Origin of the sequence: Kribbella sp. NPDC050241 (genome assembly GCF_044459685.1) — a bacterium.
Lineage (GTDB): Bacteria > Actinomycetota > Actinomycetes > Propionibacteriales > Kribbellaceae > Kribbella.
Map to the genome: position 1 here is coordinate 1,177,581 of NZ_JBITJE010000002.1, position 209,715 is coordinate 1,387,295.

The following is a 209,715-nucleotide window of genomic DNA, read 5'->3' on the forward strand; positions in this document are numbered from 1 at the left end:
GACCTGTTCGTCACCGCGATCAAGGACGAGGACAGCGACATCGCCGTTGGCTCGTTGGTGCGCTGGCTGGAGGAGCACGTGCTCGGTGTCTACCTCCCGTACGACGAGTCGCGCGGTCCCGTCGCGGATGCCCTGGGCGCGAAGCTGGCGACCGTCGAGCCGGGGAGCAGCCTGCAGCTCGCGACCGTACGCGGCTTCGTCGCGACCACCGACGACGCTGAGCTGCTGAAGTCCTGGCTGGACGGCGTCGAGACTCCGGCCGGCCTGGAGCTCGACCAGGATCTCCGCTGGGAGCTGGTACTGCGGCTCGTCCAGCTGGACGCGTTCGGCGCCGCGGAGATCGACGCCGAGCTGGCGCGCGACACGTCGACCGAGGGCGTCAACCACGCCGCCCGCTGCCGGGCCGCCCTGCCCGCCGGCAAGGAGGCGGCCTGGACGCGGATCATGACCGACCCGGCGATCGGCGTGAAGGAACTGCTCGCCGTGGCCGACGGCTTCTGGCATCCGGGGCAGGCCGCGATCACGGCGCCGTACGTGCGGCGCTACTTCACCGATATCGCGGGCACGGATGCCATCCGGGCCGGCATGGTGATCGGGCTGACCGCGCGCCGGATCGCGCCGAGGTTCGCGATCGACGAGAGCCTGGTCGAGCCGGCCGAGCAGCTCATCGCCGACGAGTCCGTGGTCTCCTCGGTCCGGCGGCAGACGGCCAACTTCCTCGACGACCTGCGCCGGGCGCTCGCGGTCCGGCGTACCTTCGGCTGACCTTCGGCCGCGCGACGATCGTGGGACTGCCCGCAGCACTGCGGGCCGAGGCGACGAAGATCCTGCGGGGCTGGCTGGTCAGCGGACGGTGAGGCGTTCCGCGACGGCCTTGCGGGCCTGGTGAATCCGGGCCTTGACGGTGCCCAGTGGTACGTCGAGTTCGACGGCGATCTCGGCGTACGTGAGGGAGCCGAGGTCGCGCAGGATCAGGGGCTGGACGAGTTGCGGGTGGCTGGACTCTAGGGATTCAAGGGCTTCCAGCAGGTCCAGCCGGGAGCCGGCGATCACCGAGGTGGTGCGCGGATCGGCCGACTCGGGCATGAGCTCGGCGGACTGCTCGACCGAGCGCCGCTTCAGCGACCGGTAGGTCTGCCGGGCCTGGTTGGTGGCCACGACGGTGACCCAGCCGACGAAACTGCCGGTGCCCTTGAAGGTGTGGATCTTGCTGGCCACCTGGAGCAAGGTGTCCTGGGCCGCCTCCTCGGCGTCCTCGTGGTACGGCAGGAACTTGGCCACCCGCCGCTGCACCTGCGGGCGGATCGCCGCCAGGATGGTCGGAAGCACGCTCTGGTCCCCGGCCGCGGCGCGCGCAGCGAGTTGTTCCAGATCCTCGTTCATGCTCCCCCAGGGTGGTGTTGGCCGGACAACCCAGCCGTGCACGACAATAGCCGGGATGGATGTCATCGGCAGGTACCGGCTGCAGGACAAAATCGGTGCAGGCGCGTTCGCGACCGTCTGGCGTGGGTACGACGACGACCTCGACGTGGACGTGGCCGTCAAGGTCCTCGCCGACAACTGGGCATCGCGCGCCGACGTCCGCGAGCGGTTCCTGTCCGAGGCACGGCTGATGCGGCGGATTGCCAGCGACCGAGTGGTCCGGGTCTTCGACCTCGGCCGGCTCCCGGACGGACGTCCGTACTTCGTGATGGACTACATCGGCGGTGGCTCACTGGGCGATGTACTGCGGCACGGGCCGCTGGATGTTGTCGATGCCTTGTGGTGGGGCGCAGACCTGGCCCGGGCGGTTGCCGCGTTGCACAGCGAGGGTGTCGTCCATCGCGATGTCACCCCGGCGAACCTCCTGCTCCGACCGAACCAGAGTGGCGAATCCGGTGGCGGTGGTACACATCGGGTCGTCCTGGCCGACCTCGGTCTGGCCAAGCGTGCGGCAGAGGCATCCGGCCTGACCCAGGCCGTCGGTACGCCGTCGTACATGGCGCCTGAGCAAGGGCGTGGGGACGGTGGGTTCGACGAGCGGGCGGACATTTACGCAGTCGGTGCGGTGACCTACGCGCTGATCACCGGGCGTCCGCCTTACTCTTCGTCCTCGATCGGCGAGGTGGTCAACCGCGATCCGGATCTGCCGCCGCCCAGCCTCCAATCGCTGCTGCATGACGCGGTAGGCCAGCTCGACGATGTCCTCGGGCGAGCGCTCGCGTACCGGGTCACCGATCGCTGGGAGCGTGCCGATGCGCTCGCCGAGCGGTTGGAGGCGGAGGCGTACCGGCTCGAGCAGGAGGCGCCGTTCCGGGCGATGGAACGGACGAGTATCGCCATCGACGACAAGCTGCCGACGACGGTCGCGACCGATCCGCCGGTACGACGCCGGCGCCGCAACCGGGCGTGGTTCCTGCTCTCGCTGCCGGTGGTGTTCGTGCTCGCCGGAGTGGGCGGCTGGTTCCTGTTCGGTCAGTGAGACGAGGGGTCCTTCAATCGAGTACGGCTGCTTAGAGTAGTCGCGTGGCTACTCGCCGCAGTGCGATGGTTCTCGGTGTCGCCGTACTCCCTGCGCGTGCCGATCCCGGCCAACTCGTCGTACGTCAGTTCCCGGCTCACCGGCGGGTCCGGCCTGAACTCGACGCCGACCGTCCAGTCGACGGCCGCGTCGCGGTCGCCTGCTACCCCGACCCCAATCCCACGCTCACCCGCACCTAGGTGCACTAGTAGGTGACGGTGATCCGCTGGTTGACCGGGTCGACCCGCGCCTGGCCGCCGTACGGGAGGATCTGCGCCGGGTCGGTGTGCCCGATGTCCAGGCCCTTCACGATGACCGCGGACGGGTTGTACTCCGCGAACGCGCGGTCGACGGCGAGGTATTGGCCGGTGACGTAGGCGACGGACTCCTCCGGCGTGCTGTGGTTCTCTATCGACCAGGATTTCGGGCGGCCCCAGAGGACGGCGTCGAACCGCTCGAGCAGACCGCGTTCCCCGAAGTTGCGGAGAATCCGGTAGACGGTCTCGGAGCTTGGCATCTCCTCGCTGGTCTCCAAGAAGAGGACGCCGTCGTAGGAATCCGTTGGCAGCATCCAGCGGTTGACGGACAGTTGCCAGTCGAGGATCTCGAGGCAGCCGCCCCACAACCGCCCGCTGACGGGCTGCGAGCCCTGCCAGGTCCAGCCGGTGCCGGGGAAGAGCGGTGGCTCGGTCTCCAGATTGGCGGGAATGTTCCAGTCGTGGTCGTGATCCGTCCAGCCCTCGGCCGGGGTCAGCTCGAACTCGCCCGGGGTGAAGAGGGCGGCGCGCAACGAGCGCTCCGTGTCCGGGTGCATCGCGCCGCCGCGGCCGAACTGCACCATCACGCTGCCGCCGTGGAAGGCCGGCAAACCCAGCGAATACAGGAAGTTGAGCAGGTTCGTGTTGTCGCTGTACCCGAAGAACGGCTTCGGGTCCGCCTGGAACACCGCGGGATCGAGGTGCTTCAGCACAGTGATCTGGTCCTCGCCGCCGATGGTCGCGATCACCGCGCGGATCGACGGGTCCGACCAAGCCGCGTGCAGATCCGCCGCCCGCTCCTCGGGAGTGGCGCCGAGGACGCGGGTCGTCGGGTACTCGACCGGGATCAGGTCGAAGTCGTCGCGCAGCCGCCGCAGGCCGAGCTCGTAGGGTCCCGGAAAGATCTCCGGCAACCCACGAGACGGTGAGACGATCGCGACCTTGTCACCAGGCTGAAGCATGCGGCGACTGTACGACGCATCCGGCTCGGACGGGACCGATTTACAGGCCGATCGGGTGCCAGACGGTCTTCAGTTCCAGGTACTGCGTGAGCCGCGACAGCCCGGGGGACTCGGTCCAGTCCTCCTCGGCCGGACGCCGTACCCGCTTGAGGTTCTCGGCCGACGCGGCCTCCAGGTCGCGGGCCTCGTCCGGGTCCTCGATGCCGCACAGGTCGATCGCGTTGACGTCCATGTGCGACGCCAGCCACGGGCCGACCTCGGAGGCGGAACCGGTGAGGATGTTGACCACGCCACCCGGTACGTCGGACGTCGCCATCACCTCGCCCAGCGTCACCGCCGGCAGCGGACGCTCGTACGACGACACCGCGACCACCGTGTTGCCGGAGACGATCGCCGGCGCGATCACACTGGTCAGGCCGAGCAGACTGGACTCCTGCGGCGCCAGCACCGCGACCACACCGGTTGCCTCGGGCAACGAGAAGTCGAAGTACGGGCCGGCGACCGGGTTGCTCGAGCCGACCACCTGGGCGAGCTTGTCGGCCCAGCCGGCGTACCAGACCCAGCGGTCGATCGAGGCGTCCACGACGGCACGGGCCTTGCTGATCGACAAGCCTTCCGACAGTGCGACCTCCGAGCTGAACTGCTCGTGCCGGCCCTCCATCACCTCGGCGATCCGGTAGAGCACCTGGCCGCGGTTGTACGCCGTGCGGCCGGACCAGCCGCCGAACGCCTTGCGGGCCGCGACGACCGCGTCCCGGGCGTCCTTGCGGGAGGCCTGCGACGCGTTCGCCAGGAACTTGCCCTTGGCATTGTTCACCACGTACGACCGGCCGGATTCGCTGCGGGGGAAGGCGCCGCCGATGTAGAGCTTGTACGTCTTGCGCACTTCCAGACGGGTACTGTCCTTAGTGGGCAAGGTAGGCCTCCAGACCGTGGCGGCCGCCCTCGCGGCCGTAGCCCGACTCCTTGTACCCGCCGAACGGCGAGGTCGGGTCGAAGCGGTTGAACGTGTTGGCCCAGACCACGCCGGCGCGCAGCTGGTTGGCCATCCAGAGGATCCGGGAGCCCTTGTCGGTCCAGATCCCGGCGGACAGCCCGAACGGGGTGTTGTTCGCCTTCTCGACGGCCTCGGCCGGGGTGCGGAACGTCAGCACCGACAGCACCGGGCCGAAGATCTCCTCGCGGGCGATCCGGTGCGCCTGGGACACGCCGGTGAACACGGTCGGCGGGAACCAGTACCCCTCGGCCGGCAGCTCGCACTCCGGCGACCAGCGCTCGGCGCCCTCGTCCTCGCCGATCTGGGACAGCTCGCGGATCTTGGCCAGCTGGGCGGCGGAGTTGATCGCGCCGATGTCGGTGTTCTTGTCCAGCGGGTCGCCGACGCGCAGCGTGCCCATCCGGCGCTTCAGCCGCGACAGCACCTCGTCGTACACGCTCTCCTGGACCAGCAGCCGCGAGCCGGCGCAGCAGACGTGGCCCTGGTTGAAGAAGATGCCGTTGACGATGCCCTCGATGGTCTGGTCGATCGGCGCGTCCTCGAAGACGATGTTCGCCGCCTTGCCGCCGAGCTCCAGCGTCACCGCCTTGTCCGAGCCCGCGACCGACTTGGCGATCGCCCGGCCGACCTCGGTCGACCCGGTGAACGCGACCTTGTCCACGCCCGGGTGCTCGACCAGCGCCTGACCGGTCCGGCCGGCGCCGGTGACGATGTTCACCACGCCCGGCGGCAGGTCGGCCTGCTGGCAGATCTCCGCGAACGCGAGCGCCGTCAGCGGCGTGGTCTCGGCCGGCTTGAGGATGACGGTGTTTCCCGCGGCCAGGGCCGGCGCGATCTTCCACGCCAGCATCAGCATCGGGAAGTTCCACGGGATCACCTGACCGGCGACACCCCACGGCTGCGGGTCCTCGCCGGCACCGGCGTACTCGAGCTTGTCCGCCCAGCCCGCGTAGTAGAAGAAGTGCGCGGCCACCAGCGGGATGTCGACGTCCCGCGACTCGCGGATCGGCTTGCCGTTGTCCAGTGACTCCAGCACGGCCAGCTCGCGGGAACGCTCCTGGATCAGCCGGGCGATCCTGAACAGGTACTTCGCCCGGTCCCGGCCGGACATCGGGCCCCAGACCTTCTCGAACGCCTTCCGGGCCGCCTTGACCGCCTTGTCGACGTCCGCCGGTCCGGCCTCGCTGATCTCGGCGAGCACTTCCTCCGACGACGGGCTGACGGTCTTGAACGGCTTGCCGTCCGTCGCCTCGACGAACTGGCCGTTGACGAACAGCCCGTACGACGACTTGATGTCGACGATGGCCCGGGACTCCGGGGCCGGTGCGTACTCGAATCTGCTCATGCCTCAGTCCAGCGTGAAGTAGTCGGGTCCGGGGTAGTGCCCGGTGGCCAGCTTGGTGCGTTGCATCAGCAGGTCGTTCAGCAGGCTGGACGCCCCGAAGCGGAACAGCTCCGGGTCCAGCCAGTCCGGTCCGGCGGTCTCGTTGACCGTGACCAGGTACTTGATCGCGTCCTTCGCGGTCCGGATGCCGCCGGCCGGCTTGACGCCGATGTGCAGGCCGGTGGACTCGTGGTAGTCGCGGACCGCCTCCAGCATCACCAGCGTCACCGGCAGGGTGGCCGCGGGGGACACCTTCCCGGTGGAGGTCTTGATGAAGTCCGCACCGGCCAGCATCGCCAGCCAGGACGCGCGCCGGACGTTGTCGTAGGTGACCAGCTCACCGGTCTCCAGGATCACCTTCAGGTGCGCGTCGCCGGCCGCCTCACGGATCGCGGCGATCTCGTCGAAGACCAGGCCGTACCGTCCCGACAGGAAAGCGCCGCGGTCGATCACCATGTCGACCTCGTCGGCGCCGGCCGCGACCGCGTCCTTGGTGTCCTGGATCTTGATCGGCAGGCTGGAACGCCCACTGGGGAAGGCGGTTGCGACACTCGCGACGTTGATGCCGGAGCCGCGCAGTTCATGCTTGGCGGTGGCCACCAGGTCCGGGTAGATGCACACCGCTGCGACCTGCGGGGCGGTCGAGTCGGCCGGGTCCGGCCGCATCGCCTTCGCGCACAGCGCCCGCACCTTGCCGGGGGTGTCCTGGCCCTCCAGCGTGGTCAGGTCGATCATCCGGATGGCCAGGTCCAGCGCGTACGCCTTGGCGGTGGTCTTGATCGACCGCGTGCTCAGGGTGGCGGCCCTGGCCTCGGCGCCGACCTGGTCGACGCCCGGCAGGCCGAGCAGGAACCGGCGCAGCCGGTCCTCGGACGAGGTCACGTCGGCCAAGGAGTCGACGCCGCTGTCGAGTGTGGTCACTTCGGCAGTCTAGTGCGGATCCGGACAGCCAGCGTCAGCCGTCGGGACGTACTGGTCCTATGCCTGCTACCGGTCGCCGGTTAGTTTGTGCGGGTGAAGTCGAAGTCCTCCGAGAGCGAGCAGTACCTGTCCGCGTCGAACCGGATCACCGGGGTGGTGGTGATGGTGATCGGCGCGGTCGGCCTGCTCGACATCGTGCTGGAGTGGCGGACCGCCACCGGCTTAGTGGTCGGCAGCCTGATCGGCATCCTGATGGTGCTGGCGTACGTCGGTCTGATCCGGCCGTCGGTCACCCTCAGCCCCGAGCATCTGCTGCTGCGTAACCACCTGCGCGACCATCTGATCCCGTGGGCGAAGGTGACCGGCGTCGACGTCGCCGACATCCTGCGCGTGCACACTGCCGACAACCGGCTGCGTGCTCCCGGCGTCCAACTCGTCATGCGCGATCTCAGGAAGCAGCGGGTCGGCGGGCGCAAGCTGGCGGCCGACAGTTCGATCTCCCGCGCCGACTTCGTGGTCGGCCGGATCGAGACCTACATGAGCCAGTACTCCGGACAGTCCAACGGTGAGGTGGTGACCACCTGGGCCCGGCCGGAGCTGACCATCGCCGGTGTTCTCGCGGCCATCGCCATCGTTGCCGCCTTCTTCCGCTGACCGGCGGCGTTCCGATGCCGTTGCTGTCACGCCGCGTCCTGCTGCGCACCGGCGCCGCCGCCACGATTGCCGGCGTCGCCGCGGTCGCCGGTCTGGAGACCGGTGCGATCCCGGGCCGCGCGAAGGTGCACGACGTCCTCGGGCTGAGCGGCCCGGACGGCGTCGTACCCGATGTGCCGCCTGGCCCGGTGGAGTCCGGGACGTTCGAGTCCGCTGCCCGGCGTACGACGGTGGGCTACAGCATCATCCGACCACACGAGTCGTCCGCGGAACTGCCCGTCGTACTGGCGCTGCATGGGCGCGGTGGGGATCACACGTCCGCGATCGGCGATCTCGGGATGGACCGCTACCTGACCGCGGCGATGCGGTCCGGTACGCCGCCGTTCGCGGTGGCGACCGTGGACGGGGGACGGGACAACTACTGGCATCCGCGCGCCACCGGGGACGATCCTCTGCGGATGCTGTCCGCGGAATTCCTGCCTCTGCTGGCGAAACGCGGACTGCACATCGACCGGGTCGGCGTACTCGGCTGGTCGATGGGTGGGTACGGCGCTCTGCTGTCGGGCGGACGATCCGCGGTCGCCATCGGTGCGATGAGCCCCGCGTTGTGGCGCCGGTACGACGAAGACGTGGCGGACGGCGCGTTCGACGGGGCAGACGACTTCGAGCAGCACCAGGTCTTCGGCCGTCCCCTCGAGAATGTTGCCGTGCGCATCGATTGTGGCCGGGACGACCCGTTCGCCGACGCGGCGGGGGACTTGCGCCGGGAGTTGCACGCGGCCGGTGGGCAGCAGGCCGGTGCGCACACCGCTGGCTACTGGCGCCGGATGCTGCCCGAGCAGCTGCGCTTCCTCGGCGAGAAACTCGCCCGCTGACCGGAAAGACCGCTCGGAACACCGCCTCCTGGGCGGTCGCCTGACCAAACTGTGCCGTAGCCTGCAGTGGAACGTAACTCGGCCGCCTGGTACGCGTTGGCGTACCGGGCGGCTGTTGCGTTTTGCCGACACCTACACGATCTGCGATCGTGTGGTTACTTGTTTCGGGTCCGCACGCCTTACAGTTCCAAGTCGAGCGTCGAACGGCAGGAGTCAAGGACAGTGAACTACGACGAGTTCAACACCGAGTACGCCAAGGTGCTGGACAAGATCAAGAGCGGCAGGAGCACCTGGTCGGAGCTGTCGGGTCATGTCACCCGGCTGCGTCAGGCGACCGCCGGGATCACCGTGCCGATGGAGCGGACCCAGGTCGACCACGACCTGGCTGCACTGAGCCAGATGGTCGACATGTCCCGGCGGACCAACGACAAGGAGGACGTCTGGACGGTCACGTCCGACGCGATCCGCAAGGCCAGCAGCCAGGAGGGCTCGGTCGCCGACCGGATCGCCCGGATCGAGGCGAGCATCAACGAGATCGCCAGCCTCGCCAACCGGAACCCGGACGAGCGCGACGCGCTGATGCAATCGACCAGCACGCTGCGGATCCTGCACGCATCGCTGCAGAGCTCGCTGCGCGCCGAAGAAGCCGACGCCGCGGCTGCGGCTCGCTGACCTGCCCCGGAACCACCCGCCAGGTGTTCTGGTCCGTCAGCCGCTGAAGCTCCGCTCCAGCGGCTGACCACTCACGCGTTCTACAGCCCCAGTGCGGTGGAGAGCGCCTGCTTGATGCCGGTCAGGTTCTTCGCTGCCTGGCTCCGGGCGCTCGAGACATCCGAATCCGCCACCGGCACGACCACTTCCAGGTAGCACTTCAGCTTCGGCTCCGTACCCGACGGCCGCACCACCACCCGAGCTCCCTCGGACAGCGTGTAGCGAAGCCCGTCAGTCGGCGGGAGCATCTTCGAGCCCTGGCTCAGATCGTCGATCCGCTCGACCGTGTACCTGCCCAGCGACGTGGGCGGGACGGCTCGCAGCCGCTCCATCGCGGCGCCGATCAGCGACACGTCCTCGACCCGCACGGACAGCTGGTCCGTGGCGTGCAGGCCGTACCCGAGCGCCAGATCGTCCAGCAGATCCAGCAGAGTGCGCCCCTCGGCCTTCGCCGCGGCGGCCATCTGCAGGACCCGGATCAGTGTCGAGATCCCGTCCTTGTCCTTCACGGCGGTCGGATCCACGCAGTACCCGAGCGCCTCCTCGTAACCGAAGACGAGCTCCGGAACCCGCCCGATCCACTTGAACCCGGTCAGCGTCTCGACGTACCGGACGCCGTACGACGCGGCGATCTTGCCGAGCAGCGACGACGAGACGATCGAGCACGCGGCGACCCCATCGGGCCGCGGCGACAGCAGGAACTCACCGAGCAGCGCGCCGAGCTCGTCCCCACGCAGCATCCGCCAGCCGCCATCGGCCGCCGGATCGGGTACGGCGACCGCACACCGGTCGGCATCGGGATCGTTGGCCACCGCGATGTCCGCGTCCACGGCCCGGGCCAGCTCCAGGGCGGCGTCGATCGCTCCCGGCTCCTCCGGGTTCGGGAACGACACGGTCGGGAAGTCCGGATCCGGGTCCGCCTGCGCCGCCACCACCGCTGGTACGGCGAACCCGGCGCGGGCGATCGCGTCCTCGGCCAGGGTCCGTCCGACGCCGTGGAGTGGCGTGTAGGCGACCTTCAGCTCCCGGGGCGCGTCGGCCGGCACCAGCGTGGCGATGCGGTCCAGGTAGGCGTTGAGGAGCTCGTCGCCGATGGTCTGCCAGTCGTCTCCTCGCGGCACCGAGTCCAGCCGGCCGACCGCCGCGATGGCCGCCGCGATCTCCGCGTCCGCGGGCGGCACGATCTGCGAGCCGTCACCCAGGTAGACCTTGTAGCCGTTGTCCTGCGGCGGATTGTGCGACGCGGTGACGACGACGCCGGCCACGGCCTTGAGATGCTTGATTCCGAAGGCAACCACCGGCGTCGGCGTGTGCTGGTCCAGCAGGACGGCCTCCAGGCCGGCACCCCGGACCACGGCCGCCGTGTCCTGCGCGAACACGTCGGACTTGTGGCGGGCGTCGTACCCGATCAGGACCGGGCCGTCGGTGCGGCCCTTGTCCTTCAGGTAGGCGCAGAGGCCGGCGGCGGCGCGGATCACGACGACCCGGTTCATCCGGTTCGGTCCCGCGGCGACGGCGCCGCGGAGCCCCGCCGTACCGAACTCGAGGGTGCCGGCGAAGCGGTCGGCCAGCTCGTCGGCGGCCTCGGCGGAGCCGTCGGCCAGCAACTGCCGCAGTTCGGCGCGCGTGTCGTGGTCGGGATCTTCGCTCAGCCAGGCTTCGGCGGCTGCCCTGAGGTCATCGTTGACGGTCACCACCGCACGATAACCGGCCTGCTAGCTCTAATGGCCAGAAGACTGGCAGGGGCGGGCGCGGAGGTCGGCGACGTAGTCGTCCGGGGCGCCCGCGGCCTCGGCCGCCTCGGCGAGGATGCCCAGGTAGCGGGCGGACGGCAGGCCGCCCTCGTAGGCGTTCAGGACGTACATCCAGGCCAGTTGCTCGCCGTCCAGGCTCTGCACCCGCACCTGGATCTTGCGGTAGATGCCCTGGTCGATCGCCTCCCACTCGTCCAGTCGCTCGACGTCCTTGGGGTGGATGTCGTACAGCGCCACGAAGACCTGGTTGGCCGGGTCGGCCGGGTCCTCGACGACGGTGGCCATGGCGCCCTCCCAGCCCAGCTCCTCGCCGCCGAAGGTGAGGCGCCAGCCGGTGATCCAGCCGGTCCCGCGCAGGGGCGAGTACGGGCACCGCTCGGCCATCAGGTTCGGGTCCAGATTCGACGCAAACGCGGCGTACAGGGTCACGACGACACAGGATACGGAACAATGGCCTCCCGTGGCGCGAGTTGTGATCATCGGAGGCGGTCCCGGCGGGTACGAAGCGGCCAGTGCGGCTGCCCAACTGGGAGCGGAGGTGACACTTGTCGATTCCGACGGGATCGGCGGATCCGGCGTGCTCACCGACGCAGTCCCGAGCAAGACGCTGATCGCCACCGCCGAGGTGATGACCGAGGTGGAGGAGGCCGGTGAACTGGGTGTCCGGCTGGATGACGGTGACGAGGATCCGGCGAACTCGGTGCGGGTCGATCTGTCCGTCGTCAACCAGCGCGTGAAGGCGCTGGCGACGGCCCAGGGCAAGGGCATCGAGCGCCGGCTGGAGCGCGACAAGATCCGGGTGATCAAGGGTCGCGGCCGGCTGGACGGCCCCGAGACCGTGGTCGTCGGCAACGAACGGCTGGACGCGGACGTCGTTCTGATCGCCACTGGTGCAAGGCCGCGCATCCTGAAGGGCTCGGAGCCGGACGGCGAGCGGATCCTGACCTGGGAGCAGGTCTACGAGCTCGAGCAACTTCCGGAGCGACTGATCGTGGTCGGTTCCGGCGTCACCGGCGCGGAGTTCGCGAGCGCGTACGACGCCCTGGGGAGCGACGTCGTCCTGGTGTCGTCCCGGGACCGGGTGCTCCCCGGTGAGGATGCCGACGCGGCCGCCGTACTGGAGGACGTGTTCAAGCGGCGCGGGCTGACCGTGCTGGGCAAGTCCCGGGCCGAGTCGGTCAAGCGGCACGGCGACGGCGTCGTGGTGACCCTGACCGACGGCCGGACGGTGGAGGGTTCGCACGCGTTGCTCGCGGTCGGATCGCTGCCGAACACCGACGACATGGGACTGGTCGAGTCGGGCGTGTCGCTCGGCGACGGCGGCTTCGTCACGGTCGACCGGGTGTCCCGGACGACGGCCCGTGGCGTCTACGCGGCCGGCGACTGCACCGGCGTACTCATGCTCGCCTCGGTCGCCGCCATGCAGGGCCGGATCGCGATGTCGCACGCGCTCGGCGACGCGGTCTCCCCGCTGGACCAGTCGACCGTGTCGTCGAACGTCTTCACCGCGCCCGAGATCGCCACGGTCGGCCTGACCCAGGCGGTCTTCGACGCCGGCGGCAGTACGGCGATGGTCGTGAAGGTGCCGCTGGCCGACAACGCCCGGGCCAAGATGCAGGGTGTCCGGGACGGCTTCGTGAAGCTGTTCTGCCTGCCGAACACCGGCATCGTGGTCGGCGGCGTCGTCGTCGCCCCACGGGCCAGTGAGCTCATCCACCCGATCTCACTGGCCGTCGGCACCCGCCTCACCGTCGATCAGGTCGCCCAGTCCTTCACCGTCTACCCCTCCATCACCGGCTCCATCGCCGAAGCCGCCCGCCGCCTCCACCTCCGCAGCTGACCGCTCAGCAGTACAACGGCCGCAAGGTGAACGGCAGCAGCACGTTCGCTCCCTTCTGGAGCGCTACGTCTACCGAGGCCGGCCGGTAGCCGTCCGCGGCGACCACGACCCGCGCCTTCGCCGCGGCACCAGGCACCCAGAGGGCGTAGCTGCCGTCGTTCGCCGTGGCCAACGTCCAGGAGTCCGTCCGCCGGTCGATCGCGATAGTCGCCCCGGGCAACGCCGCCGTGGCGCCATCGCAGGTCTGGCCGGTCACGGTCCCGGAGACCCGGGCCCAGCTGGCCGGTGCCTGCGCGTTCATCGTGACGGCAACCGGCGACACGGCGTACGGCGTGTCCTCCCGGACCGAGACATCTGAGCGGTAGACACCTGGCTGGGTCACCTGCGTCGAGTCGACGGTCAGCGTGACGGTCACACTGCCGTTGGGAGCCAGGGTCCCGCTGGCGGCCGTCTCCGACAGCCAGGGCGCGTCGGAGCCTGCCGTCTCGCAGTTGCCGTGACCGGACAGTTGCTCGGCGCTGGCGACGATCCGTGAGTCCTCGAGACCACCGACCCGGTACATCCCGCACGCCCCGGCGCCGCGGTACATCGGCGTGGAGGAGTTCGGCAGCTTGGTCCAGGTGTCGGTCGTCGCGTCGTACTCGAACGACTCGTTGGTGAGCTGCGTCGAGTCGGGACCCACGACCCCGCCGCTGATGGCGAGCTTCCCGTTGGCGACGGCGTACGCGCTCGCCCAGAGTTCGACCGGGAGGTCGGTGACCCTGGACCAGCTGTTCGTCTGCAGGTCGTAGGAGTAGCTGTGCATGGTGCTCTTCGGCCGCGTGCCCGCCTCGTTCACGGTCAGGCCGCCGGCGCAGTACACCTTGCCGTCGAGGCCACCGCACGACGGCCAGGAGATGGGCTCCGGGTACGGCGCCAGCACCTGGAAGCTGTTGTGCGCCGCGTCGTAGGCAGTCACGTCCGCCGTCGCGACCTGGCACTCGCCCGCGCAGCCGCCGACCGAGTAGACCTTTCCGTCCAGTACCGCTGAGCCGGATGCGGCCCAGGGCTTCGGGTTGTCCGCCCCGGACGTCCAGCGATCAGAGGCCGGATCGTAGACCAGCGTCTTCGCAGCCACCTGGTGGGTTTCGCCGGCCCATCCGCCGACGACGTAGAGCTTGTCGCCGACGAATCCGGCCGACGGCCGCTGCCGGCCCTCGGGCATGTCGGCGATCTGTCGCCAGGCGAGCGTCGCCGGGTCGTACACGAAGGACACCGGCACAATGACGGTGCCGCTGGCGGGATCGGAAACGGCGCCACCGGCCGCGTACAGCAGACCGTCATGGGTGGCGGTGGCGATGTCCTCACGCGCGAGCGGCTGATTGGCGATCGGGAGCCACCATTCGGCGGCCGGTTGGGCGGCAGCGTCTGTCCGGGCCGCCTCGACTCGGGTGACGGGGCCCGCGACCGGCTGGACGGGGACACGCCGAACTGGTGTAGCGGAGCTCGTCCCGGCGAATCCCGCCGTACTGCCACCCTGCAACTCGAAGCTGCGCTGGACGTCGGACAGCGAGTACGACGCCGGCGCCGTGCCATCGTTGGTGATGGTCAGTGTGCGCTGCGCGGTCGTGCCGAGCTGCAGCGTCGCGCTCACGTCGGGTTCAGTCACCTTCAGCCGCCCGGCCTTGAGCGAGAAGTTCAGCGTCCGGACCCAGTCGGTCTGGACCGTGACAGCCTTCTTCTGCTGCTGGTAGCTGCGCATCGCGGCGGTGGCCTTATCGGTCCCGGCCGGCGCGAACAGCCAGTAGAACCCGTCTGGTCGCGTCGGGTCGTCCGGCGTGGTGATGGTCTTCGCAGACTGCGTGGCCCGGGTGACGGTGGCACCGTTCACCGGCAGGCCGGTGTTCGCGTCCTTGACCACACCCTGGATCAGGCCGCCACGGACCTTCTGGCACTGGGGGTCGTACCCCGGTGCGCTGCAGGACCGCTGGTCGATCGGGATGCTGATGTCCTTGACCAGATCGTCGGTCAGTTGCACCTCGACCGGTGTGGTGGTGTAACCGCCGTACACCGGCTGCACCGTCAGCTTGTGGGTGGTGCCGACCGGCATGTCCAGCGTGTACCGGCCGGTGGCCGGGTTCGTGTACCACTGGCCGGGGACGCCGTCGATCGTCAGCTTGGCGTACAGCGGCCAGCCGTGGCCCGAGCCGTCGCGGACCAGGCCGCTCAGCGTCGCGCGTGGCGTGGTGACGAGCTGGAAGTCCTTCGTGGTCGTGCTGCGCGCGTCGATGTGGGTGGCGAAGTGCTGCGTGTCGTAGCCGAACGTCTGCACGGACACGTCGTGGTCACCGGCGTCGAGGTACAGCTCGTACCTGCCGTCGGGGCCGGTCGTGACCACATTGCTGTTCGGTGCGCTCAGCCGGGCCCCGGACACCGGTGCGCCCACGCTGTCGGTGACGGTTCCGGTGAGCAGGCCGGCGTTGGGGCGCGGCGCGTCACTGACCGCCTCGTAGATGTCCAGCATGCCTTCGCCGTAGACGTTGTTGTCTCCTGCAGTACCGCCGCAGCTGGTGTCGTCGTGGTCGCGTGCGGTGCGGTCGAGCAGCGCCCGGGTGGCGGCGAGATCGCCGATCAGTTGGGGCGCGGCCGACCACAGCAGGGCGACAGCGCCGCTGACGTGTGGCGCGGCCATCGAGGAGCCGTTGATGATGCCGTACCTGTCGCCGGGAAGGCTCGACGTCACCAGAATGCCCGGGGCGACGATGTTCGGTTTGATGTCGTCACGGGTCGGGTTGCCGCGCGAGGAGAAGCTCGCGATCGCCCCTTGCGGGTCCACTGCGCCGACCGCGTACGCCTCCGGGTAGTCGCCGGGAGAGCCGGCGGTCGCGCAGCCGGATCCGGCGTTGCCGACCGCGTAGGTCGTGAAGATGCCGGCGGCAACCCACTGCCTGACGTACTCCTGGTACCAGGAGTTGCTCACCGGGGAGCCCCAGGAGTTGTTGATGATGTTCGGCCGCTTCGACGGATCCGGGTCCGAGCCGTCCAGCTTCGTGGGCGCCAGCATCCACTGCGCGCTCAGGCCCAGCGCGACGTCGGTGCACACCTGGTCGGTCTCGCAGCCCTTCGCCGAGATCCAGCGGGCGCCGGGGGCGACTCCGATCTGGCGACCGTTGTGGTCGTCACCGACCATGGTCCCGGTCGTGTGGCTGCCGTGGCCGACATTGTCGCACGGGGCCTCCGTCGCACAGACTCTGGCCGGGTCGTACCAGTTGTAGTCGTGGGTGAAGGTGCCGTCACCGTTGGTGCCCCGGTACGACGAAACGAGCGCAGGGTGGTCGTACTGCGCACCGGTGTCGATGCTGCCGATCACGATGCCCTGGCCGGTCGCCTGGTACCGGTTCCAGACCTGATCGGCGTGGATGGCCTTGACGCCGAGCTCGGGCCCGGCCGCGAGTTGGGTCTTCGCCGCGTCCTTCGAGACGATCTCGTCCTTCGGCACCGTGTAAGTCTTCGGGGCTCGCAGCGACACCACCTCGGGATCGGCCGCGAGCTTGGCGGCGAGCTCACGGCTGCCGTTGCGGACGTAGATCGAGTTGTCGATGTACAGACTGACGTAGTCGGCCTTGGCCTCGCGCAGCAGTTTCGTGACACCGGCCTGATCGCTGTCCGCCTTGGTGCGCAGGGCGGAGACGACGGCCTCGCCGCGCGCCTTCCAGTCGGTGATCCGTGCCGCGGACTTCAGCTCGGGCTGCCGCGCGAAGCGCACCCAGAAGCCGGACTGCCCCGCATCGAGCTGCGCCGCCAGCGCCGGCTCGACCTTGCCGGGTTGCTGTTCAGCTTGCGCATTCACCGCCGACGTGGCGAGCAACCCTGCCGCCAGTACGCCGATCAAGGTACGCCGAAGGTGTCGCCTCACGGATCCTCCCCAGATGGTTCGTCGCCGTGATCCTCACCACCCGCACGACACCCAGCAAGACATTCCCACTGGCCTGAACCCGCCAAGTCGTGTGTCTGCCAGTTGCTGCTAGCAACAAAAACCACCCGCGGACACCTGTCCGCGGGTGGTCCTGTGGAGCGGTCGGTCAGAAGTCGCCGCCGCCGAAGTCTCCGCCGCCGAAGTCCCAGCCGCCGGAGTCGCCGCCGCTGTCGCCCATGTTGAAGTCGCCGCCACCGTCGCCGCCACCACCATCGCCGCCGCCGTCACCGCCACCATCGCCTCCGCCGTCGTACCCGGCCGCGTAGTCGCCGTAGCCGCCGCCGGCGAACATGCCGCCGAGCATCGTGCCGAGGAACATGCCGGTCATCACACCGCCCAGCGCGCCGAACATGCCCTGCGCGTACGGCGAGTAGGCCGGGCCGGCCTCCCAGTACGGAACCCGCTGCGGGCCGACCATCACCTTGCGGACATCCGGCTCCGCACCGGCGCGGACCCGCTCGGCGTCGGCCGCGCAGGCCGGCACCTCACGCGGCGCACCGCCGGGCGGCGCCCAGGTCACGTCCACCACGGACGGACCGTGCTGCGGGTTGAAGAAGCAGGACGGGCGGCGCTGCGGCAGCGGCTCGCCGTTCACACGAGCGCGCACACAGGTGGCCGCGTACCGGCCGTCCTCGAGGATCTCGATCACGTGCTTGATCTGATCCGCCTCGGTGACCTGGCCGACCGCCTGCTTGGCCGACTCGTAGGAGTCCAGCGCGCGTTGGTAGTCCTGCCGGGCCCCGTCGCCGAGGTCCTTGCCCACCATGTCCAGGTCGAGGTCCTGCAGCTCCTCGCCGAACCGGGTGATGTCCTCGTCGGCGGTCCGCTTCACCGATTCCAGTTCGGCGGCGGTGATCTGGTGCTGCTGCTTGTTCTGCAGCTGGGTCCGACGGTACGAGCGATATGCCAGCACCGCGATCACCACAACCGCGATGATCAGGATGAGTTCCATGCCGGGCCTCTTCAAACGTAGGGATCAAGCCTCGACGGCTTTACGCCGAGCCTATCGAATCCGTCAAAACCGCGCCGCCACGCAGGGTCACGCAATACCGGGAAAGCGGTCACACAGCGCGCATAATCGATGAGCGCCGCCCAGCGACCGTCGTACCTCCGCCGGAAGGCTGGCCCATGAGCACGTTCTCCCGACTGCTCCCGCTCGCTGTCACCGTTGTCTCACTGGTCCTCCCCAACCTGCCGCCCACGGCCGCTGAGCTCGAGCCGTCGTACCAGGAACTGTCGCTCGACGGACCTTCTGCAGCTGATGAGACGAAGCCGTTCGCGATGGTCGGCATCACGTGGCCTGTGGGGACGCAGGCGGTGCAGGCGAAGGTCCGCATCCAGCGCGACGGGCAGTGGTCGGAGTGGGAGCCATTGACCGTCGAGGACGAACACAGCCCTGATCCATTGGTTGGTGAAGGAATTGAACGATCCGGTACCGAACCGTTGTGGGTCGGCAATGCGAACGGGGTTCAGGCGAGTGCTATAGCAAATGACGGTACATCGGTCGCCGATGCAAAAGTGGTGCTGATCCAGCCGGGTGTATTGGCCGGTGATTCTTTTGAACCGCCCGATGTGCAGGCGAATGCGAGCAGTACGCCGTACCCGATGCCGGCGATGGCGAGCCGGAAGCAATGGGGTGCGGACGAGCGGTTGCGCAGTCACAACGGGAAGGCGTGCGCGCGGCCGAAGTACACGCAGACCGTGCTGGCCGCGTTCGTCCATCACACCGCGGATCGTAACGACTACACCCGCACGCAGGTCGCCGCGATGGTGCGCGGGATGTACGCGTACCACGTGAAGAGCCGAGGCTGGTGCGATCTCGGCTACAACTTCCTCATCGACCGCTTCGGCCGCGTCTTCGAGGGCCGGTACGGCGGTGCGCAGTTGCCCGTGCTCGGTGCGCACACCGGCTCGTTCAACACGAACTCGCTCGGCATCGCGTTGATCGGCAACTTCGAGAAGGCTGCGCCGACGCAGGCGATGCTGGAGAAGACGGCGCGCGTGATCGCATGGAAGTTCGATGCCTACTACCGGTCGCCGAAGTCGACCGTGGTGCTCGCCGGCACCAAACTGCTCACGATCTCAGGGCACCGCGACACGAAGGCGACGGACTTCGCGAATCGCGACATCTTCTACTCCGTTGCTACTGGCCCCCATTCGACGGTCGGCATGTTCCGCTCGCAGTACCGCAGCCTCGGCGCCGAGCGGTCGCGGCTCGGGCTGCCGACCACCGAGGTCTACAAGATGACGGGTGGCTCGCGGCAGCGGTACCAGCACGGCTGGCTGAACTACAACCAGAGCCGGCGCACGATCACCGTCCAGTACAGGAGTGCGACATGAACAAGCGCGCAGTCGCCGCGATCGTCTTGTCCTCCACGTTGATCAGCGCGACCGCGCAGGCGCGGGAGATCGACCCGGCCGCGGCCACGGACACCACCATCAGCGGTCGCGGCTTCGGCCACGGCCGGGGGATGTCGCAGTACGGCGCTCAGGGCGCGGCGATCGCGGGGAAGTCGGTCAAGCAGATCCTCGACTTCTACTACCCGGGAACGACCACGGGTAAGGCGACCGGCAGCATCCGGGTCCGGGTCAGCGCCGACACCACCGACGGCATCCGGGTCGGCGTGGTGAACCACCTGAAGGTCCGCGACCTTGTCACCCGCAAGGTCTACGAGTTGCCCAGGGCATCGACCCGGAACCAGTGGACGATCGATCCGTACGGCGACCACGGCACCAAGGTGAGCTCGTTCAACTCCAAGACCCGCCAGTGGACGCTGTGGAAGACGTTCCCGGGCATCACCCAGTTCGAGGGTGCACCGGTGATCGGGCTGATCCTGCCGAGCGGCGCCGTACGGCGGTATCGCGGTGCACTGCGGGCGGTCGACGTGTCCGGTGTGCATCTGGACACGGTGAACGTCGTGTCACTCGAGTACTACCTGCGCGGCGTCGTACCGCGGGAGGCCGTGTCCAGCTGGAAGCCGGCCGCCCTGCAGGCGCAGGCGGTTGCCGCGCGCACCTATTCCGTCTTCCATCGGGGCCGGGCAACGCGGAAGGCGTACGACCTGTGTGACACGACGGCCTGCCAGGTGTACGGCGGCTACGACTCGGAGAAGTCGTCGACGAACACCGCGATCGCCGCGACCGTCGGGCAGGTGCGGTTGTACAAGGGGAAGCCGATCATCGCGGAGTTCTCGTCGTCGAACGGCGGGGCGACGGCGGCCGGGCCGATTCCCTACCAGGTGATGAAGGCGGACGGCTGGGACGCGTACCCGGGCAACGGGAATCCGAACGTGACCTGGACGGTGACGCGGACGGCGGCGGAGATAGAAGGGGCCTTCGCTGTCGGGACGATCCAGAGCCTGCGGGTGGTGAAGCGGACCGGGGTCGGGCCGTCCGGTGGGCGGGCGGTCACCGTGGAGGCCGTCGGGTCGAAGGGGAAGCGGGCGCTGACCGCCGACCAGTTCCGGATCCGGTTGCATCTGCGGTCCGGCTGGATCGCGTTCCCGGTCGATCCCCTTGATATACCAACTGATCCGTCCATGACGCTGGATCGCTGAGGCATTGACGGGGTGTCGGTCCGCCGGTTAGAACGTGACATCGATGTCAACCGCCACCGCCCAGGAGGAGCAGGTCGATGCCCAGGAAATTTGGTATATCAAGTCGGATCGCGGCGGGTGTGCTCGCGGTCGCTGTCCTCGGATCACTTCACCTCACGGCGGCTGACGCCGTGACCGGTCCGGCCTCCCGCGCCAAGGCGTCGTACGAGGCATTGAACAAGTACTTCGACGCAGGGCAGCAAGGGCTCCTGCTGGAGGAGTACCCGAACACGCAGACCAACCCGTACTCCTACGTCTGGCCGTACTCGCAGGCGGCGATCGCGGCCGAGAACCTCGCCGGGGTGCCCGGCGCGGGCCAGGAGGCGTCCGAGGAGGCGGATCGGCGGATCGCGGCGTACGAGCCGTACTGGAACGCCGGGACGACGCCGAAGGGCTACGACTCGTACGTGCGGCCGCCGCTCGGCCAGGGTGGTGACAAGTTCTACGACGACAACGAGTGGATCGGGCTGAACCTGGTCCAGCACTACAAGCGCACCGGGGACCGCGCGGCGCTGGCTCGCGCTCGCGAGATCTTCGCGCTCGTCGTACATGGCTGGGACACCGACCCGTCGCACCCGTGCGCCGGAGGGGTGTACTGGACGCAGGCGCCGTGGAGTCAGGACCGCAACACGGTGTCGAACGGGCCGGGCGCGGAGCTCGGTGCGCATCTGTACCTGCTCACCCGGGACAAGTCGTACCTGACCTGGGCGAAGCGGATGTACGAGTGGGCGCAGACCTGCATGCTGGCGCCGAACGGTCTGTACTGGGACCACATCGACCTGGCCGGGACCGTCGAGAAGACCCAGTGGAGCTACAACCAAGGCGTGATGCTCGGCGCCGGCGTGTTGTTGTTCAAGGCAACGGGTGACGGGCAGTACCTCCGCGACGCGAAGTCGGTCGCGAACGCGTCACTCGCCTTCTACGGCGCCGAGGACCGGCTGTGGAAGCAGCCGACGCGCTTCAACTCCATCTACTTCAAGAACCTGCTGATCCTCGACTCGGTCGCCCCCGACCAGCGCTACAAGAAGACCATGCAGGCGTACGCCGACCGCGCCTGGACCGAGGCACGGGACCCCGCCACCAACCTCTACCACTTCGCCGAAGGCCCCGTGCAACTGTTGGAGCAAGCCGGCATAACCCAAATCCAAGCCCTCCTGTCCTGGCCCCGCTCCAACTACAGCCTCCTGGCCTGAGTCTGGTATAGCCAGCGCGCTTCTGAAATACACGCGCCGCCCGTCCCTCCGGAGGGACGGGCGGCGCGGTTTGTCCTTTGATCAGGCAGCCGACGTAGCGGTCTTGATCTCCACCGGGGTGATGGGAGCACCGTCGGTCGGGCTTTGCTGCGGGGCGACGCCCGCCTGCGCGACCTTGTCGATCAGCTTCAGGCTCGGCTCGTCGATGGTCCCGAAGGCCGTGTACTGCGGCCCCAGCCCGGACGCATCGCCGTACACGATGAAGAACTGGCTCCCGTTCGTATTCGGCCCGGAGTTCGCCATCGCCAGCGTCCCGCGACCGTACTTCAGCGTCGGGAACACCTCATCCGCGAAGCTGTACCCCGGCCCGCCGCTCCCGGTCCCCGACGGGTCGCCGCACTGCAGTACCTGCAGCCCTTCACCCACCGTGAGCCGGTGACACTTCGTCCCGTCGAAGTACTTCTGCCCGACCAGGCTGACGAAGCTCTTCACCGTGCACGGCGCCAGCGAGCTGTCCAGCTTCAACTGCAGGTCGCCGATGGACGTGTCCAGGCTGACGTTCGACGTACCCGACGCCTTGACCTTCCCGTCGGCCGGCGGGTTCACCTTCTTGCTGGCCGGCTCGGCGCCCTTCTTGTACGTGCAGCTCACCTCGGCCGGCAGCGGGGTCGCCCGCTTCGGCGCCGCCGCCATCGCGGTCGGAATGCTCTTCGGCTTGTTGTCCGGCCCGGCCGACGCCGGCAGTTCGGTCGGCGCCGTGGACGCCCCGGCTGTCGGCGTGTCCCCGTCGTTCCCGGTCCCGATCACCACGAAGACCCCGACCACGACCACGACGACCGCCACGATCGCCGTGATCGTGATCGCCACATTCCGTCGCTGCCGTGCGTGCTCAGCCGCCCGTTCGGCCTGCCGCTTCGCCTTCCGGGCCGCAAGCTGCTGCTGATGGGTCTTCTTGGACATGCAGAACCCTCCTCACGAGATGTCTGCAGGGAACCTACCGCCTCAACCTGAGAACTGTCTGTCAAGCCCCCCACCAAGCCGGACGGCGGCGGTTTTCTGCAACAAGGTGCAAAGGGCACTGCAGCAAGATGCAAAACCCGCGCCACGGGCCAGGCCACCTCCCTAGCCTCAGGCACGTCACCGCCCCGACCAAGGAGTTGCCATGCGCAAGCATCGCTTCATCGCCGGCATCGGTATCGCATCCGCTCTGCCTCCTCGCCGCCGCGCTGCCGGCGTCGGCCCGGACCACCGAGGTCACCAGGACCCAGACCATCACGGGAGCCCGCGGAGAGTTCCAGTTGGTCTTCAAGCACATCTGGGTCTACGACACGGCGTGCGACGACGATTCGGTCTCTGTGCAGTGGAAGACCGTCGGCGGCGCCGTACAGACGATCCCGAACAACCTGGGATGCGGAGAGTTCACCATCGGCCCGGTTCCGATGGGCAAGGGGACCACGGTCCTGTGGCAGACCTGCGTGGACAAGTCCTGGCCGACCAAGGACCTGTGCTACGGCTGGGACAAGCCAGTAGTCCTGGGCTGAGGGCGGCATGATCATGCGTACCTTCATCCGCAAGACCCTGATCGGTCTCGGCGCCGCCGTACTGGCGATCGTGCCGCTGACCGCACACGCCCAGGCCGCACTCGCGGCTCCTGCCGGTCTTTACACCGTCAGTCCGGGCAGCTCGGTCGACGTCAACGCTCGCGTCGTCGTCCTGCCGGGCATGCAGGTCGAGCTGTCCATCACCTTGGGCAACTACAGCGCGACTCCGTCGCTGGCGCAGGTCCGGTTCCGGATCTACTGCATCACGGCGGACCTCGACTCGGTCAACGTCTATTCGGATCCGCAGGTCGTCACGGTTCCCGGCGATCCGGGCGAGGAGCCGAAGGGTCTCGAGGACCTCAAGGAAGTCACGGCGGACATGACGGTGCCGCCGGAGTGCGCCGCCCAGCCGGACGACTGGGGGATCAGTCAGGACGGTGAGTTCACCGCCGAGATGGGCCCGCCGGGCCTGGAACCGACCGGCGTCAAGTCCAGCCTGTTCTGGATCGGCCTGCCGTTCACCAACACCAACAAGATCCCCAATCTCACGCTGCAGACGCACGGTGCGCAGGCCGAGTCACAGGCCCACCACACGCTGCCGCAGAAGTTCGAGACGCAGTTCAACGCGGCGGGCATCCCGAACATTCACGACCCGATCTACCTGCGCTGGTGGTGCTCGCGAACAGGTGTCCCGGGCAACCATCAGAGCATGGCCTACGACTACAACCTGCACTGGCAGACGTTCTTCGAGCAGAACCCGGCGCCGACCGCGGCCCAGGTCCTGGCCTACAAGGACTCCATCCAGGGCTTGTATACCTACACTTGCCCATGACCTATCTCCTCGAGGCACGCTCGACCAACCGCGACGTCTGGGTGCTGATCGAGTTCGAGGGGCGCCCGAGCCCGGTCCCATGGCTGCTTCCGGACGGCTCCGACGTCTACCAGCTCATCCCCAACGGTGAGACCGAGCGCCTCGGTTTCGTCCCCCGGTTCGTGCAGTCGAACCGGGGGACGCGGCTGGGCGACCTGGTCTGGACGACCGGCGCCGCCAAGATCGCGTCCCGTCGCTTCGTCGACGTACTGGAGTCGATCGGCGCGACGGGGTACCGCACCTTCCCGGTCGAGGTACTCGACCGCGACGGTCAATCGCTAGGCGACTTCGTCGGCCTCGCCGTCCTCGACGACGACACCACCAAGGACCTGCACTTCTCCACCGGCTTCCAGTTCTGGCACTTCGCCGCCACGGACCGAGTCGTCAAGGCACTCCGCGAATCCGAAGTCACCGACCTCTCCATCAAGCCCGCCTGATGCCCGAGAGGCATGCCGTGCCAGTTCGGCGGACGGTCAAGATCCTGCTCCTCGATCAGACCGACCGGCTGCTCCTCCTGCGCGGCCGTGAATCGGCTGAACGCGAACCCATCTGGTACCCGGTCGGTGGCGGCATCGAAGACGGTGAGGACGCCGTCGCCGCCGGTCGTCGCGAGATCCTGGAGGAGACCGGCCAACGCGAGGTGGAGATCGGGCCGGAGGTCTGGCGCCGACGGCATCTCTACTCCTGGCGAGGAAAGCAGACCGACACGGATGAGCGATGGTTCGTTGCCCGCACGCCGCATTTCACACCATCGCTCCAGGCGCTGACCCCCGAGGAGCAGACCTACGTCACCGGCTTCCACTGGTGGACCGCCGACGCACTCGTAGCGACGCCAGACCCCGTCTTCCCACCCGACCTGGGCGTCCGGCTGACAGCACTCCTCCACGACGGCTACCCGCTATCGCCCCTCAACATCACCAGCGGGCCAGCGGGTGCGGCTGCCGGTTGAGGCTCGCGTGCGGGTCTGGCGGTTTGGGTCCGGGGCCCGGGTGCCCGGTTCAGACTCGGGATGCGGGTCCGGGGTTCGGGTCTGGGGTTCGGGTACGGCGCGGGCCTGGGGTTTGGGTGCGGCGCGGGTGCGGGCGCGGGGGGTTGGGCGCGGGTGCGGGCGCGGGGTTTGGGTGCGGCGCGGGTTCCGGGACGATCGCTGATCACTGCGTTGTGCCAGGGGGCGACAGAGGGCTCTGCGGACCGCGTTACCTGGGTGCACCGCACGGTCGATCATCGGCCGGTGGTGTCCTCGTCCCCACCACAACCAAGTGACGGCCGTTGGCTGGTCAGCGCTCGGCGAGCGGTCGTCCCGGGTGCAGGCCCGGGGTTCCGGTGAGGCGCGGGCAGGTCCGGGGGTTGGGTGCGGCGCGGGTTCCGGGATGATCGCTGATCACTGCGTTGTGCCAGAGGGGCGACGGAGGGCTCTGCGGACGGCGTTACCTGGATGGACCGCACAGTCGATCATCGGTGGTGGTGTCCTCGTCCCCACCACAACCACGTGACGGCCGTTGGCTGATCAGCGAGGGCGAGCGGTCGTCCCGGGGTGGCGGCGGCGCGGTCGATCGGTGCCCTCGCCGGATCGGCGTCCCCTTGCCGGATAAGGGTCGCAGCGTCGGGTCTATGCCGATGCGTCGGGTCTATGCCGTTGCCGTCACGTCGGTGCCGATGCGTCGGGTCTATGCCGTTGCCGTCACGTCGGTGCCGATGCGTCGGGCTTCGGTGATGGAGGCCGTGGTCGGCCGTCCCATCGCCAGGTCGCGGCCGCTCGTCGGGCAGGGTTGGGCGAGTGGTGGTCGCGGGTGCGCGGTGATGGTCGCGGGCGGGCAGTTTGCTGGGCAGGGTGGGCGCGTGGTGGTCGTGGGTGGGCGGTGATCGTCGTGGGTCCGCGGTTTGCTGGGCAGGGCTGCGCGGGTGGTCGTCGTGGGTGGGCGGTGATAAGCACGGGCCGGCTGTTTGCCGGGCAGGGTTCGGCGAGTGGTCGTTGTGGGTGCATGGTGATGATCGCGGGCCGCTACGGCGCGGGGCCTGAGGTGGTCGCGGCGTCGCGCCAGGGATCGAACGGGCGATCTGTGGGGACGGCGCCGGCTGGATGGAGAGCGAGCGGTCGATCGTTGGGGGATGGTGTGTGCTTGATCGCGCGCCGATCGGTCGAGGAGGGTTCGCCCCAGATCGCGCGGGTCGCGGCTTCTCGGAGGGATGCCGGTGTCGCCCTTCGGATGGGTGGTGGGTCGGTCCAGGTGGGGCGGGAGACGTGGACTACGCCGTCGGTGATCGTGATAGTCCAGTCGCCTGCGTGGAGGTCGATGTGGTGGCGGCGGCAGAGAAGTGCCAAGTTCGAGACCGCGGTGGGGCCGCCGTCGATCCAGGAGCGTACGTGGTGCGCGTCGCACTGGATCGGTGGGGCGCCGCAGACCACGCAGCCTTTGTCGCGGGCGTTCAGGGCGCGGCGCATCGCGCGGTTGACGAGGCGTTCGGCACGGCCGACGTCGAGTGGTTCGGAGTGGGAGCCGAGGACGAGCGGGATGATCTTCGCGTCGCACGCGAGCCGCCGGATCGCGGCCGCGGACAGGTTGTCGCCGTACACCACCTCGCCCGTCGCATCCGCGGCAGCTGACTTCAGATCCTGCAGGTCGATCGTGACGGTGATCGTCGCCTTCGCGCCAAACCCAGGAACAGCGCCTGCCGCCCGATCGCCCGGGTTGGCGTCAGCGCCTGCCGTGGCGTCGCCTGGGTTGGCGTTAGCGCCTGTCGTCTGCTCGCCTGGGTTGGCGTTAGCGCGTGCCGTCCGATTGCCTGGGTTGGCGTCAGCGCCTGTCGTCTGCTCGCCTGGGTTGGCGTTAGCGCGTGCCGTCCGATTGCCTGGGTTGGCGTCAGCGCCTGTCGTCCGATCGCCTTGGCTGGCGTCAGCAGCTGCCGTGGCGTCGCCTGGGTTGGCGTTAGCGCCTGTCGTCTGCTCGCCTGGGTTGGCGTTAGCGCCTGCCGTCCGATCGCCTGGGTTGGCGTCAGCAGCTGCTGCGCCGCCTGTGTCTGCGCGAGCAGTTGGCGTGTGGCTGCCCGACTTGGCCTTCGCGTGTGGTGTGTGGGGGCCTTGGGTGCTGTCGGTGGCTGGTGTGGTGGGGGCGGGGGTGGAGGGTTTGCGGGCCTGGGTTGGGCTGGTGTCGTAGGCGGTGGCTGCGATGGTGAGGGCGGTGGTGAGGGCGTCGGCTTGGCGCTTGTCGCGGGGGCGGGGGTCGAGCCGGCCGTCGACCGTCTTGTGGGGGCGGGCGCCGGCGTGGATGAGGGATCTGAGGAGTTCGGCGTTCTCGTTGGCTAGGTAGCCGCGGAACCTCACTCCGTTGGGGGCGGTGAAGAGAGTCAGGCTCTCGCGGTCGTACGCCTTCCGTTCGTCGGGCTCGGGGCCGTCGGTGTCGAGTACGTCGCGGATCCGCTGGCCGGCTTTGCGGAGTTCGCCGGGAGAGAGGTGGCGGGCGAGGTTGACCAGTTGCTGCTCGGCGACGGCGATGTCCTCGGCGGGGACAGTGCTCGGGACTCGCTCGAGCGCGGAGACGATCGCGTCGGCCTGGGCGGGTCGCATGTGTACATCGGTCGCCCTGTCCCGGTCGTCAGTCTCATCGTCGTGCAGGCCCGGCTCGTCTGCCTGAGTTGGGGCGTCCGGCCGAGTTGGATCTCCGGGCTGGCTGGCATCGACCGATTGGCCGGGATCGACGGGTTGGTCTGGATCGACAGGGTGGTCGGTTGGGGGGAGGGCGGCCTTTACCTCGGCGTACTTGGACAGAGCCAGGGCGAGGCGTACGTCGCGGCGCGCCTCGGGGCGGTCGATGCGGTAGCGGAAGGCCAGCAACTGGGTGGTGTCGTGGGCGCCGATCTCCTGGGCGTATCCGATGTCGTCCAGGCCGGAGATCACGTGGAGACGGTAGGTCTCCAGGCGGGCGAGCTCGGCATGCAGCGCGTCGAGGGTGGCGAGTCTCTCCGCGCCACTCATCGACCACACCGGTCGCTGGCCCAGTAGTTCCATGCCACAAACTCTAGTCACCGCCACCGACAGTTTCCGAAGCTCAGAAGCCCTTGTTTTCAAGGTGTTTTGTTATCCACAGGTCAAGTACTTCTCGTCCACAGACGGCCGGGTCTGTGGATGTTGCCTAGTGCAACAACTGCGGCAAGCGGGATGCTGGGTGCTCGGCCAGCGGCTGGGATTGGCGGCAGCCGCGATCTACTGGCACATCACGACCAAGGGCAAGCTGGTCCAGTTGGCGGGAGACGCGATCGTGGCGGAGATCGAGCTTCCGGATCTGGAGGCGACGGACTGGCGTACGGCAGCCTCGGAGCCGGCGGTCGGCCTGCACGGGATGTTGACCCGGCACTCGTGGTTCGGGCAGGCCTTCGGGAGCTACCTGCCGAACGGACCGGGGAAGTCGAGATACGACGACCGGACCCTCGCCGTCTACGACAAAGCAGGTTTCGCGGTGGACGGGATCGCGAGCAGGCGGTGCAGGACACGCTGACGAAAGCGCACGAGATCGCCGCGGACTTCCCCCATCTGCGAGCCCGGTTGGACAGGCCGGCTATCTCGCCGGACCCGACGGCACCTTCGAGTTCGGCCTGCAGTCGGTTTCGAGGCGTGCTTGATCAGTCCTTGATTTCGCAGAGGATGGCGCCGGCGGTGACGGTTGCGCCGACCTCGGCGGTGAGGCCGGTGACCGTGCCGGACTTGTGGGCGTTGAGGGGTTGTTCCATCTTCATTGCCTCGAGGACGACGATGAGGTCGCCTTCGGCCACCGTCGCGCCTTCCTCTACGGCGAGCTTGACGATGGTGCCTTGCATCGGCGAGGTCAGAGAGTCGCCGGAAGCGGCCGAGGCCTTGCCCGAGCCACCCGCCCGACGTGCGGGCTTCTTCTTAACGCCAGCGCCAGCGCCGCCGCCAGCCGAGACCGCGGACGCGCCGAGTCCAGCAGGCAGCACGACCTCGAGGCGCTTGCCACCGACCTCGACGGTCACCTTCTCGCGTTCGGCGGGTTCCGGGATCTCAGCGGTGGGTCCGTCGTACGGCGTGAGTTGGTTGTCGTACTCGGTCTCGATCCAGCGGGTGTGGACCTTGAAGCCGTCGTCGCCGACGAAGGCCGGGTCGGACACCACGGCGGAGTGGAACGGGATGACCGTCGGCATTCCCTCGACGACGAACTCGCGGAGCGCGCGCCGCGACCGCTCCAGTGCCTGGGTGCGGTCCCGGCCGGTGACGATCAGCTTCGCGACCAGCGAGTCGAACGCGCCCGGCACGGTCTCGCCCTGGTCGTAGCCGCCGTCGAGCCGGATGCCCGGGCCGGACGGCGCGTGCCAGCGGGTCAGCGTGCCCGGTGCGGGCAGGAAGCCGCGTCCGCCGTCCTCGGCGTTGATCCGGAACTCGATCGAGTGCCCCGACACGACGGGATCGTCGTACCCGAGTTCCTCGCCGTCAGCGATCCGGAACATCTCCCGGACCAGGTCGAGCCCGGTGACCTCTTCGCTGACCGGGTGCTCGACCTGCAGGCGCGTGTTCACCTCGAGGAACGAGATCAGCCCGTCCTGACCGACCAGGAACTCGCAGGTACCGGCGCCGACGTACCCGGCTTCACGCAGGATCGCCTTGGAGGACGTGTACAGCGTCTCCAGTTGCGATGAGGTCAGGAACGGCGCAGGCGCTTCCTCGACCAGCTTCTGGTACCGGCGCTGCAGTGAGCAGTCTCGCGTGGAGACGACCACAACGTTGCCGTGGGCATCGGCCAGGCACTGGGTCTCGACGTGCCGCGGCTTGTCCAGGTACCGCTCGACGAAGCACTCACCCCGGCCGAACGCGCTCACAGCCTCGCGCGTCGCGGACTCGAACAGCTCGGGAATCTCTTCCAGCGTCCGCGCGACCTTCATCCCGCGGCCGCCACCGCCGTACGCCGCCTTGATCGCGATCGGCAGCCCGTACTCCTCAGCGAAGGCCACCACCTCGTCGGCCCCACCGACCGGGTCGGGCGTACCGGGAACCTGTGGTGCGCCGACCTTCTCGGCGATGTGCCGCGCCTTGACCTTGTCGCCGAGGGAGTCGATCGCCGACGGCGGCGGACCGATCCAGATCAGTCCGGCATCCAGAACGGCCTGCGCGAAGGATGCGTTTTCGGCCAGGAAGCCGTAGCCGGGGTGGACGGCGTCGGCGCCGGACCGGGCCGCGACGTCGAGGATCTTGGCGATGTTCAGGTAGGAGTCGGCCGGTGTCGAACCGTCCAGCGCGTACGCCTCGTCGGCGAGCCGGACGAACAGGGCGTCGCGGTCCTGGTCGGCGTACAGGGCGACGCTCCCGAGCCCCGCGTCGGCGGCGGCCCGGACGACCCGGACGGCGATCTCGCCACGGTTGGCGATCAACACCTTGGTGATCTTCTTGCTGTCGGACACAGCTGACTCCCTTCGGCCAGCCTGAGTCTAGGGTCAAGCGGGCCTCCAGCGGGGAGGGCGTTCCTCACATCCCGGCTACATCACAGCGGGCGGCCGCTCGAAGCAGGACTCCAGCACGACGATGGTCTGCGTGCTGGTGACGCCGTCCACCGTGTGCAGAGCGCGCAGGGTCGCCTGCAGGTCCTCGGTGGTCGCCGTGCGCACCTTCACCAGGACGGACGCAGGGCCGGCGATGATGTGCGCCTCCTGGACGGCCGGGATCTCCTCCAGCGCGCGGAGGGTGGGCTCGTCGCCCATCCAGGCGTCCGCGTCCAGCAGGACGAACGCCAGTACGCCCTGCCCGACGGCGGCCGGGTCGACCTCGACCGCGGTCCGCCGGATCACGCCGGCCGCCTTCAGCTTCCGGACCCGCTCGTGCGTGGCCCCGGCCGACATCCCGACCACCTGGCCGAGCGTGGCGTACGACTGGGTCGCGTCCAGCTGGAGCTCGGCGAGCAGCTTGCGGTCGGTCTCATCTATGGTCATTGTCACCCTTTACCAAACCTCATCCTGTGATCTAGAACTGTAGCAGGATGACATTCTATAGAGGAGGGACATGACCATCACGCTGTCCGCCGCGCCGACCCGGATCCGGGCCGAGCTCGAGGTGCTCGACGAGCGGTTCGGCAAGATCGCGGGCGACGAGTACGTCGAGTGCCTGTACGACGGCGGCCGCTGGCTGGAGGGACCGGCGTACTCACCGGCCTGGCGCTGCCTGATCTTCAGCGACATCCCCAACGACCGGCTGCTGCGCTGGGACGAGGTCTCCGGCGACGTGAGCGTCTTCCGCCAGCCGTCGGGGTACGTCAACGGCAACACGATCGACCGCGAGGGCCGCCTGGTCAGCTGTTCCCAGGGCGAGCGCCAGGTCGTCCGGACCGAGTACGACGGGACGCGGACGGTGCTGGCGTCACACCTGGACGGGAAGCGGCTGAACAGCCCGAACGACGTGGTCGTCAGGCGGGACGGCTCGATCTGGTTCACCGACCCTCCGTACGGGATCACGTCGAACTACGAGGGTCACGCGGCAGGGCAGGAAGTCGACGGCTGCCACGTCTACCGGATCGCCCCGGACGGCGCGCTGAGCGTGGTCGCGGACGACTTCATCCGGCCGAACGGGCTGGCGTTCTCGCTCGACGAGTCCCAGTTGTACGTCGTCGACACCCCGGGCAAGCACATCCGCCGCTTCGAGGTGGACGGCGACAAGCTGATCGGCGGCGAGGTGTTCGCGCCCTGCGAGGCCGGCATGTTCGACGGCATCCGGCTGGACGACGCGGGTCGGGTCTGGGCCGCGACGCACGAGGGTGTGCACTGCTTCGACCCGGACGGCACGCTGATCGGCAAGCTGCTGCTGCCCGACGTCGTCTCCAACCTGACGTTCGGAGGGCCGAAGGGCAACCGGCTGTTCATCACCGCGACGAACGCGGTCTGGTCTTGGCTGCTGACCGCATCCGGCGCACCGCAACCATGGGCGGCCCCGAGGGAATAGGCTCTCCGGCTGACGCACAGTCGAGCCCTTGGAGAGTGCTGATGACCATCCTCGAGCCGTTGGCCGGAACCGCGCCGGCCGTCTGGGAATCGCTGGACGACCGGTTCGCCGGCATCCGTGGAGACAAGTTGCTCGAGCGGTTGTGGACCGGGGGCCGGTGGGTGGAGGGACCGGTGTACTCGCCGGCCGGCCGCTATCTGCTCTGGAGTGACATCCCGAACGACCGCATCCTGCGCTGGGACGAGACGTCGTACCAGGTGTCGGTGTTCCGGCAGCCGGCCGGGAACACCAACGGGCACACGCTCGACACCGAGGGCCGCCTCGTCAGCTGCGAGCACGGGAACCGGCGGGTCACCCGGACCGCGCACCACGGCGCGATCACGGTGCTGGCCTCGGAGTACGACGGGAAACGGCTGAACAGCCCGAACGATGTGGTGGTGAAGCGAGACGGCTCGGTCTGGTTCACCGACCCGGCGTACGGGATCGACAGCGACTACGAGGGGTACAAGGGCCAGATCGAGACCGGCGGCTGTCACGTCTACAGGGTCTCGACCGATGGCGTACTGACCCGGGTCGCCGACGACTTCAACCGCCCGAACGGGCTGGTCTTCTCGCTGGACGAATCGTTGCTCTACATCACCGATTCGGAGGAGGGGACGATCCGCGTCTTCACCGTCGAGGGCGACAAGCTGTCCGGCGGCGCACTGTTCGCCGAGTGCGGCAACGGGATCTTCGACGGCATCCGCCTCGACACCGAGGGCCGCATCTGGGCCTCGGCGGCGGACGGTGTGCACGTCTACCACCCGGACGGCACGCTGCTCGGCAAGCTTCTCGTCCCCGAGACGGTGTCCAACCTCACCTTCGGCGGCGCCAAGCGCAACCGCCTCTTCGTGACCGCGACCACCTCGGTCTACTCGATCTTCACCACCGTCAACGGAGCACCGCAGCCGTACCAGCGCTGATCTCCCCCGACGGAGGGAGACGGTTGGTTCTCGGGATGGATCCCCGGCCGCTGTCCGGATGGAAACGTCTTCTCGGTGGCCCGCACGCGGCGGGCCGACCGAGGAGGGGTTCGCGTGGGAAGCCGGAGATTCGTACGGCGGTTGGTCGTCGGGGCACTGGTGTTGATGGTGACCGCCGGTGCAGTGCCGTCGGCGGTTGCTGCTGGCAACGACCATGGCGGTTCGACGGGCGTCATGCGGGTGGTCGGCGCGGGTGGCGGCACGCTCGGGCCGGAGTGGGGCCTCGACTTCGCCGGCGATCCGGTCAGGTTCGAGATCGACGGGCGGGCCACCGACCCGCTGCATCCGTCCGGAACCTTCCACGTCGTACACCGCAAGCCGGACGGGAAGTTGCTCGCGGAGTTCAGCGGCCCGATCACCAGCCTGAAGGCTGTCGACGAGGTGGCGGTGGTCACCGGTGTGATCGACGCGGCCGACAACCCGGGCCTGCCGCTGGAGATGGTCGGGAAGAACGTCTCGCTGACCGTGTACGACGGCGGCCGGCAGGACCGGATCAGCTGGATCTGGGGCTTCTTCGGCGCGCCGGTGAGCCTGTTGCAGGGCACCGCGCCGACGTTCCCGCTGACCGAAGGCGGCTTCCAGGTCCACGGCGCCCGGCAGGCACAGGCGGCGGGCGGTACGACGGTCGCGCAGGCCGCCGACAGCGGGACCACGGTCGCCGCGCTGCTCGGTGATTCCACGCTGCGGTTCCAGCTCGCGGCTCGGGTCCCGGCCGGCGGCAACCCGACGGAAGTTCAGGGGGACTTCCACTTCGCGGATCGGCGTGGGTCCGGGGTGGACGTCGAGGGCCGGATCGACTGCCTGGTCGCCGGCGGACCCGTTGCGGTCGCGACCGGCGTGGTGACCGCGTCGAACGACCCGGCGAAGGTCGGCAAGCCGGTCTCGTTCTCACTGAAGGACGGCCGGATCGACCGCCTGGGCTGGATCTGGGGCTTCGCCGCCGACGCTCCGCAGATCGTCGACTGCCAGTCGGTCGTACCGTCGTACGCGCCGCGCTGGGGCGGTCTCTCAGTCCGGTAATTGCCAGGAGAATGCACCGGACAAGCAGTAGCGTGGCTGCGGTGTGGGTTCAGGACGACGTACGGACGAAGGATCAGGTGTGGCGGGCAACGGCCTTTCTGGTCGTGATCGCGAATCTCGTGCTTGCGGTGGTCGAGATCGTCCACTACGCCGGAGCGAACGCCAGTTGCCCGACGGACGTCACGGCGTACCTGGAGTGCAGTCACCGCACTCTCGACGTCATGGACGACTCGTACACCTGGATGATGATCGCCTCGATTCCGTTGCTGCTGGGCGTGTTCCTGCCGCTGCGACCGAGTACGACGCCGTTGCGGATCGCCTGTGTCGCGGTCCTCGCGCTGTCCTTCGTCGTCCGGCTGATCCTGATGCTCACGCACTGACCACGCACCCCGAGGAGGAGTTGTGACCACACCGATCGACCAGGTTCCTGCGCACCTTCGGGAGATTGCGGAGGTTGTCGTCGCCGAGGCCGCGGCCGACGAGCGGCTGCTGGCCGTCGTCGCCGGCGGATCGATCGCGACCGGGACGAGTGACGAGTACTCGGACCTGGATCTGGTGCTCGTCTGCACTCCGGAGGGGCATGCGGCAGTCCTGGCCGACGCCCGGACCTTCGCCGGCCGGCTCGGCCCGCTGCTGACGAGCTTCACCGGCGAACACGTCGGCGAGCGGCGGCTGCTGATCGCGCTCTACGGGCCGCCCCTGCTGCACGTCGATCTGAAGTTCGTCACGCAGGAAGATCTGCATGAACGGGTGGAGGACGGCCTGGTGCTCTGGCAGCGGGACGACACCGTCGATCTGACTCCGGGTGGCCCGGCCAGGTGGCCGCAGCGGGACCCGCAGTGGATCGAGGACCGGTTCTGGGGCTGGGTCCACTACATCGGGGTGAAGATCGCGCGAGGCGAGTTGTTCGAGGCGATCGAGGGCCTGGGGGCGCTGCGTTCGGCCGCGATCGCACCGCTCGCCGTCCTCGGTCGTACGCCGAAACCGTCCGGCGTACGGCGCTTGGAGACGTTGGCGCCGGAGCTTGTGCCGGAGTTGCGGGAGACCGTCGCGACGGCGGACCGGGACGATTGCCTGCGGGCGTTGAAGGCGTCCGTGGAGCTGTACCGCAAGGTCCGCGACAGTAGTGGCGTGGTGGTCGAACGCCGTACCGAGGCCGAGCGGGTCGTCGCGGAGTCCCTGACCGACTTCAAGTGACCCCGGGGTACGGCGTACCCCGGGGTCCCAGGGTCAGAAGTTGTTCTTGATCTGGTCGATGACGGTGAACACGGCGAGGAACCCGAACGCCAGGAAGGCGAAGACCATCACCAGCGTGCGGACCAGGTTGATCCGGATGGCCTGGGGCAGGGCGCGCGAGTTCATGTACCACAGCAGGCCGGAGTACACGAACATCATCGTGCCCGCGGTGCAGGCGGAGATCACCAGCAGCACCAGCGGCTGGTCCAGGCCGGCCAGCAGCACGGCGATGCCGAAGGCAACCAGTCCCCAGACCAGCCAGAAGTACAGCTTGGACTCGCTGACCGCCGAGGAGCGCAGGTAGCGGGCCTTGATCATGTCCGCGGCCAGCCGCGAGGTGTAGTCGACGATGCCGGCCGCGGCTGCGAACAGCGCGAACGCGCCGATCGCCCAGAACAGGTAGCCGAACCAGTCGCCGACCAGGGACTGCAGCGTGGTGCCCTCGATCTTCAGGAAGCTGATGTTGTTCTTGACGTTCTCGTTGCCGAACAGCGTCGCGTGCGCGAGCATCGAGGTGAACACGATCGTGACGATCGTGATGGCCACGAACGTCGCGAACTGCTCGATGTTGGCGAACTTCCACCAGCGCCTCCAGCGGGCCATGTTCGCCTCGTCGGGCTCGAACACATAGCCGTTCGCGGTCGGGTCGGCCTCGGTCTCGCCGGTGATCGGCGAGGTCAGCCGCGGCACATGCACGCCCATGCCGAAGCCCTTGTCCCGGATCCAGTTGCTCTGCACCAGGTTCTGGCCGCCGCCGGCTCCGGCGTACGCGATCGCACCCATGATCAGGGCGAAACCGAGCTGGTCGGCCGGGAACTCCGGGTGGGTGACCGCGTCGCCGAGCGCGTGGTAGGTCTTCGCCCGGATGGCGAACACCAGCGCGAGGATCACCAGCAGCGCGACGGCCGCGATCTTGACGAGGATCAGCCGCTCGAGCATCACGTAGACGACCGGCGCGAAGGTCAGGATCAGGCCGATCACGAGCAGGATGCCGATCGCGATCCAGCGTGGATCGCCGGCACCGAACAGGTAGGTCAGCATCGCGGCCGAGCTGGTCGCCCAGCCGGGCCACATGTTCGCGAAGTACGTCATGATCGCGAAGAACAGGCCCCAGTGCTTGCCGTACCGGTTGAAGCCGGTCAACGCTGTCTCACCAGTGGCCAGCGTGTACCGCTCGATCTCCATGTTCAGGAACCACTGGACGATCACGCCGACGACGGCGCCCCAGAGGAACACCAGGCCGACCTGACTGGAGATGTACGGCCAGAGGATGAACTCACCGGACGCCAGGCCGACACCCGCGCCGACCATACCGGGGCCGACGATCTTCCAGGTCTGGCTGGGTGGTTCGGGTAGGTCACGGACCTGCGGTGCGGGCAGGTTCTTGGTGGGCAGTGCGAATCTGCCGTGGTCAGTCGCTCTCGTGTCTGCCATGGGCTCCTCACTTCCTCGACCCCCTGCTCGCGAGGTTAACGAAGTCGGTCGGTACAGGCGACCCGACACAGCCACGGCTCAAGAGGACTTGAGCATCTCCAGCGCCTTGCCGATCCGGCGAGCGCGGGTCTCCGGCTTCTTCGCGTCATTGATCGCGGTCACGTGCTCGCGGCGGTGGCTGTAACTCAGCGCGTCGAACGCCTTCCGCAGCCCGGCCTCCTCGAGCGCCGCGGCGAGATCCGCCGGCACCTCCACTGTCCGTTCGGCCGCGTCCCGCTCCAGCGTGACGGTGACCGGGTCACCGGCGCCCTTGCCGAGCTCGGTGCGGATGCTCTTCAGGATGCCGAGCGCCATGCAGCCGCCCATCGACGCGATCGAGCCGCGGTACGCGACGCCGTCGAACGTCGCGTGCACCGGGATCCGCCCCCCGCCACCGAGTCCGGCGATCACCTCGCCCGGCACCTCCACCCAGGCGCCGCCCCCGTCGTTCACCACGATCGTGCCCTCGAACGTCTCCATGGCTCGCACCCTAGTGCCCTGCGTCGGAGATCCCTTGGCACTAGGACGAGAGCTTGCTGGGCCACCAGACCCGCTTGCCGATGTCGTAGGCCAGCGACGGCACCAGCAGCGAGCGGACCACGGTCGTGTCCAGCAGTACGCCGAACGCGACCATGAACGCGATCTGGACCAGGAACAGGATCGGCAGCACCGCGAGCGCCGAGAACGTGGCCGCGAGCACCACCCCGGCGGAGGTGATCACGCCACCGGTGACCGCGAGGCCGACCAGGATGCCCGGTCTGGTGCCGTGTTCCTGGGATTCCTCCCGCACCCTGGTCATCAGGAAGATCGAATAGTCGATGCCGAGGGCAACCAGGAAGACGAACGCGTAGAGCGGGATGCTCGGGTCGGCGCCGGGGAAGTCGAAGATGTGGTTGAACGCGATCGCGCTCACCCCGACGGTCGCGCCGAACGAGAGCACGTTCGCGACCACCAGCAGCACCGCCGCGACGATCGAGCGCAGCAACAGCATCAGCACGACGAAGATCACCGCCAGGATGGTCGGGATGATCACGCGCAGATCGCGTTTGCTGGCGTCGAGGACGTCGAGGTTGATCGCCGTACTGCCGCCGACCAGGACGTCCGGACTGACCGTGTCCAGCTCGGTCCGCAGATGCTCGACCACCTTGGTGGCTTCCGGTGAATCCGCTGGGACCTTCAGCGTGGCCTGGACCAGCACCTTCCCGTCGACGACCTTCGGCGGTACGCCGGGAGCCACGGAGGCGGACGCCGTGGCGACGCCATCGACCTTCGACGCGGTCTGGACCACCTGGTCGGCCTGGTCGGCCGGCGTGAGGATCTGGACCGGCGTACCGGCGCCGGCGTCGAAGTGCCGGCCGAGCACCTCCTGGCCGGTGACGGACTCGACCTTGTTCAGGAACAGGTCCTCCTGCGAGGTGCCACTGGCCTTGAACGTCGGCAGGAACGCGGCACACGCGAGCAGGGCCAGCGCGGTGATCACCCAGACCCGGCGCGGGTGGCGGCCGACCAGTCCGGAGACCCGGCCCCAGAGCTTGCGGCCGCCGACCTGGTCGCGGGCGTGCACGTGGTCGAGCCGCGGGATCGACGGCCAGAAGATCCGCCGCCCGAAGGCCAGCAGGATCGCGGGCAGGAACGTCATCGCGGAGATGAAGGCGCCGGCGATGCCGATCGCGCCGACCGGGCCGAGACCCTTGGTGCTGCCGAGCTGGGAGAGCAGCAGGCAGAGCAGACCGAGGATGACGGTCGCCGCGCTGGCCGCGATCGGCTCGACCGCGGCCCGCCACGCGATCCGCATCGCCTGGTACTTGCTGGCATAGTCGTGCAGCTCTTCCTTGTAGCGCGACACCAGCAGCAGTGAGTAGTCGGTCGCGGCCCCGACGACCAGGATGAACAGGATGCCCTGACTCTGCCCGTTCAGTTCGAGTACGTCGCTCTTCGCCAGCGGGTACACCACCAGCGCGGCGAGGGCGAGACCGAAGACGGCGGTGAGCAGAACGGCGATCGGCAGCACCGGGCTGCGGTAGACGATGAGCAGGATGACGAAGACGACCGCGAGCGCGACACCGAGCAGGATCCCGTCGATGCCGCTGAACGCCACCACGAAGTCCGCGAACACACCGCCCGGACCGGTCACGTAGACATCGAGACCGGTCGGAGTGAGGGTCTGTTTGATACCTGTGCGCATCGTGTCGGCGACCGCGAACAGCACGGTCTCGCCGTCCTTGACCACTTCGTCGGCCCGGTCGCCATCGATTTCGACCGTGAGCAGCAGCGCCTTCTTGTCCTCGGACGGGACGATCGTCGTGGCCGGTGCGGCCAGGTAGTCGCCGATGGTCTTGCCCTCGCCGAGGTCCATCGCCGGGACGGAGGCGAGGAAGGCCTTCGCGTTGGCCAGGTCCGTCGGCGTGATGCCGGACTCGCGCACGATCAGGACGAAGTACGGCAGGGCCTTGGAGTCGACGAACTTGGCCGACTCGTTGGCGACCAGGGTCGACTCGGCCTGTTTGGGCAGGAAGTTCGCGTTGTCGTTCTCCTGGACCTCGCTCAGCTTGCCGACCGTCGGACCGCCGAGCGACCCCAGCACCAGCCAGCCGATCAGGACCGCCGCGATCGCGGCCCGCCACGCCCAGCGCCCCTTGCCCCGGCCCTGCCGAAGCCTGTTGCCGTTGTCCGGGCCCCGCTGTTCGTCCTCTTCCACCGCTGTCCCCTCGCCGTCGGTACGGGCACAGTACCCAGTCATCTCTCACCACCCCGCGACCGGTGTGCGGGAGCCGTTTCTGCGGCGTAACAACCAGATGACCGCTCGGAAACACCCCGGTCATAGCGTCCTGGCCTACTAAGTGAGGCCGGATGATCGGAGACGCACGATGACGCTCGAGGCACGACCGGAGGTCGTCACTCCCCGCGACCGGACCGGGACGGTCGGCACGGTCGAGGCGCCGCGCCGCGGCCGCTGGATCGATGTGTGGGACCCCGAGGACGCCACCTTCTGGGCGCGGACCGGCCGCCGGGTGGCCCAGCGCAACCTGTGGCCGTCGATCTTCGCCGAGTTCCTCGGCTTCTCCGTCTGGCAACTGTGGAGCATCGTCGTGGTGTCGATGCCCAAGGCGGGATTCACCTACAGCACCGACCAGTTGTTCTGGCTGGTCGCGCTGCCCAGCCTGGTCGGCGCGACGCTGCGGCTGCCGTACACGTTCGCGGTGCCGAAGTTCGGCGGCCGGAACTGGACGATCGTCTCCGCGCTGCTCCTGCTGATCCCGACGGCCGGACTGTCCTACTTCCTGACCCGGCCGGACACGCCGTTCTGGCTGATGGCGCTGGTCGCGGCCACCGCCGGCGTCGGCGGCGGCAACTTCGCGAGCAGTATGACGAACATCTCGTTCTTCTTCCCCGAGAAGGAGAAGGGCTTCGCGCTCGGCATCAACGCGGCCGGCGGGAACCTCGGCGTCGCCGTGGTCCAACTGGTGGTGCCGATCGTGATCGTCGCCGGAGCCGGGTTGTCGCTGAACCGGGCCGGGCTGCTGTGGATCCCGCTGATCGTCCTGGCCGCCGTACTGGCGTGGAAGGTGATGGCGAACCTGTCCGTCGCGACCTCGTCGTTCCGGGCCTCGGTGACGGCGGCGAAGCGGCCGCACACCTGGATCATCTCGTTCCTCTACATCGGCACCTTCGGGTCGTTCATCGGGTTCTCGGCCGCGTTCCCGCTGCTGATCAAGACCACGTTCCCGGACGTCACCGGGGCCAACATCGCCTTCCTCGGCGCGCTGGTCGGCTCGGTGGCGCGGCCGTTCGGCGGCAAGCTGGCCGACCTGGTCGGCGGGGCCCGGGTGACGGTCTGCTCGTTCGTGGTGATGGGCCTGGGCATCCTGGCCGCGATCGTCTCGCTGAACGCGGGCAGCTTCGCCGGGTTCCTGATCAGCTTCCTGTTCCTGTTCGTCGCCAGTGGCGCCGCGAACGGATCGACGTACCGGATGATCCCGGCGGTGTTCCGGCTGACCACGCCGGGCGACCCGGGCCGGGCACGTCGCGAGGCGGCGGCCTGCATCGGGATCGCCTCCGCGGTCGGCGCGTACGGCGGCTTCCTGGTCCCGCGCGGCTTCGCGATGTCGACGAGCCACTTCGGTTCGCTGATCCCGGCGCTGTACGTCTTCTGCGGCTTCTACGTGGTCTGCCTGGCAGTGACGTACTTCTGCTACCTCCGCAAGGGCGGCCCGCTGAGTGGGGAGCGCGTGTGACGGCTGTCCCTACTCACTGCCCGTACTGCGCTCTGCAGTGCGCGACGACCCTGCACCCGGTCGACCGGCCGGGTGCGGTGTCGGTGCAGCCGCGAGCCATTCAAGCATTTGAGGGTGGCCCGACCAACCGCGGCGGGCTGTGCCGGAAGGGCTGGACGGCGCCGGAGGTTCTGACGGTGCCGGACCGGCTCACGACGCCGCTGCTGCGGAACGCCGCGGGTGAGTTGGTGGAGGCGAGTTGGGACGACGCGTTGGACTTCGTTGCCGACCGCATCCGGTCGTTGCAGGACTCGTACGGTCATGACGCGGTGGCGGTCTTCGGCGGTGGTGGGCTGACCAACGAGAAGGCGTACGCGCTGGGCAAGTTCGCCCGGGTCGCGCTCAAGACCGCGAACGTCGACTACAACGGACGGTTCTGTATGTCGTCCGCGGCGGCCGCGACGAACCGTGCCTTCGGTATCGATCGGGGGCTGCCGTTCCCGCTGGCCGACGTCGGTGGTGCGGGTGCTGTGCTGCTGGTCGGCAGCAATATCGCCGAGACGATGCCGCCGGCGGTCGCGCAGCTACAGGGCGCGCGCGACGCCGGTGGGCTGCTGGTCGTCGATCCGCGTCGTACGGCGACTGCCGGGCTGACTGCGGAAGCCGCGGGGATCCACCTCCAGGCGACTCCTGGGACCGATCTGGCGTTGGTCCTCGCGCTGACCCACGTCGTACTGCAGGAAGGGCTTGCGGACACGGCGTACCTGAGTGAGCGGACGGACGACCCGGAGGGGTTGTTCCGCTCGACCGCGGCTTGGTGGCCTGAGCGGGCCGAGCGGGTGACGGGCGTGCCTGCTTCGACGATTCGGCGGGCGGCCCGGGTGCTTGCGGCTGCTGCACCGGTGCATGGCGGCGCCGGCGTGTTCATTCTGACCGGGCGCGGTGCTGAGCAGCACAGCAAGGGCACGGACACGGTGACTGCTTGTATCAACCTTGCTCTGGCGCTTGGCCTGCCGGGACGGCTGGGGAGTGGGTACGGCTGCATCACCGGGCAGGGGAACGGTCAGGGCGGTCGGGAGCATGGGCAGAAGGCTGACCAGTTGCCCGGGTACCGCAGCATCGCCGATCCGGCCGCGCGGGCCCACGTTGCTCGGGTGTGGGGTGTGGATCCTGAGGACCTGCCTGGTCCCGGTCAGAGCGCGGTCGAGTTGATCAACGCGCTGGGTACGGCGGGCGGTGCGCGGGCGCTGCTCGTTCACGGGAGCAATCTGCTGGTGTCGGCGCCGCGGCTCGCATCGGTGCGGGAACGCCTTGCCGCGCTGGACCTGCTGGTGGTGGCGGACGTCGTACCGTCCGAGACCGCTCTGCTGGCGGATGTCGTCTTTCCGGTGACGCAGTGGGCCGAGGAAGAGGGCACCATGACCTCGCTCGAGGGGCGGGTACTGCGGCGGCGGGCTGCTGTCGCGCCGCCTGGCGACGTACGGAGTGATCTGGCTGTCTTTGCCGGGTTGGCCTCGCGGCTGGGGTGTGGGGCGGCGTTCTCGACTGATCCGGCCGAGGTGTTCGAGGAACTGCGGCTGGCCAGTGCCGGTGGAAAGGCTGACTACTCGGGGATCACCTGGGAGCGGATCGATGCGGGGGAGGCGTTGTTCTGGCCTGTTCCTTCTCCAGGGCATCCGGGGACGCCGCGGTTGTTCGCGGACGGGTTCAGTACGCCGGATGGGCGGGCGCACGTGGTGGCGGTGGGTCATCGGCCGGTCGCGGATGATCTTCACGCGGCGGCGCCGATGTATCTGGTGACCGGACGGCTGTTGCAGCACTACCAGAGTGGGGCGCAGACGCGGCGGGTGCCCGAGTTGGCGTCGGCGGAGCCGGAAGTGTTCGCGGAGATCCATCCGCGGGTGGCAGCGCAGTTGGGGATCGCTGACGGGCGGCCGATGCGGTTGCGGACCGCTCGCGGATCGATGGTGCTGCCGGCCAGGGTGACGGCAGATGTGCGTCCGGACACGGTGTTCGTGCCGTTCCACTTCGGTGGTGCGGAGGCGGTCAACGAGCTGACCAACGATGTGCTCGACCCGGTATCGCGGATGCCCGAGTTCAAGGCCTGTGCGGTCGAGGTGAGCGCCGCGAGTCTCCCGGCGACTGGAGTCTCCGCATGAGCCCGCGCGTGGTGATCATCGGGGGCGGGATGGCCGGTCGACGGTTGGCCGAGCTCTTGGCGTCGTACGACGTGACGGTGCTGGGCGACGAGCCGTCGTACAACCGCAGCCGTCTCACCGAGTACGTCGCCGGCCGCACCCCCGAGCCAATCCTCGGCAATGAGCCGGTCGCCACCGCAGTAGCCGTCGACCGCAACCGCCGCGTAGTAACGGACTCCGCCGGACACGAGTGGTCCTACGACCGGTTGGTGTTCGCGACCGGTGCGGTGCCTTCCGCGCTTGTTGGTTCCACCGGAGCTCACACCTTGCGTTCTGTGGGTGATGCCCGCGCCCTTGTTGATGCCGCGGGTCGGGTGCGGCGGGTGGTTGTGCTTGGTGGTGGTGTGCTTGGTGTTGAGACTGCGTGTGCACTGCGGGGGCGGGGTGTGCCGGTCACGTTGGTGCATGACGGGGAAACGCTGCTGGACAAGGCGGTTCGGGGGTCGGCGGGGCGGCGGGTTACGCGGGCGGTTCGTGAGTTGGGCGTGGAGGTTTTGCTCAACGCGACGGTCGAACGGGCTGCGTCACGGGATGGGCGGTTCCGGGCGTTGAGCCTGCGTGGCGGGCGGCAGGTGTTCGGCGACTTGTTGGTGGTGGCTTGTGGGGTGCGGGCGCGGACTGAATTGGCGGCTGGGCTGACGGTGCGGGACGGGATCGTTGTCGACCGCACGCTGACGAGTCCGGACGATCCGCGAGTGCATGCGATCGGGGATTGTGCCGAGATTGACGGCTGGGTCAGCGGGACGGTCGCGTCCGCGTGGGGGCAGGCCGAGGCGCTGGCGCGGCATCTGAACGGTGAGCCGGCCGGCGTGCCGGAGTACGACGTACTGCGGCTGACCGCCGGCGGGCTCGACGTGCTTGCCTTAGGCAACAAGGGTGAGGACGGGGAGGTGGTGCGGCTCGAGGATGGGGAGCGGTATGTGCGGGCCGTGCTGCGGGATGGTGTGGTCCGGTCCGCGGTCGCGATCGGGGCGCCGGAGGTGGCCGCGGAGTTGGTGCTGCTGGCGGACCGCGGGACGCCGGTCGCGGCGGACGGGTTGCTGGCGGATCCCGTCGTACCCAAGAAGAAGGTGACCACCGTCTGCCGTTGCAACGGGGTCACCAGGGCCGCGATCGAGGCGGCCTGGCGTGGAGGTGCCGACAGTGTCGCCGGCATCGCCGCCACGACGCGGGCGACGACCGGGTGCGGCAGTTGCGCCGGCGCCGTCGGCGAACTGCTCGACCGCTTCCGGCGCGGCGAGACCGAACCAGTTCCGAGCAGGAGGGCGACGATGAGAGAGCTGAAGAAGGCCCGGCACGTGGTTGTGGTGGGCGGTGGCATGGTCGCGCACCGGCTCGTGGAGGCACTGCGATCCCGCGACACCGAGATCCAGTGGCGCATCACCGTGCTGGCCGAGGAACCACGGCTGCCGTACGACCGCGTCGCGCTGACCAGCTACTTCTCCGGCCGCGACCCCCACGACCTCGCGCTCGGCGAACCGGAACTCTGGGACGACCCGGCGGTGACGCTCCGCAAGGGCGTCCAGGTCACGTCGATCGACACCACCGCTCGGACTGTGACAACAGCGCGCGGCGAGCAGATCGGGTACGACGAGCTGGTCCTGGCGACGGGCTCGTCGGCGTTCGTCCCACCGGTGAAGAACAACGACGCGCAGGGCTGCTTCGTCTACCGGACCGTCGACGACGTGGCCGCGCTCCGGGTCTACGTGGAGCGGCTGAAGTCCGAGGGCCGGCAGGTCAGCGGTGTGGTCGTCGGCGGTGGCCTGCTGGGGCTGGAGGCGGCCGGCGCGCTGCGGGCGTTGGGTGCCGCGACGAAGGTGGTCGAGTTCGCGCCGCGGCTGATGCCGCTGCAGGTCGACGAGGGCGGCGGCGCCGCACTCGCCCGGCTGATCGAAGGACTCGACGTCGAGGTGCTGGTGTCGACGCAGTGCAGCCGGGTGAAGCTGACGTCCCAAGGCGCGGCCCGTGCGATGGCCGTTGCCGACGGCCCCGATCTGCCGGCCGACGTGGTCGTGTTCGCGACCGGCGTACGGCCGCGGGACGAGCTCGGCCGGGCGGCCGGTCTGGAGATCGGTGAACGCGGCGGTGTCGTGGTCGACGAAGGCTGCCGGACCTCCGTGCCGGGTGTCTGGGCGATCGGTGAGGTAGCCTGCATCGAGGGCCGGGTCTGGGGACTGGTTGCCCCCGGCTACACGATGGCCGAGATTGTCGCCGACCGGCTGCTCGGCGGTGCGGCGACGTTCCCGGGTGCGGACACCTCGACCAAGCTGAAGCTGCTCGGTGTCGACGTCGCCAGCTTCGGCGACGCGTTCGGCGCGACCGAGGGCGCGCTGGACATCGTGTACGCCGACCCGGTCGCCGGCGTCTACAAGAAGCTCGTGCTGTCCGACGATGCCCGGACGTTGCTCGGCGGCATCCTGGTCGGCGACGCGTCGGCGTACTCCGGTCTCCGCCCGATGGTCGGGCGCGAGCTCGGCGCGGACCCGGCCGCGTTCCTGCTGCCCGAGGGCGCCGCGCCGGTCAAGCTCGAACTGCCGGACGACGCGCCGGTGTGCTCGTGCAACAACGTGTCAGCCGGCGCGATCCGGTGCTCGGTCCGCGACGACGGCTGCACCGACATGAAGTCGGTGTGCGGCAAGACCAAGGCCGGGACCAGTTGCGGCTCCTGCCTGCCGATCGTGAAGAACCTGCTGAACTCCGAGCTCACCAAGGCCGGTGTCGAGGTCAGCAAGGCACTCTGCGAGCACTTCGCATTGTCCCGCGCCGAGCTGTTCGACGTCGTCCGGGTGACCGGGCTGCGGACGTTCAGCGAGATCGTCGAGCGGCACGGGACAGGACGCGGCTGCGACATCTGCAAGCCGGTGGTCGCGTCGATCCTGGCCAGCCTGGACCCGGCCGGTCACGTCCTCGACGGCGAGCGGGCGACGCTGCAGGACACCAACGACCACGTGATGGCGAACCTGCAGAAGGACGGCACGTACTCCGTCGTCCCGCGGATCCCGGGCGGTGAGATCACCCCCGAGGGGCTGATCACGATCGGCGAAGTGGCCCGCGACTTCGGCCTGTACACGAAGATCACCGGCGGCCAGCGGGTCGACCTGTTCGGTGCACGGATCGAGCAGTTGCCGGCGATCTGGAAGCGGCTGGTCGACGCAGGCTTCGAGTCCGGGCACGCGTACGGCAAGGCGCTGCGGACCGTGAAGTCGTGTGTCGGCTCCACCTGGTGCAGGTACGGCGTACAGGACTCGGTCGGGATGGCGATCGCGCTGGAGCTGCGGTACCGCGGGCTGCGGTCGCCGCACAAGCTCAAGCTCGGGGTGTCCGGGTGCGCGCGGGAGTGTGCCGAGGCGCGTGGCAAGGACGTCGGCGTGATCGCGACCGAGAAAGGCTGGAACCTGTACGTCGGCGGCAACGGTGGAATGACGCCGCGGCACGCGGAACTGCTCGCGTCCGACCTGACCGACCCAGAGCTGTTCCAGGCCATCGACCGGTTCCTCATGTACTACATCCGCACCGGCGACCGGCTGCAGCGGACCGCGGTGTGGATCAACGACATCGAGGGCGGTCTGGATCATATCCGCGACGTCGTACTGAACGACAGCCTCGGCATCGCCGCCGACCTGGACGCCGCGATGGCCGCGCATGTCGATTCGTACGTGGACGAGTGGCGGGCCACGCTCAACGACCCCGACAAGCTGGCCCGGTTCGTCTCCTTCGTGAACGCGCCGGATCAGCCGGACGCCGACCTGCGGTACGTGGTCGAGCGCAACCAGCCGCGGCCCGCCACGCCGGCCGAACGCGGACAACTGGAGCCGGTGCTGCTGGCCGGCCCCCGATTGGAGGTACGCCGATGACTGTCCTGACTGCCTTTGTGGTGTGTGAGTACGAGGCACTGCTGCCGGAGCGTGGGGTCGCCGCCTTGGCCGGCGAGCTGCAGCTCGCGGTGTTCCGGACCCACGGCGGCGAGGTGTTTGCTCTGGGCAACCAGGATCCGTTCAGTGGGGCGAACGTGATGTCGCGTGGCATCGTGGGGAGCAGAGGCGAGGTTCCGACGGTGGCGTCGCCGATGTTCAAGCAGGTCTTCGACCTGCGCACCGGCGAGTGCCTGGACGATCCGTCGGTGTCGCTGCCGGTGTACGAGGTCGAGATCGTCGACGGACAGGTGATGGTGAATCTCGGTGAGCACGGCTAGGCCCGGGCCACTCAGTGGCTGCACGATCGCGGTCACCGCGCACCGGCGTGCGGACGACCTGATCGCGGCGTTCGAGCGGCGGGGCGCGAAGGTGCTGCACGCGCCGACGCTGCAGATCGTGCCGGTCGCCGACGACCACGCGCTGCTCGAGGCGACCCGGCGGGTGATCGCGAACCCGCCGGACGACGTCGTCGTCACCACCGCGGTCGGGTTCCGCGGGTGGATCGAATCCGCGGACAGCGCCGGCCTGGCGGCGGACCTGCTCGGCACGCTGGAGCAGTCGCGGATCCTGGCGCGTGGGCCGAAAGCGCGTGGCGCGATCCGGGCCGCCGGACTGGTCGAACACTGGTCCGCGCGGTCCGAGACGACGGCCGAGGTGGTGGACTGGCTGCGCGACCAGGGCGTCGGCGGCCGGAAGATCGTCGTACAGCTGCATGGGTTGTCGGATCCGGCGCTGCAGGATTCGCTGCGCGCGGCCGGGGCGTCGGTGCGTGGGCTGGAGGTGTACCGGTGGGGTCCGGCTCCCGATCCCGCTCTGGTGGAGCGGACGATCGGTCAGATCGGCGCGGGTGCGGTGGACGCGGTGGTGCACACGTCGGCGCCCGGTGCGCAGGCCATGCTCGACTCGGCGGCTTTGACCGGGCAGTACGACGCTCTGATCGCGGCGCTGAAGTCCGGCCGGGTGCTGAACGCCTGTGTGGGTCCGGTGACCGCCGGGCCGTTCGTGAACCTGGGCCTGGAGCCGCTCGTGCCGGACCGCTTCAGGCTGGGTGCGTTGATCCGGATCGTGACCGACCGGCTCACCGACGACAACGCGCGGTCGATCGAGACCGAGCACGGGCAGTTGGTGATCCGTGGTGGCGCCGCGGTCCTGGACGGCGTCGTACTCCCACTGGGTCCGGGTCCGCGGGCTGTGCTGGCCGCACTGGTGGCGGCCGGCGGTGATGTGGTGTCGCGGCCGGCGTTGCTCGCGGTGCTCCCAGGTGCCGAGGACGTGCACGCGGTGGAGGTCACGGTGAACAGACTCCGGACGGCGATCGGGAAACCGGAACTGGTCCGGACGGTGGTCCGGCGCGGGTACCGGCTGGCGGTCGAGACGGCCGGGATTCCTTCGTGATCGACCTGGTCGCGGTGGCGCACGGGACCGCCGATCCGCGGGGTATTCGGGTCGTCCACGAACTGGTCCGGATGATGGCGCGGCAGCGTCCCGGCGTACCGATGTCGCTGGGCTTCGTGGATGTCGACGTACCGGCGTTGCCGTCGCTGGTTCGACGGGTTGTTGCTGACAGCAACCAGGCGGTCGTGGTGCCGCTGCTGCTCAGCTCCGGCTATCACGTGTCCGTCGACGTTGCGGCCGAGGTGGACCGCTATCCCGGCCGGGTCCGCGCAGCGGCGGCCCTCGGCCCCGATCCGGTCCTCGCCGACATCCTCGCCGACCGCCTGGGCGACCTCTCCCGAGTCGACCACGTGGTCCTCGCCGCAGCCGGCTCCTCGGACCCCCGAGCCCTCCAGGACTGCTCGTCCGTAGCCTCACTCCTCTCCACCCGCATCGACCGCCCGGTCGACGTCGCCTACATCTCCGGCACCACCGCCCCTATGACCACAGTCCTCTCCCGAACCCCAGGCCGCACAGCCATAGCGACGTACCTCCTGGCCCCGGGCTTCTTCGAAACCCTCATCCACCGTCGCGCCCCCGGCCACCGCATCAGCCCGCCCCTGGGCGCCGACCCCCGCCTCGCTGCACTGGCCCTGCGCAGGTACGACGAAGTCCAGGTGCTGGCTCACGCCGCCGGGCTGTAGGTGTTGATGACTACGCCGGTTGTGGTGGTCTCGGAATGGTCCAGGGCCAGGGGCTGGTGGTGGTTGCCGAAGAGGTGGTGGCCGGAGCCGAGGGTCAGGGGGTGGATGAGCAGGATGTAGTGGTCGATCAGGTCGGGGATGGAGCGGATCAGGTGGCCGCTGCCCAGGACGATCAGGTCTTGCTCGGTCTTCAGTTTGGGGATGCCGTCGAGGGTGATGACGTGGGAGTTGGCCCAGGCAGGGTTCGTCACGGTCGACGAGACGACGTACTTCTGCTGGTTGTCGAGGGCCTCGGAGTACGGGTTGTCCGGCTGGTTCGGCCAGAAGCCGGCGAAGTCCTCGTACGTGCGGCGCCCGAGCAACATCCCGCCGAACCGGCGCCCCCGCCCGAGCACACGGCCCATGGCGTCCTGGCTGTACGGCGTTGCCCACCCGCCGTACCGGAACCCGTCGCGCGGGTCCTCGTCCGGCCTGCCCGGCGCCTGCATCACACCATCCAGGCTCACGTTGCACACCACCGTGATCTCACCCATGACTACCTCCTCATGTCGGTCTTCTCACCCCCTACACGAACGGGGCCCGACCAGATCGACAGTGTCAGGCTGCGTCGAGGGCGAGACCGAGGTGGGCTTCCTCGTAGGTGTAGTGGGCTTCGAGGTCCCCGGCGAGTTGTTCGAGGTCGGCGCGCAGTTGCTCGGCTGTCGCGCGAGTGGGCGCCGTGGTCAGCCGGTCGAGCGTCGCGGTGAGCTTTTCGTTGAGGGCGGCAACGGCTTCGTGTTCGCGGGTCAGGCGGTCGAACGCGGGTTTCAGTTCGGGGAAGTCCGCGGCCAGCCGCGGGAAGACGCCGTCCTCGCGGGTGTGGTGGGCGTGCAGGGAGCCGCAGAACGACAGGCAGTGGCGTTGCAGGTCGTTGATCGCCGCCGGTAGTTCGCCTTCTCCCGCCAGGTAGGTGTCGACCGCGGCAAGGGTGTCGGTGAGTTCGCGACGGAGGCCGGCGTGGATCTCCTTCAACTGTGCGGTGGCGGCGCCGGCGCGGGCCGGCGTGAGTGCGACGACCTGGATCACTCGGGAGGTGTTGCGCTGGTACTCCGCGAAGGCGGGGTCGCGGGCGGCCTGGTCGGCGAACAGGCGGTCCCGTTCGGCGCCGGTGGTCTCGGTCGCGATGGCGTCGTACCGGCTGCCGCCGACCTCGACGGTGACGGCCGGGTTGGCGCGAAGGTTGTGCAGCCAGGCGGGCGCCTGCGGCCGGCCGGCGTTGCTGGCGAACACGATCAGCCGCCCGCCGTCCTCGGCGTACGCGAGTGTGGTGGTGTGCGGCCGGGCAGAGCGCGCGCCGGTGGTGGTCAGAGACAGCAACTGTGCGTTCACGCGCATACCCTTTGCTGGACGAAGTCGTTTAGCTTTGCAAGCAAAATAGTTTTAAGGACAAAGGTATGTCAAGCGTCGATGACAGCATCCGCACGCTGTTGCTGCTGATGCCGCGGATGGTGGGGCGGACCAAGCGGATGAAGGTGCCCGATGAGCTGGCCGGCCTGAACCTCGCGCCCCGGCATCTCTCGCTGTTCGCCTACCTGCTGTTCGACGGCCCGCTCGGCGTCAACGACCTGGCCGAACGTCTCGAGGTCACTCCGGCGACGGTCAGCCTGATGGTCGGCGAGCTCAGCCGCAAAGGCATCCTCGACCGCCGCGAACATCCCGAGGACCGCCGTCGTGCCGTGGTGACCCTGTCGGACGCGCATCGGGAGGCGATCGACGCCTGGCTGGCCCGTGGCGCCCGGGCCTGGCGTGAGGCGCTCGAGCCGCTGTCCGACGACGAACGCGCGACGTTCGTCAAGACCCTCAAGGCCTACGAAGACGCCCTCTGACCACCCGGACCGCCGGCACTCACCAACGCGCCCAATCCGTCGCGGGGTGCGCTGAGCAAGGGTGAAAGGGCGGGGTGTCAGCGAGGTTGGTGAGTGGGAGCGGTCCGCCCGCGGAGGGAGGTGAGGTCGGACTGGCAGCGGGCTTCGACCTCGGCCAGTTCGTGGAGGGTCTCGTCGATGTCGCGGCGGCGTTGTTCGAGGTCGGCGCGGCGGTGGGTGATCTGGTCCAGGAGGTAGACGAGTTGACCCTCCTCGCCGGGCTCGGCGTCGTACATGTCGACGATGGTGGCGATCTCGTCGAGGGAGAAGCCGAGGCGTTTGCCTCGCAGGATCAAGCCGAGGCGGACCTTGTCGCGCGAGTGGTACACGCGGACAGTGCCGCGGCGCTCGGGTGTGAGCAGGCCGCGGTCCTCGTAGAACCGGATCGTGCGCAGGGTGACGTCGTACTCGGCCGCCAGTTCGGCGATCGACCAGGTCTGAGCGGGCACCCGGATATTGTGCACGCACCCCACTGTGCTTTACGTTTACGTAAGCGTCAAGCAACAGATTCCCATCTCACCCCGACAACCACCAGTTGCTCTGGTCATGGAGAGGGTGAAGGGAGGCTGAGCGTCAAGCACACACATTCCCGTCTCGCCCCGACATCCACCAGGTGCTTTGGTGATGGAGAGGGTGAAGGGAAGGTGAGCGACAAGCACACGGATTCCCGTCTCGCCCCGACAACCACCAGCTGCTTTGGTGGTGGAGAGGGTGAAGGGAAGGTGAGCGACAAGCACACGGATTCCCGTCTCGCCCCGACATCCACCAGGTGCTTTGGTGATGGAGGGGGACGGGAGGGTGAGCGTCAAGTACAGAGGAGTGGGTCATGTACGAGCTGTCCGAGGAGCACCGCGAGTTCCGGCGCAGCGTGCGCGACTTCGCCGAGGCGGAGATCGCCCCGCACGCGGCCGAATGGGACCGCAAGCACTACTTCCCGGTGGAGGTCGTGCAGAAGATGGGCCGGCTCGGCCTGTTCGGGCTGACCGCCCCGGAGGAGTACGGCGGCTCGGCCGGTGACTTCACCAGTCTGTGCGTGGCGATCGAGGAGATCTCCCGCGTCGACCAGTCGATGGGCATCACCCTGGAGGCGGCGGTCGGGCTCGGCATCAACCCGATCCTCACCTTCGGCACCGACGAGCAGAAGGCCACCTGGCTGCCCGACCTGGTGGCCGGCCAGAAGCTGGCCGGGTTCGGCCTGACCGAGCCCGATTCCGGCTCGGACGCCGGCGCGACCAAGACCCGGGCTGTCCTCGACCAAGGCGAGTGGGTGATCGACGGCTCGAAACAGTTCATCACCAACTCCGGCTCGTCCATCACCTCGTGCGTGACGGTGACCGCGCGGACCGGTGAGAAGGCGGACGGCAAGCCGGAGATCTCCACCATCATCGTCCCGAGTGGTACGCCGGGCTTCGCGGCCGAGGCGGCGTACGACAAGTTGGGTTGGCACGCGAGTGACACGCACCCGCTGTCACTCAGCGGCTGCCGGGTCCCCGAGGCGAACCTGCTGGGCGAGCGCGGCAAGGGGTTCGCGCAGTTTCTCGCGACGCTGGACGACGGGCGGGTGGCGATCGCCGCGGTCGCGCTCGGCTGCATCCGCGCCTGCCTGGAGATGTCGGTCCAGTACGCCGGTGAGCGCACGACGTTCGGAGTGCCGATCGGTCGCAAGCAGGGTGTCGCGTTCCAGATCGCTGATCTCAAGGTGATGGCGGACGCGGCGGAGCTGCTCGTCTACCGAGCGGCCGCGTTGAAGGACGCCGGCGCGTCGGTGCAGCAGTTCAAGCAGGCCGCGTCGGTGGCGAAGCTGTACGCGACCGAGTCCGCGGTGACCGCGACCCGGATCGCCACCCAGGTGTTCGGCGGCTACGGATTCATGGAGGAGTACCCGGTGACGCGCTTCTACCGGGACGCCAAGATCCTCGAGATCGGCGAGGGGACGTCGGAGGTTCAGCGCATGCTGATCGCCCGAAGCCTCGGCCTCCCAGTGGAATGATGACCGCATGACCCACGATCACTGGACCGAGGTCAAGGTCGCCCGCGAGGCGACCCTCGGCCCGCCGGACAAGGCTGCGGCCAAACTGGCCAGCCAGAACAAGCTGTACGTGCGGGACCGGATCGCCTTGCTCGTCGACGAGGGCAGCTTCGTCGAGGACGCGCAGCTGGCCAACGCCCTGAACGCCGGCCTGCCCGCCGACGGCGTGGTCACCGGCCGCGCGCTGGTCGACGGCCGGCCGGCGCTGATCGTCGCGAACGACCCGACCGTGAAGGCGGGGTCGTGGGGTGCCCGGACGGTGGAGAAGATCGTCCGGATCACCGAGGTCGCGCTCCGCGACGAGCTGCCGATCTTCTGGCTGATCGACTCCGCCGGCGCGCGGATCACCGACCAGGTGGATCTGTTCCCGGGGCGGCGTGGTGCCGGGCGAATCTTCCACAACCAGGTCGCGCTGTCCGGCAAGGTGCCGCAGATCTGCTGCCTGTTCGGCCCGTCGGCGGCCGGCGGCGCGTACATCCCGGCGTTCTGCGACCTCGTGATCATGGTCGACGGCAACGCCTCGATGTACCTGGGCTCGCCGCGGATGGCCGAGATGGTGGTCGGCGAGAAGGTCACGCTGGAGGAGATGGGCGGCGCCCGGATGCACACCAGCGTCTCCGGCTGCGGCGACCTGCTCGCCTCCGACGACACCGAGGCGATCGAGTTGGCCCGTACGTACTTCTCCTACTTGCCCGGTTCCTGGCAGACGCGGCCGCCGTCGTACGACGCGGCGCCGCCGGCCAGGGACTTCACCCGGGACCTGGTTCCGGCCGAGGAGAGCGTCGGGTTCGACATCCACGACGTGATCGACGCGCTGGTCGACGCGGACACGTTCTTCGAGGTCAAACCGGCGTACGCCCCGGAGCTCGTCACCGGGTTCGGGTTGCTGGCGGGGCAGGTGGTCGGGATCGTGGCGAACCAGCCGGCCGTCAAGGGCGGCGTGCTGTTCGTCGACTCCGCGGACAAGGCGGCCCGGTTCATCTGGCTGTGCGATGCGTTCAACGTGCCGCTGGTGTACCTGTGCGACGTACCGGGGTTCATGATCGGCAGCGAGGTCGAGCGCGCGGGGATCATCCGGCACGGCGCGAAGATGATCACCGCGGTGTCGGAAGCGACCGTGCCGACGGTGTCGGTGATCGTCCGCAAGGCGTACGGCGCCGGCCTGTACGCGATGTGCGGACCCGGCTTCTCGCCGGACGCGTGTGTCGCGCTGCCGACCGCGAAGATCGCGGTGATGGGTCCGGAGGCGGCGATCAACGCCGTCTACTACAACAAGATCCAGGAGATCGCCGACGAGGGTGAACGGGTCGAGTACGTGTCCCGGCTGCGGGAGGAGTACGAGACCGACATCGACATCCTCCGGCTGGCCTCCGACCTCGTCATCGACGCGATCGTCGAGCCGGAAGACCTCCGCACCGACCTGATCGCGCGGCTCGCCGCGGCCCAGACCAAAGACCGCCACTTCTCCACCCGCCGCCACGGCGTACCGCCGGTCTAGAACTCCTGCAAGCGCTCGCCGAGGCCGGCGAGGTAGTCGACCAGGCTGTCCCGCCAGCCGGTCACCAGGTGCGTGCGGTCGGCGTCGAGGCTGGGGTCGATGGCCCAGCCCGCGAACGGCCCGTGGGTGAACCAGGCGATCGCGTTGGTGAGCCGATGGAGGGCAGCGGTCTCCGGCCGCCGGCCGTAGGTCTCGAAGAACGCATCGGGCAGCGAGCCGCCGTTGCTCAGCTGGATGCGCTCGTCGAGGGCGGCGATCTCCTGGCCGGCATCGCCCACGCGGGTCTGGTCCCAGTCGATCAGGGTGGTGTGTGACGTCCCCACGATGATGTTGGCCAGGAAGACGTCGCCGTGCAGCAGGGCGGTCGGAGCCTGCCGTAGCCGCTCGGCGTGGTCGTCGATCAGCGCATGTAGGCGCGGGAGCCAGGGAAGGACGAACGGGAGGTTGGGCTCGAGTCGGGACTCGGCGTCGACCAGCAGCCGGTGGAGCTCCTCGACCGGATCGGTCGGGTGCAGGATCAGGCTGCCGGGACCGAAGCGGCCGGACAGACCGCTGGGGAAGCGCACCGCATGGACGCGACGGAACGCCGTACCGACCGATCTCCAGGTGGCGTCGGTCATCTTGTCGATCACCGCGGACAGCATGTCGCCGGGGACGTAGTCGTACAGCGTCGCGAACTCGTTGCCGCCGAGGAGTGCCGGCGCCCGTACGTTGCGGTCGGCCAGGAAACGCGCTCGGCCCTGGGGCAGGGGACGAGCCTCCTGCCGATGCCGCAGCACGACCTGCCGTGCATCCGCCAGGGTCGCGCGCAGTACCTCGTGGTCGAACCCGTGCCCACGCAGCGGTTCGACCGAGCGCACCGGCGCCAGTCCGGCCGCGGAGACGAGGTCGTCGAGCAGGTGGTCTGTGGAGGGCATACCCTGCATCCTCCAGTCCATTGGACGGTCACGCGAGCGATTTGGCGCGACGAGGACCGATAGGGTGCTCGGTGTGAGCGCAAACGATTTCGCCAACAGGATTCGGGCCCGGGAGCAGCTGATCGGTTACTGGGTGGTGATGGATGCACCGGTGGCGACCGAGCGGATCGCGAGGCTGGGATACGACTACGTCGTACTGGACGGGCAGCACGGTCTGCTGGGGTACCAGGGCCTGTTGAACGGGCTGCTCGCGGTGGACGCGGGCGCTGCTCTTGGTGGCGGCGCGACGGTGGGGATGGTGCGGGTCGAGGCGAACCATCCGACTCCGATCGGCCGGGCCCTGGACGCGGGTGCGACCGGCGTGATCGTGCCGCTCGTGGACAACTCCGAGGACGTCACCCGGGCCGTGCAAGCGGCGAAGTATCCGCCGACCGGAGTGCGGTCCTTCGGGCCGATGCGGGCGTCGCTGCGGATCGGCCCGGTCCCGGCCGACGCGGACGCGGCGACCGTCGTCCTCGCGATGATCGAGACGCCGCTCGGGCTGAGGAACGTGGCCGAGATCTGCGCGACGCCGGGCCTGGACGGGATCTACGTCGGGCCGTCGGATCTCGGGCTGTCGGTCGGCGCTCGCTTCCCCGGGGATCCTGAAGTCGAGGGGCCGTTCGAGGAAGCCGTCGCACTGATCGCGCGGACCGCGCAGGAGGCGGGGGTGGCGGCGGGCATCCACACCCAGGACGGGCAGTCCGCCCGGCGGCGGCTGAGCCAGGGCTATACCTTCGCGACCGTCGCCTCCGACCTCAGCCACCTCGAGGCCAGCGCCGCCGCACACCTCGACACCGCACGCTCATAGTGTCCTGAGTCGGCGACTCAGGACACTAGGAACATCACGGCGTACTCCCGGGTTAGGTTCTTCAAGGGAGCACACCGAGGAGGCCGGGGATGAAGGCACCCGAGCGAGGGGCGTTGCCGCTGCGGCTGGCGGCGACGCTGGGCCGGGAGTACGGGCGGCTGACGGAGGTCGTGCAGGGGCTGAGCGACGCCGACTTCGGGCTCGCGACCAGGTGCCCGGGAATGCCGGTTGGGCCCCTGCTGGTCCATCTGCTGTACGACGCCGAGCGTGCGCTGATCGCGTTCGCGAGCCCGGCTGTGGTCGGGCCGGACCGGGATTTCGTCACGTACTGGCAGGACTTCCCGCCGCGGATGGACGGCGACAATCCGGACACGAGCTTCGTCCGCGGCGTCGCGTCGTCGTACCGGAGGCCGGGGATGCTGGTCCAGCACTGGCGGGAGGTGTCCGAGGCCGCTGTGCGGGCGGCCGCGGCCGGGTTGTCGGAGAAGGGGCGGCGGATCGAGACGCAGGGTCATGTACTGCGGGCGACCGACTTCGTGGCCACGTTGGTGCTGGAGGCAACGGTCCATCATCTCGACCTGACCGTCGGTCTACCGGATGCGCCTGAGCCTGATCCCGAGGCGCTGCAGGTCACTGCGCGGACGCTGGACGGACTGTTCGGTCCGGAGGCGTGGGACCTGATCGGCTGGGACACGACGACGTACGTGCTGAAGGCGACCGGCCGGGTGCCGCTGGACGAGGACGACCTGGACATGCTCGGTCCGCACGCGGACCGCCTGCCGCTGCTTGGCTAGCCGGCCGCGGCTTCAGAGCAGTCCGGCGAACGGGTCGTCGAGGTCGTTCCAGTCCAGGCTGGCGAGTTCGGACTCGGTCAGCAGGCACGCGTCGAGGATCGACTGCAGCCGCGCCGGATCCAGACCCATGCCGGTCGCAACCACTGTGCATTCGGCCAGGTGCTCGGTGTCCGACCACTCGCCGAGCATGCCGAGCGACGCGCTGTACCCGGCGGACTCCCAGCGGACGCGCTGTGTCGGCCGGTTCGCCAGCCAGACCACGCCGCGGCTGCGGACGACGCCGTCCACGATGTCCTCGAGAGCGTCGTTCAACCGTGACGGATGCATCGGCCGCGTGGACCGCCAGAGCACGGTCGTCACGCCGTCGCCACTCGGCTGGACCCGATCGGACGACGCCAGCTCACCGGCCCACGCCTCGGCGGCGGCGAACTCGAACAACCCGGTCCGCGCCACCGGCCCTTCCGGTACGCCGGCCGGGTCCGCCGCGACGACTGTGGTCCGCGGGTTCAGGTGCAGCAGCAGGTTGTGCAGTCGATCCGGCGCTGCGTTGCGATGCAGGTTGGCGAGTACGCAGACGTCGGCGTACTCGATCTGCCGCGCGGTGAGCTCGGCGACGTTGCGGCGGTCCGGCGGCCCGAGTGCGAGACCGCGCTCATCGAGGAGCTCGTCACCGGACAGTTGCTCGACCAGCAGTACGGCGTCCACCACGCAGGTGATCGTGTCGACGACGATCTCCGGCAATGCCGCGACCAGCGAACCCGCGAGCGGCCGTGCCTCCATCGCCGGAGGCGCCGCCAGTACGACGTGATCCCAGTGCTGCCGCGAGACCAGGGCCTCGAGCAACGGCAGCAGCGACTCGATCAGCTCACACGCCCCACAGTCGTCGCCCACGGTGAACTCGCCGGTGTCGATCGGCCCGGACGCGTCCAGCGCGCGCCAGGACAGCACGCCCCGCCCGGGCAGTTCGTCCTGGTCCACGACCACGGCCACGCTGGTGGTGTCCAGCATCGCGTCCAGCACAGGTTCCCGCAGTGTCGTGGAAAGCCCGACCAGCAGGGACAACGGCGTCTTCGAATGGGCGGTCATCTTCCGAGTATATGAAAACGATTTTCATCAGTCCAGACCGGGAGTCGTGCGGCTTTCCCGTCACCACGGGAAATTCCCAGCCCTGCCGCGTTTTCGCGGGCACAAGGTGGGGCCGGTGGTTCTCGGGGTCTGGTAGGTGTTGGGCATGGCGATCGAGATCGGGCGGTTCGAGGGTGAGTGGGGCGAGCTCCTGGAGCTCATTGACGTGGCGTTCTCGGCGCCGTGGAGTGAGGCGCAACTCGAGGCGGAGCGGCAGGTCTGGGAACCGGACCGGAGCATCGTCGCGGTCGACGAGAAGCAACTGGTCGGGCACACCGCGGCGTTCTCACACCGGATGACTGTGCCGGGCGCACAGGTGCCGATGGCCGGGGTGACCATGGTCGGGGTCCGCGCGACCCACCGCCGGCGTGGCATTCTGCGCGACCTGATGCGGGCCCAGCTGAACGAGATCCATGAGGCCGGGACCGAGCCGCTCGCTGGGCTGACCGCGAGCGAAGCGGTGATCTACGGCCGGTTCGGGTACGGCCTCGCCAGCGACCACCAGGAGATCGTCGTACCGAAGCCCGCTCGCGAACTGCGGCCGGTCGCCGGCATCGACGACGTACGGATCAGGTACGTCGGCGTGCGCGAGACACTGGCCGAGACCGCGGCGCTGCGCAACAAGCTGGCGACCGAGCGGGTCGGCATGTTCGAGCACAACGACCGGTGGCAGGAGATCGTTGTCAGCGACAACGTGATGGTCGACCCGTCCAACGCCTCCGCGCTGCGCTGCGTGCTGGCCGAGCGGGACGGTGAGCTGACCGGGTTCGCGCACTACCGGACCAAGCGCGCCGACAAGGGGTTCGTCGAGGTACGGCGCGTGCATGCCGTGGACCTCGCGTCGCATGCGGCGCTCTGGCGCTACCTGCTGGAGCCCGACCTGCTGAGCGAGACGCGGTACGAGGCACTGCCGTCGGACGACCCGCTGCTGGACCTGCTGGTCGACCAGCGGGCGCCGTCGCCGATCACCCGCGACGGTCTCTGGCTGCGGTTCGTCGATCTCGCGCCTGCGCTTGCGGCCCGGACGTACGCCCGCGACATCGACGTCGTCCTCGAGGTGACCGACGGGTTCCTTCCGTGGAACGCCGGCAAGTGGCACCTCGCCGGTGGTCCGGCCGGGGCGACCTGCGAGTCGACGACTCGGCCGGCCGATCTCACCGTCGACGTGCGCGATCTGGCCTCGGTGTACCTCGGCAAGCCGTCGTTCGTCCGGCTCGGTGCGTCCGGACTGGCGCAGGAGCACACGGCCGGTGCGCTCCAGGCCGCGGCGCAAGCGTTTTCCACGAGCCGGCTTCCGTGGCTCGATACGGGCTTCTGATCGGTTAGCCTTCCTGGATGCACACCCACCGTCGGGGCGCGTGGACGCTGGCTGTCGTGCTGATCCTGGGGGTCACCGCGGCCGGATTCGTGGTGCTCGCCTCGGCCGGCGGTTCGGTGCGACCGATCAGCGAGAGCACGCTGCGATCCTCGCCGCGGCCGTTGCCGACGCTGACCCCCAGCGCGCCGGAGGAGACGCCCGCTCCGGCGCTCCCGCCGGAGCGCAAGGACCGGGGCAACCGGCCGATGCCCGACTGGCTGAAGGCCTTGTGGCAGGCGCTGATCTACCTGGTGATCGCGACCGTCGTACTCCTCCTCGGCCGGTTGCTCTACCGGATCCTCCGCAAGGTCGAGCTGCCGCAAGCCGAGACCGCGGACGCGGACTGGGAGCGGATGAAGGCCGACCGGCTGGCCGAGGCGGTCGACACCGGCCTCGCGCGCATCGACACCGGTACGGCGACCGATGCGGTGATCGCTTGCTGGGTCGCACTGGAGGAAGCGGCCGCGTCCGCGGGATTGGCGCGGGACCAGTCGGAGACACCGGCCGAGTTCACTGTCCGGGTGCTGGGCGTCGGCGGCATCTCGGAGCCGCAGCTGAACCGCCTCGGTGAGCTGTACCGCGAGGCCCGCTACTCGACGCACGGGTCGACCGAAGAGGCCAGGGCCGAGGCGCGGGCGGCGTTGCTGCGCCTGCGTGACGAGCTGGCCGCCGTTCGATCCGCGCGTGCCGCGAAGCAGGAGGCGGGCGAGGTGGTGCCCGGATGACGTCGTACCGCTGGACTCCCTTGGACGAGAGCGCGCCACGGAACAGTGACCAAGGTGGTGGGCAGAAACGGCGTCTTCGGTCGATGCGGCTGGACAAGGCGCTGGTGCAGCACGTCGGGTTCACCGTGCTGGCGAGTCTGCTGCTGATCGGTGCGTTCGGTGCGGCCGGGATGGCGCCGCGGCCGCTGTGGTTCGTGGCGATGGCGCTGGCCATCGGCTTCGGATCGCTGGCGCTGCGGCTGATCGCTCCGCAGCTGCTGGAGACCAACTGGCCCGCGCGGCAGGACGAGAAGCTGGCCGCGCTACGGACCCGGAACACGGACAACAGGACCCAGTTCGTCGCGACCTGGCTGCAGGAGTCGAGCCGCGAACGCCGGGCCGGCGAGGGATCGCAGACGTTCGCCCGCCGGATCCGGCCGCTGCTGCTCGAGCTGACCACCGACCGGCTGGTGCACCGGCACGGCGTCGACCCCGCACGGGAGCCGGACCGCGCCCGCGCGATCACCGGTGAACGGCTGTGGGCCCTGGTCACGGCAGACGACAAGCGCACCGCGTCCCTCGACGAGATCGAGGACGCGATCCAGACCATCGAGAACCTGTGAGGAACTGTGACTGATCGCGAGCTGAAGCTCGGTGAGGTGTCCGACCTGAGCCGCCAGGTGCTGGACCGGGTGAGCCAGGCAGTGGTCGGCAAGGCCGAGGCGCTCGAGCTCGTGCTCGCGGGCATCCTGGCCGGTGGGCACGTCCTGCTGGAGGACTACCCGGGGCTGGCCAAGACACTGGCGGCGCGGTCGTTCGCGCAGGCGCTCGGGCTGGAGTTCCGGCGGGTGCAGTTCACTCCGGACCTGTTGCCGTCGGACGTCACCGGTGCGTTCGTGTACGACCAGAAGGAGTCCGAGTTCGTCTTCCGGCCCGGCCCGATCTTCACCGGGTTGCTGCTCGCCGACGAGATCAACCGGACCCCGCCGAAGACGCAGGCCGCGCTGCTGGAGTCGATGCAGGAACACCAGGTCACCGTCGAGGGCCAGACCTTCCCGCTGCCCACCCCGTTCCACGTCCTCGCGACAGCGAACCCGGTCGAGTACGAAGGCACCTACCCGCTGCCCGAGGCACAGCTCGACCGCTTCATGCTGCGGATCGGCTTCGGCTACCCGAGCGCCGCGGAGGAGTGGGAGGTACTGCGGCGCCGGATGAGCCGCCGTACGGAGGACCAGACCGTCGAGGCGGTCACCGACGCGGTCGGACTGCACGCTGCGCAGCGTGCGATCGAGACCGTCACCGTTGACGACACCGTCGGGCAGTACTGCGTCGACCTGGCCGCTGCCACCCGGCGCGACTCCCAGGTCCTCATCGGTGCCTCGCCGCGTGGCTCTCTCGCGCTGCTGCTGACGGCTCGGTCGTACGCCGTGATCCAGGGCCGCGACTACGTCGTACCGGAGGATGTGAAGGCGGTCGCGGTGCCGGCGCTTGCGCACCGGATCACGGTTCGTCCGGAGCTCTGGCTGCACGAGGTGACCGGCGCGACGGTGGTCCGCACGGTGCTGGGCTCGGTCGCGACCCCGCCCACCGTGGTCGGCGGGCCCCAGGACACATCTCAGGGCGCGTCCCAGAGCGCGTCGCAGTGATCGGAGCGCTCCGATGAGATGGAAGCCCACGCACGCGCAGATCCGCGCGGTCAGCGTGGCTGCGGTGTTGCTGGTGCTCGCAGTGCTGGCACGACGGCCCGATGCGGCCGTGCTGGGTTTGCCGCTGGCGTTCGTCGCGGTCTGGGGCCGGTACTTCCGTCCGCGGGAGCGCCCCGAGGTGCGCACTGAGCTCGACACGGACGTGCTGTTCGAAGGCCAGGCGACGACGTACCGGTTGGAGGTGGCCGGGACGATCGATCCGGACATCGACTTGATCGTTGCCGCGCTGCCGCGGTCGCAGTGGTTCCAGTACGACCCGGCGCAGGCCGCGATCGCCGAGCCGGTGTCCGAAGGCGCCGTGACCCTCGAGGTCGGGCTGCGGTCCAAGCGGTGGGGGATCCGTGCGCTGGAGCGGCCGACTGTCGTCGCGACGTCGGTGCTGGGTGCGTACCGGGTGCCGGTGGTGTCCGCCCGCGCGATGTCCGTGACCACATTGCCGTTGCGCGAGGGCTTCGAAGCGGTCGACGCCATGCCACGGCCGGCCGGGCTGGTCGGGCTGCACCGGTCGCGGCGGCCGGGTGAAGGAACCGAGTTGGCGGGCGTCCGTCCGTTCCGCACCGGTGACCGGCTCCGCCGGATCAACTGGTCGGTCTCGGCGCGGACCCGCGAGCTGCACGTGACGTCGACCTGGTCGGACCGCGACACCGAGGTCGTGATCCTGCTCGACACCGGTGGCGAGATCGGCGTCAGCGAAGGGATCGACGGGCGGTCCAGCAGCCTGGACACCGGAGTCCGTGCCGCGGCTTCGATCGCCGAGCACTACCTGCGGCACGGAGACCGGGTCCGGTTGATCGACACCGGGAACACGGTCCGCGGCGTCAGGTCCGGCAGCGGCCGCGGTCACCTGCGCCGGATCCTGGACGCGCTGACCCACGCCGACCGCCAGGGCCGCCAGCAGGACGAACAGCAGTTGGCCCGGCGGCACCGGATCAGGTCCGACAGCCTCGTACTGGTGCTCAGCCCGCTGCTCCGGCAGACAGTGCTCGGGTACGTCGTGACGCTGGTGCACTCGGGATGCACGGTGATCGCCGTGGACACGCTGCCACCGGACGTCGCCTCGGTGATCGACCTCGAGGAGCACGACGCGCGGACGTGGCCGCTGGCCTGGCGACTGCGGTTGCTGGAACGCCGGCGCGAGCTCGACCGGCTCGGCGATCTCGGCGTACCGACTGTGCCGTGGCATGGTGCGGGAACGCTGGACGAAGTACTGCGGGATGCCTCGCGACTCGCGGCGGCGCCGAGGATGCGGTCATGACCGCCGCCGAGAGGATCAGCCTGTGGCTGGTGCAGCTGCGGGCGGCCGGGGAGGCGGCATTCCTCGCCCGGTTGGCGATCGCTGTCGCGGGCGGCGTCGCGCTGCTGATCTCCTGGCTGCAGCCGTGGGATCAGCTGGACCTGATCCCGCTGATCGCGATTCCGATGCTGGTGGCAACCGTCGTCCTGCCGGACTCGCTGGCCGGGCTGGTCTTCATCATCGTGGTCGCCCTCGGGTGGGTCTTCCGTGCGCCGAGCGAGGTGAACTGGGGCCTGGTCGTGACCGGAATCGCCTTGCTGGTGGTGCATCTGGCCACCGCGTTCACCGCGCAGATCCCGTCGTACGCGCGGGTGCACCGGGATTCGCTCCGGCGCTGGTTGTTGCCGGGGGCAATCGCCGTGCTGATCGGGCCGGTGGTCGCGGTGGCGGTCGCGGTAGTGCGTGGGGCGGACGTGCGTGGGTCGTTGGTGGTGACCGTGGGTGCGCTGGTGCTGTCGACGGTGGCGATCTGGTTCGCCTCCGGGGAGAAGCTCGGGCGGGACTGACTACTTCGCGTCGCCCAGGGTCGACGTGAGCTCCTCGGCCCAGGGCAGGCTCGCCGCGTCGGGACCGATCACCTGCATCGCCGACATGACCGTCAGCAGCATGCCGGTGGCGAGGAACTCGCGGGCCTCGGTCGGTGACGCGCCGGTGAGCTCGCGGACGAGGCTGTAGATGCGGCCGAAGCGCTCGCGGACAGCGTCGCCGATGGCCGGGTCGCGGCTGGCCGAGAAGCCGTGCAGCAGGACGAGGAGCAGCTCGGGCTCAGCCAGGAGCCGTTCGTAGTTGTGACCCAGGGTGCGCAGTTCGGGTGATTCCTCGGCCGCCTCGCGGAAGATCTGCTCGATCCGGTCACAGACCGACTGGACGGCGGCCAGGAACAGCTGCTGCTTGGTGCCGAACAGGCGGATCACGTAGGGCTGCGAGACGCCGGCCAGCCGGGCGATCTCGTCCGTCTTGGTGCCCTCGTACCCGGACGCGCCGAACGCCTGCACAGCCGCCTCCAGCACCTCCACACCCCGCTCAGCCGCAGTCAGTCGCACCTTGGCGCCCATCGTTCTCCTCCCGGATGGTTGACACCTCCTCCCACTCCCGGCGCCGAAGGCGCCGTTCGTCTTTTCGTCGCCAGAGGCGACGAGCTGGGAGATACTGCTTGACATGTTATCAGTCAATGCATACTTTAGTTGTTATCAGTGAATTACAACTAGGAGACCGAGATGACGTCGACCGCTCTCGATGAGCTGGGATCCACGCTGGAACCTCCCGCGCAGCGGGCTCGCCGCGCCGGGCTGGGCGCCGTACTCGCCGCGGTGGGGATCCCGACCTTCATGGTCACGCTGGACAACCTGGTCGTGACGAACGCGCTGCCCGTGATCAAGGCGGAACTCGGCGCGTCGCTGTCCGACCTGCAGTGGTTCGTGAACGCCTACACGCTGTCCTTCGCGGCGCTGCTGCTGACGGCCGCCGCGATCGGCGACCGCCTCGGGCGCCGGCGGATCTTCCTCGCCGGGATCGCCCTCTTCACGGTCGCCTCGGCGGCCTGTGCGCTGGCCACCGAGCCGTGGATGCTGATCGGTGCCCGTTCGATTCAGGGTGTCGGCGCGGCCGCGGTGATGCCGCTGTCGCTCACGCTGCTGGCAGGCGCCGTACCGGAGCGGTTGCGGAGTGCTGCGATCGGCATCTGGGGCGGCATCTCCGGCCTGGGCGTCGCAGTCGGTCCGGTCGTCGGTGGAGCCGTCGTCGACGGTCTGAACTGGCAGTGGATCTTCTGGCTGAATGTGCCGGTCGGCGTGGTCGCAGTGGTGCTGGCCGCGCGCGTCCTGACCGAGTCCAGGGGTACGGCGAAGCGGCTCGACCTGCTCGGCTTGGTCCTGGCCGCTGCCGGCGTACTCGCCATCGTCTGGGGCGTTGTGCACGGGGCTGACGACGGCTGGACCTCTGTCGGTGTGCTGGGCTCGCTGATCGCCGGTGTGGCGTTGCTGGCCGCGTTCGTCGGATGGGAGCGGCGGACCACGTCGCCGATGCTGCCCCTGAGGTTGTTCTCGGTACGGGCGTTCAGCGTCATCAACATCACGTCGTTCACGTTCTCGGTCGGCGTGTTCGGGTCGGTGTTCCTGCTGGCGCAGTTCTTCCAGGTCGTGCAGGGCTACAGCCCACTGGAGTCCGGCGTACGAACGATGCCGTGGACGATGGCGCCGATGGTCGTCGCGCCGATCGCCGGTCTGATCGTGGACCGGGTCGGGGCACGCACGTTGATCGCGTCGGGGCAGGTGTTCCTGGCGGTGGCGCTCGGCTGGCTCGCTCTGATCACTACCGCGTCGACGCAGTACAGCGAGATGGTGCTGCCGTTCATCCTGGCCGGTGTTGGGATGGGACTGACCTTCGCACCGTCCGCGAGCGTCGTGATGGCGAGCGCGTCCGATGCCGACCGCGGTGTGGCTTCGGGGACGAACAACACTATTCGTGAGGTCGGTGTCGCGATGGGCGTGGCCGTGCTGGCCTCCGTGTTCGCCTCGGCCGGCTCCTACGAGTCGCCGATCCGGTACGCCGACGGCCTGGTCCCGGCAGTCTGGACCGGAGCCGCGGTCGTCGCAGTCGGAGCGGTCGTCGCGCTCTTGCTACCGGGCCGCAAGCGCTCCGCTTAAAGTGTCTGCGTGCTGGACGCTGACGACGTACGACGGATTGCGCTGTCCTTCCCGGAGACGGTGGAGAAGCAGCGATGGGGGCACCCGACGTTCGACGTCGCGGGGCGGATGTTCGTGACGGTGCCGGACGACCAGACCTCGTTCGCGGTCCGGTGTCCCCGGCTGGAGCGGGAAGAGCTGATCGCGGCGGAACCCGGGAAGTTCTGGGTTCCGCCGCACGAGGCGGGTTCGAACTGGGTTCGGGCCCGCCTCGACGCGCTCGAGGACGCCGGCGAACTGCACGACATCCTGATCGACTCCTGGCGACAGGTCGCGCCGCCCGGGTTGACCGTCAGCTGACGTTGGCCGCCGAGGCCGAGAACGTGTTGCAGGTGGCCGGGTTGCCGGTGCGGAACGACCTGCCCATGAAGCGCGCCTGGCTGGCCTTGCTGCCGTGGTCGCCCTGCTCCGGCGGGTCGCCGGCGGTGACGACGTACTTGTTCCAGACGCTGAGCATCAGGCCGTTGATCGGGTAGCTGCGCTTGTTCACGGCCAGGAAGACTCCGGCGAAACAGTTCGCCTGCAGCTCCATCCGGCGCGTCATCCGCATCTGGCTCGCGGTGTCCGGAGCGTCGTACCGCATCCGGCTGGCGGCCTGCAGGATCCCGGTCTCGTTCTGGACGCTGTGGCCGTACTCGTGGGCGATCGACCGGGTGTACCACATTCGCGCGTAGGCCTTCGCCTCCGGATCGGAGTACTCGTTGTACGCCTTCACGAAGACATCGACCTTCATGTACATCATGTGGTTCGCCGAGCAGTAGAACGGCACGTTGACCGCGCCGCCGGAGCACGGGTTCGACACGCTCGTGCCGGACCAGTAGACCATCTGCGGAGCCCGGAACGTGTAGCCCGCCTCGGCCACCAGAGGCGCCCAGGACTTGTCCAGGCACGGCTTGATCGCGGCCCAGTACGCCGCCGCGTTGCGGGCGGTGTTCGGCCGGACGCTCGGCTCCTTGCAGCTCACGGGCGCCATCTGGCCGACCGTGTACAGCTTGTTCTTGGCAACGATCGTCGCGTCGGACTGTCCGTTCGGCTGCGTCGTCGTACTCGACGTCGGTTCCTCGGTGGGCTGCTCGGTCGGCTCGGACGTCGGCCCGGTCGGCGCGGGCGTGTGGCGGCCGGAGCTCACCGGAGGCGTGTAGTTGTTGTCGGTGTTCTTCTTGATCGTGCCGAAGATCCACGCGCCGGCGACGGCCAGCACCACCAGGCTCAGTACCAGGAACGCCGGGCCCTTCGACTTCTTCCGCGGCGGCGGTCCGACGTTGGGTCCCCATCCGAATCCCTGCTGCGGCGCCACGTGCACCGGCGGGTAGAGCTGCCCGTACTGCGGCTGCCCGTACTGGGGTTGTCCGTACTGGGGCTGTCCGTACTGAGGTGTTCCGTACTGCGGCTGCCCGCCGTACTGGCCGGGTGGCGGTCCGTAAGGTCCTGGCTGCGGCGGTGGACCGGGCTGCTGCTGGTACGGCGGATTCTGGCCAGGTGGCCCGCCGAACGGTGTCTGGCTCAACCCCGTTCCTTTCGCTGGAGAGCCATGGATAGCGGTCGCCACAGTACCGGGAATATCAGGTCAGCTCCGAGCTCAGCTGCGGGTAGGGTCGGCCAGGTGAGCGAAGCCACCACACCGGACAGCCCGATCGACCAGCTCTCCGAGCGGTACCTGGAGCAGTACGTCGTCCTGCAGCCGATCTCCGCGACCTACCTGGGCATCACCGGTCACGACCACGAGTTGCCGGACTACACGCCGTCCGGTTTCGAGGCGCTGACCGAGCTGACGCAGCGGACCGTCGTCGAGGCCGGGGCCACCGCGACCAGCAGCCCGCGCGAGGAGGTCGCCAAGGACGCGTTCCTCGAGCGACTCGGGCTGGAGCTGGAGCGGTACCAGGCCGGCGTCCCGCAGCACCAGCTGAACGCGATCGCCTCGGTCCCGTCCGAGATCCGCTCGGTGTTCGACCTGATGCCGACCGCGACCGAGCAGGACTGGGAGACCGTCGCGATCCGGCTCAACCAGGTCGGTACGGCGCTCGACGGGTACCGCGAGACGTTGCTGGAGCAGGCCGGGCTCGGACGTGTGTCGGCGCTGCGTCAGGTGAACGACCTGGCCGCCCGGATCGCCAGCTGGACCGGTGCCGAAGGCGACGACTTCTTCGCCGGGCTGGCCGCGCAGGCACCCGATGGCGCGGTCAAGTCGCAGGTCGACGCCGCGGCCGCCTCGGCGCGGAAGGCGTACGAGCAGTTCGGGGCCTGGCTGACCGCGGAGATCGCGCCGCGTGCACCGCAGCGCGACGCCTGCGGCCGGGAGGTGTACGAGCTGGCCTCGCGCAGCTTCCTCGGCGCCGCGATCGACTTCGAGGAGACGTACGCCTGGGGCTGGGAGGAACTCGCCCGGATCGAGGCGGACATGCAGGCGATCGCGGCCGGCCTGAACGGCGGCGACCGCGGCATCGAGGCTGCGGCGGCGGTGCTGGACAACGACCCGGGCCGCAAGATCCACGGCAAGGAAGCGTTCCGCGACTGGATGCAGGAGATGTCCGACGCGGCCGTGGCCGAGCTGGGCGCGACTCACTTCGACATCCCGTCCGAGATCCGCACGCTCGAGTGCATGATCGCACCGACCTCGGACGGCTCGATCTACTACACGCAGCCGAGCGAGGACCTGACCACCCGGCCGGGCCGGATGTGGTGGGCAGTGCCGAGCGGCATCGAGGACTTCGCGACCTGGCGCGAGGTCACCACGGTCTACCACGAGGGCGTGCCCGGGCATCACCTCCAGTGCGCGCAGACCATGCTGCGCACCGACCTGCTCAACCGGTGGCAGCGGCTCGACTGCTGGGTCTCCGGCCACGGTGAAGGCTGGGCCCTGTACGCCGAACGCCTGATGGAGGAACTGGGTTACCTCGAGGACCCGGGTGCCCGCTTCGGGATGCTGGACGCGCAGGGCTTCCGCGCGGCCCGCGTGATCGTTGACATCGGCATGCACCTGGAGCTGGAGATCCCGCGCGACAACCCGTTCGGCTGGCGGCCGGGTGAGCGGTGGAACGCCGAGCTCGGGTTCGAGTTCCTCCGGGCGCACTGCCGGATGGAGAGCGAGTTCCTGCGGGCCGAGTTGAACCGCTACCTCGGCTGGCCGGGACAGGCGCCGTCGTACAAGGTGGGCGAGCGGATCTGGCTGCAGGCGCGGGAGGAGGCCAAGCAGCGTAAGGGTGCCGCGTTCGACCTGCGGGCGTTCCACTCCGACGCGCTGAACCTGGGCTCGATCGGACTGGACCCGCTGCGCCGGGCCCTCGCCAAGCTGTGAGCGACCCAGCTGTGAGCGACGCAGCTGTGAGCGACTCGGCTGTGGACGTGCGGTTCGTGCTCGCGTCGGCGTCGCCGGCGCGGCTGAAGACATTGCGTGGTGCCGGGGTCGAGCCGGAGGTGATCGTCTCCGGTGTCGACGAGGACAACATCACCGCGGAGAGCCCAGGTGAGCTGGCCCGGCTGCTGGCGACCCTGAAGGCACGAGCGGTCGTCGCAAGCCTCACCGAGCACGCGACCGTGCTCGGGTGCGACTCGGTACTGGAGCTGGACGCTGTCGCCTACGGCAAGCCCGGTACGCCGGACGTCGCGCGGGAACGACTGCGGTCGATGCGCGGGCGGAGCGGCGTACTGCACACCGGGCACTGCCTGATCGACACGAACTCCAAGCAGGAACTGCGGGAGCTGGAGTCGACCGAGGTGTTCTTCGCCGACCTGACCGACGACGAGATCGACGCGTACGTCGCCACCGGTGAACCGCTGGTGGTCGCGGGGTCGTTCACGGTCGACGGTCTCGGCGGCCCATTCGTCACCGGCATCCACGGCGATTACCACAACGTTGTCGGTGTCTCCCTCCCGTTGCTCCGCCGCATGCTCGCCGAGGTGGGCATCCCCTGGCCGGCCCTCTGGCGATCCACCACCCCCTTCGCCTACGACGAATCCGAAGCAGGCCGCTACGACGACACCCGCGGCGGCGTCGAACGCGCCAAGGCGGCGGCCCTCGCGGTCCACTCGCTCCTGCCGGAGGGCGGGAGAGTGCTGGAACTGGCTGTAGGTACTGGGATCGTGGGCGCGGAGCTTGTTGCTCTGGGCAACTTGGTGCACGGCGTCGACCTGTCGAGCGCGATGCTTCGGCGGGCGCGGGTCCGGTTGCCTGGGCATGTTGCCGCGGCCGACGCAGCCAAGCTTCCGATCGCCGACCGGCGGTGTGACGCGGTGGTCGCCGTCTGGTTCTTGCATCTGCTGGAGGACAGCGACGCCGTACTGGCCGAGGTAGCGCGAGTCCTGCGCCCGGACGGTGTCTTCGTCACCACGACCGACAAGTCCGACGCCGGCCGCTACGCCGACGGCCGAGGTCTCAACGACACCCGCGCCCAGGACGCCATCACCCACCTCGTCGCCCGAGCAGCCCACCACGGCCTCGCCTTGGACGGCGCCACCACCTTCCCCGGCCCACCCCGCAACACCGACCAGACCCCCATCTACCCCCTGATCCGCTTCCGACGTACCTAAGCGGTCAGGCCGGCTTTTGCGTCGAGTTCTTGGAGTAGGTCGTGGGCGGCCAGCTCGACTGCCTTGTGGCGCCATTCGGAGGCTCGGTAGACGCAGGCGATCAGCCCGGTCCGATGGATACGCCGGAAGTCGCCCATGACGAAGGCGTACCGAGCCTTGGTCTCGTCGCCCGCACCGTCGGTCAGCCCGAGGTGCCAGGCGGCGTACTCGTCCCAGCTGTGCTTGTCCAGGAAGGCGTTCTGGTCGTCCGCCCGAGGCTGGACCTCGCCCCAGTCACTGTCCAGCACGTACTGCCGCCCGTCGATCAGCTTCCGTGCGTACTCGACGGCTTCAGGGTTGACCTCGTATCTGGCCATGCCCTCAGTGTCACGGATGAGCGGACGCGCGCCAACGACCCGGGCCGGGGTGCAGCGGACGGCGGGCGTGCCGCCAGTACGTCGCCCAGTCCGACGCGCGGCCCGACGCCCGGTCCGGGTCAGCCGGTACGGCGGCCGCCGACAAGCGGGCCGTGACGACGGCGACCACGGCGGCGAGCTCCTCGGGCGTCGGATCACCCCTGACGACCTGCAGAATCGGCTCGCTGCTCATCGTCGTCCTCGCTTCGCTGCGGGCGCCGGTGAGCAAGGCTCACTGCGCTTGATGGTGAACTCGCTCCGCTCGCTCACAGCGGGATGTTCCCATGCTTCTTGGGCGGCAGCGTGTCGCGCTTCGTGCGCAGCAGGCGCAGGGCGCGGATGATCTCGGCGCGGGTCTCGCTCGGCTTGATGACCGAGTCGATGTAGCCGCGTTCGGCCGCGATGTACGGGTTGGCCAGGTGGTCCTCGTACTCCGTGATCAGTTGCTGCCGGCGGGACTCGGCATCGTCGGAGCCGGCCAGCTCGCGGCGGTACAGGATGTTCACCGCACCCTGCGCGCCCATCACGGCGATCTGGGCGGTCGGCCAGGCGATGTTCATGTCCGCGCCCAGGTGCTTCGAGCCCATCACGTCGTATGCGCCGCCGTAGGCCTTGCGGGTGATCACGGTGATCATCGGCACGGTCGTCTCGGCGTACGCGTAGATCAGCTTCGCGCCGCGGCGGATGATTCCGTTCCACTCCTGGTCGGTGCCGGGCAGGAAGCCGGGCACGTCGACGAACGTCAGGATCGGCAGGTTGAACGCGTCGCAGGTGCGGACGAACCGGGCCGCCTTCTCGGACGCGTCGATGTCGAGCGTGCCGGCCAACTGCATCGGCTGGTTCGCGACCACGCCGACCGGGCGGCCCTCGACCCGGCCGAACCCGACGATCATGTTCGGCGCGAAGAGCGTCTGCACCTCGAGGAAGTCACCGTCGTCGACCACCGCCTCGATCGCGGTGTGCATGTCGTACGGCTGGTTCGGCGAGTCCGGGATCAGCGTGTCCAGCGCCAGGTCGGTCTCGGTCACCTCGAGGTCGGCAGGCGCGTCGTACACCGGCGGGTCCTCGAGGTTGTTCTGCGGCAGGTGGCCGACGAGCGCCTTCACCCACTCGATCGCGTCCTCCTCGTCGCTGCCGAGGTAGTGCGCGTTGCCGGACTTGGTGTTGTGGGTCCGGGCGCCGCCGAGCTCCTCCTGGCTGACGTCCTCACCGGTGACGGTCTTGATCACGTCCGGCCCGGTGATGAACATGTACGACGATTCGTCCACCATCACAGTGAAGTCGGTGACCGCGGGGGAGTAGACCGCGCCGCCCGCGCACGGGCCCATGATCAGCGAGATCTGTGGGATCACACCGGAGGCACGAACGTTGCGGCGGAAGATCTCGCCGTACAGGCCGAGGCTGACCACGCCCTCCTGGATCCGGGCGCCGCCGGAGTCGTTGATGCCGATCAGCGGGCAGCCGATCTTCATCGCCAGGTCCATCACCTTGACGATCTTCTCGCCGAAGACCTCGCCGAGGCTGCCGCCGAAGACGGTGAAGTCCTGCGCGAACACGCACACCTGCCGGCCGTCGATGGTGCCGAACCCGGTCACCACGCCGTCGCCGTACGGGCGGTTGCCGTCCAGGCCGAAGGAGGTCGAGCGGTGCCGGGCGAACTCGTCCAGCTCGGAGAAGGAGCCCTCGTCCAGCAGCAGCGCGATCCGCTCCCGGGCGGTCTTCTTCCCGCGGGCGTGCTGCTTCTCCACCGCGCGCTCCGACCCGGCGTGCACCGCCTCGTCGAGCCGGTGCTCGAGGTCCGCGAGCTTCCCGGCGGTGGTGTGGATGTTCACGGTCTCTCCCATAATCGGGCAGCCTAACGGCAGCGCGCTGTGACGTGCTGTGACGTCGGCCGCAGCGCTGCCGGGGGTACGCCGTACTCAGGCCGGGCCGACGGCGAAGATCTTGGTCAGCCGCGCCGCCAGCGCCAGGTCACCGCGGACGGACAGACGTTGCTTGAGCACGGCGAGGACGGGGTCTTCGTTGCCGGTGACAACCCGCAGCAGGGTGGCCGGGTCGGTCCGGATCGAGATGTCGGTGGCCTCGGGTGGCTCGGACAGCAGCCGGCACCGGCCGTCGCTGACCCGGATCCAGTACTCGTCCACGCCGTCGGGACGACCGTCCCCGCCGGCCCCCGTGATCTGCCAGGCGACGATCGCATCGAACCCGGCGGCCCGGGCGGGGCGGAGATACTCCGGCATCCGGCGAAAGATCTCGCGCAACGCGACCTCTCGCACACCCCCGATGAGCCGATGCCGAAGCTCCCGCTCCGAGGTCCGGTCGACCAGCCGGGCCAGCTCACACGCGTCCAGGGCGGTGAGGCCCTCGGACTCGAGCCAGCCGGCACTGCCTCGCTCGGCCATCGACCACCCCCGCGGCAGTTCCTACCGGACTGTAGGAATTTCCTACGAGCTGGTAGGTTTGTCAAGTGGTGGAGGACACGGAAAAACGCCGCCGGGCGGCCCATCTGGGCCCGGAGCGGCGGCGCCCGATGCTCCTGGACGCGGCACTCGAGGTGTTCTCGGCGAACGGCTACGCCGGGACGACGATGCAGTCGGTCGCGGACGCCGCCGGCGTGACCAAGCCGGTCGTCTACGACTGCTTCGCGAACCGCGACGAACTGCTGCTGGCCCTGCTCGCCCGCGAGGAGCAGCATCTGGTCGCCTCGATCGTCAGCGCGCTGCCGGCCGATCCGAGCATCGGCACCCCCGAGGAGCAGGTGCGCGACGGCCTGACCGCATTCCTCACCACCGCCGCGAAGAACCCGCAGTCCTGGCGGATCGTCTTCGGAGCCCAGTACGGCGCCGCCCCGGCGGTGTCGGAGCGGGTCCGCGCCGCCCGGGCGTTCCTGGTCGAGGGCCTGCGTCTGACCCTGCTCAAGTCGTTGCCAGGCGTCACCGACCCGGATGCGAACCTGCCGGTGCTGGCCGAGCTGCTCGCCTCGATGACCGAGGCCTGCGCCCGGATGCTCGTGGTCGACGGCACCGATCGGACCCCGCCCGAGCTGGCCAAGGTCGTCTCCCAAGTCGTCGGTGGCGGCTTCGGTAACGTCTGATCCGCTTACTGTGAAGTAGCTGAGCAGTCGGTCACGATCGGCTTCCAGCTGTTGGACTGAGCGGCGCCGATGTGCCCCCGCCGATAGGGTGGGCGAACGTGACAGAGACCGGTAGTCAGGCAACCGCGCGCACCCGTACCCGCGCACGTTTCGAAGTCCCCGAGGAGCTCCGTGCCGACGTACGGCTGCTCGGCGAACTGCTCGGACGTGTTCTCGTCGAGTACGCCGGACAGCCGCTGCTCGACGACGTGGAGAAGCTGCGCGAACTCACCATCGCCGGCGACGGTGCCGCGGCCGAGCAGCTGGTGGCCTCCTGGCCGCACGAGCGGGCCGAGGACGTGGCCCGGGCCTTCACCTGCTACTTCCATTTGACCAACCTCAGCGAGGAGCTGCACCGAGCCCGCGTCCTGCGCGAGCGCGACCGCGCGGGTGACGCGCCGGCGGTGTCCGAGCTGGCCCAGGCGGTCGAGCAGATCTCCCGCGACAGTGGCGAGCAGCAGGCCCGCGCACTGCTGAACGGGTTGGAGTTCCGCCCGGTGCTGACCGCCCACCCGACCGAGGCCCGCCGCCGCGCCGTACTGGCGACGATCCGGCGCATCTCGTCGTTGCTGGAGGAGCGGAGCGACCCGCGCGCAGGCGACAGCGAACTGGCCGAGAACCGGCGTCGCCTGATCGAGCAGGTCGACATCCTCTGGCGTACGTCGCAACTGCGCACCAGCCGGCCGTCGCCGCTGGACGAGGTGCGGTCCGCGATGGCGGTGTTCGAGGAGACGCTGTTCGATGTGGTGGGCAACGTGTACCGCCGCCTCGACGACGCGCTGGCCGGTGACTCGGCCGGGACCAGGCCACCGGTGGTGGCGCCGTTCGTCCGGCTCGGTTCGTGGATCGGCGGCGACCGGGACGGCAACCCGAACGTCACTGCCGCGATCACCCGCGAGGCGATGCACATCCAGGCCGACCACGTCCTGCGGGCGCTCGAACAGGCCACGGACGAGCTCGGCCGGGCCCTGACGCTCGACGCAGCGACCACGCCGCCGTCCGCTCCCGTGCGCCGCATCCTGGAGGACGCCCGGGCGGTCAACCCCGATCTGATCGCGGACATCGAGACCCGCTCGCCTGCCGAGCCTCACCGGCAGCTCCTGCTTCTCGCCGCGCGCCGACTGGCTGCGACCCGCGCTCGCGACGCGGACTTCGGCTACCCGCGGGCGTCCGACTTCCAGCACGAGCTCAAGGTGCTGCAGGACTCGCTGGTCACCGCAGGTGCCCCACGGCAGGCGTACGGCGAGCTGCAGCAGCTCATCTGGCAGGTGACGTCGTTCGGCTTCCACCTGGCCGAGCTGGAGGTCCGTCAGCACTCGTCGGTCCACACCAAGGCCCTGGAAGAGGTGCTGGGTGGCGGCGAGCTGTCCGACCAGACCGAGGAGGTGCTGGCGACGCTGCGGGTGATCGGTCAGATCCAGCAGCGCTTCGGCCCCGAGGCCTGCCGCCGGTACGTCGTGTCGTTCACCCGGAACGCCGGTGACCTCGCGGCGGTCTACGAGCTCGCGGATGCCGCGATGGACGGTCGCCCGATCGAGCTGGACGTCGTACCGCTGTTCGAGACCGGTGAGGACCTGCAGAACTCGGTGGAGGTGCTGGACAACGCGATCCAGCTCACCCGGGTCCGGCACCGGCTCACCGCCAACGACCGGCGCTTCGAGGTCATGCTCGGGTACTCCGACTCCGCCAAGGACGTCGGACCGGTGTCGGCGACGCTGGCCCTGTACGACGCTCAGGCGCGTATCACCGCGTGGGCGCAGCGCAACGCGATCCGGCTGACGCTGTTCCACGGTCGTGGTGGTGCACTCGGCCGTGGCGGCGGTCCGGCGAACCGCGCCGTACTGGCGCAGGCTCCTGGATCGGTGGCCGGCCGGTTCAAGCTCACCGAGCAGGGTGAGGCGATCCCGGCTCGCTACGGCAACGCTCCGATCGCGCAGCGGCACATCGAGCAGGTAACCGCGGCGACGCTGCTGGCGTCCACGCCTGCTGTCGAGGAGCGGGCGGCCGTGGCCGCGGACCGGTTCGCGGTGATGGAGAAGACGCTCGACGAGGCGGCGCGTACGACGTACCACCGGCTGGTGAAGGCGGATGGCTTCGCGGACTGGTTCGGCCGGGTGACTCCCCTGGAGGAGCTCGGTCAGCTGCCCCTCGGGTCCCGTCCGGCCCGTCGCGGCGTGGCGGTGTCGTCGCTGGAGGACCTGCGGGCGATCCCGTGGGTGTTCGCCTGGTCGCAGGCGCGCGTGAACGCACCGGGCTGGTACGGCCTCGGGTCCGCGCTGTCGGCCGTCGGTGACGTCGCCGTACTGCGGGACGCGAACCAGAACTGGCCGCTGTTCCAGGTGATGCTGGAGAACGCGGAGATGTCGCTGGCGAAGACCGACCGGCGCATCCTCGGGCGGTACCTGGAGCTGGGCGACCGGCCCGACCTGACCCAGCTGATGCTGGACGAGCACGAGCTGACCACGGAGTGGGTACTGCGAGTGCTCGACCAGGACCGTCTGCTGGCCGGGCGTCGCGTGCTGGGCCGTGCGGTCGAGCTGCGGAACCCGTACGTCGATGCGCTCAGCTATCTGCAGTTGCGGGCGCTCCGGACGCTGCGGACCGATGACTCCCTCGACGAGGACCAGATCGTCCGCACCAGGCGGCTGCTGTTGCTGACCGTCTCGGGCGTCGCCGCCGGCCTGCAGAACACCGGCTGATGTTCAGCGACCTGCAACGCCCGCCTCTCAATGCACGCTTTCTGACCGGGCGGCTGGTGCGACCTGGCTCGTTCTGGACGCAGATCGACGTACTGGACGAGACGGAGTCGACGAACGCTGTTGTCGCGGCGGCTGCGAGTGCTGGGGCTCCTGAGGGGCTGGTGGTCGCTGCCGAGCACCAGTCGTCCGGTCGTGGGCGGCTGGGGCGCACGTGGACCACTCCGGCCCGGTCCGCGGTGCTGATGTCGGCTCTGCTGCGTCCGACGGGTGTGAGCCCTGCGCGCTGGCCTTGGCTGGGTCTGCTGGTGCCGTTGGCCGTGGCTGCCGCCGTACGACGGGTTGGCGAGGTCCCGGCGTTGGTGAAGTGGCCGAACGACGTACTGGTCGAGGACCGGAAGCTTGCGGGCATCCTGCTCGAGCGGGTCGAGGGTCCGGCCGCTGTGGTCGGCATCGGCCTCAACGTGACGCTGCGCGAGGCCGAGAAGCCTCATCCAGCCGCGACATCCCTTGCACTGGAGGGCGCAGCGACCACCGATCGCGCCACCGTCCTGGCCGCCGTACTGCGCGAGCTGTCCACGCGCTACCAGGCGTGGGTCGCCGCGGACGGCGACCCGGACACGATCCTCCCGGAGTACCACGAGCTCTCCGCCACCCTGGGCCAGTCAGTCCGCGTCGAACTCCCAGACGGCACCTACCTCGAAGGCACCGCCCGAGACCTCGCCGCCGACGGCCGCCTCATCATCGACACCCCCGAAGGCCCCCGCCCCCTGGCCGCCGGCGACGTCACTCACCTACGCGCGGGTTGAGATCTCGCCGATTGTCCGTCCCTGACTGGGGCGGTGGACAACGACGATCCGGTTGCCGGCCCGCACCGATCCGGTCGAGAGCACCTTGAGGTAGGCGCGCCGACCCGGCCGGTCGCCACGAATCTGCGATGGAACTTCGGGATCCCCATCCGGGCGGACAGGTTGCCGCACGGGTCGCGGGGCGACCGGACCTCGACGAGAATGCCGGTCGTCGGGCCGCCGATCCGCCAGCGTTCGCCGACCAGGGCGCCGGTGATGTCGAGGCCGTGGGTGGTCAGGTTCTCGCCGAACAGGCCTGGTGGGATCTCGCGATCCAGCTCGGCGGACCACCAGTCGGCGTCCTCCTCGGCGTACGCGTAGAGGGCCTTGTCCGGGCCGCCGTGGTACCTGGTGTCGCACTGCTCGTCCCCGGCCAGCCCGAGTTCGGTGACGGCGACCGCTCCGCTGACCGGGCGCTTGTCGATCGCCGTCCAGCGGGTCGGGCCGCGGATGAGTTCGTGGACGACGTTGACCGCCAGGAGCCGGGCGGACATCAGCGTGACTGGGTGGTGATCCAGCGGATGGGGTCGCCGCCGTCGAAGTCGTCCCGCCCGGCGTCGTGGAGGGCGCCGGCGACGAGGGTACGGCGGTACGACGCGAACGTGATGACGTGGGCGATCATCGCGCCGGCCGTGTAGACCTCGACGTTCTCGCCCGGACACACGATCAGTTCGTCCAGGCGGTCTTGTGCGCAGAGTTCGCCGATCTCGGCCGCGAACGCCGGCCCGACCTCGTCGAGGCGGCGGCCCATGCTCTGCACGCTCTCGCCCTGCTCGACGGAGAAGTCGTACTCCTGCCCGGCCAGCGCCGCATGCCACATGCCGAGCTGGCCGATCAGCCGGGACAGCAGTGAGCGAAGAGTCGGATCGGTGTCGATGCCCTCGACCGAGATCTCGATCCTGGTGTCGAGCTGCTCGTCGGTCAGCGACCCGGCTTCGTCGAGCATCTTGCCCAGGAGCCAGACGTGGTGGTCGACGATGGTGCGGAGAAGATCCATGGAGCTCACCTTGTCCCTGGCCGGCACGCGCAGGCCGTTCGGCGGATGGAAATGGATGCCACTCGGCGCGTCGATCCGGATCCGGTCCGGGCGGCCACGCCAGGCCGCCGGTGGTACGCCGTACGCCCGGCTGAAGGCACGGGTGAACGCCTCGTGGGATCCGTACCCGGCCTCGACCGCGACGTCGAGGATGTGCCCCGGCCCGGTCAGCAGCCGGTACGCCGCCCGCTCCAGCAGGATCCGGCGCCGGAACGCTCCCGGCCGCTCGCCCGCCGCGGTCGCGACCACCCGGTCGAGATGCGACCGAGACAGCTGCACCCGGGCGGCCAGGTCGGCCGCCGTGGTCTCAGGGTCGTCCAGCGCTTCGGCCAGTACGTCGACGAAGGCGGCGAACACGTCGGTGCTCATGCCACCATCGTGCCGCCGCCTGCGTCGTAGTACTTGATCGTTTTCGCTGTTTCAGCTGGTGAAGATCTTGACTGCGGTGATCAGGGTCTCGATCACGCCGTACCCGAGCAGCACGGCGACCAGCAGCCAGGAGACCACCAGGCGTGGGGTCTGGTTCATCGTGAGGCCTCCACGGTCGTCTCGGAGCTTTCGTGGAACTTGTCGGCGACCGCCCGGATCAGCAGGTTGGCGACGAACCCGACGGCCAGTACGCCGACCATCGTGAACAGCGCCGGCCGGTACGCCGCGGCCGTCAGCGTGCCGGGGTTGCCCTCCCGGTCCAGGAAGCCGTTGATGATCAGCGGCCCGGCGATGCCCGCCGCCGACCACGCGGTCAGCAGCCGGCCGTGGATCGCGCCCACCTGGTAGGTGCCGAAGAGATCCCGCAGGTACGCCGGAACGGTCGCGAAACCACCGCCGTAGAACGAGATGATCACCGCGGCCAGCAGGACGAAGATCGCCGTGCTGTTGTGCCCGACGGTGGCGAGCAGGAAGTAGGCGATGATGCCGACGCCCAGATACATCATGTAGATGGGCTTGCGGCCGATCACGTCCGACGTGGTCGACCAGCCGAACCGGCCGGCCATGTTGAAGATCGACAGCAGCCCGACGAAGCCGGCCGCGGCGGCGACCGCGACGCTCGACTTGCCGTCGTCCCCGCGGAAGAAGTCCTGGATCATCGGGCTGGCCTGCTCGAGGATGCCGATGCCCGCGGTGACGTTGCAGAACAGGACCACCCACAGCAGCCAGAACTGCGGGGTCTTGATCGCGTTCGCGGCGGACACGTTCGCAGTGGTCACCATGGTCTTGTGCTTGACCGTCGCCGGGTCGAAGCCCTCCGGGACCCAGCCTTCGGCCGGCACCCGGATGTTGAAGACGCCGAACATCATGATCGCGAAGTAGACGATGCCGAGGGTGAGGAACAGCCCGACCAGCGCGCCGCCACCGGCGACCGACGTACTGACGTCCGGGTCGTAGCCCGCGTCGTACAGGCTGAGCAACTGACGCGACAACGGACTCGCGACCAGCGCGCCGCCGCCGAAGCCCATGATCGCCAGCCCGGTCGCCAGGCCCGGGCGGTCCGGGAACCACTTGATCAGCGTGGACACCGGCGAGATGTACCCGATCCCGAGGCCGATGCCGCCGATGAAGCCGTACCCGAGGTAGACCAGCCAGAGCTGCCCGGTGCCGATGCCGAGGGCACCGACCAGGAACCCGCAGGCCCAGAAGCAGGCGGCGACGAACATCGCCTTGCGTGGGCCGTTGCGCTCCACCCAGGTGCCGCCGATGGCGGCGGACAGGCCCAGCATCACGATCGCGATGCTGAACACCACACCGACCGCGGTCTGGCTGGTGTCGAAGTGTTTGACCATCGACGTCTTGTACACGCTGGTCGCGTACGCCTGGCCGATACACAGGTGGACCGCCAGTGCAGCCGGCGGGATCAGCCAGCGGCTGTATCCCGGTGGTGCGACGGTGTGCTCCCGGTCGAGTACCGACAAGATGCCCATCACGGCTCCTTCTCTCGGCCCCCCAGTGGTTACCCCTCGCGCATCTTGGCTGACTGTATGCATTTTGTGAAGTGTTAAACCACTTTTCTCACCGAACGTGTCCGGGCGGGACAACCGGACCCGGGAACTGTGACACTGGGGGCATGGCGATCTCGGCGAAGTTGTTGGGTGAGGACGAGTACGTCGTCGTCAGCACCCGGACGCACTGGAAGGCGCTGATCTTCCCGGTGTTCCTGCTGCTGGTGGTGGCGGGTGCGGGCGGCTTCCTGGCCGCGATCGTGCCGTCGGGGTCGCTGCAGACGCCGGGCCGGATCGCGGTCCTCGCGGTCGGCGTGGTGATCCTGGTGGCGTTCGCGCTGAAGCCCTTCCTGAACTGGTTCTTCTCGACGTACACGGTCACGAACCGGCGGCTGATCACCCGGCACGGCATCCTGACCCGGACCGGCCGGGACATCCCGCTGATGCGGATCAACGACGTCTCCTACGAGCACGGTCTGGTCGACCGGATCCTCGGCTGCGGCACCCTGCACATCGAGTCCGCGGGCGAGCGAGGCCAGGTGGTCCTCCCCGACGTACCGCATGTCGAGCACGTCCACCTGCAGATGTCCGACCTGCTCTTCGGTGGGCCTGAGGGCCGGCCGGGCGACGGCATCCTGTCCGAGGAGGATCCGCCGGAGCACATGCGCCGCCGGCCGCAGCAGGAGGAGCAGCGGTCGAAGTCGGACGACGGCGAGACGCTGTTCAGCTCCGACGACGGCGAGCGTTAGGCGCTGTTCAGAAGATCTCCAGGCTGACCGGGAGGACCGGCCAGGCGAACGCGGCGGTCGCGGAGTCGAGTGCGCCCGGAGTGTGCTCGGTGACCCGGCCGGTCGCGGCGAATTCGGCGAGCGGACGACCACCGAGGTACGCCGCGCCGAGCTCGGTCACCGACAGGCTCAGGTCGGCGGGGTCCTCGGTCCGCTCGCACCGCACCTTCGGGCCGTCCGCGGTGAGCCGGAAGCGTCCGGTGTTCGCCGGGATCAGCTCGTCGGTCACGTCGAGCACCAGGTCCACGGGGACGGCGTACCGGCGTTGCCCAAGGGCACGGACGACGTCCGTCACCCGAACCCAGAGCGATTCGTTCACCCGCCGGTTCAGCGCGGTCGGAGTGACGACCAGTTGCTGCAGTGGCTCGTCCATGGCGGCGTACCCGTACCCGACCGTGGCGGCCAGATCGAGCGTCAGCACGTAATGCCACAGCGCCTTGTACGCCGCTGGCGTGAGCGCGACCAGCTCCTCCAGCATCACCTGGTTGGCCGGACCCGTGTGGCCCCACTCGAGCTTGCCGCGCCACAGCGCGTACCCGTCGATGGTGCCGGTCTCGTCGCGGTGGACCAGGATCTGGCGGGCGGTCCGGCCGTCGCGATCGTCCTTCTTGTCCTGGAGGTGCCCCTCCCACCGGAGCTCCGACCGGGCGGACACACCGGGTCGCCGTTCCTGCAGACTCCGCAGGATCGGCGCCAGCTCCTTGATTGCCTCGTCCGCGGCCAGCTCGGTGATCTCGCCGGGACGGATCCGGACATCCGGCGGCCCGACCCGGCGCAAGTCGATCTCGTACGACGTACCCCAGGCGGCAGCGCCGTACCCGAAGCGTCCGTAGATGCCCGGCTCGCTGGCCCACAGCACCGCGATCGCTTCCGGCACCTCGCGCAGTTGGCGGATGATCAACTCCGCCATGACGCCCCGGCGGCGGTGCGTCGGCCGTACCCCGACCCCGGTCACGTGCGCGGCGGGCACCACCGCACCCGGTACGGACAGATCACGGGTCAACGCCCGCGTCGTACCGATGATGGCCGAGCCGTCGACCGCCACCAGCGCACGCTCCGGCTCGAACAGCCGCCGGCTCAAGTCGTCCGGCGACGGATCGAACATCATCGCCCCGCCGAACACGGCCTGCACGTCGTCGTACTCCCCGGCCACCGCCGGCCGCACGTCAAAGTCGGTCACGTCCGCATCCTCACACGACCCGCCGACGGAACCAACGGCCTTTCGGCGGCAGAGGTCAGCGAACAGCGGGCAGGTCGCCGGTGGTCTCAGGGTCGAGCTCGGCGGGGGAGTCCGGGGTGTGCTCGGTCTCGTCGAGGTCGATCTCCTCGCGGAAGACGAACTTGCGGTACGACCAGAAGCGGAACAGGGTGCCGAGTCCGAGACCAATGAAGTTCGCGGCGATGTTGTCGGACAGCCAGCTGTGCAGGTCGAGCACGTAGCGGGAGAAGGCCAGACAGCCGGCCGCGATCAGCAGACCGATCCCGTTCAGCACGAAGAACAGCACGTACTCGCGGTGCAGCCCGCTGCGCTCACGGTGCTTCCAGGTCCAGTACCGGTTCCCGAAGTACGTCGCGACGGTCGCCACCGTGGTCGAGATCAGCTTCGCGGTCAGCGGCTTGTGGTGCAGCATGCCCTCGCCGGAGTCGGCGAGCACCAAGGGGTTGTTGAAGACCAGCCAGTTGTAGATCGGCAGATCGACGACCAGACCGAGCAGACCGACAAGACCGAACTTGGCCACTTCGTGGGCCAGGTGCTCGACCTGGCCGTAGAGCTTGGTGACGAGCTTCAAGGTCTCCGGAACCTTCTGTGATCACACCGCGACGGGAGGGCAGCTTCCCACGGTACCCGGCGAACGGCCCGGTTCCGAAATCGCCCGCGCGCCGCGGTGGCCGCCTGCGGGCGGGTGTTGTATGGACATTAGGCTCAGCCCTGTGAAGTTCGAGCGGAAGGACCTCCCGGCCGGAACGCCCGTGGTCGGCATGGTCGGCGGTGGACAGTTGGCCCGGATGACGCAGGAGACCGCGGTCGCGCTCGGCATCCAGCTCCGGGTGCTGGCCGAGGGCCCGACGGTGTCGGCGGCCCAGGCGGTCGCTGACGCGCCTGTCGGCGACTACAAGGACCCCGAGACGGTACGCCGGTTCGCCGCGGAGTGTGACGTGGTCACGTTCGACCACGAGCACGTGCCGACCGATCTGCTGCACACGCTCGAGGCCGACGGGGTCAAGGTCCACCCCGGTCCGGACGCTCTGGTCCACGCGCAGGACAAGGCGGTCATGCGCCGGCGACTCGACACGTTCGACGCGCCGTCGCCGGCCCACCAAGTGGTCGAGACGTCGGCCGATGTCGCCGACTTCGCCAAGCGGGTCGGCGGATTCCCGATCATCCTCAAGACGACCCGCGGCGGGTACGACGGCAAGGGCGTCTGGTTCGTCGACGGCCCGGACGACGAGGTGGTCGCGGCCGCGTTCGGCAGCGGCGTACCGATCCTGGCCGAGGAGAAGGTGGACTTCGTCCGCGAGCTGTCGGCGATCGTCGCCCGTTCGCCGCACGGTCAAGCGGTTGCGTACCCGATCGTCGAGTCGGTCCAGAGGAACGGAATCTGTGTCGAGGTCACCGCACCGGCTCCCGGTCTGGCGCCGGACAAGGCCGCGCAGGCGCAGCAGACCGCGTTGAAGATCGCCGGCGAGCTCGGCGTGGTCGGGATCCTCGCGGTCGAGATGTTCGAGGCTCGCGACGGTCGACTGCTGGTGAACGAGTTGGCGATGCGCCCGCACAACACCGGCCACTGGTCGATCGACGGCGCGGTCACCTCCCAGTTCGAGAACCACCTGCGCGCGGTGCTGGACCTGCCACTCGGATCGCCCGCCGCACGGGCGCCGTACACGGTGATGGTCAACGTGCTCGGCGGCGACGTCCAGGACATGCACCGTGGGCTACTGCACTGCATGGCTCGCGACCCCGGGTTGAAGGTCCACTTCTACGGGAAGTCGGTGAAGCCCGGACGCAAGGTCGGCCACGTCACGGCGTACGGCGCCGACCTCGAGGAGACCCGGGAGCGCGCCCGGCACGCGGCGGCGTACCTGACCGGAACCATCGACGAGTAAGGGATTGCGGCATGAGCGTGGGAATCGTGATGGGGTCGGATTCGGACTGGCCGACGATGAAAGCCGCCGCCGAGGTCTGCGCGGAATTCGACGTGCCCTTTGAGGCAGACGTCGTGTCGGCGCACCGGATGCCGGCCGAGATGCTCGACTACGGACGGTCAGCGCACGAGCGCGGCCTGAAGGTGCTGATCGCCGGCGCCGGCGGGGCCGCGCACCTGCCCGGCATGCTCGCGGCGGTGACTCCGCTGCCGGTGATCGGCGTACCGGTGCCGCTGAAGTACCTGGACGGGATGGACTCGCTGCTGTCGATCGTGCAGATGCCGGCCGGGGTCCCGGTGGCGACGGTGTCGATCGGGAACGCCCGGAACGCGGGCCTGCTGGCGGTCCGGATCCTGGCCGCGTCCGACGAGAAGCTGCGGGACCGGATGATCGCCTTCCAGGAGTCGCTGGCCGACCTGGCCCGGGCCAAGGGCGCCACGGTGCGTGACGGGGCGACAGAGCTCCGTAAATCCTGACGATGTAACTGTTTTCCACAGGGCGGGCAGGGTAGATCGTGAGATCCCAACCGATGTCGTCTAAGGTCGTCGATCGTGACTCCGCCCGCTGAACCGGATACGCAGCGCATCCCGGTCCGTTATTGGATCTGGCTGTTCGGTGCTGCCGTGTCCCTCCTCGGCGACCTGACGATGACGTTCGCCATCGGATGGTCGGCCAGCCAACACGGTGGCCGTATCGCCGGGCTTGTCCTGCTCCTGGCCGCCGCTCCGCGGGCCGCTCTGCTGCTGGTCGGCGGCGCGGTCGGCGACCGGTTCGGCGCCCCCAGGGTGTTGCTGGCCAGCTGCACCGCGATGTTCCTGCTGACGTTGGCGCTGGTGCCGACCACCCTGGCCGTCGGCGAGCCGATCTGGCTGCTGTTCGGGCTGGCGCTGATCGTCGGCGTGATCGACGCGTTCTTCCTGCCGTCGTCGCGCTCGATGCCCCGGCTGCTCGTCCCGCCGGAGCAGGTGCCGCGCGCGCTGGCCAGCTTCCAGGTCACCGGAGTGGTCTTCGCCGTGACCGGTACGGCGGTCGGCGGTGTCCTGGTCAGCTGGTCCGGCCTCACCGCGGCGGCGGGGTTCGACGCCATCACCTTCGGGGTGATGATCGGAGTACTGCTGCTGCTCCGGAACACGATCAGCCCACCCCGGCGGATGCAGACCGGCATGTTCCGGTCGATCGTGGACGGGATCAAGGTCGCCTTCGGCCGGCCGCTGACCCGGGCGCTGCTGATCACGATGACGGTCGCGGCCGGTCTGCTGATGCCGTTGGACGCGTTGCTCTTCCCACTGCTCGCCCGGTCGCACGACTGGGACGCCGCGACCGCTGGTCTGCTGGTGGCGAGCCGGAGCCTCGGGGTGGGGGTGATCGCGTTGCGCATCCTGTTGCGCGGCGCGTTTTCCCGGCCGGGCATCTTCGCCGCCCTCGGACTGCTGGTGGCGGCCGCGGGTCTGCTCGGCCTCTCGTTCCTCGATCCCTTGCCGCTGGCGTTCGCTGCCGGCGTGCTGAGCGGGATCGGCGTCGGCACGTTCACCGGCCATGTGCTGCCGATGCTGATGAACTCTGTCGAGCGCGACTACCAGTCCCGCCTGCAGTCCGTCGTGGTGCTCTGCCAGAGCCTCGCGCTCGTGGTGATGAACCCGGTGCTCGGCAGCCTCGCGGAGTCGGTGGGCATCAACGGCGTCTGCCTCGGCATCTCCATCGCCGCTGCCCTCACCGGTCTCGTCGTACTGACCCGCCCCGTCCTCCGCGACGCCACCGTCACCTGAGCCGGTGGCTGGCGGGTTGTTCGCTCGCTGACCGGTTATAGACCGCCAGCCACGAAACAACCCGCCAGTGCCTAAGGCTTGCCGGGGGCGCGGTAGATCCAGCCGGCGGCGCGCCACTTCGCCGCGTCGAGCAGGAGGCGGGCGTCGATGATCGCCGGCGCGGTGACGACTCCCCGCAGGGCGGCCGGGTCGAGCTCGCGGAACTCGGGCCACTCGGTCAGGTGCAGTACGGCGTGAGCGCCCTCGCAGGCCTCCGTGGCGGAGGCGGCGTAGCGCAGGGTCGGGCGGACCTTGCGGGCGTTCTCCATCGCCTCCGGGTCGTAGACCGTGACGTTCGCGCCGTGCAGCTGGATCCGGCCGGCCACGTCGAGGGCCGGCGAGTCGCGTACGTCGTCGGTGCCGGCCTTGAAGGCGGCCCCGAGGACGGTGACGTTCCGGCCGACCCACTCGCCGCCGAGCACCTCGTGGGTGACGTCGACGATCCGGGCCCGGCGGTGCTGGTTGATGTCGTCGACCTCACGCAGGAGCGTGATCACCTCTTCGACCCCGAGCTCACCGGCGCGGTGCATGAACGAACGCAGGTCCTTCGGCAGGCAGCCGCCGCCGTACCCGGGGCCGGCGTTCAGCATGCCGCGGCCGATCCGCTTGTCGTAGCCGAGCGCGTCGGCGAGCTGGGTGACGTCGGCACCGGACGCGTCGGCCAGCTCGGCGAGCGCGTTGATGAACGAGATCTTCGTGGCCAGGAAGGCGTTCGCGCCGCCCTTCACCAGCTCCGCGGTCGGCCGGTTGCACACGACGACCGGCGAACCCTCGGCGATGGGGATGGCGAAGACCTCGCGCAGCTTGGCTTCCGCGGTCGCCGACTCCACGCCGAACACGAGCCGGTCCGGGTGCAGCGTGTCGTCCACGCCGTGCGCCTCGCGGAGGAACTCGGGCTGCCAGGCGAGCTCGATCGCCGTACCGGCCGGGGCCTCGGAGTGGAGACGGTGCTCGATGTGCTTCGACGTACCGACCGGGACCGTCGACCGGCCCACCACCAGGGTCGGCCGGGTCAGCAGCGGGGCGAGCATGTCGACGACCGAGTTGACCTGGGACAGGTCGGCCGCCTCGCTGCCCTCGAGCTGCGGGGTGCCGACGCTGATGAAGTGCACATCGGCCCAGTCCGCGATCTCGTGGTAGTCCTTGGTGAACCGCAGCCGGCCGGAGTCCACGTGCTTCTTCAGCAGCGGGTCCAGCCCGGGTTCGTACAGCGGCGCCTTGCCGTCGTTCAGCAGCTTCAGCCGATGTTCGTCGATCTCGACTCCGATCACGTCGAAACCGAACTCGGCCATGCCGGCGGCCGTGTTCGCGCCGAGGTAGCTGGTGCCGATCACGGCGATCCGCAGGGGGCGGGAGGTCGCTTCACTCATGTCCGGGACTCTACCCACCACGGTTATCAGCCGGTGACCGGCTCATGGCCACGGAGCCTCCGGGCCGTGCGCTGTTGGTCACTTTCGGCCCCCCGCGGGCGGGCGTACGTCGTACAGTGCAACTCGTGAGTAACTCATTCGACCTGTACGCGCTGTCCGAGGAGCACGAGGCGATCCGGGCCGCGGTTCGCGACGTCTGCGACGCCAAGGTCGCCCCGCACGCGGGCGATGTGGACGAGCTGGCCGAGTTCCCGAAGGCGTCGTACGACGCGCTGAAGGCGTCGGACTTCCACGCGCCGCACATCCCGGAGGAGTACGGCGGCGCCGGGGCGGACGCGCTCGCGACGGTGATCGTGATCGAGGAGGTCGCCCGTGCCTGCGCCTCGACCTCGCTGATCCCGGCGGTGAACAAACTCGGCTCGCTGCCGCTGCTGCTGTCCGCGTCGGACCAGGTCAAGCAGCGCTACCTGCCGCCGGTGGCCGCGGGCGACGCGATGTTCTCGTACTGCCTGTCCGAGCCCGAGGCCGGCTCGGACGCGGTCTCGATGCGGACCCGCGCGGTCCTCGACGGTGACTCGTACGTGCTGAACGGCGTGAAGCGGTGGATCACCAACGCCGGGGTCAGCGATTACTACACCGTCTTCGCGGTGACCGACCCGGACGCGCGGTCGCGCGGGATCTCGGCGTTCGTCGTCGAGAAGGCCGACGACGGTGTGTCCTTCGGTGCGCCGGAGAAGAAGCTCGGCATCAAGGGGTCACCGACGCGCGAGGTGTACTTCGACAACGTCCGGATCCCCGCCGACCGGATGATCGGCGACCCCGGCACCGGGTTCGCCACCGCGATGGCGACGCTGGACCACACCCGGGTCACGATCGCCGCGCAGGCGCTCGGGATCGCGCAGGGCGCACTCGACTACGCGCTCGGGTACGTCAAGGAGCGCAAGCAGTTCGGCAAGGCGATCGCCGAGTTCCAGGGCCTGCAGTTCATGCTCGCCGACATGGGCATGAAGATCGAGGCGGCCCGCCAGCTCACGTACTCCGCCGCCGCCCGCTCCGAACGCAACGCCGCCGACCTCACCTACTTCGGCGCCGCCGCCAAGTGCTTCGCCTCCGACGTCGCGATGGCCGTCACCACCGACGCCGTCCAACTCCTCGGCGGCTACGGCTACACCCACGACTACCCGGTCGAACGCATGATGCGCGACGCGAAGATCACCCAGATCTACGAAGGCACCAACCAGGTCCAGCGCATCGTCATGGCGAGGGAGCTGCTGAAGGGCCTCAACTGACGACGTTCCCGCAGGTCGGCGCCATCTGAGTTGCCCAGGCTCGCGATCCCAGGTTTGCTCAGGCCGCCGCCGAATCGTTCCTGCTCCGTGACTGCTCCGTCAGCCGCACACGAAGCTTCGCCATCCGACGATCGACTGCCTGACGGGCACGGTCGTGTGACGACGGCAGAAGATGGGTGTAGAGGCGAAGTCGCGTGGCCGTGTATCGGTGCTCCTGCCGCGAGGCCGGGTGCGGCGTCATCGCGCCGTTCATGTCGCTTCGCCGGATCGCAGGCGGATCTCGTGGGTCGATTTTCGGGACTACGTCGGTGTCTTCAGTGGTCCCGTCGAGCGAGCCGCCAGTGACTTCGAAGGCAAACTGTGGGACCTGCCTGACATCCACTTCGACTATGACGAGTACGTCGCCGAGGTCCAGCGCGCCAGGAGCGATCGCCGCTGGCCGACCAGCGGAAGCGCTGGAGGCACGCGAGCTCGGTGATCTGCGGCAGATGCGCAACCACGTAGCCAGTCACAAGTCCGTCCGACCTTCTCGTCAGTTCGATTTCGTCCTAGGAGCGATTGCGGGCGTTGTGCGTCCGGTTGTCGCTGGTCCCCGGAATCGAGCGCGGATCGGCACCAGACAGTGCTGCGTGCCGCCGACACGCTTAATGGATGCCTGATCCAACGATTGATGACGTCTTCCGGTCGACACCCAAGCCGGGCTTCCTGCGCTCGCTGATCGGCCTGGCCGCGGTGTACTTCGGGTGTCTGTCGAGCTTCTCCCTGTTGCTGGCCGTGGTGCCGCTGTATCTGTCCGAGCGTGATTCTGCGGTGCAGACGACACCTGGGCTGTCGACCGGTGTCCTGATGTTCACGTCGATGGCCATCGGTCTGCTGACACCGGCCCTTGGATCCCGCCTGGGCTATCGCGCCTACTTCCTCACGGCGTTGGCGCTGATGGCGGCGACTTCTGCCGTCTGGCCCTTCGTGTCCGACGGGATCACGCTCGTCTTGGTCTCCGCCGTACGGGGCGGTGCCTTCGCCGCAGTCGTGGTCGGCGTGGGGTCGGTGGCTTCGTGGACTCTGCCGGCAACTCGAAGGGGGGAGGGGCTCAGCGTGCTCGGCATCGTGTCAACCTGCGCGGGCCTGATCGGACTGCCATTGGGAGTATGGATGGCCCGAAACGTCGGCTATACCAGCGTGTTCGTGGTCGCGGCTGCCGGACCTCTGACGGCTCTGGTTCCGGCCTGGTCGCTGGTGACTCCCGCGCGAGTTCGTACGACGTGGTGGGTGACCGACCGCGCCTCTTTGTGGGTCACGCGGCGCTCCGCTCTGGGGATCGGAACCGGCGCGCTACTGAGCGGTGTCATGGTCACGCATCTGCCCGCAAACCTCGGCGGCGCGGCAGCACTGGTGCTGTTTGTCCAGGCCGGATCGTTGGCCGGTGCGCGCTGGCTCGCGGCCCGATGGTGCGATCGGGCCGGCAGCGCGCCGTCGTTGGCCATCGCCGCCTCGCTGCTTCCAGGAGCCGCCGGTTTGACGCTCACCATGGCGAGATCGCCAGGACTCCCGCTGCTGATCGGGGCGGCTGTGGCTCTGGGGGCGAGCTTCGGGGTGGCTCAGTCGCTGACGATCGCCTCGATGCTTGCGCAGCTGCCCGCGGCTCGGGTCGGCGTGGCGAACGCGCTGTGGAATGCGGCGTACGACCTCGGGTGGGCGGTCGGGGCCGTCTTCGTGGGCGTCGTCATCGATCGGTTGAACTACGCCGGTGGGGCCGTGGCTGCCGTGGCTGCCGCACTGGTCGCCGCCGTGTATCTCGCGAGTGCCCGTCAGAAGCCGTGAACTTCAGTACGACGTGAGGACATCGCTGACGCGTCGTATCCCCTCGCGGATACCGCGCTCGGAGAGCAGACCAAAGCCGAGGACGAGCTGCGCCGGACGGTCGGAGCCGGACTCCAGCCAGAACCTGCTCATCCCGCGAAGCCCGACCGACCAACGGGCCGCCTCCTCGATCACGTTTGGCTCACTGACCCCGGCGGGAAGGTTCAGTACCAGGTGCAGGCCGGCCGCAGCTCCGGTGACGGAGACCGCTGGACCCACATCTTCCAGCGCCTCGAGGAGCACCGACCGGCGGGCGCCGTACACTTGACGCATCCGGCGGAGGTGACGGTCGAACCGGCCCGAGCGAAGCAGCTCGGCCAGGATCAGATGGTCGAGGACAGGACTACCGCCGTCATCAAAGTACTTGCCATCGGCTACAGGATCGACGAGGTGTGACGGGCAGACGACCCAGCCGATCCGCAGTCCCGGAGCCAACGACTTGCTCACCGACCCAAGCAGGACAACCCGTTCGGGCGCCAGACCCTGCAACGTCCCGATGGGGCTCTTGTCGTAGCGGAACTCGGCATCGTAGTCGTCCTCGATCACGAGGCCATCGGTGCGCTTCGCCCAGTCGATGAGTGCGTGGCGGCGTTCGGCGGACATCACCGCGCCGGTCGGGGATTGGTGCGCAGGTGTCACAACGACCACCGAGACCCCTGAGGAGGCGAGGGCCGTTACGTCGAGTCCGTCGTCGTCGACGGGAATGGGCACGCAGGTCATGCCGATCCGCCCGGCCACGTCCTGGCGGTAGGTCGATCCCGGGTCCTCGACCGCAACTGTTCTGATCCCCTGCTCATTGAGTGCCCTGAGCACCAGACCGATCGCCTGGGTGAAGCCCGCGGTGACAACCACGTTGTCCGGCTGAGCGACCGCACCGCGGACCCTGCGGACGTACGCGGCGATCACCTCCCGCAGATCGACCAGACCCCGCGCCTCGTCCTCGTACCCGAGCCTGGCCGACGGAAGGCCGCGGCTGGCCTGACCGGCCGCCCAGAGCCAGTCCGCGCGGGGAAAGCTCGCCGGGTCCGGGACGAAAGGCCGGAAGTTGAACTCGTACTCGGACATGTCGGCCCGGGGCCGCGGCGCAGGGCTGACGCGCTGGACTCCCGGCGACACGATCGTGGCCGCGCCGGGGTGGGAGACCAGATAACCCTCACTGACCAGTTGCTCATAGCAATCGGTGACGAGGCGACGAGAGATCCCCAGCTGGTCCGCGAGCACTCGGCTCGACGGCATCCGCTCACCCGGCTCGAGCCGGCCGTCCTGGATCGCCTGCCTCAGCTCGTTCTCGAGCTGCGCGCGGAGCGGCCGCCCGGCGTGACGATCGAGCGCGATCGACAAATCCGGTCCCGAACCGGTCCACGAAACGGGCACAAAACTGGAGCTTACGTTCATGCCGGGCCACCGGCCATCGTGATTGTCATGCCGATCCGCAGCCCGAACAGGAGCACGACATGACGCACAACCTGACCATGACCTTCACCGTCGCCGACCGGTCCCGCGAGGAGGTATTCGCCGCGATTCTCGATGTCTCTGCCTGGTGGGGACGGATCAACGGCAGCACGGACCAGTTGGGTAGCGAGTAGACCTACCGCGTCCAGGACATGCACTACACCAAGATGCGCACCACTGAACTGGTTCCGGCTCAACGGGTCGCCTGGCTGGTCGACGAGAGTTCCTCGGCTTCGTGCAGGACAAGGAAGAGTTGACCGGTACCTCGCTCGTCTTCGAGCTGGCCGACGTCGACAGCGTGCCGAGGTGCGGTTCACCCACGACGGCCTCAACCCCGGACACGAGTGCTACGACGTGTGCTCCAACGCCTGGGACCAATACATCTACGGCAGCCTCCGCGACCTCCTCGTCAGCGGCGCCGGCCGACCCAACTCACTCGAGGGCAACGATGCCATCGAGGCCGCCCGCTGACGCTTGGCGGCAACCGCCAACTGACTCAAGGAGAACCATGAGCGACTTCACCACCACCGCGACGATCGACCGTACTCCGGCCGAAGTGTTCGCCGCCATCCTCGACACCCGGAGCTGGTGGAACGAGGCGATCGAAGGAGCCACGAGCCACCGCGGCGACGAGTTCGGCTTCGAGGTTCACGGTCTCCACCGCACGCGGATCCGGGTCACAGACGTCATACCGGACGAGCGGGTCGAATGGCTCGTCCTCGAGAACGCCTTCGAATTCATCGAGGACCAGACCGAGTGGCTCGGTAACCGGATGGTCTTCGAGCTCGAGCCCGCCGGAGACGCCTGCACGCTGTCCTTCACCCAGTTCGGCCTCGTGCCGGACTACGAATGCTACGAGGTGTGCTCCAGCGCGTGGACCTTCTTCATCCGCGACAGCCTGCGCAACCTGATCGAGAAAGGGAAGGGCAATCCCGAGTCCGCAACCGCCGACAAGCCGGACGTTCCGCGGGACGAGTTCTTCAAAGCCGACCGCCTGGCATGACCTGACACGGACAGACCGGTGCCACCAATGGTCGGCGCCGGTCCCGGTCGAGGCACCGAAGGGATGGCCATCTAGGTTCCCGACGGTCAATCCTGGCATCGATTCCACAGGGTGGGGGCGAACCTGCCTGGGGAGGCTCTGATGGGACCGATGCTCGATGCCCTCGCGTATCCCGATGGCACCTTCACAATGGTTGCGATGGATCAGCGGGAGAGTCTGCGGACGATGCTTGCCGAGCATGGCCGGCCCGAGGCGATCACCGCGTTCAAGGCCGCCCTCGCCGAGCATCTCGGGCCGCTCGCGTCAGGCTTCCTGCTCGAAACGGGGTACGACGCTCCGCGCGGGCCGGCGTGGATCGTCGCGGTCGACGCCCCTGACGCAGGAACGCGGCGGGCGGTTACTGACACGCGGTTGGATGAGATCGTCGATCCGGTCGCCGTCCGAGAGGCCGGTGCGGTGGCGCTGATGTTGCTGGTGATCCGGAAGCGCGATGATCAGCAGGGACGTCGGCTGGAGATGGCCGTCGAGTTCGTCCGGCGCTGTGCGGAGGCAGGGTTGTTGTCCGTCGGTTACGGTGGCACCTTCGGCTCGGCCCGCTGCAGATCGCGGGGCGTCTCGGTATGCCGGCCTCGACCGTGCACGCCGTACTGGTCCGCTGCCGGATCAACCGACTGCTTTCACACGCCTATCGAGGCGGACGGTGACCGACACGTTCGCGCCCGCCCTGATCGCCGCCGACACCGTCGGGTGCCCGTAGAACGCCGAGTCGGCCCGCAGCAGCGGCTTGACCGTGGAGCCGCTGGTACGGAGTTTCTTCACCGACGCCAGCGCGTCGGCGACCAGGCGCTCCGCGCCTCGCGCTGACTCACACGCGCCGCGGCGGAGTCGCTGCGCCACGACCACCGGCGCAGCCTGCCCGGTGCTGACCGTCGCGAGCAAGACGTTCAGGCCCGGACGCCGGACTAGCCGTAACCAGATCCCTGCTTCGCACATTGATTGGTTGGCCGGCGGCAAACCGACCGCGCTACCGATCGCCGGGTGGAATTCTGGCGACATCGGCGAAGTGGCCGGTCAACTCTTTTCATCAAGTGCAGGACCGTGATATCCACGTATTGAGGTCTATGCCGGAAACTCGGGGAAGCGACGTCGCGAAGCGGAGTCCGGGGAAGCGTTCAGCGAACCCGCCGCAGGCGTTCCCGATCGGTCCAGGGCCGAGGATGGTGCTGGGGACTGCGTTGCGCTGCTGGGGAGGCGAGCGTGTGGGGGGTCGAATGGTAAGCGAGGCTGTTGCCTGGCGCCGCGGCGTGTCCCCGGCCTTCCGGGCCAGACCTGCCGCTCCCACGGGGACCGGGGCGCGTCGACGGCCTCCCACCGATCGCAGGCGCGGCGCCAGAGACGACCGGCACCGCAGGTCAGGAAACCCCGGGGGAATGGCTCAACCGACACCCACAGAGTCCGGCGCCGACATCAGCGGAGAATCCGAAGGCCCGGCGGACATCCGCGCGCCGCCAACCCTCGGCGGGCCCGCTGCTCGATCGGATGGACGCGTACCACCGGAGCAGTGCCGAGCACATCAGGGAGATCAAGCAGGTCGGGGCCTCCCGCACCGCGGATACCGTGACCGCGCCGAAGGAGCACGCGGCTCCGTTTCAGGGCGCGGGGGCGCGGGGGGCGCGGGGACGAAACTGGGGGGCCATCATGCGCTGTGGGCGGATCGGGTCGATGGCGTGCCGGGTGATCGGCGGTGTTGCGCTGCTGATGTCCGCCGGCATTCTGGTGGCGCCCCGAATGTCGAACAACGAATACAGTCCAGTGTGGTTGCTGTTGGCAGTCGCCGCGTCGGCGGCTGCCTTCGCCGGATGGATGTGCCGCGGTCGACGGCGGGAATCCCGGTTCACTGACCGCGCCTGGAATCTGATCATCGGCATTGTCGGCGCTCTCATGGTGATGGCGACCGGGTTCGTGGCCTGGTGGGGGGCCTACATCCCCACCTGGGACGCGCGGCTGATCAAGACGTCATCTGGCCGTCCGCCGGAGACGTACTCGACGTACATGGTCGATTACTTCTCGAGATATCCGAACAATCACGCCGTTCTGGCGCTGGGGCGGCTCGCCCGGCAGGGCGAGCGGATCGGGCTGGACTACGAGGCCACTTTCGCGCTGATGAACACCGCGTCCCTGGCGTTGGCGGGACTCGCCATGGTCGCCACCGTTCGGATGCTGGCCGGTCCTCGTCGTGCCCTCGCAGCGATGATCGCCCTGTTCGTCCTGATTGGCCTGTCGCCCTGGGTCTCCGTGCCGTACACGGACGTGTCAGGGGTCTGGGCCCCGCCGGTGGCCGTGTTCCTGTTCGTTTACTGGGCCCGAGCCGGCCGAAAGGCCGGGCGGATCGTCGCCGCGCTCGCCTTTGGCGGGGTTCTTGCCATCGGCTACGTTCTGAGGATCTTTCCTGTCGTGGGTCTGGTCGCCGCGGCGCTGGCGCTTCTCCTGGCGGGCAGGAGCTCTGCACGGCTTCGAGCGCGCCCGTCCGGCGTGGCCTTCGTCGCCTTGTCGGTGACCGCTTTCTTCGTCACCGTGCAGCTGGCTACCGCCGCGTCGACGGTGGTGGCCGACCTGCCCCCGTTGAAACGGGGAATTTCCGCTGCTCCGCTCATGTATGTGGCTGCTGGCGTCCGCGTCCAGACCTCCGAGACAGCGAAGCCGACGTACGGCGGGTTCGACCGGGAGGTCAACCGGCGCACCTGGGCCAAGTCCCACGACGAGCAGAACCGAATCTCCCGGCACTACATCGAGCAGGCCTGGGACAGGCGTGGGCCAGTGGGGACCGCGCGGTTCATGGCGTCCAAGATGCTCTTCCTTTGGGGAGATGGCATGTTCTGGGCCAGGGGAGAGGGAACGGACATGGATGTGCCGCCGTTGCGGCACGGCTGGCAGTCGGATCTCGTCGCGGCGGTGAACACGCCGAACGGTGCGGCTTATGCCGTCCGGGTGCACGTCGCGCAGGTTCTGTGGGTGGTACTCCTGATGGCTGCGGGCTGGGGACTTCTGCGGGGGCGGTGTCGCCGGGAGGTCCTGCTCATGGCCGTGACCATCGCGGGCATTGCGGCCTTCACCCTGCTGTTCCTGGGGCGTTCCCGGTACTTGCTGGGCGATGTTCCGGTTCTGATCGCGCTCGCGTTGACGGCGCTGCCGGCCCGCCGCCCTGCCCCGCGCCGTGGCGATGGAAAACGAGACCATCCACGCCTGGGCCATGAAACGAGTCACTAGTGCCGGTAAGACCTTCGATGGGTTGTAGGAGTCAAGTGGCGATCTCCGCAATGGTTCCGGAGGCATCGGTTCGACGTGCTTGCTGCTGCCGTCGCCGATCTTGAACGAGTGCGCGAGCAGTCCTCCGGGGGCAGCACGCGGTAGATCTCGGCAAAGGCGACGGGGAGGTCGTCGGCCGGTGTGTGAACCAGTACATTCCAGGCGACCGCGCCGGCAAGGTGGTTGTCGGCGCAGGTCGAGGTTGAGCAGGCTGCCGACCTCGAATCGAAGGTCGGGGTACTGAGCCCACGCCCACCCGTGAGTCCTACGACACCGTCGCAACGCTCGGTTCCTCGCTCATGCTGCCCCTCCGTGTCATCGGAGTTCGACCTTGGATTAGGCGTCGGCGATCGCAGCCGACCCGCAGCTGCGGAGGTCGGCGTAGAGTTCTTCATGCGGCCTTCTGTTGCGGGGGTTCTCATGCTTGAGGTGTCTTCGGGTGCCACGTCCAGGCATCGGTGGCGCGTCGTTGCCGTTGTTGTGGTGGTGGCTGCCGTTCTGGGGTTCCTCGCCTGGCGGGCGATCCGCGGCGATCTGCCGTCGGACGTGGAACAGGCCGAGTACGTCGCGAGTCTCGAGGCGACGGTCCTGCCCGTGGTCGAGGACCTGCAGGTCGAGTACGTCATGGACGAGCCCGATTGTGCCAACCTCACCTACCCCCGCGGTGACTTCATCGACGGCGACCCGGAGTACTGCGGCGGATCCAGCGGCGACCCGGCCCCCTTCGACGACATCGCGGGGGCGGACCACGCCCGAGTTACTGCCGCTCTAGAGGAGTCGGCTACGCCGATCGACCGCGTGGGAGGGAACTTCACCAGTCGCGACCTCCGCTACGCCGTCTTCACGTCAACGCATGGTGCGCCGTTCGCCACGTCGTGGGAACTGCTCTACGACCCCGACGACCTGTACCCGAAGACGGCCACCGACCTGGTCGCGTACACCCCGGTCCCCGGCGAGGCCGGCTGGTGGTTTGCGTGCTGCGCAGACTGACTGCGAGCCGGCTCGCAGTCCAAGCATCGCGGTGTGGATTCGATCTGTGATCCTGGTGTCGGCCCACCACTGCTCATCCCGCGGCGGATCTTCCCGAGAGTTCGGGGACGTACTTGTAGATCGTGGACCGGCTGACGCCGAGCAGCTTGGCGATCGAGGTCACCGAGTGCTCCGGCTGGGCCAGCAGCGTGCGCGCCGAGCGGACCTGCTCGGGTGTCATCGCCGGCGGTCGACCGAGTTTGACGCCGCGGGCCCTGGCCGAGGCCAGTCCCTCGTGGGTGCCTTCGACAATCAACTCGCGGATGAACTCGGCGAGCGCGGCGAAGATGTGAAACACCAGCCGGCCGCCGGGGGTGGTGGGTGTCGATCGCCTCGTGCAGCGATCGGAACCCGATACCGCGCCGCCGCAGGTCGATGACCAACGTGACCAGGTCATGTAGCGATCGGGCCAGCCTGTCGAGTCTCGGTACGACGAGGGTGTCGCCTGCGCGCAGGTGCGCCAGGCACGCGATCAGGTCAAGGCGGTCGGCGTCGCGGCCGGACTGCTTGTCCGCGAACACCTTGAGGCAGCCAACCTCGTTCAGAGCGTGCAACTGCCGGCCGAGCAGCTGGCCGTTCGTCGACACCCTGGCGTACCCGATCCGGGCCCCGTCAGCACCGCGGGCTCGGCCGCGAGCAGCTCAGGCACGTCGCCGGGGACACTCGCGGAGATCGTCATGACTCGCGACTGTACGAGAAAGGGAAGGCGCCACGTACTCGACTATCGGGATATCGACGGTGTCAAACGCCGTGACCGGTAAGACCAAGTCGCGATGGGACACGGTGGAGGCCATCGCGTGGGTGCTGGGCGGTCCGGACGCCGTGGCCGAATGTGAGCGGCGGTGGAAGACGGCTCACGGCGAAGGCCCTGGCTCGGCCTCAGGCCCGCCGAGCAAAGGCTGCCGCTATGGCTGGGCTTGCGTTTGGCCCGGCCCGCCTCGTTTCAGGCGCGCGTGCCTGAGCAGGCTGCTCTCGGCACCGCAGGGTTGGCCGGGCGAGCGGCGGTGGTGTCTGGGTTCCCCGGTACTGGGAAGAGTCATTTGGTCGCCGCCTACGCCACCGAGATGTGGGAGGCCGACGTACTGGACCTGGTGGTGTGGGCGCCGGCGGACGACCGTGCCGGTCTCACCACCTTGTACGCGGACGCCGCCGTGCAGCTCGTCGCCTCCGGCAGCCGGCTGTTCGGTGTTTTCGGTGTCATTCGATTTCTACGAAGGCACCAACCAGGTTCAGCGCATCGTCATGGCGAGGGAGCTGCTGAAGGGTCTTGGCTGAGGTCATCCTTGCCGGGGGAAGCGCGCGTTCCGGGCGCGGCTCTACGGTCGGCGGGTGGGGGTGGTGTGCACGTGATAGGTCACGCGCTGGTTGCCGTTCGGAGGCCGGCCACCCGGGTGGGTTGGGACCGCGCGATCTCCGTGGGGTTCGCGGTGGGGTCGGCGTGTTTCCTCATCGGGCCGTTCCCCGGGTTCGTCCAGCTGGTGGGTGCCGCGGCCGACAGTGTGGTCTTCTTCGTCGGCTCCATCTTCTTCACCCTCGCCGCCGCCATGGAACTGCGGGAGGGGACCGTCCGGCGCGGACATCGCTGGGGTCGTGACCCGTCATGGTGGAGTGCGGCGGTTCAGTTCGTCGGCACTCTCCTGTTCAACCTCAGTACGTACTCCGCGATGCAGGACAGCCTGTCGACGCAGCAGGAGAACCGGCTGATCTGGACGCCCGATGTCTTCGGCTCGGCGTGCTTTCTCGTGTCCGGCGCGCTGGCCTACCGGGTCACGGCCGGTCCGGGCCTCCTCCCGAGGCGGATGGATCGGGCAGGTACGGCGGCCGCCGTGAATCTGCTCGGATGCGTGCTGTTCGGGATCTCGGCCATCGCCTCGTTCGTCGTACCGTCCACTGGTTCGATACTCGACCTGGCCGCCGCGAACTGGTGCACTTCACTCGGCGCCCTGTGCTTCCTCATCGGTGCCGTCCTGAGCCTGCCCCCTTCGCATCCAGCCCGCCCGGCCGCGACGACCTAGATCCGCCGGACCGGTTTCCTGTTGTTCACGTGGTTCGGTTTGCGTGGGGCCATGGAGCTGCGGCAGCTGGAGATCTTTCGGGCGATCGCCGAGGAACTGCACTTCGGCCGGGCGGCGGAGCGGATGTTTTTGGCGCAAGCGTCGGTGAGCCAGCAGTTGCAGCGGTTGGAGAGTGATGTTGGCGTACGGCTCGTGGACCGCAGTTCGCGGACGGTACGGCTGACGCCGGCGGGCAAGGTGTTTCTCGCCGAGGCCGAGCGCGTGCTCTCGGCGGCAGACCACGCCGTACATCGGGCCCGTGAGGTCGCGGCAGGCCGGTACGACGCTCTGCGGATCGCCACCAACTACCCGGCCAGCCGGCTGTTGCTGCTCCCGTTGCTCGAGGACCTGCGCGCCCAGAACCCGGGCCTGGCCACGATGCTGCGTGAGATGGGTTCGCCGGAACAGCTCCGGGCGTTGCGTCGCGGTGACCTCGACCTCGCGCTCGTCTACGGGCCGGTCGTCGTTCCGGGGGTCACCAGCGCACACCTGCTCGACGTACCGGTGGTCGCGATCGTCCGGCCGGGACACCCGCTGGCCGGGCGCGAGCGGCTGCGGTACGACGAGGTGCTCAGCTTCCCCAGGATGACCGGATACCAAGGCGGTGGCACGGTGATCGAGGAGGCCCTCGTGGCCACGGCGGCCCGCTACGGAACCGAGTTGCCGCGGACGCCGAGCACCACCGAGCTGTCGGGCTACCTGCTCGAACTGGAGACCAGCGACGCGATCGGCTTCTGCTCGCTGCCGCGTGCGGAGCAGCACCGGGCGAACGGCGTACACGTGCTCCGGCTCGCCCCGGCCGAGCCGAGTCTGCCAATTCACGTGGCCTGGAGCGAGTCAGCCGATGAACCTCTGGTGAACAGCACGGTCGCACAACTCGTCCGCCTGGCCGAGACCGTGCGTAAAGCCTGATCACCGATCGGCCGGACCGATCGGCCGATCACGAATCGGTCGTTGATGGCGGCTCGAGACCCGTCCGAGCATGGGTCCGCGACGCCGCCCCGGGCGTCCCGGATCGAGAGCGGTTCATGGACCTTCATCCCCTCGGCATCATGGCCGGCATGCCCGCCGGCGGCCACGCGAGCAGCGGCTACCTCGTGCGCGACGGCGAGATCACGCTGCAACTCGACGCCGGCCCCGGTACGGCGCTGCGCCTCGGCACCGTCAGCCCGGCGAGCCTGCCCGACGCCGTCGCCATCACCCACCTGCACTCCGACCACGTCTACGACCTGCTGCCGTTGGGCAAACTGCTCCTCCGCCGCCGGATCCGGCGGACCGACGAGAGCGCGGACCTCGAACTCGACGACTCCGTCCCGCGTACGCCGCTGTTCGTTCCCCGCGGAGCCACCAGCTTGCTCGAGTCGCTGGCCGGGCTCTTCCCGGTGACCACCCATCCGTTGCTCGATCGCGCCTTCGATGTCGCCTTCGCCATCCATGAGTACGAGCCCGGCGAGACAGTTGCCGTCGGCCACCTCTCGGTCCGGTTCGAGCTGCTGCGCCACGCCGCCCCGAACTGCGGTATCCGGGTCGAGTCCGAACGGGCAAGCCTGGTCTACACCGGCGACACCGGAGTCACCGACGCTCTCCCGGTCCTTGCCACAGGCACCGGACTCTTGCTGAGCGAGAGCACGCTGAGGGAATCCGACCGCAGCGGCCACGGGCACCTCAGCTCGCGTGATGCGGGCCGGGCCGCGGCCGACGCCGGGGCCGCCGAACTCGTCCTCACCCATTTCTCCTCGACCGATCCACTCCAACTCGAGTGGCACCGCGAACGTGCCGCCGGCGAGTTCGGGGGACCGGTCCGGATCGCCGATCCCGGTCACCGCATTCCCGTCGTACCGACTCGAAAGGTCTCCGCATGAAGCGCCTTCACACCGTGTCCGCCGCAGTCCTCGCGGCCGGCACGCTGCTCGGCCTGATCGCCTGCTCGCCGGCGGAGCAGTCCGGCTCGGCCGATGGCGGCCACACCACCATCACTTTCACGTCGTACAACTACGGAACCCAGGGCGCGGCAGGTACCGGCACCCAGGCTCTGCTGGACCGCTTCGCGCAACTGCACCCCGAGATCACGGTGAAGCCGCAGGGTGTGGCGACGGCCGACGTCCTCACCAAGACCAAGGCCGCCGTCGCGGCCGGGGCGGCACCGGACGTGGTGCAGATCGGGTACAGCAAGCTCGCCGAAGCGTTCGAGACCCTGCCCACGCAGTCACTGAAGTCCGTGGCCGGCAACGACTGGGACTCGTCGGTCAAAGGCATCGAGCAAGGCTTCCTCACGACCGGGACCTCCGACGGTGAGGTCCGTGCGCTGCCGTACACCGTCTCGGTGCCGACCCTGTTCTACAACGCCGATCTGTTCAAGAGCGCGGGCCTGGATCCGACGCACCCGCCGACCACGATCGATGAGGTCCGCACCGGCGCCAAGGCGATCGTCGCCGCTGGTCACCACGGTGTGTACTTCGGGATCGTCGACCCGGGCAAGTCGGACTACCTCACCCAGTCGGTGATCGACTCGGCCGGTGGCTCGCTGATCGGCGCGAACGGTTCGGTGGCGCTCGACTCCGACCAGGCCGTCGCGGGGCTCGAAGCCGTCCAGGGCCTGACCACCTCGGGGCTCCAGCCCGCCGTCCGGGTGGAGGACGCGCTGAGCGACTTCGCGAAGGGCAACCTCGGCATGTTCGTCGTCAGTACGGCGCTGTCCGGTCAGCTCGAGGCGGCGGCCAAGGGCAAGTTCGAGCTGCGCAGCACCGGGTTCCCGGCGTTCGGCCCGTCGGCCCCGCGACCGACCTTCTCCGGTGCCGGCCTGATCGTGCTCAGCAAGGACTCCGCGAAGCAGGCGGCGGCGTGGCAGTTCGTCAAGTTCCTCACCAGCAAGGAGGGATACACGATGATCACCAAGGACCTCGGCTACCTGCCGCTGCGCGCCGACATCGTGGCCGACCCGCAGTACCTGGGCAAGTACTTCGAGGACCACCAGCTGCTGCTTCCGCCGCTGAAACAGCTCGCCGCGGTCAGCCCGTACCAATCGTTCTCCGGACCGCGGGCCAACCAGGCGGTGGTGATGATGCAGGACGACGCGATCGAGCCGATCGTGTTGCGCGGGGCAAACGTCCGCTCCACCCTCGGCACGACGGCCGGCCGGATCCGCGACCTGGTCGGTCAGTGAGCACTCAGGCGACCACTCGTACGACCGCGCGCAGCGGGTGGGGCTACCTCGCCCCGCTGCTCGTCGCGCTCGGGGTGTGGATCTACGGGCCGGCGCTGGTCACCCTCGCACTGAGTTTCGCCGACTGGCGTCTCACCGACGCCCCGAGCTGGTCCGGACTCGACAACCTGCGCGCCCTGCTCGGCGACCGCGACTTCGTTCGCTCCGCGGTGCAGACCGTGCTCTACGCGCTCGGGCTGTTGCCTTTCGCAACGGCCGTACCGCTCGGCATCGCGACCATGTTGTGGATGCGTCCCGGGCGCTCCGCGCTGGTCTACCGATCGCTGCTCTTCCTTCCGGTCATGATCGCCCCCGTCTCCGCGGCCGTGGCGTGGCGCTTCCTCCTCAATCCGCTGCAAGGCCTGCTGGCCAGGGTGCTCGAAGCGGTGGGCATTCCGCCGGTCGACCTCCTGGGCTCCCCGTCGACCGCACTGCTCACGATCGTCGTGATCACGGCCGCCCGGGTGACGGCGTTCAACATGCTCCTGTACGGCGCTGCGCTGTCGGGGCTCGACCGGCGGCTGCTCGAAGCGGCCCGACTCGAACGGGCGAGCACGTGGGAGACCATGCGGTTCGTCGTCCTGCCACAGCTGGTCCGGCCGACCATCGTGCTTGCTCTGCTCAGCCTGGTATTGGCCGGCCAATGGACCTTCACGAACGTCGCGGTGCTCACCCAGGGCGGCCCCGACCACACGACGGACTCCGTGTACTACCGCATCTACACGCTCGGCTTCGGCTTCTTCCAGATCGGCCAGGCCTCGGCGGCCGCGATGCTCGTTCTGGTCGCGCTCGCCGTCGTCGGCGCAGCCGTGCTGCTGGTCCAACGAGGACGCCGGCATGAGTGACCTGCGCCGGACCACACGCCGAACCGTTCCGCTCGCCGCGGCCGGGTGGCACCTCGTACTTGTCACGCTGTCCCTGGTGACGGTGTTCCCACTGCTGTGGGCGATCCTGACGTCGTTCAAGCCCGCGAACGAGGTGTTCGACCTCGCTCCGGTCAGCGCTCATCCGACGATCGCCAACTACACCGACGTCCTGACCCGCTGGCCGGCCGCCGAGCTGGTCGGACGCACTGCGGTGATGGCGACCGGCGTCGCCGTCGGGCAACTGGTGATCGCCGTACTCGCGGCCTTCGCGCTCGCCCACGCGCGGCGGCGGGCGCGCTCGGTCGTACTCCTGCTCACGACGGTCTCGCTCGCGATCCCACCACAGGCGCTGATCGTTCCGCAGTTCCTGCTCGCGGCTCGGCTCGGCTGGCTGAACACCGAGGCGGGACTCATCGTTCCGCAGCTCGGTTCGTCGGCGCTCGCCGTTCTGGTGATGCTGCAGCACGTGGAAGCGCTGCCGCCGTCGCTGACCGCTGCCGCGCGGCTGGAGGGCGCCCGCCCCCACGAGGTGCTGTGGCACGTGGTGCTGCCTGGCCTGCGGCCGGCGATTGCCGCGCTCGGCATCCTGGTGTTCATCACCACCTGGAACGAGTACCTGTGGCCGTTGCTCATCACTCCCGACGCGCTGCACACCACCGTGCAGGTCGGACTCGCCCAGTTCGAGACGGCCGAGGGCATCAACTACGGCGGCCTGCTCGCCGCCGCCACCCTGACGAGTCTGCCCATCGTCGTCGTGTACTTCGCCGCCTCGCGCCGGATCACCGACGCCTTCCTCACCTCAGGACTGCGATGACCATTCTCTCGTCCCCGCCCCGGCCGACGTTCGTCCCGGCCCAGGTCGAACTCGCCGGCGTGACCCGGTCCTTCGGCGCTGTCGTCGCTCTGGACGGCGTCGACCTCACCGTCCCGGCCGGCTCCCTGACGGTGATCGTCGGGCCGTCCGGATGCGGCAAGTCGACAATCCTGCGGACGATCGCGGGTCTCGAGGCTCCGGACCGCGGCGTACTGCTGATCGGAGCCGACGAGGTGACCACACGGTCCCCCGGCGAGCGTGACGTGGCGATGGTGTTCCAGGACTACGCCCTGTTTCCGCACATGACCGTCGAGGGCAACATCTCGTTCGGGCTCCGCCTCCAGGCCCGGCACGACCGGCGGTCAGGGCCGACGCGGCAGCAGATCCGTACCCGGGTCGGCGAAGTCGCCGTACTCCTCGGGCTCGACGACCTGCTGGCCCGGCGTCCGGCCCAACTCAGCGGCGGTCAGCGCCAGCGCGTAGCGCTCGCGCGGGCCATCGTGCGCCGGCCCTCACTCCTGCTGCTCGACGAGCCCTTGTCCGCGCTCGATCCGCAACTGCGCGCGTCGGCCCGCAGCGAGATCACCCGCCTGCACAGGGAACTGGGTACGACGCTCGTCCTCGTCACGCACGACCAGCAGGAAGCGCTCTCGATGGCGACCCACCTCGTCGTGATGGAACGCGGTGTCGTCGCGCAGAGTGGGAGCCCGGACGAGCTCTACCGGCGTCCGGCCAGCGAGTTCGTCGCCGCGTTCCTCGGCTTCCCGCCGATGAACCTGCACGACCGGGACGGCCTGCGGATCGGCTGGCGGCCCACCGACGGTCAGCTGGAGTCCGGACCGGCCGATGCGTTGCTGATCGAAGGCGTCGTCGAGTCGTGCGAGTACACCGGCGACGGGCAGCACGTGCGGTGCACCGGACCGGACGGCGGATTCGCGCTCGTGCAGCGCGAGGGCGAGCGGTGGCTCGTGCCCGGCGACACCGCGCACGTCGCGGTTCCGACCGAACGCCTGCACCGCTTCGGCCCCGACGGCACTCGACTGCCATGAGCGGTACGACGGTGGGCGTCGTGTGGTCCGACTTCGGCGGCGTACTGACGCCACCTGTGGCGCAGGCCGCAGAACAGGTCGCCGCCGCGAGCGGTGTCCCGTGGCCCGAGCTGGCCGCGGCCGCCGAGCAGGTGGCGGGCCGACTCGGCCTGCGCGGACTGGGCCCGCTCGAACTGGGAATTCTGTCCCAGCGCGAGTGGGCCGACCAGCTCACCACGTGCCTGTCGACGACGCCGCGCATCGACCTGCGTCGCTGGGACGAGTATTGGTACGCCGATCGGCCGGTCGGCCAGGCTCTCCTCGACGAACTGCAGCGCATCGCCGGTCACGGCGTACCGGTCGGACTCCTCACCAACAGCGTCGCCGAGTGGGAACCCCATCGCGCCCGCATGCTGGCCGGACAGGACGTCTTCACCGCGGCGGTGAAATCCCACGAGATCCAGCTAGCCAAACCGGACCCCGCGATCTTCCGGTACGCCGACACCGTCCTGCCGGCACCGGACGGGCAGCGCACACTACTCATCGACGACGACCCCGCCAACTGTGCGGCCGCCGAACACCACGGGTGGCTGACCATCCACCACCACTCGACTCCCGACACGATCGCGCAACTCAGACGGCTGCGATTCACAACAGCCAGCACCTCCTGCTGGCCGTAGCCCCTGCGAGACTGCCAGGGAGCGTGCATCCGGGTCGCTATCCGGGGTACTGGCAATGCCGTGAACGACGACGGACTTCTGGACCTCGCTCAGCGGCTGGCGAAGACGCTCACTCCTGGCGACCTCGACCACACGCTGAGTCGCATCACGGCCGCCGCGGTCGAATCGTTGCCGGACACCGACTACGCGAGCATCACGATCCTGCACAGCGACGGCCAGCTGGAGACGGCTGCGCCGACCGACGACCTGCTGTGGGGTCTCGACGCTGCGCAGTACGAACTGCGTGAAGGTCCGTGCTACGACGCCGCGGCGGACGCTGTTCATGTCGCGGCGCCTGACCTGGCTCACGACGAGCGATTTCCGCGCTACGCGGTCAGCGCGGTGGCCGCGGGGATCCAGGCACAGGCGGCGATCCGTCTGTTCGATGCTCCGCAGTCGCGTGGCGCACTGAATCTGTACGCGCGCAAGCTCGGTGCGTTCAGCGATCTCGGGTCGATCGGTGAGCTGTTCCGGCACCAGGCGGCGATGGCGATCGACTACGCCCGCGAGATCCACAATCTGCGCGAGGCCGTCCGGACCCGTGGCCGGATCGGTACGGCGGTCGGCATCGTGATGGAGCGCTATCACCTGCGCGACGATCGCGCCTTCGCGTTCCTGGCCCGCTTGTCCCAGGACGGCAATGTGAAGCTGCGCGACGTGGCCGAACGGCTCATCGCCACCACCAACCGATGACCATCACGGCGCGAGGTCGTCGCGGCGCCGTTCGAGCCAGGGAAGTACGAGCTCGAGCGTCAACTCGACGGCCTCGTCCGAGTTGAAGCCGCGTTCCTTGAGGGCGAAGAACGCCGGCGGCCCGATGAATGATGCCACGACCGCCATCGACCGTTCGTCCGACGACAGCTGGCCGAGCGCGGCGAGCATCAGGCGCTCGACGTCGGCGTAGTACCGGTCGACGCCGCCGCCCCAGGCCCGGATCAGTTCCGGCTCTCGCTCGTACACCCGCCACCAGGGCTGGCTCCGCTCGTAGAAAGCCGCCAGTTCGCGGGCCAGCCGCTCGATGCGCTCTCGAATGCCGCCGAGACCGTCGAAGATCGCCGCCGTCGGGATCCGGAGCTCGGCGAGCATGGCGTCGAAGGTCGCTCGGGCCAGGTCGTCCTGCTGCGGGAAGTGGTTTCGCACCGTGGCCGGGGCGACGTCCGCCGCCTGGGCGATCGCGAGGTTGGACGCGGCGCCCAGGCCGCGCTCGCGATAGATCTCGAGCGCCGCGGCGACGATCCGTGCTCGGGTTTCGGCCTTCGGGGTGGCCCGTCGGCCGAGGTTGTAGGAACGAGGCATCCGATGGTCCTTGCCCATTCTATTGACTGTTGGTGGCAGACAAATAATACTCGCTCCTTGGGACGCAGGTTCACCTTCGGCGAGGGAGGTCGAGCATGGACGCCGCGGAGGGTCGGGACACGGGGCGTCTGGCCGTCGCCGTGGGCGTCGTTGCCGCCGGCAGCGCGGTGTTGCTCGGGACGTACTTCGTCGTGGGCGGTCCGTTCGGCGCGATCAACGACATCGGCAACGCTGCGACCGGCGTTCTGAGTGCCTGCCTTGCCTGGAAGCTCCGGCGGCACGTTGCGGGCCGCACCGGCGGCCTCGCCGTCGGCGGGGCGCTCATCGGTGCGCCGATCACGGTGGCCGGGTCAGCGCTCGTGGTGTCCGATACGACCGGGTTCTTCCTCGCCGGGCTCGTGTCGAGCCTGGGTTTCGCCGGAATCGGGGCGTGGCTCGTGACCTTCAACCGGAGCAACCCTCAAGCCGGCGCGTGGCCTCGAGGACTCCGCTCGCTGGGCGTTCTCGCCGGTGCGCTGATGACCCTCGGCGTCGTCGCGGCGCCTGGGATTCTCCTCCGTTTCGACGATATGGCGACCGCACCCGGCTGGATCTGGATCGCACAGCTCGGCTGGCTCGGGATCTACCTCGCCTATCCCGCCTGGGCAATCCGGTTCGGCATCGTCGAGGCCCGCCAAGTCCGCGAACCCCTTCCGCCAGCGGGGCCCGGCTCATCGGCGACGCCGTCGAGACCCACGCGGACCTGACGCCTCGGACAGAAGCCCGCCACAGCGAACTCGCCCGCCAGCCCCTGACGCGAAACAACGCGGTCCGCTCGGGCGGGCTACCTTCTCGGCTCGTACCGCATAGCCACTGCCCCCCGCGTCGGACATCCCGCCGCCAGAAATTCTTACGGCTCCCGCCGGCAAACGGCCGCCGGTGTTGCTGTGCACCGGGGTGCGCGGCCCGAGCTCGGCTGACCGTTCAGGTCATTCGCTCGGGCGGGAGGCTGCGCCCCAGACGAAGCAGAATTCGTTGCCTTCGGGGTCTCGCATGCATTGCCAGAGGCCGCCGTCGTAGATGTCGTCGGCTCGGGAGGCGCCCAGTTTCAGGGCGCGGTCGATGGCGTCGTTGCGGGTGTCGGGTGGGACGTACAGGTCGAGGTGCTGGCGGTTCTTGACCTGCTTGGTCTCAGGGACCCGGACGAAGTCGAGGCGGACGGCGGCGCCGTGCAGCTCGATGACGCCGTCCTCGGCCGGGCGCAGTTCGCCTCCGAGCAGTGACTGCCAGAAGCGTGCGAGCGCATCCGGTTCCGATGCGTCGAAGGCCACCGCGTCGATCACCGGCACAGGTGAGGACGAGGTACTGCGGTCCGCGTCGGTGCTCGGTCGATCGGTCATGTGCCCTCCTTGGTTCACTGCTGCCAACCGGCTGGATACTACGTCGGCTTCCGCGTGGGTCGTGGGCGGAGCTGGTCGCGACCGTCGAGTAGCGCGAGAGTGGCGCGGGCGGCCGACGTGGAGGCGCGGGTGGTCGCGCGGGGTCCGGCGCCGAAGCGGCCGTCGAGGAGAAGGGTCGCGTGGCCATGAGCGGTCGCCTCGACAGCGGCGGCCAGGGCTTCCGCCGCGAGTTTGTCCGGGGTGAAGGCCTTCACCGAGTCCAGGAACACTTCTTCGATCGGCTGTTCGGCAGCCGCGATCTCGGGCTGACGGGCCTTGTCCAAGTTCGAGCCGAACTCGGTCGAGAACAACAGCTGGAACAACGCCTCGTGAGAAGAGGCGAAGCGGACGTACGCCCGCGCGATGGCCGCGAGCCGGTCGGCCGGTGAGGCCGACCGTGCGAGTCTCGGCTCCAGTTCGTCGCGGAACAGTTCGAGGGCGTGGACGCACACCGCGGCGAGCAGGTCGGCGCGGCCGGCGAAGTGTGCGTACGGCGCGCTGACGGCGACCCCCAGCCGACGGCTGGACTCCGCGAGAGAGAAGGCCGCGACGCCGCGCTCGGTGATGAGCTCGATCGCGTCGTCGATCAGTGCCGCCCTGAGACTCCCGTGGTGGTAGGACGGCCGACTCATGCGGTCACCGGATAGCTGACCTCGGTGAGCTGCTCGGACAATGTCCACAGCCGCTTAGCTGCCTCGCGGTCGTACGACGAAGGGCTCGTCCGGACCCGGCCCGGCGAGCCGACGTACTGGAACCAACCGTCCGGCCCGTAGCACTCGCCTCCACGCGCGGACAGGTCGGTAGCCGCGCGGAGCTGCGGCAACGCGCCTTGCTGGGCGTCTTGGGCGAGCCAGAAGTTGACTGGTCGCAGGGCTCGCCCGATCAGGACTCGTTCCAGTCTCGAGCTCGTTCGCCACAGGCCGGTGCGGGCGTTGCCTGGGTGCGCGGCCAGCGAGGCGGTCGTAGCTCCGGCGGCATCCAGGCGGCGCCGCAGTTCGTAGGCGAACAAGAGGTTTGCCAGCTTCGAGCGCTCGTACGCCGTACCAGGCTTGTACTCCTGCTCTGGATCCAGGTCGAGGCGTCCACGACGGTGGGCGTTGCTGGTGACGGTGACGACCCGCGATCCGGCTGTCCGCAACAGGTGTGTGAGCAACAGCCCGGTGAGCGCGAAATGCCCGAGATGGTTGGTGCCGAACGTGAGCTCGAAGCCGTCCTCGGTGCGCTGGAACGGTACATTCATCACACCGGCGTTGTTGATCAGCAGATCCAGCCGCGGACAGGTCGAACGGATGATCTCGGCGGCCTCGCGAACCGACCCCAGCGAGGCCAGGTCGAGTTCCACGACACGTGCCCCACGGATCGCCGCCGCCCCCTTCGCGGTGTCGCGGCAAGCGAGCACGACCATCGCACCACGCGCCGCCAGCACTCTCGCCGTCTCCAGACCCAGCCCCGCACTCGCGCCGGTCACCACGGCGATCCGCCCGGACTGATCGGGTACGTCGGCTGCCGTCCATCGAGCCATGATCTGAGCATAACTCAGAATCTGAATACCTTTAAGTTGTTCGACACTTGATGGGCCCGTCGTAGTAATTGAGCTGCGCGAGCTGCTGCTGCAGCGACTTCACGGCGGTCGACGGGACCACAACGGGAGTGTTCGCCGGCGTGATGTAGCAGAAAAGGGCTTGAGCTGGTGTGCACTCCAGGTTCTAACGTCGGGACATGGATTACAGAAACCTCGGAGCAACCGGGCTGAAGGTCAGCGAACTGTGTCTCGGCGCGATGATGTTCGGCGGGCAGACGGACGAGCAGGACAGCGCGGAGATCCTGAACAAGTTCACGGACGCGGGCGGAACGTTCATCGACACCGCCGATGTGTACGGCGCCGGCAGGTCGGAGGAAGTGCTCGGCGGCTGGCTGAAGACGCAGCGGCGGGAGGACCTCGTCATCGCGACCAAGGTCTGGGGCCCGATGGGATCGCAGCCGAACGAACGCGGCCTGTCCCGCAAGCACATCCTCGACGCTGTCGACGCGAGCCTGCGCCGTCTCGGGACGGACTACATCGACCTCTACCAGCTGCATCGGTGGGACGACAGCACGCCGCTCACCGAGACGCTGTCGACCCTCGACACCCTGGTGCGGTCCGGCAAGGTCCGCTACATCGGAGCCAGCAACTTCCACGCGTGGCACCTGCAGAAGGCGATCGAGCTGTGCCGGCAGAACGGCTGGGAGTCCTTCGCCAGTCTGCAGCCGCTCTACACCCTGCTCGACCGGAGTCCGGAGTGGGAACTGCTTCCGGTCTGCCGGAACGAAGGTCTTGGTGTGATCACCTGGTCCCCGCTGCGGTCAGGTTGGTTGTCGGGCGCCTTCCGGCGTGGCATGACGGCGCCGCCCCAGGGCAGCAAGGCCTCCGGGCCCGGAACGCATTCCTGGGACCGGTACGCCAACGACCACACCTGGGGTGTGATCGACGCGCTGGAGGCGGTCGCGAAGGACGCCGGACGGACGATGCCGCAGGTGGCCGTCCGCTGGCTGCTGCAGCAACCCGGGGTGACCGCGCCCATCATCGGTCCGCGGCTGCCGAGGTACCTCGACGATCTCTTGGGCGCGGTCGGATGGTCGCTGACGCCGGAGCAGCTGGAACAGCTGGACACCGCCAGCGCGCCGGAACTGCCCTATCCCTACTTCCTCTGAGCGAACTCAGCGGCTTCGCGGGCGTCCGCCGTACGGTAGTAGTTGAGCTTGTCGTCCAGGACGCCGAGCGCGAGGTTCATCTTCGCGATCTCGTCGCGCAGCCGGTCACGGTGACTCTCCAGCAGCTCGACCACGCCCGCGTTGCCGTTCGTGCGGTTCCGCAGGCTGCCCATGAACCGCTGCAGGTCGGTGATCCCCAGGCCGGCTTGGCGCAGGCAGATGAGCAGCCGCAGCCAGGCCACGTCGTGCTCGCTGTAGATCCGCTTGCCCCCGGTCGTACGCCGTACCGGACCGAAGAGGCCGAGGCGTTCGTAGTAGCGCAGGGTGTCCAGGCTGAGGCCGGTGCGCTCGGACGCCTCGGCCGGTGCGTATGACGTCATGCGCCCCATCATCTGATCTGGAGTGCACTCCAGGTCAAGCCATCACTTGTGTCGGTGCGCGGTGATGACGGCGGCGATCGCCCCGAGGGACAGGATGGCGGCGAAGCCGATCATCGCGGGCTGGAGGGCGGCGTGGCGGATCACGACGCTGAATGCGATCGACGGCAGCCCCATGCCGAGGTAGGCGAGGACGAAGAACGTCGCCAGCACGCCCGCACGTGAGGCCGGGGCTGCCGCGCCGACGGTTTGGGCGACCGCGCTCTTGAAGAGCAGGCCGGCGCCGCCACCGCTCAAGGCCGCCGCGACGAGCACCAGCCAGAGCATCGGGTGGTAGAGCGAGACCGCGGTGAGGGCAAGGCCGACCGGGAAGCTGATAGTCCCGGTCACGAGCGCCACGGACTGGCTCGCGCGGAGCAGAGCGAGTTGTGCGAGGGCCGAGGCCGCGAACGCCGTGAACGGCGCCAGCCCCGCGATGAAGTACGACGTGATGCCGAGCTGACCGCGAACGATGATCGCGCCGAGCGACGAGAACAACCCCATCACCGCGAAGGCGAAGAACCCCACCGCGGCCGCGGATCCGAAGGCCGCACCCCGGCCGGGACGCAGTGCGAACCGGGCCGGCCGATCGTTGCCTCTGGCCTCGATGTCCACCGTCTCCGGCGTCGACAGGACGAGCAGGAGCAGCACGATCATCAGCGCGCCGAAGATCGTGTACGACGTCCGCAGCGGAGCCGGTGCCCATTGCGCGAGCGCACCGGCCACCAGGGGACCGAGTGCGAGGCCCCCCAGATTCGACGCGGTCGCCACCAACGCCGGCAGGGACGACCGAGGCTCGTCGGGGTGAACGGCGTCATGGAGGTCGGTCAGATACACGGTCGCCGTGGACGCCATCAGTCCGACCGCGACGCCCGTGAGCACGCGGCCCACCAGCAAGCCCGGCAGGCCGGGCCAGATCGCGAGTACGGCGGCCGACAGGATGCCGGTGAGCAGCGCGGGGACGATGATGCGCCGACGGCCGAGCCGGTCGGAGAGATGGCCGAGTAGGTGGAAGGCCGCCGCGGCGCCGACCACCAGCACCGCGAAGGCGACGGTGACCGTGGTGGCACCGAAGTGGTCGCGGTCCTGGTAGATCGGCCAGAGCGGCGTCGGAACGGTCCCGAACGCCATCAGGGTCAGGAACGCCGCGGCGACGAACCAGAATCCGGTCAGGTGCCGGGCTCTCGTCGTACGGGCGATCGTTGGTGCGGCGGTGGTAGTCATCGCGGGCGTGGCCTCTCTGGAGGGACATCGGTCTACTGAGACCGAACAGGGCCGTGCTGCCCGGGCATACCAGCTCTGGTGAGACAGTTCTAGATGAATTCCATCTCTGAGAGAGATACAGTCGAGAGATGGAGTTTCGGCATCTGCGCCACTTCGTCGCGCTCGCGGAGGAGCGGAGCTTCACCCGGGCGGCGGAGCGCGAGCACATCGTGCAGTCCGGTCTATCCACGTCGATCCGGGCGCTGGAGAAGGAAGTCGGTGCGCCGCTCTTCGTGCGCGGCACTCGTCCGGTCCGGCTGACGGCCGAGGGACTCGCGATGCTGCCGGCGGCGCGCCTGGCCTTGGAGGCGGCAGTCAACGCGCGGCAGGCCGTGCAGGACACGCAGGGGGTGCTGGCCGGCGAACTGCGCATTGGTGCCCTGCAGACTGCCGGGCACACGCTGCCGGTCTCGTCCTGGTTGGCCGCGTTCGCTGTTGATCACCCGTCGGTGCGGATCCGTGTGCAGCAGTTGCCGGCGCTGGCGATGGTGGAGATGGTTGCCGACGGCCACCTTGACTGTGCGCTGGTGTCACTCGTGTCGGATCGAGTCACCGGTCTCGAGGTCGTTCCGCTCGTTGTCGAGCCGTTGGTGCTCGCCTGTACTCCGACGCATCCGCTCAGCTCGGCGGACGCCGTCAAGCTGACCGATCTCGCCGCCGAGCGCTTCGTCGAAACGCCTCCCCAGTGGGCGATTCGTCAGGTGCTCGACACTGCCTTCGACGAGGCGGGCATCGAGCGCGACGTCGTGTGCGAGGTGAACGAGTGGACGATGCTGCTCGACCTCGTCTCGGCCGGCGTCGGCATCGCCCTCATCCCCGAAGGCCTGGCCCTCGACACCTCCGCCGTACGCCTGGTCTCGCTAGCCGGCCGCGGCCTCCGCCGCCGAGTGGACCTGGTTCTCCCCACCGGCCCAGCCGCCTCCCCAGCCGCCCGCCGCTTCCGCGACTACGTCGTCGCTCGCCCGGAACCGCGTCGATAGCCTCGGAAGGGTCGCCCCACGCCGCCCTTGGGCCGGATCATGGGTGGCTGGGAGCTCCGGCGGCCTGGTTCAGGAGGTGGTCGGGCCAGGTGGGGTTGGTGTTTTGGGCTATGGGGTAGCCGGAGGCGTACGGACCCTCCCAGTGAACAGTGATGCCGGGGTTGTGGATGTTGGTGCCGTCGGGGAGGAACAGGTGGGGGCTGCCTTGGATGGCGTCGGTAGTGGCGACGGCGTGGTCGGCCATGACAGTGGCTCGGGCGCGGCCGTCGTCGAGGGCCGCTGCGAGTGCGGTGACGTCGATCGAGCCGACCTCCTTGGCGACGTCGAGGATCACCTGCCGGTGCCCGATCGAGCGCGACTCCCGCCAGAAGGCGCAACGCAACGTGTAGTCGAGATCCTCCGACTCGCATAGACCCTGTTCCTTCGCCGCGTGCACAGCTTCGGCCGCGAGCAGCACGGTCGACGGATAGGCCCAGTCAGGCTGCGTCCACAGCCGGAACCCGAGCTCCGGCGCCACCTGACCGAGACCGACGGCCTCGCTGTCGGTGCCCGGCCTCGAGTGCGGACCGTTGAACAACTCGAGCGCGAACGTGTGGTGATCGAGGTGCACGTGGCCGTCGAGGCCGAGCCGCTCCCGCGCCGCCCGGAGCCGATGAACGGCCACGAACGCGAACGGACACAGCAAATCCGACCAGACCTGGATCGTCCCCGGCCCGGGAACCGGCGCGATCATTCGTCCTCCACATGGTCGGCCCCGGCCGGGTTGTTGGTGAAGCGCTCAGGCTTGAGCAGAACCGCCGTACGCCGGTCTGCGACCATCTCGCGGTCGTACTCGTCGAGATCCGGATGCTGTCCGCCCGCCGCGTGGTAGATGTCGCGCAGCAGCAGCCGCAACTGCTCCGCGTCGAGACCGGGCAGCGAGTCATCAGGCCCGGCCAGCTCGACCGGCCCGCTGACTCCGATCCACCGCCAGCCCGCCCGGAACACGAGCGTCGCGTTCGGATCCCGGCGCAGATAGGTGAGCTTGGCCGTCCGGCCGCGCGCGACCAGGGCGACGACCGGCTCACCGGTGAGTGGATGCGGCAGGACACCGGCATTCACGACCGAGACAGCCGGCTCCCCGGACCGGCGACGGGTGACGAGCACGGCCAGCCAGTAGTCCTGGCTGCCGAGCTCCTTGATCAGCTCGAGTCCTGCACGGGCATCCATGCCCGCGACCTTAACGGACCATGGTCCGGTTCTCAAGGTCAGCGCGGAACCAGCTCCAGCTGGAAGAAGCTGATCGGGTGCTGTCCCGGGAACAACTCGCCGTACAGGATGACGGGGCCGGGCACCGGGCGGCCGGACCCGCAGGCCCGGAGGTCGAGGTTGGTCAGGAGCTCCGGCGAGGGGGTGGCGCGCAACTTACTCACGATCCTTCATCGCTCGCCACGCGCGCGACCGGGCCAGACGGCGTACGGCAGTGTTGCGCCGGACGCGCTGCTTGACCCGCGCCCGCAGTGTCCGCCGGACGGGCTCGCGAACCGGGGCTCGTGACACAGCGGGAGCTCGGGTCACGTGCCGGTTGACCTCCTCGAGGTGGTTGTCGAACACCGCCCGCCACAGGAGCTGCCGTAGCGCCACCTCGTCGGCCGCCGTGGTCCAGCCGGCCACCGACGACGCCCACAACCGTTTCACCTGCGGCCGTAGAGCAACGGCTGGATCGCGGGGTCGGTGTAGTCGGGGCCGTCGGTGGTGGGGTCCGTGCGAGCCAGGGTGTCGTTCGAGTGACTGGCGCCGGGGCGCCAGCGGTTGGTGGTGGGTTGGAGGTGGATGGCCAGCGAGCGGCGGGGCGCCGTACCGCGGTTGGCGGAGCTGCCGTGGACGGTGCGGCAGTGGTGGAAGCTGACCTGGCCGCGGCGCATCCGGGGTACGACGGGAGTCGGGTCGAAGCCCTGCGCGACGATCGAGGCCTCGAGCGCATCGGCGTCCTGGGAGAAGAAGTCGAGGCCGGTGATGTCCCAGCGATGGCTGCCGGGCAGGAACGACACCGCGCCGTTGACCTCGTCGACGTCGTGGAACCCGACCCACGCGGTGAGCATGTCGTCCGACGTACACGACTGCCAGTACTGCCGGTCCGTGTGCCACCCCACGCGCGCCGACCCGCCCACCGGCTTCCTGAGCAGTTGGTCGTGCCACAGCCGGATCCCGTCCGCGCCGGACAGCGCGGCGGCCGTCGCACCGATCGCCGGGTGCCGGACCAGCGCCGCAAGTTCGTCGACGCGGAGCGAGGAGTAGTCGTTCTTCCGCAGTACGTCGCCGTCCGACGGCTGCCAGCCGCGCGTCGCCGGCACGGCGGGGAGGGAGTGGTCGTGGTCGCCGGCGTAGAAGCGCTCCATGCCGCGATCGGCCGCGTCGAGTACGTCGGATGGCACGATCACCGGCGAGATCCAGTAGCCGTGCTCACGATAGAAGGCGATGTCGTCAGGCCCGGGAAGTTCAGTCATGCCGGCAACCGTAGGAAAGCGGGAGGTTCGCCGCGTTGCCGTTGTTCAGTCAACTGGACACAATCTTCAGGTGTCTCTGACCCAGCCTCGTGGGCTGCGCGCGGGCTTTCACGCCGACGTACACGACCCTGTCAGCGGTCTCGTGCACGCTGGCGAGCAGTGGGTCCCGGAGCAGTTCCTCATCGAGCCACACCAGCATCCGGTGTGGGAGATTTACCTGCAGTTGCACGGCGTGACGCGCTGGGTGGCCGGTGACGCGAGCTACCTCCTTCAGCCCGGCCACCTGTTCGCCGTACCTCCGGGTCTCGTACATCACCTGGCCGGTCGTTCGGGCAATCACCACTTCTACTTCGCCGCCATCGACCTCGATCCCGTCGTACGACGCCAGCCCGCGCTGACCCTGGATTGGCCCACAACCGTCGTGCATCGCGAGGCGGGAGAGGTCGCGCACGCCTTCGCGCAACTCGTCCGGGAACTCACCACCCGCTACGAGTACAACGACACCGGGCTGGCGCTGGCGGTCGACCACCTGGTGCTGTCGGTCGCGCGGGCGATGGCGCCGACCGCCGCACCACAACTGGCGATGCATCCGGCTGTGCGGACCGTGAAACGCCTGCTGGAGCAGGAGTTTCACGAACACTGGACGCTCCGCCGACTCGCTGACCGGGTCGGCCTCGCGCCGTCCTACCTGGCCGAGCTGTTCGCCGACCACCTCGGCCAGCCGCCGCACCGCTACCTCAACGAGCGCCGCATCGACCGCGCCCGGCAGCTCCTGGAGTCCAGCGACCTGACCATCACCGCGCTGGCCCTCTCTCTTGGCTTCAGCTCGAGCCAGCACTTCGCCCGGGTCTTCCGCCAGCTGACCAACACCACCCCGAGCGCCTACCGCTCAGCGCGCGAGTGACTCCAGCAGCGCGAGCACGGCGGTCCACCCTTGCCGGAGTGCGGCCTCGTTGCCCGCGCGAGTGCCGCCGAGCGAGATGACTCTACGCGTCACCGGCTGCACCTCTTTCGTCCCCATCGGCAGGTACGGCGCTCCGCTGACACCGTGACCGGCCTGCGGGTAGATCAAGGCGCGGTGCGGGAAGCGGTTGTGGGCGTCATCGAGCTCCAGCGCGATCCGTGGCGCCGCCGTCATCGACGGCCAGAGCTGGTCGTCCGATCCGGCGATCGCGAGCACCGGGCCGCTGACATGGTCGACCGGGATCCGGGTGTCGTACTGCAGTTCCCTGCCACCCAGGGTCCACGCCGCGCCGCCGATCTCGGGGAACGACCCGACCACCACGTCGGTCGGCGCGTAGAGGACTGCACCGTGCACCAGGTCGGGGAAGTGCTCGCTCAGCAACAGCGCCGCCTCGGTGCCACGGGACGCGCTCAGCGCGATCAGGTGTGCTGGGTCCACTCCCGGCTGCCGGGCCAGCCAGCGGGCCGCGGTCGCGAAGTACTCCAGCGGGATGTCGCGAAGGTCCTGCGGCAACCCCGGTGCGTGGAAGTAGGCGATCGCGAGGATGGGATACCCGTGCGAGGCCAGCAAGGCCGCGACGGGCTTGACGCCCAGCCCACCTTCCGACCCACCGAAGACGAGGACGGCGGGATGCTTGGGGGCATCGCGTGGTGGAGCGAGGTACACCCCGCTCACCTTGTCGGCCGCCAGAGTGAGGGTCTTGGTCGTGACACCGGCCACCAGCCACTGCCTGGTCAGCCGGACGCCGGCAAGTGTCTTGCCCTTCTGGAGAACCTGGATTTCGACGTGCTCGACCGGGCGGCCGTCCTCGGCCGGCGGAGCGTAGGCCTGGAGGTCCGGGTCGCCGTCCGGTGGGTTCATCGACCAGAACAGGCCCATCCCGTCGACGCCCTGATAGCTGCCGCCGGTCGGGCCGGCCCGGTCGAGATCGATCGCGCCGTGGTCGTCGGCCGTGAAGGTCGCCTCGGCTCGCCAGTTCTTGCCGTCGCGATCGGGAGCCTGTGCGCTGAGCTTCACGCCGGCGTGCGGCTGGAGTCCGCTGACCGCCAGATGGACAGGTTGATCGGCCAGCGCGGTCACGTGGTCGACCTGGATCGTCGCGTGGTCGGTCGAGTCCGACGTACACCCGCTCGCCAGCAGGCAGGCGGCCGTGGCCAGGAGCATCACGCGACGGAGCATGTCAGTCCTCGGGCGGTGGGGGCAGGGTCGGGTAATCGATGATGGGGTAGAGACCGACCGTGAAGCCATAGGTGGTGTCGCCGGAGCGCGGCAGTTCGTCGAAGCTGTGGATCAGCCGGTCGACTCCACGCCAGAACTCCGCAGCGCGTTCCTCCGGGATCCGGGCGTGGCGGATGAACGACCGCAGTTGTCCGGCGTCGTACGCCGTCCTGGACTCCTCGGCGGCGACCTCGAAGTCGTTGAAGTCCGGCGGCAACTCGACCCCGTCGACCCGCCGGCCGAGGCCGACGTAGAACATCCGCGCGGCCCGGCCGTAGAACCGCTCCTCGATGGCGCGGACCCGCCGGGTCCGGACGACCCTCAGGATCCCGGCATCCGCCAGCACCTTCACATGATGAGCCACGGTGCTCTTCGGCCGTTTGACCGCGGTGGCCAGCTCGGTCACGGTCGCGGCGCGCTCGTGCAACAGGCCCAGGATCGTCGTCCGCAGCGGGTCGCTGATCGCCCTGACCTGGTCGGCCGTCGTCAGCTCGATGGTGTCCTCGAGCTCGTAATCCGGCACCGGGCTGTTGATCGACATGATCGGATTAGACTAGCATCACGGATTGTTCGAGATATCTGGATCATTGGAGCGGATCATGGCCGAGATCGTGCTGTACCACCACGCGCAGGGACTCACCGACGGGGTGAAGACCTTCGCCGACGAGCTACGGCAGGCGGGTCACACCGTCCACCTGCCGGATCTCTACGAGGGGCGCACGTTCGCCACCCTCGACGAAGGCATCGGGTACGCGCGGGAGACCGGCTTCGGCGTGGTCCACGAGCGCGGGGTGCAGGCCGCGCAGGGGCTCGGCGAAGGTCTCGTCTATGCGGGCTTCTCCCTCGGCGTGATGCCGGCGCAGCAGCTGGCGCAGACGCGTCCCGGCGCGAAGGGCGCGCTGTTCTTCGACGCCTGCCTGCCGGTGTCCGAGTACGGCGAGTCCTGGCCGGCCGGCGTACCGGTCCAGATCCATGGGATGGACGAGGACCCGTTCTTCACCGAGGAAGGCGGCGACCTGGACTCCGCACGAGCCCTGGTCGCCGCCACCGACGAGGCGGAGCTCTTCCTCTACCCCGGCAAGGTGCACCTGTTCGCCGACTCCTCGCTGCCCGGGTACGACGAAGCCGCGGCGAAGCTGCTCACGAGCCGGGTCCTCACCTTCCTCGAACCGATCGGCTGACGCCGCGGCCCCGCGACCACGGCGGGTGCAACTAGAGTGCGAGCCATGATCAACGGTGCGCATGTGATCATCTACAGCCGCGACGCTGACGCCGATCGGGACTTCTTCCGGGACGTGCTCGGGTATCCCCATGTGGATGCCGGACACGGGTGGCTGATCTTCAAGTTGCCGCCTGCCGAGGTGGCGGTGCACCCGGCCGAGGTGGACTCGCACGAGCTGTTCCTGATGTGCGACGACCTCGACGCGACGATCGCTGAGCTGACGGCGCGTGGGGTGGAGTTCGTGAAGCCGCCGGAGCGCCAGCCGTGGGGAGTGCTGACGTCGATCCGGTTGCCCGGTGGAAGCGAGCTCGGGCTTTATGAGCCGTTGCATGAGCGTGCGCACGATCTCTGAGTCGTGATCGATTTCAGGATCGACGTTCCGGACGCCGCTCTGGAGGACTTGGCCGCGCGGTTGCGGCAGATTCGGTGGCCGCGGCAACTGCCGGGCACTGCGTGGGATCGCGGCGTACCGGTCGAGTATCTGCAGGGGATCGTGGCGCGGTGGCAGGCGTACGACTGGCGGGCGTGGGAAGCGCGGCTGAACGCGTATCCGCAGTACACGACGCGGATCGATGAGCAGACGATCCACTTCGTGCATGCGCGTTCGCCGGAACCCGGTGCGCTGCCGTTGATCCTCACGCACGGCTGGCCGGGGTCGGTCGCGGAGTTCCTCCCGATTCTCGGTCCGCTCACCGACCCCGCGTCGTACGGCGGGGATCCGCGCGACGCCTTCCATGTCGTAGTCCCGTCCGTGCCGGGACACGGCTTCTCGGTCCCGCTCGAGAGCCCTGGTTGGAACCATCGGCGGATCGCGCAGGCGTGGGCGGTTTTGATGCAGGAGTTGGGTTACCAGCGGTACGGCGCTCAGGGTGGCGACACCGGATCGGTCGTGTCCCCGCTGCTCGGGTACGTCGATCCGTCCCACGTCGTCGGCGTACACATCAACGGCGGGCTGGCGTTTCCGCAGATCCTGCCGGATGACGTCGAGCACCTGACCGACGTCGAGCGGGAGCGCCTCGCAGCGGCCGTACGCCTGCGTGAGGTCGGGACCGGGTACGCCGAAGTGCAGGGCACGCGACCGCAGACGGTGTCGTTCGGGTTGAGCGACTCGCCGGTCGGGCAACTGGCCTGGATCCTGGAGAAGTTCTGGGAATGGACGGATCCGGCGCGTGCGCTGCCCGAGGACGCCGTCGACCTCGACCATCTGTTGACGGACGCATCGATCTACTGGTTCACCAACACGAGTGCGTCATCGGCCAACGTGTACTACGAGAATCGGGTCGCGGCCGGCGACGCGCTCGAACCGTCCGGAGTGCCGACCGGTGTGGCGGTGTTCCCGACCGATCCGGCGATCCGGCGGGTGCTAGACCGCCGGCACCGCATCGTCCATTGGTCGGAGTTCGACCGCGGTGGGCACTTCGCCGCACTCGAGGCTCCGGACCTGCTCGTCGACGACATCCGTGCCTTCTTCCGGCTGGTCCGTTAGGCGGGCCGCGACGACGAAGTTCAGCAACGTGCCGTCGCGCTCGACCGTTGCCTCCGGCCACCGGCGGCGAATCATCCGGAGGCTCCGGTCGTTCGCCGGACTGACCACGAACAGGAACCGGGTGGCACCTGCCGCGATCGCTCCGGCCGCGGCCGTCGCCAGCATCCGCACGCCGAGCCCGCGGCCCTGGTCGTCCTCGTTGATGATCACCGCGAGTTCGGCGGTCGCTTCGTGGCCGTGAGCCCACGCCCACATCGAGTGGCCGACGATCCTGTCACCCCGGGTCGCGACCCAGGACGCGCCGGTGGGGCAGAGCAGCCGGAGCAAGAGCGCGGGCCGGGGTGGCCGGCCGATCGCGGTCTGGAACCGGAAATAGAGGCTGAGGTCGGTCAGCCCGGTCAACATTCGCGCCAGCTCGTCCGCGTCGGGTTCCCCGGCGCGGCGGATGAGCGGCGTACCCATCTGAGTCTGGTTCACGGATTCAGGGTTGCTCGGGTTGGCTGAGTCTGTCAAGCGGACTTATCCTGGATCTCATGAACGAGCAGGTGCCTGAGGCGATGAGCTGGTCGACCGAGAACTGCACGATCTCCCGGACGATGGAGATCCTGGGCGACAAATGGACGTTCCACGTGCTGCGCGAACTCTTCGTCGGCGTCCGGCGCTTCGAGGACATCCGTACGCGGGCCGGCGTACCCCGCCAGGTCCTGACCGATCGGCTCGCGGCGCTGATCGAGCGCGGCCTGATCCGCCGGCACCCCTACCGTCTGCCCGGTCAGCGGGAACGCTACGAGTACCGCCTCACCCAGGCCGGGCTCGATCTGTATCCCGTGCTGGTCGCAATGATCCAGTGGGGCGATCAGTACCTGCCGCTGGACGGCGGCCCACCCATCGAGGCGCGCCACCGCGGCGACTGCGACGCACACGTCACAGTCGTCCTCCGCTGCGAAGCCGGCCATGAGCCCACGCCGCGCGACGTAGTCCTCCGCCCCGGCCCCACAGCGAAACCCCGCGCACTGGCGGGCTGACGCCCGCGGCGGTGGGTCAGAGCGCGTCGATGGCAGCGCGGATGAGGCCTTCGGTGTGGCGTGGCTGAGAGGCCGCGATGGACAGCGCGTCCATGGTGACGACGTACGCGTCGAGTTCCTCGCGTTTGTCGAGGTACACCGCACTGGTCAGGTGCTCGATGTAGACGATGTCCGGCAGATCCGTGTCGATGAAGCGGAGCAGCGTGAAGGCTCCACCTGTCGCGGTGTAGCCACCCTTGTCGAACGGGATGATCTGCAGCGTGACGTTGTGCCGCTTCGACGCCTCGATCAGGTACTCCAGTTGCTCTTTGAGCACCTTCTTGCTACCGATCGGCCGTCGCAGGACCGACTCGTCGATGACCGCCCACAACCGCGCCGGGCGCTGGCGGGTGAGCACCTGCTGGCGCGTCGTCCGGAGCGCGACCAGTCGGTCCTCCTCGGCCTTCGCCAGTGGCTCGTCCAGCCGGCCGAGGCTGACCACGGCGCGCGCGTAGTCGGGCGTCTGCAGCAGGCCGGGCACGAACTGCAACTCGAACGTACGAATCAGGTCGGCCGCCATCTCCAGGCCGAGGTACGAATGGAACCAGGTCGGCGTGAGGTCGTCGTACCGTTGCCACCAGCCAGGGTTGTTCGCGTCCCGTGCGAGTGCCAGCAGGCGATCGCGCTCGTCCTGGTCCTCGAGTTTGTAGAGGCTGAGCAGGTCGTCGACGTCGCGCACCTTGAAGCCGACGCGACCGAGTTCGAGCCGGCTGATCTTCGACTCCGAGCCGCGGATCGCCCAGCCGGCGTCGGTCCGGCTGATCCCGGCCTCTTCCCGCAGACGGCGCAGGTGCACGCCGAGCATGATGCGCAGGGCGGTCGGACCGCCGTACGCGCCCGGTTCCGTCACGCCTCGCCTCCCACAGCAAGCTACCCGGTGCGGACAGCAGGTAGATCATTTCACAACGGAACGTGAACGCGTCCACCCCGACGCGCTTACACCATGTGTTCACCGGCCCCTACTGTCAGTAGAGTCGTCCCACAGACATCCCGATCATTCTGCGAGGTCCTGCTGATGCCCGATGCCACCAAGGCACCCAGTTCGAGTCCGGTGGGTGTGGACACCACGAGGGCCAGCATCGCCCGGGTGTACGACGCCGCGCTGAACGGCAAGGACAACTTCGAGATCGACCGCGAAGTGCTCCGGCAGGTCGCCACCGTCGCGCCCCAGGTCAACGACCTGGCCTGGTCGAACCGGAACTTCCTGATCCGGGCGTGCCGCTTCCTGGCCGGCCAGACGGACATCACGCAGTACCTCGACTGCGGTTCCGGCCTGCCGACCGCGGAGAACACGCATCAGGTGGTGCAGCGGCTACGGCCGGAGTCGAAGGTTCTCTACATCGACAACGACCCGGTGGTGCTCGCGCACGGCCGCGCGCTGCTGGAGGAGAACGAGAACACGCTGTTCGTCAGCGCCGACATCTTCGACCCCGACCAGGTGCTCGGCCGGGACGAAGTGCGGGAGTTCCTCGACTTCAGCAAGCCGATCGCAGTGATCCAGAACGGCACGCTGCACCACTACATCGGCAACGACGGCCCGCAGATCATGCAGAAGTACGTCGACGCGGTCGTGCCGGGGTCGTACACGGTGGTTGCGCACTTCTACGACCCGGAGACGCCGGAGCACTCCGAGGTCGCCCGGAAGATGGAGGAGAGGTTCGTCCACAGCCCGATGGGCAGCGGGGTGTTCCGCACCCGCGAGCAGCTTCTCGAACTGTTCCCCGGCCAGGAGCTCGTCCCGCCGGGCCTGGTCCTGTGTGACGACTGGTGGCCGGACGGACCGCGCATCAAGCCGCTCAACCAGGTGGAGGAGTGCATCGCCGGCGCGGTCGGCCGCAAGCTCTGAGCCTTCAGTACGCCGAAACGCCCGGAACCACAGCGGTTCCGGGCGTTTTGTTGCTCAGAGCAAGCGTCAGACGTGTTCGGAGACGAGGACGGCGGCGGTCTCCTCGAGGGCCTGGAAGATGTGCGGGAGATCGCCGGGGTAGGCGAGGTAGTCACCGGGAGTGAGTTCGATCGGGTCGTCGGCCGGGCCTACCAGGGCACGGCCTGAGCTGAGGACGACATGCTCGACCACGCCGGGCATGTGCGGCTCGGACTTCCGGCCGGGGCCGGGGGAGGCGACGATGCGGTAGATGTCGCGGCGGGCGTTCGGTGGGCAGGACGCGACCAGGGTCGCGCTGTACTCGGCCTGATCGGAGTACAGGACCGGCCCCTCGCCCGCGCGGATCACCTGCACCTTCGGCCGCGGCGGGTCGAGCAACGTGGCGAACGGCGTGTCCAGCGCGACCGCCAGCGCCCACAACGTCTCCACGCTCGGATTGCCGGACCCCGACTCCAGCTGGGACAGCGTGGACTTCGCGACCCCGGCCCGCTTGGCCACCTCGGTCAACGACAGTCCGGCTCGCGCGCGGTACCGGCGCAGCGAGGCCGCGATCACGTCGAGCGGTGCCTTGGTGTCCATCCGTGTTCGCTCCATCGGTCTACTTGTTCGGCTTGACGAACGCAGGGTGCGTTGTTCATCATAATGCTCATGCGTTCGATCTGGCGAACACTCGACCGTGGGCTGGCCCGGGACATCGGGCTGGTCTGCCTGGCCGACGGCGTGGTCGGTCTCTCGTACGGCGCGATCAGCGTCGGCGGTGGACTGCCGTTGTGGGTTCCGGTGCTGCTGTCGCTGGTGGTCTTCGCGGGCGCGTCGCAGTTCCTGTTCGTCGGGATCGTGGCGGCCGGCGGCAGTCCGATCGCGGCGATGATCGCCGGCCTGCTGGTCAACACCCGGCACGTTGCCTTCGGCCTTGCGGTCAGTGACGTGATCGGTAGCGGCTGGCGGCGCCTGCCGGGCAGCCACCTGATGACGGACGAGAACGTCGCGTTCGCCATGGGACAGGACGATCTGCGGCAGAAGCGGGCGGCGTACTGGGCCGGCGGGATCGGCATCTTCGTGTGCTGGAACATCGGCGTAGTCGTGGGCGGTGCGGCCGGATCGGTCATCACCGACACCGATGTGTTCGGGCTGGACGCCGCGTTCCCGGCGGTGCTGCTGGCCCTGGTTCTGCCCGCATTGCGTGATCGTGCGACACGTACGGCGGCCTTGATCGGGGCGGTGTTCGCGTTGGCGGCGACTCCGTTCCTGCCGGCCGGTCTGCCTGTGCTGCTTGCACTGGCCGGCATGCTCTTCTACCGCGCGGGCAAACCCGCGCTGGAGGTGTCGCGATGACCAACACGCCCGTGCTGCTGATCGGTATCCTGGTTCTTGCCGTGGGCACCTTTTCGCTGCGGCTCGCCGGGCCGGTGATGCGCAGCCGGTTCGACCTTCCCGAGCGGGCGCAGCAGTTCCTTGCCGCGGCGGCGATCGTGCTGCTCACTGCCTTGGTCGCCACCTCTGCTCTGACGGACGGCCACGGGCCGGCCGGCGTCGCGCGTCCGGCCGGCGTACTGGTCGGTGGCGTGCTCGCGTGGCGCAAGGCGCCGTTCGTGCTGGTCGTGGTGGCGGCTGCCGCGACCGCGGCGGGTCTGAGGCTGCTCGGCGTACCGTAACGAACCACTCCAGCGGCTACGGTGCTGCCCATGAACGAACGTAGTGAGTTCATCATCGAGCACAGCGCCTGTTGTGTCTCATCCGCGCCCGGAGCGAAGCGAGGACGTGGATGAGCACTTATCCCGGGCAGCCGGCGGCGCCGAAGAAGACGCTGACCTGGATTGCGATCGCGTGCTTCGCGATCGGTGCCGTGCTGACCTTGTTCTTCGTCTGGCGGATCGTCGAGACGGTGCCGGAGTCGCCGCAGTCGGTCGCGGGCGGCGTGGTCCACCTGAAGGAGGAGGGGCTGACGATCTACTCGTCCGTCCCGGTGCTCAATCCGCCGTGCGAGGCGAAGGACGCGTCGGGTGGCGCCGTACCGCTGAAGGCGCCGACCGGCTCCGAGCAGATCACGATCAACGACGAGACCTGGTACGTCGTCGCGCGGTCGGTGGACACCGTCCCGGCGGGAGACTACAGCATCTCGTGCACCGACGACACCACCGGAGCCACGTACGCCGCCGGACCGAAGTCCTCGGTCGTGGCGTTCGTGCTGTCGATCTTCGGTGCCATCGGCTCCTTCCTGATCTTCTTCATCCTCGGCGGCGTCCTGCTCACCATCGGCGCCGTCCGCAACCGCCGCCGCAAGCGTCCGCCGAACACCTACCCGCCCCAGCAACCACCAGGTGCCCCCGGCAACTACCCGCCCCCACCCGGCGCCCAGAACGGCACCTTCCCAGCCCCACCTCCATACAACCCCGGACCCAACCCCGACCACCCCCAAGACCGCTGACAACTAAGGTGTTCTGTTTGGATGGGGCGTATGGATCTTGACTGGCCGGGGTGCCGGAATGTGCGGGATGTGGGTGGGTTGCCGACGGCGAACGGCGCGAGGGTTCGCGAAGGGGTGCTGATTCGGTCGGACAGCTTGCACTATCTGACCGCCGAGGGAGTCGAGGCGGTACGGCGTTCCGGTGTCAGCCGGATCCTGGATCTGCGGGGCGAGGCGGAGGCGGCCGCCGCGCCGAGTCCGTTCGTCGGCGATCCGCTGTTGGCCGCGCAGTCGCTGCAGGATCCCGCCGACCCGGATCACGGGCAGCCGACGATCGTCGCGGCGTGCACGTGGATGCTGGATCGGCGGCCGGAGCTGTTCGCGGCCGCCGTGAAGGCCATCGCGGACGAGCCCGACGGCGCGGTCGTCGTGCACTGCCACGGCGGCAAGGACCGGACCGGCATGGTGGTCGCGCTGGCCCTGAGCATCGCCGGCGTGCCCGAGGACGAGATCGTTGCCGACTACTTCCTCACCCAGGAGCGGATGGCCGGACTGCTGGCCGAGCAGTTGGCGGCCGAACCGGACACCTCGCAGCATCCGGAACTCATCGAGTTCCGCGACACCCGGGCCGAGTCGATGGTCGCGATCCTGCGTCATCTCGACGAAAAGTACGGCGGACCCGAGCCATACCTGCGGCACGGTGGTCTCACCGACGACGATCTCGACCGCCTCCGCCGGCGACTGATCGGCTGACCCGGAGCCGACCGCTGTCACGGAGGAGTCATGGAAGGCAGTAGATTGGCGCTCATGCCGACCGCCGCAGAGCCGACCGGGGCGACCGACCCGGCGGCGCTGGCCGAACGCTACGGACTCTCCCAAAGCTCGATCCGCCCGCAGCTCAACTCCTACCTGTGGGAGTTGTGGAGCCGTCGCCAGTTCGTCCTCAGCTACGCCAGAGCCCGCACCTACGCCATGTACGCCGGGGCCCGCCTCGGGTCCCTCTGGCAGGTGCTGACACCGCTGCTCAACGCGGCGGTGTACTACCTCGCCTTCGGTGTCCTGCTCGGCACCAAGAACGGGATCGACAACTACGTCGCGTTCCTGCTCAGCGGGATCTTCGTCTTCACGTTCACCCAGCGCTGCATGACCGAGGGGTCCCGCTCGCTGGCGCTGAACCTGTCGCTGATCCGCACCCTGCACTTCCCGCGCGCGACCCTGCCGCTCGCCTACGTGGTGAACGAGCTGAACCAGATGCTGGTCTCGCTGGGCCTGCTGTTCGTGATCGTCGGGTTCACGGACGGAGTCACCTGGCGCTGGGTGCTCGTCGCGCCGGCCATGCTGCTGCAGACCATGTTCAACATCGGGATCACCCTGGTCTGCGCGCGGGTCGGAACGTTCGTGTCCGACATCAGTCAGTTGCTACCGTTCGTCACCCGCACCTGGCTGTACGCGTCCGGGATCTTCTTCTCGCTGCCGGCCAAGCTGGACCAGGTGGACGCGCCGAGCTGGGTGGTCAAGGTGCTCGCGCTCAACCCGATCTCGGCGTACATCGACATCTTCCGGAGATCGCTGCTCGCGGAGCACGAGGCAAACCAGTTGCCGAATGCGTGGAAAATCGCGATCGTCTGGTCGTTCGTGATGCTGGCGGCCGGGCTGGTGTACTTCTGGCGTGCGGAGGACCGGTATGGCCGTGGCTGATTCAGGGGCTGAACCGACAGTGATCGCCGACCACCTGGACATCATCTACAAGGTGATCGCCGGGCAGGGCGGCAAGGGTACGGCGGCGACGGCGTTCCGGCGGATCCTGAAGCGGCAGGACCGGCCGACGATCCGCGAGGTGCATGCGGTCAAGGACGTCAGCTTCACTGCCTACAAGGGCGATGCGATCGGCGTCATCGGCCGCAACGGCTCCGGCAAGTCGACGCTGCTGCGGGCGATCGCCGGGCTGCTGCCGCCCGCCGCCGGTGTCGTCTACACCAGCGGGCGGCCCTCGCTGCTCGGCGTCAACGCGGCGATGATGAACGACCTGACCGGCGACCGCAACGTCGTACTCGGCTGTCTCGCGATGGGCATGTCGGCGGCCGAGATCCAGCAGCGGTACGACGAGATCGTCGAGTTCTCCGGGATCGGGGACTTCATCGACCTGCCGATGTCGACGTACTCGTCCGGCATGGCGGCCCGGCTGAAGTTCGCGATCGCGTCGGCGAAGACCCACGACATCCTGCTCGTCGACGAGGCCCTGGCCACCGGGGACGCCGAGTTCCGGGTCCGCTCCGAACGGAAGATCCGCGACCTGCGCGACCAGGCCGGCACGGTGTTCCTGGTCAGCCACAGCCTCGACGTCGTACTCGACACCTGTAACCGCGCGATCTGGCTGGACGGCGGCGTACTGCGCCTCGACGGCACCGCCGAAGACGTCGTCGCCGCCTATACCAAATTCGCCCGGGGTTAGGACACGTCCTAGATCGCCTTCGGCTTCTCGCGGAGGCCGAGGAGGAAGCCGAGGCCCCAGGAGACGTGCATGGTCGCGCAGACCAGCGGCATCCAGAGCAGGGCCTTCCAGGGCAGGTAGCGGCCCTCGACGGCCGAGCCGGCCAGCAGGAGGATCGCGTAGCCGAGCGGGGCCAGGAAGCCCAGGTCGAGCCAGCTGCTGCCGGTGGCGAGGCCGATGATGCCGAGGATCGTGCCGAGCGCCAGCAGGATCACTGCCATCGGGGGAGCCAGGTACCGCTTGTTCGCGGTCTCGGGGTGCCGGCGGATCACCTCACGCCGCCACTGGCCGGTGTGGAAGAACTGCTTGGCCACCGCCGACAGCGACGAGCGCGGCCGGTAGGTGACGGACAGGTCCGGGGTGAACCAGATCAGGCCACCGGTCTTGCGGATCCGGTAGTTCAGCTCCCAGTCCTGGGCCCGGTGCATGGTCTCGTCGAACCCGCCGACCCGCTCCAGCGCGGCCCGCCGGAACACGCCCAGGTAGACGGTGTCGGCCGGCCCGGCCTTGCCGCCCTGGTGGAACGTCGACGCACCCAGCCCCAGCCGGGACCGGTACGCACAGGCGACCGCCATCTCGGTCGGCGTCCGGCCCTCGGCGGCCATCACACCGCCGACGTTGTCCGCGCCGCTCTCGTCCAGTACCTCGACCGCGCGGGTGATGTAGCCGTCAGTGAGGGCGCCGTGGCCGTCGACCCGGACCAGGATGTCGTGCCGGGCGTTCGCGATGCCGACGTTCAGCCCGGCCGGCGTCTTGCCGGTCGGGTTCGGCACGATGCTGATCCGCGGGTCGCGGTCGGCCAGCTTGTCCGCGATCTCCTGGGTCCGGTCCTTGCTCGGACCGATGGCGAGCACGACTTCCAGCTCGCCGGGGTAATCCTGCTCGAGGACGCGGCCGACCGCCTCTTCGAGGTGACGTTCCTCGTTCAGTACGGGCATCACGACGGACACGGGCGGCCAGTGGGACAGCGGCATATCAGGTCAGGCCTTACAGATCGAAGCGACGTCGTCGACGCCGGTGGCGGGTTTGGTCGGTGAGTTCGACGGACTGCTCGTCTTGCTCGGTTTCTTGGTCGTGCCGGTGGTCGGCTTGCTGGTGGAACTACTCGGAGTGCTCGGCTTCTTACCGTCTCCTCCCGAGCCCGCCTTGTCCAGCGCTTCCGACTTCCCGATGGCTTCGGCGACCTTGGTCCGGATCAGCTCGAAGTCCGGGTCACCGGTGTGGATCAGCGGCGGGACCGCGGAGAAGCTTGACACCGGGAGCTTCTTCGCGTCCAGCGCGAGGTCGGTGAAAGTGCCTAGTTCGCCGGCCGGGATATCGGTCTGGACCACTTGCTTGCTGGCCTTGGCGATGCCCTGGAACTTGGTCAGAACCGTCTGCGGCGACAGCTGGTTCAGCATCGCCGACATCACGCACTTCTGCCGGGCCATCCGCTCGTAGTCCGACGACTCGGCCCGCGACCGGGCGAACCAGAGCGCGTGGTAGCCGTCCAGATGCCGGTCCTTGCCCGCCTCGATGTAGCCCTTGATGGGCGAGGTGCCGCCGCCGATCGGGACCCGCTTGCCGATGTCGAGGGTGATGCCGCCGACCGCGTCGAGCAGGTTGCGGAACCCGGCCAGGTCGATCAGCACGAAGTAGTTCACCTTCAGTCCGGTGACCGCCTGGACCGCCTGCCGGGTCGCGGTCACGCCGGGATTCGGGTCGCCGGGGAACAGGTCCTTGTGGTTGGAGGCGTAGGTGTAGACGGCGTTGATCAAGCACTCGGCGCCGCAGTTCTTCCACTGGAAGCCGTCCGGGAACTGCTCGGCCATCGCCGTACCGGCCGGGAACGGGACCTTCGCCAGGTTCCGCGGCAGGCCGATCAGGACGGTCCGGCCGGTGTCGGCGTCGATGCTGGCCAGCGTGATGCTGTCCGGCCGGGTGCCGATCCGGTCCGCGCCGGAGTCGCCGCCGAGCAGCAGCACGTTGTAGCGGCCGTGCTCGGCCTTCGACTTCTGGCCGTTGCCGAAGATGCTGGCGACGAGGTCACGCTGGGTGTTGACGATCGTGCTCGCGTAGACCAGCGCGCCGGCCACCACGAGGACCATCACCCCGTCCAGGATGCTGGTCGCGAGCCGGTGGTTGCGTTCGAGGGTGAGCGGCTGGCCGAGCCGGTAGGCGTCGACGAACAGTGCGGCCCAGCCGATCGCGAGCACGATCAGCAGGACCTGGACGGTCCGCAGGGTGCCCGGACGGGCCAGCAGGTTGATCGTGCCGGAACGCCAGATCAGGCCGAGCAGGATCAGGAAGACGACGATCGCGACCAGCCCGGCGACGATCCGCCAGGCGTACCGCCCGGCCCGCTTGCTGCCTGCCACGATCTGCGCCGACCCCGGCAGCACCAGGGTCATCAAGACCAGCGTCAGCGCCCGCTTGAACCGCACCGGCTCGCTGAGACTGCGCAGGTCAGGTTTCTCCTGCGGCATGACGTCCTTCCGTTCTCTGAGCTCACGCGGCACGGCGGACCAATAATCCAGTCGACCGTACCTTGTCGTCCCCACCACCACTGGGTACGACGTGCCGGACGCGGTGATGGTTCGAGCCGAGGCGGATTCGGAGACGAAGAGTAGCAGTCCCTTCACACAGCGCAGGAAAACCCGTGCAGACACCCTGTGGTCGACTGGTTTCACACGGTTGTGATGGTTGTCGGTGGGCGGATCGGTTACGAAAGCTCCAGACCCATCCAGTGAGGACAGGAAACCGCCCCCATGAAACTGTTCCGTACGTTCCTGGCCGCCGCCGCGGCCGGCACGATCGCACTGCTCGGCACCAGTTCGGCCCAAGCCTTCGAGGCCGCTCCCCAGCAGACCACTGTCCAGGCCCCTGGCGCCGACTTCACCGGGATCGCCGCGCTCAGCAACTGTTCCGCATCTCTCGTCCGGTACGCCGAATCAGTAGGCACCGACAAGGCGCTCGTCCTCACCAACGGCCACTGCTACGAAGGCGGGTTCCTGAACCCGGGCCAGGTGCTGGTGAACCGTGCGTCGACCCGCTCGATCACGCTGCTGCGGCCGGACTCCAGCCGGGCCGGCACGGTCCGGGCCAGCCGGATCCTGTTCGGCACGATGACCAAGACCGACATGATCGTGTACGAGGTGAACGAGACCTACGCGTCGATCCAGGGCCGGCTCAACGTCACGCCGCTCACGCTGGCCAAGCAGGGCCCAGCCAACGGCGCGGGGATGGCGGTCGTCTCCGGTTACTGGAAGCGCATCTACACCTGCTCGGTGCAGGCCACCATCCCCCAGTTGCGCGAAGGCGACTGGTCCTGGCAGAACTCGATCAAGTACCAGCAGCCGGGCTGCGAGACGATCGGCGGTACGTCGGGATCGCCGGTGGTGAGCACGTCGACCGGTGAGGTGATCGGGGTCAACAACACCGGCAACGAGGACGGCGAGCAGTGCACGGTGAACAACCCGTGCGAGGTCGACGCCGACGGCAACGTCACCGTCGACCAGGGCGCGGCGTACGGCCAGCAGACCTGGTGGCTCTACACCTGTCTGACCGCGAGCCGCGCCATCGACCTGAACAAGGCCGGCTGCGAGCTCCCGAAGCCCTCCCGCCGGCACTGACAGACGCAGGCTGAGCATGCGGGGTGACGTAGACCACTTGTGATCAGGTAACGTCGCCCCGCATGGCAGTCGACTCCTCCACCGAGCACGTCAGTACGACGAAATGGCCGAGCCCGTTCGGGGTCCGGACCCGGTTGGTCGCGTCCAGCGCGCTGATGCTCTTCACCGAGCTCGCGCTGATCCGCTGGACCGGCTCGAACGTGGTGCATCTGAGCTACTTCTCGAACTTCGTGCTGCTCGGCTCGTTCCTCGGCATCGGGATCGGCATCCTCCGGTCCGGCCGGGCCAAGCGGCTGCCGTACTACTCGCCGGTGATGCTCGGCCTGCTGGTCCTGGTGATCGCCTGGAAGCCGGTCACGGTCGACCGTGGTACGTCGTCCAGCGTCATCTACTTCACCAGCCTGAACACCACCGGCCCGCCGGTGTGGGTGATCCTGCCGATCATCTTCGTCGCCGCCGCGGTCGTGCTCGCCGGTCCGGCCGAGCTCGTCGGCCGCTGCTTCGCCGAGTTGCCGCGACTGACGGCGTACCGGTACGACCTGATCGGAAGCCTGGTCGGGATCGCGGCCTTCACCGGGCTGTCGTTCCTCGGCGCACCGCCGATCTGGTGGGGCGCAATCGTCACGGTGATGTTCGCAGCGCTGATGATCCCGCGGCCGCGGTCCGCCGCTCCCACCAGCCGCAGCCTCGTCGCGGCCGGGCTGAGTGGGGCGCTGGTGCTGGCGCCGTTGCTGGTGATGGTCGGGGTCCTGTTCCACGAGTCCACGCGGCCGGAGAACAGCTGGTCGCCGTACTACAAGGTGCAGACGAAGGCGTCCACCTGGCAGAACGTGCCGCTGCTGACGATCACGGTGAACGGCGTGCCGCACCAGCAGGCGATCCCGGCCGACGCACGGTTGCAGTGGGAGCCGCAGTACGGGCTGCCGTATGAGCGGGCGAATGTCGGCAAGACGCCGAAGAACGTGCTGATCATCGGCGCAGGGTCCGGTTCGGACGTCGCGATCGCGCTGAAGAAGGGCGCGACGCACGTGGACGCGGTCGAGATCGACCCGCGGATCCGCGACCTCGGCAAGGCACTGCATCCGGACCGGCCGTACCAGGACCCGCGGGTCACGTCGCACATCGACGACGGGCGCGCGTTCCTGTCCCGGACCGACAAGAAGTACGACCTGATCCTGCTGGCCCTGCCGGACTCGCTGACGCTGGTGAACGGCGCGAGCTCGCTGCGGCTGGAGAGCTACCTGTTCACCCAGCAGGCGTTCGAGTCCGCGCGTGACCACCTGAATCCGGGTGGCGCGTTCGCCATGTACAACTACTACCGCGAGACCTGGCTGATCGACCGGCTCGCGTCGACCGCGCAGTCGGCGTTCGGGCACAAACCCTGCGTGGACAAGGTCGGCGACGACCTGCAGCAGGCGGTCGTGACGGTCGGGCTGACCGAGGCCGACCAGACCTGCAGCGCCGAGTGGGGCGGAGCGAGCGCGATCACGCCACCGCCGGCGACCGACAACCGGCCGTTCCTCTACCTGTTCACCGACCGCATCCCGTCGCTGTACCTGATCACGCTCGGGCTGGTCATGGTCGCGGGTCTGATCGGAGTCGGGATCGCCGGCGGCGGATCGTCGTACCGGCGGATGCGTCCCTACACCGACCTGTTCCTGCTCGGCGCCGGGTTCATGCTGCTGGAGACGAAGAGCATCACGGGCTTCGCGTTGCTGTTCGGTACGACGTGGGTGGTCAACGCGATCGTGTTCGCCGGAGTACTGGTCGCCGTCCTTGCTGCTGTCGAAGTCACCAGACGGTTCAAGACACCACCTTTGAAAGTGATGTACGTCGTCCTGTTCGGTGGGCTGGTGCTGGCGTGGTTGTTCCCGGACGAGTGGCTGCTGTCGATGCCGGTGGGCTTGCGCGCACTGGTGGCCGTGGTGATCGCGTTCCTGCCGATCTTCGCCGCGAACGTGATCTTCGCCAAGCGCTTCACCGACACCGCGGACGCCACCGCGTCGTTCGGTGCCAACCTCCTCGGCGCCATGCTCGGCGGCTGTCTGGAGTACGCGGCGCTGATCATCGGCTTCGACGGCCTCCTGATCATCGCGGCCCTGCTCTACCTCGGTGCCTTCCTGCTCCGCCCGAAAGTCCCTGCGGTGGTGCGAAGTTGAGCGAACTCGCGGACTACTACCGGGATCGCGCGGCGGAGTACGACGCGGTCTACGACAAGCCCGAGCGGCAGCAGGACCTGGCAACCCTGAAGGAACTGCTGCCGCCGCTGGTCGCCGGGAAGCGAGTCCTGGAGATCGCCGCCGGCACCGGCTATTGGACCCAGGTGCTGGCCGGATCGGCGCAGTCCATCGTGGCGACGGACCTGAACGAGGAGACGCTGGCGATCGCGCGATCCCGGTGGTACTCCTCCGAGGCTGTCAGCTTCCAGGCTGCCGATGCGTACCGGTTGGACGAGCTCGCCGGCGAGTACGACGTGGTGTTCGCCGGGTTCTTCTGGTCGCACGTACTGCGCCAGGACGCGGCTCGGTTCGCGCAGTCGCTCGTGCGGCGCGCGGAGCGAGTGGTGCTGGTCGACAACCAGTACGTCGCCGGCAGCAATTACCCGATCAGCCGGAGGACTGCCGACGGCGATACCTACCAGACTCGGCGGCTCGAGGACGGTCGTACGTACGACGTACTGAAGAACTTCCCGACCACGGAGCAGTTCACAGCCGACGTGGCACCGGCCGACGTCACGTGGACGGACCTGACCTACTTCTGGCTGGCCACCGTCACCGGGTAGTCGGCCTGCGCCGGACGATCTCGCGGGCTCGGGCGAGGTCGGCGTGGTTGTCGATCTCGACCCAGTCGGTGCGGCCGATGGAGACTGTGTCGATGTGGAACCCCTGATCGATCAGGAGTTGGTACGCGTCCTCGTAGTAGAGGTGGGGATCACGGCGCCAGGTCTGCTCGAGGGCGGTGGTGAGGTCGGCGGCGGCCGTGGGCTCGATCAGCGTGAGGCCGATGTATTCGCCGGTGGCTGCGGCCGGGTCCAGCTGCTTGGTGATGCGTTGGATGCCCGCGGCGTCCGAGCAGATGACCTTCATTTCCTCGTCGGCCAAGGGCTTCTCGGTGTCCAGCGCAAGGATGATCCGGCGGTCGTCTCCGCGGGCGTCGAGGAGGGCCTGCTGGACCGAGGCCGGGTGGACGGTGTCGCCGTTCGCCAGCAGGACGCCGTACTGCAGGTGATCGCGGGCGCACCACAGTGAGTACGCGTTGTTCCAGATCTCGCCCTTGTCGTTGTGGACGAGTTCGAGGCGGACGCCGTACCGCGTTTCGAAGTCCTTCACCCGCGCCTCGACGGTGCCGGCGGCGTACCCGACCACGATCGCGATCTCGGTGATGCCGACCGCCGCGTAGTTGGCCAGCGTCAGGTCCAGCACGGTGACGCCGGGCGCGATCGGGACGAGTGCCTTGGGCAACTTGTCTGTCAGCGGCAGGAGGCGGCGACCCGCACCGGCGGCGAGGATCAGTCCGATCATGGCTCATGGTACGGGTTCGGCCCGTGCGGTGGGGATCCGTCGCCGCGTGGTGGCAGGATCAGGGACATGACGTGGCTCGTGACTGGTGGTGCTGGGTACATCGGGGCGCATGTGGTACGTGCGTTCCGCGCGGACGGGATCGACGTGGTGGTGATCGACGACCTGTCCAGTGGGCAGGCCGAGTTCGTCCCGGACGGCGTGCCGTTCGTGCACGCGAACCTGCTCGACGGTACGGCGGTCCGCCGGGCGCTGGAGGGGGTCAGCGGGGTCGTCCACCTGGCCGGGTTCAAGTACGCCGGGGTGTCGGTGGACCGGCCGCTGCACACCTACACGCAGAACGTGACCGGGATGGTGTCGCTGCTCGAAGCGATGGCCGACCAGGACATCCGCAACATCGTGTTCTCGTCCAGCGCCGGGGTCTACGGCACCCCGAAGGACGAGGTGGTGACCGAGCAGACCCCGCCGGACCCGCAGAGTCCGTACGGCGAATCGAAGCTGGTCGGCGAGTGGTTGCTCCGGGACCAGGCGCGCGCGGTGGAGCTGAACCACACGTCGCTGCGCTACTTCAACGTGGTCGGATCCGGGGACCCGGCGGTGTACGACGCGAGTCCGTACAACCTGTTCCCGATCGTGTGTGACCTGCTGTCGCAGGGGAAGATCCCGCAGATCTATGGCACGGACCACCCGACGCCGGACGGTACGTCGGTCAAGGACTACGTGCATGTGGCCGATCTGGCCCGCGCGCACGTCGCCGCCGCCAGGGCGCTGGATGCGAGCAAGACTCTAGAGTCCGTCTACAACTTGGGCAGCGGCACCGGCACCTCGGTGCGCGAGATCATGGACGCCGCCCGCCGCGTCACCGGCATCGACTTCACCCCCGACGAAGGCCCGCGCCGCCCCGGCGACCCGTCCCGCGTGGTGGCCAACGGCGACCTGGCCGCCCGGGATCTCGGCTGGCAGAACACCCACACCGTCGACCAGATGTTCGCCACTGCCTGGGAGGCCTGGCCCAACAAGCCCTGACCCGCCGGGTCGGCACACTGCACCCATGGCCCGAGACCCCGCCACCGATGCCGCCGAGGCGTGTTCGTGTGGGCGGGGTGTCCGGCAGCCATGGCGGACCCGGGACGCGTTGTGGAGTCCGGCGTCCTTCATCGGAGGACTGGTCTGGCTGGCGCTGGGCGTCGGGTCGGTCGTCGGCGGATGGACTGTGTTCGGGGCGAGCTTGCTCGGAGTGCTGGCCGGGTTCGTGGTCGGGGCGCTGGTGCGGCAGGCGACCCGCGGGCACCGCGGGACGTGTCTGCTCACGCGGGGATCGTGGTTCGGCCTGGCGGCGCCGGGACTTCCGCTGCGGGTGACGTTCTGGTTCTCGTTCTGAGCTTGGTCCTGGGCCGGACCCTGCGCTGGACCCTGGACCGGACCGAAAAACATGGTCGGCGATCCTGTCCGGCGGTAGCCTGTGGCGCAGTTCACAGTGCCACCCGCCCCGCGGGTGCCGAGGGAGGGGCCCGAACCCATGAGTCACGAAAGCCTGCCGCAGTTCCTGGCGAAGATCGATCTCTTCCAAGGACTGTCCCAGGACACGCTGTCCGATCTGATGGCGCGCGGTACGACGCTGACGATCCCAGCCGGTCAGCACGCGGTCGAGCAGGGCGCGGACGACGCCGGCCTGCAGGTGGTGCTGGAGGGATCGGCCGAGGTCACGGTGCACGGGACCGACCGAGCGCCGCTCGGACCGGGCGACTACTTCGGCGAGATCTCCCTGGTCGACGGTCTGCCGCGATCCGCGACGGTGGTGGCCGGGCCGGACGGGCTGACCACGTTCGCACTGTCGTCGCTCGCCTTCGCCCCGGTGGTCAAGGACAACTCCGACGTCGCGGAGGCCCTGCTCAAGGCGCTGACCGCCCGGATCCGTTCGCTCGAGGCCCAGAACTGAGCCGAGCGGCCCGCACGAACGGCGGGAGGGCGCGGAGGACGTGGACGTGATCGCACCGGTCGAGGAGCGCAAGGTCGTCACGGTGCTGTTCTGCGACCTGGTCGGCTTCACCACCGCGTCGGAATCCGCCGATCCGGAGGACGTTCGCCGCTGGCTGGCGCCGTACCACTCGACCTTGCGAGACACCGTCGAGCAGTACGGCGGAACGGTCGAGAAGTTCGCCGGCGATGCCATCCTGGCCGTTTTCGGGGCACCGCGCTCGCGGGAGGACGACGCCGAGCGCGCAGTCCGGGCCGGGCTCGCGGTCCTCGACGCGGTCGCGGCGTTGCCGGCCGGGCCGCTGGAGGTCCGGATCGGCATCGAGACCGGCGAGGCGCTGGTCCAGTTGAGCGCGCGGCCGGAGCTCGGCGAGCCGTTCGTCACCGGCATGGTGGTCAACCTGGCGGCCCGGCTGCAGTCGTCGGCACCGATCGGCGCCGTCGTGGTCGGCCCCGGCACGCATGCGGCGACCGACCGGGTGTTCGGCTACGAACGGCTGGAACCCGTTGCGGCCAAGGGGATCAGCCGCGACGTCGACCGCTGGCGGGCCGGCCCGGCCCGAGCCCGCTTCGGCGCAGACGTCATCCGCGACCTCAGTACGCCGATGGTCGGCCGGGAACGGGATCTCACCTTGCTGCGGACCGCGTTCGACAAAGCGGTCGCCGAGCGGCTGCCGCAGTTCGTCACGCTGCTCGGCGAACCGGGCATCGGCAAGTCCCGCCTGGTCGCCGAACTCGGCGCCTGGCTGGACCGCCACGACGAGCTCGTCACCTGGCGCGAGGGCCGGTCCGTGCCGTACGGCGAGACGCCGTTCTGGCCGATCGCGGAGATCGTCAAGGTCCAGGCCGGGATCCTCGACACCGACGGTCCGGCCGAGGCCGTGGCCAAGCTGGACGCGATCCTGCCCGACGACGGCGATCGCGCCTGGCTGCGGGCGCGCGTCGGCCCGCTGGTCGGTGCCGTGTCCGGCGTACCGGCGGGGGCCGGGACCCAGGAGGAATCGTTCGCGGCCTGGCGGCAACTGCTGGAGTCGTTCGCCGAGCAGTCGCCCGCGGTGCTCGTGTTCGAGGACCTGCACTGGGCTTCGGACGCGCTGCTGGCCTTCGTCGACCACCTGGCCGAGTGGGTGACCGACCTCCCGCTGCTGGTCGTCGTCACCGCCCGCCCCGAGTTGCTCGAGCGTGGCCCACGATGGACTCGCGCCGTGCAGAACTCGCTCACGATCGGACTGTCGCCGTTGAGCGAAGCCGAGACCGGGCAGCTGATGGACCGGATGTTCGCCGGCCAGGACGTCCCGACCGAAACGCGCGGGCGGCTGGTACGACGGGCCGACGGCAACCCCTTGTACGCCGAGGAACTCGCGCGGATCGTGACCGAGTGCGGCGTCGACCAGGCCACGTCCGGTGAGCTGCCCGCGGGGATCGCGGCCATCATCGCCGCGCGCCTGGACACGCTCGACCCCGAGCGCAAGGCCCTGCTCGCCGACGCCGCCGTGGTCGGCCGGGTCTTCTGGGCCGAGGCCGTCGCCGCACTGTCCGGCCGGGACCCGGCGTACGTCGTCCAGGCCCTGCAGGAGCTGGTCCGCAAGGAGCTCGTGCGCCCGGTCCGGCGGTCGTCGATGCTGGGTCAGCACGAGTACGTCTTCTGGCATGCTCTGACCCGGGACGTGGCCTACAGCCAGGTGCCGCGGGCGATCCGGGCCGACCGGCACCTGGCCGCTGCCGACTGGCTGGATCTGCGCTGTGCCGCGTGCCAGGCCGAGACTCCCAGCCTCATCGCCCACCACCTCACCACTGCCCTCGACCTGGCTGCCGCCGCCGGCGACACGGAAGCGGTCGCCGCGATCACCCCACGGGCCCGTCGCAACCAATGCAAGGCCGCCGAGCTCGCGATGAACCTCGATGCCGGCCAGGCGCTGACTCTGCTGGATCGCGCGCTGAGCCTGACGCCGCAGGACGATCCGGATCGGCCGGAGGTGCTGGCCCGGTGGGGTTGGGCGGCCTTCCTGACCGGGCGGCTCGACGATGCGCGGACCGCGTATCGCGAGGCGGTCGCCGGTTTCGAGGCCGCCGGCGACATCCCCGGGATGGCGAGAACGTTGCGCGCGTCGACGTACGCGATGAGCAACATGGCCGAGAGCCTGGCGACGATCGAGCGGGTGGTCGCGATGCTGACGGAGCTCGGTCCGAGCGAGGATCTGGCCGGGGCCCTGGCAGGCCAGGCGAGCATCCTGCTGGTGGCGAGCCGCCGGACCGAGGCGATCGCCTCCGCCGACCGCTCGCTGCGGATGGCCGCCGAGCAGGGGTACGCCGTACCGCACCGGGCGCTGGAATCCCGCGGGCTGGCCAGGGTCGGCGAGGGAGACACCGGCGGACTGGTCGACATCAAGGACGCGCTGGCCGCGCTGCTCGAGCTCGGGCAGGGCCGGGACGCGGCCGTGACGTGGTTGAACTACGGCTTCGTGGTGTGGCAGATCGAGGGGCCCGTGGTCGCGTTGGCGACCCTGGCCGAAGCGCGTGAGTTCTCGGCTCGTCGCCGGTTGCTCGAGTTGGAGCAGCAGCTCAGTTGCACTGTTCTGCAGTTGATGATCGAGACCGGTCGCCCGGCGGAGGTCGCGACGTTGTGCCGGGCCCAGCTCGATGATCCGGGTCCGGCGTTCATCACGCTGCGGCGGATCGAGGTGCTGGCCGCGCTGGCGGCCGCGGAGCTCGAGCTCGGCATCGGCACAGCACGGGAGCATGCCGAGGACGCGTACCGGCTGGCCGTCGAGGCAGGCTGGCCCGACTTCGTCGCGGTCGCCGCGGCGCCGACGGCGGCGGCCCAGGCCCGCGACGGCGACCGGGACGGCGTCCGCGAGATCCTTCAGCGGTTGCGCTCACTGTCGGATCTGCCGGGCAGCCATGAGTTCGCCGCGCGTGCTCCAGGTCTGGTCCGCTCAGCACTGGTCGTGGGGGAGGTCGAGGCTGGTGCCGCGCTGGCGGACCTGCTCGTGCCGCTGCTGCCGATGCGGGAGTACTCCGCGACCACAGCGCAGGCGTTGCTGGACGAACAGCGCGGCGATCAGGCGGCCGCTGCGAACGGATTCGCCCGCGCGGCCGCGGACTGGGGTGCCTTCGGCAACCAGCTCGAGCAGGCCCATGCGTTGCGCGGCGTGCACCGCACCACCGGCGATCCAGCTGCCCTGGCGCAGGCCGAGGAGCTGTTCACTGCGATGGGTACTCCTTCTTGAAGGGACCTGAAGGCGTGAGGTCGAAGGCGCCCGGGCCGGTGAGTACGCCGCCTTCCACCGGCAGCGTGTGCCCGGTGATCCAGGAGGCGTCGTCGGAGGCGAGGAACGCCACGGCGGCGGCGATGTCCTCGGGTTCGCCGACCCGGCCGAGCGGGTACATCTTGGCGAACTCTGTCAGCGTTTCCGGCTGCCTGTCCCAGTTCGGGGTCCGAACGGTGCCTGGGGCAACCACATTGAAGCGGACGCCCATCCGGCCGTACCGGGCCGCGTAGTTCACCGTCATCGCGATCTGACCCGCCTTGGCCGCGGCGTACTCGATGTTGCCGAACGCCGCCAGGCCGTTGACCGAGCTGATCGTCACGACGTTGCCGCGGGTCTTCACGAGGTGTGGCAATGCCGCCTGGATGCACCGGGACGCGCCGACCAGCGTGAGGTCGAGCTGCTGGTGGAACTCCTCCGCGGTCGCGTCCTCCGGGACCGAGGTCACGATGCAGCCGCCGGCGTTGTTCACGACGACGTCCAGCCGCCCGAACCGCTCGACCGTGGCGGCGACCGCCGCGTCCACGTCCTCGCGACTCGTCACGTCCGCCCGCAGCCCCAGCGCCCGCTCGCCGATCTCCGCCGCGACCTGGCCGACCTTCTCCTCCTGGAGATCGGTCACCACCACGGCCCCGCCCTCATCGGCGATCCGCCGGGCCACCGCGGCCCCGATCCCCTGCGCGCCCGCCGTGACCAGCGCAACCCGACCCTCGAACCGCTGCATCAGCCCTCCACTAGTAGATGTGCTGAGTTGGAGCCTCGCACAGCATCTCCGGCGCCCATGCAGGCACCTCGCTGCGTTGGAGAAGCAGCCACGATGAAACCCGCATCGAGGCACCTTCTCCGCCTTGCGATGCACCTACCTGGACACCGGAGCTCCTGCACGATGCTCCAACTCAGCACATCCGATCGACCTTCTCGTCCTGTACGCGGCGGTCCAGTTTCGCCGGGTCCAGGTTGCGACAGAGGACGATCGAACCACCTCCGGAGATCACTCCGACCAGTAGTCCTACTCCGTCCCGGGACGCCAGGTCCCGGGTGACCAGGATCCGGTCGGCGACGGGTTCCGCCGTACTGATCAGGTCATCGTGGGTGAGTTCGTCGTACGCCGGTGACGCGGGCGACGGCGGGTCGAACGGGACGAACATGTCCGGGTGGTTGTAGACCTCGGCGCCGTAGTCGTGGATCCCGTCCGGCAGCGGTTCGCGGAACCGGCCGCCCAGCGGCAGCAGTGCGGACGCGACGGTCTCCCGCTCGCCGCGGATCGCGACGTCCGGGCCGGTGATCGCGAGGGTGCCGGTGCCGGTGGTCAGCGAGGCGCCGACCGACCAGGTGGACAGGGCCCAGACGACGCCGAGCCAGTGCGGCGGCAGGCCGATCGCGACCGTCTCGCCGGACTCCAGGTCGTACTCGTCGACGAGCAGGTTGGCGGTCTTGGCCACCCAGTTCGCGGTGGTGACGGCGCTCAGCTCGATCCGCTCGCCGGTCGTGTCGTCGTAGTAGGTGAGGAACGGAGCGCCGCCGTCCCGGCGTACCGCGGCCGCGAACAGCTCGGGCAGAACTCGTGACATATGGCCCACCCTACGGTTCGCGCCGCGACGTAGCGTGGAGGGGGATTCCCGGAAAGAAGGCTTGTCATGGTGCCATACCTGGCGCTGCCGGAAGGCGGCGAGTGGATCGTCATCCTGGTCATCGTGGTCCTGCTGTTCGGCGCGAAGAAGCTGCCCGAGCTGACGAAGAACGCCGCCCGCGCGATGAACGAGTTCAAGAAGGTCCAGAACGGCGAGGACGATGATCCGCCGGCGGTCGAGCCGCCGCCGGCCGAGCCCGGCAAGACCGGCCCGGAGACCGTCCGCGAGGAGCCCCGGTCCACTTCCTGATCACTGCCAGGCGGTCGGGTGTCACCTTAGGTGAGCCCTGGCTAAGTAAAAGGTGCGACGCTACGCGGTGAGATCAGGTTCTCGTAGCCTCTGTACATGTTGATCCTGGTCGGCCTGGCTCTGATCCTGGTGCTGACCATTGCCACTGGCTACTTCGTCTCGCAGGAGTTCGCGTACGTCGCCGTGGACCGCAGCCGGCTGCGGTCGCTGGCCGAGGGTGGTGACGCGGCCGCCGCGCGCGCACTGAAGGTGACGAGCCGGCTCTCGTTCGTGTTGTCCGGCGCCCAGGTCGGGATCACCATCACCGCACTGCTGGCCGGGTACGTCGCCGAGCCCTACCTGGGTGCGGGCCTGTCGCACGTGCTCGGTTCGGCCGGCGTACCGGAGTCGGTGAGCCTGTCCATCTCGGTGATCCTGGCGTTGCTGGTGGCAACGATCATCCAGATGGTGCTCGGCGAGCTGGCGCCGAAGAACCTCGCGATCGCGAAGTCCGAGGCGATCGCGCTCCGGCTGGCCCGGTCCACCTTGATGTACCTGACCATCGCCGGACCGCTCATCCACGTGTTCGACGCGACCTCGAACCGGATCCTGCGCCGGGTCGGCATCGAGCCGGTCGAGGAGCTGCCGCAGGGTGCGACCGCGCAGGAGCTCGACCGGATCATCGTCGAGTCCTACGAGCAGGGCCTGCTGGACCAGGACACCATGCGGCTGCTCGACCGCGGTCTCGACTTCCGCCACCGGACCGCCGGCGAGGCGATGCGGCCCCGGGTCGACGTGTTCACCGTGCACCAGGACGAGCCGCTGACCCGGATCGTCGACCTGCAGGAGACCGGCCACACCCGGTTCCCGGTGATCGCCGACTCGGTCGACGAGGTGGTCGGGGTGATCGCGATCGGAGACGTCGTCGAGGTCGAGCCGGCGGACCGGTCGTGGGTCACCACGGGTTCGCTGGCGACGCCGCCGGTCGTCGTACCGTCCACGCTTCCGCTGCCCGGCGTACTGGAGCGGCTGCGGACGGCGCACCGGCAGCTGGCGATCGTGGTGGACGAGTACGGCGGTTTCGCCGGGATCGTGTCGCTGGAGGACATCGCCGAGGAACTGGTCGGCGAGATCCGGGACGAGGACGATCTGCCGGAGACCGGGCTGGTCCAGGGCGGCGACGGGTCGTGGGTGGTGCCCGCGCGGTGGCGGCTGGACGAGGTCGAAGAGGCCACCGGTGTCGCGCTTCCCGAGGACGACGACTACGAGACCGTGTCCGGTCTGGTGATGGCCCGGCTCGGCCGGGTCCCGGTCATCGGTGACGAGGTGGCGGTGGAGCTGCGCCGGCGGTTCGACCATGACGGGCGGCCGGTCCCGCAGGAGTTCGTCCGGCTGTCGGTCCAGACCGTCGTACGGCATGTGCCCGGTCTCGTCGTGATGGAGCGGTTGCCATGAGTACGCCGCTCGCTCTGCTCATCTCGGCCGTGCTGCTGGTCCTGAACGGCTTCTTCGTCTCCGCCGAGTTCGCTCTGGTCGCGTCGAAGCGGCATCGGCTGGAGCAGGCTGCGGCGGCCGGCAGCCGTTCGGCGCGGGCCGCGATCGCCGGTGTGAGCGAGTTGTCGCTGATGCTCGCGGGTGCGCAGCTCGGCATCACGCTGTGCACCTTGGGTCTCGGCTCGCTGAGTGAACCCGCGGTCGCGAATCTGCTGCATCCGCTGTTCGAACTGATGCACATCCCCGAAGGTGTCGGTCATGTGCTCGCGCTGATCATCGCGGTCGGCGGTATCGGCCTGTTGCACGTCCTGCTCGGCGAGATGGCCCCGAAGTCCTGGGCGATCAGCAACCCCGAGCGATCTGCTTTGTTGCTGGCGCTTCCGTTCCGCGGCTTCACGTACGTCTTCCGGCCGCTCCTCCTGGTGCTCAACTGGATCGCCAATGCCTGTGTCCGCTTGGTCGGAGTGACTCCGCAGAACGAGCTCGCCAGCGCCCACGGCCCTGACGAACTCCGGCTGCTGATCGAGTCCTCCCGCGAACACGGCACGCTCGAAGATCCCGAGCACGACCTGCTCACCGCGATGCTCGCGCTCCAGAACACCACGGTCGTCCAGGTGATGACCCCGATCTCCCAGCTCGTCACCGTCCCGGCCGAGGCGTCGGCGCGCGAGGTCGAGCTCACCAGCCGCCGCGAGGGCCGCTCCCGCCTGGCGGTTGTCAGCCCGGGTACGGCGATCTGCGGCATCGTCCACGTTCGCGACGCGGCCCGCGCGACCACGGCCGGCGGTACGACGCTGCAGGCGTCCGAGCTGATGACGGAGCCGCTGCGGCTGCCCGCCGAGACCCCGGTCGCCACGGCGATCCGGGTGATGCGCGATCAGCGATCCCAGTTGGCCGTCGTCCAGGGAACCGACCATCCGCTCGGCGTGGTGGCGCTGGAGGATCTGCTGGAGGAGGTGATCGGGGAGTTCGACGACGAGACCGACCCGATCATCAGTGCCGCCGCGGAGTCGAGGGCCAAAGATGTTGCGGATGGCAACTGAGTGGTGGCGGGAGACCGCCGTTCCGGGCCGGGTTCGCCGGGGCGGCTACCGTTGAGGCAGGAACCGTCCGGAGGAGGTTGTCGTGCCTGTGCGCCGGCTTGGACTTGTTGTTCACGAGGGCCGTCCGCTGGCGGTGCGGACAGCCGCGACGGTGCGCGCGTGGGCGGACCGGCACGGCATCGGCTGCACCGACATCGACGTGTGGAACTCGCATGAGGAACGGCGTGGCGGGATGGACGAGCTGCACCACGCCGGGGACCCGGATCTGGTCGTCACGCTCGGCGGTGACGGCACGTTCCTGCGCGGGGCCAGGATCGCGGCGAAGAACAACGCGTCGGTGCTCGGGGTCGACCTCGGCAAGGTCGGCTTCCTGACCGAGGTGGCCTGCAGCGACGTCGAAACCGCGTTGGAGGCCGTCTACCACGGCGGCGCCACCATCGAGGAGCGGATGACGCTGACCATGCGGGCGTCCCGTCCGCTGGAGATCCCGAGTGGGATCGAGTCGCTGCTGCGCTACGGGCACGGTCCGGCGTTGCCGCCGCCGGCGGTGCGCCCGGAATCCACCGAGGGCGACGGTTGGGGTGTCGCACTGGACGTCACCGCGTTGAACGACGTCGTACTGGAGAAGCTCGCGCGGGACCACCAGGTGGCTCTGGGGGTGTACCTTGCGGGCCGGCTGCTTGCGTCGTACTCGGCGGATGCGGTGATCGTGGCGACGCCGACCGGGTCGACGGCGTACAGCTTCGCAGCGGGCGGGCCGATCCTGTCGCCGAACATGGAAGCGGTCGTCTTCACTCCGGTCGCACCGCACATGACCTTCAATCGAACGGTTGTCGCAGCACCCGACGAGCCGGTCGCGCTCCGGGTGCTGCCGCACTCCGGGCAGGCCGCTGTCAGCATCGACGGGCAGTTGCGCGGGGTTCTCGATCCGGGTGACTGGATCGGTGTCTACGGCTCGCCGCGACGGCTGCGGCTGGTCCGGCTGGGACCGACCGACTTCTACGGCCGGCTGCGCGATCGCTTCCGCCTGACCGACGCGCCCGCGACAGCACTCGACGGCGAATCGGAGGCCTTCTGGCGGACGACGTCGCCGGTGCCGCCGGATCTGGCACACCTACGGCTGCCACCACCCGTCGACGCCGGGTAGGGTCTCCCAATGCGAAACGTGGTGATCCTGGCGGGCGGCGCGGGGACGCGGCTGTGGCCGATGACGAGGGACGACAGGCCGAAGCAGGTGCTGCCGTTGGCGGCCGGAGAGTCCTTGCTGCGGGTGGCGTACAACCGGCTGCGCGGACTGGTCGAGCCCGAGAACATCTACGTGTGCACGGTCGGTGCGTACGGCGACGTGGTCCGCAAGGAGTTGCCGGAGCTCGGCGAGCACAACATCATCGGTGAGCCGGCCCGCCGCGACACGGCGAACGCTGTCGGCCTCGCGTCCGCGGTGGTGGGACGCAAGGATCCTGATGCCGTGGTGGCCTTCGTCGGGTCCGATCACCTGATCAGTCCGGAGGACGAGTTCCGGGCCGCGATCGTGAGCGGGTTCGAGGTGGTGGAGCAGCGCGCGCGGTCGCTGGTGACGTTCGGGATCGAACCGACGCATCCGCACACCGGCCTCGGCTACATCGAGCGCGGCGCGCCGATCGAGGGCACCAAGGCGTACGTCGTCGACCGGTTCCGCGAGAAGCCGGACCGCGCGACCGCGGAGGAGTACCTGGCCACCGGGCGGTTCTGGTGGAACTCCGGGATGTTCGTCTGGCGGGCCGAGACGGTGCTCAGCGTGTTCGACGAACTGATGCCGGAGTCAGCGACGAACCTGCGTCAGGTCGCGTCGGTCTGGGACACCCCGGAGCGGGAGGAGACGCTGGCCGGGATCTACCCGAACCTGCGCAAGATCAGCGTCGACTACGCGGTGATGGAGCCGGCCTCACAGGGCAAGGTGGACGCCGACGTGGTCGTCGTACCGATGCCGGTGCACTGGCTTGATGTCGGCTCCTGGGCGGCCCTGGCCGGCACCTACGAGACCGATGCCTGCGGCAACCGTACGGACGGCACGACGCTCAGCTGCCTGCTCGACTCGCACGACAACATCATCGTCACCGACGACCCCGACCACCTGGTCGCCGCCGTCGGCCTTCGCGGCCACATCATCGTCCATACCCAGGACGTCACCATGGTCTGCCCGCTGGCCGACGGCGAACGAGTCAAGGACCTGGTAGCCCAGGTCCATTCAGACCACGCCGACAAGTACCTCTGACCGAACCCCGGGACGCACGCCGAAGCACTCCTCGCGGAGCCCCCTGCCTCCAGCGGCCCGGGCAGGTCGGTGGGACCGGGCGGGCGGTGTGCAGATCGACAGGTAGTGCACCTCTGAGACGTCGTACACAGGACGCGCGGCCGCTCAACCGCACTACCTGTCGGGCCGACACCTCCTGTCCATCTGCCCGCAGTCCCCAGCCGAACCGACCCCACTTCAGACCGGGGTGGCCGTGCGAGCCGCTCGTTCGCGGACTTCACCTGTGCACAGGTGTTTCGCCCGTCACGTGAACTGATGTGAGTGCTTGGTGAGCGGCCCAAAGAACAGCCGCCGCCGAAGACGGTGTCCTTCGGCGGCGGCTGTTCGTGGCGGAAGGTCAGCCGCCGTTGGGTTCCTGGGCGTCGGAGGCGGGGTACTTGTCCAGGAACTGCTGGAGGGACTCGCCGCTGACGGAGCCGCAGAACTGGCGGTGGCCGAAGGACTTGTTGTCCGACTGCGGGGCGCTCCAGTGGGCGAAGGCGACCGTCTTCCCGTCCGGCCAGGGCTTGCCGTCGGACTCCTTGAACGGCGCCGCGATGAACTTGCCCATCGAGCCGTCCGGCAGTTTCGCCTTGGAGATCTTCTCGATCTCGTTGATCTGGTCCTTCGGCAACGTGTCGCGGTACCACATCAGCGTGTAGCCGTGCTCCAGGTTGTGCACGAGGTTCTCCACCGGCGGCCGGTCGTCGACGGTGTAGAACTTCTTCCCGAACGGCGCCCAGACCGCGTAGTGCGGGCCGGACGACGGCGGTGAGACCGGGTAGGCGATCTTCTCGCCGTCCGGCCGGTGGTCCTGGGTGCCGCCGCCCTCGTCGTTGGTGGGCGCATCGCACGAGGCGGCCGAGGCGGCCACTCCGAAGTCGGTGACGGCCTGGTTCTTGGTCCGGGAGTCCTGGATCAGCCGGATCGCCGGGTAGGCAATGATGGCCAGGCCAACGACGATCGAGGCGATCACGATGAGCATGGTCCGCCGCTTGTCCTGGCGAGCCTGGTCCCGCTGCATCTTCTCGATCATTTCGCGGCGCGACTGCTTCTGCGACGACGCTTTACCCACAGTGTTGGTCTTCCCGGATCGGGGCGGCCACCGCGCCGCCGTGCGGATGCAGTGTACGCAGCGACCCTGAGAGGTTGCCTAGAAAACTACCTCGGTCGTGAGCCGAACGTGACCGTCGCCTCACTGCCCGGCCCGGTCCGCACGGAGACGCCGTACCCCTCCGCGTGCAACAGCACCGCGAGCCGCTCCGCGATCACGCCGACCGCGACGGGTTCGTCGCCGAACACCGTGACAGCGTTGTCAAGCACCTCGAGGTGAATGTCCTCGACCTCGTCCAGCAAGCCGTCCCACAGCGCCGGGTCCACCTCACGCGGCCCAGCGGGCGCCACCCGATCCAGTACGGCGGCCCGCGCGGCCTCCCGGGTCCCCAGGCTGAACATGTCCGAGGCGGCATCCCGCACCAGCGCCCGCGCGCCCGGACCGTGCTCGCCAACGGGCAGTACGACGTCGCCCAGTCCACGCACTACGGCGACCGGTACGCCGTCCGCCTTGCCCTTGACCAGCTCGCTGGCACTGGCGATCTCGTCGGCCAGAGCCGGCTCCGTCACCGCGAGCACGTTGCCGTGGCTGTCCGTCGTACCGCGGAGGTCTTCCACCACGCGCACACCGGCCGCGCCGATCGCCAGATCGGTCTGGCCGTTGCGCCACGGGCGGCCGAGCGTGTCAGTGACCACGATGCCGACGTTGACGTCGTACTGCTGCTTCAGGGCCTCACGCAGCTGCCGGGCTGACGCATCCGGGTCGACGGGGAGCAACAGGACCGTGCCGGGCGCGGTATTGGACGTGTCAGTGCCGGCGGCGGCCATCACCAGGCCGTGGCGGGTCTGCACGATGCGGGTCTCGCCACGCTGGGCCACGACGCGCACGAGCTCGGCGTCGATCGCCTCCTGCCGGGTGCCGTGGGTCAGGCGCCCCTCTGCCTTGCTGACGATCTTGGAAGTGACGGAAACCACGTCACCGTCCCGCAGGTCCGCCCCCTGGCCGATCAGCTCCGCCAGGTCGTCTCCGGCTGCCACCTCGGGCAGACCGGTCACCGGGAAGACTTCCAGGTGCTTCCTCATCGCCGTACGGCCTCCGCGAGGTTCAGTGCCGCGTCAGCCATCGCGGCGGTTTTTGTGTCGTCCGTCATCCACAACGGCACCGCCTGCACGTGAATTCCGGCTCCTGCGATCGAATCCTGCTGGGCGTAGTCCGACAGGTCGATCAGCCACCCGTCCAGTACGCCGCCGGACGCGCGCGAACCGTAGTACCGCGCGACCGCCGAGGCGGTGGAGGCCACACCGACGGCGGCCAGCACCTTGTCGGCCATGCCGCGGACCGGACCGCTCCCGATGATCGGCGAGAGGCCGATGACCGGAGCGGACGTCTCCCGGACGGCATCGCGGATGCCGGGGACGCCGAGGATGGTGCCGACCGAGACCACCGGGTTCGACGGCGGCACGATCAGTACGTCGCAGTCGGCGATGGCCTCCAGCACGCCAGGGGCCGGCTTCGCCTTCTCCTGGCCTACCGCGATGATCTGGTGCGCGGGGATCTCGGCGTGCCAGCGGACCCAGTACTCCTGGAAGTGGATCGCCTTGCGCCGGCCGGGGTTGTCCGGGTCGTCGACGACCACATGGGTCTCGACCCGGTCGTCGCTCATCGGCAGCAACCGGACCGGCAGCTTCCACCGTTGGCACAGGGCTTCGGTGACCGCGGTCAGGCCGTAGCCGGCGTCGAGCATCTGGGTCCGGACCAGGTGGGTCGCCACGTCCCGGTCGCCGAGACCGAACCAGGTCGGCTCCACGCCGTACGCGGCCAACTCCTCCTTGATCACCCAGGTCTCGTCCTCGCGGCCCCAGCCGCGTTCGGCCGAGATACCGCCACCGAGGGTGTACATCACGGTGTCGAGGTCCGGGCAGACCCGCAGCCCGAACAGGGTGATGTCGTCCGCGGTGTTCCCCACCACGGTGATCTCGGCATCCGGGCGAGCCTTGAGCAGCCCGCGCAGGAAGGTGGAACCGCCGACGCCACCGGCCAGTACTGTCAATCGCATAGGAAGAGTCTGCACGAGTCGTCAATGCGACGAACCACCGCACGACTATGCTGCGGTGGGTCCGAACATCCGCACAGCTCAGTTGTACGGCCCCCAACATCCCGAGGAGCCCTCGTGGTCACCGACGCAACCAAGAAGCTCAGAGAGCCGGTCGCGTACATACTGCTCGCATTCGCCGGTCTGATCGTGCTGGCATCGCTGATCCGGCTGTTCGTCGGCGGCGCCGGATTCACCGCGGCCGCCGGTGGAGTGCAGAGCATTCTCACCCCGCCGTCCTTCGGTGCAGTGCTGCTCCTGTTAGCGCTGACCGCCGCGGTCTGGCTGGTGAACGAGGCAGGTGAACGGACAGCGAATGCCCGGACCGTGACCTTGGTCGCGCTCGTGATCACCGGTGTGGCCCTGCTGATCGGCCTGATCACGGCCTTCGCGGGCTTCGCGGAGACCAGCACCGCCGGCCTGAAGATCGTCGGCTTCGTCTACGCACTCGCCGGCCTCGCCCTGTACGGCGCTGTCGGCCTCTATGTCATGAAGACCTTCCAGGCGCTGCCGGTGCCGGTCCGCGCGCCGAAGCAGGGCCAGTTCGCCCAGCAGCAGGGTGGCCAGTACCCGCAGCAGCAGTTCGGCCAGCAGCAGGCGCCGTACGGTCAGCAGCAGGCCGGCTACGCCCAGCAGCAGGGCCAGCAGGGCCAGTACGGCTATGACCAGGGCCAGGCCCAGGGCCAGGGCCAGTACGGCGGTTACGGCGCGGCTGCAGGTGCCGGTGCGGTCGGTGGCTATGCGGCAGCGCAGGGCGACCAGCAGTGGCCGCAGGAGCAGAGCTGGAACCAGGGCGAGCAGCAGCAGAACTGGTCCGCCGGTGAAGCCGAGGCGCAGCAGGCCGGCCAGCAGCCGGCTGAGCAGGCCTGGCCCGTCGCCGAGGCCCAGCCGGGCGCCGAGCCGACCCAGGCGTGGAGCTCCGAAGGCCAGCAGCAGTGGGGCGGCCAGGACCAGGGTCAGCAGTGGCCGCAGGAGCAGCAGCAGTGGGGCGGCACCGACGCCGGTCAGCAGCAGTGGTCCGGCCAGGACTACGGCCAGCAGGCACAGCCGGCCGCCGACGAGTACGGCCAGCAGGCACAGCCGGCCGCCGACGAGTACAGCCAACCGGCGCAGCCGGAGTGGCCGGCCCCGCAGGAGCAGAGCCAGCACGAGCCGGCGCAGCCGGAGGCCCAGCAGTCCTGGCAGCCGGGTGAGCAGTCCTGGCAGGCCGAAGAGGCACCGGCCGCCGAGCCGGCGCCCAGCGCAGAGCCGGAGCAGCCGCAGGCGACCGAGGCCGCTGCCGACGAAACCCGCGTGGATCCACGCGTTTCCGAGTCCGACAAGGACGATCAGGGCCAGCAGGGCCAGGGTCAGCAGGGCTGGTGGTCCCAGCCGTCCTGAGCTGGTGGTCCCAGCGGGGCTGAAACGCCTTGCTGACAAGGCAGCAAGCCCTTACCGAGCTGGTGGCGAAAGTTCTTCACCCCGGTTCGAGCGGTAGCACACGAAGACGAGAGGCCTGTGCAGACAGGCCTCTCGTTCTTTTGCAGCCGTGTTGCGGATGATGCCAATAGCAGACCACGGCTTGACTTTCGTGGATTGCAGGAATGTAATTTCAACCGTGTCGTTCGTTGGACACTCGGTATCGGGGACCGTTGCAGAGCGCAGGACGGACGAGGTCAGGCATGTGGACCGCAAACCCACATGTACAGGGGAACGAACAGGGTCGAGGAGGTCGTACCGTGACAGAGCTGATGGCGATTGTCGACGGTGAGGCGATCGAGGAGGAGCCGAACTGGCAGGAAAGGGCGCTGTGTGCCCAGACCGACCCGGAGGCTTTCTTCCCGGAGAAGGGCGGTTCCACCCGCGAGGCGAAAAAGGTCTGTCTCGGCTGTGACGTGCGGGGCGAATGCCTCGAGTACGCACTGCAGAACGACGAGCGCTTCGGGATCTGGGGCGGCCTGTCGGAGCGGGAGCGCCGCAAGCTGAAGAAGAAGGCCGTCTGACGGTCAAAACCCGGCACACAACTTCATCAGGACTTTCCGCGTGGCCCCGCCGACGTACAGTCGCCGGGGCCCGCGGCTGTCCGGGGGCTGGGCCGACGGCTGTATGGTGAGTCCTCGCTACGACTCCGGTCGTGGTAGGCCGTGTCTGGTGGTCCAGCGCCGTCGCGAGCAGGTGCTCGGTACGGTAGCTCGGCGTGCTGGAGCGAAGGCGTCGATGTTGGTTCATCGTGGTCTTTGCTCCAGTGCGGCGAGATGCCGTGCCGAGTGCCGCGCAGTAGGCGATGGACCACCAGACACGACCAAGGCATTCCGCAACCATCGAGGTCACAGCTCCGCATGGAACAAGAAGCTCCGGCCGGCTGGGAATTCTTCGACTCCGTCGATTTCCCGACCGACCACATCGACGACCCGATGGGTCGGCCGCGAGTCCGGCACGTCGTCACCGCGGTCGTGGTCGGGCACGAGGGCGCCGCTTGGCTGCCCCGGTTGTCCGAGGCGCTCTGGGCGCTGAACCCGCGCCCGGACCGGCTGATCGCGGTCGACACCGGCTCCACCGACGAGACGGCCGAACTGCTGGCCGCGATGCCCGGTGTCGAGCCGGTTGTCAGCGTGTCCGCGCGGACAGGTTTCGGCGTGGCGGTCGCCCGTGGCCTGGAGGCGGTCGGTTTCGCACCGATACCGTCCGCGGTCGGCCCGTACGGCGACGACGGTCACATGCCGGTGGTCGAGTGGCTGTGGCTGTTGCACGACGACTGCGCACCGGCCCCGAAGGCGCTCGAGCAATTGTTGCTCCAGGCCACTATTACACCGGGTGTCGGTGTCTGGGGCCCGAAGCTGCGGCTCTGGCCGCGGGACCGCGAACTCCTCGAGGTCGGCGTCACCACGTCGCTCGGCGGCCGCCGCGACACCGGCATCGAGACCGGTGAGCTCGACCAGGGTCAGCACGACCAGCCGCGCAACGTCCTCGCGGTCAGCTCGGCCGGCATGCTGGTCCGCCGCGATGTCTGGGAAGCCCTGCACGGCTTCGATCCGCGGCTGCCGATGTTCCGCGACGACATCGACTTCGGCTGGCGGGCCAGCCGGGCCGGCTTCCAGGTCGGCGTCGCACCCGACGCGGTCATCTACCACGCACAGGCCGCCGCGACCGGCGAGCGTGCGCTGGCCGGCACCCGACGGCATGCCTACCAACTCGACCGTGCACACGCCTACTACACCGTCCTGGCCAACGCGCCCGGCAAGCTACTACCGCTACTGATCCTGCGCTTCCTCTTCGGGACGATCCTTCGCTCGATCTGGTTCGTCATCGGCAAGACGCCGTCCGGTGCGGTCGATGAGTGGACCGCACTGCTCGGCACACTGCTGGCCGGAGGCTGGACGCAGGCCCGCAAGAATCGCCGCAGCCTCAATCGCGTCCCGTACGACGACATCAAAGGTCTGTTCTCCCGGTCCGTGCACGCCTTGCGGCACAACCTGGAGGAGACGACCGGCACGATCTCCGAGCGGATCCGCGAGGCCTGGGCAGACGAGCCGGAAGAGCAGGTCGTCACCAGTGCGAGGCGGGCGAAGTCGACCGCCCGCGTGGCCGCCGACAAGCCGCGTTGGCGCCGTCAGCTGATCCGCCGGCCGTTCCTGGTCGCGTGGGTCGTCCTCGCGCTCGGTGCGTTCATCGCTGCCCGCAGTCTGATCGGTGGCGGTGTCCTGCGCTCCAACGTGTTGCTGCCTGCGCACGAAAGCCTTGCCTCGCTCTGGCATGCGGCCTCCGCCGCGCCACCGGGTGTCACGCCTCCTGCTTGGCTGGCGCAGTTCTGGGCCTTCTCCACCGTGATGTTCGGTCCGACCGGTGCGGCGAACATCCTGCTCCTCGGTGCGGTCCCGCTGGCCGGTCTGGCCGCGTGGGTGATGTTGCGATCGTTCGTCGTCGACCGGGTGGCGCGAGCTTGGGGCGCGTCGGCGTACGGACTGGCTGTCTTCACCAATGGCGCTGTCTCGCAAGGCCGGATCGGGACCTGCGTGGCCGCGATTGTGCTGCCGCTGCTGGGCGCCGCCGTCCACACCATCGCTCGGCGGCGTCGAGTGGTCGTCCAAGGCAGCTGGCGGGCCGCGTGGTTCGCGGGGATCTGCCAGGCCGTTCTGTTCGCGTTCACACCGGCGTTGGGTCTGCTCGTCGGCATCACTCTGGTGTTCGGCGGCGTGCTCCGACTCGGTTGGCGTCGGCAGGGTCGCCAGCTCGTCTTCTCCGTCGTACTGGGTCTGCTGCTGGTGTTGCCGTGGACGATCCAGTTGGTGCTGCATCCGGCGCGGCTGGGTCAGGAGGCCGGTGGTCCGCCGACCGCCTCCATCGGCCCGGGCGACAGCCTGGCGCACTTGCTGACTGGTACGCCGATCGGTGCGCCGGCGCCGTGGTGGTTCGCCGTACCGCTGATCCTGGTGGCGTTGGTCGCTCTGCTGCGGCAGTCGCGGCAGCGGTACGAGTTGCTCGGGTGGTTCGCGGCGCTGGCCGGTCTGGCCGGGACGCTGATCGCGAGCCGGCTGGGTGGTGGCAGTGGACCGCTGATGTTCCTGATGACCGCGGGCTGGATCATCGCGGTGGCGGTCGCCTGGGACTCGGTCGGCAAGTCCACCGACATCATCGTCCAGGGTGTGCTCGGGATCGTGCTGGTGACGACGATCGTGACGGCCGGGTTCTGGCTGGTGCGTGGCGCCGATGGCCCGTTGTGGCGTGGCCCGGCGCAGGACCTGCCGGCGTACCTGGCGACGTCGCAGGCGCCGCCACAGAACGCGTCGATCCTGGTTGTGCGCAAGAGCCCTGGCAACGCGATGCGGTACTCGCTGGTGAAGGACGGTGGCCCGCGGATGGGCGCGCTGGAGGCGGCGCCGACAGCGCAGCAGTCCAAGCCGATCACCGACGTACTGTCGACGCTCGGTGGTGGCGGTAGCGGTGAAGAGGGACGGCAGTTGGCCGGACTGGCGATCGACTACGTCTACCTGCCCGCTCCGGTCGACCAGAACCTGCAGTCGACGCTGGACTCCCTGCCCGGTCTGACCCGGGCCAGTGCGGCCGACGGCGACGCGTCCTGGCTGGTGGACCGGTCGAAGATCAAGGGCGAGACGCCGCTGCACGACCAGACCCACACGCTGTGGCGGATTCTCGGCATCATCGCCTGGATCATCGCGCTGATCTTCTGCCTGCCGACCGTACGGCGTACTGTCGCGGTCCCGCACGGGACCCACGCGAGGAGGGACCGGTGAGCCGGTTGCTATCGGACGTGCGCGTCCGGGTCGGAGCTTGTGTGCTGGCGATGGCTGCCATCGGCGGCCTCGGTGTGGCCACCCACGCGAAGGAGCCGAAGGCCCGGGCCGAGGGCGTCACCGAACCCGCGCGTTCGGTGGTGAACCGTACGGCGCTGTCCTGCCCGGCGCTGGCCCCCGGCGGGAAGACGTCCAGCATCGTGAGCGCGGTGTCGCCGACGCTTCCGGAGGGCACGCCCGTCGCGGCGGGCAAGGAGGTGCCGCTGCAGATCACCCCGCTGCCGAGCACCGCGAATCCGGTCGGGTCGGTGCTGGTCCGTGGCAAGGTCGGTTCGACCGGTGCGGTCACCAAACCGGCCGAGTTGTCGATCCAGGGCACCGGTCCGCTCGCCGCGGGCACGGTCGGTACCAGTACGACGGTCTCCGCCGACGGTGTGAACCTGGGCATGGCGAGTGCGCCGTGCCAGGTGCCTGGCTCGGACTTCTGGTTCGCCGGGGCGAGCACGGACCGGCGCGACACGCTGGTGCTGACGAACCTGGACAGCATCAACGCCGAGGTCAACGTCACCATCTACTCGAGCAACGGCCAACTGGACCTCCCGAACGCCCGCGGTCTGGTCGTGCCGGCACGCGGGACGATCCCGCTGTACCTCCGGCAGATCGCGCCCAAAGCGAAGGACGTCGCGCTGCACGTCCAGTCGACGGGTGGCCGGGTGGCGGCGTCGCTGCGGAGCAATGCGACCAAGACGAACGGCGAACCCGGCGGTGTGGACTGGCTGAGCCCGTCCGCCCCGCCGGCGACGAAGGTGTACGTCCCGGCTGCCGCCCCCGGCGCCGGATTGCGGATGCTCTCGATCGCGAACCCGACCGACCTGCAGGCGACGGTCAGCCTGACCGTGAACGGGCCGAACGGTCCGTTCAAGCCGGCCGGACTGGAGACCGTGCAGGTCCCGGCCGGGGCGGTGAAGACGATCAAGCTGGACCCGGTGCTGCATGGCGATCCCAGTGCGATCACGCTGGCGTCGGACGAGCCGGTGACCGCCGCGATGCGGATGGTGGACGCGAGTGGGAGCGACTTCGCGTCGCTCGGATCGGCCGAGCCGCTGACCGGACCGGCGTACCTGGTGCTGCCAGCGCATCGGCAGGCCGCAGTGCTGCAGGTGACGGCGCCGGGTAAGCCCGCGAGCGTGAAGTTCGAGCTACGGGACGCGGCCGGCCGGGTGCTGAGCACGCGGACGCTCGACGTCCTCGGTGGCGCCACCAGCCAGATCTCGTTCAAGGCCCAGCCGCGGCCGACGTACCTGATGGTGGAGCAGGCCCGCGGGGAGATCGTGGCCGGGGTGACGCTGATGCCGGCCGCGAAGCCGGACGACGACGACATCGCAGAGGTGGCGGCCTGGCCGCTGACGACGTCGCTGGTGTTCCGGGCCCAACTCGGCGCCGAGCCGGATGCGCGGGCTGCGCTGAGGTAGTCAGCCCTCGGAGGTGTTGGCGCCCGGGTCCTGCAGCATCCGCAGGTGTCGGCGACGGGCGACCTCCACGGGTGCGCCCGTCGTACCGGCACCTGGCTCCCGGGGCGGTAGCGGCCTGGCGGCCTCGCGGACCGCGTTGGCCAGCGCCTCCAGGTCGTCCGACGACGGTCCCGCCGCGGCCGGGTCCGGAGCGAGCCGGATGACCTCCCAGCCGTTCGGAGCCGTCAGCCGGTCCGCGTGGGCGGCACACAGGTCGTAGCAGTGCGGTTCGGCGTACGTCGCCAACGGGCCGAGCACACAGGTGGAGTCGGCGTACACATAGGTGAGCGTCGACACGGCCGGCTGATGACAGGCGGCGCGCGAACAGATCCTGGCGATGCTCACGACCAGACATTACGCCCACTAGGCTGAACGCGTGACCGAGGCTCGCCGTCATCGCAGGCACATCGACCGCCATGGCCGCGGCATGCTCGGCCCGATCAGCCGGCCGAGCCGGTTCGCGCCACGCGGTCTGCCGTTGCAGCGCTCCGGCGCCGCGCAGTTCGACGAGGTGGTCGCGATCGAGGTGACCCGGCTGGAGAAGCGGCTGCCGCAGGTCGTCGCCCGGGTCGAGTTCGCCATCGAGGACGTGCCGAACCTGGACCTGGACGCGCGCGAGATCCCGCTCACCCACTCCACCGGGGGGACGTCGCACGAGCCGTACCGGATCGTGGTGTTCCGCCGCCCGATCGAGCTGCGGGCCGAGCGCTCCGCGACCGGCCTGGCCTGGCTGGTCCGGTCCGCGCTGGTGCTCGAACTGGCCGACGTCCTGGCCCTGTCCCCGGAGCAGATCGACCCCGACTTCGACCCCGACGACGACTGACTCGCGCGACAGGCCCGGCGGTCCGCCGGTGTTCGAACATGTTTCGTACTGTGGGAAGCGGTTTGTGTCCGTCGTTGTCAGTGCGAGAGGATCGTAGGTGTGAACGATCAAAAACTGCGGGTCGGGGTTGTCGGGCTGGGCTTCGCCGGGCGTACGGCGCTCGAGGCGTTCTCGGAACTGCCGGACGTCGAGGTGGTGGCGCTGGCCGGGCTGGAGAAGGACCTCCTGACCAGCCTCGGCGAGAAGCACGGCGTACCGCACCTCTACGAGAACTGGGAAGACCTGCTCGAGACCGAGGGTCTCGAAGCGGTCAGTATCGGTACGCCGACGCAGCTGCACGCCCCGATCGCGCTGAAGGCGCTGGCGAAGGGTCTGCACGTGCTGTCCGAGAAACCGCTGGCCCGGACGGTCGCCGAGGGCGCCGCGATGGTCGAGGCCTCCAAGCAGGCCGGCCGGGTGCTGAAGGTCGTCTTCAACCACCGTGAGCGCGGTGACGTCGCGGCGCTGAAGCACCAGATCGACGAGGGGCAGCTGGGCCGGATCTACTACGCGAAGGCGCACTGGATGCGCCGCAACGGCATCCCCGGCATGGGCGGCTGGTTCACCAACCGCGAGTTGTCCGGCGGCGGCCCGTTGATCGACCTCGGCGTCCACATCCTCGACCTCGCGCTGCACCTGCTGGGCGAGCCGTCGGTGACCACGGTCTCGGCGAACACGTTCGCCGAGCTCGGTCCGCGCGGTCGTGGCAGCGTCAGCAGCGCGATCCGGCCGACGGTCGACACGCTCGGTTCGAAGTTCGAGGTCGAGGACCTGGCCACGGCGTACCTGCGGCTCGAGGGCGGCGGCGCGCTGCAACTGGAGACCAGCTGGGCCACCTACCGGGCGCCGGGCGACAACTTCGGCATCGAGCTGTTCGGCACCGAGGGCGGCGCCAAGATCGAGGTGCAGAACTACACCACCGAGGACACGCTGCGGATCTTCACCGACGTGGCCGGCATCCCGGCCGAGGTGAAGCCCGCGACCGGTGCGGGACTCGGCCACCGCGGAGTGGTGCGGGAGTTCGTCCGGATCGTCCGCAGTGGCGACTGGGAAGGTCAGAACGGGTCCGAGGCGCTGCTGAGGACCGAGGTCATCGACGCCTGCTACGCCTCGGCGAAGGCGGGACGAGAGGTTGTTCTCCATGACTGATCCGATTCGCGTCACCGTCTGGGGCGAGAACGTGCACGACCAGCGCGACGCCTCGGTGCAGAAGGTCTACCCGGACACGATGCACGAGACGATCGCGGCCGCGCTGCGGGCCAAGCTGGGCCAGGACGTGGTGGTCCGGACCGCGTGGCTGCAGCAGCCCGAGCACGGCCTGACCGAGGAGGTGCTCGCCGAGACCGACGTGCTCACCTGGTGGGGTCACGCGGCTCATGGCGACGTCGACGACGCGATCGTCGAGCGGGTGCAGAAGCACGTGCTGTCCGGGATGGGCCTGATCGCGCTGCACTCGGCGCACTTCAGCAAGATCTTCATCAAGCTGATGGGCACCACCTGCTCGCTGGACTGGCGGGCCGAGAACGACCGCGAGCTGATCTGGACGGTCGCGGCCGGCCACCCGATCGCGCAGGGCATCCCGCATCCGCTGGTGATCGAGCGCGAGGAGATGTACGGCGAGCTGTTCGACATCCCGCAGCCGGACGAGCTGGTGTTCGTCAGCTCGTTCACCGGCGGCGAGGTGTTCCGCTCCGGCTGCTGCTACCGCCGCGGCCAGGGCCGGGTGTTCTACTTCCGCCCGGGCGACCAGGAGTACCCGACGTACCACCAGCCCGAGGTGCAGCAGATCATCGCCAACGCGGCCAGGTGGGCCGCCCCGACCAGCCCGCGCCAGCTCCCCGAGGTCCACCACCGCAAGGACATCGGCTGGTTCGACAAGGCCTGAGATCCGGCCTGAAATACGACTTTGCCGGTGGGCCGGATAGGGTCCACGCATGGTTGACGTTGCGGCGATCTTCAAGGCGTACGACGTACGAGGGGTCGTCCCGGACCAGCTGGACGAGTCGGTGGCCCGGGCGACCGGGGCGGCGTTCGTCGAGGTCCTGGACGTCCTCGCGTCTCCGGGGGCGGTCGTGGTCGGCTACGACATGCGGCCGTCCAGCCCGGCGCTGGCGGCCGCGTTCGCCGAGGGTGTGACGAGCACCGGCGCGGACGTGGTCGACATCGGCCTGGCCTCCACCGACCAGCTGTACTTCGCGTCCGGTCGGCTCCAGTTGCCCGGTGCGATGTTCACCGCAAGCCACAACCCGGCCCGCTACAACGGCATCAAGATGTGCCGCGCCGGCGCGTCCCCGGTCGGCTCGGAGTCCGGTCTGCGCGACATCGCGGAGCTGGTCGCCAAGACCGTCACCGACGGCCCGGCGCCGGTCGCCGTACCGGGCAAGGTGGCCCGCAAGAACCTGCTGACCGCGTACGCCGACCACCTCAACGACCTGGTCGACCTGAGCGGCATCCGTCCGCTCACGGTCGTCGTCGACGCCGGCAACGGGATGGGCGGCTACACCGTTCCCGCCGTGTTCGCCTCCGGCCCGGTGCGGATCATCCCGCTGTACTTCGAGCTGGACGGCAACTTCCCGAACCACGAGGCCAACCCGCTGGACCCGAAGAACCTGGTCGACCTGCAGGCCAAGGTCCGCGAGGCCGGCGCCGACCTCGGCCTGGCCTTCGACGGCGACGCGGACCGCTGCTTCGTGGTGGACGAGAAGGGCGACCCGATCTCGCCGAGTGCGGTCACCGGTGCGGTCGCGGTCCGGGAGCTGGCCAAGCACCCGGGCTCGGCGGTCATCCACAACCTGATCACCTCCAGGGCCGTGCCCGAGCTGATCACCGAGCACGGTGGGACGCCGGTCCGGGCCCGGGTCGGGCACTCCTACATCAAGCAGAAGATGGCCGAGACCGATGCCGTGTTCGGCGGCGAGCACTCGGCGCACTACTACTTCCGGGACTTCTGGCGGGCCGACACCGGCATGCTGGCCGCGCTGCACGTGCTGGCCGCGCTCGGTGAGCAGGACAAGCCGGCCAGTGAGCTGTTCGCCGAGTACGAGCGGTACGTCGCGTCCGGCGAGCTCAACAACAAGGTCGACGACGCCGCGGCCACGGTCGCGGCGATCGAGGACACCTACGGCGACAAGCCCGGCATTACCGTTGACCATCTGGACGGTCTGACCGTGTCGGCGCCACAGTGGTGGTTCAACGTCCGTGCGTCGAACACGGAACCGCTGCTACGGCTGAACGTCGAGGCCGCGGACCGGTCCACGATGGAACGCGTCCGTGACGAAGTACTGGCCCTGATCACCGGTGCATCGGTGGAGGAGAACTGAATGGCTGTCAACCTGGACCCGGACCTGCTGAGCATCCTGGTCTGCCCGAAGTGCCGCTCGGAGTTCCGCGTGGACGACGAGGCGAACGAACTGGTCTGTACGAACGCCGCCTGCGCCCTGGCCTACCCGGTCCGTGACGACATCCCGGTGCTGCTGATCGACGAGGCCCGGGACACGAGAGACACCGAATCCGCGGACAGCTGATGAGCTCCTTCGACGACTCGCGGCTGGACGATCCGGCCGCACTCGAGGCGACCGATCACCTGCTGCGGCGACTCGCGATGGCCGGTGCGCGCGTCCGGGCCGAGCTGGAAGCGGCCGAGGAGGCCCTGTCCAAGGTCGACACCGACGGGTTCCGGCCGCGTGCGGTGCTGGCCGCGGGCCGCGACGCCCGACTGGTCCGTGCCGTGCTGGAGCCGGTCTGCCCGGTGCCGTTCGTGGCCTGGCCCGGTCCGGGACTGCCCGGCTGGGCGGGTCCGCTCGACCTGGTGGTCGTCCTCGGTGGAGTCGGCCCCGATTCCGACGCAGAGTCGGCCGCGTCCGAGGCGGAACGGCGCGGCACCGGCCTGATGGTCGCCTGCCCGCCGGACTCCCCGGTCGCGCGCGCGTCCGCAGGGTCACGGCACGCCATCCGGCTGCCGTCGCAGTCCGACGACCAGTTGGCCTCGGCGGTCGCCGTACTGCAGGGGCTGCACCAGATGGAGCTCGGCCCGGTGGTGGACGCCAAGTCGGTCGCGTCGATCCTGGACGACGTCGCGATCGAGTGCTCGCCCAACACCGACGTCGCCTCGAACCCGGCGAAGGACCTGGCGCTGATCCTGGCCGACGCGCTGCCGCTGGTGTGGGGTGGATCCGTCCTCGCCGCACGTGCCGCACGCCGGGTGGTGGAGGCGATCCGGCTGGCGAGTGGCCGGCCCGCCCTGGCCGCTGACGCCGGCCACCTGCTGCCGGTGCTGAACCAGCCGCCGCGGGACCTGTTCGCCGACCCGTTCGACAAGCCGGAGGAGCTGCGGCCCGCCCTGGTCATCCTGGACGACGGCACGGACGACCCAGGGGTCACCGAGCACCGGCACAAGCTGGAGGACAAGGCAGCGCGTCACGACGTGCGGGTCAACGTGGTCACGCAGGCCGAGGGCACGGACATCGCCCGGTACGCCGCTCTGTCGCAGCACGGCCGCTACGCCGCGGCGTACCTGGGTATCGGCCTGGGGCGCTACGGCACTCCGATCGACGCCACCCCGGACGAGCCGGGGAATCCAGCGGAGGATCCAGCGTGGTAGTGCCGTTGCTGAACACCATCCGGGACTATGCCTGGGGTTCGCGGACAGCGCTCCCCGAGCTGATGGGCGCGGAGCCGGACGGTCGCCCGCAGGCCGAGCTGTGGATGGGCGCTCACGAGTCCGCGTCGTCCGTCCTGCCATGGGGCGATTCCCTGTACGACGTGGTGTCCGCCGGGCCGGCCGACGTACTGGGGCAGGAGACGGCAGAGCGGTTCGAGGGGCGGTTCCCGTTCCTCGCCAAGCTGCTGGCCGCCGCGCAGCCGCTCTCGATCCAGGCGCACCCGTCGAGGGAGCAGGCGATCGACGGGTACGCGCGGGACGAGGCCGCCGGGATCCCGCGGGACGCGGCCGACCGGAACTACAAGGACGCGTGGCCCAAGCCGGAGATCCTGATCGCGCTCGGGCCGTTCGAGGCGCTGGTCGGGTTCCGGCCGCTGGGAGGCACGGTCGCGCTGCTGGAGGCGCTGGCACCGGTGGGGTTCGAGGAGCTCACCAGCCTGCTGCGCAACGGCAAGCTCCAGGACGCCTTCACCCAGTTCATGGGCAGCGACCGGGACACGATCCGTCCGCTGGTCTCGGCTCTCGGTGAGGCCTGCGCGCAGTACGCCGGGGACGCGTTCGCCGTCGAGCGCGAGACGCTGGCCAAGCTCTGCGCGGACTTCCCGGACGATCCCGGCGTACTCGCGGCGCTGTTGCTCAACCGGGTGCGGCTGGAGCGGTTCGAGGCCGTGTACCTGCCGGCCGGGAACGTGCACGCGTACCTGTCCGGATTCGGGTTCGAGGTGATGGCCAACTCCGACAACGTGTTGCGCGGCGGCCTGACCAGCAAGCACATCGACGTACCGGAACTGGTGTCAGTGGTGGACTTCGAGCCGCTGACCGATCCGGTGCTCACCGCGCCCCCGGTGGTTGACGGCGTGGCGACGTACGAGACCGGTGCCGAGTACTTCGCCATCCACAGGGTCGACCTCGACGACAGCGAACGGACGGTGGCCGGTGTCGGTCCGCGGATCGTGTGCTGTGTGGCGGGATCGGTCGAAGTAGGGGCCGGGGGCACCGAGTCGGATGTGACGTTGTCCGCCGGTCAGTCCGCGTTCGCCTCGGGACCCGAAGGACCCTGTATCTTGCGTGGTTCCGGCACGGCGTTCGTCGTGTCCGCGCGCTGAAACCGTACGGAGGACCTGGAGAACATGGCTGGTGGCGGTAACAAGGCCGTGGTGGCGGCATTGCTGGCGAACACCGGGATTGCGGTCACCAAGTTCGCCGCCTGGGCACTGACCCAGTCGGCTTCGATGCTGGCCGAGGCGATCCACTCGCTCGCCGACGCCGGCAACCAGGTGCTGCTGCTGGTCGGCGCCAACCGGGCCAAGCGGGAGGCCGACGACCTGCACCAGTTCGGGTTCGGCCGCGAGCGCTACGTCTACTCGTTCATCGTCGCGATCGTGCTGTTCAGCGTCGGCGGCCTGTTCGCGTTGTACGAGGGCTGGCACAAGGTGCACGATCCGCACCCGATCGAGAACTGGAAGTGGGTGCCGGTCGCGGTGCTGCTGGTCGCGATCGTGATGGAATCGCTGTCGTTCCGGACCGCGATCGTCGAGGCGAACAAGCTGCGTGGGCACGTGTCCTGGACCAGGTTTGTCCGCAACGCCCGGGCGCCCGAGCTGCCGGTGATTCTGCTGGAGGACTTCGCCGCCCTGACCGGTCTGGTGCTGGCGCTGATCGGCGTCACCCTGACGCTTGCCACCGGCAACGGTGTGTTCGACGGCCTGGGCTCGATGGCGATCGGCGCGCTGCTCGTCTGTGTCGCGATCTTCCTGGCGATCGAGATGAAGTCGCTGCTGCTCGGCGAGTCCGCGACCCGCGAGGCACAGCAGAAGATCGTCGACGCGATCGAGAACACGTCCGGCGTGCAGCGGCTGATCCACATCAAGACCCTGCACCTCGGCCCGGAGGAGGTCCTGGTCGCCGCCAAGCTCGGCGTCGAGCCGACCGCCGACGCCGCGGTCGTGGCCGAGACCATCGACGCCGCCGAACGCGCCATCCGCGCGGCCGAGCCGATGGCCGTCCACATCTACCTCGAGCCCGATGTCTATGAGGAGAACCACGTCCCCGACGAGCGCCCCGCCGTCCCCGAGGCGCCGTCGCACTAGGTCACGGCCGAACGCTTCCGCTCCAGGCGCTGCAGGTCCGGCCATCTGACGTCGTACGCCCAGCCGAACTGCTCGAAGCGCCTGATCAGCCAGGCATTGATGTCGACCTGCCCCTTGAGCACACCGTGGCGTGCGCACGTGGGGTCGGCGTGGTGCAGGTTGTGCCAGGACTCGCCCTGGCTCAGGATGGCCAGCCACCAGACGTTGCCCGACCGGTCCCGGGCGGTGAAGGGCTTCCTGCCGGTGACGTGACAGATCGAGTTGATCGAGAACGTGACGTGGTGCATCAGGGCGACGCGGACCAAGGAGCCCCAGAAGAATCCGGTGGCGGCGCCCTGCCAAGACCGGTCCCACAGCCCGCCGATCAGCGCAGGCGCCAGCAGGGAGATCGCCGCCAGTCCCCGAAAGTGCCGCGAGATCGACGTCAGGTCGCGGTCGTTCAGGAGGTCCGGCGCGTACTGCGCAGGGTCGGCGCGATCCTCACCCCACAGCACCCACCCGGCGTGGGCGAAGACGAATCCCTTGGTCACCGCCCACGGGCTGGTGCCGTAGCGCCACGGTGAGTGTGGATCTCCGTCGCGATCGGAGAACTTGTGATGTTTGCGGTGGTCGGCCACCCAGCGCACGACCGGTCCTTCGAGCGCCAGGCTGCCGGCGATCGCCAGCCCGATCTTGAGGCCGCGCCTGCTCTTGAAGGAACCGTGGGTGAATCCCCGGTGGTAGCCCGCGCCGATCCCGGTCGTGGTGATCGCGTAGAACCCGACGAGAAGGACGATGTCGTGCCAGCCGATCCAGCCGCCCCAGGCGAAGAAGGCCCCTGGCACCAGGGCGAGCGTGGGCACCACGATGAACACCCAGATGAGCCCGCGCTCGAGCTTTCCGCCGACGGCCTGGAACTCTTCGGGAGACGACTGATCGGACCCTGCTGCTGAAGTCATCTGGACACCCCGGATGTACGTCGTTGGAGTGTGCCGGGGACTGGGGCAACGAAGGACGTCGCTCCGGGTTTCGGCGGAGCGTGCTGCTTCGGACCATACCCATGGTTCACGCCCGCGGAACCACTACCGGGGCTTGGGCGGGAGGACGCCGGAGCGGCCGAGCCAGCGCAGCGCGCGGTCGCGGTCGATCTGGGACTGGGTCGGCGGTGTGGTGAGCCGTCCGGTGCGGTAGCCGAGGTTGCGGATGTCGGCCGCGACGGACGGTTCGGCCAGGGCCCTGAGGGCGAACGCCAGCGCCGCCGGCGTCACGTCGTACCGGCGTTCCAGGTCCAAGGCGAGCTGGACGGCGGCGAGGTCGCGGTCGTCGTACTGGCGTTGTGCGGTCTGCCCGGAGCGTGAGCGGGGAAGCAGGCCGAGGGCCTCCCGGTACCGGAGCATCCGGGGGGTCGTGCCCAGTCGCTTGGCGGCCTCGGTGATGCGCATGGGGACAATCTTGACATTTCGGTGTTAGAAACGCGCCATAGGCGATCAATCGGTAGGGTTCGGACCTCTAGGCTCTGGCACGCAGGAACACGTAGGAAGCAATCAACAGTCTGCAGGGGAGCGGGAACGGTATGACGTTCGATTACAAGGTGGCGGACCTCGGTCTGGCCGAGTTCGGCCGCAAGGAGATCCGGCTGGCCGAGCACGAGATGCCCGGCCTGATGGCGATGCGCGCGCAGTACGGCGAGAGCAAGCCGCTGTCCGGCGCGCGGATCATGGGCTCGCTGCACATGACGATCCAGACCGCGGTGCTGATCGAGACGCTGACGGCGCTCGGAGCCGAGGTGCGGTGGGTCTCCTGCAACATCTTCTCCACCCAGGACCACGCGGCCGCCGCGGTCGTCGTCGGCCCGGACGGCTCGGCCGACGCCCCCGCCGGTGTCCCGGTGTTCGCCTGGAAGGGCGAGACGCTGGAGGAGTACTGGTGGTGCACCGAGCAGGCCCTGAAGTGGCCCGGTGAAGAAGGCCCGAACATGATCCTGGACGACGGCGGCGACGCCACCATGCTCGTCCACAAGGGCACCGAGTTCGAGAAGGCCGGCGCAGTACCGGACCCGTCGACCGCGGACTCCGAGGAGTACGCCGTCGTGCTGTCGGTGCTGACCCGCACGCTGACCGAGGACCCGCAGCTGTGGACCACCATCGGCCAGGGCATCAAGGGTGTCACCGAGGAGACCACCACCGGCGTGCACCGGCTGTACGAGATGCACAAGGCCGGCGCGCTGCTGTTCCCGGCGATCAACGTGAACGACTCGGTGACCAAGTCGAAGTTCGACAACAAGTACGGCTGCCGGCACTCGCTGATCGACGGCATCAACCGCGCCACCGACGTCCTGATCGGCGGCAAGGTCGCGGTCGTCTGCGGGTACGGCGACGTCGGCAAGGGCTGTGCGGAGTCGCTGCGCGGCCAGGGCGCCCGGGTGATCGTCACCGAGATCGACCCGATCTGCGCGCTGCAGGCGGCGATGGACGGCTACCAGGTGACCACCCTGGACGACGTGGTCGGGATCGCCGACATCTTCGTCACCACCACCGGCAACAAGGACGTCATCACCGCCGACCAGATGGCCGCGATGAAGCACCAGGCGATCGTCGGCAACATCGGCCACTTCGACAACGAGATCGACATGGCCGGCCTGTACAAGGTCCCGGGCATCGAGCGGGTCAACATCAAGCCGCAGGTCGACGAGTTCCGCTTCGCCGACGGACACACGATCATCATCTTGTCCGAAGGCCGCCTGCTGAACCTCGGCAACGCAACCGGCCACCCGTCGTTCGTGATGTCGAACTCGTTCACCAACCAGGTGCTGGCCCAGATCGAGCTGTTCGTGAAGACGGCCGACTACCCGACCGAGGTGTACGTGCTGCCCAAGCACCTCGACGAGATGGTCGCCCGCCTCCACCTCGACGCCCTCGGCGTCAAGCTGACCGAGCTCTCCAAGGAGCAGGCCAGCTACCTGGGTGTTCCGGTCGAGGGCCCGTACAAGGCCGAGCACTACCGCTACTGATCCCCACCCCCACGAAAGGCGCCCCGCCACCCAGCGGGGCGCCTTTTCGTTGTTGGCTAGGACGACTCGTTGCTGCCAGGCGCTGCCCAGCCCTGAGCGTTGACTGCGGCGGGACGCACGTCCAGGACCGGCCGGGGTACGGCGAAGGGGCCTGGTGGAGCCGGTGCCGGCGGGGGCAGGACGCCGTACGGGCTGGGTGGGGCGTAAGGCGCGAAGGGACCGGTGTGGGCGGGGCGGGCGGTTGCCAGGCGGTTCAGCTCCCGGCGGCGGCGTTCGGCCAGTACGGCGGACAGGTACGCCGGAGCGATGAGCGGCACCGGTGGAGCGGGTGCGGTGACTTGGCTGACGCGGTAGGCCAGCGCATCACCCAGTGCGATCCGGGCGTCCGGCTGGAGTTCGGTGAAGCGCCCGAGGTAGTCCCGGGCCGTGTTGGCGAGCTCGTCGGACAGCCGGGACAGCTCCAGCGACTGCGCCCACTGCACCAGATGGCCGGCCACGAACAGCGGCGGCGACGTCATCGGCTGGTGCCGTTCGCGGATCACCACTGTGCCCGAGACCATGTCGCCGATCCGCTTGCCCTGCTTGTTCATCAGGCTCGCCACGATGCCCGGGCAGGCCGCGAACCACGGCGCGAAGTCGACGAAGAACCAGAACAGCGTCCGCACGAGCGCGTGCCGGAACCGGATCGAGCTGCCGTCGTCGCGGACCACCTTGAGCCCGAGCACCATCTTGCCCAGGGTGCGGCCGCGGGTCAGCGTCTCCATCACCACGCGGTAGCCGACCGCGACCAGCAGGATGACGATGAAGATCAGCGACACCGCGAGCGCCTCGCTCGCATCCCCACCGACCAGGAAGCCGGTGAGCAGCGAGATCAGCACGCTCAGCACGATGAGCTGCAGGATCACGTCGATCGCACACGCCAGCGCCCGCGTCGGCATCCGCGCGATCCGGACCTGGAGGACGACCGCCTCCCCGGTGACCAGCTGAGACACTCCGTCGCCCCCTCCCTGTCCCGACACCCTGTCGAGCTAGTCTGCCAGCGCAAGGAGCCAGCCAGGGGAGGAGGTGCGCTGTGGACGTCGAGGCGTTCGTCTCGGTGCACCAGCCGCAGTGGGACCGGCTGGCCTATCTCACCCGTCGTCAGCGGCGTCTGAGCGGTGCTGAGGCCGAGGAGCTGGTCACTCTGTACCAGCGTGTCGGCACGCACCTGGCCGCCCTCCGGGCCGCCGGCGCCGACCCGGTCTCCATCGGGCGGCTGTCCGGCCTGATCGCGGACGCCCGTGGTGCCGTCACCGGCGCGCAAGCACCCGTCTGGCGCGACATCTCGAAGTACTTCCTGGTCAGCTTCCCGGCCGCGCTGTACGCGTCCAGACGCTGGTGGGTCACGATCGGCCTGATCTTCTACGTCGTTGTGGCCTGGTCGGCCTGGCGGATCATCTCCCACCCCGAGGTGGTCGACTCCATCGGTACGCCGGACCAGATCCAGCAACTCGTCGACCACGACTTCGAGTCGTACTACTCGGAGAACCCGGCCCGGGACTTCGCGCTGCGGGTCTGGATCAACAACGCGACCATCAGTGCCGCGGTGCTCGCGCTCGGCATCTTCCTGATCCCATCCGTCTTCATCCTCTGGGACAACGCGCTCAACCTCGGCGTCAGCGCCGGGCTGATGATCAGCCACGACCGGGGCGGCCTGTTCTTCAGCCTGATCACGCCGCACGGCCTGCTCGAGCTGACCACGGTCTTCGTCGCCACCGCGGCCGGTCTCCGGCTCGGCTGGTCCTGGATCGTGCCCGGCGCGCGGACCCGGATGCAGGCACTCGCCCAGACCGGCCGAGCGACCGTTGGGATGGCCATCGGCCTGGCCGCGATCCTCCTGGTCACCGGTGTGATCGAAGCGTTCGTCACACCGTTCCTCCCAGGCCCGGTCCGGATCACGATCGGCATCCTGGCCGAGCTCGGTTTCTTCGTGTACGTCTGGACCCTCGGACGCCGCGCCGCCCGCTCCGGCGAGTACGGCGACATCGACGAAGCCGACCGCGAAGCCACCGCGCCCGTCTCCGCCTGACCGTTTGCCCGTGGGCACCGGGGTTGGGTGAAGACTGCCCAAGAAGTCCGGACGAACCACTGGTACGGCGTCGCGATCACCGTCGGGTTGATCGCGTACGGCGTCGTGTACCTGCTGATCGCGTGGATCGCACTGCAACTCGCCTGGGGCAAGTCGTCGGAGGAGGCCTCCCAGCAGGGCGCGCTGCAGGAACTGGCCGGCAAACCGCTCGGCGGCGTACTGCTGTGGATCGTCGCGATCGGCCTGTTCGCACTGGTGATCTGGCGTGCCCTCGACGTCGCGTACGGCGATCTGGACCTCTCGCAGACCGTGTCGGCGGTCGGGCGCGCGATCGTCTGCCTGGTGCTCGGAGTGAGCGCGGTGAAGGTTGCGATCGGCTCGGGCGGCTCCAGCTCCGGTCAGCAGCGCACCTTCAGCGCCCGGCTGATGGAGAACGGCGCCGGCCGGGTGCTGATCATCGTGATCGGCATCGGCATCGTGGCCGTCGGCGTACACCAGCTGTACAAGGCGGTGACGAAGAAGTTCACCGAGGACCTGGTCGGCGGAGTCTCCGACACGACCATCCTGCTCGGCCGGATCGGGTACGCCGCGAAGGGCATCGCCTTCGTGATCGTCGGCATCCTGTTCGCCTGGGCCGCGATCGACTACGACCCGCAGAAGGCCGGCGGCCTCGACTCCGCGCTCCGCACGGTCAAGGACCAGCCCTTCGGTCCGGTCCTGCTGACCGTTCTCGCCCTCGGCCTGGCCGCCTTCGCCCTCTACGCGTTCATCTGGTCCCGCAACGCCCGCAAGTGATCAGCCTCCTGCCGCCCGTACACGGTGAGGTCCATCAGGGCGTAGCTGTAGTCCGCCCGACCAGCAGCCGATCCTGCTCGGCGGCCGGGTGACCGGTCCATCGGGACCGGTATCCGGCTTCCCGACAGCTAGCCGATCGGTACGTCGCGCCGCCTCCAGCCGACCAGGCCGATGAATCCGACGACGACCGTGATCGCCAGCAGGACGATCAGCGGGGTTGCGGACAGTGAACCGCCGGGGAGGCGGGGGAGGTGGGTGAACGGGGAGATGTCGTTGAGCCAGTCGGCGAGTTGGACGCCGGCGTTGGTGAAGCCGATCAGGATGCAGATGCCGGGACCGGCCCACGCCGCCGGGGAGATGCGCGGGAAGAGGCCGAAGATCGCGAGGGCGATCGCGGCCAGCAACCACACGGCGGGCAATTGACCCAGGGACGCACCGATCAGCCGGGGAATCTGCTTTCCGACCTCGTCAACGGCCAGCCCATACGCGAGCCCGGCGGTGAGCCCGGAGGCGAACAGTGCCAGCGCCGGACCGAGCACCCCGAACAGCAGGTGACTCGAGGCCCACCGCAGCCGGCCGGTCGCGGTGGCGAGCACCGGCTCGGCCCGTCCACTCGTCTCCTCTGCCCGCAACCGCAGTGTCGCCTGGACGGCGTACGCGGACGCGATCAGCCCGAGGATCGTCATCACCCCGGCGAAGAACGAGTCGATCAACCCGGCCGAACCACCGAGCCGCTCGAACATCTCCTTGGCCTTCGGTTCGTCACGCAGGAGGTCGCCGACCCCTTCGGCCACACCGCCGAACAGCAAGCCCAGCAAGGCGAATCCGATCGTCCACGCCGCCAGCAGTCCGCGATGCAACCGCCACGCCAGTCCCAACGGCGAACCCAGTTTTCCTTCGGCGGGTCCCAATCGGGCCGGCAACAGTCCGGCCCCGACATCTCGCCGTACGGCGAGATTGATGGCGACGGCAACGAGTACGGCGGTTGCCGCGAGCATCACCACGGCCAGCCACCAGCGGTTCTCGCCGTACGGGTGGATGCGTTGCGCCCAGGCGATCGGCGACAACCAGGACAGCCACGCCAAGGGGCCGTCCGTGTGCGCGCTCGTGTCGCCCGCGGCCCGCAGAACGTACGCCGCCCCGAGCACGCTGATCGCGATACCCCTGGACGTTCCGGCGTTCGCGGACAGCTGCGCGGCGACAGCACCGACCGCGGCGAAGAACCATCCGGTGGTGGCGAATTCGGCGCCGATGGCAACGGATCCGGACCACGGCAGGTCCTGGCTGTGCATGCCCAGGGCAAGCAGTACGCCGAGCACCAGGGTCGCACCGAACGTCGACAGCAGGGCGGCCGCTAGTCCGGCGTGCCGGCCGACCACACTCGAGCCGAGCAGCTCGCTGCGGCCGGTCTCCTCCTCGACGCGGGTGTGCCGGATCACCGTGAGCAGGCTGATCAGCCCGACCATCACCGGCACGAAGCCGAGTCGCCAGGTGACGAACTCACCGAGACTCGTCCCGGACAGTTCGCCGTACAAGGTGATGAAGCCGGCGTTGTTCGCGTAGTCGAGGCGCGACTGCGCGGTCGGGAACAGTTCGCCGTACTGCTTGACGTAGCTCAGCGGGATCGCACACAGCACCACGATCCAGATCGGCAGGATGATCCGGTCCCGGCGCAGGATCAGCCGGATCAGACCGCCGGTGCCGGCGAGGGTCTTCATTTCGCCGCCTCCGGTTCGTACAGCCGCAGGAACAGCTCCTCCAGCGACGGCGGCTGACTGACCAGACTCCGTACGCCGATCTCCGTGAGCCGGCGCAGTACCGGGTTGATCTCGTCGGTGTCGACGTCGAACCGGACCAGGCCGTCCTCGACGCGCAGGTCGTGGATGCCGTCGAGCTCGGCGAGTCCGTTCATCGCGCCGACCAGCTCGGCCCGGATCGATGTCCGGGTCAGGTGCCGCAGCTCGGACAGGGTGCCGCTCTCGACGGCGCGGCCGGCCCGGATGATCGTGACCCGGTCGCAGAGTGCCTCGACCTCGGACAGGATGTGGCTGGAAAGCAGGACCGTCCGGCCATCTCGGTCGCTGACCTCCTGGACGACCTCGCGGAACACCTCCTCCATCAACGGGTCCAGGCCCGAGGTGGGCTCGTCGAGCAGCAGCAGTTCGACGTCGGAGGCCAGCGCCGCGACCAGTGCGACCTTCTGCCGATTGCCCTTCGAATAGGTGCGCGCCTTCTTGCGCGGGTCGAGGTCGAACCGCTCGAGCAGATCCGCCTTGCGCTTCTTGTCCAGCCCGCCGCGCATCCGGCCGAGCAGGTCGATCGCTTCGCCGCCGGACAGGTTCGGCCACAGCGTCACATCGCCCGGCACATAGGCGAGCCGCTTGTGCAGCTCGGTGGCGTCCGACCACGGATCGCTGTCCAGCAGCCGTGCGGTGCCGGAGCTTGCCCGGGTCATCCCGAGCAGGATCCGGATCGTGGTGGTCTTTCCCGCGCCGTTGGGGCCGAGGAAGCCGTGCACCTCACCGGTTCGCACCGTGAGGTCGAGGCCGTCCAGGGCGCGGGTTCGCCCGAATGTCTTGACCAGACCTTCCGTGCTGATCGCAGCCGGCATGATCAGTTCTCCTCAGATTTCTTCCGTAGTTGTTCGGCTTGTTCTTCGGTGATCAGGGGGATGGTGAAGACCTCCATCAGCCCCTGGCCGATCCGGGCGTACCCGGCCGGCGTGGTGATGTCCTCGCCCAGCGCCTTCGAGACCTGGTCGCGGAAGACGAAGACGCTGAGCTTGATCGCGGCCATCGCCGCCGCGTAGGCCCGGCGGTCGGTGGGGTGGATTCCGTAGGCGGTGGACCACTCCTCGATGCTGTCGACGGCGCCGAGGAACAGCGCGGCCGCGGTCTCCGAGCCGTCCATCATCGAGCGGACCAGGTACAGCTGCAGCGGGAACACCCGGGGATGCAGCATTGCCGGGTCGAGGCCGGCGACTCCACCCGCATCGGTGAGCTCCTCGCCGACCTCCAGCATCCGTTCCTTCGCGTACTGGTCGCAGGCGTCGCGCAGCGCCTCCTTCGACCCGAAGTGATGCCGCACCAGCCCCGACGAGACGCCGGCCTCGGCCGCGATGTCGCGGATGCTCGCGCCCTCGATGCCGCGCTCACCGAACAGGCGGATGGCCGCGTCCCGGATCCGGGCTCGCGCGGTCAGGTCGTCGATCCGACGGTCCATGGTGCTCCTCTCGCTACACACAAGAGCAAACTCTTACACGGGCGTGTAGTCAAGTGGAAAATGATTACGACTTCTGGAAACAGATATGTGACAAAATTCCGCATCTCGTTGACAGGAGAGCGCTTGCTGGTGTGGTTTCGTCACCAAACCAACACGCAGGGTGGAAGGTGGGGCGGATGAGGAAGCTGTTCGCGGCAATCGCGGCGCTGGGTCTGCTGGTGGTGTCTCCCGGTACGGCGCAGGCCGCCGAGCCGGCGAAGAAGGTCGTGAAGGTCGGGGTCACCCAGTCGGTCGACTCGATGAATCCGTTCCTGGCCGTGCGGCTGGTGACCGGGGCCATCCAGCGGTTGATGTACGGCTTCCTGACCGTGCCCGACTCGAAGACGCTGCAGCCCAGCCCGGATCTGGCCGAGTCCTGGAAGACGTCGCCGGACGGGCTGACCTGGACCTTCACGATCCGGCAGGCGAAGTGGACCGACGGGCAGCCGATCACCGCCGACGACGCGGCCTGGACGTTCAACAAGATGATCACCGACGACGCCGCCAAGTTCGGCAACGGTCCGGCGGTGGCCAACTTCGCGAGCGTGACCGCGAACGGCCAGGAGCTGACGATCAAGCTCAAGACCCCGCAGGCGTCGATGCTGGACAACCCGGTCCCGATCATGCCCAAGCACATCTGGGAGAAGGTCAAGGACATCTCGAAGTACGAGGCCGACGAGTTCCCGACCGTCGGCAGTGGCCCGTACAAGGCGGTGGAGTACAAGAAGGACCAGTTCGTCCGGCTCGAGGCGAATCCGGACTACTGGCGCGGCCGGCCGAAGATCGACGAACTGCAGGTGATCTTCTACGACAACCCGGCCGCCTCGATCGTCGGTCTGAAGAAGGGCGACATCGACCTGATCGGCCGGCTGAACCCGCCGGACTTCGAGGCGCTCAAGGGCGACGGCAACATCGTCCAGTGGAACACCCAGGGCCGGCGGGCGTCGTACCTGCAGATCAACCACGGCGCGACCACCACCGACAACAAGCCGATCGGTGACGGGCACCCGGCACTGAAGGACGTGCGGGTGCGGACCGCGTTGCACTACGCGATCGACAAGCAGAAGCTGGTCGACGAGGTGCAGAACGGGCTGGCCAAGCCGGCCGACGGCTCGATCGTCCCGCCCCTGTACAAGGACTTCTTCTGGGAGGCCAGTGGCGGCGAGAAGGTGACGTACGACGTTGCCAAGGCCAACAAGATCCTCGACGACGCGGGGTACAAGAAGGGGCCGGACGGCATCCGGACGATGCCGGACGGGTCGCGCAAGCTGCAGTTCCGGTTCAGCATCCACACCGACACCCCGATCGAGGACAAGCTGGCCGAGTACCTGACCGGCTGGTTCAAGGAGATCGGCATCGGCCTGAGCACCAAGCGGCTCGACTCCACCAAGTTCACCGAGGAGACCGGCGTCACCGCGCTGTTCGACATCGCGATCAGCGGCTGGTCGGTCAACCCGGACCCCGAGGAGGTCCTCGGCACGCACCTGTGCAGCCGGCGTCCGACCGCGTCCGGCGAGGGCGGCGGGACCGAGTCCTTCTACTGCGACCCGCAGTACGAGGATCTGTACCTGCAGCAGCAAAAGGAGCTCGACCGGCCGAAGCGCGCCGCGATCATCAAGAAGATGGAGGAGCGGCTCTACACCGATGCTCCGGTGATCGCGCTCTACTACCCGAACGACCTCGAGGGCTACCGCAAGGACCGGATCGCCAGCATCACGCCGATCCCGGAGGACAACGGCCTGCTGTACGGCGGCAGCGGGTACTGGCCGTTCTACACGGTCGACACGGTCACGGCGGACGGTGGTGAAGACGGCATCGGCGGCGGGGAGCTCGCCGGCATCATCGGTGGCGTCGCGGGTGGTGCCGTGGTGGTTGCCCTGGGCGCCTTCGTGATGATGCGCCGCCGCCAGGACGTCGCCGACGAGCGCGAATGACGGTCACCCAGCCGGCCGTGGAGGCTCTGGAGGAGAGCCCGGCCCGCTACGGTCTGCTCCGGTACGCGGCGGCCAAGGCGGGCGGGGCCCTGCTCAGCATCGCGATGGTGATCGTCGCGACGTTCTTCCTGTTCCGCTTGCTGCCCGGCGATCCGGTGCGGGCCCTCGCCCAGGGCCGCAACATGACACCGGAGCAACTCGATCTGGAACGGGCCCGGCTCGGTCTGGACAAGTCGATCCCCGAGCAGTTCGTGCATTTCGTCAAGCAGACGCTGCAGTTCGACCTCGGGACCTCCTACGAATACAAGCGGCCGGTGATCGACCTGATCGGGGAGCGAATCGGCTCGACGCTGCTGCTCACGGGTACGGCGCTGGTGATGGCGGTCAGCCTCGGGATCTGGCAGGGGGCCCGGGCCGGGTGGAAGCCGGGCAGCCGGTTCGACAAGTTCTCCACCGCGATCTCGCTGGTGCTGTGGTCGGTGCCGACGTTCTGGCTCGGGCTCCTGCTGCTGATGGTGTTCGCGGCCGGCATCGGGCCGATCCCGGGCGTCTTCCCGACCCGCGGTATCTCCAGCGTGGACGCGCCGGACGGGTTCGGGTACGTGCTCGACGTCGCGCAGCACATGGTGTTGCCCTGCCTGACCATGGTCGCGGTCGTGTATGCGCAGTACCTGCTGGTGATGCGGTCGTCTGTGCTGGACGAGGTCGGGCAGGACTACATCACTACGGCGCGCGCGAAGGGTTTGCGTGACGACGACATCCGGCGGAGGCACGCCGTACCGAACGCGTTGCTGCCGACCGTGACGCTGGTGTTCATGCGGATCGGATTCGTGGTCGGCGGCGCGGTGACGGTCGAGGCGATCTTCAGTTGGCCGGGGCTCGGGCAGCTGTTCTACGACGCGATCCGGGTGCCGGACTTCACGCTGATGCAGGGCACGTTCCTGTTGATCACGGTGTCGGTGATCGTGATGAACACGCTGGCGGACGTCGTCTACCACGTCCTTGACCCGAGGGTGAGGTCGGCATGAGCAGCGTGACGTGGGTCCGGCGGCAGCGGGCGTTGCGGCGGTTCTTGTCGGAGTTCCGCATGCACAGGGCCGGGATGGTGGGGCTTGCCATCCTTCTGGTCGCCGTGGTGCTGGCGCTGATCGCGCCGCTGTTCATCGACGCCGGCGTGACGAACGTGGTCAGTGGGACCCGGGAGAAGATGGCGCCGCCGAGTATCGACGACCCGCTCGGGACCGACGAGTCCGGGCGGTCCGTGCTGCTGATGATCTGGTGGGGATCGCGGACCTCGCTGCTGATCGGGTTCCTGGCCGCGCTGCTCAGCATGGTGATCGGGACCGTGTTCGGTATCGCGGCCGGGCACTTCCGGGGGTGGGTCGGCGCGATCATCCTGCGCATCACCGACTGGTTCCTGGTGCTGCCGTCGCTGGTCACCGCGCTGGTCCTGGCCGCGATCCTCGGCGGCAGTACGGCGACCATCATCGTCGCGATCGGCGTGACGTCGTGGCCGTCGACGGCGCGGCTGATCCGGGCGCAGACGCTGGCGGTGGAGGCGCGGCCGTACATCGAACGGTCGCTCGCTCTCGGCGCCGGTCACTGGCACATCACCACCCGGCACGTGCTGCCGAACGTCGCACCGTTGCTGCTGGCAAGTACAACGCTGGAGGTGGCGAGCGCGATCGTGACCGAGTCCACGCTGGCGTTTCTCGGTGTCAGTGCGAACAAGACCTCGTGGGGGACGATGTTGCGCGGTTCCTACGACTGGGGTGCGGCCACCGCGGGAGCGTGGTGGTACATCCTGTTGCCCGGTCTGTGCATCGTGCTCGTGGTGATGGCATTCACCTTGTGTGGAAGGGCTTTGGAGTCCGTACTCAATCCCCGGCTGCGGACGAGGGTGGCGTGATGAGCCTGCTCGAGTTGGACGACGTGTCCGTCACGTATCGCATTGCCGCCGGCGACGTTCCCGCCGTACGCGGAGTGTCGTTGTCGCTGGAGGCGGGGGAGGCTGTCGGGCTGGCAGGTGAGTCGGGATCCGGCAAGTCGTCGGTGGCGATGGCGTTGCTGAGGTTGCTGCCGCGGTCGGCGCGGGTCGACGGGCGGATCCTGCTGGACGGCGAGGACGTCCTGGCGATGAAGTGGGGCCGACTGCGCGCGGTTCGCTGGTCGGAGGCGTCGATCGTGTTCCAGGGTGCGCAGCACGGGCTGAACCCGGTGCAGCGGATCGGTGACCAGATCGCCGAGCCCTTGCTTGTGCACAGGCTGGCGACTCCGTCTGAGGCCGCGTCGAGGGTGCGGGAGCTGCTCGAACAGGTCGGGCTGCCGGCCTGGCGGACGAAGAGCTATCCGCACGAGCTGAGTGGTGGCCAACGGCAACGAGTAATGATCGCGATGGCGCTGGCCTGTTCGCCGCGGCTGATCATCGCCGATGAGCCGACGACCGCCCTGGACCTGATGGTGCAGGCGCAGGTGCTGACCTTGATTCGGAAGTTGATCGCTGAGCATGACATCTCGCTGCTGATGATCTCGCATGACCTGTCCGTGCTGGCTGAGGTGTGCGACCGGCTGGCGATCATGTACGCCGGTCGGCTGGTCGAGGCGGGTCCGTCGTCAGGGGACTTCCGGCACCCGTACAGCCAGGCGCTGGCGGCTGCGTTCCCGACGGTTGGTGATCCGGCGTCGCGGCTCGCGCCGCGCGGGCTGGCCGGCGATCCGCCGGATCCGCAGCACTTGCCTGGCGGCTGTGCGTTCCATCCGCGCTGCCCGGTTGCTCTGGACGACTGCTCGACGGCTGCCGTCGACCTGCGCCCGGCCGGTCCGGGCCGGACGGCCGCCTGTCTGCTCGTGGGGAGGGATCTTGCTAGAGGCAACTGATGTGAAGGTCGAGTTCGCTGGTCGTGGTGGTCGGCGGGCCCGGGCCGTGGATGGGGTCAACCTGTCCGTCGCGCCGGGCGAGATCGTCGCGCTGGTGGGCGAATCCGGGTGCGGCAAAACGACACTCGCCCGTACCTTGCTCGGCCTTGAACGCCCGACGTCCGGCCAGATCTCGTACGACGGGACGCCGTTGAGCTACACGGGGCGTCGGCTGCGCGCGTTCCGGCGGCAGGTGCAGTTGGTGTTGCAGGATCCGATGGGATCGTTGAACCCGCGGCAGACCGTGTACGAGGCGGTCGCCGAGGGGCCGCGGATCCACGGGCTGCCGGACGAGGAGACGGTCGTCGCGGAGGCGTTGTCGCGGGCGGGTCTGCGGCCGCCGGAACGGTTCTTCCTGCGCTATCCGCACGAACTGTCGGGAGGTCAGCGGCAGCGCGTGGTGATCGCTGGTGCGCTGGCGCTGAGTCCCAAGGTGCTGATCGCCGACGAACCGGTCGCGTCGCTGGACGCCTCGGTGCGCGGCGAGATCCTGTCGCTGCTGCTCCGGCTCCGGGACGACCTGGGTCTGGCCGCGCTCGTCGTCACGCACGACCTGGGACTCGCCTGGAACATCGCGGACCGGGTCGCCGTCATGTACCTCGGCCGCATCGTCGAGTCCGGCCCCGCCGAGGACGTCCTGACCAACCCCCAGCACCCCTACACGCAGGCCCTCTTGTCGGTTCTGCCCGAGTCCCCGGAACGCATCGTCCTCACCGGCGAACCCCCCGACCCCACCCGAATTCCCACCGGCTGCCGCTTCCACCCCCGCTGCCAACTAGCAGTCACCCAAGCCACCCCCGCCTGCCAAACCACCCCCCTCCCCATCCTCCCCGCCACCAACACCCCCCAAGTCGCCTGCCACCTGGCCCCCGTACGCGTGTCCACCTAGCCCACGCGCCCACCGCCGTACCTCACCAACCCACCCCACCCGCACCGCCGTACCCTCACCACCCCGCCCCGCCGCTCCCACCGGTGCCACGACAGCCGGCTCGGTCTCGGGTGAAGCGTGCAACTCGACAGGTAGTGCGCCTCCGATACGCCGTACACGGGGTGTGGGGTGCGCTCAGGTGCACTACCCCTGCGCCGGCACTACCTGTCCATATGCACACCCCACCCCTCAGCCAATAGTCCTTCCAGCCGTTGACAATAGTTAACGAGCCGTAGAACTATTGCCGTATGGTGGAAGATCAGGTCGATCGGTTCTTCGAGGTGCTGGCCGATCCGACGAGGCGGCAGGTGGTTCGGCTGCTGGGGGACGGACCACAGCGAGCCGGGCAACTCGCCACAGCGACCGGCTCGTCGTCACCGGCGATGAGCCGCCACCTGCGCATCCTCCTGGCGGCCGGTCTGGTCGCCGACGAACGCGGTCCCGACGACGCCCGCGTCCGGATCTTCCGCCTCAACCCGGAGCCCGTCGTCGCCGTCCAGGCCTGGCTCGACCAGGTCCAAGCCCACTGGCGAGACCAACTCACCTCGTTCAAACGCCACGTCGAGCAGAAGGAGTCATCGTGACGCAGGAATCTGTGAAGCCGTCGGCTACGGCTTCGGTTGAGGTTGCGACTGATCCGGCGACCGCGTTTCGGGTGTTCACCGAGGAGATCGATCTGTGGTGGTTGCGGAGTCCGATCAACTTCTGGGATTCCGGCCGGGTGATCGCGATGCGGTTGGAGCCGGGCGTCGGCGGGCGCATCCTGGAGGTCTACCGGACCGAGCCGGAGGACGCGCTCGAGCTCGGCACCATCACGGTCTGGGAGCCGGGTGAGTTGCTCGCGTACCGCAGTTCGGTGGACGACACCGAGACGCGGGTCAGCTTCGCCGCGATCGACGGTGGTACTCGCGTGACCGTCGTACAGTCGCTGGTCGAGGGTGGCGACAAGGCCTTCTACTTCTGGCCGAACGTGATCCGCTGGATTCCCGCCTGGGTCGCCCGTCGCGACACCGCGCAGCACACCCCGCGTGAGCTCGACCGGCTCGCAATCGGCTTGTACTACGAGGATCCGGCCGCCGCGGCCCGTTGGCTGCACACGGTGTTCGGCCTCGACTCCTGGGACACGATCCCCGCCGAGGGCGAGCACCCGTCCTGGATCGAACTGCACGTCGGCTCCGCCGCGGTCCTCCTCTTCAAGCGCACCGACCAGGCCGCACCGGCAGCCGACCACGACGTCTGGGTGTACGTCGACGACCTCGACGCGCACTTCGCCCACGCTCAGTCCAACGGCGCCAAGATCCTGTCGGACATCCACCAGTACGGCTACCGCTCGTACGACGCCGAAGACCTCGAAGGCCACCACTGGACCTTCGTCCAAGCCCGCCCAACCCAGCTGTGAGTGCGCGGTATTACAAGCGGCCGGCCTTTTTCAAGGAGAGGTAGGTGTCGGCCAGGGCGGGGGCTATGGTTTCGGGGTTTTCGTCGAGGACGGTGACGCCGGCTCGGGTGAGGACGGCGGTGACGCGTTCGCGGTCGAGGCGGGTGCGGGCGGCGGAGGCGGCGCCGTAGACCTCGAGCAGGTCGGAGCGGGTGGACTCGAGCTCGGTGAGACGCGGGTCGGCGACCGACGCCAGGACGATGACGTGGCGGCGCAGCAGTGGGCCGATCACCGGGAGGAGGGACTCCTCGATCACCGCCGGGTCCAGACCGGTCAGCAGTACGACGAGGGAACGCTGGCCGAGCCGTTCGAGCACCTGCGAGACGACGACGCGGAAGTCGGTCTGGACGAGCTCGGCCTCGACGTTCGCCAACGCGTTCACGAACGACGGCAGCACGTCCTCCGGCGCGGGACGTCGTACGTCGGCCCGGACCGCGGAATCGCAAGCCAGTAAGGAAACCCGGTCTCCGGCGCGGGTCGCGAGCGCGGCCAGCAGGAGCGCGGCGTCCATCGCGTGGTCGAGCCTGGGTGCGTCGCCGACCCGTCCGGCCGACATCCGGCCGGAGTCGATCACGATGGCGACCTGGCGATCGCGCTCCGGCCGCCAGGTCCGCAGTACGACGTTGCCGCGACGGGCCGTGGCACGCCAGTCGATGCTGCGTACGTCGTCACCCGGCACGTAGTCCCGCAGCGAGTCGAACTCGGTGCCCTGACCCCGCACCATCAACGCGGTCCGCCCGTCCAGCTCCCGCAACCGGGCCAGCCGCGACGGCAGGTGCTTGCGACTCTTGAACGGCGGCAACGCCCGCACCGTCCACGGCACCCGGTGCGACCCCTGCCGGCCCGCGAAACCCAGCGGACCGATCGATCTGATCGTCACCCGATCCGCCTGCCGGTCCCCGCGCCGCGTCGGCAGCAGATTGGTCGTCACCCGGCGGCGCTCGCCGTGCGGCAGGTTCAACTTGTGTGGCGGGTCTAGTACGCCGGCAGACGGCGGCCACGCATCACGCAGCAGACCACGCACTCGGCGGCCGGGGTTGGCCACCAGCAGGTTCACGGCAGCGTGCTCACCCAGTCGTACGGCGGTGTCGCCCTCGCGAGTCAGCTGGAGTCGCCGAGGCGAACCGGCCAGCAGCATGTCCACCACGCACACCAGGACAACGACCAGGATCACCAGGCCGACGCCACCCCAGCTCGGCATCGCCAGAGCGACGAAGAGGACTCCGGCTGCGGCCAGCAGCGCCGCCCTGTAGGTGAGCACCATGAGCTATCGGGGGACCGGCACGGTCGCCAGGACGCTCTCCAGCACCGCGTCCGCGCTGACACCTTCGAGCTCGGCCTCCGGGCGCACCTGGACCCGATGCCGAAGGCAAGGACGTGCCATCGCCTTCACATCGTCCGGAATCACGTAGTCCCGGCCGGACAGCCACGCCCACGCCCTGGACACGGCCAGCAGGGCAGTAGCGCCTCGCGGCGACACCCCGAGCTGCAGTGACGGCGACTGCCGCGTCGCCCGGCACAGATCCACGACGTACGCGAGCACGTCCTCTCGCACCGCAACCCGGCGTACGGCGGCCTGACCGGCTGCGAGGTCCTCCGGCCCAGCCACCGGACGCAGACCGGCCGCGGCCAGGTCACGCGGGTCGAAGCCTTGCGCGTGCCGGGCGAGTACGGCGATCTCCGCGTCCCGCGGCGGGATGTCGAGCGTGACCTTCAGCAGGAACCGGTCCAACTGGGCCTCGGGCAACGGGTACGTGCCCTCGTACTCGATCGGGTTCTGCGTCGCGGCGACGACGAACGGCACCGGCAGCATCCGCGGCACGCCGTCGACGGTGACCTGCCGCTCCTCCATTGCCTCCAGCAACGCCGCCTGGGTCTTCGGTGGAGTCCGGTTGATCTCGTCGGCCAGCATGATGTTGGTGAACACCGGACCCGGCCGGAACTCGAACTCGCTGCTCTTCGCGTCGTACACGAGCGATCCGGTCACGTCACCGGGCATCAGGTCCGGCGTGAACTGCACCCGCTTGGTGTCCAGCCGCATCGCCATCGACAAGGCGCGCACCATCAGCGTCTTCGCCGTACCGGGCACGCCCTCCAGCAGCACGTGGCCGCGGCAGAGCAGGGCGAGTACCAGCGCGGTCACAGCGGTGTCCTGGCCGACCACCGCCTTGCCGATCTCGGTCCGCAGCGCGACCAGCGCCCGCCTGGCCTGGTCGGCGCTGACCTCGGTAGTCGTCACGGGTGTCGTACCTCCTGCGTCAGTACGTCGAGTTCATGGGACAAGGACATCAGAGCGGCGTCGCTGAGCGGCGGGAGGCCGTAGAGGAGTTCGTACAGCATGGCCGGGTCCCGGCCGGTGCGGGCCGCCACTGTCGCCACGACGGCCGACGGATCGGCGCGCCGGGGGATGCCATGCGCCTTGTGGAGCTTGCCGAGCGCCGACTCGCGCAGTGCGGCCGCAGCGCGGTCCCTGGCTCGTGAGCGTCGATACAGCCGCGCCCGGCCCTCTGTGGTCTCGGCGGCGTGCACGATGACGGGCAGCCGCTCCGCGACGACCGGTCCGAGCCGTCGGCCCCGCCACAACGCCACTACGAGTACGGCGAACGCCAACGCCCACCCGATGTAGCGGATGTCCGGAGGGACCAGTGGAGGGCTGTCGTCGTTGTCGTCGCCGAACCCGCTGGACTCCCACTGCGGCAGGTACCAGGTCAGCTCCCGGTCGGTGCCGATCAGGTTGAGCGCCAGTGCCGCGTTGCCGTCTTCGGCGAGCTGCTCGTTGGTGAACGAGCGGGTCGTGCCCACGACGTCGACGATCCGGCCGTTCGACTCCACCCGGATCACGGTGTTGTTGATGCCGTCGCCGTAGCACGCCTGTGCGCCGTCCGGTGCGGAGTACGTCGAGCCGCCGACGGTCACCGTGCCGGCTTTCACCGCGGCCGGTAGATCGCAGTCCGGCTCACGGCTGTCCGAGGACAGGATCTGTCCGTTGTCCTCCACACCCGGGGCCAGGACCTCCAGCGCTCTGGTGCCGGGACGGATGAGGATCACATGGCTCCAGCCGGCGTCGGCGATCCGCTGCCAGTCGTCGCGGTCGAGCTGGCCCTCAGGGCCGATGAGCAGCGTCTTGCCGGTGCCCGGCTGGACGGCATCATCCAGTACGTCGGTGCCGGTCACCTTCACGCCGTGGTTGCCCAGCAGCGTCGCCAGCGCCCGCGCTCCCTCCGGCTCGGTCGAGTCCGGGCTGAACGGCCCCGAGGTCCGTGCGGTCGTAGCGATCAGTACGACGATTGCCGCCAGCACGATCACCCCGGTCACGAGCAGCGGCGTCCGCAGCGCCCTCCAACTCTCCCCAGCACTCCGCCCAACCGCAGTACTCATCCACTCACCATGACCCGAGCGGTCCGCGCCGCGTCGTCGGCTGCAACGACTGCGGCGTACCGCTCCGGTGTGCCCGGACGGTTTCCGTAGACAACCTCGGTGAACGCGAGCGCGGCCGGCTGCAGCGGCTCCCGCAACGCCGGTGTGGCGCGTCCGGCGTCGGCGACCACCTCGTACGCCGTCCGCCCGGCGCGATCGTCCAGGATCGTGCGCTCGGTCAGCTCTGCCACGCAGGCGCGGAAGCGGCTGCGGATCGCGTGGGTGTAGTCCCCGGACGCCGCCTCCCGCTCCGCCTGAGCCCGGTACTCGGCCGCTGTGCGCGGTCTGGAGGTGTCGAAGACGGTCTGCTTCTCCCGATGACTGGTCCGGAGTACGCCGGCCCGCCACAGCACCACGACGACGATGAGCGCGAGCAGAACGATCAGCATGACCAGACCGGCGTGGCCGTTGGGGGAGGAACCGCTGAGGCTGTCCAGCATGTCGCCGATCCACTGCATGACCTTGTTGAGCGCCTTCTCGATCAGAGAACCGCCGGACTGCCGGTACGCCGACTTCGACAACTCCTCGGCCGCCTCGGCAGCCGCTTGGTCCCGGCCGATGTCCACCGGGGGTTCCTCGAGGAACACGGCGATCACGGAGTACCTCCTGGCCGCAGGACCGGACGCATCCACAGGTCGAGGCCTTCCCGCCGGACCCGCAGATCCAGGTAGATCAGGGCCTGGACGGCGGACATGAAGGCGAGACTGGCGATCAGCGTCATGGCAGTCGCCACGCCTGCCGCCACACCGATCACGACCGCGGCCACCGTGGCGCCGGTGCCGTCGCTGCTGTCGGCCCACGAGCCGACCGTGAGTATCAGCGTGGTCACCCCGAACTGCAAGGCGTACCCGACGATGTTGACCACCAGACCGGCGAACAGCAGGATGCCGAACACCCGCCAGAACTTGCCCCTCACCAGCCGCCAGGAACGCTTCAGCGAACCCCAGATCCCCACCCTGACAGGGATGTAGAGGCCGATGTCGGGTGCGTGCCGGCCCTCCATCAGTACGACGGTTCCGGCCAGCACCAGGCGGATGCCGAAGATCAGCACGAGCACAGCGCCGACCAGCACCAGCACCACGGCCACCGCACCGGCCACGTCGGAGGAGATTGCCGCGTCCGTACCGGCGCCGATGCCGAACACCGCCAGACCCCAACCGGCGATCAGGATGACGAACGAGAGCGACTGGATCAGCCCGACAGCCGCCAGAGCGGGCAGTGAGGGCCGGACCAGCCGCAGCAGCTCGCGCGGGCCGACCCGATGTGCGAGCTGGCTCCGCACGGCAGCGAGGGCGATGATCCCAGCCATCGTGCTCGACACCACCGTGAACAGCACCAGCTGGACGCCGTACGTGAGCAGCAACGCCGCACCGGCCTGCTGGAACGGGTCATCGGACCCGAAGAACCCGCCCAGACCCCCAGGTACGGCGACCTCCGTCAGCACGGCCTGGACGGCGATCAGTGCGATCGCCGCGAGGACCGGGAGGCCCAGCATGATCGTCTTGTTGTCGGAGATGGTCCGGGCCGCGTTGTCGAGCAGGTCCGCGGGCAGCCACGGTCGCAGCGGCTCCGTCGCCGTACCCTCGTGCAGCGTGATATCGCCGGCCGTCTGCTTGGCCACCGTCCACCTCCCGTCCCCGCTGAACCATCGGCCGCACACCGACGTGTGATTATCCAGAAGCTTCGCCCTGGAGTTGTCCCTGGAGTTGTCTTGGACACCCGCAGTGCACCATGATCACAGCCCAACTCGGGGTCACACGGCGATCCGGCGTGTGCACTACCGGGGGAATGGGACACTATCCGTAGTGCGTACGGTCAGCATCCGCTGGGCGCACAACGATCGGACGGCAAGGAGCAGGGCGTGGCAGAAGGCAACCGGACGATGAGAGGCAGAGTTCTTATCGTCGACGACGACACCGCGTTGTCGGAGATGCTCAGCATCGTGCTGCGCAATGAGGGTTACGACACCTATCTGTGCGCAACCGGTGACAAAGCGGTACCAGGGTTCCGGGAGTTCAAACCGGACCTGGTGCTGCTCGACCTGATGCTGCCGGGCATGGACGGGATCGACGTCTGCCGGGCGATCCGGGCCGAGTCCGGCGTACCGATCGTGATGCTGACGGCCAAGAGCGACACCGTCGACGTCGTGCTGGGCCTGGAGTCCGGTGCCGACGACTACGTGGTCAAGCCGTTCAAGCCGAAGGAGCTGGTGGCCCGGATCCGGGCCCGGCTGCGCCGGATGGACGAGCCCGGGCCGGAGTCGCTGACCATCGGCGACCTCACCATCGACGTGGCCGGGCACTCGGTGAAGCGGGCCGGGGAGACCATCCAGCTGACTCCACTGGAGTTCGACCTGCTGGTCTGCCTGGCCTCCAAGCCCTGGCAGGTGTTCACCCGCGAGGTGCTGCTGGAGCAGGTCTGGGGCTACCGGCACGCGGCCGACACCCGGCTGGTCAACGTGCACGTGCAGCGGCTGCGCTCCAAGATCGAGAAGGACCCTGAGCACCCGGAGATCGTGGTCACGGTCCGCGGTGTCGGCTACAAGGCGGGTGCGGACTGATCGAGTACGGACGCGACCCGGAGTCGCAGGCTGTCGCCAACGCCCCGGCTACGACGCTGGGGCCGGAGCAGCAGCCGGCCCTGCCCGAGCAGGACAGGGCCGAGACCCGCGGGACGGAGCTGGAGCTGACCGCCGCCGCGGCTGATTGGCCTGCCTACCCGCAGCCGCTGTGGCGGACGCATCCCAAGCACTGGCCGGACATCTGGCGCCGGTCCATCCAGGCCCGGATCGTCACCGGCACCCTGCTGATGTCGACCGTAGTACTGCTCCTGGTCGGCTGGGTGATGATGAGCCAGGTCACCGACGGTGTGCTGGAGTCCCGTCGTGGCAGCGCGCAGGCGGAGGCGCGGGCGCAGCTGACCTCGCTGTCCAACACCATCAACGCCGCCGACCCCACCACGATCAACCAGCAGCTGTCCGCGCTGGTCCTCGGCACCAACCGCCCCGGCCTGTACGACGTCCTGCTCGTGCCGACCGACACGGCCACCTCGAACGCGATCCGCTACACCGGACTGGTCGACAGCGACTCCATCCCGCCGGCGCTGGCGTCCTCGGTGATGAGCGACGACTCCAAGCTGTGGGACACCTACACGCTGATCAACTACCGCGACGGGCCCAGCGTCCCCGGTCTGGTGATGGGGTCGCAGCTCCGGGTGAACTCCACCGGCGACCGGTACTCCGTCTACTTCCTCTTCCCGCTCACCGCGCAGCAGGAAACGCTTGACGTCGTCCAGCGAGCGCTGGTCACCGCCGGCCTGCTGCTGGTCGTGCTGCTCGGTGCGGTGGCGTGGCTGGTCACTCGTCAGGTCGTCACCCCGGTCCGGATGGCGCGGCGGATCGCGGAGCGGCTGGCCGCGGGCAAGCTCGAGGAGCGGATGCAGGTCCGCGGCACCGACGACCTGGCCCGGCTGGCGGTCTCCTTCAACAAGATGGCGAGCAACCTGCAGCGGCAGATCCGGCGGCTCGAGGAGCTGTCCCGGCTGCAGCGCCGGTTCGTGTCCGACGTCTCGCACGAGCTGCGGACCCCGCTGACCACGGTCCGGATGGCCGCCGACCTGCTGCACGAGAGCCGGGACCAGTTCGACCCGATCAGCCGCCGCTCGGTCGAACTGCTGCAGAACGAGCTCAACCGGTTCGAGGAGCTGCTCGCGGACCTGCTGGAGATCAGCAGGTTCGACGCCGGGGCGGCCGCCTTGGACCTGGAGGACGTGGACCTGCGCGACATCGTCAACCGGGTGCTCGAGAACCACGAGACCCTGCTCCGTCGCAAGGGCTGCGAGGTGCAGCTGGACATGCCGGAGCCGTGCCGCGCGCAGGTGGACGCCCGCCGGATCGAGCGGATCCTTCGGAACCTGATCGGCAACGCCATCGAGCACAGCGAGGGCCTGCCGATCCGGATCAGCACCGCGCACGACGAGGACTCGGCCGCTGTCGCGGTCCGCGACCACGGTGTCGGTTTCCGGGCCGAAGAGGCCGAGATGGTGTTCAGCCGGTTCTGGCGGGCCGACCCGGCCCGGGCCCGGACCACCGGCGGGACCGGCCTCGGTCTGTCGATCGCGCTGGAGGACGCGCGGCTGCACGGTGGCCGGCTGGACGCCTGGGGTTCACCGGGCGAAGGCGCCTACTTCCGCCTCACCCTGCCGCGCCGGCCCGACGTGACGCTGTCCGGATCGCCGCTGCCGGCCCGCCCCGCCGACGCCAGCCGGGTGGTCTCCGACAAGTCGCTGGTCGACGTCGGAGCGCCGTACCAGAAGCTGACGGGTGGTGAGGAGCGGTGAGGCGCAGACTGCTCGGGGCCGTGCTGGCGCTGACGTTGCTGGTCACCGGGTGCGCGACCGTCCCGACCCAGGGGAACATCCGCCAGGGCAGCCGGGAGGGGTTGACGCAGGGCGGGATCGGGGTCGGCGTCGAGGCGAAGCCGCCGCGGGACAACCTGACCGAGCTGGAGCTGGTGAACGGGTTCCTGGAGGCGATGTCGGACACACGGGCCTTTGACGTCGCCCGGCAGTACATGACGGCCGACGCGGCCGCGGCCTGGAAGCCCGAGACGCAGACGATCGTCTACGACCAGCGCCCCGGATCGCTGTCGCCGCAACCAGGCGGTGGTGTGAAGCTGACCGCCCGGAAGATCGCGACCGTCGATGAACGGGGCGAGTGGATCCCGGCGGCGCCGGGCGCCGACCGGGCCGACTTCTTGTTCAAGGTCGCGAAGGTCGACGGCCAGCTGCGGGTCGCTTCGGTGCCGCCCGGGGTCTACCTGGGCAGCAACCAGGTGGACCTCAAACTGGCCCCGCGCGATCTGTACTTCTTCAACCCCGGCCGGGAGTTGCTGGTCCCGGACCCGGTCTACCTGTCGGTGAACCAGTCCCAGGGCCAGGCCGCGACCCAGCTGATCCAGGAGCTGTTGAAGGGCCCGACCAAGAGCCTCGGCAACGGCGTCGTGTCGCTGGCCCCGCCGGGCACCGAGGTGCAGGTGTCCGTCCCGGTCGAGTTCGGCGTCGCCACGGTGGCGCTGAACGACACGGCGGCCGCGCTGCGGGACCAGGACCGCCGGCTGCTCGCCGCCCAGATCGTCTGGACGCTCAACCAGATCAACCTCCGGACCCGGATCACGGTCGGCGGCGCACCGCTGCTTCCGGACGATCCCGACGTACTGCCGTTCAGCAACTTCAGCCAGTACGACCCCTCCATCCCCGGGGGCGCGATGACCACGCTGTACGGCTTGCGGCAGGGCCGGGTGCAGCGGGTCGAAGGGCTGGACGGAGCGTCCGACATCGCCGCCCGGCCACTGGACTCCAGCCTGCTCCACGGGCAGATCGCCGAGTCGTTCGCAGTGAACCTGCGTGGCGACTCCGGCGCCATCGTGACCACCATCGACGGCGAGAAGGTGGTCGCCTACGGTCCGCTGGACAACACCAACAACAGCGACAAGACCGACGACCTTCTCCGCATCAAGACCCTGGGCACGGTGCTGCGGCCGAGCTACGACAACAACGACAACCTGTGGATCCTGGACCGGGCCGACAAGGCGACGCCGCGGCTGCGGGTCCGCAACCGGGACGGGAAGCTCACCGCCGTGACGGTCAGCTTCCGCGGTGACACCCCGCTGGTGCTGCGGATGGCGCCGGACGGTGTCCGGGCGCTGCTGGTGATGCGGTCCAAGGCCACCGGCAAGCCGTACGTCGAGACCGGGGCGATCCAGACCGGCCCCGACGGCAAGCAGTTGCTGCTCGGCAGCCTCCGCAAGCTCGAGCTGGCACTCACCGACATCACCGACGCGGCCTGGAACAAGCAAGGCGTCCTGGTCGCCGGGGCCTCGGGCAACGCCGACCGCGCGCCGTGGCTGGTCAACCTGGACGGTTCCAAGCTCCAGTTGCTGCCCGGTGCGTCCACCGACTTCATCACCCAGCGGCTGGCCTCGAACCCGAACAAGGACACGCTCCCCGCGGTCGAGGACGTCGACGGGCACGTGCACTGGCAGACCCGCGACCTGACCTGGACCGCCATGGAGGACGACGCGAACGCCATACCGTTCATTCCGGTCTACCCGGGCTGACGGAGATATCCACAGGCCCGGGCCGGGGTGGTTGCGGTGCCGGGGCGGCGTCGCCGATCGTGGGTGCGGTGTCGGTCCGGGACGCGTTCGCCGATCTCGTGCTGGGTGGGCGCTGTGCGGGCTGCGACCGGCCCGGAGTCACTCTCTGTGGAGGTTGCCGCGAGCTACTGACCTCGCTGACTCCGTTCCGTGCCTGGCCCGACCCGCGACCCGACGGGCTGCCGCCACCCACAGCGGCAGCGCCGTACGCCGATCAGGTGCGGAAGCTGATCATCGCGCACAAGGAGGAGGCCAGGTACGCGCTGGCTCGTCCGCTCGGGCAGGTCCTGGCGACCGCCGTACTCGCGGCTCTCGGCAACCATCCGGGGGTGTGGGTCTGCCCTGTCCCGTCAGCGCCTTCGACGGTCCGGCAGCGTGGCCACGACCCGTTGACGCGGATCACCAAGGCCGCCGTGCGGGCGCTGCGGCGCGGTGGCGTCGACGCCCGGCCGGCTCCCGCGCTGTCGGTCGTACGGCGTCCTGACGACCAGGCCGGACTGTCCGCGGAACGCCGAACGGCCAACCTGGCCGGGGCTTTCGCGCTTCGTTCGCGCTGGGCTGAAACGCTGACCGATCAACCGGTCTTGCTGGTCGACGACGTGATCACCACCGGTTCCACGCTCAGCGAAGCCTGCCGCGCCTTGGAAATCGGGGGTGTTCCGGTGCTGGGCTGCGCGGTGCTGGCCGCGACCCGCCGGCACCGGCCGTCTGGTTCATGAGAACTTCCCTACCGGTTTTCGCCGAAGCCGACTAGCGTTGGCCTATGACACCCGCACGGGCTTGTCGGGCAGGGAAGTGGTGCAGGACCGGATCAGCCGGAATCCTCACCGCGGAGTCCGATGGGCGTGGAGGCGGGTGTTCTCGTTTCGGGCGCCCCAACCGCAACCGACACAGCGAGACGGAGTGGATTTCACCGGCTGGCGGGGGTCCGGAGACGTAAAAGAAGTCGCCGATCGATGGAGGTTTCCGTGGACGTCGTTGTCAAGGGTCATCACTGCGAGGTCAGTGACCGCTTCCGGCAGTACGTCGAGGAAAAACTCGAGCGGATCGAGAAGGTCGATCACCGGGTACTGCGGTGCGAGGTAGAAGTCAGCCAGGAGAAGAACCCGCGACAGCACGATCGGGCGATGCGTGTCGAGCTCACCATGTACACCAAGGGGCCGGTGGTCCGCGCCGAAGCCTGCGGCGAGACCAAGCAGGCGGCGTTCGACGTCTGCCTCGACCGGCTCCGGGCCCAGGTCCGCAAGGCGGCGGACCGGCGCCGGGTGCACCGCGGTGAGCGATCGCCGGAAGGCCTACGGCACGTGAACGCGAAGCAGCCGCTCAACGGCACACCAGCAGTGGAGGAGACAGTCGCCGACGACGAAGTGGCGACGTACAAGTTCGGATCCCTCACGGTCACCGGGGACGGTCCCCTGGTGATGCGCGAGAAGACCCACACCGCCAAGCCGATGTCCCTGGACCAGGCGCTCTACGAGCTCGAACTGGTCGGGCACGACTTCTATCTCTTCGTGGATGCGGACGAGAACCAGCCCAGCGTCGTCTACCGGCGCCGCGGCTACGACTACGGCGTGATCCGCCTGACCGTCTGATCCACCCCGCTCCGGTCGCGTGAGGCCGACCTCCGAGGTTCCGGGAGGAGCGCAACAACGAAGGGGCCGGGCTGACCAGCCCGGCCCCTCGCGCTTCCCTGCGAACGTCGGCTATCCGTCGATCTGGGACTGGAGCTCGGCGGCGTACGTCGCCACCTCCGCGTAGACGCCCGGGTTCCCGGCGTCCGCACACCCGACACCCCACGAGACCACGCCGAAGAGACGCCCGTTCAGGACCAGCGGCCCGCCCGAGTCGCCCTGGCAGGAGTCCTTGCCGCCGTCCTCGTAGCCGGCGCAGATCTCGCCGTTGGCGGTGTAGCCCTCGCTCGCGTACGCCTGCTCGCAGTACGCGTCACCCAGCACCGGCACGTCCACCTTCTGGAAGGTGTCCGCCGGTCCGGTGCCCTCGGTGTCTCCCCAGCCGTAGACCACCGACGGTGCTCCGGCCGTGTCCGCCCCCGCGTCGGTCTCCAGCGCCAGAGTGGGTACACCGTCGAACGGCGTGGCCAGCGTCATGACAGCCACGTCGTGACCGGGCGCACTGCCGTAGTCCGGGTCCACCCAGATGTTGCTGATCTTGGACTCCTTGCCGCTGGACGTATCGGTCAGCACGTCCCGGCCCTGGATCGCGGTGTAGGTGCTTGCCGACTCCTGGGCGCAGTGCGCGGCGGTCACGATCTTGTTCGCCGCGACCAGCGTCGATCCACACCATTCCTCGGTGGGATCGGGGGAGCCGCTGTTCGACAGCTGAATGGCCCACGGGGTGTCGGCGGTGTGGGCGATGGTGCCGCCGACGATCCGGGTCTTGGGTCCGTCCGGCGCTTCCGCGGCCGATGCGGAGCCGGCTACGGCCACCGCACCGAGGGACGCCGCGGCCAGCACACCGGCTGCCAGGGCAGCACGGACCAACTGCAATCTTCCTGTCATGCCTCACTCCAGGTTGATAGGGGCCACACGGGCGGCGTGGCCTCCTTGGAGCGTCCCCCGAACACCTTCTGTAGCGCACCTCCCACTTACGGTAACTTCCGAGTTATGGCCCGGGGCTCCCACTACAGTTCGGCCGTGCGCGCGCCCCGAACCAACTGGAAGACGGTCTGGCTGAAGCTGGCCGGCGCCGCCGTTCCCCTGGTGACGATCGGTCTCGGCAGTCCGATCATGTTCGGCATCCTGGCCGTCCGGCGGCGGAGTCCGCTGCTTGCCGTGTCCGCGCTGGTCTATCTGGGCACGGCCGTCGCCTTCTGGGTGCCCGGCTGGGGCGAGCCGGATCACCCGAGCCCTGACGCCGTCGTCCTCGTACTGCTGGCCAGCATGGGCGTGGCCACCATCCAGGCCGCGCTGGTCATCGGAGGCCGGAAGAACGGCGGCTTGGTCGACCTCAACGAGGCATCGGTCGAAGTGTTGTCGGCGCTGCCCGGGCTGAATCGGCAGCGCGCGACGGCCATCATGTCGAGCCGCACGCAGACGGGTCGCTTCCGGTCGGTCGACGAGCTGTGGTCCCGAGGGCTGCTGTCCGGCCCGCCGAGCAAGGATCTGGTCGACAGGCTGGTTGTCGTACCGGTCCAGGATCGGCGCTGAGCGGATTCTGTCGGTGGGGTCGGGCAGAATCTCGAACGTGACTACGCAGGTGTTGTCGACGGCACAGGCGCGGCGGGTCGCATTGGCGGCCCAAGGCTTCATGGACCCACGGCCGAAGGGAGTGCCGGATGCCCGGGCGCTGGCCCGTGTGCTCGGCCGGATCGGCCTGATCCAGATCGACTCGGTGAACGTGCTCAGCCGCGCGCAGTACCTGCCGCTCTACTCCCGGCTCGGCCCGTATCCGCGGGCGCTGCTCGACCGTGCGAGCGGCAAGGCGCCCCGGCGCCTGGTCGAGTACTGGGCGCACGAGGCGTCGCTGATCCCGGTCGAGACGCATCCGCTGATGCGCTGGCGGATGGACCGCGCGATGACCGAGGCCTGGGGCGGCCCGCGCGCGATCGCGCAGCAGCGGCCGGACCTGGTCAAGCAGGTGCTCGCCGACGTCCGCGACCACGGCCCGCTGACCGCCCGGGAGATCGACGACGACGTCGAGCGCGAGCGGGACAACTGGGGCTGGAACTGGTCCGACGTCAAGCGGGCCCTCGAGTTCCTCTTCTACGCGGGCCAGATCACGGTGGCTCGCCGCAACCAGCAGTTCGAGCGGCAGTACGACGTACCCGAGCGGGTGCTGCCGTCCGCCGTACTGGCGACGCCGACTCCGTCCGACGCGGAGGCGCACCGGGGGCTGGTGTCGATCGCGGCCAAGGCGCATGGGGTGGCGACCGCGCAGTGCCTGAGGGACTACTTCCGGACCGCGCCGGATCCGACGGCGCAGGCGATCCAGGAGCTGGTCGAGGAGGGCGAGCTGCTGCCGGTGCGGATCGACGGGTGGAAGCGGCCGGCGTACCTGCACCGGGCCGCGCGGCTGCCACGGCGGGTGAACACGCGGGCCCTGGTCAGCCCGTTCGACTCGCTGGTGTTCGAGCGGACCCGGACCGAGGTGCTGTTCGATTTCCGGTACCGGATCGAGATCTATGTGCCGGCCGAGAAACGGATCTACGGGTACTACGTCCTCCCCTTCCTGCTCGGCGACCGGCTGGTCGCGCGGGTGGACCTGAAGTCGGACCGGACGGCCGGCGTACTGCTGGTCCAGTCGGCGCACGCGGAGCCGAAGGCGCCGGTGGAGACCCCGGACGAGCTGGCCGCGGAGCTCGTCCAGCTCGCGGGTTGGCTCGGTCTCGACCAGGTCCGGGTGGTCGGTGGCGGTGACCTCTCGCCTGCGCTGAGTGACGCACTCCGCGGATTCTGAGCGCGGAGCCGGAACTTTTCGGGCTCCCTGAGCGTGGGTCGGGTAAGCCCTACGGCACGCAGCGGGCGTGGCTTGACACACCCGGCCCCGTACCATGGGTCACGCGCGCCCGCCCGTGGGTGGGACGCGCCTGTCGGCTCATGCCGCAACCCAGGCTTCAGCAGCAAGGAGAGAACTCCCCACCATGAAGGTGATCGACAAGGTCCTGCGGATCGGCGAGGGCAAGATCCTGCGTCAGCTCCAGGGCATCGCGAAGATGGTCAACTCGATCGAGGACGACTTCGTCGGCATGTCCGACGAGGAGTTGCGTGGTCAGACCGCGGAGTTCAAGCAACGGCACGAGAACGGGGAGTCGCTCGACTCGTTGCTGCCGGAGGCGTTCGCGGTGGTCCGGGAGGCGGCCAAGCGGACCCTGCACCAGCGCCCGTACGACGTCCAGGTCATGGGCGGCGCCGCGCTGCACCTGGGCAACATCGCCGAGATGAAGACCGGTGAGGGCAAGACTCTGGTCGCCACCATGCCGGTGTACCTGAATGCGCTGTCCGGCCGGGGCGTGCACGTGGTCACGGTGAACGACTACCTGGCCAAGTACCAGGCCGAGTGGATGGGCCGGGTGTACCACTTCCTCGGCCTCGACTACGGCGTGATCCTGCCGGAGATGACCCCTGCCGAGCGCCGGGTGGCCTACGCCAAGGACATCACCTACGGCACCAACAACGAGTTCGGCTTCGACTACCTGCGCGACAACATGGCCAACTCGATCGAGGACCTGGTCCAGCGCGAGCACAACTACGCGGTCGTGGACGAGGTCGACTCGATCCTGGTCGACGAGGCCCGGACCCCGCTGATCATCTCCGGCCCGGCCGAGGACTCGCAGCGCTGGTACGTCGAGATGGCGCGGATCGCCGGCACGCTGAAGCCGCGGATCGCCGACGACAAGGTGCCGGAGGAACAGCGCCCAGTCGCCGACTACGAGGTGGACGAGAAGAAGCGCACCGTCGCCATCCTCGAGCGCGGTATCGAGAAGGTCGAGGACCGGCTCGGCATCGACAACCTCTACGAGTCGGCCAACACCCCGCTGATCAGCTACCTGAACAACGCGCTGAAGGCCAAGGACCTGTTCCGCCGCGACAAGGACTACGTGGTCGTCGAGAACGAGGTGCTGATCGTCGACGAGCACACCGGCCGGACGCTGCACGGCCGCCGCTACAACGAGGGTCTGCACCAGGCGATCGAGGCGAAGGAGAACGTCGAGATCAAGGAGGAGTACCAGACCCTCGCGACGATCACGCTGCAGAACTACTTCCGCCTCTACGACAAGCTGGCCGGCATGACCGGTACGGCGATGACCGAGGCGGCCGAGTTCTCCAAGATCTACAAGCTCGGCGTGGTCCCGATCCCGACCAACAAGCCGATGATCCGCAGCGACGAGCGGGACCTGATCTTCCGCACCGAGGACGCCAAGTTCGACGCGGTGGTCCAGGACATCGTCGAGGTGCACCAGAGCGGTCAGCCGATCCTGGTCGGCACCACGAGCGTGGAGAAGTCCGAGCGGCTGTCCGCCCAGCTGCGCAAGGAGAACGTCGCGCACGAGGTGCTGAACGCCAAGCAGCACGCCCGGGAAGCGGCGATCGTGGCCGAGGCCGGCCGCAAGGGTGCGGTCACGGTGGCCACGAACATGGCCGGCCGTGGTACCGACATCATCCTCGGCGGCAACCCCGAATTCCTGGCCGACAAGGAGTTGCGCGCCCGTGGCATCGACCCGGCCGAGGCGATCGAGGAGTACGAGTCGGCGTACCCGACGATGCTGGAGCAGTTCGAGAAGCAGGTGAAGGACGAGCAGGAGGAGGTCCGCGAGGCGGGCGGCCTGTACGTGCTCGGTACCGAGCGGCACGAGTCCCGCCGGATCGACAACCAGTTGCGCGGCCGGTCCGGCCGGCAGGGCGACCCGGGCCTGTCCCGGTTCTACCTGTCGCTGGAGGACGACCTGATGCGGCTGTTCAAGCGCGAGATGGTCGACTGGGCGATGTCGCGCAACAACGACGACAGCCAGCCGCTGGAGAACAAGGTCGTCACCAAGGCGATCGCGTCGGCACAGTCCCAGGTCGAGGCGCAGAACTTCGAGACCCGGAAGAACATCCTCAAGTACGACGACGTGATGAACCGGCAGCGGCACGTCGTGTACGACGAGCGCCGCCGGGTGCTCGAGGGCGCGGACCTGCGCGAGCAGGTGCAGGACATGCTCGAGGAGACCGTCACCGGGTACGTGCAGGGCGCGACCGCCGACGGGTTCGCCGAGGACTGGGACCTGGACGCCCTGTTCACCGCGCTGAGGACGCTGTACGCGACCGAGGTGACCGAGGACGACCTGATCGAGGAGGCCGGCGGCGAGAAGGCCGGCCTGACCTCGGATTTCCTGATCGAGCGGTTCGTCCTCGACGCCAAGGAGGCGTACGAGCGGCGCGAGGCGACGCTCGGCGAGGAGTCGATGCGTGAGCTCGAGCGCCAGGTCGTGCTGAGCGTGCTGGACCGCAAGTGGCGCGAGCACCTGTACGAGATGGACTACCTGCGTGAGGGCATCGGGCTGCGCGCGATGGCGCAGCGCGACCCCCTAGTCGAGTACCAGCGCGAGGGCTACGACATGTTCGCCGCGATGATGGAGTCGATCAAGGAGGAGTCGGTCGCCTTCATCTTCAACGTCGACGTGAAGGCGATGCAGGAGCAGATGGTGCTCACCGCGGAACCGGACGAGGCCGTCGCCGAGGACGAGGACATCCTGACTCCCGGTGCGCCGGTGGCGGAGTTCCCGGGCCGGCTCCAGGACGAGATCCGCCCGCAGGACGCGCCGCGGCCGCGAGACACCCCGCGCCTGCAGGTCAAGGGCCTGAGTGAACGGCGCCCGCAGCGGCTGTCGTACTCCGCTCCGACCATCGACGGCGACGACGAGGTCTCGCTCCACCAGGACGCGGGCGACGAGGGTGGCCTGCTGTACGCCGGTACCCCGCGCAACGTCGCCTGCCCGTGTGGCTCGGGCAAGAAGTACAAGCGCTGCCATGGCGACCCGCAGTCGGACGCCTACAAGTTCTGACGCCTTCGAGTTCTGCACAGTGTGGCTCCCGCCTTGGCGGGAGCCACACTGCTGTGGTGGTGTGGACGCATGTGGCTGAGGGAGCGGTTCGGGCTGGGGGTGCCCGTGGTGGGCGCGCCGATGGCGAACGTGAGTGGCGGGAAGCTGACGGCCGCGATCTCGGCGGCCGGGGGACTCGGGATTCTGGGGGCCGGGTCGGCGGTCACCGCTGACTGGATCCGGACCGAGGGAGCCGTGGCCGCGGCGGGCGGGAACCCGTACGGGATCGGGCTGATGGCCTGGTCTGTGGACGAGCGGCCCGAGCATCTCGACGCCGTGCTCGAGCTCAAACCGGCCCTGGTGTCGCTCAGCTTCGGGGATTACACGCCGTACGTCGAGGCGCTGCAGAAGGAAGGCATCGTCGTCGCGACTCAGGCGGGGACCGTCGCGGACGCGCGGGAGGCGATCGACGCCGGCGTCGACGTGATCGTGGCGCGTGGTGCCGAGGCCGGCGGTCACGGCCGCAACGAGGTCGCCACACTCCCGCTGCTGCAGGCGATCCTGGACCTCACCGATCGCCCGGTGCTCGCGGCCGGCGGCATCTCCGGTCCGCGCGGGCTGGCCGCCGTACTCGCCGCTGGAGCCGCAGGCGGCTGGATCGGTACGGCGTTCCTCACCTGTGCCGAGGCGTTGACGTCGGAGCCGGTCCGCCGTCGGGTGATCGAGGCGGACGAGACCGACACCGTCTACGGCACGGTCTTCGACGCGGCGTCGCGCGCGGGCTGGCCGGACGAGTTCGGTGGCCGTGCCCTGCGCAACGACTTCTTCGACAGCTGGGTCGGCCGCGAGGAAGAACTGAAGACGCAGGACAGCGGTCACGCGGACTATGTCGAGGGCACCCGCGCCGCCGACCCAACCCGCGCGTCGATCTACGCGGGCCAAGGTGTCGGCGCCCTCACCGGCCAACCGACAGCCGCCGAGGTCCTCGAAGGTTTCGCCGGTTACCGCACCTACCTCCAGGCCGCGAGCAACCAGTGAACCAGGTGGCACCGGGCAGCGGGCGGACGACTCTGGCGACTGTCGCCGCTGCGGCCGGGGTGTCGACGGCGACGGTCTCGAAGGTTCTCAACGCACGCCCGGACGTCGGCCAGGAGACCCGGGTCCGGGTCGAGCGAGCGCTCGCTGACCACGGGTACGTCCCGCAACGCCAGCGGGGCGCACGGAAGAAGACGCGGATCCGAACCGTCGGGCTCGTCTGCGACGACCTGCTCTCGCCGTACACCGTCGAAGTCCTGCGCGGCGTCAGCGGCGCCGCCGCGGAGGCCGAGGTCGACGTGGTGGTCGCCCTGCTCGATGACGTCCTGGGCGGCTCGTCGTCGGATGCCTGGGTACGGCGACTGCGCGCTGCCGGGCACGAAGGGATGATCGTCGTCGCCTGTGAACTCACCGAGCTGCAGGGTGCTGCCGTCGACCGTGCCGGTCTGCCCCTGGTGGCGATCGATGCGCTGAGCCTTCCCTCGATCGAGGTGGCCACTGTTGGCGCGACCAACGGCACCGGTGCGTTGGGTGCGACCGAGCACTTGATCGGGTTGGGGCACGAGCGGATCGCCTTCGTCGGTGGGCCGGAGTCGTCGTCCTGCGGACAGGCCCGGCTGCATGGCTATCTCGCCGCGATGACGAACGCCGGTCTGCACGTCGACGCAGAGCTCATCTCGCACGGCCTGTACATCACCGCGACCGGTGTCGCGGAGGGCCGGCGCCTGCTCGGGTTGGAGCGACCGCCCACCGCCGTCCTCGCCGCCAACGATCCGATCGCCATCGGAGTGATCGAAGCGGCCCGGCTGCAGGGACTTGCGGTGCCGGCGGATCTGAGCGTCGTCGGCTTCGACGACACCTTCCTGGCCGAGTCGTCGACGCCGCCGCTGACCACCGTGCGACAGCCCCTGCAGCAGATGGGTGCCTTCGCGTTCGAGTCGCTGATGCGTCTGGTCGGCGGCCGTGCCCTGGACACGTCCCACATCGAGCTGGCGACCGAGCTCGTCGTCCGGGAATCGACCGCGCGCTTGCTCTAGGCAACCGCCGGGAAGCGGGCGGGAAGGTCCGGGGAAGGTGCTCCTCCTAGCGTCGTCGGCAGTTGTCCACGACGCCGGACATCCGGCGCGATCAGGGGAGGATTCATGACCACGACGACCGAGAAGCCACGCCGCAACGGCGTGGACACCGCGACGCTCTTCGCCACCCTCGACGCGGTCAAGGGGCAGAACGAGATCGCGAAGTTCCAGTTCAGGGCGAGCAACACCTGGCAGACCGGCACGCACAGCCGCTCCACCGCGTCGGGCTTCTTCGGTGCCATGCAGGAACTGCGGCACACGTCCGACACCGTGCTCGACTTCGACCACCCGGCGGTCCTCGTCGGCACGGACAACGGGCCGACACCGGTGGAGTACCTGCTGCACGCGATCGCCGCCTGCCTGACGGCCGGCATCGCCAACATCGCCGCGGCGCGGGGAGTCGAGCTGACCAAGGTCACCTCGACGGTCGAGGGCGACATCGATCTGCTCGGGATCCTGGGGCTGTCGGACGGGTCCGTCCGCAACGGGTACGAGCAGATCCGGGTGTCGCTCGCCATCGAGGGCGACGCCGACGACGAAACCCTGCGCGGCATCGTCGAGCAGTCCCGGCGCCGTTCGGCCGTGTACGACGTACTCGCCAACCCGACGTCCGTCGTGATCGACGTGGTCACCGGCTGACACCTCAGCCGCAGCCAGGGAGGGGAGCACGATGCGGACCATCGACACGATCGTGATCGGCGCCGGGCACGCGGGGCTCGCGGTGAGCCGGCTGCTCACCGGGGCCGGTCGCGACCACGTGGTGATCGAGCGGGGCAGGATCGCCGAGCGGTGGCGCACCGAGCGCTGGGACTCGCTCCGGCTGGTCAATCCGAACTGGATGCTCCGGCTGCCGGACTGGGAGTACGACGGCCCCGAGCCGGATGGATACCTGAGCGCCGGCCGGTTCGTTCGCCATCTGGTGCAGTACGCCGATTCGTTCGGTGCCCCGGTGGTGTCCGAAGCAACGGTGCTGGAGGTCACCCAGGCGAGCTCCGGGGGTTATCGAGTGGTCACCGATCGCGGTAGCTGGCGAGCCAGGCATGTCGTGATCGCGACCGGGCCGCACGGTGCGCCACGAGTGCCGGCCGGACTCGGCGCGGCTGAGGTCCTGACCGCGAACAACTACCGCTCGCCGGGCCTGCTCGCTCCCGGAGGCGTGCTGGTGATCGGTGCCTCGTCGTCCGGTGTGCAGATCGCCGACGAGCTCAACCGGGCCGGCCGGCAGGTACACCTGTCGGTCGGCCGGCACACCAGGATGCCTCGCTGCTACCGCGGCATGGACATCTTCTGGTGGCTGGAGAGCATCGGGCGGCTGGCCCGGACGATCGACGACGTACCCGATCGGGCGGCTGCTCGGCGGGAGCCGTCGATGCAGTTGATCGGGCACCGGCCGGGAGAGCGGCCGCGCCAGGTCGACCTGCCGACGCTGCAGGGTGCCGGGGTTCGGTTGCTCGGCCGCTTCGACGGTATGGACGGATCGCGGGCGCTGTTCCGGCTGGACTTGGCTGACAGCGCGGCGACCGCCGATCTGCGGATGCATCGGCTGCTCGACGCGGTCGACGAGTACATCGCGTGCACCGGCCTCACCAGCGAGGTCCCGCCGGCCATCCGCCCACCCAGCCTCGCTGCACCGGCGGAAAGCGTCGACCTGTCGATGGCGGGTATCGGGACCGTGCTCGTCGCTACCGGCTACCGGCCCGAGTACCCGTGGCTCCGGTTGCCGATCGTCGGTCCTGACGGCTACATCCAGCAGGACCGCGGCATCACTGCTGCTCCTGGGGTGTACGTCGTCGGGCAGCGGTTCCAGTACCGGCGTGACTCGGGCTTCATCGACGGCGCCCGTCACGACTCCCACACCGTCGTACAGCACCTGCTGACGGCCTGCACGGTGGAGTCGGCGCGATGAGCACGCCGTACGACGTCCTGGTTGTCGGCGGACGGGTGGCAGGGGCATCGACCGCCATGCTGCTCGCCCGGGCAGGTGCTCGCGTCGCTCTGGTCGAGCGTTCTGCCTATGGCAGCGACACTGTCTCCACCCATGGCCTCATGCGCGCAGGGGTTCTGCAACTGTCGAGGTGGGGCCTGCTGGACACGCTGACCGCCGCCGGCACACCACCGATCCGCGAGACGACCTTCCATTACAGCGATCGCGAGGACCAGCGGGTCACCATCCGTGCCAAGGGTGGTGTGGACGCCTTGTACGCACCTCGCCGGCAGGTGCTCGACCGGATCCTCGTCGACGCGGCCGCTGATGCCGGAGCCGACGTACGGCATCGAACCGCGGTCACGATGGTGCTGCGAGACGACAGTGGACGCGTCACTGGTGCTCACGTTCAAGATCGTGCGGGGCGTACCGCGGATCTCCACGCCAGGTTGACGATCGGCGCCGATGGCATCCGGTCCGTCGTCGCATCCGCAGTCGACGCTCCCGTCGTACTGCGAGGCGAGTCGCGCAGCGCCATCCTCTATCGGTACTACGCCGGGCTGCGGACTACCGGGTACGAGTGGGCGTACGCACCCGGTGCAGGCGCCGGTTTCCTGCCCACCAACGAGGAGCTGACCTGCGTTTTCGTTGCGACGACTCCGGTGCGGATGCGAGCCCTGCGCCGGGCCGGGGCCGAGGAAGCGTTCGTCACACTGCTCACGGAGACAGGCTTGGCCGAGCGCGTGTTCTCGGCAGAGCCGACTGGCCGCCTGCATGGTTGGGCTGGTGCCGCAGGGTTCATGCGCCAGTCGGTGGGGCCGGGCTGGGCGCTGGTCGGGGACGCGGGCTACTACAAGGACCCGATCACCACCCACGGCATGACGGACGGTCTGCGTGACGCCGAGCTCCTGACTGACGCGATCCTCCAAGGCCCGGAGGCGGTCGCGTTGACGCAATACCAGGCCACGCGGGACCGGCTCTCGCGCCGGTTCTTCGACGCCACCGAGAGCGTCGCGTCGTACGCGTGGAGTATGGACGAGGTCCGGCTTCTGCTGCGGGAGGTCAGCTCCGCGATGCGGGACGAGGTCGAACACCTGCGGTCGCTGGCAATCCCGTACTCCGTGCTGTAGCTGGGGGTCGTCCAGGCGCCTACGATCCGAGATGTGCAGGTCAGGGTTCGGCTGCTGGGCGGGTTCACCGTCGTTGTCGACGGCACGCCGATTCCCAACGGACGGTGGAGCCGCCGCCAGGCCGCCACGCTGGTCAAGCTGCTCGCGCTGGCGCCCGGCGGCAGACTGCACCGGGACCGGGTCGTGGATGCGCTGTGGCCGGAGCTCACGCTGGATGCCGCGCTTCCGCGGCTGCACAAGGCCGCCCACTATGCCCGGGCCGTCTTCGACGACCGGGACGCCGTCGTACTGAAGGACGAGGTCGTCGCGCTCTTTCCCGACGCGTCTCTCGAGGTCGATGCCGGACGGTTCGAAGCGGCCGCCAGGGATGCGCTCGCAGGCGAGCCGGCGTCGCCCGAACTGTGTGCCACTGCTCTGGACCTGGCTGGTGAGTTGCTGCCGGACGACCTGGCCGAGCCGTGGCTGGACGATCCGCGCGAGCAGCTTCGGCTGCGGGTCATGCGACTGCTGCGGTGCGCGGGTCGCTGGGAGGACCTCCTGGCGATGGACCCGGCGAACGAGGAGGCCCACGTCGAGCTCCTGCGCGAAGCGGTCGTGGCTGGTGATCGAACGAACGGGCTCCGCCGCTACGACCGGATGGAACGCGCTCTGGCCACCGAGCTCGGCATCTCGCCGGGTCCGGAAGCCGTCGTACTGCGTGAACGCCTTCTGACGTCCGTGACCCCGTCTAAGCAGACGGAGTTGGTCGCGGAACCGCACGCTTCGACCCTGGTCGAGCGGGACGCCGAGTTGGCGGAGCTCAGAGGCGCGGCCGGCGCGGCTGTCAGCGAAGGCCGCGGTGTCGTCATCCTGGTCTCGGGGGAAGCCGGCGCCGGCAAGACGGCCTTGGTTCACGCGTTCCTCGATGGGCTGGCGCCCGCGATCAACGTGGCGATCGGAGACTGTGACGACCTGCTCGCGCCACGCAGCCTCGGGCCGTTCCGCGACATGGCCGAGCATGACGCCGAGCTCGCCGCCGCGTTGTCCGCCGATCGGCCGGACGGCGCGCTGTTGCGCGTCTTCTCCGAGCGTCCCTCGGTCGTCGTGGTGGAGGACATCCACTGGGCCGACGATGCGACGCTCGACGCGATCCGCTTCCTCGCCCGCAGGTTCCCGGGCATCCCGGCCGTGCTCCTGGTGACGTTCCGGGAGACCGGGATCGATCCGGGACACCCGCTGCGGCAGCTGCTCGGCAGCCTGACCGGTTCCTCGGTACGACGGGTGACACTGCCGCCGCTGACCGTCGATGCTGTGCGGCAACTCGGGCCCGCCACCGCGAGTCAGGCCGACGAGATCCATCGGGTCACCCAGGGGAATCCGTTCTTCGTCACCGAAGTGCTCGCCGCCGGTGGGGGTGGCGACGTACCGCAGACGGTCCGCGACGCCGTACTGGCGCGCCTGGGCAAACTCTCGGCTCCGGTGCGAACGCTGGTGGAACGCCTGTCGGTCATCCCGACCCGGGCGGAACGGTGGCTGGCCGAGAGTCTCGCGGAGGGCGATCCAGCGGTACTGATCGAGGCCGAGCGTTCTGGGATGGTCATCGGAGCCGACACGACGGTCGCGTTCCGCCACGAGCTGGCCAGGCGCGTGATCGAGGCCACGCTCACTGCGGGCGAGCGGGTCCAGGCCAACCGCGTCGTGGTCGACGTACTCCTCGGGCGTCCTGTGGTGGAGCCCGCTCGGCTGGTGCACCACGCGGAGCGCGGCGGGCGGGTCGATGTCATCCTGGAGCACGGTCCGTCCGCCGCGCTCGAAGCCGCCCGACTCGGTGCCCACCGCCAGGCGGCCGGCGTATTGGACGTCGTACTGCGGCATCGGGAGCTGCTCGGCGATCACCAGGCAGCCGACCTGTTCACCCGACGGGCCTACTCGCTGTACGTCGTGAATCGATTCGAGGCCGCACTGGAGTCCGCCGAGTGCGGTGTCGGTGCCGCCGAGGCAGCCGGCGACGCAATCCTCCAGGCAGACGCGCTGATGGTGCTCGCACGGGTGGCCCTGTTCGCGAGCGGCCCGCTCCGCTCGCGGCGGGCGGCCGAGCAAGCTGCGGACCTGCTGGAGCCGACGGGTGACGACGCGCGGCTCGCGGCCGCGCTGATCGAGCAGGCCCGCGCTCACAGCAATCTGGCGACGATCGGGATTGTCGCGGAGCCTGGCGAGCGGGCTGAGGCTTACGCCGAGCGGGCGCTCGCCATCGGGCAGAGCTTGGGCCGGAGCGATCTGGAGGCACAGGCCGGGTGCTACCTCGGTGACGCCCGGCTGGCCCGGGGTGACCTGCGCGGCGACGAGGATCTGCGCCGCGCCATCTCCCTGGCCGGGGCGGACAGCCGCGTGGAGACAGTGGTGCGGTGCTACGTGAACGCCGCCGGCGGCGCCTACCGCAGCGGCCGGTTCGACGATGCGGAGAAGTACGTCGCCGGCGGTCTGCGGGCCGCGGCGGACGGTGAGTTCTTCGCCGGCCAGTACCGCCTGCGCCTCACCGCGGCTGCGGTGCAGGCGAGCAGAGGACAGTGGGACCGCGCCATCGCCGAACTCCGCGCCCTGCTGGACAGTCCGGGCGAGCCGGGGGTGATGGCAGCGCTCGCCGGCAACCTGCTGGCTCGGCTTCTCGCGCGGCGCGGAGACGGCGAAGCGGGTGATGTGCTGGCGGCGGCGCTGGCCGCCCGCCCGATCGCGGACGACGGCTACGTCGAGGGCACGCTGGCGGTCGCGCGGATCGAGCTCGGATGGCTGGATGGCTCCCTGGGCGCCTTCACCGACGACGCCCGGCTGGCGCTGACCCTCGTCAAGGAGGCGGAACACCGCACGATGCAGGCCGAGCTGTCTGCCTATCTGGTCCGAGCCGGCATCGACGTCGCTGCTCCGGCCGGAGCGCCCGGCCCCTGGGCCGCCACTCTCGCCGGACGCTGGGAGGAGGCGGCGACCGCTTGGGCCGCCTTGGGTGATCGCTACGAGCAGGCGGTCGTGCTGGCAACGGCTCCGGACCGCCGCGCACGGGCGCAGGGCCAGGTCCTGCTGCGCGACCTCGGAGCCGCCGGTACGGCGCTCGCGGTCTGAGACATACCACTCGACGATGTGGTCTTGACGAGCACCGTTTAAACCGGTTTAGATAGGCCTTAAACCGGTTTAAATCCCGCCAGACGAGGTGTCGATGAGCAAGCAGCGGCCGACGATCGCGGATGTCGCGCAGCGGGCCGGCGTGTCCAAGGGCGCGGTCTCGTTCGCGCTGAACGGGCGGCCGGGGCTGGCGCGGGCGACCGTCGACAAGATCCTCGCCGCGGCCGACGACCTCGGCTGGCGGCCGAGCAACCGCGCCCGCTCGCTGTCGGTCTCGAAGGCGTTCGCCCTCGGACTGGTGATCACCCGGGATCCGGCTGTGCTGTCCTCGGACCCGTTCTTCCCGGCCTTCATCGCCGGCGTCGAGAGCGTGCTGTCCTCGCGAGGACAGGCGCTGGTGCTGCAGGTCGTCACGGCCGGCGAGGAAGAGGAAGCCGGCTACCGGCGGCTGGCGCAGGACGCCCGGGTGGACGGGGTGTTCCTGTCCGACCTCCGGCACGACGATCCGCGGATCGCCCTGCTGACGGAGTTGGGCCTGCCCGCCGTGACGCTGAACCGGCCCGACGGGACGTCGCCGTTCCCCGCCGTCATCCTGGACGACCGGCCCGGGACCGTCGCGGTCGTCGAGCATCTGATCCACCTCGGCCACACCCGGATCGCGCACGTCGCCGGTCCGCAGGCGTTCGTGCACGCGACCGCCCGGTCCACCGCACTGCTCTCAACGCTCGCCGCCGCCGGCCTGGAGCCGGTCGCGGTGGAAACCAGCGACTTCACCGCCGCTGGTGGGATCGAAGCCACCCGGCGGCTGCTCACCCTGTCGCAGCCGCCGACCGCGATCGTCTACGCCAACGACCGGATGGCGATCGCGGGCCTGGGTGCCGCCCAGGCTGCCGGGCTCACCGTGCCCGACGACCTGAGCATCGCCGGCTTCGACGACAGCGAACTGGCCGAGTACGTCCACCCCGGCCTGACCACGGTCCGCGCCGATCCGTTCGCCTTCGGAGAGGCCGCGGCCCAAACCCTCAACCTGGTCGTCGACGGCGCCACCGACGTCCCCGACGTCGAGTTGCCACCGGCGCAGCTCGTCGTACGGCGCTCCACCGGCGCGCCACCATCACTGGGGTCCCCTTCCCCTGCCTAGCTGGAGGAACATCATGAAGTTGCAAGCTGGATTGCTGGCGCTCGTACTGGCCGGCTCGCTCGCCGCGTGTGGCGACAGTGGCGGTGGCTCTGGTGACGCCGACGCCGCTGCCTCGGCCCGCGGGCCGATCAGCATCTGGTACTCGAACAACGCCGAGGAAGTGGCCTGGGCCAAGCAGATGGTCGCGGGCTGGAACTCGGCGCACGCGGACCAGAAGGTCACCGCGCAGGAGATCCCGACCGGGAAGAGCTCCGAGGAGGTCATCGGTGCCGCGATCACGGCGGGTAACGCGCCCTGCCTGATCTTCAACACCTCGCCTGCCTCGGTCTCGCAGTTCCAGAAGCAGGGCGGGCTGGTGCCGCTGGACTCCTTCTCCGATGGCAAGTCCTACATCGAGGACCGCTCCGGTGACATCGCGCAGCAATACAAGTCGTCCGACGGCAAGTACTACCAGCTGCCGTGGAAGTCGAACCCGGTGATGATCTTCTACAACAAGAAGGCGTTCGCGAAGGCCGGGATCGACACCGCCAAGCCGCCGCTGGCGACGTACGACGAGTTCCTCGCCACGGCCCGCAAGGTGGTCGCGGCGAAGGCGGCGAAGTTCGCCATCTACCCGGCGCCGAGCAACGAGTTCTACCAGTCCTGGTTCGATTTCTACCCGTTGTTCGCGGCCGAGAGCGGCGGCAAGCAGTTGGTGGAGGACGGCAAGGCGCAGTTCAACTCCGACGAGGGTAAGAAGGTCGCGGCGTTCTGGCGGACGATGTACGCCGACAAGCTCGCCTCGCAGGAGAAGTACACCGGTGACGCGTTCGTCGATGGCACCGCCGCGATGGCCGTGGT

The 209,715-nt window shown here is 69.0% G+C and carries 200 protein-coding genes and 4 pseudogenes (1 of these 204 cut by a window edge); 131 read left to right on the plus strand and 73 right to left on the minus strand.

The window, feature by feature from the left end; genetic code table 11:
• Window positions 1-765, plus strand: the end of a protein-coding gene (gene pepN, locus ACIBG5_RS13575) for an aminopeptidase N (protein ID WP_396391835.1). 1,677 nt of this gene lie to the left of the window's left edge; the window shows 765 of its 2,442 coding nt (coding positions 1,678-2,442); its start codon lies beyond the left edge, outside the window; the stop codon is at window positions 763-765.
• Window positions 766-843: 78 nt separating this feature from the next.
• On the opposite strand, the gene ACIBG5_RS13580 is transcribed toward pepN, so the two are convergent.
• Entirely contained in the window at window positions 844-1,383 is a 540-nt protein-coding gene (locus tag ACIBG5_RS13580; RefSeq protein WP_396391836.1) for an RNA polymerase sigma factor, read from the minus strand.
• A 55-nt stretch (window positions 1,384-1,438) separates the two neighbouring features.
• Here ACIBG5_RS13580 and ACIBG5_RS13585 point away from each other — a divergent pair, with 55 nt between their 5' ends.
• Window positions 1,439-2,461 carry a serine/threonine-protein kinase gene (locus tag ACIBG5_RS13585; protein ID WP_396391837.1) on the plus strand — a complete coding sequence of 341 codons (1,023 nt, stop codon included), beginning with the start codon at window positions 1,439-1,441 and terminating at the stop codon, window positions 2,459-2,461.
• 44 nt (window positions 2,462-2,505) lie between these two features.
• Window positions 2,506-2,700 carry a hypothetical protein gene (locus ACIBG5_RS13590; RefSeq protein ID WP_396391838.1) on the plus strand — a complete coding sequence of 65 codons (195 nt, stop codon included), beginning with the start codon at window positions 2,506-2,508 and terminating at the stop codon, window positions 2,698-2,700.
• A 5-nt stretch (window positions 2,701-2,705) separates the two neighbouring features.
• On the opposite strand, the gene ACIBG5_RS13595 is transcribed toward ACIBG5_RS13590, so the two are convergent.
• The 4 genes from ACIBG5_RS13595 to deoC are packed head-to-tail and all read right to left on the minus strand — an operon-like array spanning window position 2,706 to window position 7,021.
• A complete protein-coding gene (locus tag ACIBG5_RS13595; protein WP_396391839.1) occupies window positions 2,706-3,719 on the minus strand; it encodes a S66 peptidase family protein in 1,014 nt (337 codons plus the stop codon).
• 40 nt (window positions 3,720-3,759) lie between these two features.
• The gene (locus tag ACIBG5_RS13600) at window positions 3,760-4,605 is read right to left on the minus strand and encodes an aldehyde dehydrogenase family protein (protein WP_360438655.1); all 846 of its coding nucleotides are present in this window, start codon (window positions 4,603-4,605) and stop codon (window positions 3,760-3,762) included.
• A gap of 19 nt (window positions 4,606-4,624) precedes the next feature.
• The gene (locus ACIBG5_RS13605; RefSeq protein ID WP_396391840.1) at window positions 4,625-6,061 is read right to left on the minus strand and encodes an aldehyde dehydrogenase family protein; all 1,437 of its coding nucleotides are present in this window, start codon (window positions 6,059-6,061) and stop codon (window positions 4,625-4,627) included.
• Between the two features lie 3 nt (window positions 6,062-6,064).
• Window positions 6,065-7,021 (minus strand): deoxyribose-phosphate aldolase, encoded by a 957-nt coding sequence (deoC, locus tag ACIBG5_RS13610; protein ID WP_396391841.1) that lies wholly within the window; start codon window positions 7,019-7,021, stop codon window positions 6,065-6,067.
• A 93-nt stretch (window positions 7,022-7,114) separates the two neighbouring features.
• On the opposite strand from deoC, the gene ACIBG5_RS13615 reads away from it, so the two are divergent.
• From ACIBG5_RS13615 to ACIBG5_RS13625, 3 genes are all read left to right on the plus strand, one after another.
• Entirely contained in the window at window positions 7,115-7,675 is a 561-nt protein-coding gene (locus ACIBG5_RS13615) for a PH domain-containing protein (protein ID WP_396391842.1), read from the plus strand.
• 14 nt (window positions 7,676-7,689) lie between these two features.
• On the plus strand, window positions 7,690-8,550 hold the full coding sequence (locus tag ACIBG5_RS13620; protein ID WP_396391843.1) for an alpha/beta hydrolase: 861 nt from the start codon (window positions 7,690-7,692) through the stop codon (window positions 8,548-8,550).
• Window positions 8,551-8,772: 222 nt separating this feature from the next.
• Window positions 8,773-9,222: a hypothetical protein gene (locus ACIBG5_RS13625; protein WP_396391844.1), complete on the plus strand. Its 450-nt coding sequence runs from the start codon at window positions 8,773-8,775 to the stop codon at window positions 9,220-9,222.
• A gap of 80 nt (window positions 9,223-9,302) precedes the next feature.
• Here ACIBG5_RS13625 and ACIBG5_RS13630 read toward each other — a convergent pair whose 3' ends face one another.
• Window positions 9,303-10,958 carry a phospho-sugar mutase gene (locus tag ACIBG5_RS13630; RefSeq protein WP_396391845.1) on the minus strand — a complete coding sequence of 552 codons (1,656 nt, stop codon included), beginning with the start codon at window positions 10,956-10,958 and terminating at the stop codon, window positions 9,303-9,305.
• Window positions 10,959-10,982: 24 nt separating this feature from the next.
• A complete protein-coding gene (locus ACIBG5_RS13635) occupies window positions 10,983-11,444 on the minus strand; it encodes a gamma-glutamylcyclotransferase (RefSeq protein ID WP_396391846.1) in 462 nt (153 codons plus the stop codon).
• 31 nt (window positions 11,445-11,475) lie between these two features.
• On the opposite strand from ACIBG5_RS13635, the gene ACIBG5_RS13640 reads away from it, so the two are divergent.
• Window positions 11,476-12,855, plus strand: a complete 1,380-nt coding sequence (locus ACIBG5_RS13640) for an NAD(P)H-quinone dehydrogenase (protein WP_396391847.1) — start codon at window positions 11,476-11,478, stop codon at window positions 12,853-12,855.
• A 4-nt stretch (window positions 12,856-12,859) separates the two neighbouring features.
• Here ACIBG5_RS13640 and ACIBG5_RS13645 read toward each other — a convergent pair whose 3' ends face one another.
• Window positions 12,860-16,750 carry a S8 family serine peptidase gene (locus tag ACIBG5_RS13645; protein WP_396391848.1) on the minus strand — a complete coding sequence of 1,297 codons (3,891 nt, stop codon included), beginning with the start codon at window positions 16,748-16,750 and terminating at the stop codon, window positions 12,860-12,862.
• Window positions 16,751-16,916: 166 nt separating this feature from the next.
• The gene (locus ACIBG5_RS13650; protein WP_396391849.1) at window positions 16,917-17,762 is read right to left on the minus strand and encodes a hypothetical protein; all 846 of its coding nucleotides are present in this window, start codon (window positions 17,760-17,762) and stop codon (window positions 16,917-16,919) included.
• A 176-nt stretch (window positions 17,763-17,938) separates the two neighbouring features.
• Here ACIBG5_RS13650 and ACIBG5_RS13655 point away from each other — a divergent pair, with 176 nt between their 5' ends.
• The 3 genes from ACIBG5_RS13655 to ACIBG5_RS13665 all read left to right on the plus strand — a co-directional run bounded on the left by ACIBG5_RS13655 (window position 17,939) and on the right by ACIBG5_RS13665 (window position 21,599).
• Window positions 17,939-19,150, plus strand: a complete 1,212-nt coding sequence (locus ACIBG5_RS13655) for an N-acetylmuramoyl-L-alanine amidase (RefSeq protein WP_396391850.1) — start codon at window positions 17,939-17,941, stop codon at window positions 19,148-19,150.
• Window positions 19,147-20,367, plus strand: coding sequence for a SpoIID/LytB domain-containing protein (locus ACIBG5_RS13660; protein WP_396391851.1), 1,221 nt, complete (start codon window positions 19,147-19,149; stop codon window positions 20,365-20,367). The genes ACIBG5_RS13655 and ACIBG5_RS13660 overlap by 4 nt, the downstream gene beginning before the upstream one ends.
• A gap of 77 nt (window positions 20,368-20,444) precedes the next feature.
• Window positions 20,445-21,599 (plus strand): glycoside hydrolase family 76 protein, encoded by a 1,155-nt coding sequence (locus tag ACIBG5_RS13665; RefSeq protein WP_396391852.1) that lies wholly within the window; start codon window positions 20,445-20,447, stop codon window positions 21,597-21,599.
• Window positions 21,600-21,680: 81 nt separating this feature from the next.
• Here ACIBG5_RS13665 and ACIBG5_RS13670 read toward each other — a convergent pair whose 3' ends face one another.
• Window positions 21,681-22,559, minus strand: a complete 879-nt coding sequence (locus tag ACIBG5_RS13670) for a peptidylprolyl isomerase (protein ID WP_396391853.1) — start codon at window positions 22,557-22,559, stop codon at window positions 21,681-21,683.
• 197 nt (window positions 22,560-22,756) lie between these two features.
• Here ACIBG5_RS13670 and ACIBG5_RS13675 point away from each other — a divergent pair, with 197 nt between their 5' ends.
• The 5 genes from ACIBG5_RS13675 to ACIBG5_RS13695 all read left to right on the plus strand — a co-directional run bounded on the left by ACIBG5_RS13675 (window position 22,757) and on the right by ACIBG5_RS13695 (window position 25,874).
• Window positions 22,757-23,140: a hypothetical protein gene (locus ACIBG5_RS13675; protein WP_396391854.1), complete on the plus strand. Its 384-nt coding sequence runs from the start codon at window positions 22,757-22,759 to the stop codon at window positions 23,138-23,140.
• Between the two features lie 7 nt (window positions 23,141-23,147).
• Window positions 23,148-23,972: a hypothetical protein gene (locus ACIBG5_RS13680; RefSeq protein ID WP_396391855.1), complete on the plus strand. Its 825-nt coding sequence runs from the start codon at window positions 23,148-23,150 to the stop codon at window positions 23,970-23,972.
• Window positions 23,969-24,448, plus strand: coding sequence for a hypothetical protein (locus ACIBG5_RS13685; protein ID WP_396391856.1), 480 nt, complete (start codon window positions 23,969-23,971; stop codon window positions 24,446-24,448). Before ACIBG5_RS13680 ends, ACIBG5_RS13685 begins: the two co-directional genes overlap by 4 nt.
• Before the next feature lie 17 nt (window positions 24,449-24,465).
• Entirely contained in the window at window positions 24,466-24,960 is a 495-nt protein-coding gene (locus ACIBG5_RS13690; protein WP_396391857.1) for an NUDIX hydrolase, read from the plus strand.
• 662 nt (window positions 24,961-25,622) lie between these two features.
• A complete protein-coding gene (locus tag ACIBG5_RS13695; protein ID WP_396391858.1) occupies window positions 25,623-25,874 on the plus strand; it encodes a hypothetical protein in 252 nt (83 codons plus the stop codon).
• Between the two features lie 139 nt (window positions 25,875-26,013).
• Here ACIBG5_RS13695 and ACIBG5_RS13700 read toward each other — a convergent pair whose 3' ends face one another.
• Window positions 26,014-28,017, minus strand: a complete 2,004-nt coding sequence (locus tag ACIBG5_RS13700) for a DUF222 domain-containing protein (protein WP_396391859.1) — start codon at window positions 28,015-28,017, stop codon at window positions 26,014-26,016.
• Between the two features lie 157 nt (window positions 28,018-28,174).
• Here ACIBG5_RS13700 and ACIBG5_RS13705 point away from each other — a divergent pair, with 157 nt between their 5' ends.
• Window positions 28,175-28,504: a TetR/AcrR family transcriptional regulator C-terminal domain-containing protein gene (locus ACIBG5_RS13705; RefSeq protein WP_396391860.1), complete on the plus strand. Its 330-nt coding sequence runs from the start codon at window positions 28,175-28,177 to the stop codon at window positions 28,502-28,504.
• Window positions 28,505-28,628: 124 nt separating this feature from the next.
• Here ACIBG5_RS13705 and ACIBG5_RS13710 read toward each other — a convergent pair whose 3' ends face one another.
• Both ACIBG5_RS13710 and ACIBG5_RS13715 read right to left on the minus strand, forming a co-directional pair.
• Window positions 28,629-30,398, minus strand: coding sequence for an acetyl/propionyl/methylcrotonyl-CoA carboxylase subunit alpha (locus ACIBG5_RS13710; protein WP_396392042.1), 1,770 nt, complete (start codon window positions 30,396-30,398; stop codon window positions 28,629-28,631).
• Between the two features lie 93 nt (window positions 30,399-30,491).
• Window positions 30,492-30,941 carry an Lrp/AsnC family transcriptional regulator gene (locus ACIBG5_RS13715; RefSeq protein ID WP_396391861.1) on the minus strand — a complete coding sequence of 150 codons (450 nt, stop codon included), beginning with the start codon at window positions 30,939-30,941 and terminating at the stop codon, window positions 30,492-30,494.
• 70 nt (window positions 30,942-31,011) lie between these two features.
• On the opposite strand from ACIBG5_RS13715, the gene ACIBG5_RS13720 reads away from it, so the two are divergent.
• The 5 genes from ACIBG5_RS13720 (at window position 31,012) to ACIBG5_RS13740 (ending at window position 35,183) form a co-directional block, all read left to right on the plus strand.
• Window positions 31,012-31,944: an SMP-30/gluconolactonase/LRE family protein gene (locus ACIBG5_RS13720; protein WP_396391862.1), complete on the plus strand. Its 933-nt coding sequence runs from the start codon at window positions 31,012-31,014 to the stop codon at window positions 31,942-31,944.
• A gap of 41 nt (window positions 31,945-31,985) precedes the next feature.
• Window positions 31,986-32,906 (plus strand): SMP-30/gluconolactonase/LRE family protein, encoded by a 921-nt coding sequence (locus ACIBG5_RS13725; RefSeq protein WP_396391863.1) that lies wholly within the window; start codon window positions 31,986-31,988, stop codon window positions 32,904-32,906.
• Between the two features lie 114 nt (window positions 32,907-33,020).
• On the plus strand, window positions 33,021-33,986 hold the full coding sequence (locus tag ACIBG5_RS13730) for a hypothetical protein (protein WP_396391864.1): 966 nt from the start codon (window positions 33,021-33,023) through the stop codon (window positions 33,984-33,986).
• A gap of 41 nt (window positions 33,987-34,027) precedes the next feature.
• Window positions 34,028-34,366, plus strand: coding sequence for a hypothetical protein (locus tag ACIBG5_RS13735; protein WP_396391865.1), 339 nt, complete (start codon window positions 34,028-34,030; stop codon window positions 34,364-34,366).
• A gap of 22 nt (window positions 34,367-34,388) precedes the next feature.
• A complete protein-coding gene (locus tag ACIBG5_RS13740; RefSeq protein WP_396391866.1) occupies window positions 34,389-35,183 on the plus strand; it encodes a hypothetical protein in 795 nt (264 codons plus the stop codon).
• A 33-nt stretch (window positions 35,184-35,216) separates the two neighbouring features.
• On the opposite strand, the gene ACIBG5_RS13745 is transcribed toward ACIBG5_RS13740, so the two are convergent.
• The 3 genes from ACIBG5_RS13745 to ACIBG5_RS13755 form a co-directional block, all read right to left on the minus strand.
• On the minus strand, window positions 35,217-36,656 hold the full coding sequence (locus ACIBG5_RS13745; protein WP_396391867.1) for an Nramp family divalent metal transporter: 1,440 nt from the start codon (window positions 36,654-36,656) through the stop codon (window positions 35,217-35,219).
• 78 nt (window positions 36,657-36,734) lie between these two features.
• Window positions 36,735-37,175 carry a YdeI/OmpD-associated family protein gene (locus ACIBG5_RS13750; RefSeq protein ID WP_396391868.1) on the minus strand — a complete coding sequence of 147 codons (441 nt, stop codon included), beginning with the start codon at window positions 37,173-37,175 and terminating at the stop codon, window positions 36,735-36,737.
• Between the two features lie 40 nt (window positions 37,176-37,215).
• Window positions 37,216-39,435 (minus strand): MMPL family transporter, encoded by a 2,220-nt coding sequence (locus ACIBG5_RS13755; RefSeq protein ID WP_396391869.1) that lies wholly within the window; start codon window positions 39,433-39,435, stop codon window positions 37,216-37,218.
• Window positions 39,436-39,562: 127 nt separating this feature from the next.
• Between ACIBG5_RS13755 and ACIBG5_RS13760 the strand changes: the two genes are divergently transcribed.
• The 6 genes from ACIBG5_RS13760 to ACIBG5_RS13785 are packed head-to-tail and all read left to right on the plus strand — an operon-like array spanning window position 39,563 to window position 49,099.
• Complete coding sequence (locus ACIBG5_RS13760; RefSeq protein WP_396391870.1) at window positions 39,563-40,930, plus strand: MFS transporter; 1,368 nt, start codon at window positions 39,563-39,565, stop codon at window positions 40,928-40,930.
• Window positions 40,927-43,068, plus strand: coding sequence for a molybdopterin oxidoreductase family protein (locus tag ACIBG5_RS13765; protein WP_396391871.1), 2,142 nt, complete (start codon window positions 40,927-40,929; stop codon window positions 43,066-43,068). Before ACIBG5_RS13760 ends, ACIBG5_RS13765 begins: the two co-directional genes overlap by 4 nt.
• Window positions 43,065-46,961, plus strand: a complete 3,897-nt coding sequence (gene nirB / locus ACIBG5_RS13770) for a nitrite reductase large subunit NirB (RefSeq protein ID WP_396391872.1) — start codon at window positions 43,065-43,067, stop codon at window positions 46,959-46,961. Before ACIBG5_RS13765 ends, nirB begins: the two co-directional genes overlap by 4 nt.
• On the plus strand, window positions 46,958-47,299 hold the full coding sequence (gene nirD, locus ACIBG5_RS13775) for a nitrite reductase small subunit NirD (RefSeq protein ID WP_360438562.1): 342 nt from the start codon (window positions 46,958-46,960) through the stop codon (window positions 47,297-47,299). The genes nirB and nirD overlap by 4 nt, the downstream gene beginning before the upstream one ends.
• Entirely contained in the window at window positions 47,286-48,416 is a 1,131-nt protein-coding gene (locus ACIBG5_RS13780) for a uroporphyrinogen-III synthase (RefSeq protein WP_396391873.1), read from the plus strand. The genes nirD and ACIBG5_RS13780 overlap by 14 nt, the downstream gene beginning before the upstream one ends.
• A complete protein-coding gene (locus ACIBG5_RS13785; protein ID WP_396391874.1) occupies window positions 48,413-49,099 on the plus strand; it encodes a sirohydrochlorin chelatase in 687 nt (228 codons plus the stop codon). The genes ACIBG5_RS13780 and ACIBG5_RS13785 overlap by 4 nt, the downstream gene beginning before the upstream one ends.
• On the opposite strand, the gene ACIBG5_RS13790 is transcribed toward ACIBG5_RS13785, so the two are convergent.
• Window positions 49,081-49,632 (minus strand): dihydrofolate reductase family protein, encoded by a 552-nt coding sequence (locus ACIBG5_RS13790; protein WP_396391875.1) that lies wholly within the window; start codon window positions 49,630-49,632, stop codon window positions 49,081-49,083. The genes ACIBG5_RS13785 and ACIBG5_RS13790 overlap by 19 nt on opposite strands.
• A 64-nt stretch (window positions 49,633-49,696) precedes the next feature.
• Window positions 49,697-50,467, minus strand: coding sequence for a nitroreductase/quinone reductase family protein (locus tag ACIBG5_RS13795; protein WP_396391876.1), 771 nt, complete (start codon window positions 50,465-50,467; stop codon window positions 49,697-49,699).
• A 65-nt stretch (window positions 50,468-50,532) separates the two neighbouring features.
• Here ACIBG5_RS13795 and ACIBG5_RS13800 point away from each other — a divergent pair, with 65 nt between their 5' ends.
• Window positions 50,533-50,964, plus strand: coding sequence for a MarR family transcriptional regulator (locus tag ACIBG5_RS13800; protein WP_360438547.1), 432 nt, complete (start codon window positions 50,533-50,535; stop codon window positions 50,962-50,964).
• Window positions 50,965-51,041: 77 nt separating this feature from the next.
• Here the strand turns inward: ACIBG5_RS13800 and ACIBG5_RS13805 are convergent, their stop codons facing one another.
• Window positions 51,042-51,452 carry a MerR family DNA-binding transcriptional regulator gene (locus ACIBG5_RS13805; protein ID WP_396391878.1) on the minus strand — a complete coding sequence of 137 codons (411 nt, stop codon included), beginning with the start codon at window positions 51,450-51,452 and terminating at the stop codon, window positions 51,042-51,044.
• Window positions 51,453-51,829: 377 nt separating this feature from the next.
• Between ACIBG5_RS13805 and ACIBG5_RS13810 the strand changes: the two genes are divergently transcribed.
• Both ACIBG5_RS13810 and ACIBG5_RS13815 read left to right on the plus strand, forming a co-directional pair.
• Window positions 51,830-52,993: an acyl-CoA dehydrogenase family protein gene (locus ACIBG5_RS13810; RefSeq protein WP_396391879.1), complete on the plus strand. Its 1,164-nt coding sequence runs from the start codon at window positions 51,830-51,832 to the stop codon at window positions 52,991-52,993.
• Between the two features lie 7 nt (window positions 52,994-53,000).
• Window positions 53,001-54,530, plus strand: coding sequence for an acyl-CoA carboxylase subunit beta (locus ACIBG5_RS13815; protein WP_396391880.1), 1,530 nt, complete (start codon window positions 53,001-53,003; stop codon window positions 54,528-54,530).
• On the opposite strand, the gene ACIBG5_RS13820 is transcribed toward ACIBG5_RS13815, so the two are convergent.
• The gene (locus ACIBG5_RS13820; protein WP_396391881.1) at window positions 54,527-55,447 is read right to left on the minus strand and encodes a phosphotransferase; all 921 of its coding nucleotides are present in this window, start codon (window positions 55,445-55,447) and stop codon (window positions 54,527-54,529) included. The genes ACIBG5_RS13815 and ACIBG5_RS13820 overlap by 4 nt on opposite strands.
• 73 nt (window positions 55,448-55,520) lie before the next feature.
• Here ACIBG5_RS13820 and ACIBG5_RS13825 point away from each other — a divergent pair, with 73 nt between their 5' ends.
• Together ACIBG5_RS13825 and ACIBG5_RS13830 are read left to right on the plus strand one after the other, a co-directional pair.
• The gene (locus ACIBG5_RS13825; RefSeq protein WP_396391882.1) at window positions 55,521-56,297 is read left to right on the plus strand and encodes an HpcH/HpaI aldolase/citrate lyase family protein; all 777 of its coding nucleotides are present in this window, start codon (window positions 55,521-55,523) and stop codon (window positions 56,295-56,297) included.
• 89 nt (window positions 56,298-56,386) lie between these two features.
• Window positions 56,387-57,091, plus strand: coding sequence for a maleylpyruvate isomerase N-terminal domain-containing protein (locus tag ACIBG5_RS13830; RefSeq protein ID WP_360438531.1), 705 nt, complete (start codon window positions 56,387-56,389; stop codon window positions 57,089-57,091).
• A 12-nt stretch (window positions 57,092-57,103) separates the two neighbouring features.
• Here ACIBG5_RS13830 and ACIBG5_RS13835 read toward each other — a convergent pair whose 3' ends face one another.
• Window positions 57,104-58,177: a GTP-binding protein gene (locus ACIBG5_RS13835; protein ID WP_396391883.1), complete on the minus strand. Its 1,074-nt coding sequence runs from the start codon at window positions 58,175-58,177 to the stop codon at window positions 57,104-57,106.
• 145 nt (window positions 58,178-58,322) lie between these two features.
• Between ACIBG5_RS13835 and ACIBG5_RS13840 the strand changes: the two genes are divergently transcribed.
• The 6 genes from ACIBG5_RS13840 to ACIBG5_RS13865 are packed head-to-tail and all read left to right on the plus strand — an operon-like array spanning window position 58,323 to window position 63,783.
• Window positions 58,323-59,534 carry a GNAT family N-acetyltransferase gene (locus ACIBG5_RS13840; RefSeq protein ID WP_396391884.1) on the plus strand — a complete coding sequence of 404 codons (1,212 nt, stop codon included), beginning with the start codon at window positions 58,323-58,325 and terminating at the stop codon, window positions 59,532-59,534.
• A 17-nt stretch (window positions 59,535-59,551) separates the two neighbouring features.
• The gene (locus ACIBG5_RS13845; RefSeq protein WP_396391886.1) at window positions 59,552-60,298 is read left to right on the plus strand and encodes a DUF4129 domain-containing protein; all 747 of its coding nucleotides are present in this window, start codon (window positions 59,552-59,554) and stop codon (window positions 60,296-60,298) included.
• Window positions 60,295-60,900: a hypothetical protein gene (locus ACIBG5_RS13850; protein WP_396391887.1), complete on the plus strand. Its 606-nt coding sequence runs from the start codon at window positions 60,295-60,297 to the stop codon at window positions 60,898-60,900. Before ACIBG5_RS13845 ends, ACIBG5_RS13850 begins: the two co-directional genes overlap by 4 nt.
• Window positions 60,901-60,906: 6 nt before the next feature.
• Complete coding sequence (locus tag ACIBG5_RS13855) at window positions 60,907-61,923, plus strand: AAA family ATPase (RefSeq protein ID WP_396391888.1); 1,017 nt, start codon at window positions 60,907-60,909, stop codon at window positions 61,921-61,923.
• A 13-nt stretch (window positions 61,924-61,936) separates the two neighbouring features.
• On the plus strand, window positions 61,937-63,238 hold the full coding sequence (locus ACIBG5_RS13860; protein WP_360438514.1) for a DUF58 domain-containing protein: 1,302 nt from the start codon (window positions 61,937-61,939) through the stop codon (window positions 63,236-63,238).
• Window positions 63,235-63,783, plus strand: a complete 549-nt coding sequence (locus ACIBG5_RS13865; protein ID WP_396391889.1) for a hypothetical protein — start codon at window positions 63,235-63,237, stop codon at window positions 63,781-63,783. The genes ACIBG5_RS13860 and ACIBG5_RS13865 overlap by 4 nt, the downstream gene beginning before the upstream one ends.
• Here ACIBG5_RS13865 and ACIBG5_RS13870 read toward each other — a convergent pair whose 3' ends face one another.
• Window positions 63,784-64,332 carry a TetR/AcrR family transcriptional regulator gene (locus ACIBG5_RS13870; protein ID WP_396391890.1) on the minus strand — a complete coding sequence of 183 codons (549 nt, stop codon included), beginning with the start codon at window positions 64,330-64,332 and terminating at the stop codon, window positions 63,784-63,786.
• A 162-nt stretch (window positions 64,333-64,494) separates the two neighbouring features.
• Between ACIBG5_RS13870 and ACIBG5_RS13875 the strand changes: the two genes are divergently transcribed.
• Both ACIBG5_RS13875 and ACIBG5_RS13880 read left to right on the plus strand, forming a co-directional pair.
• On the plus strand, window positions 64,495-65,922 hold the full coding sequence (locus tag ACIBG5_RS13875; protein WP_396391891.1) for an MFS transporter: 1,428 nt from the start codon (window positions 64,495-64,497) through the stop codon (window positions 65,920-65,922).
• A gap of 9 nt (window positions 65,923-65,931) precedes the next feature.
• Window positions 65,932-66,261, plus strand: coding sequence for an MmcQ/YjbR family DNA-binding protein (locus tag ACIBG5_RS13880; RefSeq protein ID WP_393393313.1), 330 nt, complete (start codon window positions 65,932-65,934; stop codon window positions 66,259-66,261).
• Here ACIBG5_RS13880 and ACIBG5_RS13885 read toward each other — a convergent pair.
• Window positions 66,254-67,468: a neutral zinc metallopeptidase gene (locus ACIBG5_RS13885; protein ID WP_396391892.1), complete on the minus strand. Its 1,215-nt coding sequence runs from the start codon at window positions 67,466-67,468 to the stop codon at window positions 66,254-66,256. The genes ACIBG5_RS13880 and ACIBG5_RS13885 overlap by 8 nt on opposite strands.
• Window positions 67,469-67,564: 96 nt before the next feature.
• On the opposite strand from ACIBG5_RS13885, the gene ACIBG5_RS13890 reads away from it, so the two are divergent.
• The gene (locus tag ACIBG5_RS13890; RefSeq protein ID WP_396391893.1) at window positions 67,565-69,256 is read left to right on the plus strand and encodes a DUF885 domain-containing protein; all 1,692 of its coding nucleotides are present in this window, start codon (window positions 67,565-67,567) and stop codon (window positions 69,254-69,256) included.
• Window positions 69,257-69,267: 11 nt separating this feature from the next.
• On the plus strand, window positions 69,268-70,488 hold the full coding sequence (locus ACIBG5_RS13895) for a Maf family nucleotide pyrophosphatase (RefSeq protein ID WP_396391894.1): 1,221 nt from the start codon (window positions 69,268-69,270) through the stop codon (window positions 70,486-70,488).
• Here the strand turns inward: ACIBG5_RS13895 and ACIBG5_RS13900 are convergent.
• From ACIBG5_RS13900 to ACIBG5_RS13915, 4 genes are all read right to left on the minus strand, one after another.
• Window positions 70,485-70,844 (minus strand): hypothetical protein, encoded by a 360-nt coding sequence (locus ACIBG5_RS13900; RefSeq protein ID WP_360438490.1) that lies wholly within the window; start codon window positions 70,842-70,844, stop codon window positions 70,485-70,487. The two genes, ACIBG5_RS13895 and ACIBG5_RS13900, sit on opposite strands and share 4 nt — an antisense overlap.
• Before the next feature lie 10 nt (window positions 70,845-70,854).
• Window positions 70,855-71,076, minus strand: a complete 222-nt coding sequence (locus ACIBG5_RS13905; RefSeq protein ID WP_396391895.1) for an acyl-CoA carboxylase subunit epsilon — start codon at window positions 71,074-71,076, stop codon at window positions 70,855-70,857.
• A 73-nt stretch (window positions 71,077-71,149) separates the two neighbouring features.
• Entirely contained in the window at window positions 71,150-72,727 is a 1,578-nt protein-coding gene (locus tag ACIBG5_RS13910) for an acyl-CoA carboxylase subunit beta (RefSeq protein WP_396391896.1), read from the minus strand.
• Window positions 72,728-72,802: 75 nt separating this feature from the next.
• Complete coding sequence (locus ACIBG5_RS13915; protein ID WP_396391897.1) at window positions 72,803-73,285, minus strand: SCP2 sterol-binding domain-containing protein; 483 nt, start codon at window positions 73,283-73,285, stop codon at window positions 72,803-72,805.
• A gap of 65 nt (window positions 73,286-73,350) precedes the next feature.
• Between ACIBG5_RS13915 and ACIBG5_RS13920 the strand changes: the two genes are divergently transcribed.
• The 3 genes from ACIBG5_RS13920 (at window position 73,351) to ACIBG5_RS13930 (ending at window position 77,521) form a co-directional block, all read left to right on the plus strand.
• Window positions 73,351-73,977 (plus strand): TetR/AcrR family transcriptional regulator, encoded by a 627-nt coding sequence (locus ACIBG5_RS13920; RefSeq protein ID WP_396391898.1) that lies wholly within the window; start codon window positions 73,351-73,353, stop codon window positions 73,975-73,977.
• A 98-nt stretch (window positions 73,978-74,075) separates the two neighbouring features.
• Window positions 74,076-76,715 carry a phosphoenolpyruvate carboxylase gene (locus tag ACIBG5_RS13925; protein WP_396391899.1) on the plus strand — a complete coding sequence of 880 codons (2,640 nt, stop codon included), beginning with the start codon at window positions 74,076-74,078 and terminating at the stop codon, window positions 76,713-76,715.
• Window positions 76,715-77,521, plus strand: coding sequence for a biotin--[acetyl-CoA-carboxylase] ligase (locus ACIBG5_RS13930; RefSeq protein ID WP_396391900.1), 807 nt, complete (start codon window positions 76,715-76,717; stop codon window positions 77,519-77,521). The genes ACIBG5_RS13925 and ACIBG5_RS13930 overlap by 1 nt, the downstream gene beginning before the upstream one ends.
• Here the strand turns inward: ACIBG5_RS13930 and ACIBG5_RS13935 are convergent.
• The 3 genes from ACIBG5_RS13935 to ACIBG5_RS13945 form a co-directional block, all read right to left on the minus strand.
• Window positions 77,503-78,054, minus strand: a complete 552-nt coding sequence (locus ACIBG5_RS13935; RefSeq protein ID WP_396391901.1) for an MOSC domain-containing protein — start codon at window positions 78,052-78,054, stop codon at window positions 77,503-77,505. The genes ACIBG5_RS13930 and ACIBG5_RS13935 overlap by 19 nt on opposite strands.
• Window positions 78,054-78,965: a helix-turn-helix transcriptional regulator gene (locus tag ACIBG5_RS13940; RefSeq protein WP_396391902.1), complete on the minus strand. Its 912-nt coding sequence runs from the start codon at window positions 78,963-78,965 to the stop codon at window positions 78,054-78,056. The genes ACIBG5_RS13935 and ACIBG5_RS13940 overlap by 1 nt, the downstream gene beginning before the upstream one ends.
• Window positions 78,966-79,120: 155 nt before the next feature.
• Window positions 79,121-80,515: an OFA family MFS transporter gene (locus tag ACIBG5_RS13945; RefSeq protein WP_396391903.1), complete on the minus strand. Its 1,395-nt coding sequence runs from the start codon at window positions 80,513-80,515 to the stop codon at window positions 79,121-79,123.
• 143 nt (window positions 80,516-80,658) lie between these two features.
• On the opposite strand from ACIBG5_RS13945, the gene ACIBG5_RS13950 reads away from it, so the two are divergent.
• Window positions 80,659-81,282: a PH domain-containing protein gene (locus ACIBG5_RS13950; protein ID WP_396391904.1), complete on the plus strand. Its 624-nt coding sequence runs from the start codon at window positions 80,659-80,661 to the stop codon at window positions 81,280-81,282.
• Window positions 81,283-81,289: 7 nt separating this feature from the next.
• Here ACIBG5_RS13950 and ACIBG5_RS13955 read toward each other — a convergent pair whose 3' ends face one another.
• Window positions 81,290-82,501: a GNAT family N-acetyltransferase gene (locus tag ACIBG5_RS13955; RefSeq protein ID WP_396391905.1), complete on the minus strand. Its 1,212-nt coding sequence runs from the start codon at window positions 82,499-82,501 to the stop codon at window positions 81,290-81,292.
• 55 nt (window positions 82,502-82,556) lie between these two features.
• The gene (locus tag ACIBG5_RS13960; RefSeq protein WP_396391906.1) at window positions 82,557-83,111 is read right to left on the minus strand and encodes a GtrA family protein; all 555 of its coding nucleotides are present in this window, start codon (window positions 83,109-83,111) and stop codon (window positions 82,557-82,559) included.
• Between the two features lie 142 nt (window positions 83,112-83,253).
• Here ACIBG5_RS13960 and ACIBG5_RS13965 point away from each other — a divergent pair, with 142 nt between their 5' ends.
• The 3 genes from ACIBG5_RS13965 (at window position 83,254) to ACIBG5_RS13975 (ending at window position 86,231) form a co-directional block, all read left to right on the plus strand.
• Window positions 83,254-84,426, plus strand: coding sequence for a 5-(carboxyamino)imidazole ribonucleotide synthase (locus ACIBG5_RS13965; RefSeq protein WP_396391907.1), 1,173 nt, complete (start codon window positions 83,254-83,256; stop codon window positions 84,424-84,426).
• Window positions 84,427-84,437: 11 nt separating this feature from the next.
• A complete protein-coding gene (gene purE, locus ACIBG5_RS13970) occupies window positions 84,438-84,941 on the plus strand; it encodes a 5-(carboxyamino)imidazole ribonucleotide mutase (RefSeq protein ID WP_396391908.1) in 504 nt (167 codons plus the stop codon).
• Between the two features lie 75 nt (window positions 84,942-85,016).
• Window positions 85,017-86,231, plus strand: a complete 1,215-nt coding sequence (locus tag ACIBG5_RS13975; protein ID WP_396391909.1) for an MFS transporter — start codon at window positions 85,017-85,019, stop codon at window positions 86,229-86,231.
• Window positions 86,232-86,302: 71 nt separating this feature from the next.
• Here the strand turns inward: ACIBG5_RS13975 and ACIBG5_RS13980 are convergent, their stop codons facing one another.
• Entirely contained in the window at window positions 86,303-87,640 is a 1,338-nt protein-coding gene (locus tag ACIBG5_RS13980; RefSeq protein ID WP_396391910.1) for a UDP-glucose dehydrogenase family protein, read from the minus strand.
• Window positions 87,641-87,765: 125 nt separating this feature from the next.
• Here ACIBG5_RS13980 and ACIBG5_RS13985 point away from each other — a divergent pair, with 125 nt between their 5' ends.
• Window positions 87,766-88,929 (plus strand): acyl-CoA dehydrogenase family protein, encoded by a 1,164-nt coding sequence (locus tag ACIBG5_RS13985; RefSeq protein WP_396391911.1) that lies wholly within the window; start codon window positions 87,766-87,768, stop codon window positions 88,927-88,929.
• A gap of 651 nt (window positions 88,930-89,580) precedes the next feature.
• Window positions 89,581-90,750 (plus strand): MFS transporter, encoded by a 1,170-nt coding sequence (locus tag ACIBG5_RS13990; protein ID WP_396391912.1) that lies wholly within the window; start codon window positions 89,581-89,583, stop codon window positions 90,748-90,750.
• Between the two features lie 3 nt (window positions 90,751-90,753).
• Here ACIBG5_RS13990 and ACIBG5_RS13995 read toward each other — a convergent pair whose 3' ends face one another.
• On the minus strand, window positions 90,754-92,163 hold the full coding sequence (locus tag ACIBG5_RS13995) for a PLP-dependent aminotransferase family protein (RefSeq protein ID WP_396391913.1): 1,410 nt from the start codon (window positions 92,161-92,163) through the stop codon (window positions 90,754-90,756).
• A gap of 80 nt (window positions 92,164-92,243) precedes the next feature.
• Here ACIBG5_RS13995 and ACIBG5_RS14000 point away from each other — a divergent pair, with 80 nt between their 5' ends.
• The 4 genes and pseudogenes from ACIBG5_RS14000 to ACIBG5_RS14015 form a co-directional block, all read left to right on the plus strand.
• The gene (locus tag ACIBG5_RS14000; RefSeq protein ID WP_396391914.1) at window positions 92,244-92,375 is read left to right on the plus strand and encodes a hypothetical protein; all 132 of its coding nucleotides are present in this window, start codon (window positions 92,244-92,246) and stop codon (window positions 92,373-92,375) included.
• Between the two features lie 172 nt (window positions 92,376-92,547).
• The gene (locus ACIBG5_RS14005) at window positions 92,548-92,712 is read left to right on the plus strand and encodes a hypothetical protein (RefSeq protein ID WP_360451758.1); all 165 of its coding nucleotides are present in this window, start codon (window positions 92,548-92,550) and stop codon (window positions 92,710-92,712) included.
• A gap of 37 nt (window positions 92,713-92,749) precedes the next feature.
• A complete protein-coding gene (locus ACIBG5_RS14010; RefSeq protein WP_396391915.1) occupies window positions 92,750-93,244 on the plus strand; it encodes an SRPBCC domain-containing protein in 495 nt (164 codons plus the stop codon).
• Window positions 93,245-93,813: 569 nt separating this feature from the next.
• Window positions 93,814-93,936: pseudogene (locus ACIBG5_RS14015) on the plus strand (IS481 family transposase); the annotation flags it as partial.
• Here the strand turns inward: ACIBG5_RS14015 and ACIBG5_RS14020 are convergent.
• A pseudogene (locus tag ACIBG5_RS14020) lies at window positions 93,920-94,230 on the minus strand (IS1380 family transposase); the annotation flags it as partial. The pseudogenes ACIBG5_RS14015 and ACIBG5_RS14020 overlap by 17 nt on opposite strands.
• A gap of 553 nt (window positions 94,231-94,783) precedes the next feature.
• Here ACIBG5_RS14020 and ACIBG5_RS14025 point away from each other — a divergent pair.
• Window positions 94,784-96,511: a hypothetical protein gene (locus ACIBG5_RS14025; protein ID WP_396391916.1), complete on the plus strand. Its 1,728-nt coding sequence runs from the start codon at window positions 94,784-94,786 to the stop codon at window positions 96,509-96,511.
• Window positions 96,512-97,036: 525 nt separating this feature from the next.
• The gene (locus tag ACIBG5_RS14030) at window positions 97,037-97,540 is read left to right on the plus strand and encodes a hypothetical protein (RefSeq protein WP_396391917.1); all 504 of its coding nucleotides are present in this window, start codon (window positions 97,037-97,039) and stop codon (window positions 97,538-97,540) included.
• Between the two features lie 73 nt (window positions 97,541-97,613).
• On the opposite strand, the pseudogene ACIBG5_RS14035 reads toward ACIBG5_RS14030, so the two are convergent.
• Window positions 97,614-98,181 (minus strand): annotated as a pseudogene (locus tag ACIBG5_RS14035) (recombinase family protein).
• A 738-nt stretch (window positions 98,182-98,919) separates the two neighbouring features.
• Here ACIBG5_RS14035 and ACIBG5_RS14040 point away from each other — a divergent pair.
• From ACIBG5_RS14040 to ACIBG5_RS14080, 9 genes are all read left to right on the plus strand, one after another.
• A complete protein-coding gene (locus tag ACIBG5_RS14040; RefSeq protein ID WP_396391919.1) occupies window positions 98,920-99,594 on the plus strand; it encodes a hypothetical protein in 675 nt (224 codons plus the stop codon).
• A 51-nt stretch (window positions 99,595-99,645) separates the two neighbouring features.
• The gene (locus tag ACIBG5_RS14045) at window positions 99,646-100,545 is read left to right on the plus strand and encodes a LysR family transcriptional regulator (RefSeq protein WP_396391920.1); all 900 of its coding nucleotides are present in this window, start codon (window positions 99,646-99,648) and stop codon (window positions 100,543-100,545) included.
• 116 nt (window positions 100,546-100,661) lie between these two features.
• Window positions 100,662-101,495 (plus strand): MBL fold metallo-hydrolase, encoded by an 834-nt coding sequence (locus ACIBG5_RS14050; RefSeq protein WP_396391921.1) that lies wholly within the window; start codon window positions 100,662-100,664, stop codon window positions 101,493-101,495.
• A complete protein-coding gene (locus tag ACIBG5_RS14055; protein ID WP_396391922.1) occupies window positions 101,492-102,796 on the plus strand; it encodes an extracellular solute-binding protein in 1,305 nt (434 codons plus the stop codon). The genes ACIBG5_RS14050 and ACIBG5_RS14055 overlap by 4 nt, the downstream gene beginning before the upstream one ends.
• Window positions 102,793-103,680: a carbohydrate ABC transporter permease gene (locus ACIBG5_RS14060; RefSeq protein ID WP_396391923.1), complete on the plus strand. Its 888-nt coding sequence runs from the start codon at window positions 102,793-102,795 to the stop codon at window positions 103,678-103,680. The genes ACIBG5_RS14055 and ACIBG5_RS14060 overlap by 4 nt, the downstream gene beginning before the upstream one ends.
• On the plus strand, window positions 103,673-104,515 hold the full coding sequence (locus tag ACIBG5_RS14065; protein WP_396391924.1) for a carbohydrate ABC transporter permease: 843 nt from the start codon (window positions 103,673-103,675) through the stop codon (window positions 104,513-104,515). The genes ACIBG5_RS14060 and ACIBG5_RS14065 overlap by 8 nt, the downstream gene beginning before the upstream one ends.
• On the plus strand, window positions 104,512-105,564 hold the full coding sequence (locus ACIBG5_RS14070) for an ABC transporter ATP-binding protein (protein ID WP_396391925.1): 1,053 nt from the start codon (window positions 104,512-104,514) through the stop codon (window positions 105,562-105,564). Before ACIBG5_RS14065 ends, ACIBG5_RS14070 begins: the two co-directional genes overlap by 4 nt.
• Window positions 105,561-106,223 carry an HAD-IA family hydrolase gene (locus tag ACIBG5_RS14075; protein ID WP_396391926.1) on the plus strand — a complete coding sequence of 221 codons (663 nt, stop codon included), beginning with the start codon at window positions 105,561-105,563 and terminating at the stop codon, window positions 106,221-106,223. The genes ACIBG5_RS14070 and ACIBG5_RS14075 overlap by 4 nt, the downstream gene beginning before the upstream one ends.
• A 60-nt stretch (window positions 106,224-106,283) precedes the next feature.
• Window positions 106,284-106,955 carry an ANTAR domain-containing protein gene (locus ACIBG5_RS14080; protein ID WP_396391927.1) on the plus strand — a complete coding sequence of 224 codons (672 nt, stop codon included), beginning with the start codon at window positions 106,284-106,286 and terminating at the stop codon, window positions 106,953-106,955.
• 3 nt (window positions 106,956-106,958) lie between these two features.
• On the opposite strand, the gene ACIBG5_RS14085 is transcribed toward ACIBG5_RS14080, so the two are convergent.
• Entirely contained in the window at window positions 106,959-107,558 is a 600-nt protein-coding gene (locus ACIBG5_RS14085) for a TetR/AcrR family transcriptional regulator (protein WP_396391928.1), read from the minus strand.
• A 95-nt stretch (window positions 107,559-107,653) separates the two neighbouring features.
• Between ACIBG5_RS14085 and ACIBG5_RS14090 the strand changes: the two genes are divergently transcribed.
• On the plus strand, window positions 107,654-108,304 hold the full coding sequence (locus tag ACIBG5_RS14090) for a hypothetical protein (protein ID WP_396391929.1): 651 nt from the start codon (window positions 107,654-107,656) through the stop codon (window positions 108,302-108,304).
• Between the two features lie 222 nt (window positions 108,305-108,526).
• On the opposite strand, the gene ACIBG5_RS14095 is transcribed toward ACIBG5_RS14090, so the two are convergent.
• The 3 genes from ACIBG5_RS14095 to ACIBG5_RS14105 are packed head-to-tail and all read right to left on the minus strand — an operon-like array spanning window position 108,527 to window position 110,498.
• Entirely contained in the window at window positions 108,527-108,937 is a 411-nt protein-coding gene (locus tag ACIBG5_RS14095; RefSeq protein WP_396391930.1) for a VOC family protein, read from the minus strand.
• A 38-nt stretch (window positions 108,938-108,975) separates the two neighbouring features.
• Window positions 108,976-109,608 carry a TetR/AcrR family transcriptional regulator gene (locus tag ACIBG5_RS14100; protein WP_396391931.1) on the minus strand — a complete coding sequence of 211 codons (633 nt, stop codon included), beginning with the start codon at window positions 109,606-109,608 and terminating at the stop codon, window positions 108,976-108,978.
• Window positions 109,605-110,498, minus strand: a complete 894-nt coding sequence (locus ACIBG5_RS14105; protein WP_396391932.1) for an oxidoreductase — start codon at window positions 110,496-110,498, stop codon at window positions 109,605-109,607. The genes ACIBG5_RS14100 and ACIBG5_RS14105 overlap by 4 nt, the downstream gene beginning before the upstream one ends.
• A 197-nt stretch (window positions 110,499-110,695) precedes the next feature.
• On the opposite strand from ACIBG5_RS14105, the gene ACIBG5_RS14110 reads away from it, so the two are divergent.
• Window positions 110,696-111,667 (plus strand): aldo/keto reductase, encoded by a 972-nt coding sequence (locus tag ACIBG5_RS14110; RefSeq protein WP_396391933.1) that lies wholly within the window; start codon window positions 110,696-110,698, stop codon window positions 111,665-111,667.
• Here ACIBG5_RS14110 and ACIBG5_RS14115 read toward each other — a convergent pair.
• Together ACIBG5_RS14115 and ACIBG5_RS14120 are read right to left on the minus strand one after the other, a co-directional pair.
• Window positions 111,655-112,047: a MerR family transcriptional regulator gene (locus ACIBG5_RS14115; protein ID WP_396391934.1), complete on the minus strand. Its 393-nt coding sequence runs from the start codon at window positions 112,045-112,047 to the stop codon at window positions 111,655-111,657. The two genes, ACIBG5_RS14110 and ACIBG5_RS14115, sit on opposite strands and share 13 nt — an antisense overlap.
• Before the next feature lie 42 nt (window positions 112,048-112,089).
• Complete coding sequence (locus tag ACIBG5_RS14120; protein WP_396391935.1) at window positions 112,090-113,307, minus strand: MFS transporter; 1,218 nt, start codon at window positions 113,305-113,307, stop codon at window positions 112,090-112,092.
• Between the two features lie 128 nt (window positions 113,308-113,435).
• Between ACIBG5_RS14120 and ACIBG5_RS14125 the strand changes: the two genes are divergently transcribed.
• On the plus strand, window positions 113,436-114,326 hold the full coding sequence (locus ACIBG5_RS14125; RefSeq protein ID WP_396391936.1) for a LysR family transcriptional regulator: 891 nt from the start codon (window positions 113,436-113,438) through the stop codon (window positions 114,324-114,326).
• Window positions 114,327-114,363: 37 nt separating this feature from the next.
• Here ACIBG5_RS14125 and ACIBG5_RS14130 read toward each other — a convergent pair whose 3' ends face one another.
• The 5 genes from ACIBG5_RS14130 to ACIBG5_RS14150 are packed head-to-tail and all read right to left on the minus strand — an operon-like array spanning window position 114,364 to window position 116,812.
• Window positions 114,364-115,059, minus strand: coding sequence for a DsbA family protein (locus ACIBG5_RS14130; protein ID WP_396391937.1), 696 nt, complete (start codon window positions 115,057-115,059; stop codon window positions 114,364-114,366).
• Window positions 115,056-115,535: a pyridoxamine 5'-phosphate oxidase gene (locus tag ACIBG5_RS14135; RefSeq protein ID WP_396391939.1), complete on the minus strand. Its 480-nt coding sequence runs from the start codon at window positions 115,533-115,535 to the stop codon at window positions 115,056-115,058. Before ACIBG5_RS14135 ends, ACIBG5_RS14130 begins: the two co-directional genes overlap by 4 nt.
• 38 nt (window positions 115,536-115,573) lie before the next feature.
• Complete coding sequence (locus ACIBG5_RS14140) at window positions 115,574-115,738, minus strand: hypothetical protein (protein ID WP_396391940.1); 165 nt, start codon at window positions 115,736-115,738, stop codon at window positions 115,574-115,576.
• The gene (locus ACIBG5_RS14145) at window positions 115,731-116,003 is read right to left on the minus strand and encodes a hypothetical protein (protein ID WP_396391941.1); all 273 of its coding nucleotides are present in this window, start codon (window positions 116,001-116,003) and stop codon (window positions 115,731-115,733) included. Before ACIBG5_RS14145 ends, ACIBG5_RS14140 begins: the two co-directional genes overlap by 8 nt.
• Window positions 116,000-116,812 carry a phytanoyl-CoA dioxygenase family protein gene (locus tag ACIBG5_RS14150; RefSeq protein ID WP_396391942.1) on the minus strand — a complete coding sequence of 271 codons (813 nt, stop codon included), beginning with the start codon at window positions 116,810-116,812 and terminating at the stop codon, window positions 116,000-116,002. The genes ACIBG5_RS14145 and ACIBG5_RS14150 overlap by 4 nt, the downstream gene beginning before the upstream one ends.
• Before the next feature lie 70 nt (window positions 116,813-116,882).
• Between ACIBG5_RS14150 and ACIBG5_RS14155 the strand changes: the two genes are divergently transcribed.
• Window positions 116,883-117,716 carry an AraC family transcriptional regulator gene (locus tag ACIBG5_RS14155; protein WP_396391943.1) on the plus strand — a complete coding sequence of 278 codons (834 nt, stop codon included), beginning with the start codon at window positions 116,883-116,885 and terminating at the stop codon, window positions 117,714-117,716.
• Here ACIBG5_RS14155 and ACIBG5_RS14160 read toward each other — a convergent pair.
• The gene (locus ACIBG5_RS14160; protein WP_396391944.1) at window positions 117,702-118,955 is read right to left on the minus strand and encodes an acyl-CoA thioesterase/BAAT N-terminal domain-containing protein; all 1,254 of its coding nucleotides are present in this window, start codon (window positions 118,953-118,955) and stop codon (window positions 117,702-117,704) included. The genes ACIBG5_RS14155 and ACIBG5_RS14160 overlap by 15 nt on opposite strands.
• 1 nt (window position 118,956) lies before the next feature.
• A complete protein-coding gene (locus ACIBG5_RS14165; RefSeq protein WP_396391945.1) occupies window positions 118,957-119,535 on the minus strand; it encodes an ArsR/SmtB family transcription factor in 579 nt (192 codons plus the stop codon).
• A 58-nt stretch (window positions 119,536-119,593) separates the two neighbouring features.
• Between ACIBG5_RS14165 and ACIBG5_RS14170 the strand changes: the two genes are divergently transcribed.
• From ACIBG5_RS14170 to ACIBG5_RS14180, 3 genes are read left to right on the plus strand one after another with little or no spacing between them, the layout of a single operon-like run.
• Complete coding sequence (locus tag ACIBG5_RS14170; protein WP_396391946.1) at window positions 119,594-120,175, plus strand: dienelactone hydrolase family protein; 582 nt, start codon at window positions 119,594-119,596, stop codon at window positions 120,173-120,175.
• Window positions 120,176-120,220: 45 nt separating this feature from the next.
• Window positions 120,221-120,568 carry a VOC family protein gene (locus ACIBG5_RS14175; protein ID WP_396391947.1) on the plus strand — a complete coding sequence of 116 codons (348 nt, stop codon included), beginning with the start codon at window positions 120,221-120,223 and terminating at the stop codon, window positions 120,566-120,568.
• Between the two features lie 3 nt (window positions 120,569-120,571).
• Entirely contained in the window at window positions 120,572-121,702 is a 1,131-nt protein-coding gene (locus ACIBG5_RS14180; protein ID WP_396391948.1) for an epoxide hydrolase family protein, read from the plus strand.
• A 78-nt stretch (window positions 121,703-121,780) separates the two neighbouring features.
• Here the strand turns inward: ACIBG5_RS14180 and ACIBG5_RS14185 are convergent.
• Window positions 121,781-122,164: pseudogene (locus ACIBG5_RS14185) on the minus strand (GNAT family N-acetyltransferase); the annotation flags it as partial.
• Between the two features lie 71 nt (window positions 122,165-122,235).
• Here ACIBG5_RS14185 and ACIBG5_RS14190 point away from each other — a divergent pair.
• Complete coding sequence (locus ACIBG5_RS14190) at window positions 122,236-122,727, plus strand: winged helix-turn-helix transcriptional regulator (protein WP_396391949.1); 492 nt, start codon at window positions 122,236-122,238, stop codon at window positions 122,725-122,727.
• A gap of 16 nt (window positions 122,728-122,743) precedes the next feature.
• Here the strand turns inward: ACIBG5_RS14190 and ACIBG5_RS14195 are convergent, their stop codons facing one another.
• Window positions 122,744-123,616: a helix-turn-helix transcriptional regulator gene (locus tag ACIBG5_RS14195; protein WP_360438361.1), complete on the minus strand. Its 873-nt coding sequence runs from the start codon at window positions 123,614-123,616 to the stop codon at window positions 122,744-122,746.
• A 165-nt stretch (window positions 123,617-123,781) separates the two neighbouring features.
• Between ACIBG5_RS14195 and ACIBG5_RS14200 the strand changes: the two genes are divergently transcribed.
• Entirely contained in the window at window positions 123,782-124,612 is an 831-nt protein-coding gene (locus tag ACIBG5_RS14200) for an SAM-dependent methyltransferase (protein ID WP_396391950.1), read from the plus strand.
• A 66-nt stretch (window positions 124,613-124,678) separates the two neighbouring features.
• On the opposite strand, the gene ACIBG5_RS14205 is transcribed toward ACIBG5_RS14200, so the two are convergent.
• On the minus strand, window positions 124,679-125,245 hold the full coding sequence (locus ACIBG5_RS14205) for a helix-turn-helix domain-containing protein (protein ID WP_396391951.1): 567 nt from the start codon (window positions 125,243-125,245) through the stop codon (window positions 124,679-124,681).
• Between the two features lie 54 nt (window positions 125,246-125,299).
• Between ACIBG5_RS14205 and ACIBG5_RS14210 the strand changes: the two genes are divergently transcribed.
• From ACIBG5_RS14210 to ACIBG5_RS14235, 6 genes are all read left to right on the plus strand, one after another.
• A complete protein-coding gene (locus ACIBG5_RS14210) occupies window positions 125,300-125,986 on the plus strand; it encodes an AzlC family ABC transporter permease (protein WP_396391952.1) in 687 nt (228 codons plus the stop codon).
• Window positions 125,983-126,306: an AzlD domain-containing protein gene (locus tag ACIBG5_RS14215; RefSeq protein WP_396391953.1), complete on the plus strand. Its 324-nt coding sequence runs from the start codon at window positions 125,983-125,985 to the stop codon at window positions 126,304-126,306. Before ACIBG5_RS14210 ends, ACIBG5_RS14215 begins: the two co-directional genes overlap by 4 nt.
• A gap of 110 nt (window positions 126,307-126,416) precedes the next feature.
• Window positions 126,417-127,079 carry a hypothetical protein gene (locus ACIBG5_RS14220; protein WP_396391954.1) on the plus strand — a complete coding sequence of 221 codons (663 nt, stop codon included), beginning with the start codon at window positions 126,417-126,419 and terminating at the stop codon, window positions 127,077-127,079.
• A 30-nt stretch (window positions 127,080-127,109) separates the two neighbouring features.
• Window positions 127,110-127,811 carry a tyrosine-protein phosphatase gene (locus tag ACIBG5_RS14225; protein WP_396391955.1) on the plus strand — a complete coding sequence of 234 codons (702 nt, stop codon included), beginning with the start codon at window positions 127,110-127,112 and terminating at the stop codon, window positions 127,809-127,811.
• Window positions 127,812-127,865: 54 nt separating this feature from the next.
• Window positions 127,866-128,756 carry an ABC transporter permease gene (locus tag ACIBG5_RS14230; RefSeq protein ID WP_396391957.1) on the plus strand — a complete coding sequence of 297 codons (891 nt, stop codon included), beginning with the start codon at window positions 127,866-127,868 and terminating at the stop codon, window positions 128,754-128,756.
• Window positions 128,749-129,510, plus strand: a complete 762-nt coding sequence (locus ACIBG5_RS14235) for an ABC transporter ATP-binding protein (protein ID WP_396391958.1) — start codon at window positions 128,749-128,751, stop codon at window positions 129,508-129,510. The genes ACIBG5_RS14230 and ACIBG5_RS14235 overlap by 8 nt, the downstream gene beginning before the upstream one ends.
• Window positions 129,511-129,518: 8 nt before the next feature.
• Here the strand turns inward: ACIBG5_RS14235 and ACIBG5_RS14240 are convergent, their stop codons facing one another.
• Together ACIBG5_RS14240 and ACIBG5_RS14245 are read right to left on the minus strand one after the other, a co-directional pair.
• Complete coding sequence (locus tag ACIBG5_RS14240) at window positions 129,519-130,523, minus strand: glycosyltransferase family 2 protein (protein ID WP_396391959.1); 1,005 nt, start codon at window positions 130,521-130,523, stop codon at window positions 129,519-129,521.
• Window positions 130,524-130,529: 6 nt separating this feature from the next.
• Complete coding sequence (locus ACIBG5_RS14245) at window positions 130,530-132,014, minus strand: LCP family protein (RefSeq protein WP_396391960.1); 1,485 nt, start codon at window positions 132,012-132,014, stop codon at window positions 130,530-130,532.
• Window positions 132,015-132,296: 282 nt separating this feature from the next.
• Here ACIBG5_RS14245 and ACIBG5_RS14250 point away from each other — a divergent pair, with 282 nt between their 5' ends.
• The 3 genes from ACIBG5_RS14250 (at window position 132,297) to ACIBG5_RS14260 (ending at window position 135,942) form a co-directional block, all read left to right on the plus strand.
• Entirely contained in the window at window positions 132,297-133,160 is an 864-nt protein-coding gene (locus ACIBG5_RS14250) for a serine protease (protein ID WP_396391961.1), read from the plus strand.
• 62 nt (window positions 133,161-133,222) lie between these two features.
• A complete protein-coding gene (locus ACIBG5_RS14255) occupies window positions 133,223-135,319 on the plus strand; it encodes a spermidine synthase (protein ID WP_396391962.1) in 2,097 nt (698 codons plus the stop codon).
• Complete coding sequence (locus tag ACIBG5_RS14260; RefSeq protein WP_396391964.1) at window positions 135,316-135,942, plus strand: class I SAM-dependent methyltransferase; 627 nt, start codon at window positions 135,316-135,318, stop codon at window positions 135,940-135,942. Before ACIBG5_RS14255 ends, ACIBG5_RS14260 begins: the two co-directional genes overlap by 4 nt.
• Here ACIBG5_RS14260 and ACIBG5_RS14265 read toward each other — a convergent pair.
• A complete protein-coding gene (locus ACIBG5_RS14265) occupies window positions 135,932-136,681 on the minus strand; it encodes a sugar phosphate nucleotidyltransferase (protein ID WP_396391965.1) in 750 nt (249 codons plus the stop codon). The genes ACIBG5_RS14260 and ACIBG5_RS14265 overlap by 11 nt on opposite strands.
• 66 nt (window positions 136,682-136,747) lie before the next feature.
• Between ACIBG5_RS14265 and galE the strand changes: the two genes are divergently transcribed.
• The 4 genes from galE (at window position 136,748) to ACIBG5_RS14285 (ending at window position 141,885) form a co-directional block, all read left to right on the plus strand.
• Window positions 136,748-137,704, plus strand: a complete 957-nt coding sequence (gene galE, locus ACIBG5_RS14270) for a UDP-glucose 4-epimerase GalE (protein ID WP_396391966.1) — start codon at window positions 136,748-136,750, stop codon at window positions 137,702-137,704.
• A gap of 25 nt (window positions 137,705-137,729) precedes the next feature.
• Complete coding sequence (locus ACIBG5_RS14275; protein WP_396391967.1) at window positions 137,730-138,059, plus strand: hypothetical protein; 330 nt, start codon at window positions 137,730-137,732, stop codon at window positions 138,057-138,059.
• A 138-nt stretch (window positions 138,060-138,197) separates the two neighbouring features.
• Complete coding sequence (locus ACIBG5_RS14280) at window positions 138,198-138,617, plus strand: cyclic nucleotide-binding domain-containing protein (RefSeq protein WP_396391968.1); 420 nt, start codon at window positions 138,198-138,200, stop codon at window positions 138,615-138,617.
• A gap of 46 nt (window positions 138,618-138,663) precedes the next feature.
• On the plus strand, window positions 138,664-141,885 hold the full coding sequence (locus ACIBG5_RS14285) for an AAA family ATPase (RefSeq protein WP_396391970.1): 3,222 nt from the start codon (window positions 138,664-138,666) through the stop codon (window positions 141,883-141,885).
• Here the strand turns inward: ACIBG5_RS14285 and ACIBG5_RS14290 are convergent.
• Both ACIBG5_RS14290 and ACIBG5_RS14295 read right to left on the minus strand, forming a co-directional pair.
• Complete coding sequence (locus ACIBG5_RS14290) at window positions 141,860-142,648, minus strand: SDR family NAD(P)-dependent oxidoreductase (protein ID WP_396391971.1); 789 nt, start codon at window positions 142,646-142,648, stop codon at window positions 141,860-141,862. The two genes, ACIBG5_RS14285 and ACIBG5_RS14290, sit on opposite strands and share 26 nt — an antisense overlap.
• 172 nt (window positions 142,649-142,820) lie before the next feature.
• On the minus strand, window positions 142,821-143,495 hold the full coding sequence (locus tag ACIBG5_RS14295; RefSeq protein ID WP_396391972.1) for a TIGR03089 family protein: 675 nt from the start codon (window positions 143,493-143,495) through the stop codon (window positions 142,821-142,823).
• 66 nt (window positions 143,496-143,561) lie between these two features.
• Between ACIBG5_RS14295 and tatA the strand changes: the two genes are divergently transcribed.
• The 5 genes from tatA to ACIBG5_RS14320 all read left to right on the plus strand — a co-directional run bounded on the left by tatA (window position 143,562) and on the right by ACIBG5_RS14320 (window position 148,574).
• Entirely contained in the window at window positions 143,562-143,804 is a 243-nt protein-coding gene (gene tatA, locus ACIBG5_RS14300) for a twin-arginine translocase TatA/TatE family subunit (protein ID WP_396391973.1), read from the plus strand.
• A 96-nt stretch (window positions 143,805-143,900) separates the two neighbouring features.
• Window positions 143,901-145,238 carry a hemolysin family protein gene (locus ACIBG5_RS14305; protein ID WP_396391974.1) on the plus strand — a complete coding sequence of 446 codons (1,338 nt, stop codon included), beginning with the start codon at window positions 143,901-143,903 and terminating at the stop codon, window positions 145,236-145,238.
• Window positions 145,235-146,320: a hemolysin family protein gene (locus ACIBG5_RS14310; protein ID WP_396391975.1), complete on the plus strand. Its 1,086-nt coding sequence runs from the start codon at window positions 145,235-145,237 to the stop codon at window positions 146,318-146,320. The genes ACIBG5_RS14305 and ACIBG5_RS14310 overlap by 4 nt, the downstream gene beginning before the upstream one ends.
• Window positions 146,321-146,402: 82 nt before the next feature.
• Window positions 146,403-147,467 carry an NAD(+)/NADH kinase gene (locus ACIBG5_RS14315; RefSeq protein WP_396391976.1) on the plus strand — a complete coding sequence of 355 codons (1,065 nt, stop codon included), beginning with the start codon at window positions 146,403-146,405 and terminating at the stop codon, window positions 147,465-147,467.
• Window positions 147,468-147,476: 9 nt separating this feature from the next.
• Complete coding sequence (locus ACIBG5_RS14320) at window positions 147,477-148,574, plus strand: mannose-1-phosphate guanylyltransferase (RefSeq protein ID WP_396391977.1); 1,098 nt, start codon at window positions 147,477-147,479, stop codon at window positions 148,572-148,574.
• A 376-nt stretch (window positions 148,575-148,950) separates the two neighbouring features.
• Here the strand turns inward: ACIBG5_RS14320 and ACIBG5_RS14325 are convergent, their stop codons facing one another.
• From ACIBG5_RS14325 to cofD, 3 genes are all read right to left on the minus strand, one after another.
• Window positions 148,951-149,628: a DUF3105 domain-containing protein gene (locus ACIBG5_RS14325; protein WP_396391978.1), complete on the minus strand. Its 678-nt coding sequence runs from the start codon at window positions 149,626-149,628 to the stop codon at window positions 148,951-148,953.
• Window positions 149,629-149,753: 125 nt separating this feature from the next.
• Window positions 149,754-150,728: a coenzyme F420-0:L-glutamate ligase gene (locus ACIBG5_RS14330; protein WP_396391979.1), complete on the minus strand. Its 975-nt coding sequence runs from the start codon at window positions 150,726-150,728 to the stop codon at window positions 149,754-149,756.
• Complete coding sequence (gene cofD, locus ACIBG5_RS14335) at window positions 150,725-151,702, minus strand: 2-phospho-L-lactate transferase (protein WP_396391980.1); 978 nt, start codon at window positions 151,700-151,702, stop codon at window positions 150,725-150,727. The genes ACIBG5_RS14330 and cofD overlap by 4 nt, the downstream gene beginning before the upstream one ends.
• 114 nt (window positions 151,703-151,816) lie before the next feature.
• On the opposite strand from cofD, the gene ACIBG5_RS14340 reads away from it, so the two are divergent.
• From ACIBG5_RS14340 to ACIBG5_RS14355, 4 genes are all read left to right on the plus strand, one after another.
• The gene (locus tag ACIBG5_RS14340; protein ID WP_396391981.1) at window positions 151,817-153,118 is read left to right on the plus strand and encodes a hypothetical protein; all 1,302 of its coding nucleotides are present in this window, start codon (window positions 151,817-151,819) and stop codon (window positions 153,116-153,118) included.
• A 350-nt stretch (window positions 153,119-153,468) separates the two neighbouring features.
• Window positions 153,469-153,720: a WhiB family transcriptional regulator gene (locus tag ACIBG5_RS14345; RefSeq protein ID WP_020389877.1), complete on the plus strand. Its 252-nt coding sequence runs from the start codon at window positions 153,469-153,471 to the stop codon at window positions 153,718-153,720.
• A 336-nt stretch (window positions 153,721-154,056) separates the two neighbouring features.
• Window positions 154,057-156,969, plus strand: a complete 2,913-nt coding sequence (locus ACIBG5_RS14350; protein ID WP_396391982.1) for a glycosyltransferase — start codon at window positions 154,057-154,059, stop codon at window positions 156,967-156,969.
• A complete protein-coding gene (locus ACIBG5_RS14355; RefSeq protein ID WP_396391983.1) occupies window positions 156,966-158,441 on the plus strand; it encodes a DUF5719 family protein in 1,476 nt (491 codons plus the stop codon). Before ACIBG5_RS14350 ends, ACIBG5_RS14355 begins: the two co-directional genes overlap by 4 nt.
• On the opposite strand, the gene ACIBG5_RS14360 is transcribed toward ACIBG5_RS14355, so the two are convergent.
• Window positions 158,442-158,825 (minus strand): DUF3499 domain-containing protein, encoded by a 384-nt coding sequence (locus ACIBG5_RS14360; protein WP_396391984.1) that lies wholly within the window; start codon window positions 158,823-158,825, stop codon window positions 158,442-158,444.
• 31 nt (window positions 158,826-158,856) lie between these two features.
• On the opposite strand from ACIBG5_RS14360, the gene ACIBG5_RS14365 reads away from it, so the two are divergent.
• The 8 genes from ACIBG5_RS14365 to ACIBG5_RS14400 all read left to right on the plus strand — a co-directional run bounded on the left by ACIBG5_RS14365 (window position 158,857) and on the right by ACIBG5_RS14400 (window position 166,092).
• Window positions 158,857-159,303 carry a metallopeptidase family protein gene (locus tag ACIBG5_RS14365; protein WP_396391985.1) on the plus strand — a complete coding sequence of 149 codons (447 nt, stop codon included), beginning with the start codon at window positions 158,857-158,859 and terminating at the stop codon, window positions 159,301-159,303.
• 99 nt (window positions 159,304-159,402) lie between these two features.
• Window positions 159,403-160,491, plus strand: coding sequence for a Gfo/Idh/MocA family protein (locus tag ACIBG5_RS14370; RefSeq protein WP_396391986.1), 1,089 nt, complete (start codon window positions 159,403-159,405; stop codon window positions 160,489-160,491).
• Entirely contained in the window at window positions 160,484-161,227 is a 744-nt protein-coding gene (locus ACIBG5_RS14375; protein ID WP_396391987.1) for a ThuA domain-containing protein, read from the plus strand. Before ACIBG5_RS14370 ends, ACIBG5_RS14375 begins: the two co-directional genes overlap by 8 nt.
• Window positions 161,228-161,276: 49 nt before the next feature.
• Window positions 161,277-162,662: a phosphomannomutase/phosphoglucomutase gene (locus tag ACIBG5_RS14380; protein ID WP_396391988.1), complete on the plus strand. Its 1,386-nt coding sequence runs from the start codon at window positions 161,277-161,279 to the stop codon at window positions 162,660-162,662.
• Window positions 162,663-162,866 carry a Trm112 family protein gene (locus ACIBG5_RS14385; protein ID WP_131352674.1) on the plus strand — a complete coding sequence of 68 codons (204 nt, stop codon included), beginning with the start codon at window positions 162,663-162,665 and terminating at the stop codon, window positions 162,864-162,866.
• Window positions 162,866-163,942, plus strand: a complete 1,077-nt coding sequence (locus tag ACIBG5_RS14390; protein ID WP_396391989.1) for an SIS domain-containing protein — start codon at window positions 162,866-162,868, stop codon at window positions 163,940-163,942. The genes ACIBG5_RS14385 and ACIBG5_RS14390 overlap by 1 nt, the downstream gene beginning before the upstream one ends.
• Entirely contained in the window at window positions 163,936-165,108 is a 1,173-nt protein-coding gene (manA, locus tag ACIBG5_RS14395; RefSeq protein WP_396391990.1) for a mannose-6-phosphate isomerase, class I, read from the plus strand. The genes ACIBG5_RS14390 and manA overlap by 7 nt, the downstream gene beginning before the upstream one ends.
• A gap of 24 nt (window positions 165,109-165,132) precedes the next feature.
• Window positions 165,133-166,092: a cation diffusion facilitator family transporter gene (locus ACIBG5_RS14400; protein WP_396391991.1), complete on the plus strand. Its 960-nt coding sequence runs from the start codon at window positions 165,133-165,135 to the stop codon at window positions 166,090-166,092.
• On the opposite strand, the gene ACIBG5_RS14405 is transcribed toward ACIBG5_RS14400, so the two are convergent.
• On the minus strand, window positions 166,089-167,030 hold the full coding sequence (locus tag ACIBG5_RS14405; protein ID WP_396391992.1) for an acyl-CoA desaturase: 942 nt from the start codon (window positions 167,028-167,030) through the stop codon (window positions 166,089-166,091). The genes ACIBG5_RS14400 and ACIBG5_RS14405 overlap by 4 nt on opposite strands.
• A gap of 123 nt (window positions 167,031-167,153) precedes the next feature.
• Complete coding sequence (locus ACIBG5_RS14410) at window positions 167,154-167,513, minus strand: MerR family transcriptional regulator (RefSeq protein ID WP_131516767.1); 360 nt, start codon at window positions 167,511-167,513, stop codon at window positions 167,154-167,156.
• Window positions 167,514-167,644: 131 nt separating this feature from the next.
• On the opposite strand from ACIBG5_RS14410, the gene ahcY reads away from it, so the two are divergent.
• Entirely contained in the window at window positions 167,645-169,081 is a 1,437-nt protein-coding gene (gene ahcY, locus ACIBG5_RS14415) for an adenosylhomocysteinase (RefSeq protein WP_396391993.1), read from the plus strand.
• A 56-nt stretch (window positions 169,082-169,137) separates the two neighbouring features.
• On the opposite strand, the gene ACIBG5_RS14420 is transcribed toward ahcY, so the two are convergent.
• Complete coding sequence (locus ACIBG5_RS14420) at window positions 169,138-170,073, minus strand: RDD family protein (RefSeq protein WP_396391994.1); 936 nt, start codon at window positions 170,071-170,073, stop codon at window positions 169,138-169,140.
• Between the two features lie 80 nt (window positions 170,074-170,153).
• On the opposite strand from ACIBG5_RS14420, the gene ACIBG5_RS14425 reads away from it, so the two are divergent.
• Window positions 170,154-171,149: a stage II sporulation protein M gene (locus tag ACIBG5_RS14425; protein ID WP_396391995.1), complete on the plus strand. Its 996-nt coding sequence runs from the start codon at window positions 170,154-170,156 to the stop codon at window positions 171,147-171,149.
• A gap of 27 nt (window positions 171,150-171,176) precedes the next feature.
• The gene (locus tag ACIBG5_RS14430) at window positions 171,177-171,944 is read left to right on the plus strand and encodes a DUF1206 domain-containing protein (RefSeq protein WP_396391996.1); all 768 of its coding nucleotides are present in this window, start codon (window positions 171,177-171,179) and stop codon (window positions 171,942-171,944) included.
• Between the two features lie 128 nt (window positions 171,945-172,072).
• On the opposite strand, the gene ACIBG5_RS14435 is transcribed toward ACIBG5_RS14430, so the two are convergent.
• The 3 genes from ACIBG5_RS14435 to ACIBG5_RS14445 are packed head-to-tail and all read right to left on the minus strand — an operon-like array spanning window position 172,073 to window position 175,166.
• Window positions 172,073-173,662: an ABC transporter permease gene (locus ACIBG5_RS14435; protein WP_396391997.1), complete on the minus strand. Its 1,590-nt coding sequence runs from the start codon at window positions 173,660-173,662 to the stop codon at window positions 172,073-172,075.
• Window positions 173,659-174,555 (minus strand): ATP-binding cassette domain-containing protein, encoded by an 897-nt coding sequence (locus ACIBG5_RS14440; RefSeq protein WP_396391998.1) that lies wholly within the window; start codon window positions 174,553-174,555, stop codon window positions 173,659-173,661. Before ACIBG5_RS14440 ends, ACIBG5_RS14435 begins: the two co-directional genes overlap by 4 nt.
• A 2-nt stretch (window positions 174,556-174,557) precedes the next feature.
• Window positions 174,558-175,166 carry a TetR/AcrR family transcriptional regulator gene (locus ACIBG5_RS14445; protein ID WP_396391999.1) on the minus strand — a complete coding sequence of 203 codons (609 nt, stop codon included), beginning with the start codon at window positions 175,164-175,166 and terminating at the stop codon, window positions 174,558-174,560.
• Window positions 175,167-175,342: 176 nt separating this feature from the next.
• On the opposite strand from ACIBG5_RS14445, the gene ACIBG5_RS14450 reads away from it, so the two are divergent.
• From ACIBG5_RS14450 to ACIBG5_RS14480, 7 genes are all read left to right on the plus strand, one after another.
• A complete protein-coding gene (locus ACIBG5_RS14450) occupies window positions 175,343-177,139 on the plus strand; it encodes an ABC transporter substrate-binding protein (protein WP_360438225.1) in 1,797 nt (598 codons plus the stop codon).
• Window positions 177,136-178,167, plus strand: a complete 1,032-nt coding sequence (locus ACIBG5_RS14455; RefSeq protein WP_396392000.1) for an ABC transporter permease — start codon at window positions 177,136-177,138, stop codon at window positions 178,165-178,167. Before ACIBG5_RS14450 ends, ACIBG5_RS14455 begins: the two co-directional genes overlap by 4 nt.
• Entirely contained in the window at window positions 178,164-179,048 is an 885-nt protein-coding gene (locus ACIBG5_RS14460) for an ABC transporter permease (RefSeq protein WP_396392001.1), read from the plus strand. Before ACIBG5_RS14455 ends, ACIBG5_RS14460 begins: the two co-directional genes overlap by 4 nt.
• A complete protein-coding gene (locus ACIBG5_RS14465) occupies window positions 179,048-180,016 on the plus strand; it encodes an ABC transporter ATP-binding protein (protein ID WP_396392002.1) in 969 nt (322 codons plus the stop codon). Before ACIBG5_RS14460 ends, ACIBG5_RS14465 begins: the two co-directional genes overlap by 1 nt.
• Window positions 180,000-180,944, plus strand: a complete 945-nt coding sequence (locus tag ACIBG5_RS14470) for an ABC transporter ATP-binding protein (RefSeq protein ID WP_396392003.1) — start codon at window positions 180,000-180,002, stop codon at window positions 180,942-180,944. The genes ACIBG5_RS14465 and ACIBG5_RS14470 overlap by 17 nt, the downstream gene beginning before the upstream one ends.
• Before the next feature lie 287 nt (window positions 180,945-181,231).
• Window positions 181,232-181,567: an ArsR/SmtB family transcription factor gene (locus ACIBG5_RS14475; RefSeq protein ID WP_393386833.1), complete on the plus strand. Its 336-nt coding sequence runs from the start codon at window positions 181,232-181,234 to the stop codon at window positions 181,565-181,567.
• Window positions 181,564-182,382 (plus strand): VOC family protein, encoded by an 819-nt coding sequence (locus ACIBG5_RS14480; protein ID WP_396392004.1) that lies wholly within the window; start codon window positions 181,564-181,566, stop codon window positions 182,380-182,382. Before ACIBG5_RS14475 ends, ACIBG5_RS14480 begins: the two co-directional genes overlap by 4 nt.
• 10 nt (window positions 182,383-182,392) lie before the next feature.
• Here ACIBG5_RS14480 and ACIBG5_RS14485 read toward each other — a convergent pair whose 3' ends face one another.
• From ACIBG5_RS14485 to ACIBG5_RS14505, 5 genes are read right to left on the minus strand one after another with little or no spacing between them, the layout of a single operon-like run.
• Complete coding sequence (locus tag ACIBG5_RS14485; RefSeq protein WP_396392005.1) at window positions 182,393-183,685, minus strand: DUF58 domain-containing protein; 1,293 nt, start codon at window positions 183,683-183,685, stop codon at window positions 182,393-182,395.
• A 3-nt stretch (window positions 183,686-183,688) separates the two neighbouring features.
• Entirely contained in the window at window positions 183,689-184,660 is a 972-nt protein-coding gene (locus ACIBG5_RS14490; protein ID WP_360438203.1) for a MoxR family ATPase, read from the minus strand.
• A complete protein-coding gene (locus tag ACIBG5_RS14495) occupies window positions 184,657-185,799 on the minus strand; it encodes a DUF4350 domain-containing protein (protein WP_396392006.1) in 1,143 nt (380 codons plus the stop codon). Before ACIBG5_RS14495 ends, ACIBG5_RS14490 begins: the two co-directional genes overlap by 4 nt.
• A complete protein-coding gene (locus tag ACIBG5_RS14500) occupies window positions 185,796-186,434 on the minus strand; it encodes a DUF4129 domain-containing protein (protein ID WP_396392007.1) in 639 nt (212 codons plus the stop codon). Before ACIBG5_RS14500 ends, ACIBG5_RS14495 begins: the two co-directional genes overlap by 4 nt.
• A complete protein-coding gene (locus ACIBG5_RS14505) occupies window positions 186,431-187,459 on the minus strand; it encodes a hypothetical protein (protein ID WP_396392008.1) in 1,029 nt (342 codons plus the stop codon). Before ACIBG5_RS14505 ends, ACIBG5_RS14500 begins: the two co-directional genes overlap by 4 nt.
• A gap of 261 nt (window positions 187,460-187,720) precedes the next feature.
• On the opposite strand from ACIBG5_RS14505, the gene mtrA reads away from it, so the two are divergent.
• The 5 genes from mtrA (at window position 187,721) to hpf (ending at window position 193,585) form a co-directional block, all read left to right on the plus strand.
• Entirely contained in the window at window positions 187,721-188,398 is a 678-nt protein-coding gene (gene mtrA / locus ACIBG5_RS14510) for an MtrAB system response regulator MtrA (RefSeq protein ID WP_360439112.1), read from the plus strand.
• Between the two features lie 215 nt (window positions 188,399-188,613).
• Entirely contained in the window at window positions 188,614-190,176 is a 1,563-nt protein-coding gene (gene mtrB, locus ACIBG5_RS14515; protein WP_396392043.1) for an MtrAB system histidine kinase MtrB, read from the plus strand.
• Window positions 190,173-191,954: an LpqB family beta-propeller domain-containing protein gene (locus tag ACIBG5_RS14520; protein ID WP_396392009.1), complete on the plus strand. Its 1,782-nt coding sequence runs from the start codon at window positions 190,173-190,175 to the stop codon at window positions 191,952-191,954. Before mtrB ends, ACIBG5_RS14520 begins: the two co-directional genes overlap by 4 nt.
• A gap of 68 nt (window positions 191,955-192,022) precedes the next feature.
• A complete protein-coding gene (locus ACIBG5_RS14525) occupies window positions 192,023-192,712 on the plus strand; it encodes a ComF family protein (protein ID WP_396392010.1) in 690 nt (229 codons plus the stop codon).
• Window positions 192,713-192,961: 249 nt separating this feature from the next.
• Complete coding sequence (gene hpf, locus ACIBG5_RS14530; protein ID WP_202873214.1) at window positions 192,962-193,585, plus strand: ribosome hibernation-promoting factor, HPF/YfiA family; 624 nt, start codon at window positions 192,962-192,964, stop codon at window positions 193,583-193,585.
• 111 nt (window positions 193,586-193,696) lie between these two features.
• Here hpf and ACIBG5_RS14535 read toward each other — a convergent pair whose 3' ends face one another.
• Window positions 193,697-194,512, minus strand: a complete 816-nt coding sequence (locus ACIBG5_RS14535; RefSeq protein ID WP_396392011.1) for a S1 family peptidase — start codon at window positions 194,510-194,512, stop codon at window positions 193,697-193,699.
• A 135-nt stretch (window positions 194,513-194,647) separates the two neighbouring features.
• Here ACIBG5_RS14535 and ACIBG5_RS14540 point away from each other — a divergent pair, with 135 nt between their 5' ends.
• From ACIBG5_RS14540 to ACIBG5_RS14590, 11 genes are all read left to right on the plus strand, one after another.
• A complete protein-coding gene (locus ACIBG5_RS14540; protein ID WP_396392012.1) occupies window positions 194,648-195,160 on the plus strand; it encodes a ComEA family DNA-binding protein in 513 nt (170 codons plus the stop codon).
• A gap of 100 nt (window positions 195,161-195,260) precedes the next feature.
• Window positions 195,261-196,409 carry a winged helix-turn-helix domain-containing protein gene (locus tag ACIBG5_RS14545; RefSeq protein ID WP_396392044.1) on the plus strand — a complete coding sequence of 383 codons (1,149 nt, stop codon included), beginning with the start codon at window positions 195,261-195,263 and terminating at the stop codon, window positions 196,407-196,409.
• Window positions 196,410-196,593: 184 nt separating this feature from the next.
• Window positions 196,594-199,497, plus strand: coding sequence for a preprotein translocase subunit SecA (gene secA / locus ACIBG5_RS14550; protein ID WP_396392013.1), 2,904 nt, complete (start codon window positions 196,594-196,596; stop codon window positions 199,495-199,497).
• 69 nt (window positions 199,498-199,566) lie between these two features.
• Complete coding sequence (locus ACIBG5_RS14555; protein ID WP_396392014.1) at window positions 199,567-200,514, plus strand: NAD(P)H-dependent flavin oxidoreductase; 948 nt, start codon at window positions 199,567-199,569, stop codon at window positions 200,512-200,514.
• A complete protein-coding gene (locus ACIBG5_RS14560; protein ID WP_396392015.1) occupies window positions 200,511-201,548 on the plus strand; it encodes a LacI family DNA-binding transcriptional regulator in 1,038 nt (345 codons plus the stop codon). Before ACIBG5_RS14555 ends, ACIBG5_RS14560 begins: the two co-directional genes overlap by 4 nt.
• Before the next feature lie 105 nt (window positions 201,549-201,653).
• Entirely contained in the window at window positions 201,654-202,226 is a 573-nt protein-coding gene (locus ACIBG5_RS14565) for an OsmC family protein (RefSeq protein ID WP_396392016.1), read from the plus strand.
• A 31-nt stretch (window positions 202,227-202,257) separates the two neighbouring features.
• Window positions 202,258-203,493, plus strand: a complete 1,236-nt coding sequence (locus ACIBG5_RS14570; protein ID WP_396392017.1) for an NAD(P)-binding domain-containing protein — start codon at window positions 202,258-202,260, stop codon at window positions 203,491-203,493.
• On the plus strand, window positions 203,490-204,641 hold the full coding sequence (locus ACIBG5_RS14575; RefSeq protein WP_396392018.1) for an NAD(P)/FAD-dependent oxidoreductase: 1,152 nt from the start codon (window positions 203,490-203,492) through the stop codon (window positions 204,639-204,641). Before ACIBG5_RS14570 ends, ACIBG5_RS14575 begins: the two co-directional genes overlap by 4 nt.
• 33 nt (window positions 204,642-204,674) lie before the next feature.
• Window positions 204,675-207,734 carry an ATP-binding protein gene (locus ACIBG5_RS14580; protein ID WP_396392019.1) on the plus strand — a complete coding sequence of 1,020 codons (3,060 nt, stop codon included), beginning with the start codon at window positions 204,675-204,677 and terminating at the stop codon, window positions 207,732-207,734.
• A gap of 94 nt (window positions 207,735-207,828) precedes the next feature.
• Complete coding sequence (locus ACIBG5_RS14585; RefSeq protein WP_396392020.1) at window positions 207,829-208,875, plus strand: LacI family DNA-binding transcriptional regulator; 1,047 nt, start codon at window positions 207,829-207,831, stop codon at window positions 208,873-208,875.
• A gap of 13 nt (window positions 208,876-208,888) precedes the next feature.
• Window positions 208,889-209,715: ABC transporter substrate-binding protein (locus ACIBG5_RS14590; protein ID WP_396392021.1), on the plus strand; the 827-nt coding region annotated here is incomplete at its 3' end.

Excerpts from the sequence above, each read along its gene's own strand:
- ACIBG5_RS14250 (WP_396391961.1), top strand. The coding sequence starts at position 132,297 with ATGAAACTGTTCCGTACGTTCCTGGCCGCCGCCGCGGCCGGCACGATC.
- ACIBG5_RS13790 (WP_396391875.1), bottom strand. The coding sequence starts at position 49,632 with ATGGGTGAGATCACGGTGGTGTGCAACGTGAGCCTGGATGGTGTGATG.
- ACIBG5_RS14565 (WP_396392016.1), top strand. The coding sequence starts at position 201,654 with ATGACCACGACGACCGAGAAGCCACGCCGCAACGGCGTGGACACCGCG.
- ACIBG5_RS14070 (WP_396391925.1), top strand. The coding sequence starts at position 104,512 with ATGACCATTCTCTCGTCCCCGCCCCGGCCGACGTTCGTCCCGGCCCAG.
- ACIBG5_RS14585 (WP_396392020.1), top strand. The coding sequence starts at position 207,829 with ATGAGCAAGCAGCGGCCGACGATCGCGGATGTCGCGCAGCGGGCCGGC.
- ACIBG5_RS14575 (WP_396392018.1), top strand. The coding sequence starts at position 203,490 with ATGAGCACGCCGTACGACGTCCTGGTTGTCGGCGGACGGGTGGCAGGG.
- ACIBG5_RS14210 (WP_396391952.1), top strand. The coding sequence starts at position 125,300 with ATGCGTTCGATCTGGCGAACACTCGACCGTGGGCTGGCCCGGGACATC.
- ACIBG5_RS13945 (WP_396391903.1), bottom strand. The coding sequence starts at position 80,515 with ATGGGCATCTTGTCGGTACTCGACCGGGAGCACACCGTCGCACCACCG.
- ACIBG5_RS14105 (WP_396391932.1), bottom strand. The coding sequence starts at position 110,498 with ATGGCTCGATGGACGGCAGCCGACGTACCCGATCAGTCCGGGCGGATC.
- ACIBG5_RS14150 (WP_396391942.1), bottom strand. The coding sequence starts at position 116,812 with ATGACTGAACTTCCCGGGCCTGACGACATCGCCTTCTATCGTGAGCAC.
- ACIBG5_RS14325 (WP_396391978.1), bottom strand. The coding sequence starts at position 149,628 with ATGATCGAGAAGATGCAGCGGGACCAGGCTCGCCAGGACAAGCGGCGG.
- ACIBG5_RS13865 (WP_396391889.1), top strand. The coding sequence starts at position 63,235 with ATGACCGCCGCCGAGAGGATCAGCCTGTGGCTGGTGCAGCTGCGGGCG.
- ACIBG5_RS14130 (WP_396391937.1), bottom strand. The coding sequence starts at position 115,059 with ATGATCGCGCCGGTTCCCGGGCCGGGGACGATCCAGGTCTGGTCGGAT.
- ACIBG5_RS14055 (WP_396391922.1), top strand. The coding sequence starts at position 101,492 with ATGAAGCGCCTTCACACCGTGTCCGCCGCAGTCCTCGCGGCCGGCACG.
- ahcY (WP_396391993.1), top strand. The coding sequence starts at position 167,645 with ATGACGTTCGATTACAAGGTGGCGGACCTCGGTCTGGCCGAGTTCGGC.
- ACIBG5_RS13720 (WP_396391862.1), top strand. The coding sequence starts at position 31,012 with ATGACCATCACGCTGTCCGCCGCGCCGACCCGGATCCGGGCCGAGCTC.
- ACIBG5_RS13695 (WP_396391858.1), top strand. The coding sequence starts at position 25,623 with ATGCCGATGCGTCGGGTCTATGCCGTTGCCGTCACGTCGGTGCCGATG.
- ACIBG5_RS14090 (WP_396391929.1), top strand. The coding sequence starts at position 107,654 with ATGGACGCCGCGGAGGGTCGGGACACGGGGCGTCTGGCCGTCGCCGTG.
- ACIBG5_RS14290 (WP_396391971.1), bottom strand. The coding sequence starts at position 142,648 with ATGCAGCGGTTCGAGGGTCGGGTTGCGCTGGTCACGGCGGGCGCGCAG.
- ACIBG5_RS14120 (WP_396391935.1), bottom strand. The coding sequence starts at position 113,307 with ATGACTACCACCGCCGCACCAACGATCGCCCGTACGACGAGAGCCCGG.
- ACIBG5_RS13750 (WP_396391868.1), bottom strand. The coding sequence starts at position 37,175 with ATGGAGACGTTCGAGGGCACGATCGTGGTGAACGACGGGGGCGGCGCC.
- mtrA (WP_360439112.1), top strand. The coding sequence starts at position 187,721 with ATGAGAGGCAGAGTTCTTATCGTCGACGACGACACCGCGTTGTCGGAG.
- ACIBG5_RS13830 (WP_360438531.1), top strand. The coding sequence starts at position 56,387 with ATGAAGGCACCCGAGCGAGGGGCGTTGCCGCTGCGGCTGGCGGCGACG.
- ACIBG5_RS14245 (WP_396391960.1), bottom strand. The coding sequence starts at position 132,014 with ATGCCGCAGGAGAAACCTGACCTGCGCAGTCTCAGCGAGCCGGTGCGG.
- ACIBG5_RS14045 (WP_396391920.1), top strand. The coding sequence starts at position 99,646 with ATGGAGCTGCGGCAGCTGGAGATCTTTCGGGCGATCGCCGAGGAACTG.
- ACIBG5_RS14190 (WP_396391949.1), top strand. The coding sequence starts at position 122,236 with ATGAACGAGCAGGTGCCTGAGGCGATGAGCTGGTCGACCGAGAACTGC.
- ACIBG5_RS13715 (WP_396391861.1), bottom strand. The coding sequence starts at position 30,941 with ATGACCATAGATGAGACCGACCGCAAGCTGCTCGCCGAGCTCCAGCTG.
- ACIBG5_RS13940 (WP_396391902.1), bottom strand. The coding sequence starts at position 78,965 with ATGAGCACCGACGTGTTCGCCGCCTTCGTCGACGTACTGGCCGAAGCG.
- ACIBG5_RS14475 (WP_393386833.1), top strand. The coding sequence starts at position 181,232 with ATGGTGGAAGATCAGGTCGATCGGTTCTTCGAGGTGCTGGCCGATCCG.
- purE (WP_396391908.1), top strand. The coding sequence starts at position 84,438 with ATGAGCGTGGGAATCGTGATGGGGTCGGATTCGGACTGGCCGACGATG.
- ACIBG5_RS13810 (WP_396391879.1), top strand. The coding sequence starts at position 51,830 with ATGTACGAGCTGTCCGAGGAGCACCGCGAGTTCCGGCGCAGCGTGCGC.
- ACIBG5_RS14385 (WP_131352674.1), top strand. The coding sequence starts at position 162,663 with ATGGCTGTCAACCTGGACCCGGACCTGCTGAGCATCCTGGTCTGCCCG.
- ACIBG5_RS13580 (WP_396391836.1), bottom strand. The coding sequence starts at position 1,383 with ATGAACGAGGATCTGGAACAACTCGCTGCGCGCGCCGCGGCCGGGGAC.
- ACIBG5_RS14160 (WP_396391944.1), bottom strand. The coding sequence starts at position 118,955 with ATGCTCCGTCGCGTGATGCTCCTGGCCACGGCCGCCTGCCTGCTGGCG.
- ACIBG5_RS13665 (WP_396391852.1), top strand. The coding sequence starts at position 20,445 with ATGCCCAGGAAATTTGGTATATCAAGTCGGATCGCGGCGGGTGTGCTC.
- ACIBG5_RS14435 (WP_396391997.1), bottom strand. The coding sequence starts at position 173,662 with ATGAAGACCCTCGCCGGCACCGGCGGTCTGATCCGGCTGATCCTGCGC.
- ACIBG5_RS14305 (WP_396391974.1), top strand. The coding sequence starts at position 143,901 with ATGTTGATCCTGGTCGGCCTGGCTCTGATCCTGGTGCTGACCATTGCC.
- ACIBG5_RS13870 (WP_396391890.1), bottom strand. The coding sequence starts at position 64,332 with ATGGGCGCCAAGGTGCGACTGACTGCGGCTGAGCGGGGTGTGGAGGTG.
- ACIBG5_RS14265 (WP_396391965.1), bottom strand. The coding sequence starts at position 136,681 with ATGATCGGACTGATCCTCGCCGCCGGTGCGGGTCGCCGCCTCCTGCCG.
- cofD (WP_396391980.1), bottom strand. The coding sequence starts at position 151,702 with ATGCGATTGACAGTACTGGCCGGTGGCGTCGGCGGTTCCACCTTCCTG.
- ACIBG5_RS13585 (WP_396391837.1), top strand. The coding sequence starts at position 1,439 with ATGGATGTCATCGGCAGGTACCGGCTGCAGGACAAAATCGGTGCAGGC.
- ACIBG5_RS14380 (WP_396391988.1), top strand. The coding sequence starts at position 161,277 with ATGGTTGACGTTGCGGCGATCTTCAAGGCGTACGACGTACGAGGGGTC.
- ACIBG5_RS14310 (WP_396391975.1), top strand. The coding sequence starts at position 145,235 with ATGAGTACGCCGCTCGCTCTGCTCATCTCGGCCGTGCTGCTGGTCCTG.
- ACIBG5_RS13910 (WP_396391896.1), bottom strand. The coding sequence starts at position 72,727 with ATGGGAGAGACCGTGAACATCCACACCACCGCCGGGAAGCTCGCGGAC.
- ACIBG5_RS13655 (WP_396391850.1), top strand. The coding sequence starts at position 17,939 with ATGAGCACGTTCTCCCGACTGCTCCCGCTCGCTGTCACCGTTGTCTCA.
- ACIBG5_RS13800 (WP_360438547.1), top strand. The coding sequence starts at position 50,533 with ATGTCAAGCGTCGATGACAGCATCCGCACGCTGTTGCTGCTGATGCCG.
- ACIBG5_RS13990 (WP_396391912.1), top strand. The coding sequence starts at position 89,581 with ATGCCTGATCCAACGATTGATGACGTCTTCCGGTCGACACCCAAGCCG.
- ACIBG5_RS14280 (WP_396391968.1), top strand. The coding sequence starts at position 138,198 with ATGAGTCACGAAAGCCTGCCGCAGTTCCTGGCGAAGATCGATCTCTTC.
- ACIBG5_RS13905 (WP_396391895.1), bottom strand. The coding sequence starts at position 71,076 with ATGAGCAGCGAGCCGATTCTGCAGGTCGTCAGGGGTGATCCGACGCCC.
- galE (WP_396391966.1), top strand. The coding sequence starts at position 136,748 with ATGACGTGGCTCGTGACTGGTGGTGCTGGGTACATCGGGGCGCATGTG.
- ACIBG5_RS13755 (WP_396391869.1), bottom strand. The coding sequence starts at position 39,435 with ATGACTGGGTACTGTGCCCGTACCGACGGCGAGGGGACAGCGGTGGAA.
- ACIBG5_RS14165 (WP_396391945.1), bottom strand. The coding sequence starts at position 119,535 with ATGTCGATCAACAGCCCGGTGCCGGATTACGAGCTCGAGGACACCATC.
- ACIBG5_RS14000 (WP_396391914.1), top strand. The coding sequence starts at position 92,244 with ATGACGCACAACCTGACCATGACCTTCACCGTCGCCGACCGGTCCCGC.
- ACIBG5_RS14230 (WP_396391957.1), top strand. The coding sequence starts at position 127,866 with ATGCCGACCGCCGCAGAGCCGACCGGGGCGACCGACCCGGCGGCGCTG.
- ACIBG5_RS14135 (WP_396391939.1), bottom strand. The coding sequence starts at position 115,535 with ATGGATGCCCGTGCAGGACTCGAGCTGATCAAGGAGCTCGGCAGCCAG.
- ACIBG5_RS14375 (WP_396391987.1), top strand. The coding sequence starts at position 160,484 with ATGACTGATCCGATTCGCGTCACCGTCTGGGGCGAGAACGTGCACGAC.
- ACIBG5_RS14330 (WP_396391979.1), bottom strand. The coding sequence starts at position 150,728 with ATGAGGAAGCACCTGGAAGTCTTCCCGGTGACCGGTCTGCCCGAGGTG.
- ACIBG5_RS14445 (WP_396391999.1), bottom strand. The coding sequence starts at position 175,166 with ATGGACCGTCGGATCGACGACCTGACCGCGCGAGCCCGGATCCGGGAC.
- ACIBG5_RS14255 (WP_396391962.1), top strand. The coding sequence starts at position 133,223 with ATGGCAGTCGACTCCTCCACCGAGCACGTCAGTACGACGAAATGGCCG.
- ACIBG5_RS14410 (WP_131516767.1), bottom strand. The coding sequence starts at position 167,513 with ATGCGCATCACCGAGGCCGCCAAGCGACTGGGCACGACCCCCCGGATG.
- ACIBG5_RS14220 (WP_396391954.1), top strand. The coding sequence starts at position 126,417 with ATGAGCACTTATCCCGGGCAGCCGGCGGCGCCGAAGAAGACGCTGACC.
- ACIBG5_RS14125 (WP_396391936.1), top strand. The coding sequence starts at position 113,436 with ATGGAGTTTCGGCATCTGCGCCACTTCGTCGCGCTCGCGGAGGAGCGG.
- ACIBG5_RS14200 (WP_396391950.1), top strand. The coding sequence starts at position 123,782 with ATGCCCGATGCCACCAAGGCACCCAGTTCGAGTCCGGTGGGTGTGGAC.
- ACIBG5_RS14170 (WP_396391946.1), top strand. The coding sequence starts at position 119,594 with ATGGCCGAGATCGTGCTGTACCACCACGCGCAGGGACTCACCGACGGG.
- ACIBG5_RS14495 (WP_396392006.1), bottom strand. The coding sequence starts at position 185,799 with ATGAGTACTGCGGTTGGGCGGAGTGCTGGGGAGAGTTGGAGGGCGCTG.
- ACIBG5_RS14440 (WP_396391998.1), bottom strand. The coding sequence starts at position 174,555 with ATGCCGGCTGCGATCAGCACGGAAGGTCTGGTCAAGACATTCGGGCGA.
- ACIBG5_RS14555 (WP_396392014.1), top strand. The coding sequence starts at position 199,567 with ATGTGGCTGAGGGAGCGGTTCGGGCTGGGGGTGCCCGTGGTGGGCGCG.
- ACIBG5_RS13820 (WP_396391881.1), bottom strand. The coding sequence starts at position 55,447 with ATGCCCTCCACAGACCACCTGCTCGACGACCTCGTCTCCGCGGCCGGA.
- nirB (WP_396391872.1), top strand. The coding sequence starts at position 43,065 with ATGAGCCCGCGCGTGGTGATCATCGGGGGCGGGATGGCCGGTCGACGG.
- ACIBG5_RS14460 (WP_396392001.1), top strand. The coding sequence starts at position 178,164 with ATGAGCAGCGTGACGTGGGTCCGGCGGCAGCGGGCGTTGCGGCGGTTC.
- ACIBG5_RS13725 (WP_396391863.1), top strand. The coding sequence starts at position 31,986 with ATGACCATCCTCGAGCCGTTGGCCGGAACCGCGCCGGCCGTCTGGGAA.
- ACIBG5_RS13650 (WP_396391849.1), bottom strand. The coding sequence starts at position 17,762 with ATGGAACTCATCCTGATCATCGCGGTTGTGGTGATCGCGGTGCTGGCA.
- ACIBG5_RS13980 (WP_396391910.1), bottom strand. The coding sequence starts at position 87,640 with ATGAGTGAAGCGACCTCCCGCCCCCTGCGGATCGCCGTGATCGGCACC.
- ACIBG5_RS13930 (WP_396391900.1), top strand. The coding sequence starts at position 76,715 with ATGTTCAGCGACCTGCAACGCCCGCCTCTCAATGCACGCTTTCTGACC.
- ACIBG5_RS13595 (WP_396391839.1), bottom strand. The coding sequence starts at position 3,719 with ATGCTTCAGCCTGGTGACAAGGTCGCGATCGTCTCACCGTCTCGTGGG.
- ACIBG5_RS14350 (WP_396391982.1), top strand. The coding sequence starts at position 154,057 with ATGGAACAAGAAGCTCCGGCCGGCTGGGAATTCTTCGACTCCGTCGAT.
- ACIBG5_RS13605 (WP_396391840.1), bottom strand. The coding sequence starts at position 6,061 with ATGAGCAGATTCGAGTACGCACCGGCCCCGGAGTCCCGGGCCATCGTC.
- ACIBG5_RS14545 (WP_396392044.1), top strand. The coding sequence starts at position 195,261 with ATGGACCCACGGCCGAAGGGAGTGCCGGATGCCCGGGCGCTGGCCCGT.
- ACIBG5_RS14175 (WP_396391947.1), top strand. The coding sequence starts at position 120,221 with ATGATCAACGGTGCGCATGTGATCATCTACAGCCGCGACGCTGACGCC.
- ACIBG5_RS14320 (WP_396391977.1), top strand. The coding sequence starts at position 147,477 with ATGCGAAACGTGGTGATCCTGGCGGGCGGCGCGGGGACGCGGCTGTGG.
- ACIBG5_RS13845 (WP_396391886.1), top strand. The coding sequence starts at position 59,552 with ATGCACACCCACCGTCGGGGCGCGTGGACGCTGGCTGTCGTGCTGATC.
- ACIBG5_RS14345 (WP_020389877.1), top strand. The coding sequence starts at position 153,469 with ATGGCGATTGTCGACGGTGAGGCGATCGAGGAGGAGCCGAACTGGCAG.
- ACIBG5_RS14095 (WP_396391930.1), bottom strand. The coding sequence starts at position 108,937 with ATGACCGATCGACCGAGCACCGACGCGGACCGCAGTACCTCGTCCTCA.
- ACIBG5_RS14275 (WP_396391967.1), top strand. The coding sequence starts at position 137,730 with ATGGCCCGAGACCCCGCCACCGATGCCGCCGAGGCGTGTTCGTGTGGG.
- ACIBG5_RS13660 (WP_396391851.1), top strand. The coding sequence starts at position 19,147 with ATGAACAAGCGCGCAGTCGCCGCGATCGTCTTGTCCTCCACGTTGATC.
- ACIBG5_RS13670 (WP_396391853.1), bottom strand. The coding sequence starts at position 22,559 with ATGTCCAAGAAGACCCATCAGCAGCAGCTTGCGGCCCGGAAGGCGAAG.
- ACIBG5_RS13935 (WP_396391901.1), bottom strand. The coding sequence starts at position 78,054 with ATGTCCGCCCGGCTCCTGGCGGTCAACGTCGTCCACGAACTCATCCGC.
- ACIBG5_RS13815 (WP_396391880.1), top strand. The coding sequence starts at position 53,001 with ATGACCCACGATCACTGGACCGAGGTCAAGGTCGCCCGCGAGGCGACC.
- ACIBG5_RS14535 (WP_396392011.1), bottom strand. The coding sequence starts at position 194,512 with ATGACAGGAAGATTGCAGTTGGTCCGTGCTGCCCTGGCAGCCGGTGTG.
- ACIBG5_RS14050 (WP_396391921.1), top strand. The coding sequence starts at position 100,662 with ATGGACCTTCATCCCCTCGGCATCATGGCCGGCATGCCCGCCGGCGGC.
- ACIBG5_RS13680 (WP_396391855.1), top strand. The coding sequence starts at position 23,148 with ATGATCATGCGTACCTTCATCCGCAAGACCCTGATCGGTCTCGGCGCC.
- ACIBG5_RS14400 (WP_396391991.1), top strand. The coding sequence starts at position 165,133 with ATGGCTGGTGGCGGTAACAAGGCCGTGGTGGCGGCATTGCTGGCGAAC.
- ACIBG5_RS13700 (WP_396391859.1), bottom strand. The coding sequence starts at position 28,017 with ATGGAACTACTGGGCCAGCGACCGGTGTGGTCGATGAGTGGCGCGGAG.
- ACIBG5_RS13850 (WP_396391887.1), top strand. The coding sequence starts at position 60,295 with ATGACGTCGTACCGCTGGACTCCCTTGGACGAGAGCGCGCCACGGAAC.
- ACIBG5_RS14205 (WP_396391951.1), bottom strand. The coding sequence starts at position 125,245 with ATGGAGCGAACACGGATGGACACCAAGGCACCGCTCGACGTGATCGCG.
- ACIBG5_RS13900 (WP_360438490.1), bottom strand. The coding sequence starts at position 70,844 with ATGGCCAGATACGAGGTCAACCCTGAAGCCGTCGAGTACGCACGGAAG.
- nirD (WP_360438562.1), top strand. The coding sequence starts at position 46,958 with ATGACTGTCCTGACTGCCTTTGTGGTGTGTGAGTACGAGGCACTGCTG.
- ACIBG5_RS14100 (WP_396391931.1), bottom strand. The coding sequence starts at position 109,608 with ATGAGTCGGCCGTCCTACCACCACGGGAGTCTCAGGGCGGCACTGATC.
- ACIBG5_RS14390 (WP_396391989.1), top strand. The coding sequence starts at position 162,866 with ATGAGCTCCTTCGACGACTCGCGGCTGGACGATCCGGCCGCACTCGAG.
- ACIBG5_RS14465 (WP_396392002.1), top strand. The coding sequence starts at position 179,048 with ATGAGCCTGCTCGAGTTGGACGACGTGTCCGTCACGTATCGCATTGCC.
- ACIBG5_RS14010 (WP_396391915.1), top strand. The coding sequence starts at position 92,750 with ATGAGCGACTTCACCACCACCGCGACGATCGACCGTACTCCGGCCGAA.
- ACIBG5_RS13835 (WP_396391883.1), bottom strand. The coding sequence starts at position 58,177 with ATGACCGCCCATTCGAAGACGCCGTTGTCCCTGCTGGTCGGGCTTTCC.
- ACIBG5_RS14025 (WP_396391916.1), top strand. The coding sequence starts at position 94,784 with ATGGACGCGTACCACCGGAGCAGTGCCGAGCACATCAGGGAGATCAAG.
- ACIBG5_RS14115 (WP_396391934.1), bottom strand. The coding sequence starts at position 112,047 with ATGACGTCATACGCACCGGCCGAGGCGTCCGAGCGCACCGGCCTCAGC.
- ACIBG5_RS14450 (WP_360438225.1), top strand. The coding sequence starts at position 175,343 with ATGAGGAAGCTGTTCGCGGCAATCGCGGCGCTGGGTCTGCTGGTGGTG.
- ACIBG5_RS14455 (WP_396392000.1), top strand. The coding sequence starts at position 177,136 with ATGACGGTCACCCAGCCGGCCGTGGAGGCTCTGGAGGAGAGCCCGGCC.
- ACIBG5_RS14405 (WP_396391992.1), bottom strand. The coding sequence starts at position 167,030 with ATGACTTCAGCAGCAGGGTCCGATCAGTCGTCTCCCGAAGAGTTCCAG.
- ACIBG5_RS14295 (WP_396391972.1), bottom strand. The coding sequence starts at position 143,495 with ATGTCACGAGTTCTGCCCGAGCTGTTCGCGGCCGCGGTACGCCGGGAC.
- tatA (WP_396391973.1), top strand. The coding sequence starts at position 143,562 with ATGGTGCCATACCTGGCGCTGCCGGAAGGCGGCGAGTGGATCGTCATC.
- ACIBG5_RS14110 (WP_396391933.1), top strand. The coding sequence starts at position 110,696 with ATGGATTACAGAAACCTCGGAGCAACCGGGCTGAAGGTCAGCGAACTG.
- ACIBG5_RS13760 (WP_396391870.1), top strand. The coding sequence starts at position 39,563 with ATGACGCTCGAGGCACGACCGGAGGTCGTCACTCCCCGCGACCGGACC.
- secA (WP_396392013.1), top strand. The coding sequence starts at position 196,594 with ATGAAGGTGATCGACAAGGTCCTGCGGATCGGCGAGGGCAAGATCCTG.
- ACIBG5_RS13685 (WP_396391856.1), top strand. The coding sequence starts at position 23,969 with ATGACCTATCTCCTCGAGGCACGCTCGACCAACCGCGACGTCTGGGTG.
- ACIBG5_RS14075 (WP_396391926.1), top strand. The coding sequence starts at position 105,561 with ATGAGCGGTACGACGGTGGGCGTCGTGTGGTCCGACTTCGGCGGCGTA.
- ACIBG5_RS13915 (WP_396391897.1), bottom strand. The coding sequence starts at position 73,285 with ATGGCCGAGCGAGGCAGTGCCGGCTGGCTCGAGTCCGAGGGCCTCACC.
- ACIBG5_RS13875 (WP_396391891.1), top strand. The coding sequence starts at position 64,495 with ATGACGTCGACCGCTCTCGATGAGCTGGGATCCACGCTGGAACCTCCC.
- ACIBG5_RS14225 (WP_396391955.1), top strand. The coding sequence starts at position 127,110 with ATGGATCTTGACTGGCCGGGGTGCCGGAATGTGCGGGATGTGGGTGGG.
- ACIBG5_RS13840 (WP_396391884.1), top strand. The coding sequence starts at position 58,323 with ATGGCGATCGAGATCGGGCGGTTCGAGGGTGAGTGGGGCGAGCTCCTG.
- ACIBG5_RS14570 (WP_396392017.1), top strand. The coding sequence starts at position 202,258 with ATGCGGACCATCGACACGATCGTGATCGGCGCCGGGCACGCGGGGCTC.
- ACIBG5_RS14065 (WP_396391924.1), top strand. The coding sequence starts at position 103,673 with ATGAGTGACCTGCGCCGGACCACACGCCGAACCGTTCCGCTCGCCGCG.
- ACIBG5_RS14215 (WP_396391953.1), top strand. The coding sequence starts at position 125,983 with ATGACCAACACGCCCGTGCTGCTGATCGGTATCCTGGTTCTTGCCGTG.
- ACIBG5_RS13745 (WP_396391867.1), bottom strand. The coding sequence starts at position 36,656 with ATGGCAGACACGAGAGCGACTGACCACGGCAGATTCGCACTGCCCACC.
- ACIBG5_RS14485 (WP_396392005.1), bottom strand. The coding sequence starts at position 183,685 with ATGGTGCTCACCTACAGGGCGGCGCTGCTGGCCGCAGCCGGAGTCCTC.
- ACIBG5_RS13860 (WP_360438514.1), top strand. The coding sequence starts at position 61,937 with ATGAGATGGAAGCCCACGCACGCGCAGATCCGCGCGGTCAGCGTGGCT.
- ACIBG5_RS13620 (WP_396391843.1), top strand. The coding sequence starts at position 7,690 with ATGCCGTTGCTGTCACGCCGCGTCCTGCTGCGCACCGGCGCCGCCGCC.
- ACIBG5_RS14240 (WP_396391959.1), bottom strand. The coding sequence starts at position 130,523 with ATGCCGCTGTCCCACTGGCCGCCCGTGTCCGTCGTGATGCCCGTACTG.
- ACIBG5_RS13950 (WP_396391904.1), top strand. The coding sequence starts at position 80,659 with ATGGCGATCTCGGCGAAGTTGTTGGGTGAGGACGAGTACGTCGTCGTC.
- ACIBG5_RS14085 (WP_396391928.1), bottom strand. The coding sequence starts at position 107,558 with ATGCCTCGTTCCTACAACCTCGGCCGACGGGCCACCCCGAAGGCCGAA.